The sequence below is a fragment of the Psychrobacter sp. KFRI-CH2-11 genome, assembly GCF_038239325.1.
In the GTDB taxonomy this organism is placed as follows: Bacteria; Pseudomonadota; Gammaproteobacteria; order Pseudomonadales; family Moraxellaceae; genus Psychrobacter; species Psychrobacter celer.
This window is the reverse complement of sequence record NZ_CP151283.1, coordinates 230,686-461,371: the sequence shown is the minus strand read 5'-3', so window position 1 is coordinate 461,371 and position 230,686 is coordinate 230,686. Positions and strand designations below refer to the sequence as shown.

Here is a 230,686-nt window from a genome sequence, read left to right as displayed (position 1 = left end):
TGACGGTATGGATGTGGTCGGTGGCCGTGCGGTACAGATGGGGCCACGCAACTTTTTGGCAACGCCTTATCAGGCAATCCCTGTCTCTATCACCGTTGAGGGTGCCAATATCTTGACGCGCTCACTGATGATATTTGGTCAAGGAGCGATGCGCTGCCACCCTTATCTGTTTGATGAGCTACAACTGCTACAAAGCGAAGACAAACACCGCGCTATCCGCGAGTTTGATACTCTATTCTTTAAGCATTTGGGTTATACCTTTAACCGCGGGGCAAAAGCCTTTGTCGCAGGCTATGTCGGCGGCAGCAATCATGTGCCAAGCTTTGCCGATCGCTTTACCCGTCCTTACTATAAGCACATCAACCGTTTGAGCGCCAGCTTTGCCTTGACTGCCGATATGGCGTTGGGGCTGCTCGCAGGTGATCTAAAGCGTAAAGAGATGCTCTCTGGGCGTCTGGCTGATATTCATAGTCATTTATTTATCGCGACGGCCATCTTGCAGTTTTATGAGTATGGCAGCAAGTCTGAAGCGGAGCGTTTGCATGCCGAAGTCGCTTTACAAAATAGCCTGTTCACCATCCAAGAAGCGTTTGAGTTATTTTTTGAAAACTTCCCGAATCGCTTTGCCGCAGCGTTGGTTGGATTTGTGACTTTCCCCAGTGGCCGCATCTTTACGCCGCCAAGCGACGAACTAAAACGTCAGCTCGGTGATACCTTTATGGAAGACTTTGAGGCCAATCCTTTTCGCGATTACCTCAAGACCATGGTCTATTACAACACCGATGAAGACGATGTGACGGGCCGTATGGAAAACGCCTATCAGACCTTATTGGGTATCGAGCCGCTATGGCAAAAATTTAAAAAGGCGGAGCACAAAGACAGTTTTGCCGGTCTGAGCTTTGAAGACCATGTGGTCTATGCCAGCCAAAACGAAGATATCACCGAAGAAGAAGCCGAAGTGCTTATCCAATACAATGCCATACGTTTTGATTCGCTATTGACCGATGTCTTTGACAAGCATCTATCAAAAGCGCAGCCACGCTTTAACCCTCATACGCTCGAAAATGCGGTCAATCAGTTGACTGACTATGCTGAGCGCAAACGGGCGGCGCAAGCTCAGAGTGACGCCGCGCCTGATGATGAGTCTGCTACCGACACGGTCACTGACACAGCAGCCAATAACATAGCAGCGGGCGCAGCAGAAGGCTTGCAAGCTTTAGCAGATGAACCAACAGGCGATGACAATCCCAATCATGGCTATGAGCCTGATGGTGAGGTAGAAATGGTCGCAGAGCAAGACTCTCAAAAGGAAAGACAGGCTCAGACTGACTTTGATGACTCTCATCCTGAGATTGATGCCTTGGATGCACGTCACCGTGACGCCGCCTCGCACCTCAATGAGCGTATGGGCAACAATCATCGTAGCACAGCCTCAGAGCGCGCTGAGCCAGACAGCGCTCAACATCTACATGGCACCCAGCTAACGGACAATGCCGACCAGATAGATCCTGACCATGCCAATACTGATGACATCAATAATAAAGGCATCAATCAAAAAGACAGGGCGCAAAAAACGCAGTCTATCGACGAGCACCTAGACGAGCTAGGCGATAGTGAGCCATGGCAAAACGAACACCGCCGCGAGGAAACCAAAAACTAAGCGATGGACTATTTAGAAAGCGTCCTTTTAAAAGTGCCTGTTTAAAAACACTGTTACTTATTAGCGCGTGTCCTTATTTAGAGAGCTATCGATAGAATTAAGAGTACACTTAGCCTCTCATCTTGATAGACTTATGTTTTATAGTAAGGTGATTCTTACCAGTGGCCTGAGACTTAACCATTGATATATTACTGTCATTTTAAGAAAAGACTGCCGCGGTTAGGCAGTCTTTTTTTTGTCCGAGCGTTTTTGTTCATCGCACCCTTTTGATGATGACATTTAACAAAAATGCGTTGGTGCTGGTTTAAATGTCGATATTTTAGCGACGTTAGCCTAATGATTATGGTGCTTTTGGCGATTTATAGCATCAGATCTGTTTTTTGCTGAGTGATTATCTCAACCAATTTTTTGACAAAAAAGCTTAAACCGCCTTTAATCAGTTATAGATTATTATTTAAGTCATAAAAAAATCTTGCAGTAACCTTAACAATTATTTTATATTGTCGAATAGCCTGACATGAAATGACAGACAAAATTTTGCAGATGCAACACCATCAGGCGTAAGGATGGCAATCATAAACGCATTGGTTTAGTAGCACCCTTGATACTGAATGTTGCGGATAAAAGGATAGAGTTTATGTGGAAAAATATGGGACTAACGGGCAAGATCATCGTTGCCATGGTGCTCGGTATCATACTGGGATTATTTATCAACTATTCAGGACTGAACGCTGAGGGCGGTTTTGTTAGTACATATATCACCAACGGGTTTTTGGCCATCATCGGCAAGCTATTCGTCAACTCCCTCAAAATGCTGGTCGTGCCTTTGGTACTTATCTCGCTGATTTGCGGGGTGTGCGGTATTGGTGATATTCGTTTGCTTGGGCGCATAGGTACCAAGACTTTCCTAATCTATATGATGACGACCGCACTTGCCATTGCAACTGCTATCGGACTTGGGTTTTTATTTGGTATCGGTAAAGGCATGGAGGTTGAGACAGAAGCAGCATTTGAAGCCAAGTCTGCGCCACCTCTACTCGATGTTTTTTCAAATATCATTCCGTCGAACCCCATCAGTGCGATGGCAAATGGCGACATGCTGTCGATTATCTTCTTTGCCATCTTGATCGGTATCAGTATTTTGATGGTCGGCAAACCTGCCAAAGGATTGGTACAAAGCTTGGAGCTGATTAATGAAGTCATCTTAAAGATGGTGACCATCATTATGAATCTTGCGCCTTATGGGGTTTTTGCGCTATTGACCAAAGCCATGGCGGAGCTGGGCTTAGATCTGATTTGGTCGTTGCTCGGTTATGTTGCAGTACTGATTGGCTCACTGGCTTTCCACTTTTTTATCACTATGATGATCGTGCTAAAGCTGTTTTCTGGTCTGTCTATTAAGACGTTTTTGGCAAAAATGCGCGAAGTACAGATTTTTGCTTTTAGTACCTCAAGCTCGAACGCCACCATTCCGATCACGCTGCGTACCGTCACCAAGCGTATGGGTGTCAACAACTCAGTAGCCTCGTTTACCGTGCCTTTTGGGGCGACCATCAACATGGATGGTACGGCCATCATGCAAGGTACGGCGACCATCTTTATTGCCAATATTTATGGTATTGATTTGGGTGTGACTGAGTATCTGACAGTTATCTTGATGTCGGTGCTGGCCTCTGTCGGTACCGCAGGCGTCCCTGGTGTGGGCTTGATCATGCTGTCTATGGTATTTGCTCAAGTCGGCCTGCCTATCGAAGGTATCGGTCTGATCTTGGGTGTGGATCGTATCCTTGATATGCTGCGTACGGCAGTCAACGTCGGCGGCGATGCAGCAGTGACAGCAATCGTGGCAAAATCTGAAGAAAAAATGGACGTCGCTATCTACAACGATCCTGCGGCAGGCACCAAAGACGTCTTTGATGGTCACATCGATGAAGACAATGAGCGTGAGTTCTCTCAAGTGTTTAGTGATGGCATCATGGGTAGTGAGTACGATGATATTGATCGTCGCCGCTAATCAATAAAGCGTTTATTTATTCATTTATAAAAACCTTAGTTCACTTTTGAACTGAGGTTTTTTTTATGGCTGCACTGCCTATAAACAGGCTGTATCGATACTCAATAAAGCATATAGTCAGTTGAAAACAAAACTGTCATAAGTTCTAAAGCGCTACTGGGATGCTGTTTTTAAACGTAGGCTGCGCAGCCTCTGGGAACGCAGCACGCAAGGAAAATTTATACCAGTAGCGCTACAACATTTTTAAACTGAATCTACTATAGATTGCGTTAGCCAATCACATACTTGGTAATCATGGCAAGGCAGACCAGCACGATGACAGGACGAATCAGTTTACTTCCCCCTTTGACCACCATATGCGAGCCAAAATACGCCCCTATCGTCTGTCCGACCATCATTGCCAGACCGACTTTCCACAACACATTACCGCCCAAAATAAAAAAAATCAGCGAGCCAATATTGGTCGATAAGTTCAAAACCTTAGCCGCGCCTGTTGCCTCGATGATCTGCCGACCACGTAGCGCCACATTACCCAGCGCAAAAAACATGCCCGTCCCTGGCCCGATATACCCATCATAAAACCCAATCAATGGCGCCACAATTTTTTGCCACTTGCCCTCTGAGATACGCGGCGCCGCTTCCACCTCGCCGAGCTTGGGCGCAAACAAAGTATAAATCCCAATAGCAGCAATCAAAAACGGAATCAGCTTTTCGAGTAGATCCGGCGGTGACATCTGTACAGCGATGGTACCGATGACTGAGCCAATAAAAGCCCCGACAATCGCCACCTTTATACTTTTAGGGTTGATGACGCCCTTTTTTATCATCGTAATCGAGGCCGCTAGCGCACCCGAGGCGGCTTGTAGCTTGTTGGTGCCAAGCGTGAGCACTGGCGGGATATTGGCAAGTAGCATGGCTGGTATGGTGAGTAGTCCACCGCCGCCTGCAATGGCATCGATAAAACCGGCTATTGCGGCCACCGCCGTAAGCATTAAGATGATCTCGATAGAGAGGGATAAGTCCATGACGCTGACCTGCAAAATTGATAAGAAAAATCAGCCTCGATATTGAGGCTGCCTGTACCGTTATCTATCAGCGGATACACCGACCTGCTGACACATTTATACCCATAAGTGGCACTGTAGAGTGACGCTCATTATAAAGATAAAAACGTAAAAAAAGCCAAAAACGTAAAAAAGTCTGCTAGATTTGTCTAAGACATGCCCTCGATTCAATCGATAGTCATTTAGATGGGCTAAAGATAGTGACGCGCGCTGGATAGTCAGTAACGACTTATCACTATATTTACCAGTGTTATCATCGTTATAATATCACTATTGTGGATATAGCAAGACGTGCTTATGACTTTGGGTTGACGTATTTTGTTGTCTATATGAATCAGAGTATGAGAAACTGTTGCTGTCTGTTTGTATGGCGCGCTAAGCGGCCGCATCGATATTTGAGGTTATTGAATTGTTTGGCAATTCGTTTTTAGTAATTTGTATTTAGGAAATGAGGGTAATATGGCAATACGAAGGATTAAGGCATTTTTTGAATTTGAGGCAGCAGGCGGCATCGTGTTAGCACTGGCTGCCATTGCTGCAATGATCATTGCCAACTCCCCTTTGAGTACGTGGTATGAAGGCTTTATCCATGCCCCTGTTGCCATTCAAATCGGTGATTTTGCGATTGCCAAAGACGCCCATCATTGGATCAATGACGGCCTGATGGCGATTTTCTTTTTTTTGGTCGGCCTTGAGCTCAAGCGCGAAGTGCTCATCGGTGAGCTGTCCAATGTCAAACAAATCATTTTGCCAGCAGGCGCGGCCATCGGCGGGATGATCATGCCCGCTGCAGTCTATCTGCTCTTTAACTATAGCGAGCCTGAGTTTTGGAAAGGTTGGGCCATTCCTGCCGCCACAGATATCGCTTTTGCCCTCGGTATCTTAAGCCTACTTGGCAGTCGCGTCCCAAACTCTCTCAAAGTATTTTTGGTATCGATTGCTATTTTTGATGATATCGGCGCGATTTTGATCATTGCCTTGTTTTATACCAGCGAACTATCCCTTGAGTCATTGGCCTTTGCAGGGCTATGCTTGCCATTTTTGTATTTGCTAAACCGTCGCAACGTGACCAGTATCACCCCCTACCTACTCATCGGCGTCATCATGTGGATAGCCGTCCTTAAGTCGGGTATCCATGCGACATTAGCAGGCGTGGTGTTGGCGTTGTTTATTCCTATGTTTGATCGCACTGACCCTGAGCACTCCCCTGTCGAAGAGCTAGAGCATGACCTACACAACACCGTGGCTTTTGGTATCTTGCCACTATTTGCCTTTGCCAACTCAGGCATCTCTCTCAAAGGCGCAGGTTTTGCAGAGCTGTTTCACTCTGTACCGCTGGGGATTGCCGCCGGTCTATTTATCGGTAAGCAGTTGGGTGTCATGGCGATGTGCTGGTTGATCTTCAAGCTCGGTATCTCAACCATGCCAAAGGGCATGAATTATAAGCAAATTTATGGTGCTGCGTTGCTTTGCGGTGTGGGTTTTACCATGAGCTTATTTATCGGGGGCCTTGCTTTTGCAGGCGACACCACGTTATTTGATGAGCGTCTAGGCATCATCATGGGCTCTATCGTCTCTGGGATTGCAGGTTATCTCATGCTAAAAGTCAGCCTAAAAGACAACGTCAGCGGCACCTCAGTCGATTTGACACGGCCTCAGCCATAATCCATCATCAGAAGAAGGCGAGCTATTTTGCGGTTATTTAGCCAACACATAGCTCACTGCTTTCTTCTTTAAGCCTTAACAGTAAAAAACAATAACCGTAGAAAAACCAGCACCACAAGCCATGTTTGGATAAAGGCAGTAAGCGCAATGACACCTCGCCTCGTGACATCTAGATGCACACTGGGCGCAACTGATAACAGCAGTTTTAGGAGATGACCATGCAAGGACTTATCAGATCTATATCGCTTAGTCTGCCTATCCTTGGCAGTATGTTTTTACTATCATGCGCGACTCTCTCCAAACAACAATGCCTGATCGGTGATTGGCAAACGATAGGCTATAACGATGGCGTGGCAGGCTACTCCTCAGAGCGCCTCGCTTCACACAGCAAAGCCTGTGCCAAAGCGCATGTGACCCCTGATTATCTTGCGTGGGAGCGCGGCCGCAAGCTTGGTCTGCAGCAATACTGTACGAGCACCAATGCTTACAATGTCGGTCGCCGCGGGCGTAGGTTAAACAACGTCTGCCCTGCTGCTATGGTAAACCATCTTCAACGGGCCAATCAGCACGGCCTAGCCTACTATCGTCTAGACAACCAGCTCGACACAGACAGACGCTTACTAGATGAGTATCAAGCAGAGTTTGATCAGCTTGAGAGCGGCGCGATGCTAGACTTTGCCAACGAAAAAGACGCTCGCAAACGGCTGTTGTTTTTGGCCGATGAGCTTGGGTCGATCAAACGTCGCCTCGATGACACACAAAGGCAGCTCGATATGCTCAACCACACGTCTAAATATTAGGCCATAATAGAAAGCCTACCGATAAAGGCATTTGCTACCTATGGATCCAAACAACACAGCGCAGCCCCAGCCGGCGTGCTCATCAAAACCGAGCCAACCTACCTCTGCATCGTATCAGCGTCATGGGCGTACCACAGCGATTGATGATCATCATGACCTACAGGTCTTAAAGCGGATCAGGCGCTATTTGCTGCCCAAAGATTTTGTCATCTCGCAAGATTTATTAGAGGAGATGGTCGCAGGCTACGACATCGGCGACCCCCTGACAGATACGCTCGCGGCTGACGGCCTGCGTTTTGCCAAACCTTTACAGCAGCTTATCCTCAACAAAACCGACAGTAAACTCGCAGCTCATCCGTCCTTTTGTGCACTGGCTGAGCAGTTTAGTGATCATCCTACTTGGTTTGACCCACAGCTTGCACAGACTGGGGCCGTCGCCTATCGGCGCTATCCGCTGATGCTGATTTGGCTGCTGCGAAATGTGGCATTGATGGCAGGTTATAGCATCCCTGCCCTATCGCTGCCACTGATCCAAACTGGCGCGTTGATGCACGATGCTCTACCAAGACTCATGCGCACTTATGCTTATATTTTGGCTGTCTCTGAGCATCCATTATTGCCCAAAACAAGCACACGTATGCCGCGCACACGAGTGCCTATCGATAGCGTTTTGGCGATTGGCTCTGAGGGTTGGCGTCAGTCGATTCAGGTGCGGCAGATTCACACACTCGTGCGGCAAAACTTGCTCAGTGGCAAAAACAACGCGGCAAAAGGCGTCGTCACAGAGGCCGATCAGCATCGCAACCCTGATGGCAGCTGGAACACTGCTTATTGGGGTGTACCGATCAACCAAACTGATATGATTGCCACTCATCTGCAGTTCTCGTTACTGATTATGCGCGGGCTACGGCTGCTTGGCGCGCGTATCAGTAGCGAGGAGGCCGAGGGGATTTTGCATTTATGGAATCTTGCCAGTTACTGGATGGGTGTGGATTTAGATCGTCTACCAAAGGATGAGGCCGCCTGCTGGGAGTGGCTCTACACTTACTTGTCCATTCAACAGCTAGACTTTGAGATGGGACGACCTTTAGCAAAAGCCCTACACGATCTGCCGCGGCAACTGATGGGCGAAGACAATCGCCGCGGGCGTTTTGTAGAGATGGTCAATGCCAGTGTGACACGTACTCTGGTCGGTGATGATATCGGGGACGGCTTAGCGCTACCAAAATCGAAGCTCCGGTTTGGTGTCTTATCCTCCGTGCCTATCTTGTTTGCGCTCGATACCGCCCGTCAGCACAACCAAACGGTAGCCGCCAAACTAGAAGCCTTTCGCGCCAAACGTCAAGACAATATGAACTGGTGGCTCAAAAAAAACGACGCCTATTATCAATGACACAGCATTTGTCGGCTCAGCTCATTACAATCTTACAATCGGCTGTCTTGCACGCGGTAATACCATTCTAACTGCCGATCAAAAGCTGTCTCTAATAAGCTGGCAATGACGCGGCCTGTCAGCCCCCAGACCGTCTCGCCATCGACTTGCCAGCTGGGCGTAAGTATCGTCGCCACCTGATCTTGCATGGCATATTCTATCGCGTACTCAACGGTAGGCTGCGTGAGTAACGCCTCAAAATCTGCCCAAAAAATACGCGATATCTCACCGATTTCAGGCACCAGTACCAAATCAGGCGCGATCAAAGCCACGATTGGACGCACGCTCATGCCGCTTTTGGAGGTCTGAATGGGTAGCTGACCGATTAGCTGCACCTTGTTGGGCGGGAGTGCCGTCTCTTCGCAGGCTTCACGTAGCGCTGTGACGACGTTATTACCATCTCCTATCTCGTATTTACCGCCAGCGCAAGATACCTCGCCTGCATGGCTATTCATGTGCGCAGCGCGCCGCGTCAAAAGCAGCTTGGGATGGCGCTCATGGGTGATGGCCACCAGTATCGAAGCATCGGCAATGGGCGTCTGGTATAGGCTGTCTAAGACACGCGCGCTGCGAGAGCTTTGCTGCGCGGTATGCAGCGCTGAATCGGCCAACGCATTTAACGTCTCTTGCTGAACCCGCTCGGTCAATTGCCTGAGTGTCGGATAGCGAATAAAAGGTGGTATAGCAACTGACTGCTCATCTAACTGCACAGTCTGGGAAGGGAGTAACATGATCTTGCCCTATGTTTTTATCAATATGTGGCGTGACTAGCTGTAGACTAGCGTACTCTTCATGCAGCTGCATGCTATTTGTGTGACTGTTCATTTGTCAGGAGGTATTCGTCATGAGGTGTTTGCCATGAACGTCTCAAATCGTATCGACAGACAGGCGCCGCGTATTGTTTTTATAAGTCAATGTGTTTTATGGGTTAGCGTGACCGCTTATGACAAACGGCAATGATGGCTTGCCACGATGCCACGATACCACGGGCTTTGCTGTCATTTATTAGACTATGACCCGCCAGCGATATGCAGCGTTACTGTTATCATGCTGCGCTACGAGCAAAATGTGTGCTATCTTAAGGCGGTGCTTGCTTATTAGAATAACATCTTGCAGCACCGCTTTACCGGTATCCTGATAGCACACACAAAAACCAACGTATGAAGAGCGTGCGCGCCTGACCATGACGGGGTGTTTTTGCCATTAGGAGTCCTGACTCTTTATCTCTTACGCTTACTACATTTATAAAGGCAGTTGATATGCGCTATTGTCTCCAATGCGGTCATCAAGCAGAACGAAAAATACCAGCCACGGATAATATGCCGCGTTTGGTATGCCCAAATTGCAACTATATTCACTACGAAAACCCAAAAGTCATCTGTGGGTCGCTGGTCGTACATAAAGACAGAGTGCTGCTATGCCGCCGCGCGATAGAGCCGCAATACGGTCTTTGGACGATACCGGCAGGCTTTATGGAAAACGGGGAAACCATGGCAGAGGGCGCCGCGCGTGAGAGCTACGAAGAAGCGGATGCGGTGGTGTTAAACCCTCATCTGTACTGTATCTATGATCTGCCAGACATCGGACAGATATACTCGATTTATTTGGCCGATCTCAAAGACGGTGCGTATGGTGTCGGCTCTGAAAGCCTTGATTGTGCATTGTTTAGCGAAGAAGACATCCCATGGGATAGTCTCGCCTTTGAAGCGGTGCGCCGCACTTTACGAAGCTACTTTGCCGATCGACAGCAGTTCAGCCAATTGTCTGAGTTTCCTATTCATCAGGATATGATTGGCAAAGACTTGAGTATCAAACGTTTTTAAACACCTTTGAACGTTGACTCAATCATCAGTCTTTTTACCACAAACTATAAAAGCAGACAATAACCTAGTATTGTCTGCTTCATAAATGCTCACAGTGACAGATTGGTTTTTATCCAAAAAATCCCATTAGCTCTTTATTTTGCAAACGTTAAAGCCGAGGTTTTTCACGGTTTCTTCTTTATCATAAGGCGCTAGTACTGCACGTACATGCTGTTGCCCTTGCAGGTATTGCTTGGCCACACGCTGTAGGTCCGCCACCGTCACATCCAATATGGCGGCGCGCATCTTACGTTGCCATTTGACGCCGCGATGGTGTAGATCAGCAAAGCAGGCTTTGACCGCCTCGCCAGCTGGGGAGCCTGGCTTATCCATACCCGAGATGATACCTAAGATGGCTTCTTCTAACTGCTCATCGGTCTGCGGTTCATTTAGTAGCCACTCAATACTGGCCTCAAAATGCGCAAAAGTCTCAGCACACTGCGGGTCGCGGTAGCTAAAGAATTTAAAAGCGCAGGCATTGGCGTCATAGCCTGCGCCGCCGCCGTAAGCACCGCCGCGCTCACGGATGGCGCTGTGTAAGTAGCCATTGCGCAGATACGGCGCTAATACCATCAAAGCGGCGGTATCAGGATGATCGGCCGCTGGCACACGATAAGCGCTGGCATTATGATAGACGTTGGTCGGTACTAGCCATGCCAAGTCCTCAACATCGAGCGCAGCGCTGCTCTCTCGTGTCTTAATGGCGTCTGTCTCGCCATTTAACGCTGCCGCAAGGTGCTGCTCGGCAAACTCACTTGGTATAGTGTCTTCGATAGTCGCATCAGAGTCATTTAATTGTGCGGCAATCTTTGGTGCTTGGCTGTTTTTCCAGCTCTCAACGATTAAGTTACTTAAGCGCTCGGTTTGCTCAGCTTCACAAATGATCACGGCATGCTTGGGCAAGCTGATCACACGCTGGTGCAAGTCCATCAGGCTGGTTGCCAATTTATCCCACTGCGTGTCATCATCACTGGCATGCGCCAAAAAGTCTTTTAGCGCGTTTAGTGCAGGCAAGCCACTACGCACATACTCAAGCTGCGCTTGACGGCTCATACCGCGGCTGGCGGTTTGCATGGCATAAGAATGCCCAGAGCCAGCCAAATTCGACTGCCAGCCCGCTTGACGCTGCTGCAAAATCTCTTTGATACGGTCATGCTCGCTAAAGACGCTATGCTCCATGACCTCTTTGAGCAAATCAATCGCTTCAGGCTTGCGGTTGAGGGCACGGGTCGCCACCACAAAATAACTGCTGATCGTTTGGCTATCATCGATACTGGTGCGCTGGCTGATACGCGCCGTCACGCCAGAAGAATGTGCCGCTTGCTTGGCCTGCATCTCATGAGCATTCATCGAGTCAGTACCCAGCTCTGATAGTAGGCTTAAATAAATCGGTAGCAGTGGATGATTGATCACCTCGTTCACAGGCAGACTACTGGTGTCCTGATTGCCAATGGCATCGGTCAACGGCACAATCACTTGATAATAATACAAGCCGTTGGTGCCCGCTTCATATTCAAACAACGTACTGTCTTGCCCGCTTAGGCGCACTTGCTTTTGCGTGCCTTGCTTAAAGCTGATATCGGTCGGGACATCCTCCAGTCCGACTTTTGGCAATAGGCTTAAATCATCAGGCGCTGCTTGCCGCGCTGCCAAATCAAGGGCTTGCTGTTTTAAGATGGCTTTATCATCAGCGCTCAAGTCCATCGCGGTGGTATCGAGACGGGTCTGCTCTGCTGCAGCAAGGCGCGCTGATTTTTCACTATCTGGCGTTAGCGTCACGCGCACACGGTGCTGATTGTCGAGCAGATGGGTTTTGATAAGATTTGGTAGCCACTGTGCGTCTTTTACTTGCTCACGCAGCCACTGCAAATGCTCATCCACTTCCCAGACGTCGATCGGATTGCCATCATGAATGGCCGTGCTAAAGCCTTCGAGCATCAAATTTAAACCATAAGGGATGCTATCGCCGCCGATATGGCGCTGATCGATCTCAATTTGGTGCAAAATGGTCTCAATCGTATCATCATCGATCGGTTTACTGGCCACTTCAGTCAGTAAATCCATAATACCCTGCTCTACTGCCTCGGCATGCTCAGGGTTGGAGCCGCGTAGACCGGTATAAAATACCATTTCATAATGGCTGTCATCGAGTCCCAATAACGGACTTGGCGCTTTGCCAAGCGGATGACTGTCGAGATAGGCACGCAATGGCGAGCCAGCATGCTCGACCAACACGCCTTCTAGCAGACGCAAAGCCAGACGCTGCTTGGGATCGGTGATCGATGGCAGCAGCCACGCCACCACATGATGGGTTTGGTCAGGGCCCGCTTCGTCAGCCGTATAAGTGTCGACCGCGCTGATCGGCGCAGGCAGGCGCTGCTCTGGACGTGAGACGTGTTTTTTACCCGCTTCAAACTGGCTCAAAGCATCGTTATGGATTTTCGCTTGGGTCTCGGCGACCGGAATATTACCAAAGCTCATAATCACGCTGTTTGATGGATGATAATGGCTTTGATGGAACTCAACGAGCTCGGCGTGGGTCAAATCAGGAATATCCGCAGGATCACCGCCCGAGTTATAATGATAAGTGGTCGTTGGGAATAAATGATGAGCGACCGTATGATAGAGCTGGTCGATCTCGCCGCTCATCGCGCCTTTCATCTCATTAAAAACAATACCTTTAAACTGCGGTTTGTCATTTTCGTCCAATTCTACGCGGATACCTTCTTGAGCAAAATCAAGCGGATGAATATTGGGGAAAAACGACGCATCAAGATACACCGCCAGCAAATTGAAGTAATCGTTTTTATTTTGTGTGGCATACGGATACGCTGTCCAGTCGGCCGCGGTCATGGCGTTCATAAAGGTATTTAATGAGCGCTTAATCATCGAAAAAAACGGATCACGAACCGGAAACCTTGCCGAGCCGCACAGTGCCACATGCTCCAAGATATGTGCCTCACCCTTTGAGTCCATCGGCTGAGTGCGAAAGCCAACCAAAAAGGCGTTTTCATCACTTGGGTGCGCCAAATGATAATGCATCGCGCCGGTTTTGACATGCTGACTGATCAGCACGTCCATTGACAACGCCTCGATATGGCGATGCTCAATCAACTCAAACGCTGGATGGAGCGTTAGATCGGCGATAAATGGCGTGTCAGTCATAGTGATCCTTATCAAATTATAATACATAGGGTGCCGTAGTAGATGGGGCTGCTGTTTTGATAAGTCAAGCGATCTGAGCGTTAATATTCTACGTCGCCCCTTCTCTTTATGAGTCGATTGACAGGTCGTTTTGTCAGTCGCTTGATCAACAAAGCCTCATGGGCTGTCTGTTAAATGCTAAATCACTTAGGAGGTTATAAAGATTGTCTATCTGGGAATATCCATAACAAAATAATGGATTTAACCCTTAACAAACACCGCCACCACTGCTACTATAAAATAAACGTCTTAATAGGAGCGGATGATGGGCTATCAACATATTTTACTGGTCACCGACTTGTTGTCTGATGCAGATGCCGTCTCACTCAAGGCCAAACGTATCCTTGCAGGCTCTCCTGAAGCGAGGCTGTCTGTATTGCATATCGTCGAGGACGACATGGTGCGCTTTGGCTTTGAGCTGGTGCCAGCCTCCAGCCTATCAGGCGACGTCGATGGCGAGCACTGGCAAGAAGCACGAGAAAAACTGGCGCAGTTTTTGGCGCGTAATGAGCTGCATGCGGTCAACTCTGAGGTGACATCTGCTATCTCGAACAGTAAGGGTATCGTCAATTATTGCCGCGACCATCAAGTCGACTTACTCATCATCGGCCGCCATGAGCGTCACGGTATCGCCGCATGGTTGGCCAAAGCGACAGCCGACAGTATCTTGCCAAACATTCCTTGCGACAGCTTGGTGGTCAAGCTCGACCAGCCCTTTGCAGAGTAATACGCCGCCTGCGTCATCTGTGTGATGACACCTGATGACGACTTAACAGCGCTCTGTAGTAGTGCTATAGTAAATACTATCTGACATGAGGAAGACGCTATGAGTTACGAACACATACTACTGGTCACCGACTTACTCTCTGATGCCGATATCGTCGCACAAAAGGCCAAACGTATCGTCGATAACCGCCCGGGCGCTAAGCTATCCGTACTGCATATCGTCAAAGATACCATGGTCGGTTTTGGTTATGAGTTGGTCCCCGCCTCGAGCTTATACGATGAGATCGATGATGAGCGCTGCCAAGAAGCACGGGCAAAGCTGGCGCAGTTTTTGGCACGTAATGAGCTAGACGCCGTCAACTCGCAAGTGACCACCGCCATATCTAGCAGCGAAGGCATCGTCAATTATTGCCACAAACACGACGTCGATCTTTTGGTCATCGGTCGGCACAAGCGCACAGGCATCGCCGCGTGGATCAGCGGTGCTACGGCGGACAATATCCTGCCCAACGTCCCATGCGACAGCTTGGTCGTAAGACTCGACAAACCCGTATCCAAGTAGCGCCAATAACACGTTACTTAATGGTGCTCAAACAATAGCGCTCAAATCGTAACGCGCAAATAGTCACGCTCAAAACCTCAAACGCTAAAAAAGCGCGGTGTATCTAGGACGCCGCGCTTTTTGTGTTTGCTCAATCGTCTTGTATCATATCTATAAAAGTCTGCCAAATCGGGTTTTGATGGCGGGCTTTGTGCCAGACCAACCACCACGTCCGTGACAGATCGACACCTGCGACTTTTACTTGTACCAGCTTTCCTGCTGCCAACTCCGCCTCGATGACATGCTGAGATAGGCAGCCAAGACCGATATCGGCACTGACCATATGCTTGATGGCCTCTGACTGCTGAATCGCCATAATCACCTCGGCCTCTGGCAGATGCTTGAGCAGCTGCTCATCGATGATCTGCCGTGTGCCCGACCCCACCTCTCGCACCAGTAGCGGCAGTTTGGCCAACTGCGTAAGAGTCATATGATACAGACGTTCAGTCTCTTGATAATCTGCAAGACCTGCCAGCCATCTGCTATCGCGTTTGGCAAATACCATCAAAGTATCTGTCCGCCATGCGCGCTGCTCGATGGCCTTAATATCTGTGGGGCGCGGCATGCCCTCTACCAACGCGATATCGATATTTAACTGCTCAACCTCCGCCACCACCTCTTGCGTATTGGCGATATACATATCGACACGAGCGTCTGGCAGCACCTGATACAGCTTGGCCAGCAGCGGCGGCAAGGCATAGTTACCGATGGTAGTGCTGGCGCCAATATGAATCTGACCGGCTTGATACTTATGATAATGCTCCAGCGTCAACGACTGCTCTAATATCGCTTGCGCTTGCATATAAATGGGATGGGCATTGGGGTGCTGGTTGAGCCTGCGTCCGACCCGCTCAAATAACGGCATCTGCAGACGCGCCTCCAGCTCACTCAGCGCACTACTGACGGCCGACTGCGAGAGATGCAGCGCTTCACTGGCGCGGCTGGTGCTGCCAGTTTGATAAATACTCACAAACACTGCCAGTTGCTTTAGGGTAATCTTCGGTAGCGTTTGCATGGCTTTTTTCATTGTTTCGCTTGCCTTATATCCGTCTTTGGAGGTGTGCACACAACCGACATTGTTTAATAAACAGCAGATTTAACAATCTGTCTTTTACTAAGCTTGTTTTAACAACGCCTTCGTCACAGCTGACACCTCTGCTTTCAATAGAGGTATTTTTCACGCCACTCTTACCTATATTTTCGATAGTTTCTATCTTATTAATCTATTTTTATTATAAGTTGGCTTGTCTTATACTGTCTACTCATAAGCTTATGCTTATTTTGATTATAGCCATGAGGACGACGAGCCATGTATGCTTTTACACAGTCAATGAATCACTATCGCCCGCGTAACCGCCACTTAGCAGGGCTGTTGGTGGTGTTCTTTGGTAGTTTGCTGTGCTTGTGGTTGGATGCCAGCATCGATAGTTGGTCAAATGGCCGTATCGTTGGCCTCTCTCCGTTGACGCTGGCGATATTGCTTGGCATGGTACTGGGCAATACCGTCTACCCGCAGTTCGCGGAGCGCTTACAGGTGGGCGTGGCCTTTGCTAAGGGGCAAGTATTGCGTCTGGCCATTATCTTTTATGGCTTTAAGCTGACCTTGACACAAGTCTCCAGTGTCGGAATGCCAGCAATCATGACCGATGCTCTGGTCTTGACCTCGACATTTCTATTGACTTACTGGCTCGGTACCAGATGGCTAAAGGTTGATAAGCAAACGACACTACTGATTGGCTCAGGGGCTAGCATTTGCGGGGCGGCGGCAGTCATCGCCGCAGAGCCTGTGGTCAAGGCCGAAGCGCACAAGGTGACGATCGCTGTGGCGACGGTAGTAGTATTTGGCACCATTGCCATGCTGCTTTATCCATTTTTATACCATCTTGGCTGGCTGCAGCTGTGGCTCGACGCTCAGCAATACGGTATTTATACCGGCTCCACCATTCATGAAGTGGCGCAAGTGGTGGTCGCGGGTAACGCGGTGAGCACCGAGGTCGGCAATACCGCTGTCGTCACCAAAATGATACGGGTAATGATGCTCGCGCCATTTTTGCTTATTTTATCCTTTGCCTTGACCTCATCTGGTAGCGGCCAAGCTGAAAAACCTTCCCTAATGAGCCGTGTGCGACAAGTGAATGTCCCTTGGTTTGCTTTTATCTTTATCTTGGTGGTGCTGTTGCACACTTGGATACCGATGTCCGATGGCTTTGAGCAAAGTATGGTGATGCTAGATGATGTGATGCTGACCATGGCAATGTTTGCGTTAGGCTTAACCACACATATGAGCGCCATCAAACAAGCTGGCGTCAAGCCGCTGATTTTAGGAGCAGTGATGTTTGCTTGGTTGCTGCTCGGCGGCGGAGTGATCAATATCGCTATCAGCTCATTCGGTTAACTTACAGCTCATTTACCTAAAACTAGAGATGCCAACGATAGTGAAGTCGTTGGTCTTTTTTATTGCTCGTCTGCATAAGCGATAATAACCATCATAAATGACAACTATCTATGACCCCATAACTTACGATCCTTAACTACAGACGAAAAAAAACGAACCAAAAGGTTCGTTTTTTTATCTTGCTTTATTTATCTATAAAAGACAAATTAGATAGCAACGATGTTGTGTGCTTGTGGGCCTTTTTGGCCTTGAGTTACAGTGAACTCAACTTCTTGGCCTTCAGCCAAAGTTTTGAAGCCTGAGCCTGAGATTTCGCTGTAATGAGCGAAAACGTCTGCGCCATTTTCTGGAGCGATGAAACCAAAACCTTTAGCTTCGTTGAACCACTTAACTGTACCTTTTTGAACGTCTGACATAGTCATAACCCTGATATTTAATTTATTTGTGGTCTAATAGACCGATAACGCTTGCAAATAGCTACTGAACGATAAATATTAAAACGAAGGATTATAACTAATACTACGAGGTAATGATTTGGTGCAGAACTGCTCTTAAGCTTGGATGTATTATAAGGGGAACATCCTAGTATCGCAAGCCTTATCTCAGGTTTTATGTAACTGGACTTAACTATTGCCCTATATTGGCGACCTTATTTGGCATTTGGTAGACGAAACAAATAGACGATAACCCCGCTACAGACCAGTGCTACCAGCCATGCCGCCCATGTCATATCAGCGGGCAGACGATAAAACAACATGGCAGTCGATATCGCCATCATGATGGTCGCAAGCCACTTAGCATAAAGCGGTACTGCATGATTTTCTTCCCAATCACGGACGTATTTGCCAAAGTATTTGTGATTGATTAGCCAAAAATGAAAGCGCCGCGAGCTACGCGCCCAGCACCCTGCCGCCAGTAATATAAAAGGCGCAGTCGGCATCACAGGTAGCAAGATGCCGATGATACCCAGCACAAAAAACAACCAGCCTAATATGACAAATGTCCAACGCACTGTCGGGCTGTGGTGCTGATTGGTCTTGGGGCGGTAGTAGAAATGCTTTTTTTGGCTCATAAAGGATATCGTTGGATAGTGGATGTCGTTGGATAGTGTCAGATAATCAGGTTTTGGCCGGCAAATTTATGACAAAGACGGCGGCTTATAGAACTCACTAAGGATGCCGTATCAGGAGATATGCTACAAGACTATTTTTATGAGGGTTTTGCTATCAATCGGTATGTTTGGTTAGTGGTTGGGTAAGTTAGGCCTATCGCCCTATCGCAAATGAAGCAAAAAGACCGCTGCTTTATTGATAGCGGTCTTTAACACATGTGTCATATAAATGAATTAACCATCTCTCTACTCAGCGATATCTATAGCGTCATTACAATAAGCACACTGGCTCTAAGGTTGGCTTGTAGGTGTAAGTGAACTCTTGACCATTTGGATAGGCTTGCTGCAACTCGGAGTCGCTAAAGCTTTGGTTGAGTACCAGCGTTTGTTTGGGTGTCAGCTTTATGACCTTAACTTGGGAGAAAACTGGCTCGTTTTCGTATTGAAGCCCTACTGCGGTACGGTTGGGCTTTAGGTTATATTTTTCTACGGCCGCTTGCTGATAGCTACCATCGGTATAGCATTTAAAGCGATAGTTGTAACTTGTGCCATCTCGGCGAAAGTTGACTACAGCAGCTTGACCGCCCATCCCTGCTGTCATCGCCCAATAGCCGTCGTAGATCTGTTGTGGCAACTGGTAGGTATTATTGACCTGATCGTTTGGGTGTGATGGCGACATGCCAGTACTGGCACAGCCGGATAAAAACAACGCGCCGCCTAGCATGGCAACGGTAATCTTAAGATAATGGCTCATGGCTCGTCCTTTAGTTATGAGTGAGTTGAGGGGTTATAAAAGTTATATAAATGGTTTACCTTAGCACTTTAAGAGGGATAGCATATCACTCTTTAATCATGGCACATTGGTCGAAACATGAGAATGAGCGTTAACAATATTCACAAAAAAAACGCCATCACAATTGTGACAGCGTTCTTTATTACTATAGATATTTACGCTTTATTTATAACGCCTTTAACTGTGCCATCTGCGCTGTCATCGTTTTAAGCTGCCCTTCTAGCTCAGCCAGTTTCGCTTTCTCGTTTTCAACCACTTGCGCCGGTGCTTTACTGACAAAGCCTTCATTACTCAGCTTACGCGCGATGCCGTCGGCCTGCTTTTGTAGCTTCTCATGCGCCTTGTCCAGACGTGCCAGCTCAGCCGTTGGATCAATTAGACCTTTCATCGGTACCAGCACGCGTAGCTGACCGACCATACTTGATGATGATAATGGTACCTCATCACCTTCTTTGACGATCTCTAAGCTCTCGACTTTGGCCAGTGCTTTAAACTGGTTTTTGATACGTGATAGCCGCCCTTCTTCCTCATCTGAGATATTTTGTAGCAATACTGGCAGGCGTACGGCGTTACCCAGTTTCATCTCACCGCGGATATTACGGATACTGGCGATCAGCTCTTGTAGCCATGCCATGTCCGCCTCCACCTGCTCACTGATCTGCGCATTATCAGCTTGAGGATAGGCTGCGACGACGATGCTGTCAGTATCTTTACGGTTCAGCAGCGGCGCGACAGTCTGCCAAATCTCTTCGGTCAGATACGGCATGATCGGATGGCTAAAGCGCAGCGCCGTCTCGAGCACATGCAGCAGCACGTAGCGGATTTGCGCTTTACGCTCGTCTGTCACCGAGTCGTCATTGAGGCTGGCTTTGGCAAGCTCGACATACCAGTCGCAGTATTCGTTCCAGATAAACTCATAAATGTCATGGCTGACCATATCGAGGCGATACTGGGCAAAGTGCTGATGGATATTACTAATCGTCGAGTTGAGACGGCTCATGATCCATTTTTCTGGTAATTCCCAAACATCTATGTTGGCCGCTTGGTCGATAGATTTGGCGTTACCGTCATTATCGATACAGTTCATCAGTACAAAGCGGCTGGCGTTCCAGATTTTATTACAGAAGTTACGATAGCCCTCAACGCGCTTGAGATCAAAGTTGATGTCGCGGCCAGTACTGGCAAGAGAGGTGAAGGTAAAGCGCAGCGCATCGGTACCGTAGGCTGGGATACCCTCTGGGAACTCTTTACGCGTTTGCTTCTCAATCTTCGCCGCGTCTTTGGGGTTCATCATATTGCTGGTGCGTTTTTCGACCAGCGCTTCTAGATCGATACCGTCGATCAAATCAATCGGATCTAAGACATTACCTTTCGACTTAGACATTTTTTGACCATTGCCATCGCGTACTAGGCCATGGACATAGACGGTCTTAAACGGTACTTGCGGCGTACCATCTTCGTTTTTGACAAAATGCATGGTCATCATGATCATGCGCGCCACCCAAAAGAAAATAATGTCAAAACCAGTGACTAACACGCTGGTCGGATGAAAAGTCTGCATCACGCGCGGATCGGCCTTAGGATCTGCCCAATCTAACGTACTAAAGGTCCATAGCCCTGAGCTAAACCACGTATCGAGGACGTCATCGTCTTGGCGCAATATCACATCATCGCCTAAATTGTACTTAGTGCGAACCTCTGCCTCACTACGTGCGACATACACCTCACCTGCCGCGTCGTCGTACCACGCTGGGATACGGTGACCCCACCACAGCTGACGGCTGATACACCAGTCCTGCAGGTCTGTCATCCATGCCATATACATGTTTTTGTACTGCGCAGGGACAAATTCAATACGACCATCTTCGACCGCCTCAATCGCTGGTCCCGCCAGCTTATTGACGGCGACATACCACTGATCAGTCAGCCATGGCTCGACGATGGTACCACCGCGCTCGGCACGCGGCGCTTTTAGCGCGTAGTCTTCGATGTCTTCTAGCCAGCCTTCGCTACTCGCTTGCTCGACCAGCTGTTTGCGCGCCGCAAAACGCTCAAGCCCAGCGTATTCGCTCGGCGTGGTCTCAAGCGATGGCTCGCGCGTTTGCAAATCAGCATAGACCTCCATCTCAGGCAAAATGTTGGCACGCTCATCTAAGATGTTAATCAGTGGCAAGCTGTGACGACGACCCAGCTCATAGTCATTAAAGTCATGGGCAGGGGTAATCTTGACACAGCCTGTACCAAAGTCGCTTTCGACATAATCATCGGCCACGATCGGCACCACGCGGCCCGTGATTGGCAAAGTAATGGTCTTACCGATCAAATGCGCATAGCGCTCATCGCTTGGGTTGACCGCAACGGCGGTATCACCCAATAACGTCTCAGGACGGGTGGTGGCGACCACCAGATAGTTTTTGCCGTCTTGGGTAGTGATGTCTGTATCGGTAAAATAGTAGCGGAAATGCCACAAGCTGCCTTTTTCATCGACGTTTTCTACTTCTAAATCAGACAGCGCGGTTTGGAACTTAGGATCCCAGTTGACCAAGCGCTTACCGCGGTAAATAAGACCTTCATCAAATAGACGCACAAACACTTCTTTGACCGCATTTGATAAGCCATCATCCATGGTAAAGCGCTCACGCGACCAATCCACCGAGCTACCAAGGCGGCGAATCTGACGGGTGATGTTGCCGCCCGACTCTTCTTTCCACTCCCAGACTTTATCGATAAAGTCTTCACGCGTCATATCACGGCGGCGGATACCTTGCGCCTCTAGGCGGCGCTCAACGACCATTTGGGTTGCGATACCAGCGTGATCGGTGCCCGGTTGCCAAAGCGTATTGTCGCCGTCCATACGGTGATAGCGGGTCAACGCATCCATGATGGCATTATTAAAGCCATGCCCCATGTGCAGCGAGCCTGTGACGTTCGGCGGCGGCAAGGCGATAGAAAACGACTCATCCTTATCAAAAGTCGGGGCAAAATAACCGCTCTCCTCCCAGCCTTGATACATGCCCGCTTCGACATCCTTTGGGTTGTAAGCGTTTTCTAATTGGCTCAAGGCGGCTTGAATAGACTCGGTCAAGTTGGCTGTGCTGTTGGTATGATTCTCAGGATTGCTCATAATAGAATAATCTTTTATTAATAATGAATGAATTCGGTCAAACAAATAACATGAAACGTAAGCGATGGGATTGATAGAGTGATTTTAACGCAGATGGCCAGATTTTGTTAGATGCTAAGGCAATTTATCGGCTTTTCGGCTTTGAGGCGCATCCATTAAACAATTAACGAACAGCAATCCCCCCTCTGGCAAATATAATACGTTATAGTCATGCTATAGCATATAACGTCTGTCTATATATTGGCCGTGACCTTCTGCCAGTCGGTAGCGCCCCATCATTGTCCCATAACCAGCGAGTTTACTGTGCCCAAAGATACCGAGAATAACAACGCCTACCAAGCCGACCCATCACGCAATAAGCCTACCGCAAAGGATATCGCGCGCCCTGACAATACGTCAGACAATGACGCCGCCGCAGACCACTACCCGCCAGACGACAGCAAGGTACAAGCGACTAAGACCCTAAAGGATGAAGACCTACCCAAAGAAATCAGCGATGAAGACAAAGAAACCATCAAAAAAGTCGCAGGCGATGACAATCTAAGCCAAGCAAAAAGCTACGCCAGTATCTTGGTGGAGCAAGTGATACATGCCAAAGAAACCTTTGAGCGCTCTTTGGGCTCATTATTTACCAGCGCCTTTACTGCAGGGTTTGAGATTGGCATCAGCTTTTTTATGATTTTATCAGCCTTTGCGCTACTGAGCGCCGTCATACCTAGCGAGTATGCCATCGTCCTCGCCTCCTTGCTGTATCCGGTGGGCTTTATCATCGTTGTCATCGGCCAGTCGCTATTATTTACCGAGCAGACCTCCCTCTTAAGCCTGCCTGTCTTAAACAAAATCGAACCCTTGCACAAGTTGCTAAGGCTATGGGGCATCGTTATCGCAGGCAATATCGTCGGCGGCTGCCTGTTTGCCGCCTTGATGATTGGCCTTGGCCTAAATATGCAGCTGTTTGGCGCCAGTGATATCGATGCTTATGCTGAGCATATTTTGGGGTTTAGATGGTGGGTCATCTTTGGCAGTGCCGTACTGGCAGGCTGGATGATGGGCATTGCGGCATGGCTTGTGACCTCAGCGCGCGATACCATTAGCCGTATCGTCTTGGTAACGCTAATCACTGGTAGTATTGGTTTTTTGGGACTGCATCATAGCATCGTCGGCAACATCGAGATTTTCTCCGCCCTGCTGTATGGCAATACCGTCAGTCTGTGGCGCTATTTACTGTTTTTGATAGTGGTGCTGGCTGGCAATACGGTGGGCGGCGTGGTCTTTGTCGCGATACTAAAAAACCGCGCTTTTTTATTTGAAGTGGAGCGTGTCAAAGAGCAGACCGACGACAAAATATAGTCAGTCCGATATAACATTGGCACACTTTATATCATATGCCACTGGTATTATTTTGCGCAGCATCGAGCAGCGTCGGCACAGCGCGCAAGGAAAATCAACACCCTATAAAACCAATACAAGTCGACACAGGGCGACTCGGATCGCTTTTATAGCCAGTTATAAGCGGCGCGCAGCTAAGACGCTCATCTCCACCTCTGAGCGCTTTACCTGACGATATTTAGCACCAAACACTCTGACCAAGATACCAGCAGTCAAAAACATGATGAGGGTATAAATCGCAGGCGTCATCGACATTTTATAATTGACCAATAGGGTCAATGCCATAAAGATAGATAACGTGCTGTTTTGTAGGCCGACTTCTAAGGTTACCGACGTTCTTTGCGCCAAGTTTAGGCCAAACCATTTACTGCTATAGTAGCCAAGCGCCATGGTCGAGAGGTTGAGAAGCAACGATACCGGACCTGCTGCGAGTAGCGCCTCCACGAGGATATCGCGCTGGACATAGCTTAAAAACACCACCAAAAACGTCAAAAATATCACCCCAAATCTCGACACATAGACCTGAGAGTTATCAGCGATACGCGGCGCATAGCGTTTGATCAGCATACCGAGGCTGATAGGCACGATGGTCAACACCACCAAAGTCAGCACGGTTTTTAGGACAGGTAACTCAAACGCACTACCAGCACCCATAAAATAAACCAGCGAAAAGCTCAGCACAACAGGAATGCTAAAGACTGTGATGACACTGGCAATCGCCGTCATCGTCACTGACAACGCCACATCGCCTTTGGCCAGATAGGTAAATAAATTGGAAGTGGTGCCTCCTGGGCACAGCACCAGCAGCATGACACCGACGGCGTATTCAGGCTCTAGAGGCATGATATTGGCCAATGCAAAGCCGATGAGCGGTAATAACAACAGCTGATTGGTCAAGCCGATACCAACTGCCTTGGGATATGTTAAAACGCGTTTAAAATCATTGGCGACGAGAGTGAGACCCATACCCATCATAATCAAAAACAAACAAATGGGGATGATAACTGAGTTGACTAAGGTGACAATTTCCAGACCTTCCATAACCACATCCTTGTAGATACTACCCGCCCAAAAACCCGCAACAGCAGTCGCCCGCAAAGCGTCAGCACCTATGCTATTGTTTTTGACCGGATATAAGACCCTGCGTGGGCCGGTGTATGACAGCATTCCATGCCATCGTGTCTATACGCCCCCTCATGGAGCGGTATAACAAAGTATATCGTTGTAAAAGTGGCTTTATCTGTTTTATTCAACGACTCATCAGTCAGATGTGGTGGTCAAAGAAAGGAAAGCAAACTAGGAAGGAAAATCAGGAAGGCAAATGGAGCACAAAAGCAAGACAATTAGGGCGTGTCATCGATACTATGCACCGCTGTGCCATAAGCAATGGCCTCCACCATACTACCGAGCTGGTTGACATTGGTCACCTCAAGGCGCAAACCATAGATGTGATTGTAGCCTTTGGCATGTGCCTGAGTACGCATACGTACGATGGCCTCGCGGCGCGCGCGATCCAGCAGTGTCTCATAAGTGATTAGGTTTTTGCCAAAGATGCTCAGCACCCGCGCGACGATCATTTTAAAATAATCCTGCGCGATCACGACGCTACCGAGCACCAACTCACCTTGCGTGTCCGCCGCCAGTTTGGGACGATAAAACCGCTCGCTTGAGACCACGATATGACCCAGCGTTTGCTCAGCTTGGCGTAGCTGCGCTAGATGCTGACGCTCATGACGGGTGCCAAAAAACCACCCCACCACAAACAATATAAGGAGCGGCGCATAGTTGATAAGCATTTGGGTGAATGACTGGTTCATGACACGTCTCTTCTTATAAAAAAGCAAATAGGCTTTTTAGGTGGTTAACCAAAAGGGTTGAAACGTGGTAAGTCATCAGCTGGCACTGCGCTTGGCTGGGTGGGCGCGGCTTGCGGCGGGCGTGATGAATCATCGTGACGATGGGAAGGCTGAGACGCTGGATCCGGCATCGGTACAGCCTTGACCGCCGTACCATAGACAAACAGCTCGGAGGCCCCTTGAGCGATACTAGAGGTCGAAAAGCGCAAGCCCACCACCGCATCTGCGCCCAGTGCTTCGGCCTTGACCACCATACGATCGATTGCCTCTTGGCGCGATTCTTCTAACAGCTCGGTATAGGCGGTCAGCTCGCCGCCCACGATGTTTTTTAGCCCAGCAAACAAGTCTTTGCCGACGTGTTTTGAGCGTACCGTACTGCCATAGACCACATCCAAACGCTCAGTGATCTGATACCCTGGTAGATGCTCAAGATTGGAGAGTTGCAAAGCCATGATATTACCTTATGCATACAAAATAACAGCGGCGACTGTCTGTTAAAACAGTTGCTACTTAAAAAACCGACGCGCGGGACGATCTAGGTACGGTATCAGTCGTTGGTATGAAACAACAAAAACAGCTCGGTCAGATTGCCTTCGATACTATTGGCCATCTGTGCCAGCTTGTCTTCATCACGGCGCATGGCGGCCAGCTCAGGATCTTCATCATCGATACCACTGAGCACAATCATCGGTAGCGTCAACACCGCCACATCCTCGCTGGTTTCTTCATCTTCAAACCAATCACTGGCTTCCTCGCCATACATCGCATCGACAAAACCGATCGACCAAGCGACGATGTCTGACTCATCGGAGAAATCTACCGCTACTTCCTCATCACCAGCGTCTTCGTTGAAAGGCAACTCAATGGGTGTCTCGTTTTTTAGCTCAGCCATGATAGCGGCACGCCAGCGTTTGATACCATCGACGACGTTTTCTGGAATCTCGCTCACATAACCTTCAAAAAATGCATCCAACCAATTAGGCAGCGGGCGACCGATGACGGTAGCGGTCAAAAAACCATGGGCGGCGACACTATCGAGGACATAAGGGTTTTCTTGGGTGTCTAAGTAGTCTAGTAATTCGTCAAAGCTTAATGGATCACTCATGAGTTAAAATCCTTAAATGAGGGGTGTCAATCGCAAAACGATCGAAGATAGGCATGATGATGGAGGGGACAAGAAAGCGACTATTAAAAGTCACGTATCCAAACCGTCATGATAAAAAATAAAAGCAGGCAACGCCAAATCTCAATAGAGGGATGAAGCGCTGCTGTAGAGCGGTCATTAAAAGGCTTTAGTTGACAAACATACGGCGCTAGAGCGACAGACGAATGCTGCTGACAGAAAAAAATGCCGGCACTATGACGTAGCCGCTCAGATATCGTCGTCGTCCCAATCATCGTCGTCTTCATCGAAATCGTCGAGATCATCGAGATCGTCTTTTAGCTCTCTTGCCAAACGCTTTTCTTCAAGCAAGTTATCGATCAATCGACGCTTTTCAAGGCTACTTAAGCGTGTGCGCACACTTGTCTCAGCCTCTTCTACCATCTTTGCGTCATCATCATCGACAAAGTCATCATCAAAATCGTCGTCAATATCAGCGTCACTCATGACAAACTCCTATCAGTTTTAGCAAAGGTATAAAAAATACATCAATATATATATGCCTTATAAAGTCTCTGTTGAGAGTTGTCAATCCTTTTTGTCAATATGGCATATTTCCCAATCGCGGCCAAACCTCTTTGCCAAGCAGTATTATAGGCAATTGTACAGACTACTTCGGTACAAAACAGCGCTCCTGATGAGCACTTATGCTTAAGAAACCTCTTGATTGTCGACCATCAACACCGCATTACGCACATCCGCCAACCGCTGAATCATCGCATCATTGCCCCCATCAAATATCGCACATTCACGCTCATAGACGGTCGTTGGGCGCATGATGCTCTGTACCTGTACATGGTGGCTGATTTGTTTGAGACCCGCATTGGGCAATAAGATCAGCATTTGCTCTTTTTTGCCGATACCATGCAGCAGATGCATCATGGCTTCACTTTGTGCATCATCACTGACGCCTGCTTTGGCAGGCAACGCAAAACGTGACAGCTCGATATGCTTATCATGGATGATTTTGTTGAGCATCAAATACAGCTTGCCCAGCATCACGCCTGCCAGCGCCACTTTGGCATGGCTGTTGTCGGCTTTGAGCAGCACGCTGGCTCCTTTATCATCAAAACTTGGCTCATTTATCATGCTGACACCGAGCAGTAGCGGCTGTTTTAGTAGCTCGGTCGTCGCTTGGTTGAGCAGCTGTGTGCATAGCGCCAGATATGGTAGGCGCTGGGCGGGCGCTAGACGCTCAAGCATATTAAACTCATCATGAAAGACGATTTGTACCCTGACACTATCAAACGTACGCGTGGCTGATAGGCGCGCGCTGCCACGAGCCGCTTTGCCGATGCTTTGGTCATGGCCTGTTTCTGATGGCTTATCCTCTGTATGATGGGCTGAGTCTGCTTTGGATGTCGCATCAACATCGTCCTTTATACCATTACTTATATCCAAGTCATGCTCGGTATCAATCCGAGTGTCAGCATCTGCAGACGTTGCGCCTTGCTGCCCTCTGATATAGCTATTGACCGCGCCATGGATATTTAGTGTACGTACCGCAGCACTGGCATCGGCATTGGTTGTATTGTCAGCTGTACTCTGTGTCGTCTCAATGTCTGCGGCGCGGCGGTCGCCCTCATAGTCGCTACGTTGATAATCACGCTCAGAGCCTCGTTGATCGAGCTGTCTAAACTGCTCGCGGTGTAGCTCTGAGATATCACGGCTGATGGCGTTGATTTGCTCTTTGGTCGGGCGTGCAAGATAACCATAAATCAGCCATAGCAATAGATGCAGAAGCAGCATACCAATGACAAACGGCCACTGCATGGCAATAATCTCGCCCTTGCTGATATCTTTTAGCGTCAGCGCCACACTACCGATGACCGCATCGCCTTTGGTAGCGATTTGACGGATGGTATCACCCTGCTGCATCGGTGCGTTGCCCACTGGTACCAAGACATCATCGTTGTTGTCTTTGATCAAAATACGCGTCACGTCCTGCTCACTGGTGTAGCGATTGGCGATGACACTGAGACTGACACGGTCTTTGTTTTCTAGCGATAGCCTCGCTTCATCTATCAGTTGTGCGACCATCTGTTCGCCTTTTAACGCACGACTTTTGCTCAACTGCTGATCAGTACTGATGACCAGTAGCAGTGTCTGCAAACAAAAACTAACCAGAAGAATAATGGCAAACAACCCTTGCCGCGGCGCTAAATACGTCATGATATGGTAAACTTTTTTGGATAAATGAAATTAAAAAACGAGACTGTCGCTCATTTTTTGGCTAATTTTAAAAAATCGTCGGTCTTGTCTATTGTGCTTGCTATCGTACTTACACACAGCTGTGCTTACATACCGCTATCGCTCTTATCACACAGACCAAGCGGGCGCGCTTATCATAGCTACTATAGCACCATAATAAACCTTATAGCGTTAGCAGTTTTAGAAATTTATGTGGGCAACGCAGCCGTTTTTTGCAGACCATAATACTTTGCGCGCCATCTATAGGCGCTGACCTGTAAAACTGTTATTATTCCTAATCTTATATGAGCATACAAGGGACAATTGAGTCATGCCAAAAAATACCTCTTATTCGTTACCAAAAGACAGCAAAGCATGGCAACAAGCCGTGGATTCTGTTGCATCGCTACTACCCAATAATACGAATTTGCAAGATTTTGACGCATTGCAGTCCCTTCCTGTTTTTGCCCTCATCGTCGTCCTGCCAACTCACGTATCAGCACTGGACATTCATCAGTATGTACAGTCTTGGGTCGATGAGCAGCCCAACTGGCACTTGGTCACCGTAGCAGAAGACGCCGATGCCAGCTTTGTCAATATCACGGTGTCTGATACCGAGCCTACAGCAGGTGATGCGCAGCGCTTGCCATTTACCCCCGTGCAGGTCTATCGCTATTTGTTGGTGCCTGTGACCGACACCTTGATGCACCCTGCCAAAAAGACGGCAGCCGCCCACATCATCGACGATCAGCTTACCACCCGCTTACGTCACGACTTGACCAAAGCCTATAACAATACAAGCCGTACAGACAGCGGCGAGCAGCTAGATGTGGTTGATTGTCATATCCTGTCCATCGGTCATATGCTGCGTACGCACAAGCTTGCCTGCTTTGATATGGACTCGACGTTGATCGAACAAGAAGTCATCGTCGAGCTGGCCAAAACCGCTGGTATCGGCGAAAAAGTCGAAGCCATCACCGAGGCGGCGATGCGCGGAGAAATCGATTTTGATGAGTCTTTTGCTCAGCGCGTGGCGCTACTCAAAGGCATCTCGACCGATGTCCTCGATGATATCTGCCGCCGTTTGACCTTATCGACAGGCGCGCGCACCACGATCAGTGCGCTCAAAGCACTGGGCTATCATACGGTACTGGTATCAGGGGGCTTTACCTATTTTGCCAACTATATCGCCGAGCAGTTAGGTATCGATGAAGTACACGCCAACGCCTTAGATATCGATGAAGGTGAAGTGACCGGTCATGTGCAGCTCCCTATCGTCAATGGTGCCAAAAAAGCCGCCATCGCCGAGCAGACCGCCGAGCGCTTAGGTATTGATATGTCACAAGTAGTCTGTGTCGGCGACGGTGCCAATGACTTACCGATGATGGCCGTTGCTGACTTGGGCGTCGCTTACCGCGCCAAACCTATCGTTCAAGCGCGTGCCGACTCTGCCATCAATGTCACAGGACTTGAGGGCGCGCTTTATGCCTTGGGTTATCCAGCGCTCGCCCCGACCAAGTAATGGTAAAACACACTATAGCCAATCCCCCATAAAATTGGCCTGCAAGATACTATGTACCACTGAGTACAACGTGCTACTGGTGTTTATTTTGTGCAGCATCTATCGGCGCAGGCACAGCACGCAAAGAAAGTGAATAGCCGTCACGCCGTACCTGTTTTAAAGTGGAGTAACCATGCGCTCACAAAAGCTAGGTTGATACCTTGTCATCGACCTAGCTTTTATGTTTATCTCGTTGCATTTTTTCTTTACTAGCTTTGTTTTACTATTAGCTTTGTTTCACTCGATATTTTACCCCATCACGTATTTTTGTATAAAGGATGTACTCATGACGGCACCTCAATCACCGCGGCCAAGCGAGTGGTCAGCAGCGGATAACCAACCAAAATCGCTAGCAGCCACTTATATCAAGGGCATGGCGATGGGCGCCGCTGATATTGTCCCTGGCGTCTCTGGCGGCACCATTGCTTTGATTGCCGGCATCTATGAGCGCCTGATCAATGCGCTTGGCAGTATTGGCCCCAGCTTGTGGCAGGTGTTTCGCGCAGAGGGCGGTTTACGAGGTTTGCTTGCGGTCTGGCGACAAGTCGATGCCACGTTTTTGTTGTTTTTGTTGCTGGGTATTGCCAGTAGTTTTGCCACATTAGCAGGTATGATCAAGCACCTCTTAGACCATCAACCGCTACTGATTTGGTCGTTCTTTTTTGGTCTGGTCGTCGCCACGGTATTTTTATTACTGGCAGAGATTAAACGCTGGAGTATCGGCCGTATACTACTGTTTTTGGTAGGGCTTATCAGCGCTGTGGTGATTAGCAGCCTACCAATCATGACCACCACGCCAAGCTTGCCTTATTTGTTTTTTGCAGGGGCAGTGGCTATTTGTGCGATGATATTGCCTGGGGTATCAGGGTCTTTTATTTTGCTGTTATTGGGCGCTTATGACGCTGTGTTAGAAGCGGTCGATACCATGAACCTTAGCATTCTTTTGACCGTGATCGCTGGTATGGCAACGGGGCTGTTGTTATTCACGCGGGCGCTCAAATGGTTACTAGCGCACTATTACCAAGCCACGCTTGCCCTACTGACCGGCTTTATCGCCGGCTCCTTGGTCAAAGTCTGGCCGTGGAAGGTCGATGCGCTGGGGACGCTCGACAGCGACGCCATTTATAACGTCATGCCATGGCAGTATCCGGCAGGCGCGCAGTGGGCGACCACGATAGGGCTAATGCTGCTTGGCGCTGTATTGGTATCCTTGCTCTCGTGGTGGGGTAATCGCCACGCTTGAGGCCGGTTATCGGCTTTGTGATTGGTGCCTAGCATTCTAAAAAACCAAACGTCAACGGTTGTCGCAAAGTCGCCTCTACCCTCTTTAGCTTTACTCAGCAAGCTTTCATAATAGTCGCATTGTTATAAGAAATTCACCTTATCAATAGCGAGATGAATGATGTTAATGACTATTTTTTCCTTTATCGGTATAGATAGCTTGAGTGGTACGGCACTGTTTGCGTATGGGCTACTGGCAGGTTTGGTGCTGGCGTTGGCGTTTTCATCACAGCGCTGGCTGCTATGGTATCTGTTTGGCGGTATGGCCTATTGGCTAGCAGTCGAGGCCGTCCAAAGCTTATTGATCAGTCGGCCGGCCCTGCTAGCGCTATCAGAATGGCACAGCTATGTCATCGCCATGGGTATAAGCTGGCTGCCGCTGGCAGGCTGGGTGCTATATCGAGCCATACGCTACGATGATGTCAGTCAGTCAGTACAGCAGCAGCGCGAGTTGCAAGCCGCGCGCTATATCGAGCATACGCCAGTGTATGACGACGACTATCAGCCGCGTTTTCATTGATGATGGCTAATGTTACAAGATACTAAACGCTCTCTACTTAACTACTAAAGAATTGATGGTGTTTGATGGTTTATACTCTAATTATATATTTGTCGCAAAAATTCATATAAAGTACGCTATATTTTTTGTCTTATTCTTTAGGAGTTTTATGATGTTTACGCTACCTGTATTAGATATCAAGTCTGACCCATTAGATGTATTGCTGGCAGTGATTGGCTATCGCCTCTCTATGCTAGCCGATAGTGATAATGAAGACGTACAAAAGCTGCTTGCGGATCGTGATGTGACCATCGAGCTTGCCAGCACTGAGTCTGGTATTGCACGTTATTATCGCTTTGACAATGGCCAGTTTAGTCAGCAAAGTGGCCATGCAACAGAAGCCGATTTGACCATTACTTTTAAAGACTCGATGACGGGCGTAAAGCTGCTAACCAAAGGCGATTTGCCAAGCTTTATGACAGCGGTACAAGAAGGCAACTTAAGTATCGAGGGTGACTACAGCCTGATGATGTGGTTCAATAAACTTGCCAAGCACATCGTGCCCGCCATCCCAGAAGAATACAAACCTTATATCCAAAAGGCCAAGCCTTACGCTTATAAAGCGCAGCAGTTTACCAATCATTGGATCGGTGTTGCCAAGCATAAACTGGGTAAGTAATCACCTACTTGCTAAATTGTCCTTTATAACTCTATAGCCCTTTATAGTTATATATTCCTTTATAATTCTATAAAGGCTAGACTTATCAAGTCGTTGTCATTGGTGTTTTGATGGTATCGATTGCCGGTACGCTTTGGCAGCATTCTGACTTTCTAAAAAGGTTGCGGTATACTATATCGCAGCCTTTTTTATCATATAAAATCATAACCTACCCTCTTCATCGTATTATAAAAGGATTTACCTTATGGCAGGATTGCTTAATATCTCAGAGCCCAGCAGCCAGCAAAACACAAAAAACAACGGCTTGGAGCCTGACTTTTTGACCGACATAAAGACCGAGGCGACGGCGCAGCCCACCTCTCATAGCAGCTATAGCCGTGATGATATCGCGCGGTTGTTTGACTTGCCATTGATGGATTTGCTGATGCAAGCACAGACTGTGCATCGTCAGCATTTTACAGCCAACGAAGTACAGATTAGCACCTTATTGTCTATCAAAACTGGCAACTGCCCTGAAGACTGTGGCTACTGCTCACAATCAGGCCACCACCGCGACACCACCAAACTGCAAGCAGAAAAACGTATCGAAGTCGATAAGGTCATCGCCGCCGCCAAGCGCGCCAAAGCCACGGGTTCGTCGCGCTTTTGTATGGGTGCGGCTTGGAAACACCCAAGCGCCAAAGACATGCCGTATGTGGTCGAGCTGATCAAAGAAGTCAAAGCATTGGGGCTTGAGACCTGCATGACCCTAGGTATGCTAGATGACCAGCAGGCCGCGCAGCTGGCTAATGCAGGGCTTGACTATTACAATCATAATCTAGATACCTCGCGGCGCTATTATGAGCAAGTGGTCAGCACCCGCAGTTATGACGAGCGCCTAGACACTCTCGCTCATGTTCGTAACTCTGGTATCAATGTCTGTAGCGGCAATATCGTGGGGATGGGCGAGAGCCGTGACGACCGTATCGACTGGGTACATGAGCTGCTAAAAATGCCCAAAGCGCCTGAGTCTATTCCGGTCAATCTATTGGTGCCCATTCAAGGTACACCGATCGGTGATAAAGTCTTAGCAGAAGGCCAGCTCTCTGTGCTGGAGTGGATACGTACCATTGCGGTGACGCGTATCTGTTGTCCGACCAGCTACGTGCGCTTATCTGCTGGCCGCGAGAGCCTCTCTAATGCCGAGCAAGCTTTGGCCTTTATGGCAGGTGCCAACTCGTTTTTTTATGGTGACAAACTATTGACCACAGGTAACGCCAGTCAATCGAGTGATAATAGACTGATGCGTGAGCTCGGCCTCACTGCTCAGTTTGCCGCCCCTCGTGCGCCAAAGCAGGTGCCTGTGCTGGATGCGATGAGTGGTCATCAATCACAGGTCGTGTTGGCGCAGTAGCCCTTTGTATGCCATTGATTGATAGTCACGTTGATAGTTGCGTTGACAGTCATATTGGTAGTCACACTGGTAGTTGCACTACTAATGAGCAATATGTGCTAAGCTTGCCGACATGATGGAGCCTACCCGACCAAACAGTAAGAGAGAGGATAATGGCAGAGTATTTTAATTGGATCAAAGCGGCGCATATTATTTCTATGGTTTGCTGGTTTGCTGCGATATTTTATTTACCGCGCTTGTTCGTCTATCATGCGATGAGTGAGGACAGCATCAGTCACGAGCGTTTTGCTATCATGGAGCGCAAGTTGTATCGCGGCATCATGACGCCATCGATGATAGCGACATGGGTATTTGGCTTATGGATGTTGGGACTGGGCTGGGAGGTTTACAAAACCCAAGGCTGGCTACATGCCAAGCTACTGCTGGTGGTACTGCTCTCAGCCTACCACGGTGCTTGCGGTTTTTATCGCAAAAAGCTGATCGACAACCCACATTACAAAACCCATAAGTTTTGGCGCTGGTTTAATGAGATACCTGTTTTTGCCTTGATATTTATCGTGATTTTGGTGGTGGTCAAACCGTTTTAAAGACAGCGACACGAGCTAGATTGATCAAACCAAAACGCCCGTCATCTCTTTAGATAACGGGCGTTTTTTGTAAAGCTTGCAAGGTTGCTGTGCCTACGCCGCTTGCTGCTGCGCAAAACTCATCTTCGTCTCACTGTAGTGTTTTTATCCTGAGCCCATTTATCACGCTTAAACACTTGGGCGCATGATTTGATAGACATTGCTCAAATCATACACGCGGTAACGCGCAGGCTCTCGGCGGTTTTCGCCTGCATAGCTGAGAATCAGTGCTTGCTTGGCACGCTCATCTACCCAGCCGACAAACAAGCCACTATGCTCGACGCCATTGTAGCCGTGGTTGATATAATACAGCCAGTCACCTGCTTCTATCTGACTGCTATGAGCATAAGGCCCTTGGCGGTATGTGCCTTTGTGTACTGTATCTCGCGTCACCCCTGCTCGCTTAAACACTGCATCTAAATAATCCCAGCAGCCGCCTTGAATGATTGTACGCTCATTGAGCGCCATTTTACGTGCTGTACTAATGACTTCACGCGCCGCCATACTGCTTTGGCGCTCTGCGCTGCTCAGTATCGGTAAATATTCACTATCGACATTGTCATAGCTACCAGACAAAAACGCTGGCAGCACAGATGGCGCTTGATAGGCGCGCTCAGGATAGCGATATGCCGTGCTCCCCACTGGCGCGGTAACTGCCGTGTCGGCGCGATAGCTATCGGCGCGCTGAATACGAGAGCGCGTACTAATCTTAGCAGAAGGGACGGCTGAATATGATGGGGTATAACGGGCGCTCAGATCTGACTGAGCTGATTTTTGCGCGATAAGCGCACTCATACTATCGGCATGAGAGGATGCCATGCCACCTACAAGCAGCAATAACACGCTACATGACGCTGTAATCGGCGACGATACAGACAGTGACATAGACGATGACAAACGCGACATGACTGACTCCTTGTCAAAGGTACCATTGACAACAAAAAAGCAAAATACCAGTTTTCATTCTTACTTATAAACCATTTGGGCACAAATCTGCAAGCACTATAGTTCATTCACTATAAACACGATACCGGGTAACTGGTATGAGCGTATCGATTTTATTTCGAATTGACTATAGTGTCGCTTAAAGAAATGAAATAAGGTTTAAAAAAGTAGATAGAAAGACTAAGAGGGAGGCAGGTTGTCATTCATCTTAATATTGACATGGCGTTTGCCAAATGTCTGGCCTTGTAATATCGCTTGGGCGGCTTTGGCCTCTTGCACACTCTCAAAGCCGCTGATCTGGCACTTACAGCTACCATCGACATCCGTAATCTGTAGCTGCTCACCCATCAGTGTGACATTATCATTAGCGATAAGGGTGATGTGTTGACGCTTGCCTTGATGGTCATGCACCAGCTCACCACTACGCACCCACAGCACACCACTACTGATATTTTTGCTCAAAGCTTGTTTTTGCTGCCGGCGTTTTTTATTAAAAATAAAACTACCAACGATGAGCAAAGCCAGCGCGCCAATAGCAAGGCGCTCAGGCAACAAACTCATGGCCATCGCGACCGCCACGGCACCCACGAGCAAGGCGGTGCCAAACCAAAACATACCATTGTCAGCCGCTGGCGCTTGATTTTGCAAGGTGATTTTGGCGCCGTCATCGGTCAGCTTGAGCATGTATCGTTACCTATTGCCGAGTATTTACTGCAAGAATAATGCGTTGTTAGAGGACGATAAGACCAAAAAACGTCGCTTACCAGCCAAGCGCCGTCTGCTGCATGGTAATCAGCTCCGCAATGCCTTTTTCGGCCAGCGCTAGCATATCGTCTGCTTGGGCGCGAGTAAATGGCTTTTCTTCGGCAGTGCCTTGTAGCTCAATGAACTCGCCTTTTTGGGTCATGACGACGTTTAAATCGGTATCACAGCTGGCGTCTTCTTCGTAATTGAGGTCCAAGTACGCTTTGCCATCTTTCATACCTACAGAGACCGCCGCCACCAGGCCAATCAATGGATCGGCTTTGAGCTTTTTGGTTTTTTGTAGGCTCTCTAACGCATCGATAAGCGCGATGGCCGCTCCTGTGATACTGGCGGTGCGCGTACCACCATCAGCTTGTAGTACATCACAATCAAGGTAAATGGTGTTTTCACCAAGCTTGCTAAGATCAATCATAGCACGCAGGCTACGACCGATGAGGCGCTGAATCTCTTGCGTACGACCTGACTGCTTACCGCGCGCCGCTTCGCGTTGGTTACGGGTATTGGTCGCACGTGGCAACATACCGTATTCGGCCGTGATCCACCCTTTACCCTTACCCTTTAGCCAGCGCGGTACGCCAGACTCAACACTAGCGGTACACAGGACTTTGGTATCGCCAAAGCTGACTAACACTGAGCCTTCAGCATGCTTGGTATAATGGCGCTCAAAGCTGATCGAGCGAAGTTGGTCAAGCTCACGATTGTCAATACGCATAAAAATTCCTAGTACTTGTTTTAAAGCAGTGTTGTAAAATAAGTGTTGTCAATAAAAGGTAGCACGCGCAAAGCGGCATGAACCACAAACTCTCAGCCAGCCAATGTCTAAGCCGATGCCCGTATGACGATATCCTAACGTGGCAGCGGCGCAATAGCAAGATTCACTCCAGCCATTACGCCGCTGCAAAAAAGACGCTGGTGTTATTCTAGACCTTCCATCTTACGCAATTCTTTACGCAAAATCTTACCGACGTTTGACTTTGGTAATTCATCGACAAACTGTATATGACGCGGACGCTTATAGCCTGTCAGTTGCTTTTTACCAAAATCAAGCAGCTCTTGCTCGGTGACCTCGCCTTTTTTGACCACAAACAGCTTAGGCTCTTCGCCGCGCTGCTCATTTGGTATACCAATAGCGCCGCACTCCACCACGGCTGGATGCTCGCTCATGGCTTCTTCGATTTCATTTGGATAGACATTAAACCCTGACACCAAAATCATGTCTTTTTTGCGATCAACGATTTTGATAAAGCCTTTTTCGTCCATGATACCGATGTCGCCTGTCTTTAGGTATCCATTGCTGGTAAAGGTCTCGGCGGTTTCTTTTGGACGGTTTTGATAGCCGATCATCACCTGTGGACCTTTGACACAAATCTCGCCGCGATCGCCTAATGCCACTTCGCTTTCGTCCTCATCGATGAGTATCACATCGGTGCTCGAGGCTGGAATACCAATCTTGCCAGTAAACTCAGAGATGGTCATTGGATTAAAGGCCACCACAGGCGAGGTCTCAGACAGACCATAGCCTTCAACGATAGGCAGTCCTGTGATTTTATGCCACTCTTTTGCCACGCTTGGCAACACCGACATCCCGCCGCCGATAGAGGCTTTTAGGTTAGAAAAGTCCAAATCGGCAAAGCTTTCTTTGTGTACCAAACCATTAAATAAGGTATTGACCGCTGGGATAAACGAGGGCTTGTATTTGCCCATCTCTTTAATCAAACCATCCAAATCGCGTGGGTTTGGAATCAGCAGCCCTGCATAGCCTTGATACATGCCGTACATACCGCAGACCATAAAGGAGAAGACATGATACAGCGGTAGTGCTGTCAAGATGACATCATTGGCATCGACATCATCGTCAAAGGCACTATTCATCAAGGCGCTGATCTGTAGCATATTGGCGACTAGGTTGCCGTGAGAGAGCATGGCACCCTTGGCCACGCCTGTGGTGCCGCCGGTATACTGGAGCAGCGCCACATCGCTGAGGTTGATATCTGGACGCTGGTACTTGCTGGCTGATACAGCGTTTAGCGCTTGTTTAAAGCTCACACTGTCTGGCAAGCTATAGGCTGGAATCATTTTTTTGACATGGCGAGCCACAAGATTGACCACCGCGCCTTTGAGCGTGCCCAGCATATCGCCGATTTTGCACAAGATCACATGCTCGACCTGACCTTTGTCTTCGGCATCTTGATAAGTCTTAGCAAAGTTTTCGACGATAAACAGCGCTTTGGCACCGCTATCATGCAGCTGATGCGACAGCTCGCGGCTGGTATAGAGGGGATTGACATTGACCAGCACCATCCCTGCGCGAATGATACCCAAGGCCACGACAGGATACTGCAAGATATTGGGCATCATCACCCCAACTTTATCACCCTTGACCAGTCCTAGTGACTGCAAGTAGCTGGCGATTTGGCGACTGTACAAATCCAATTGCTTAAAGCTAACAGAAGCACCCATGCAGATATAGGCAGGCTTTTGCCCATAACGACTAAAATTACGCTCAAACACATCAAGTAAAGAGGTATTGTCCTCTGGCATATCGATAGTTGCTGCGATGCCGTAACGCTCATAAGCACTCAACCATGGACTGTCGCTGTCTATCGTCGGCATATCGGGAAAGGCGTTGTCTTGATATGCCTGCCTAGCGGTATGGCCCGTGGCAGCTTGATCCTCTATCGTCTCTTTATTGATACTGTCGGTCATAATTTTCCCTAAATGTTGCCGTTAAAAACATAAAATAATCAAAAGCGCGTCATCATTTCTCGCCCTTTAGCCATGCATCGATTAAAAGCAATACATCGATTAAAAGCAGTGCATCGATTCAATGAAAGACATGCCCCAATAAAGCACCCTTATCTATCGCAGCAAATCTGTGGCTACAAAAGCTTATGAATAAAAAAACAAGGCAACACCATTGGGTTTATCATTCATAAGCTTTGCAAGTCACAAAGCCATACCACGTCATCGATAAGTGGCACCATGCCTTAGCCACACGCTAAGGTATACCTTACTGTCATTATGATGGTTTTGCCAAACCGCTCAAGCCAAACCAACAGATATATACAAAAATAGGTCGGTGGGCACTATAGCAGTTTTATGCAAAATTCTCTATCTGTGGCGATGATGTTGTACAGACAAAAATAGCAGAAAAGACAAAAAATGATAAAGCAGCAGTCAGCGGCCTTATCATTTTTGTGTACGATGACATCTCGAGCAAAACCCACTCAGACTATAGAGTCCTAGCCCTAGTGAGTCATGAATAGCTGATCAGCTCGGCTTAAGCAAGAGCCTAACCGTGGTTTTTCTCTTCAAGCTCTCGCAAGTCTTTGCGTAAGATTTTACCCACGTTTGACTTTGGTAGCTCGTCGATAAACTCTACGTAACGCGGACGCTTATAACCCGTTAGATTCTCTTTGCCATACGCGATGACTTCTTCTTCTGTCAAGCTGTCATCACTACGTACCACATAAATCTTTGGCACCTCACCGCTTTTTTCATCATCGATACCGATGACACCGCACTCTAAGATTTTTGGATGGCCTGACATGGCGTCTTCTACTTCGTTTGGATAAACGTTGAAACCTGACACCAAGATCATGTCTTTTTTGCGATCGACAATCTTAAAGTAGCCTTCTTCATCCATCACACCGATATCACCGGTGCGGAAATAACCATCCGCCGTCATCACCTCGCTCGTGGCATCATCGCGTTTCCAGTACCCTTTCATCACCTGCGGCCCGCGCACACTAATCTCGCCGCGCTCACCGATCTCAACCTCATTACCCGCCTCATCCAAGATGGCCATATCCGTGGCTGGCATCGGCAGACCGATGTTGCCTGAGAACTCGCCTGTCCCTTGTGGGTTTGCTGAGGCAACAGGCGAGGTCTCTGATAGACCATAGCCCTGTACAATGATATTGCCCGTGATTTGCTGCCATTTTGCCGCTGTATCCTTTAGCACAGCCATACCGCCGCCCATCGACATCTCAAGCTTGCTATGATCGAGCGCTTTGAATACCTCACTATTGGCAAGCGCATTAAACAAGGTATTTACCGCTGGGAAAAACGCAGGTGGATAATCTTTGTAGGCTTTGATTAAGCTTGCGCCATCGCGTGGGTTAGGTACCAAGAGCCCAATACAGCCACGATAGAGGCCGTACATGCCACAAACGGTAAATGAGAAAATATGATACAGCGGTAGTGCCGTCATAATCACTGGCTGCTCATTCATTTTTTCAAACTTATCAAAAGCATCGCCTAAGTACGTGTCACACTGAATCAAGTTGGCAACCAAATTGCCGTGCGTGAGCATCGCGCCTTTGGCCACGCCTGTGGTGCCACCGGTATACTGTAGTACCGCGACATCATCCAAACCGATGTCATTGGGGCGCTGATAGCTGGCAGCTGAAAAGCGATTAAGCGCTTTTTTGAATTTGACGCTACCATTGATATGATAGGCTGGCACCATTTTTTTGACATGACGCACCACCGTATTGACGATGAACCCTTTCAGCGGGCTCATCAAGTCGCCCATCGATGTCACCACCACATGATCGACCATCTCCTTGCCGATATCCTCATAGGTTTTGGCAAAGTTTTCTAATAAAATCAATGCCTTGGCATCAGAATCTTCTAATTGATGGGCAAGCTCTTTGGTGGTATAAAGTGGGTTGACGTTGACCAGCGTCAGACCTGCCCGCAGCACGCCCAAGACAGCAACGGGCAACTGTAGGATGTTTGGCATCATTACCGCGACTTTATCGCCTTTTTTTAGGCCGAGGGACTGTAGGTAGGCGGCGACCTGCTTACTATAACGGTCTAATTCTTCGTACGAGAGTTTGACATCCATACAGACAAACGCGGTTTTGCCAGCGTGTTTGATGAAGTTTTGCTCAAGTATCTCAAGCAACGAGGTATCGGCGGGCGGCATATCGATATCGTACTGCATGCCAAGTTTTTCGTAAGTTTTGACCCATACTTTGTCGTTACGACGAATCAAGTTACCGTGATTTTCCATAATCTTTTCTCTCCTAGTAATAGTACGCTACCGTCCACTCATACAAATCACAGCGTGACAAACACACAAAGTCTCAAAGCGCTGGCAAACCATGATGATGGCCGTCAGGCACCGACCTTGCTGTATGGTGACAAGCAAACCCTATAGCGGTAAATAGCCCTTTGTTCATTAACATACACACTTTATAAAGACTACTCAATATAAAAGATTGCTACTTGCGTTCGCAAAGCCACTTGACGCTCATTAATATTATTATTATCAAACAGTTAAGTAATAAATGACTCGCCATTTCATAGATTTTCATTTTCTTATTTATTACTGGACAATATTTTATTTTTATACCAAACCATCCTCACTGACACGGTTATCGCTAGAGCGTGACGAAAACGCTGGCTTTTATGGCATGTGAAGCGAGTTGTGTTATTTTACCTTGCTTGCTTGCCTGAACAGGCACGTCACACCTTGTCGTCTATTCTGAGTTATCTCTTTTTAATTTTGCCGATATCCTTTACGATAGCACTATCTTATTTTGGCGCTGATGCGCATTATTTATACCTATTACCTATACCTATTAAAACTGATAAGTGAACCTTACTTTATGTCCGATGTTATTGACCATACCGTCCCTGCCGCCCCTTCTAATGAGCCGATGGACACCCGCTCGGTAGCGGAATTCACCGAGCAGGCTTATCTCAACTACGCCATGTACGTCATCATGGATCGGGCGCTGCCAAATATCGCCGATGGCCTAAAGCCCGTCCAGCGTCGTATCGTCTATGCCATGAGTGAGCTTGGCCTAAAATCCTCTGCTAAAGCCAAAAAGTCTGCTCGTACCGTCGGTGATGTACTCGGTAAATACCACCCGCATGGCGACAGTGCTTGTTATGAGGCCATGGTATTGATGGCGCAGCCGTTTAGCTATCGCTATCCGCTGATCACCGGTCAAGGCAACTGGGGCAGCCCTGATGACCCCAAATCCTTTGCCGCCATGCGCTATACCGAGGCCAAAATGTCTGCCTATGCCAACACCTTGCTGGCCGAGCTCGGCCAAGGCACGGTCGATTGGCAAGATAACTTTGATGGTACCTTACAAGAGCCTATCACCCTGCCTGCGCGCCTGCCCAATATCTTGTTAAACGGCACGACAGGGATCGCCGTCGGTATGGCCACCGACATCCCGCCGCACAACCTAAATGAAGTGGTACGCGCCGCCATTCGCTTACTAAAAAATCCTGAGCTATCGGTAAAGCAGCTCACCCAATCGATACCTGCGCCTGACTTGCCCACGCCAGCTGAGATCATCACCAGCAAAAAAGACTTGCAGGCGATGTACGAAAGCGGCCGCGGCAGCTATAAAATGCGCGCGACCTACCATATCGACCCCAAAGAAAAAAACCTCGTCATCATCGATGCGCTGCCCTATCAAGTCTCAGGCAACAAAGTGCAAGAGCAAATTGCCAAACTCATGCTGGACAAAAAACTGCCATGGGTGACCGACATCCATGACGAGTCTGACCACGAAAACGCCTGCCGTATCGTGCTTGAGCTACGCTCTACCCGCGTCGATGTCGAGCGCGTGATGAGTCACCTGTTTGCCAGTACTGACCTTGAGAGTAATTATCGCGTCAATATGAATATGATTGGCCTAAACGGTAAACCGCAGGTCAAAAACCTCAAAGAAATCCTTGAAGAGTGGCTTATCTGTCGCCGCTCGGTGGTCACGCGGCGCTTGCAGTATCGCCTCGATAAAATCGATAAACGCCTACATATCTTGGCAGGGTTGCTGATCGCTTATCTACATATCGATGAGGTCATTCGTATCATCCGCGAGGAAGACGAGCCAAAGTCAGCATTGATGGAGGGTTATGATCTGACCGACATCCAAGCCAATGCCATCTTGGACATACGTTTGCGTCAGCTGGCAAGGCTCGAAGAGATTGAGCTGCGCCGCGAGCAAAATGCACTAGACGCTGAGCGCGCCACCATTCAAGAGCACTTGGACAACCCAGACAGCCTGACCAATCTGATGATTGAAGAGCTGAACGCCGATATGAAAGAACACGGCAACGAGCGCATGTCACCACTAGCAGAGCGCGAAGAAGCGCAGGCGCTAAAAGAGTCGGATCTGGTACCAAGCGAGCCTATCACCGCGATACTCTCAAAAGCAGGCTGGATTCGCGCTGCGAAAGGTCATGACGTCGATGCCGCTGGCATGAGCTATCGCTCAGGAGACAGCTATCAAGCGCACGCACGCGGTAAGTCCAACGAGAGAATCTACGTACTCGATAGTACAGGGCGTAGCTATAGTGTCGACGCGCATAGCCTAGCCTCAGCGCGTGGTCAAGGCGATCCGCTGACCAGCGTACTCAAGCCGCCAGCAGGTGCCAGCTTTGAGCAGCTAATAACTGGTCGCGACGATCAGCGTATCATCCTCGCCAGCTCTAATGGCTACGGCTTTATCAATACCCTTGGCAACCTCGATAGCAATCAAAAAGCCGGTAAAAAAATCATCAATCTAGCGGCCGATAGTCGTCTGCTCCCTGTCGTGCGTATCGATGCGCCAGCGGAAGTGGCGGCCCATGCTGACGGTGAAAACAGCAACGAAAATGTGGCACCTGACCATGTCGCTGTGGTGACCAATGCAGGGTATTTATTGGTATTTGCCCTTGATGACTTGCCCGAGCAAGCACGTGGTAAAGGTAATAAGCTGATTAAACTAAAAGACGGTGAAGAAGTGCTTGCTATCACGCCGCTAAGCTTGCGAGACAGCCTAGTCATTACTGCGGGCAAACGTCATGTGACACTAAAACCCAATGATTTGGCCAACTATACAGGCACTCGTGGTAATCGCGGCGGTCAGTTGCCAAGGGGCTTTCAGAATGTGACGAGTATTGAGGTTGGTTAGTTTGGGTTTTAAATACTTTCTTATCAAGAATATTCGGCAAGTTTTAGCTTACGCTTGTTAAATATTCAAAACTTCCCAATTTTTGTTTCTAAAATATTGACTATTGATATTGTGTTGTTTAGTCTACAATTTAAAATAAGTTCAGACTTTAGATTAACAAAACGAGATTTACTAAAGGAGTTGTTTTGAAAAAAATAATACTATTTTCAAGTGTATTACTATGTAACCTAGCTTTCGCAGATAATGAGAGCACAGAATATAAAGTAAGTCAGTATGAGTTAGACGAAGCCAAACATGAAGTTTTGGAAAAAGCCAAACAATATGCCCAGTCAGTAGCTTGTATGACAACATTCGATGATGACTCAGAAGAAAAACTTACATCAGTAAATAATGTCTATCCTCTCGAATACAGTAAAATGTTCGATGACGGTAAAGTGAGTGGTAGTTTTTTAGTTTTATGGGGCGGTGACGTAGGCTGTATGGGCGGCAGCGGTACTTATGGCTACTCATTAACCGAGTTTCAAAGATTTTCTGACAGTAGACCCTTTACTATGTCTAATTCAGATTTATTAATGGAGTTATATGAAGTCAGTGAGATAAACACAAGGTTTATTCAAGACGTCAGCTATAATAACAGAACAAAAGCATTAGAAATAATATCTTATGCCTTTGCACCTAACGATAGCAATCACTCCCCTAGTTTAAAATATAGATATAACTTCAAAAACTCTGATTATGGTAATTGGAAGCTTTCAGAAAAAGTTAGATTGAACTAATATTAACCGCTTTGAGATTTCCTAAGTTTGAGTAGGTTGCGTTCCACGCAATGATAATATTGTTAACTTAGAAATGGTGCGCTAGGCGCACCCTATCTTTAAAGGCAAAAAACCTACCCCTAACCCTGCCTCAAACCCAAAATCGGAATGACCAAGTCTTCCTCATCGGTCAAATGTTGCGAAAGTAAATCGGTTGCATCCACCAAGGTTTGATGCAATTGCGCTGCCAGCTCTTTATCTTCAACCTCACTTCTCGTCAGCGTATCGTTTTGCAGCTGCAGCTTATCGAGTAGCGCATCCAAGCGCACATGGTCGCGCCCCAATATCTCAAACCCTGCCTGTAGCTGCGGGTACATCCGAATAAATTCAGGGAAAAACCCCTCGTCCTCCACGCCATGATGCTGATGCAGCTTGAGGATATGCATATTGATACGTTTGAGTAGCTGCGAGCGATATTTTGCCCAGTCGTACTCACCAGATTGATAACCCTCACTTATCTGTGTCAAGATACGCTGGCGTTTGCGTATGTTAGTATGTACCTTTAGCCAGCCCGATGTCTTATAGGCATAATCTGCGCCAAACCATTGATCAGGCGGTAACTTATTGAATAAAAATAACCACTCCGCCTCTAGCCGACTCTCAGGATGACGCGGTGATGGAGCAAACAAATCATCGTCTAATGCTTGTGGACTAGCCTTATTATCGCTTGTGGTAGAGAAGGTCATGCAGGTGTCCTTAGGTCGTGGCTTTGGCTGATGACTGGCGCTGATAACGCTCACTCAAACGTATCACCAAGCACTTATATATTTGCTATTTTATTAAAAATAACTGCAATTACAATAGATAATATTTAGATTTTATATAGCCCGTGCCCCACTCTGACCCATTAACTCAAAAGACTTACACGGTTGTTTTTTAAACATAAAGGATGCTCATGTTTATTGTAGATAAGGCTGCGACAGCCAGTATGAACCATACATTGCCTGTGCCAAAAGTGATATTTTTTGATATCGACGATACGCTAAGCCGCAACGGTATTATTGCAGCGCACAACAAGGCTACCCTTGAGGCGCTTGCCCAAACCGGCATTAAGCTGGTGATCTCTACAGGGCGCTCTAAAGCGATATTGCCGGCTGATATTTTGGCCTTGCTCGAGGCAGAGGTTTTAGACGCCATTATCTGTATGAACGGACAGTACAGCTTTGATAATCAGGGCTTAATCAGTCACTATCCGTTGTCTGCTGAGCAGGCGGACAAAATCGTGCAGTTATGCCAAACCAGTCAGCTGATTCATAAGTTTGACTCAGCGACTCATATCGCTTGGTCGGGGGAAAATGAGCGTCTGCGTGAATTCAATGCCAAAACCCCCAACTCCATCGTCGATCCCCTCTACTATCTATCAAACCCTGTTTATCAGTGCTCGGTGTTTTTTAATAATCAATTCGATAAAATGCAGGATATCGACTTTGCGCGGGACGATTTAAAGCTGGTGCATTGGCATCAAATCGGCGCGGACATTTTGCCTGCCAACGCCTCAAAAGCTCGCGGCATCCTAGACGTTTGTGACTATTATGGCGTAAATGCCAGTGAATGTATGGCGTTCGGCGATGGTATGAATGATTTGGAGATGTTTGATTTGGTCGGCTATGCAGTCGCAATGGGCGATGCCCAGCCTGCGCTAATCGAGCGCGCAGATTTTGTCACAGGTACCATTGAAGAACATGGGATTCAAAAGGTGCTTGAGCAATTTAAGGTGGCGTCATAAATAGAATATAGTGAGTTCAGTATAAAAACGATACAGTGGGACTGGGATAAATTTTACGCAGCCTCTGTCGGCGCAGGCACAGCACGCAAGGAAAATTTATACCAGTTCCACGTTGACATATAATGTATCTGTTTTATTTAGAATTGACTATAGTCTTAAGCAAAACCCTTGCCAATCGCTGACAAGGGTTTTTATTTTTTATATCAGCTAAATAGTATTAGCGATTATTCAAATAACAACTACTGAGCAGGATAATAGGTCTCTGCGCCAGGGCCGACTGGCAGACCCAGCACAAACACCCAGACAGAAAATAATATTGTCCAACCGATCAGAAAAGCCATGGAGTACGGCAACATCATCGCCATCAAGGTTCCCACCCCAGTGTCTTTTTTGTAGCGCATTGCCACTGCCAAGATAAGACCAAAATAGCTCATCATCGGCGTGATGATATTGGTGGTCGAGTCGCCAATACGGTAAGCCGCCTGAATCATCTCTGGCGCATAACCTGTGAGCATGAGCATCGGCACAAAGATCGGCGCAGTCACCGCCCACTGAGCAGACGCCGAACCGAGCATCAGGTTGACCAGACCACAAATGATAATAAAGCCTACCAGCAGTAAAGGACCTGTCATACCAACATCACTTAAGAAGGTCGCGCCAGACACCGCCATCACCGAACCAAGGTTTGACCACTTAAAAAACGCGGTAAACTGCGCGGCAAAAAACACCAACACAATATAAATACTCAAGGAGCTCATAGCGTTACTCATGGCATCGACCACGTCTTGATTGCTCTTGATGCTGCCGGTAATCTTACCGTAGATATAGCCTGGTAGGGCAAAGAACACAAAGATAAAGACCACGATGCCTTTTAAGAATGGTGAGCCTGACACCAGACCGGTTTCTGCATTACGCAAGATGCCATCGGCAGGCACCACGGTCCACGCCAGCAATAAGCAAAATATGAGCATACTTAACCCTGCCCACAGCAGGCCCTTTTTCTCAACTGACGATACTTTTTCGATTTGCGTGTCTAGTACAGAGGCATCATCAGCATCGTTCGGATTGTATTTGCCCAAGCTTGGCTCAACGATTTTTTCGGTGACAAAATAACCCAGACCACTGATCAAAAAGGTACTGGCGATCATAAAGTACCAGTTGGCCTCTGCGCCGACGGTGTAGGTAGGGTCAATGATACGCGCCGCTTCTTGGGTAATCCCCGAAAGCAGTGGATCTACGGTTCCTAATAATAAATTGGCACTATAGCCGCCTGACACCCCAGCAAACGCTGCAGCCAGACCGGCTAGCGGATGCCTACCAAGTGAGTGAAAGATAACTGCCGCCAGTGGTATCAATACCACATAACCAAGCTCGGCGGCGGTGTTTGACATGATGCCAGCGAACACAATGGTAAAGGTCACCATTTTTTTGGGTGCATTCATGACCAGACCACGCAGGGCAGCTGATATCATGCCAGAGTGCTCAGCAATACCGACACCGAGCAAGGCCACCAGCACCGTACCAAGCGGCACAAAGCCGGTAAAGTTGGTGACTAAATTTTCAACAATGCGTGCTAAACCCTCGCCGTTCAATAGGTTAACGACTTCGATCATGCCATCGGCACTACGCCCGCTGGTGCCCTCAGGGCGCGGATCTATCACCGACACCCCAAAATAAGACATCACAGCTGAGAGTACCAACAGCAGCACAGACATCCAAACAAACAAAATGACCGGATGCGGCAGTAGATTACCGAGCCACTCAACCCCCTGTAAAAACCGCTGCATACGAGAGCTTTTCGCTGCGGTATCAAAGTTATTGTTTGGTGGACTGCCATTTGGCGAATTACTTCCTTGCATAGCCACTGCTCCATTTAGGACTTAAATAAATTGATAGGTTTCAAACATATGAAAACATTGATAAAAGATAGCGATTGAAACATAGTTGGGAAACAGAAACAAATACTTTTGGCTTATAAAACCAAATGTTTGCAATTTTGGACAATCTATAAATGACAAGGAGCCTATATATAGTTAGTTGAAAACAAAACTGTCATAAGCTCCACAGCGCTACTGGGATGAATTTTGCGCAGCCTCTGTGTATACAGCACGCAAGGAAAACTTATAACAGCAGCGCTATAACATTCTTAAATTGAATCTACTATATTCACCAGTACAATCATCAATACAAGTAAACCAAAAACAAAAAAGCGAGAAATTAGAATATCTCTAATCTCTCGCTTTTGTAGCAGTACAGCGGTACTGTCATTAACGCGTGCGCGCTAGCAGACCATAAATCCAGCCGCCTATTTTATAAAGCCCAATCACCAGTAAGATCAACACCAGCGCCGCCAGCACATAGGCCAGCCAATTCGGCACGCTGCTCAGCCAGCCAATGGTAAAGGCCATCCCCATGTAGGTTTCTACCGGCCAATTGACGATAGGCGTCGGTGAGCCTGAGTTAAACATCGCCATAAAAACGATGATACCAATGATGGCAGCAATCACGCCGGCACGGTTACGATTATTCATGTTTTCTCCTAATCTTACACATATATTTAGTTTTTTATAGTGACTTGCTCAGTAACATACCCTGAAACGACAGCATCATCTTAGTTATTTTGTTGTACTTTTTATGGCGACGGTAGGCGCGGTCAAAATCTCTTTGCGCCGACCCTTTAAATCAGTAACACTAATAGTCATAATAGTATCGATCACCGTATGCAGCGTTTAGCACTTTGTATGCGCCCGTTTTATGCCGTTTTATCGATTTGCCTTTATTATTTAGGAGAGATATTTTGACACACGCATCATCATCCCAAGCGCCAGCCCGCTCTGTGGCCGGCATCGGCCGCCTATTGCCTACGGCCGTGACAAAGACTGCACCAAAAGCCTTGCTTGCCATGGCAGTCGGCTTGGTACTTGCCAGCTGTAGTAACTCTGACAATGCAGCAGCGGATGGCAGTGCTGGCGCAAGCAATGAGACGCTAAACCTATATAACTGGTCAGAGTATATGCCTCAAGAGATTCTTGATGGTTTTGAAGAAGAGACCGGTATCGCCGTCAATTACACCACTTTTGACTCCAACGAAGCGATGTATGCCAAGCTCAAGCTACTTGATGACTCTAGCCAATACGATTTGGCGATTCCATCGACGTACTATGTCGAAAAAATGGCCAAAGAAGGGTTGTTACAAGAGCTCGATAAATCAAAATTAAGCAACTTTAACAACCTTGATACGTCATTTACCAATACCAAGGTCGATCCAGACAATAAGTACTCAATTCCTTATATGTGGGGCAGTACAGGTCTTGCCATCAATGGTGACAGCGTCGACCCTGCGACCGTCAATAGTTGGAATGACCTGTGGGACCCGAAATACAAAGGTCAAGTGATGCTGACCAATGACGTGCGCGAAGTCTTTGGTATGGCACTACTAACCCTCGGCTACTCAGGTAACAGCAGCAACCCTGAGGAAATAAAAGCCGCTTATGACAAGCTCACCACGTTGATGCCAAATGTCAAAACCTTTAACTCAGATGCCACGCGTATGCCCTATATCGAAGGGGAGACGGCGCTTGGTATGACGTGGAATGGCGAAGCGGTCATGGCCAATGATGAAGGCTTGACCAGCTTGGTTTATAAATACCCATCTGAGGGCGCGATATTGTGGATGGACAACTTTGTCATTCCAAAAAATGCCAAGCAAGTGGATGCCGCGCATAAGTTTATCGACTACCTGCTTCGCCCCGAAAACGCCAAAATCGTCAGTGAAGAGATTGGCTATGCGTCGCCAAACTTAGCCGCACGCGAGATGATGGACGAATCAGTGCGCAACAATCCGGCGATTTATCCTTCTAAAGAAGTACTGGCAAAAGCAGAGTTCCAAGAAGATGTGGGTGACGAAGCGTTGCAAATGTATCAGCAGTATTGGGATAAGCTAAAAACAGGTCGTTAATCTTTGGTTATTGGTCTTTAAAAATTATAGAGATGGATTATAAATGCAAATCCGTCTCGCCGCCTTTGTCCTCGATGCGGCGTTGCTCGCGGCGCTGATAGCGTAGACCTGAGGCTGCAAACCACTGCGGCTTGGTCTTTTGTAATAAGTCGCTGAGGCGCTGAAGCTGCACTTGTAGCGTCTGAGTCAACCAAAAATAGCCCTGCCATTCAAAGCCTAGGTTTTCTACACTGGGGTATTCAGAGACCGCGATACGAGTAATCGGCCGAAACACCTCATCGCTCGGACTGCGTAGCACCGCCGCCATATGCAGCATGGCTTGGGTCAGCTCATGCTGGTAGTGTATCAGCAAAATATGGTTTTCGTCGTCGATCTCGATATTGGCCAAGCGCGGCGCTGCACTGAGCAGCAAATCAATCGTCCCAATGATATTGCGGTGGGTGCGCTGGATGGTTTCTAGGGTTTCTTTGTCGATACCTGACTCGCTGGCGGTCGCTGCAATATGTGGACGCACAGCCAGCAGGCGTTTATTGATTTTTTGTAGCGCTTTGACCAGCGACTTGTTGACTGGCGTATCAGGGACAGAGCTGCTTTTGGGATAAACGATACTCGCTGAGCTGGTGGCTTTGGTATACTTAAACGGCTTTGGCACCAAGACCTCAGCATCGATATGATTGCCAACGCCTGCGTATAGATTGCTACAGGTCTCCAGATTATTGGCCAACAAAAACCGCCACATCAAGGTTGACTTTAAAGGCAAAATCATCGTCGCGCCGACCGCCACCCCAGCGCCAATCAAGATATTAAACGCGCGGTACAGACCGTCTTGACCGACATTGCTGTGATCAGGGCTAGAGACAATCATCAGCATGGTAATGCCGGTGAGCAACCCGATATAGCCCAATTGTTTGACTGCCACATAACCGATGATACCGCTAATCAACCCAATCAGCGCATAATATAGCCACATCCAGCCGCCGATGTCTTGACTCACCCACAAAAACCCCAACCCCACGGCCACACCAAGTATCGTGCCAAGTATCCGCTCTTTGGCTTTGGTATAAATCGCGCCTTGATACTGCAGCAGTCCCAAAATGACAAACACAGTAATGGTCGTCCACTCCCCGTTTGGAAAGTGTGTAAACTCATTTAATAATAAAGCGGCGAGCACTGCCACCCCCAAACGGATGGCGTGCAGGACATCCGCATGCTGGTAGCGCGCATAAGGCTCAATGAATGGTGCGCTAAATCGCTGCCAAAGTTTTGGTTTCACGCAAGGTCACTCTTATTAGATGAATAAAAAAACAGTCGTTTGGCGCACGTCTTAGTAGGCTCAAACCTGCATGCGCCACTGTCTATCAAGTAGCTTAAACACTTCACCGACATTTATCAAAAAAATAGCGCCTTTTATCTATCGACAGATAAAAGGCGTCTATCAGACAGCGCCCTGACGAGCTGGCGCAAGCCTTGAGGGTCATTAGGGCAAGCCTTACACCTCTAAGAAGTCCAAGATGCCTTCCGCGGCTTCACGGCCTTCCCAGATGGCGGTCACGACCAAATCAGAGCCGCGCACCATATCGCCGCCTGCAAAGATTTTGGGATTGCTGGTTTGAAATTTAAATGTCTGCTGCTCGAGCGCCAATACGCGGCCCGAGCTATCCATACTCACTTGCTGTCTCTCAAACCAGTCAGCAGGGCTAGGACGAAAACCAAAGGCCATAATCACCGCATCACACTCAATGATCTCTTCTGAATTTGGAATCGGCTCAGGACGACGGCGGCCACGATTGTCAGGAGCACCTAATTGTGTTGTGACGACCTTGACGCCTTTGACCTTACCATTTAGGCCGATGATTTCGGTCGGCTGACGGTTGAACAAAAACTCCACTCCTTCCTCGCGCGCATTGACCACCTCGCGGCGTGAGCCTGGCATGTTTTCTTCATCACGGCGATAGGCACAAACGACTTTTTCAGCGCCTTGGCGAATGCTGGTACGGTTGCAGTCCATCGCCGTATCGCCGCCGCCCAGCACCACCACGCGCTTGCCTTTTAGGTCGATGTACTCTTCGGCATCTTTTTCCCAGTCATTGCAGCGATTGACGTTGGCAATCAGATAATCTAGAGCGTCATAAACGCCGTCGAGCTCTTCGCCTACAAAGCCGCCGCGCATATAGGTATAAGTGCCCATTCCCATAAACACCGCGTCGTACTCGCTCAACAGCTCATCGATAGTGACGTCTGTACCGATTTCGGTCTCGAGGCGAAACTCAATACCCATGCCCTCAAAGATCACACGGCGATTGCGCATGACGTCTTTTTCCATCTTAAACTCTGGGATACCAAAGGTCAGTAGGCCGCCAATCTCAGGACGCTTGTCAAAGACCACAGGCTTGACGCCATTTCTTACCAAGATATCAGCGCAGCCAAGACCTGCCGGCCCAGCCCCAATGATGGCAACTTTTTTGTCTGTCCAAACCACATCTGACATATCAGGTCGCCAGCCTAAGGCAAAAGCGGTATCGTTGATATATTTTTCGACATTACCGATGGTCACCGCGCCAAAACCATCGTTTAGGGTACAAGCGCCTTCGCACAAGCGGTCTTGAGGGCAGACGCGGCCGCATACTTCAGGCAAAGTATTGGTACGATGGCACAGCTCTGCTGCTTGAAAAATTTGGCCTTCGGTGGCCAGCTTTAGCCAATTAGGGATGTAATTGTGAACCGGGCATTTCCACTCACAATAAGGGTTGCCGCACTCAAGACAACGATGGGCTTGCTGCGCCACCGCCTCGCTCTCAAACGGCTTATAAATCTCAACAAACTCTGTCGAGCGGGTGGCAATGTCTTTTTTGGCAGGATCAAACCGTGGTACATCTAAAAACTGAAAACTATTTTCTAAGCGTTTTGCCATGATAACTGTCTCTTCTCTAGGTGGCTTTTATCGTGGGTGAGGAGCCGCTGCGACACACTGTCAGTCCGTCTGATATATGTCACTGCGGTCGCCGACCTGCGAAAAAACCAATGTATTAAAACGTCTCTTATACCCTATACCCGACTACTGCGGATCAGCCATGGTGGTTTTTAGGAGACTGGCAATATTCGCCGCTTTGGGCTTGACCAAGTAAAATTTGCGCACATAGTGCTCAAAGTCAGCCAATATCGTCTGGCCCCAAGCGCTGCCTGTTTTATTGACATGGTTTTCTATCACTTGCTGCAAATAAATGCGGTATTCTTCGGTTTGCTCGCTGGAGATACGGTTTAAGTCAATCAGCTCGTGATTGCAGCGATCAAAGAAGTCGCCATCCATGTCGAGCACATAAGCAAAGCCGCCGGTCATCCCTGCGCCAAAGTTCAGCCCTGTCCGTCCAAGGATGGTCACAACACCGCCGGTCATATATTCACAGCAGTGATCGCCTGTGCCCTCTATCACCGCCTGCGCCCCTGAGTTACGTACGCCAAAGCGCTCGCCTGCGGTGCCTGCCGCATATAACTTACCGCCTGTCGCACCATAAAGGCAAGTATTACCGATGATGGCGGTCTCTTGGGTACTAAAGCTGGCACCCTTTGGTGGATAGATGACGATCTCGCCACCAGCCATACCTTTACCGACATAGTCATTGGCATCACCTTCTAGCTCGATATTTAGGCCGCCTGCATTCCACACGCCCAAGCTCTGCCCTGCTGTGCCCGTTAGATGTAGCTTGATTGGCATATCACTCATACCAAGATTGCCCCAGACTTGAGCGATCTCACCTGAGATACGCGCGCCGATTGAGCGATCGCAGTTGCCAATAGCATAGCTATAATCGCCGCCTGTACCTTGACGAATATTAAGCAGCATATCACTGACCATCTGCTCAGCGAGCAAGCCTTTATCAAATGGCTCATTACGCTCTACCTGACACGTTTGTGCGTTGCCAACGCTGGCTGGATGACTAAACAAGAGTGGCGTTAAGTCGAGGTGACGCTGCTTTGCAGTATTGCCTTCTAACACCTCGAGCAAATCAGTACGTCCGACCAGCTCTTCCATACTACGTACGCCAAGGGCGGCAAGCCACTCACGTGTCTCCGTCGCCACAAACTTAAAGAAGTTGATGAGCATCTCCGCTTCACCGATGAAGTGCTCGTCACGCAACTTGGCTTTTTGGGTAGCAACGCCTGTCGGGCAGTTGTTTAGATGGCAGATACGCAAGTATTTACAGCCCACCGCAATCATCGGCGTGGTACCAAAACCAAAGCTTTCTGCGCCAAGGATAGCGGCTTTTACCACATCAAGGCCTGTCTTGAGTCCGCCGTCCGTTTGTACCCGCACTTTATCGCGCAGGCCATTGACCCGTAGCGACTGATGCGTCTCTGCCAAGCCCAGCTCCCACGGCGAGCCTGCATGATGGATAGAAGACAGCGGTGACGCTGCCGTACCGCCATCATAGCCTGAGATAGTGATTAAGTCGGCATAGGCCTTGGCCACGCCCGTCGCGATGGTGCCAACGCCTGGACGTGAGACCAGCTTCACCGAGACCAAGGCATCGGGATTGACTTGTTTTAAGTCAAAAATCAGCTGCGCCAAGTCTTCGATAGAATAAATATCATGATGCGGCGGCGGTGAGATGAGTGTCACCCCTGGTACAGAGTAACGCAGGCGCGCGATCAGCGCATTGACCTTACCACCTGGCAGCTGTCCACCCTCCCCTGGTTTTGCGCCCTGAGCGACCTTGATCTGCATGACTTCTGCTGAGCGCAAATACGCAGGCGTGACACCAAAACGACCAGAGGCCACTTGTTTGATTTTTGAATTGCGCAACGTGCCATAGCGTACCGGATCCTCGCCGCCCTCTCCTGAGTTTGAGCGGCCACCGATGGTATTCATCGCCATGGCGATCGCTTCATGTGCTTCTGGTGATAGAGCGCCAAGCGACATGCCCGCCGAATCAAAGCGTGTCAAGATAGCCGAGATGTCTTCGACCTCATTCACGTCAATTGAGTTATCTGTCTTTAGTTGCAACAAATCCCGCAAGGTTGCTACAGGGCGACTGTTCACCAAGTCGGCATAATGACGATAATTGTCATAATCGCCTGTCCGTACAGCGGTGTGCAGGCTGTTAATCACATCAGGATTAAAGGCGTGATACTCTTTGTTAAAGACAAACTTGAGCAAACCACCTTGATCAAGGGGCGCACGGCGCTTAAAGGCGTTGGCCGCGAGTATGGCCTGATCTGCTGCCAGATCGGCAAAGGTGGCGCCTTTGATACGGCTTTGCACACCTTTAAAGCATAGGTTTACCACTTCTTCTGAAAGACCAACCGCTTCAAACAGCTGGGCACCGCGATAAGAGACGATGGTTGAGATACCCATTTTTGATAAGATTTTTAGCAAACCTTTATCCAAGCCTTTACGAAAATTGACCCGCGCCTGAATCGGATCGCCAAGCAGCTCACCACTGGCCACCAAGTCATCAATGACATCATAAGCCAAATATGGATAGACGCAGGTAGCACCAAAGCCAATTAATACCGCCACCTGATGCGAGTCACGCGCCAGCCCCGTCTCGATGATGAGATTTGCATCAGTGCGGATACCTTGGGCAATTAGATAATGATGTACTGCCCCTGTCACCATGATGGCATTGGCAGGGACTTTGTCGGCGACGATGTTTTTGTCAGACAACACAATCAGCGTATGGCCGGCGCGAATACTGCTTGCCACTTGCTCACAGATAGCAGTGATGGCTTCTGACAGCTCAAGGGTGCAATCATAATTTAAATCAATACGCGCCATCTGAAACGCTGGGTCATCTAAGCGCTCAAGCTGCTGCATTTTGCTGGCTGACAATACCGGTGAGGATAAGATAATACGGTGTGCATCGCGCGCGGATGGTGCAAACACATTGGTTTCAGCGCCGAGGCACGTCTGTAGTGACATCACGATTGACTCACGTAATGGGTCAATCGGTGGGTTGGTCACCTGCGCGAACTGCTGACGAAAAAAATCGCCGACATGACGAATTTGCTGCGACAGCACTGCCATTGGTGTGTCATCGCCCATCGAGCCCACTGGCTCTTGACCATTTTCGGCATTGGGACGGATGATTTCGGTACGCTCTTCATTGGTGATGTGATACATCTTTTGTAGGGCTTTGAGTGGCTCGCCGCGGCAGGCCTGCGCCGCCAGCTGCTCCTCTAGGCGCTCATCATCACGGATACGGGTCGCTTCTTCACGCAGCCATTTGCGATACGGGTGCGCTTTTTTTAGTAAGGTCGCTATGGCTTTGGTATCTAAAATCTGGCCAGTCATGGTATCGATGACCAGCATTTGACCGGGACCAACGCGGCCTTTTGCCAGTACATCTTTTGGTGCATAATCCCAAACACCTACCTCAGAGGCGACTGTAATGTAGCCGTTCTTCGTCGTCACCCAGCGCGATGGGCGCAAGCCGTTGCGATCAAGCATACACACCGCATAGCGCCCGTCTTGAATCACCAGACCCGCTGGCCCATCCCATGCCTCCATATGCTGCGAATAAAACTCATAAAACGCGCGCAAATCCATGTCCATGCCATCGACATTTTGCCAAGCAGGTGGTACGAGTATCGACATGGCATGAAACAGACTCATGCCGCCAGACATCAGCACCTCAAGCATATTATCCAAACTCGAGGAATCCGATCCTGTACGATTGACCAGTGGCGTCAGCTCATTTAGGTTGGGCAGTTTGTCCGATTTGAGTTTTGGGGTGCGTGCCTCCGACCAGTTACGGTTGCCGGTGATGGTATTTAGCTCACCATTGTGCGCCAGATAGCGAAACGGCTGCGCAAGCGGCCAGCGCGGTAAGGTATTGGTAGAAAAACGCTGGTGGAATACCACGATATGTGAGGCCAAGCGCTCATCTTGCAGATCCAAAAAGAACGCAGGCAAGTCAGACGGCATCACCAACCCTTTATAGATAATCGTCTGGGCGCTCAACGAGCACACATAAAACAGCTCATCGTCTGCCAAACGTTGCTCGGCTTTTTTGCGCGCGACAAACAGCTTACGGTTGAAATCATCTGCTGATAAATCATCAGGCGCATTGACAAACACTTGCTTAAAATCAGGCAATGTCTCACGGCCTATGTCACCGACAATCGTCAAATCAAGTGGCACATTACGCCAGCCCGCCACATCCAAGCCTTGTGCAGTAATCTCTTCAGAGAGTATTTGCTGGCTGTGGTTTGCTTTAGCAGCGTCGAGACTGACAAAGACCATGCCCACCGCAAAGTTATCAGTAATATCAAATTGCAGCTCGGCGGCAATTTTTTGAAAAAACTTGGTCGGCGTTGCCAACAATAGACCACAGCCGTCACCCGTCTTACCATCAGCAGCAACACCGCCACGGTGCGTCATACAGCTTAAGCTATGAATGGCTGTTTTTACCAAATCATGGCTGGCCTCACCCTCAATGTGAGCGATCAAACCAAAACCACAGTTATCAGAGAAGTCATCTGGCGTGGCCAAATGCGTATGGGAGGAAATCATTGACATGGCTAGTCCTTTTAAGTGAACGGGTCGCTTATCATCCAATGCGGAGCATAAACGGCTATCCGTAGGCAGAACGGGCTAATAATTAATATTCGTATATCCGAATTAATAATTGATGTGACGTTCTCATTCATCATACTCTGAGAATCAGGTTAGCACCTTGACCCTCCTAGTCATTAATGATGTCTGAACAGATAATTAATGTATGAATAGACAGTAAGTAATAGATCTTGGCAATCAGATAAAAATCGTTTTATCTGCCAGTTACTCAGTTCTCAATCACATGCTATTGTTAACTGGAGTATCGCTTGTCACCGTGTATTACCGAACGCTATGATTATATTGGCTAGGTAGTGTAACGGTGCGATGATTTATATTGAATATTTGACGCTCTGTATTTAAGCGCTTTATTCACTCTAAAAAGAGCGACCGTAAGGGAGGCTGCGCCATTTATTATCGTATAAATGCAAATAAAAATGGCGGCGCTTGGGACAACAAACAGTAGCAAAGCGTCTTATAAAGTTGATGCAAGCACTCACCGAATGTTCAATAAATAGTTATTTACGATAACTATACAGAACGTCGCCCACCGTTATATTAGTTAATGATTGGCAAAAAATCTAGTCTTTTCTATCGATTCATCACCCATATTTTGTAAGAGAACGTATTACTAATGGTTATACAACGACGAAAAACAGCAGATAAAAACGCATATAAAGGCAGGCTTCAGCCATCATTTAAGCCATGGTTCATGCAACTAAGATAGCAGAACATCAAAGCGAAAGCGGTAACTGGAGAAAATAACAACGGTCACTTGATACACAAAATACTTGCCAAAAAAAGCCCACCAGCATCTTTGCTAATGGGCTTTATGACTATAGCTACGGCTACGGCTCTGATCAAATCATCAGACGCAACTTAATTGCTTTTTTCTTCAATCAGCTCTTTAATACTGTCGCCGTTATTTTTGGTCGCATTGTCACTTTTTGTAGCATTGTCATTTTTGGCAGCGTTGTTGTTTTTAGCTACGCCTTGGTTGGTGCTTTTATTGTCCGTGCCGGTATTGCTATTTTTATTGGGGTTACTGTTTTTATTGCTGGCGTTATTGACACCGCTATTTGTCGCGCTGTTTGCGCCCGCATTTGCCCCATTGCTACTACTTGGCGGCTTCGGCGTTGGTACGACTGGTGGCTTCTTATTGCTACTATCACCGCCTGCCGCTACCGGTTTTTGATTGTCCGCAGGTTTGTTGCTCGACTCTTCGTTGCCTGCGCCCACAGACGACTGCTCTTCACCGCCTACAATACGCTCCTCAGTGACAGATAAGGTCTCAGAGGTGTCGATAGACTGGCGAATACTGGTCTCACTGCTGCTCGGTGCGCGCCGTGTTTCATCGGCGTCGTTGCTGTCATCGGCAGGTTGACGCACTGGTACTTCGCGCTTGGTCGGGCGCAAATCAACCGCGCGCGTTCGCCTATTGCTCAAATCTTTTATGGGATCGGGGCGCTCATAATTATCGATGATACCGATATAGCGATTGATTTCTTCTGGCAACACGCGGACATCAGCCGGTAATTTAAAGTCCACCAGTTTTGAGGCGCCAACCGCTTCTTGCGGACTGCTCATCAGCCCATAAGTTAGCATATAACGCACTTGGTTTTCGTCATCTAAATAGCGAAAATACGCAAACTTTTTGCGATCATCACGGCTTTCTAGATAGCTGACGATGACGTCGTTTTCGGCGACATTCATCACCTGCACTGTCCATTTGCCCTTGTTTGCTAGCAAATAGCGCTTGTCTTTGAACTCATCAGGATAGCTGCGCAAATCGCGAATGGTCGCGTCAAAGCTGAGCGGCTGCACATCCGTATCCAGCTCATGCAAGGATTCTATGGTGAGCGGCTGTTCAAGCTCAGCACTAAGCGGCTGGGGCGCGGTTATCGGTGCGTTTTCGATTTTGGCACCCATCGCTGGGGTTTGACTAAACATCCAAACCAAAGCGGTAACCACGCCAAGTAGCAACGTCGCTACCAGCCACATCAATGCTTGGCGGCGATATGCTTGGCTTGCGCTACGCGTCGTCGATCTTGGTGCTGCCATGGGAGTATCCTTGGTGAAAATAGAGTTAACAACGCAACATAAAGACTCGTTGAAAGTAAATGCCAGCGGTCACGTTAGGCGCTAAACGCACATTGTCTTCACCAAACGCTTATGATTGTAAAATCAGTATCTTACGTATTATGTGCGGCCAGCACGTCGGTTAATAGCGTGGCATCAAAATCATTGGTCAATACCGCCTCACCCAGTGATTTTAACAAAATCAGGCGGATTTGTCCGTGTTTCACTTTTTTATCATGACCCATCAGATCAAGCGCAGTGTCCACCGCGATCGCAGGCGGATGGATAGGCAGATTTGCCAAGGTCAACACATGCTTGACACGCGCCACCTCCTCATTACTTAGCCAGCCCATTTTTTGTGAAAGTTCGGCGGCCTGTACCATACCTGCCGCCACAGCCTCGCCGTGTAGCCAGTTGCCGTAGCCTTGATGCGTCTCGATCACATGACCAAAAGTATGGCCGAAATTAAGCAAGGCACGCACACCTGACTCGCGCTCGTCTTGGGCCACGATATCGGCTTTATACTGACAGCAGCGCTTTACTGCCTCACCAAGCACGGCCAAATCCAGCGCCATCATGGCAGGCAGATTGCTCTCCAGCCACTGCAAAAAACTGACATCCATGATAAGGGCGTACTTGATGACCTCTGCCAGCCCTGCTGAGAGCTCACGAGCAGGCAAGGTTTTGAGTGTACTCATATCAGCCAGTACCATTTGCGGTTGCCAAAAAGCGCCAATCATGTTTTTGCCTTGTGCATGATTGATGCCTGTTTTGCCGCCGACACTAGAGTCTACTTGTGACAGCAATGTCGTTGGTATCTGGATAAAATTCACGCCGCGCATAAAACTTGCCGCCGCAAAGCCTGTCATATCGCCAATGACGCCGCCACCTAGGGCGATGAGCGTCACGTCACGGTTGAAGTGAGCATCCATCAGCGCATCATAAATCTGATTGATACTGTCTTGATTTTTATACTGCTCACCATCTGGCAGCACGCAGACTCTCACAGTAAAGTGCGCGGCCAGCGCTTGTTCAAATGCAGAGAGATATAAAGGCGCAACCGTCTCATTGGTGACGATTAAAACCTGACGGCCCGTGATATAAGGCGCCACCTGCTGCGCCATACTGCCATTTTTGGCCGCGTCTTCAGTAATAATGATGGGATAATCATGGCTTTGTGTCTGAACGGTTAAACCCTCAAAAAACAGTGGCGTGGCCATGAAGTACTCCTTAAATAGTGGTCATAAGCGATGAGCAGCTGACTGTCTGTCATCCATACAGTATCTATACAGTTAGCTTCGGTTATTGGGGACGGTAATGGCAGACATATCAAACGATGCCAGCTGCTGCAAGAGTTGATTGACCATATGACGCGGATAAGTATGGCCAGTTGGCATGATGATATGCGCCACTTGCCGGTATAGCGGATCACGGGTGCTGTAGAGATCCTGCAATATCTGCTTGGGGTTGGGCTGCTGTAGCAATGGTCGCGACTTGTCTTTTGCCGTACGCGCCATTTGCACATCAACGGGGGCATTGAGATACACGACGATGCCACGCTGGTGCAAAAACGCGCGATTTTCGGCAGACATGACCGCACCGCCACCAGTTGCCAATACAATTTGCGGTTTTTGGGTCAACTCATCGATGGCGCGTGTCTCACGCTCGCGAAAGCCTGCTTCACCTTCTTTGGCAAAGATCCACGCAATATCGGCACCTGTTTGCGACTCGATGTACCAGTCACTATCCAAAAACTCACGTCCTAGCTGCTTAGCCAGCAGTTTACCGATTGTCGTTTTCCCTGCTCCCATCGGCCCCACTAAAAACACCGACGGCAATTCCTCCACCATAGTACTTACTCAGCTAAATTAGCTATGATACAACGTCATTGATATTCTGGCTAGTAACGAGCCGCGATAATTGTCCGCAAAATCTCATCCCTCTTTCGGCTTACTCATAAAAAAAGCAAGCACTCAGGCTCGCTTTTTTAAAGTAGGTCAACCTATGATTAATTCAAGCGGCTGGTACCATCATTGATGAGTTTTGGTGTGACAAAGATTAATAGCTCTTCTTTGGCATTACTACGCACATCTTTGCGGAAGGCGCGGCCAATATACGGCAAATCCCCTAAGAAAGGCACTTTATCCACGCCGTTACTGGTACGGTTTTTGAACACGCCACCTAAGACCACGGTCTGACCATCTTCGATGATAACGTTGGTTGAGATTGAGTCTTCAGCGATGGCGACCTGATTGTTGATGATGGTCGGTGTGCCATTGGTGATGAGGAGTTGTAGGCCAATTTTGCCATCAGGGGTGATGTTTGGCGTGGCCTCCAAGCTCAGCGCCGCTTCTTTAAAGCTGGTGGTGGTCGCGCCACTGGCTGAGGCTTCTTGATACGGAATCTGAGTCCCAGATGACACCTTTGCGGTTTGTTTATCCGCGGTCAAAATCTTCGGCGTCGAGATGACTTCACCGCGATTGTCCGCTTGCAGCGCTGATAGCTCAAGGTCGAGCATCACATCTGACATACTGAGCAAACCAAAGGCAATACTACCCGCTGGGTTGGCCACACCCAAATCGACGTTTAGGTTATCAGGGCGCGTGATGTCATAAGAAGGATACGAGACCGTCTGACCGTTGACGGTGGTGGTTTCTACATCAAAGTCTTTTAAATCCCACAATGTCTGGTTACTGCCGCCCACCAACAAGTTACGGTTATTGGCCGCACCATTTGACAAGATACCCCAACGAACACCGATCTCTTTACTAAAGCTGTCGGTCGCACTGACAATACGCGCCTCGATCATCACCTGACGCACCGGAATATCGATTTTGCTGATCAGTTTATGAATGTTTTCAATACTGTCTGCCACATCTTTGACAATCAAGGTATTGGTACGCTCATCCACAGTGACGGTACCGCGATTTGACAACAAAGAGTTATTGTCGTCGGCACGGTTTGAGCTACCACCAGAAGAGCCGCTGCCTTGAGAGATCAATGTCAGAACATCTTGCGCTTTAGCATAGCTTAAGCGGATGTACTCTGTACGTAATGGTGCAAAAGACTCAACCGCTTGCTGCGCTTCAAGCTCACGTGCTTCTTGCTCTGCAAGCTCTGTCGCCGGCGCGACCAAAATCACATTGCCGTTTTCACGTTTGCCCAGATTTTTACTCTTTAAAATAATATCAAGCGCTTGATCCCAAGGTACGTTGATCAGGCGCAACGTGATGTTACCTGCAACCGAATCACTTGCCACGATATTCATCTCGGTAAACTGCGCCAAAATATCTAAAACGCTGCGGATCTCGACATCTTGGAATTCCATAGACAGTGGCTCACCGCTATAGACTCTTTCTTCGAGCGTCGGCTCACGCAGTAGCTCAGGCTTACTGATGCTGATATTTAGCTGATTGCCTGACTGGTACGCTTGATACTCATAATCGTCGTTCATATTGATGGTGACGACACCATTTTGACCTTGGTTTTTGGTATCAATACTACTGACCAGACCGCTATTGATATTTAGACGGCGCAGCAAGTTTCTAGGCACCGTACTGCCTGTCAAACGGACGACCAGCTTATTGCCTTGACGTTGTACATCTACTGGAATGGCTTCATTGGCCAAAGCGATACTGATATTACCACCACCATCGTTACCTGCAGCAAAATTGACGGCGGTTAGGCCTTCATAGCTATACTGCTTACTCACTTGTGAGGCGGCAAGCTGTGGATCCAATAGCGGATTGACCCGAACCACCATCGTATCTGCGGGTACTTGATTTTTGACCACCGTAGTGTTGGTGCTATTGACCGCCGCAACAGGAACGCTACTGGTTTCTACAATGGGGGTGACTATTGCTGTGGTTGTCATGCCACTACTGTTATTCAGCACATCTTGCACAGGATCATTGGTGATTATTTGATTAACGACGGGCTGATTAACAGGTTGGCTAACCACGGGGCGACTAGGGTCAGTGATGGTCAGCAGCAAATCATTACCATCGACCGCTGTGGTATAGTTGCCTGCTTGCTTGAGACCCACAATGAGACGCGTGGTGCTGTCGCTGCTTAGTGTCGTGACATCATTGACCATGCCGATGTTGTATTCGTTAAATCGACTAGCCAGCCCATTTTGCACTTGTTCAAAATCTAGTACCAAACGGCTTGGATCATCTAGCTGATAGGCTGCAGGCAATGCTGGCGCACTGGCAAAGCTCAAGCGCATTTGCGTCACTGCTGGCGCAGTTTGTACCACAGAGACGTTATTGATACGCTGGGCAGCTTGGGCATGGTTACTCACTGCTACCATGCTGACTGCCAATGCTGAAACGGCAAAAGCAGAAGATACGCGGTTACTCATCGTCATTACCTTGTTGTTGCGTACTGTCATTATTTATTCCTCAAAAAATCTGCCGACTTAGCTTATAGGAGAGACCAGCGACTGGGGTTTTTCGATAAACCCTGCGCGGCTGTCTGGCACAATTTCAATCAAGTTAATCTGGGTCGGCGTGATTTCAACAATACGGCCGTCATTCAATCCAAGATAATCACCTACTTTCACACTCGCAACTGAGCCATCAGGACGTTGTACCAACGCATATCGCTGACCTTCAGGCGAAATAACGACACCGCGAAAGACCAGCTGTGATAGCTCGTACTGCTCAAGCGGCCCTTTGACTCTGGTAATATCAGGGCGTACACCATCGATAGGCGTCGTCGGCCCTTGTACATTGACCAAACTTGGGGGCAAAAACGGACTGCGCTGCGTGCTTGCGCTGTATACAAAATCCTCTACCAGCTCCGCCTTAGGTGGGGGCTCAATCGGCTGCGCTGGCTGGTTGCGTATGTCATTCATCGACTGCTGTGCCATCCCTATGCGATCGCTACAGCCCGTCATCGACAACACCACCATACTTAACGCCAGTAACGTGGGCAGTTTATTTATCATCATTGACTGTCTCCTGCAGCAGCGGCATCACCTTCAGGATTTGCTTCTTTTGAACGATAGGTTTTGGTTTGTAGTACCAGATTTAGCTCTGGCAATACATCCAAGCTCGGCTGCGGGTTACTCACCTCAAAATCATGCATCGTGATGATACGAGGTAGAGCAGCCAGTCCACTGATAAAGCTGCCAAACTGATGATACTCACCCAATGCGGCAATACGTATCGGCTGCTCAATAAAAAACTCGTTTTCAATTTCAGGCTCAACCGAGATATCCTGAAAACGAATATTGCTGCCCACACCAGTCATGTTGATACCCTCTACCAGCTCTGACACCCGTGTGTCTTTTGGTAGTTGATCAAGTAACGAGTTAAACTCAGCTTCCATCTGCACCACTTGCGCTTTATACGCTTCTAAGTGACGGGCGCGTGATTCTTTTTCACGATAACTATCGAGCAAGGTTTGCTGCTGGCTTTCGGCGGCATTGATTTCATCGATTTTGCCACTGATCGGCAGCGCCCATGACAAGGCGGCGATAAAAACAATGATAAGCCCTATCACCGTTACCTTGACGGGCAATGGCCAGCTACCATAGTTTTCAGAGTCTAACGACTCAAAACTGCGACGAAACTCTTGTAAGTCAAACTGCTTTTTTGGCTTTAGGTCTGCTTTTTTGATTTTGATTAGGCTTTTTTTGCGGCTCAGTTTCATAACGCACCTCCAAGCCCAGTACCCTCTTCAGGTGTGGCCGTCTCTGACTGCACCTTTGTGGTTACCACAAACTGTACATAGCTGTCTTCTGGATAAACAGGGCGCGTCTGCTCACCTGTATTGATGGTGTTATTGAGTGCAGGCGTTGCCTGATAAGCACTGATGTTTTGTTGAATATTGCTGACAGCAGAGTTACCCATCCATTTACTACTATCGAGATTACGAATCAGATTGGACACCACATTTGGGTTATCTGCCAGGCCGGTCAAGGTGATGACATCTCCTTCGCGCTTGAGATTATTGAGATAAAGCGCCGACGGCATTGCTTTAGCCAAATCGTCCCATAGACGTACAGGAACCGGGCGACGACCTTGCAAGTCTTGAATCACTTGCATACGTGAGATAATATCTTCACGGCGCTGCTCTAAGCTATCGATTTCGCTCAACACGGTGTCTAAACGCGCGTTTTCTTGTTCAATCAAGGCATTGGCATCGAGCTGCTCTTCAAGCTCATTATTAAAATAGCTCCACGTAGCAAATGCGGCCAACAACGTTAGTAGTGTCACAGCTACCACAAGCGTGATAAACTCTTTGTTGCGGCGTTCGCGCTCTTCGGCGCGCCAGGGTAAGAGGTTAATACGAGCCATTAGTCAAAGCTCCTTAACGCAAGACCACATGCTGCCATGAGGCTTGGGGCATCGATCGCCAGTTGCTCATTATCGATATGTGGCGCGATGGTCATATTGGTAAATGGATTGGCGATACTGACAGTCACGCCCAGTTTTTGTTGCGCCATGCCAGCCAGACCGGGAATCGAGCTACTGCCCCCCGCGAGGACCACGTGATCGATATTGCTGTATTGGCTCGAAGAAAAATAGAACTGCAAAGAGCGAGTGATTTGCTGAATGGTGTTTTCGATAAACGGCGTCAATATCTCAGGATAGTAATCGTCAGGCAAGGTGCGCTCACGCTTACTCAGCGCCGCTTCCTCAGACGATAAGCCATAGCGATTTTGTATTGCCTCTGTAAGCTGAGCACCGCCAAATAGCTGTTCGCGGCTATAGATAAATTCGCCATTTTTGGCGACATATAAGGTGGTTTGATTGTGACCAATATCTACCAAAGCGACTAATTCTGGTAGCCCTGGTAAATTATCTACCATCAAACCAAAAGCACGCTCAATAGCGTGCGACTCAATATCCATGACCTTGGTTTGCATGCCGCCGAAGGTTAAGGCATCGACGCGTTGGTCGACATTCTCCGAGCGTGAGGCCGCCAGTAGCACCTGCACCATATCGTCACTGACCAAAGAAGGGCCTAAGACTTCAAAGTCTAGGTTGACGTCTTCAAGAGGGTAAGGCACGTATTGATCGGCATCGAGACGTATCTGCGCTTCGCGCTCGACATCGCTGAGTGCCATGTCCATATCGATAATCTTGGTAATCACCGCTGACCCTGATACAGCTGTCGCTGCATGGGCATTAGCCACTTGACAGCGTCTGGCCAAACTGGCAATCGTATCGCCAACGGCTTCAGTATCCACGATGAGTTTATCGACGACTACGCCTTCCGGTAGTCTTTCAATGCCATAAGATTTTAAGTGGAACATGCCTTGTTGGTGCTGTATGTCAACCAACTTTACTGAGGTGGCACAGATATCCACTCCAATCAAATGTCGACTTTTGGAAGTAAATAGCCTCACAAACTCTATACCTTATATTAAGTGTACAATCTGATAGTTATTTGTAATAATTGAATACAATACTTTACTTAATAGATAGATTCAAGCATTTAAATTATATATTAAGGCTAACTTACACATTTATTATGACCTCCCTATTTCGTTCAAGGTATAATGCACTACCTGTTGCAAATCATTAATTAATAAGTCTTATTATGGCCAAAAAAAATGCTACTGCTCACATTATTCACTTTTTGGTAGGGCTATTTATTGCTTGTTTAGCCTTGGCGGTCATCTTGGCAATGGCAGTTCCTATTGGCTTTTATGGCATGGCCATGTATTTATCGCCTACCCTGCCAAGTACGCAAGAGATAAAGACCGCGACGCTAGAAATGCCATTGCAGATATATAGTAGTGATGACAAACTCATTGGTCAATACGGCAATCGTTTATCATTACCGATCACTTTTGAGGAAATCCCTGAAGATTTGACTCATGCTTTTTTGGCCGCAGAAGACGCGTCTTTTTTCCAGCACAGTGGTATCAGCATTAAAGGTTTAGGTCGCGCGGTCACCGAAGTGGTGACCGATGATGATAGTCAAACAGGTGGCTCAACCATCACCATGCAGGTGGCCAAAAACTACTTTTTGAGCCCAGAGCGTACCTTAAATCGTAAACTAACTGAGCTGTTTTTGGCCCGTAAAATAGAAGACGAGCTCAGTAAAAACGACATTTTGACCCTTTATGTCAATAAGATTTATTTGGGTGAAGGCGCTTACGGCATCCGTGCGGCCGCCAAAAAATACTATAGTAAGTCACTAGACAACCTCACCATTGCAGAGATGGCAATGCTGGCAGGTCTGCCAAAAGCCCCTTCTAAGTACAATCCTGTTGCCAATCCTGAGCGCGCCCTGACCCGCCGCAACTGGATCATTGGTCGTATGCATGAGCTGGGTTATATCAGTCAAGCGCAGCATGATGAAGCAGTCAACTCCCCCATCGGCATCAAGCTCTATCAGGAAAAACTCGATGTTAATATGCCTTATTTGGCAGAGATGGCACGCTCTACCTTAGTAAATCGCTACGGTGAGCAGGTCATGCATGGCGGCTGGCGCGTGCGTCTGACCGTCGATAGCAAAGCACAAACCGATGCAGAGGCCGCCGTACTCAAAGGTCTCATCGCTTATGAGCATCGCCATGGCTGGCGCGGCGCTGAAGCGAATGATGAGCCATTAGAGAACTTCCGTCGGTATAGTAACCTATCACCTGCCAAAGTGACAAAAGTAAATGCTCGTAGTTTTGAGGCCACTATCCCCTCGGGTGAGACGGTAACGGTTAACTGGTCTGGGATGAGCTGGGCGCGCAAATACATCTCTGCCGATCGTATCGGTTATTATCCAAGTAATGCCAGTCAAGTCGTCAGTAAAAACGATATTGTGCGCCTGATTCCGACAGCGAGCAACCGCTGGCAGCTGGCTCAAATTCCTGACATACAAGGCAGTCTGGTTTCATTAAACCCAGAAACAGGCGCGCTCAATGCTTTGGTCGGTGGTTTTGATTTTAATCACAGTAAGTTTAACCGAGCGCTGCAAGGCTGGCGGCAACCTGGCTCTACCATCAAACCTCTAGTCTATACCGCAGCCCTAGAAAAAGGCTACCGCCCTGATAGTATCGTCTCAGACCGCCCTATCCAAGTTGGAGACTGGAAACCCAAAAACTCTGACGGGCGTTTTTTAGGAGACATCACCTTACGTCGCGGTTTGTATCTATCGCGCAACCTTGTCTCTATTCGTCTGTTACAGGCTATCGGTATCTCTGATACTCGTACATTATTAGACGAGTTCGGTCTCGATAAAGAAAAGCTGCCAACTACCCTATCGTTGGCATTGGGTACAGGGCAAGCGACACCGCTACAGATGGCCACCGCTTATGCAACCTTCGCCAATGGCGGTCACCGTGTACAGCCTTATTTTATTGAGCAAATTTATAACTACAATAACAAACTGCTTTTTCAGGCCAACCCGCAGCAAGCCTGCGCCTCATGTTTTAATGAGCAACTAGAACGCGTCAACAAAAAGCTGCTAGAAGACTATGATAGCGCGCTCGAACAAGCGGCAACTGTAGATGCAGCAGCAGACTCAAAAGACCGTGATACCGAAGCAGGTACACAGAGCGATCAAAGCCGTATCTATGATGCCAGTCCGCAATCAGATCGCCTAAAAGCGCCTGCAGTACAGTACGTGATGGCCAAACAAGCACCGCGTATCTTAAAGCCTAGAGTGGCCTTTGAGATGGCAGACATATTACGTGACGTCGTACAGCATGGCACGGCAAGAAGAGCAAAAGCACTGGGACGTGATGATATCGGTGGTAAAACTGGTACCACCAACGAAGCAAAAGACGCTTGGTTTGCAGGGTTTCATCCCAGTAACGCAACCGTCGTCTGGATGGGCTTTGACCAGCCATCGACCATGGGTCGGCGCGAATACGGCGGGGTGGCAGCGCTACCAGTATGGATTGACTTTATGAAAGCCCAGCTCAAAGACACCCCTCATCAATGGGTCTCTATCAATAATCGCTCAAAATCCAAAAAACAAAAACAAAGAATCATAGAAATGACGGATGACGGTATCGTTACCAGCGATGAAGACGATAATACGCCTACCGACACTGCATCAGAAAAACCTGTCAAAACCAGCACCCAGCAGCGCAAGCCGCCAGCACCTGAGCCGGTCGAAGACGAGCGTCCAGCACCAACGACGCGTCATGATAGCGTACCGCAAAATCCGCTATCGGTAACCCCGGTGGAGCGTATGCCGGCCATGCCTGAATAACCCAAGCTCTAGGGTGTGTCCTCATTTTAAAAATGGCGATAAAAATGAGATAAATCGCCGTCAAACAAGGAAAATAGCACAGGTAATATCGAGATACTAGTCAGCTATTTGACACCGTTTGGCCAGATTTAGCCATTTTCAGCCCATTTAGATGGCTATCGATTGAATTGAGGACACGCCCTAGTATGGTTAATTCACTTTAAAACCGATACAGTGCAGCTGGTATGAGTTTTGCTCAGCATCTGTCAGCGTAGACACAGTAAGTAAGAAAAATGTATATCAGTTGCACGTTAATTTGGGCCTATCGACTTTATTTTGAACTGACTATACTTTATATAAAAGCGTGTTTGACCATGATCAAACACGCTTTTTTCTTGATGCTGTCATGTAAGGTAGGACCAAAAAGCCGTTAAACAACAGTATGGATCAGGGTAGTTAAAACTCAACCATACCCGCACGCAGCTGCTCTATCAGCTCTAAAAGCTGCTGACGCCACTCGCGGATGGTGGCTTCATCTGGCAGCCACTGATTCGATAACGTCACAACGTTGACAATAAGATCAGTCGCTTTTGCCGTATCTCTACTCGCACTTAGCGTCTCATCAATCACTGTATCTGGTGGTACCGCATACAAACTACGCTGATACGCGCGCTCTATGTTGGCCACAAAGCCCTGCTGCTGCAACTGTTGTAAACGCTGGACTTCAGGCGATACTTGCGTGCGCGCACTTAGCGCTTGCTCGATGTCGCACAATGTCGGCGCTGTCATGTTTAAACCATAAAAATGTCCAAGCTCCTGAGTAAAAGCCAACAACGCACCATATAAATGAAAAATAGCGGTTTCACAATGCGCCTGATATAGCTGCTTATCACTACTACTGTCCGCCGCTTGGCAGGCAAGACGACAAAAATACAGCTTTTGATTGGTGCGGTCTGCTTGATATTTGGCAACACGGGTTTTACCAGCCATTGGCAATTTATCCTTCTATAAGATATAAGTGGGAGCTTGTTTTCCAGTGTACTATTTTTTTGGATAACAGTACCACGTCTTTCTGACTTTTGTACGTGCACAAAAAAGCCAGCAACATAGGCTGGCTTTTTTGAGAGTGATAAGACATCAAAGACAATTAATTATCTTGATTTAGCTCTTGCGCAAAGGCTTCATCAAAGCTTGCAAAGTCTTTACTATCGGTGCTGGCCGTCATATCAAAAGCTGCGTTTAGATCTGACTCTTGTAGTTTTTGCTCTGCTTTTTCTTTACGGGCTTTGTGATAAGCAAGCCCCGTACCAGCAGGAATCAAGCGACCAACGACCACGTTTTCTTTTAGACCACGTAGCTCATCAACTTTACCTGTTACCGCAGCAGCAGTTAAGACACGAGTAGTCTCCTGGAACGACGCCGCTGAGATAAAGCTTTCTGTTGCCAGACTTGCTTTGGTGATACCAAGCAATTGACGCTCGTACTGTACTGGGAACTTACCTTCGGCTTCAAGTTTGCTATTTAACGCTTTGATATCCGCGTACTCGACCTGATCGCCTTTAAAGTGGTTTGAATCACCGCCATCAGTCACTTCAACTTTGCGCAGCATCTGACGAATAATAACTTCGATGTGCTTATCGTTGATTTTTACACCTTGCAGACGATAGACGTCCTGTACTTCGTTAACGATATAATCAGCAAGGGCGGTTTGACCTTTTAGACGTAGAATATCGTGCGGGTTTTGCGGACCATCAGCGATAATCTCACCGCGAGCAACTGTCTCGTTTTCGAAAACGTTGATCTGACGCCATTTCGGGATTAGCTCTTCATGTACCTCACCATCTTCATTGGTGATGATAAAGCGGTTTTTCCCTTTGGTTTCTTTACCAAAGCTGACCACACCGGTCATCTCTGCCATGATGGCATGATCTTTTGGACGACGTGCTTCAAACAAATCAGCCACACGTGGTAGACCACCGGTAATATCCTTGGTACCTGATGACGCTTGTGGTACACGGCCTAATACCGAACCTGCGGCTACTTTTTCACCGTCGCTGACGCGGATGATGGTTTCCGCTGGCAAGAAATAAACCACTTCTTTGCCTTCATCCGTATTCAAGATGATAGCAGGACGCAAATCTTTAGCCGAGCTTGAACGGTCACGAGTCGCTAAAATTTCAAACGAGCTCATACCCGTTGCATCATCGACTTTGACCGTCGCTGTCGAACCATCAATGATATCGCTAAAGCGTGCTGTACCGGCAAACTCTGTGATAATTGGGTGCGTGTGTGGATCCCATTTAGCGATGGTCTGGCCACCTTCGACTTGCTCTTCGTTTTTCACCAGAACGCTTGAGCCATAAGGCACTTTATAGCGCTCACGCTCACGACCAAGCTCATCGGTCAGCGCAAGCTCTGCTGAACGCGAGACGATAACCAAGTGGCCATCAGTGTGTTCAACCGTTTTCATGTTTTCAAAATGCACTTGACCTGCATTACGTGCTGAGATGCTGTTGTCCACAGATGCTGAGCTTGCCGCCCCGCCCACGTGGAAGGTACGCATGGTCAACTGAGTACCAGGCTCACCAATTGACTGCGCTGCCATGACACCAACTGACTCACCAATATTGACCTTATGACCACGAGCCAGATCACGACCATAACACTGTGAACACACGCCATGCTCAACTTCACAAGTAATCACTGAACGTACCCAGATGTCATCAATGGCGTTGTTGTCTAGTACATTTACCCAATGCTCATCGATCAACGTACCCGCTGGAATCAAGACTTTTGACGGATCGTCATTATACGTCACATCACGCGCGGTCACACGGCCAAGGACAAGCTCACCGAGTTTTTCGATGATCTCACCACCTTGGATGTGCGGCTTCATGAGCAAGCCTTCTTCGGTGCCACAGTCTTCGCTGGTCACAACCAAATCTTGCGCCACATCGACCAAGCGACGTGTTAGGTAACCTGAGTTAGCCGTTTTTAGGGCAGTATCAGCAAGACCTTTACGCGCACCGTGCGTCGAGATAAAGTACTGTAGTACGGTCAAACCTTCGCGGAAGTTAGCTTTAATCGGTGTCTCAATGATTGAGCCATCTGGTTTTGCCATCAAACCACGCATACCAGCAAGCTGACGAATCTGCGCGGCACTACCACGAGCACCAGAGTCTGACATGATAAAGATAGAGTTAAATGACTTTTGCTCGTCTTCTTCGCCTTGGGCATTGATGACTTTATCGGTCGCTAAGTTATCCATCATCGCTTTAGCGACTTTATCGTTGGTACGCGACCAGATATCGACGACTTTGTTATAACGCTCACCTGCAGTCACAAAACCTTGCTCAAACTGATCTTCGATTTCGCGAACTTCCGCTTCGGCGGTTTCGATGATTTGTTTTTTCAGCGGCGGAATCACCATATCATCGATACCGATTGATACGCCTGATAATGTCGCTTGAGCAAAACCAAGATACATCAATTGGTCAGCAAACATAACACTTTCTTTGACGCCAACTTTACGGTAGCAAGAGTTGATCAAACGCGAGATATTCTTTTTGGTCATCTCTTGGTTGCACTCATCAAACGACATGCCTTGTGGCATGATGTTCCAGATAAGCAAACGACCAGCCACTGTATCTTTTAGAGTGACTTCTTTGCTTTCATTGCCCTCTGCATCGACGTGCGTTTCTGTCACACGCACTTTGATTTTTGCGTTGACATGCAGGTCGTTTGAACCGATGGCACGTAAAGCTTCGTTGACGGTCGAAAATATCATGCCTTCGCCTTTGGCATTGATCGACGAGCGGCTAATGTAATACAGACCAAGTACAACGTCCTGTGAGGGTACGATGATTGGATCACCGTTGGCTGGCGATAGGATGTTGTTGGTTGACATCATCAATGCGCGCGATTCGAGCTGAGCTTCTAGCGTCAATGGCACGTGTACGGCCATTTGGTCACCATCAAAGTCAGCGTTAAACGCGGTACAAACCAGCGGATGCAATTGGATCGCTTTACCTTCAATAAGCACCGGCTCAAATGCCTGTAAACCCAAACGGTGAAGCGTTGGCGCACGGTTTAGTAGGACTGGATGCTCACGGATAACCATGGCCAGCATATCCCATACTTGCGGCTCTTCACGCTCTACCATCTTTTTGGCAGCTTTAATCGTTGTAGCTAGGCCATGCGATAGTAGCTTGTTGTAAGTAAATGGCTTGAACAACTCAAGTGCCATTTTCTTTGGCAGGCCACACTGATGCAAACGCAGGGTCGGACCAACAACGATGACCGAACGGCCAGAGTAGTCAACACGTTTACCAAGTAAGTTTTGACGGAAACGGCCTTGCTTACCTTTGATCATATCTGCCAAAGATTTCAATGGACGCTTGTTACTACCAGTAATTGCACGACCACGGCGACCGTTATCAAGCAAGGCATCCACTGATTCTTGTAGCATACGTTTTTCGTTACGTACGATGATATCAGGTGCACTTAGCTCGAGCAGACGCTTTAGACGGTTGTTACGGTTGATAACGCGGCGATACAGATCGTTTAGATCTGATGTCGCAAAACGGCCGCCTTCTAGTGGTACCAGTGGGCGCAAGTCTGGTGGTAATACTGGTAAGATATTCATTACCATCCACTCAGGCTTGTTGTTCGAGTCACGGAACGCTTCTAATAGTTTTAGGCGCTTAGACATCTTTTTGAGCTTGGTTTCAGAGCCTGTTTGCGGGATCGCTTCGCGCAGCTCATCAATCTCGATATCGATATCGATGTCTTTGAGCAGGTCTTGTACCGCTTCTGCACCCATTTTGGCAGTGAATTCGTCACCGAACTCTTCTAGGGCTTTGTAGTAATCTTCATCATCGAGCAGTTGGTACTTCTCTAAAGAAGTCAGGCCAGGCTCAGTGACGATATAGCTCTCAAAGTATAGAACGCGTTCGATATCGCGTAGGGTCATGTCGAGAAGTAGACCGATGCGGCTTGGCAGAGATTTTAAGAACCAAATGTGCGCAACAGGGCTTGCAAGGTCAATGTGACCCATACGATCACGGCGAACTTTGGCAGTGGTGACTTCTACGCCACACTTCTCACAGATAACGCCTTGAAACTTACGGCGTTTGTACTTACCGCACAAGCATTCAAAGTCTTTGACTGGGCCAAAAATTTTGGCACAAAACAGACCATCACGCTCAGGCTTAAACGTACGGTAGTTGATTGTTTCTGGTTTTTTAACTTCACCATGTGACCACGACTTAACCACATCAGGGGCGGCTAAGGTAATTTGAATACTATCAAACTCTTGATTACCGCTAGCGGTAGGGCTTTGCATGATATCGAGTAAATCTTTCAAGTTGCTTCTCCGTTATCTTTATAATCATCTAACAGCATATTGTCGACGCCAAGTTAGATGAATGAAGGCAATGAATCGGGTTGAGACAAATCACCAAAAGCAGTCGCCATAAGCGTACTACTTTTGGTTGACAACTAGGTTAAACAGCAATCTTTCTGCTTTGGGTTTAGTTGCTTTGTTTTAACTCAATATTAATACCCAGTGATTTGATTTCTTTGGTCAGTACGTTGAATGACTCAGGCATACCTGGATCCATGTACTGCTCACCATCGACGATGTTTTTGTACATACGGGTACGGCCTTCGACGTCATCTGATTTCACTGTCAGCATCTCTTGCAACGTGTAGGTTGCGCCGTACGCTTCTAGTGCCCATACTTCCATCTCACCGAATCTCTGACCACCGAACTGTGCTTTACCGCCTAGTGGCTGCTGGGTGACCAGTGAGTAAGAACCCGTTGAACGCGCGTGCATCTTGTCATCGACCAAGTGGTTAAGCTTGAGCATATACATGTAACCCACGGTCACTTTACGGTCAAACTTCTGACCGGTACGGCCATCATACAAGGTTTGCTGACCATCACGATCCATACCAGCAAGCTCTAGCAAGTCTTTGACTTGATACTCGTGAGCACCATCAAATACTGCTGTACCCATCGGCACGCCATCACGTAGATTGTCTGCTAATGCCAAGATATCATCATCAGACAAGCTGTCTAGATCGACTGACTCACCGCCAACTTGGTTATAAATCTTATCTAAAAACTCACGTAACTCTTTGATTGCCGCTTGCGCTTTTAGCATACCGTCAATCTTTTCACCCAAGCCCTTAGCCGCCATACCCAAATGCGTCTCAAGTACCTGACCGATGTTCATACGCGATGGTACACCTAGCGGGTTCAATACGATGTCAACGGTATTGCCATGCTCATCATATGGCATGTCTTCGACTGGCATGATGCGTGATACCACACCTTTGTTACCATGACGACCGGCCATTTTATCCCCTGGCTGGATACGACGTTTCACTGCCAGATAGACCTTGACGATTTTTTGGACGCCATGCTGCAAGTCATCACCAGCCGTTAATTTGCGTTTTTTCTCTGCAAATTTCACATCGATGTCTTTTTGCTTATCGACCAAGTAATCAGCGATCTGCGTGAGACGCTCAGAGATCTCTTCTTCGACTGGTTGGATATCAAGCAGCGTCTCAAGGCTCATCTCTTTCATGTCAGCCAACGCCATGACTGTACCGGCTTTTAGACCAGCACCGCCACTGACTTTTTGACCATCAAGCAAGGTACCAATACGGCCGCGCGCCGCTTCTTCAAAGATACGTAGCTCTTCTTTTAAATCTTTACGATAGCTATCAAGCTGCGACTTCTCGATTGCTTTGGCACGCGCGTCTTTTTCGACGCCATCACGGGTGAAGACTTGTACGTCGATGACCGTACCTTTGCTTGAGGTTGGCACCCGCAGTGAGGTGTCTTTTACATCCGCGGCTTTTTCACCAAAGATAGCCCGTAGCAATTTCTCTTCTGGCGTGAGCTGCGTCTCACCTTTTGGTGTGACTTTACCAACCAAGATGTCGCCTGCATCTACTTCAGCACCGATATAAACGATACCTGCCTCATCAAGGTTTGAGAGCGCCGCCTCACCCACGTTTGGAATATCAGCAGTGATTTCCTCTGTTCCAAGCTTGGTATCACGCGCCACACAAGTCAACTCTTGAATATGAATGGTGGTAAAGCGATCTTCTTTGACGACTTTTTCAGAAAGCAAAATCGAGTCTTCAAAGTTATAACCATTCCACGGCATAAAGGCGATACGAATGTTTTGACCAAGCGCCAATTCACCCAAATCGGTTGATGGACCATCAGCTAGGATATCCCCTGACGCGATTTCGTCGCCTTGGTTGACAATGATGCGCTGGTTGATACAAGTATTTTGGTTTGAGCGCGTGTATTTGATCAAGTTATAGATATCGATACCCGCTTCGCCTGCGACCATCTCCTCTTCGTTGACACGCACGACGATACGTGAGGCATCGACGTCTTCGATCACACCGCCACGCTTGGCGATCACACATACGCCAGAGTCACGCGCGACGTGACGCTCCATACCCGTACCCACTAACGGCTTATCCGCACGTAGCGTCGGAACCGCCTGACGCTGCATGTTTGAACCCATCAATGCACGGTTGGCATCATCATGCTCTAGGAATGGAATCAAACCTGCGGCGACCGATACTACCTGACTTGGTGACACATCCATATGCGTCACCTTTTCTGGTGGCATACGGACAAATTCACCATAGCTACGCACGCTGACCATCTCATCGCTCAGCTCACCATTTTCATTCACTGGCGAATCTGCTTGAGCAATGACCGTGCCAACTTCTTCGATGGCAGATAAGTATTCGATCTGGTCAGTTACTTTGCCATCAACCACACGGCGATAAGGCGTTTCTAAGAAACCAAAGCTGTTGGTTTTGGCAAAGGTCGCTAGTGAGTTAATCAGACCAATGTTTGGACCTTCAGGCGTCTCAATCGGACAGACACGGCCATAATGGGTGTCATGAACGTCACGTACTTCAAAGCCTGCACGCTCACGAGTCAGACCACCTGGGCCAAGCGCGGATACACGGCGCTTATGGGTGACTTCAGACAATGGGTTGTTTTGGTCCATAAACTGTGACAACTGACTTGAGCCAAAGAACTCTTTGACAGCAGCTGCTACTGGTTTTGAGTTGATCAAATCTTGTGGTGACAAGTTGTCTGATTCTGCTGAGCTTAAACGCTCTTTGACCGCACGCTCTACGCGCACAAGGCCAACGCGGAACTGGTTCTCTGCCATCTCGCCCACTGAACGAATACGGCGGTTACCTAAGTGATCGATATCGTCGACTTCACCGCGACCATTACGAATCTCAATCAGCTCTTTTAACACATTGATGATGTCATCATTGGTCAACACACTACGCGCACGCTGGATATCAGCGTCGTCAGTGTTCTCAAACTCAAGACCTAGGCGACGGTTAAACTTCATACGACCGACGTTTGACAAGTCATAACGATCGGCGTTAAAGAACATGCTCTCAAACAGCTTTTCAGCGGTCTCAACCGTTGGTGGCTCACCTGGGCGCATGACTTTGTAGATCTCAATCAATGCTTCTTCACGGCTAGAAGTGGTATCAGCACGTAGCGTATCGGCGATATAACTGCCTTGATCGATATCGTTGGTGAACAAAATGCTAAACTCTTTGAGTGCATCACTGGCTTCGAACGCACTGAGCTTGACCAACAATTCATGATCGATGAGCGTATTGGCATGAGCAATCACTTCACCATTGACCACGATATCTTCAGCCAAGATGCGCTCGTATAGATATTCATCAGGCACAGCAATTTTCGTCATACCTGCTTGCTCTAACTGACGGATACGGCGAGCATTGATACGTTTGCCCTGCTCGACGATGACATCACCATCAGGTGAGACGATATCGAACTGCGCCATCTCGCCGCGCAGACGATCAGCGACCAGATCAATCTCAAACTGCTCTTCACCCTTATAGACTTTTACTTTATCAAAGAACAAGTCTAAGATTTCAGAGGTCGTCAAACCAAGCGCACGTAAGATAATAGACGCAAGTAACTTACGACGACGGTCAATACGAGCAAAAACTAAGTCTTTGGCATCAAATTCAAAGTCAAGCCATGAGCCGCGATAAGGGATGATACGAGCGTTATAAAGCACCTTACCACTTGAGTGCGACTTACCTTTATCATGATCAAAGAACACACCAGGCGAGCGGTGCAACTGTGATACGATGACACGCTCAGTACCGTTGATAATAAAGGTACCGTTATCAGTCATCAGTGGCATCTCGCCCATATAGACGCTTTGCTCACGGATGTCTTTGATCGCCGCTTTACTGTCTTTGTCTTTGCTGTCTTTATCCTTGATAATCAAACGGATCTTGACACGCATCGGTGCTGCAAACGTTGAGCCACGCAAGATACACTCACGCTCATCAAACTCAGGCTCGCCTAAGTAATATTCAACGAATTGTAGCTCTGCATTACCAGAATGACTCTCAATCGGAAAAATAGATGAAAAGGCAGCTTGCAGACCAGTATTCTCACGAGCTTTCGGCTTTTTGTGCTCTTGCAAAAATTGCTCATAAGAATCTACTTGAATAGACAGTAAATAGGGAATGTCCATTACAGTGGGCAATTCAGCAAAACTTTTGCGAATACGCTTTTTTTCAGTATAAGAATATGCCATCGAGAGTCCTTACAGTAAACGTGGAAACAAATTAAAAGCGTGGCATGCGTGCATAAATACTATGCAAACATAGCAACGTAAACGTTAATATAAAACAGGTGTTCGTGTTCAGTTTATATCTTTTGTTAATGACTACTTTACTACCAGTGCCGGCTTAGCACCCTTATCAAGTTTTGTCATCAGCATATAGGTCTTTTACCTAGACCATCCAGCCAAAACCCCATCAGCTGTCACTCATCAAAACCAATATCGTCGCTGATATCTACCGTCTACGAGCCTACATACTGACAGTACAACCATGCAAAATGAATAACCTAAGATAAACAGCTTATTAGAACTAATAATATTGGGGATAACTATAACTTTTAGAATCAGTGTAAACTATAGCGTTAATGGAAAAGCATGCAGACACAAAAAAACGCCAAACATCTTAAGACGTTTAGCTCATATCACTGATTTTAAAAACTGGCATGTGTGCTTGCATGTATATCGTCTGTCCTTTTGATGGGTATCCACCGTGATGTTGCATACGTATGTTGGCAGACACAAAAGGTCAAGCTACAAATTATAGTAAAAAAAAGCTGGCAATGCAAGGCATTACCAGCTTTTTTTTCGTACAGCGTTAAACTTATTTTAGTTCAACAGTTGCACCAGCTTCTTCAAGTTTCTTTTTCAACTCTTCAGCTTCGGCTTTAGATGCGCCTTCTTTGATTGGTGCTGGAGCACTTTCAACCAAATCTTTTGCTTCTTTTAGGCCAAGACCAGTTGCTTCACGTACGGCTTTGATAACGCCAACTTTCTTGTCGCCGAAGCTAGCAAGAACAACGTCAAACTCGTCTTTTTCTTCAGCAGCTGGACCAGCAGCAGCGGCAGCAGGTGCAGCAGCAGCAACAGCAGCAGTTACGCCGAATTTTTCTTCCATATCGCTGATTAGCTCAACGATGTCCATTACTGACATTTCAGCGATTGCGTTTAACACATCTTCTTTAGATAGTGCCATGAGAACTCTCCGTTATCTGATAAAAATTAATTGATTTTAATATCGCTTTGGTTGTTTGCCAAATATGCAAATAGAGTTGGCAATACAGTACAACCAGCGATGTCAAAGTTACGTTAAAACAAGTAATTAAGCAGCTTCTTTTGCGTCTTTGATTGCCGCTACAGTGCGAACGAACTTGCCAGGAACAGCGTTCATAGTCTGGACAAGCTTGGTCACTGGTGCGTTCATAGTTGCCATCAAGATAGAGATTGCTTCGTCGCGAGTTGGTAGCTTCGATACGCGCTCTAGCTCTTCTGGACCATAAACTTCACCACCGACTGATACTATTTTGGTCTCTAACGCTTTGTTTTCTTTGCTAAAGTCGAAAACGACTCTGGCAGCAGAACCCAAGTCTTCCATAGAGAAAGCCAAAAGTAGTGGACCAGTCATACGGTCTGACATGCTCTCAAAATTAGTGCCTTCAAACGCACGTTTTGCTAGGGTGTTTTTCACCACTTTCAAAACGACGCCTTTTTCACGAGCTTGTTCGCGCAGCTTAGTAAGCTGTGCAACACCAATACCGTGATATTCGGCAGCTACTGCTGAGTAAGCATTAGCAGCAACTTCAGACACTTCAGCCACAACTTGTTGTTTTTGTTCTAGCGTTAATGCCATAAGTTGACTCCTTTAATCTTATCAATCCGCTCATCTTTTAGTTAAAAACGATCAGCTAAGATAGACTTGATACGACACGTTATTCATAACTTCTAAAAATAGAGTTTATTCATAACGACTGATTACGGCACCGTTATCAGACTGACATCGAGTGATAGCTTGGTATAAATACCGGTTTATCGGCTCTTATCAACAACTGGGTGGGTCACCGTCTGCGTAGGACAACTAAGATTTTCATCTGTCGTCGATTAACAAAAGCAGCTTACTGTCATCACTAGCTATCAAAAGACTACTTAATAATGACGTAAAACCGCTCTCTACCTACGGTCTTAGACAGCATAGCGTTTGCTACGCTGACCTAATTCTTTAAAACAATATGGACTCTTTATTCAAAATCGTTGAATATCGAGTAATTTTCATATAAAAAACTATTTAGCCACGCGATAAGGAACAGGATCGATAGTGATGCCTGGGCCCATGGTGCTAGACAAGGTGATTTTCTTAATGAATGTACCTTTAGACGTCGCAGGCTTAGCACGCTTTAGATCTGAGATCAATGCTTGAACGTTTTGGGTAACTTGTTCAGTCGTGAAACCAACTTGACCGATAGTGGTGTGAATGATACCCGCTTTGTCAACACGATACTGTGCTTGACCAGCTTTGGCATTGGCCACAGCTTCCGCAACGTTGGGCGTTACTGTACCCACTTTTGGGTTAGGCATTAGGCCACGTGGACCTAGGATAGTACCTAGTTGACCCACCACACGCATCGCATCTGGAGCTGCGATAACAACGTCAAAGTCCATGTTACCGGCTTTAATGTCTTCTGCTAGGTCTTCAAACCCTACAACGTCTGCACCAGCTTCTTTGGCGGCTTCAGCAGCAGCGCCTTGAGCGAATACGGCAACGCGTTTGGTTTTACCAGTACCCGCAGGCAAGTTGGTAGCACCGCGAACGACTTGGTCAGATTTACGTGGGTCAACGCCCAAGTTTACTGCAATGTCGATAGACTCTTTGAACTTCAAAGGTGGTAAATCGTTTAGGATTTGCACCGCTTCTTCAAGAGTGTATAGCTTTTCGTTTTCAACGCGATCAGCGATTAGCTTTTGACGCTTAGTAAGTTTACTCATTTACACACCCTCCACGGTAATACCCATTGAACGAGCGGTACCAGCGATGGTACGAACAGCAGCGTCAAGATCAGCAGCAGTCAAATCTGCGTCTTTAGTTTTCACGATTTCTTCTAGTTGTGCACGGTCAACTTTACCGACTTTTGCGGTGTTTGGCGTACCAGAACCTTTCGTGATACCAGCAGCTTTACGTAGTAAAAACGCAGCTGGTGGTGACTTCATGATAAAAGTAAAAGATTTATCGCTATAAACAGTGATCTCAGTTGGGATCGGCAGACCCGGCTCTTGAGATGAAGTCGCAGCGTTAAACTCTTTACAGAACGCCATGATGTTCACGCCTTTTTGACCCAAAGCTGGACCAATCGGTGGTGAAGGGTTTGCTTTACCTGCAGGCACTTGCAGTTTGATGTAACCATCAATCTTCTTAGCCATGATATTCTCCTAAATGGGTGATAGCGCCAAATCAACATGGTAGAAACCTTGTCGAAAAACAGCTCCCCGGTTAATGAACTTTATAGGTTTAGTCTAGTTTTTCAACTTTACTAAACTCAAGCTCGACCTGAGTAGGCCTATTAAATACGTTTACGGTCAGATGTAGTTTAGACTTTTCATAATCCACTTTTTCTACCAACCCTTTAAAGTCAGTAAATGGACCATCAATGACCAATAATTCTTCGCCTGGCTCAAAGAGCGTCTTAGGACGTGGGTCAGCTTCAGTCTGATTCAGACGGTTCAAAATACGATCCGCTTCTGCCTGCGTGATAGGTGCTGGCATCTCTGGCGTACCGCCAATAAACCCCATAATACGTGGACAGTCTTTGACGATGTGCCACGTGTTGTCATTCATTTCCATCTGGATCAATACATATCCTGGAAAGAATTTACGCTCACTCTTACGCTTTTTGCCGTCTTTCATTTCGACGACTTCTTCTGTCGGCACCAACACATCACCGAACGAATCAGCAAACTCACTGCGGTTGATACGATCAGTTAATGAACGCTGTACTTGCTTTTCATATCCTGAAAATGCTTGGACAATATACCAACGCATATCACGCTCCTGATCATTATAAATAAGTCGTTATCTGTCCATTTTGGTCTTGCCCACTAATACGTGTGACTAGCCAATAAAGATACCAACGAACCAATTAAAAAAGTTATCCAACAACCAAATAAAGAACCCAGCAATCGCAATCACGACAAGCACTTGCCATGTGTATTGAAAGGTTTCGTCTTTACTCGGCCAGGTCACTCGGCGTAGCTCAACCGCAGCGTCTTTTAGTAAAATTTTAAAAGCGCGACCCTGATGGGTTAAGGCCAAACACACCAAAGCAACCACAACTAAAGCAACAATGATGCCAATACGCACCCAGACATCGTTGGCTGGCTGCCAATAACCGGGTAAATACTGATTGACCAATGTTGCTGCAATTAATACTATTGCGGCTACAAGCCACAAAATCAAATCTTTGATTGAGCCTGTCTTAGCAACCTCGACCGCAGTGGTCTTATTGCCTGCTGAGACGTGCTTACCTTTAGTCAGCATCGAGCTCGCCGTCGCCTTGGCATCAGATAACTTATTCTCGAGGTTATCTTGATTATTGCTCATAAAGAACTCGCTTCGGAGATGGTGAGGTACAACAAAGATGTGATAAGAAGATGGCAGGCGATGTAGGACTCGAACCTACAACCCTCGGTTTTGGAGACCGATGCTCTACCAATTGAGCCAATCGCCTATGGGTGTAAAGGACAGCATTATACAATATTTAGCATAGAATGCAAGCCCTTAGCGGTAAAATTATCATTTTTTACCGAGCTTTGCTCTTAGTCATTTTGTGGCTACATCAGTCTTACTTAAGTAAATAAATAAGTAAAAATCGATGTCCCAACTGACTTATTAGAAGCAGCGTTAATATAGCAAGCTCTCATAAAAAACACAATAGACTAAAAACAAAAAAGAACGGTATTTTTACTTACTTCAGTTATTGATAGTTATAGCTTTAAAAAACATACTTTTATGAAGTACCACCTTCCCTACCCCTTTTTAATAAACCCCCATAAACCCTATAAGCGCCCAAAAAAAAGCCACCCTGTAAAGGATGGCTTTTCACTACTCAATACTCGGTGTCAGCTTACGCTGAGATCAGTATCGCTTAGTTTTTAACGTTAGCTACCACACCAGCACCTACAGTACGGCCACCTTCACGGATAGCGAAACGTAGGCCTTTGTCCATAGCGATTGGGTGGATAAGCTCTACGCTCATCTCAACGTTGTCACCAGGCATGACCATTTCTGTACCGTCTTGTAATTGGATTGCGCCAGTTACGTCAGTGGTACGGAAGTAGAACTGTGGACGATAGCCGTTTAGGAACGGAGTATGACGACCACCTTCTTCTTTTGATAGTACGTATACTTCGGCGTCGAAGTTGGTGTGCGGGGTGATTGAACCTGGCTTGGCTAGTACTTGGCCACGTTGTACGTCTTCACGCTTGGTACCACGGAGTAGTACGCCACAGTTTTCGCCTGCACGACCTTCGTCTAGCAACTTACGGAACATCTCAACACCAGTACAGGTGGTTTTTTGGGTGTCTTTGATACCGACGATTTCGATTTCGTCACCAACTTTTACGATACCTGATTCAACACGGCCAGTTACAACGGTACCACGACCTGAGATTGAGAATACGTCTTCGATTGGCATTAGGAATGCTTTGTCGATGTCACGCTCTGGCTCTGGGATGTAGGTGTCTAGGGTGTTTAGTAGTTCTACAACTGCTGGCTCGCCGTACTTGCCTTCGTCGCCTTTTAGGGCTTGGGTGGCACTACCTTTCATGATTGGGGTGTCGTCGCCTGGGAAGTCGTAGTCGTTTAGGAGTTCACGTACTTCCATTTCGACGAGCTCTAGTAATTCTTCGTCGTCCACTAGGTCACATTTGTTCATGAAGACGATGATGTATGGTACGCCTACCTGACGTGATAGTAGGATGTGCTCACGAGTCTGTGGCATTGGGCCGTCAGTTGCTGATACAACTAGGATGGCGCCGTCCATTTGTGCTGCACCGGTGATCATGTTTTTAACGTAGTCGGCGTGACCTGGGCAGTCAACGTGGGCGTAGTGACGGGTTTCGGTGTCATATTCTACGTGTGAGGTGTTGATGGTGATGCCACGTGCTTTTTCTTCAGGTGCGCTATCGATGGCTGCGTAGTCTTTGGCTTCGCCGCCTGAGGTTTTTGCTGCTACGGTTGCGATAGCGGCAGTTAGGGTTGTTTTACCGTGGTCAACGTGTCCGATGGTGCCGACGTTGACGTGTGGCTTGTTGCGTTCAAACTTGGCCTTTGCCATGGGTAATTCCTCTTTTTTTGGGGTCGGCGCTTAACTGATATAAATATTAAATTTCATATAGATAAAAGCTAAAGCAGTAGAGACCACATTAAAATAATTGTTAAAAGGTTGCACATACTAATGTGCAGATATTATAAGAAAATCACGGCCAATAACAAGTCTTTTAACAAGTTATTGGCGGATTCTTCTCTGACAATATAAAGATATGCTTTATATTGTCATTTTATTGAGCGTTATTTACTCGTCATCATCTTTAGAGTTGTACTTAGAGATGATAGATTCTGCAACTGATTTTGGAATCTCAGCATACTTCTGGAATTCCATTGAGTAAGTTGCACGGCCCTGTGACATTGAGCGCATTTGTGTGGCATAACCAAACATTTCCGCTAATGGTACTTCAGCACGAATTTGCTTGGTACCACCAGGCAAGTCTTCCATGCCCTGAACCATACCACGGCGGCGGTTTAGATCGCCCATGATATCGCCCATATAGTCTTCTGGCGTTTCAACTTCTACTTTCATCACAGGCTCTAGTAGCGTTGGGTTTGCTGCCATGAAGCCTTTGCGGAACGCGATTGAACCAGCCATTTTAAATGATAGCTCATCCGAGTCAACGTCATGGTAAGAACCATCGTACAAGGTCGCTTTTACGCCGACCACTGGGTAGCCTGCAAGTACGCCGTTTTTCATGCGCTCTTGAATACCTTTATCGACTGCACCATGATACTCTTTTGGTACCACACCGCCGACAACTTCTTCAGAGAACTCATATAATACTTCGCCCGCTGGATCAAGCGGCTCAAGACGTAGCCAAACGTGACCGAATTTACCACGACCACCAGTCTGACGTACAAACTTGCCTTCTTGTTCAACTGAGTTACGAATGGTCTCACGATAAGCAACCTGCGGCGCACCGATGTTTGCTTCTACGTTAAACTCACGCTTCATACGGTCAACCAAGATTTCAAGATGCAGCTCACCCATACCACTGATGATGGTCTGACCAGACTCTTCGTCTGTGCGAACGCGGAATGATGGATCTTCTTTGGCCAAACGACCTAGAGCAATTGACATTTTTTCTTGGTCAGCTTTGGTCTTTGGCTCAACTGCTAGAGAGATAACTGGATCTGGGAATTCCATACGCTCAAGCGTGATAACGTTTTGCTCGTCACATAACGTGTCACCCGTGGTTACGTCTTTCATACCTACCAATGCAGCGATATCACCAGTACGGATTTCTTCTAGCTCTTCTTGAGAGTCTGCCATCATCTGTACGATACGGCCAACACGCTCACGCTTCATTTTTACTGGGTTATAAACGCTAGCGCCTTGCTTAATCACACCTGAGTAAACACGAACGAAAGTTAGGTTACCAACGAACTTATCGTTCATGATCTTAAATGCTAAAGCAGAGAAAGGTGCTTCGTCTGACGCTTCACGGCTGCCTTCAGTTTCGTCTTTGTCATCGAGGATACCTTTAATAGCAGGTACGTCGATTGGTGCAGGTAGATACTGAATAACCGCATCTAGCATCTTTTGTACACCTTTGTTTTTAAAGGCAGTACCACAAAGAAGTGGAATGATTTCGTTGTCGATAGTCAACTGACGAAGTGCGCTGTGGATTTGCTCTTCAGTCAATTCACCATTTTCAAGATATTCATTCATCAACTCTTCTGAAGCTTCAGCAGCGTTTTCTACGAGATACTCACGGTATTCTTCTGCTTTGTCTTGTAGCTCAGCTGGAATCTCACGCTCTTCATACTTCATGCCTTGAGACGCTTCGTCCCAATAGATGGCTTTCATAGATACAAGATCCACAACGCCTTCAAAGTCGTCTTCTTTACCAATTGGGATAACCAATGGTACTGGCTTGCCGCCTAGACGCGTTTTGATTTGATCGATGACGCGATAAAAATCAGCACCAACGCGGTCCATTTTGTTTACAAATGCCAAACGTGGCACTTTGTATTTGTTTGCCTGACGCCATACGGTTTCAGACTGTGGCTGAACGCCGCCTACTGCACAGTAAACCATGCAAGCGCCATCAAGAACACGCATAGAACGCTCAACTTCGATAGTGAAGTCAACGTGGCCTGGGGTGTCAATGATGTTGATACGGTGTTCGTCAAACTGGTTCGCCATGCCTTTCCAGAAGCAAGTCGTTGCAGCCGAGGTAATAGTAATACCGCGCTCTTGTTCTTGCTCCATCCAGTCCATAGTGGCAGCGCCGTCATGGCTCTCGCCTAGCTTATGGTTTACACCAGTATAGAATAAAACACGCTCAGTAGTAGTCGTCTTACCAGCATCAATGTGCGCTGAAATACCGATATTGCGATAGCGCTTTAGGGGAGTTTTACGAGCCATAGTGTTTTCCTAGGGAAATTCGTGTATATAATAATGTGTTGTGTCTCTGCCTAATACTCTATGACAAAGCGGTGAGCTTCGTGATATTACTTACTGATTATTGGGCCTAATACGGACAACAAAAGAGCAAATACTAAGAATATTGCAGCATAAAATTTGGGACATTTCCTGTTAAGCAAACTTTTTAACAACAGTGTTACTGTGCAAAGTTACTGTGCAAAAAACATCTTGAGAGATGTCCGCCATCGCAGCTAAAAACCATTAAACCTTCAGTTTTTTTAGCTGCAGCAATGATGGCGGCAATCCATAGAACGGAAAAATACAGAATCAATTGGCATCAGCCATCAATTCATCACGCTTATCAAAAGCCACTAATGATTAGTAGCCTCATCTTTAGTAGCTTAGAAGCGGTAATGAGAGAATGCTTTGTTGGCATCTGCCATACGGTGAACTTCGTCACGCTTTTTCATGGCATTGCCTTTACCGTCAGCAGCGTCGTTTAACTCGCCTGCCAAACGTAGAGACATTGATTTTTCAGAACGCTTAGCAGCAGCTTCGGCTAACCAACGCATTGCCAAGGCAGTACGACGGGAGGGGCGTACTTCCATTGGTACTTGATAGGTAGCACCACCCACACGGCGAGCTTTTACTTCGACCATTGGGCGTACGTTTTCTAAGACTTCTTCAAAGAAAGCTACTGGATCTTCGATATTACGTTTTGCACTAACTGTCTCAAGTGCACCATAAACGATACGCTCAGCAGTAGATTTTTTACCATGACTCATTACATGGTTGATGAATTTTGCAACAGTTTGGCTACCAAACTTAGGATCCGGTAGGATCTCACGGGCAGCAACGACGCGACGTCTTGGCATAATAAATTTCCTTGTCTTCAGGAGTGTCCAACATTCACAACATCATACTTGTCATCATAGAGCATAGTGATGAGTTGTCAGTTAGCCTTACTGCATGGTGGTATGTTTAAGGGTAAGTTACATCTTATCAATCTAACTACCGTCGACACCGAACCCATGCACAGTTATTGGGTAGTACTAAAAGCTAAGCAAATAACGTTTAGTTATTAAACTTTAGGCTTCTTAGCACCGTATTTAGAGCGACCTTGCTTACGGTCTTTAACGCCTGCGCAGTCAAGTGCACCGCGAACGGTGTGATAACGTACACCTGGTAGATCTTTAACACGACCACCACGGATAAGAACAACACTGTGCTCTTGTAGGTTATGGCCTTCACCGCCGATGTAGCTTGATACTTCATAGCCTGAAGTCAAACGTACACGACATACTTTACGCATGGCAGAGTTTGGTTTTTTTGGCGTGGTAGTATATACGCGAGTACATACACCGCGGCGCTGTGGGCACGCTTCCAACGCAGGAACTTTTGACTTTTCCTTGATGGACTTGCGGCCTTTACGAATCAATTGGTTAGTTGTTGCCATAAGGCATCCTTCTCCCGTTTGGTATAAAACAAAAAAATGGGGAAACACGCCAACTATCTGACATAAATGCCAGATTTTGACGCACCCATTTTTAGGACAGTGTATTATAAAGAGTTGTTGCTGCTATTTCAACCACTTATGAATGGTTGCACTTTACAACCTGTGGTAGATATGCATGCAGCTGCTTACTATAACACTTTATCTATTTTTCGCTAACTATCATGCAGTGAAAACCGCCAAAGTGTTGGCTATACGCCTATCATAAAATAGTTGTATGCACACCAGTAAATAAGCAAAAATAAACAAAGCAAGCAAACAAAACTTGGTATGAAATAAATGGCGACATCGGCGCGTTTTTCAAGTGCGTGCGAAGCCGTCTGCGCTAGGCTTAGACTTCGCTTAGACCCATCTAGACCCCAAGGCTAACCTGTCACCTTTCTAATGCGTCCTCTAATTATCGCTGCTGCGCTTACTTGTCAGCGGACGATTGCTCTGCAGACTTTTTATCAGCCTTTGCCTTGTCGCTATTTTTTGCGTTTTTATCTGCTGTGTCTTTATGCTCTTTGCTTTCAGTATCTTTATTTTCAGCGTCCTTCTTCGCTGACTCTTGTGCTGTGTCTTTATTTTTTGCGTCTGTTTGCTCAGCCTGCTCATCTGTTTTTTGCGCATTATCGCCGGCTTTATCGATCTCAACTTCGCTACTGCTGTCATCGGTGATAGCGCGGTTTGCCAATTTGGCTTCTGGGGCAAAGGTTGCTTGCGCCACACCGATGACCTCATCGATCAGCTGGCTGTTGTAACGCATACCGATAACGACAGCGGTGGCGGGTAGTAAGCGACGCACCCATGACAGATTAATCTGGTCTAAATCAATACCTACTTGACTGGCGACGCGGTCTACTTGCTCGGCATAAAAATTGACGTTTTTATTTTTTAAGCCGAGGTTTTTTAGCTCATTATGCAAGCCGTTGTTTTGTGCATTGTCTAGCAGCCCTTTACCAATGCCTATGCCCGCCAGCAGCGCTTGTTTTTCTTGCATTTTACTCAAGTCGGCATTGGCAAGCAGCTCATAAGCCATCTTGATGCCTTGCGTGCCGGTCAGCGGTTTGTTGTATACAGCCGCCAGCTGATAAACGGTACGTAGAGAAACCAAAAGCAACCATAAAGTGTCGGCGAGCAGTCCTGGCAATCCTGCTAAGCCTGTCAGACCGCCCATGGTCGCAAGTGCGCGGTTTTGATTGGCGATATCTGTCGCTAAGGCATAACGCTGCTCGTCATCTAAACTCTCGATATTGGCAAAGCGATGCTCATGAGGCAAATCAATCTGACTCCAGTTAAAGGCGAGCTTGGCCACTTGAGCAAATGCGCCATCAAGGGTCGATTGAAACAAGCTATTGGGCACCACTTTTTTGGCGTATTTGCCATAAGTAGCAAAACGTGGACCAAGCAGCTGCTGAGTGGCCTTTAACGTCTGCTCACGAAACAGGTCTTGCTGATAGTCGTCGTCCCCTAAATTTACGGCTTTGTATTGACGCGGCTTGCTGGTTTTGGCATTCATGCCATCAATCACAGCGCCCATACGCTCTAAATTATTGCGGGTAAATGCGCCGATACTGCTGACGCCCTTCGAGAGAGTGCTACGCTTTGCCATCTGGTTGTCCTTAATATGATGAATGGTTATTGTATTATTTAACAATCAATTTGTTTAACAATCAACGCCTATCAGCTTTATGCTGAGTTTGGTGTTTTTTAGTTTTGTTATTGCTAGCCGTTTTGTCATTACCATTTGTCATGCGCCAAGCTTGTGATACATGATAACTCGTCATACATGATAAATAGTATTTGAAGATGTGTCATCTTAGTCAATTGTCTGTCTGCCTGTCAGTGCCAACAATGTTATTGCCGTCACCAGTTTTGTATCTAAAAGTATAAAGCATAACGTGTTTATGGCTTTTTTTATTCTTTATACTGACAGATAAGCATGTGCTGTTGGCCGCTCTTGGTTATAGCTGTAGCGCTATTTGGTGCTTGGGGCAGTTTTGTGGTTATTTTGCACTTGTACAAAGATTTTGGGGCACTGATACGGTATCATATGCGCTGGCCTCAAGTGCTATACTCTCAAGCTTATCGTATCACTTACTTACTATTATTATCAGCACCATTATCTAGAGCCTGCTCATCTCAAAGATGAGGTTTAATAAAAACCCGCTCTAGACGACCTATAAGTAAAATATAGGGACAGCAATTACTAAAAATTATTACTCAGAAGGAATAGAATATGCGCCGCGTTGTTATCACTGGAGCAGGGATTGTCTCTTGTATCGGACATGATTTGGCCACTGTCACTGCTGCACTCAAACAAGGACAGTCAGGTATTACCTTTAACGAGTCTTATGCTGAGCATGACTTTAAATCTCAGGTCAGCGGCAGTATTGATCAGTCGACGCTAGATACCAGTGGCATCGACCGTAAACTAAAACGTTTTTTTAGTGACGCCAGCCTTTATGCTTATGTCAGTGCGTTGAGCGCCATCGAGCATGCAGGCTTGTCACTTGAGACCATCAACAACAACCCGCGAGTTGGGGTGGTGGCAAGCTCGGGCGGTGCATCGACAGAAAACATCGTCAGTGCCATCGATGCGATGCGCGCCAAAGGTCTGCGCGGCGTCGGCGCAATGGCAGTACCAAAAACCATGGGCAGCTCGGTATCAGCCGCACTGGCCACAGGACTAAAAATCCAAGGGGTGTCTTACTCTCTTAGCTCAGCTTGTGCCACCTCGACACATTGTATCGGCCATGCCGCCGAGCTGATTCAACTTGGCAAAGCCGATGTGGTACTCGCTGGTGGTAGTGAGGCTGAGCACTGGACCCAGTCTTGTATGTTTGATGCCATGGGCGCGGTCAGTACTCAATATAATGACACACCAACCCTTGCCTCTAGAGCTTATGACAAAGACCGTGACGGTTTTGTCATCGCGGCAGGTGGCGCGATGGTGGTGGTCGAAAGCCTCGAACATGCCGAGGCACGTGGCGCCAATATCTTAGCAGAAATCGTCGGCTATGGTGCCAGCTCTGACGGCGCGGAGATGGTGGCCCCTAGCGGCGAAGGTGCAGTACGCTGTATGCAACAAGCCTTGGCAGACGCAGGGCTAGAGAGCGTCGACTATATCAACACCCACGGCACCAGTACGCCACTGGGCGATATCACCGAGCTCAAAGCCATCGCGCAGGTGTTTGATGGTGATATCAGCAAAGTACCTGCGATCAGCTCTACCAAGTCGATGACTGGTCATAGTCTCGGCGCTGTCGGCGCGCAAGAGCTGATTTATTGCCTGCTCATGCTACAAGAAGGCTTTATCGCCCCAAGCATTAATGTCAAAGAGCTAGACCCTGCTGCTAAAGGCTTTGATATCGTCACTGACAAGCGTGACGCATCACTTGAGACCATCATGAGCAACAGCTTTGGCTTTGGCGGTACCAATGCCACACTAATCATCAAAAAGTTTGACGCCTAAATAATGTCTGTAAACACTCATTCTACCAGTCACAAACACCCTACCCCATCGCCAGCTACTCACCCTAGCTGGCGTTTTGGTGCGCTGGGTGCAGCTGAGCTGTTGCCAAAGCTGCAGCGCCACTTACTCAAGCAAGATGCTCAGGCCAACTGGCAACTGGTTTGGCTAAACAATGCTGGACGACCAGTGATTGGCTTGCTGCCCAAAATGGCTTGGTCTGTCTATGCGACCACGCCCGAACCCAGACAGCCTGCCGCTTATACCATCGTTGGCCGCCGCCGTGGAGACAAGCACGCGGCCACTTACCGCACCATGAGCTATGAAGCTTGGCAAGAAGTGCTCATTGCCTATGGTCAAACCCATCAGACCGACACAAATAGCCAATCAGATCCTAGCGCGCCACCGCACTATCACCACGGGCTGATAGGGTTTATCGGCTATGACATCGCAGCTCACGAGCTGAGCCCAGCGGACGCTATCGAGCTGGCAGCGCAGCCCTGTGCGGTATTGGGGCATTACGACATATATCTGACGCCCTGCGATAGCGGTCATGGCTGGGTGCTGCGTACCGTAGGGCTATATACAGTAGCAGATGAGACGGACCCAACGCTTGACTCGCTGATATCCTGCTTAGACTCACTAGAACAACAGCTATCTAAAGCAACTACTAGCGTTGCAAAAACGCCTGCGCCATTATCCCTACAGCCGCGCTGGCACCAACATGACTATCAAGCCGCTTTTGATAAAACCCAATACTACCTAGAGCAAGGCGACTGCTATCAGATCAACCTAACCCAAGAATGGACAGGACAGCTGGCGAGCGAGAGTACATCCACTCAGGCCACAAGTCTGATCGATTATTTGCCAGCGCTCCATCAAAACACCCAAGCGCCCTTTGCTGGGTACTTACAAACCCAGCCGCTTGATGACGATAGGTTTGATACTAGCGACAATAGCCTCGATGCTCGTGACTCTCATCGCGTTAACGCTCAATTTGAGCTATTAAGCTGCTCGCCTGAGCTATTTTTTACCTTTACCAAAGAACCTAATAGCGGCACACATCATATCATCACCAAACCCATCAAAGGCACCATGCCACGCAGCACCAACCCCACACAAGATAATGCCTATAAGCAGCAGCTGATCGATAGTGAAAAGGATCGCGCCGAAAACGTCATGATCGTCGACTTATTGCGTAACGACTTGGGCAAGTATGCCAAAATCGGTAGCGTCAAAGTACCCAAGCTGTTTGCTATCGAGAGCTTTAGCAATGTCCATCATATGGTCAGCACCATTCGCGCCGAGCTAAAAGACGACGCCCATCCGCTTACGGTGTTGTTTGGCAGCTTACCCGCAGGCTCTATCACCGGCACGCCCAAAAAACGCGCTGTCGAAATCATCTCTGAGTTGGAGCAAGCACCGCGCGGCGCATACTGCGGTACCATGGGCTATATGAATTTTGATGGTAGTGGACAGTGGAATGTACTGATACGCACGTTACAAGCGCGCCATGCGCCGCAGCAAGACACGCAGGTCAATTTATGGGCGGGCGGCGGTATCACGGTGGCCTCTGACTGCGATGCTGAATACCAAGAGTGTCTGGATAAAGTGGGCAATCTATTGGACGTGCTGGCGCAAAAACCCTGACATAAAAAAAGCCTGCGCAGTATGATACTGACAGGCGTTATGATACTGACATGAGTTGACGCTACCTACTCAGCAGCGCTATCTATCGTGTTGCTATCTGCATGCAATACCGTCAGCGCCGCTATCAATCTTTGGTGCTGCTCGGCGGTACCGACCGTGATACGCAGATACTCACTGATACGCGGCTTGTCAAAGTGACGCACGATGATGCCTTGCTCACGTAGGGCAGCGGCGACCTCGCTGGCATTGCCCTCTTTAGGACGTGCAAACACAAAGTTGGTATGCGAAGGCAGCACTTGATAGCCCAATGACTGTAGGCTCGCTGTCAGTGACTCACGTAAATCGATCACTTGCTGACGCGTTTGCTCAAAATACTCTACATCTAACACACTCGCCGTCGCCCCAGCTTGTGCCAATTTATCGAGCGGATAGCTGTTAAAGCTGTTTTTCATGCGTGTTAAGGCTTCGATTAATGAGGCATTACCAAAGGCCATCCCAACGCGCAAACCTGCCAGTGAACGCGATTTGGAAAACGTTTGGGTGACCAAAACATTATCGCACTCGTTGATAAGACTCACAGCTGAAACCTCTGTCTCCAAACTGCCCTCTTCTACTTGCGCAAAGTCGATATATGCCTCATCAATCACAATCACCGAGTTTGAGTGCTCACTTGCCAGCTTACGAATATCCGCAAGCGATAACAGCAGTCCTGTCGGCGCATTGGGGTTGGCGATAATGATGCCACTACAAGGCTGACGATAAGCATCCGGATCGATACTAAAGTCGTCTTCTAGCGCAATTTGCACCAGCTCTATACCAAAAGTATGGGCATACACAGGATAAAAACTATAGCCAATGTCAGGCGAGAGCACAGGGCGCTCTTTTAAGAAAAAACTGGCAAATACCAGCGCCAGCACTTCATCTGAACCATTGCCGACAAACACTTGATTAATATCAAGGTCATATAGCTGAGCCAAAGCGGCGCGCAGCTCATCAGACTCAGGTGCTGGATATAAGCGCAAATCATCCGCCTGCTGCGCTAAGACCTGAGCGATGGCCTCACCGACTTTAGGTGAGGGTGGAAACGGGTTTTCGTTGGTGTTTAATTTACATAAATTGTCGTGTTGCGGCTGCTCACCTGGTACATAAGGTGACAAGTTACGTGCTTTGGATGACCAAAGTCTGGTATCTATCTTTAACTCATTCATAAGTTATCCTACTATTAGCCACAAAGACTATCAAAGTTTACAGACCTAATATTTAAAAAACTAACGCTTGCTCGTTGGCGTAAAAACATACGCCACTCATTGACACGCCGATTATTGATAACGATAACGAGCTGAGCGCGCGTGGGCTTCTAAGTCCTCACGCTGCGCTAAAATAGCTGCCGTTTCGGCCAAGGGCTTACTGCCCGCTTCGCTACAATAAATGATAGAGGATTTTTTTTGAAAATCATAAACACCAAGCGGTGAAGAAAAACGCGCTGTCCCCGATGTCGGCAGCACATGGTTGGGGCCTGCACAGTAATCACCGATGGCCTCAGGGGTGTGACGTCCCATAAAAATCGCCCCAGCATGACGAATATCAGCGAGCAAGGCATCAGGCTCATCGACCGACAGCTCTAAATGCTCAGGCGCCACGCGGTTGATCACTGCCATGCCCTCCGCACGGTCTTTGACCAAAATCAGCGCGCCGCGGTTTTGTAATGAGTCGCGCGCGATATCCGCTTTTGGTAGCTCGCTTAAGGCTTTTTCGATTTCAGCCGCCACCGCGTCGAGCTGCTCGCGACTGGTCGTCACAAAGATGGCTTGGGCGATACGATCATGCTCTGCTTGTGACAACAAATCCATCGCCAACCAGTCTGCGCGATCTTGCGCCTGCCCTTCTGCGTACACCAGCACCTCAGAGGGGCCAGCAATCATATCGATGCCCACTTGACCAAATACCGCACGCTTGGCCGCAGCGACGTATTTATTACCAGGGCCGGTGATTTTGTCCACGGCTGGTATCGTCTCGGTACCATATGCCAACGCAGCAACCGCTTGGGCGCCGCCGATGGTAAAGACTCGGTCTACTTGTGACAAGTGTGCCGCGGCCAGCACCAGTGGATTGAGCACCCCATTAGGCGCTGGCACGACCATGATGACATCACTCACGCCAGCGACTTTGGCTGGGATGGCATTCATCAGAACCGATGAGGGATACGAGGCCAGACCACCTGGCACATAGATGCCGACGCGATCCAGCGGGGTGATTTTTTGCCCCAAACGGTTACCCAGCGCATCTTCATACTGCCAGCTGTCTTGGACTTGGCGCTCATGGAAGCTCTGTACGCGCGCAGCAGCCGTGCTTAGCGCGGTTTTTACCGTATCGTCTAATTGCTCAAAGGCCTCAGCAAGTGCCTCCTTAGATAGCTCTAGCTCTTGCATGGTAGTCGCTGGATGCTGGTCAAACTGCTGAGTCAATGCCAGTACCACGCTATCACCCTGATGACGCACTTGCGCGATGATATCATCAACGGTCGTTAACAAATCGGCGTCATTGACTGTCTCAAAAGCAAGCAGCTCGGTCAACTGGCTATCAAAATCGGCATCTTGGGTACTTAACTGGCGCATGAGCTAATCCTATATCTGAGCATGTATACTACGGAACATTAACGAGTAAAAACAAGCGAGTCTGATACTGTGATACGTATCTGTGGCTAGGGTCTGGTTTAGATTATACTGGGCTTTTATATTTTGACAAACCCATACAACAAAACCAGTTTAGCACGCTATGCCTATCATAGAGCGCCAAACTGGTTTAAAAATTTGCATCACTGTACTTAATATTACCAATGAAGCACATTGTCTTTGCAAGTATGGATAAATGACACACTAAGGCATCAAACACTGGGCTGTTAAGCACTCGCAATGCTGTCTTTAAAGCTGTCCAAAATTGGCTCAAGCAAGGCAAACTTACGCTTGTAACTGACTTGATTGACAATAAGGCGCGACGATACATCGCAGATATGGTCACGAGCTTCAAGGCCGTTGGCACGCAAGGTGTTCCCTGTATCAACCACATCAACGATGAGGTCTCCGAGTCCAACCAGCGGTGCCAGCTCCATCGAGCCGTATAGTTTGATCACATCGACCTGCTGACCTTGGCTGGCAAAATAAGCCCGAGCCACATTGACGTACTTGGTGGCGATGCGCAGACGACGATTGGGCAATGGCGCGTCTTTTACGCCTGCGGTCATCAATTTGCACTGGGCAATCTGCAAATCCAGCAGCTCATACACATGGTTGGCCCCGTGCTCAAGCAGTACATCTTTACCCGCCACACCAAAGTCCGCAGCGCCATGCTCGACGTAGGTCGGTACATCACTGGCACGCAAGATTAAGACGCGTACATTGGGGTTTGAGGTCGGAAAAATAAGCTTACGCGAGGCTTCAGGGTCTTCTAACAACTCAACGCCCGCTGCACGCAGCAAAGGCATGGTTTCTTCTAAAATACGGCCTTTAGACAAGGCCAGCGTTAAGCCTGAAAATTCCTCATTGACTTGGTTTAATAAACCATCATTTGATTGGCGGGTGCTTGCTTCGGTCATAATGACATCGTGTCCATGTACAGTTGGCATCCCCGATAGCGGGGCGTGAATTTATCATTGCTAAGCGATTAGAATAAACCTTCATGCGCCAAACTCTTAAAGGACATGACGCATAAGGGTTTACTGAGTCGTTCAGTGTCTGACTGACTTAAGGCATGGTTTTATGTAGTTGCTGACAAAAATCAGCAAAAAACTGCCGCCTAGTCGTTGCTATTGTTGCTATTGATACGTTCGATATTGACGCCGAGCGCACGCAGTTTGCTTTCTACGTTTTCATAGCCGCGATCGATATGATAAATACGATCGATCAAGCTCTCACCTTCAGCGGTCGCCGCGGCCATCACCAAGGACATCGATGCGCGTAAATCGGTCGCCATCACAGGCGCGGCGGTAAAGTTTTCGACGCCCGTAACTACGGCAGCATGACCGTCCACCTGAATGGATGCGCCCAAACGATTGAGCTCTGGCACGTGCATATAGCGGTTTTCGAAGATATTTTCGATAAAGGTACTGGTGCCATCGGCCAGACAGCTAATCGCCATGAGCTGCGCCTGCATATCTGTTGGAAAACCAGGATGCGGCTGAGTACGGATATTGACAGGTCTTGGTCGACCCGTCATTTGCGCGCGAATCCAGTCATCACCTGTGGTAATCACCGCGCCCATATCCTCAAACTTCTCTAACACAGGGGTCAATAACAGCGCAGAGGTGTTTTTGGCCAATACATCACCGCGAGTCATCAGCGCGCCTGCCAGATAAGAGCCTGTCTCGATACGATCCGCCACTACTGAATACTCACAACCATGCAGACGCTCAACGCCTTCGATGGTCATGGTCGAGGTACCGATGCCGCTTATCTTGGCACCCATCGCGACCAGCATGTTGGCCAAATCCACCACTTCTGGCTCCAGCGCGCAGTTGCCAAGCACTGTAGTACCTTTAGCCAGCGCGGCGGCCATGATGACGTTTTCAGTACCGCCGACTGTAATCATATCAAACGAGAAGTTACAGCCGATTAGTTTGCCACCCTTTGGCGCTTGCGCTTTGACATAGCCGTTTTCGACGCTGATAGTAGCGCCCATGGCTTCAAAGGCTTTGAGATGCTGATCGACAGGACGCGAGCCAATCGCGCAGCCACCTGGCAATGAGACTTCTGCTTCGCCAAAACGTGCCAGCAACGGCCCCAATACCAAAATCGACGCGCGCATGGTCTTGACCAGATCATAGGGCGCATAAAAATTATCGATGGTTTTGGTATCGCACGTGACCGTATCACCTTGTTTTTGAATGTGGATACCCATACCACCGATCAATGCAATCAGGGTACGCACATCTTGTAGCGATGGCACATTATGTAATGTCGTTGGGGTCTCAGCCAATATCATGGCCGCAAGTAACGGCAGCGCGGCATTTTTGGCGCCTGAAATCGTAACTTCCCCTGCAATACGACTACTACCCGTGATTAAAAATTGATCCATAAAAGTGGCAACCTAGCGATGAGTATAAAAAGATGAATATAAAAAATAAAAACCAAACCACCAAAACCTGCGATTTAGACAATAAATGAAGCAACAGGCTTGAGGCGTCTAATTAACAGGTTTAAGCATAACGTCTCATCATAAAGAGTGACGTTTAGCCTTTTGATTGAGCGTCCCACTCAGCAGGCGTCAATGCTTGAATATTGAGCGCATGAATATCACCGCTGGCGATCTTGTCATTAACCAGCGCATATACCGCTTGCTGACGCTGAACGCTGCGTTTGCCTTCAAAGCTGGCATCGACCACGCGCACATCAAACTTGTTGCCTTGATTGGCCGCTTGAATAAAAGCGTCTGGAAAATGAGTCTGTAAAAATGCAATCAAGTCGTCAGCGTTCATGCTCATAAATCTCTCTGCCTTAAATATAAAATAGGGTATGAATATAAAGTGAAGACATTATAACAAGAGTTTGGCTATCTTACAGTATTGTCTTGCTTTACCATGTTTTATGATGCAGTTGCGACCAATCAGTCGCGCCCGCAATGCCTTTCACCCTTTATCGTTATTTAAGGGCGTCATCTAGGTAGCTAAGCACTTGCGCGCGCACATCATTGACCCAGCGTAGCGGCGGTGCCATCGCGCCAATACTGGTCGCGTGGCTGGCACCTGCTATTTCACCGTTTTTGACAGAGACGCCAGCGGCTTTTAGTGCTTGCGTCATCTTGATGGTATTGCTGTCGTGGACGATGTCGTCTTTTTCGGCCGTCAATAATAAATAAGGCGGCTGCTTTCCTTTGATATGACGATCGGGCATCACCTCATCTGGCGTGGCAGAAGCGGCAAAGGCCGATGCGCTATCAAACTTACGAAAGTCATAACTGTATGGCCCCGCGATTCCGACGACTGCCCCTACATCGCTTGGCTTGATATGATAAGGTGCCAAAAAATCCTCGTTGGCGACCGCTGCCACGGCGTTGAACGCTCCAGCAGAGTGCCCAACCACCGCCACACGAGCAGGGTCGGCATGCAAGCTGGCCGCGTTGTTTAGGCTCCAAGCGATCGCCTGCGCGGTGTCTTTGACATAAGCAGGATAGACATGCTCAGGCGCCTTACGGTAATTGATCACCGCTGTGACATAGCCTGCCTGCGCCAAACTCTGGCCGACAAAGGCGTATTGCTCTTTGCTCCCGCTCTCCCATGAGCCGCCATGGACAAACACCACCATCGGATAACGATCACTGATTGCGCTTTGTGCCGTCATAGCACGAGCCAATGGCTTGGGGTAATAAATATCTAAATCCTGTAAGGGCTGATCGCCGTACAAGATGTCTTTGCTGACCCCAACACCGCCGCCCGAGGTAATTCCATTGACGAGAGTCAAGGGTGATAACGCCTGCGCGCTTTGGCTTGCTAGCACCGCGCCGCCAATTGCCAACAGCGCCGCGCCCGTCACTTTTAGCACCTTCTTACTTGCTGCTTGAGTGTCAGCGCTTTTTGCATTTGTCTTGTGACTGTGCTGGCGCTTGTGGCCATCATCATGGTCATGATGCCGCTTGCGTGTTTTGAGATCCTTCATCGCCAGTGTCCTTTTTTATGTCTTTATTAGCCATATTTATCAGCTTGGGTGTGTGACACATTGACTGGGGCAACATTGGCTCACGACTTTGATCATAAGCCCTTATTCACTTATCACCAATCGTTTATCGCTAGCCACGTATCATCAGTCACTTACTGCGGATTATTTATAGCCATTCATCTAACCACTCATTTACAGATAAATCAGTTTACTGGCTGCCAAAAGATTTCTCGTGTTTTTCCTGTTACTCGTGTTTAGGCTTCTTGTCATCAGCGGCGGCTATATCAGCGCCAAATACAATCGAGGCACTGGCTCACGATCGCACGAGGTATTTACGGATTTTGATAAATATCGACATTCTCACTAGCAGAAGCCTCACTAGCAGAGGAATCGATAGGCGTACCCGCTTCGGTCACCACTATAGGCGTGGTGGCGCGGGCTGGGCTGGGCGCGACTGCACTGCTCGGCTCATCAGCAACGCGCGCGGCAGCCGAGCGCTGTACAACTGGCGCTAACGCCGGATTGGCCAGATTGTCCTCATACATAATATCGTCTTCACCAATCTTTACCCCTCTATCATCGACAACGGTCGTCAATAGCACAAGCTCGGTCACTCCTACGGTGTTGTTGGCGATATCGATTAAGTGGCTTTGCTGCGTCGGTGTCACACGCCCCATGACATAGACCACGCCGTTGTTGCTCACCACCTTGATTTGGGATGCTTTGACGCCGTTACTTGTCGCGACTTTTGCCAGCATTTTTGAGGTGATATAACCATCATGGACAGTCGAGCTATAACCCTTTGAGGCACTGACGGTCAGCTCATTATAGACACGGCGCACGTCTGGCATGGAGCTGACGACGTTTTCTATCTCCGTCTTGATCGCAGCACTTGGCACCTCACCGCTCAGCAGCACTTCACTATTAAAGCTATCGATACTCATGCGGCTGGTCTGCTGCAAGTCTTCTTTTAGACCATAGACATTGATTTTGGCAGTGTGTTCGATGCTACGATCCAGCAGACGCTGCGGAATGGTACGCTCAGTCATGGGCACACCATAAGTCCCTTGAGTACTGTTGGTCAGATAATTGGTGGTACAACCCGTACTAATGACGCTTGCCAGCAGCACTGCGCCTATCGTCATGCGGTATGATGAGCCAAAAATAGCAGTGCGCAAGTGCATCCGTGTCATGATTTACCTCTTAGAGCCTGATGAAATAAGTAAGATATTGGCGATGATTGATACGCAAGACATGCCATCGCTTTTTTATTGAGCTACTTTACTCAATTTTTTGGGTGAACGCTTAGGCTTTTGGTAACGATAACTCAACCGACAAACACCTTCGCATCGCTCGCGCACGCTCAGGCCCATTAATACAACAAGAATCAGCACCAAGCGCGCCTTACCAAGTATTACCACGCATTTGCCATAAACGCGCCTATCAGCCACTGCGGCGACTCAGATATGTGGGCTTCTGCGGGTTTGTGCTTGCCAGCAGTATCATAAGCAATGACATCAAACCGGCAATCAAAATCTCTATACTCAGGATGCTGCTGCAAAAAATAGCGCGCCGCCTTGATGAGTTTGTTTTGCTTGGATTTGGTGACGCTCAGCAGCGCATCGCCAAACCCTGATTGTCGCCGTTGACGCACTTCGACAAATACTAGGGTCGACCATGCCGCGCCCGTCTCTAGCATGACCAAGTCAAGCTCGCCGATTTTGGGCTGTTGCCAGTTTTGTGCAATCAGCGTCAAGCCTTGCGCCTGCAAAAACGCACAAGCGCGCTGCTCAAACAAGCTGCCTTGACGCTGCTTGGGCGAGCTAAGGCGTAAGGGTTTATGATGAGTCATAAGAGCAAGATACCTGCTGAACATTTCAGAATTATCATAGCACAACATGATAAACTAACCACTTTTGCGCCTTGTCTATATATTTGATCTGTCGCCACGGCCTGCATTCATGGGTCTATTACGGTCTTTATTTCGATGTTGTGCTAAAGACCACACATCAAACGCCCAGATAGAGCATGGCGCTATATTGTATGCCCGACTTTTATAACAGAGGTTTTCATGTCCATCCCTACCGCGATGCCAGCTTGTTTATATATCGTTGCCACGCCGATTGGTAATCTGAGCGACATGACGCCGCATGCCATCGATGTCTTAAAACAAGTGGCCATCATTGCCTGTGAAGACACCCGCACCTCCGGCAAACTGCTATCGCACTTTGGTATCCATACCAAAGACAACAGTAGCGAGGCTGACGCGCCCAAAGCGCATAATAAGCTATGGGCCTATCATGAGCACAACAGCGCTATCCAAACGCCAAAGATTATCGAGATGATCCAGCAAGGCCATTCCGTCGCTTTGATCAGTGATGCTGGCACGCCACTGGTCAGTGACCCAGGCTATCAGTTGGTACAAGCGGCACATGCCGCTGGCGTGAGAGTATCACCTGTGGTGGGTGCATCGGCTGCTATTGGCGCGCTATCGGTCGCAGGGCTGCCATCAGATCGATTTAGCTTTATTGGGTTTTTGCCTGCCAAAACTCACGGTCGCCAAAAACAACTGACCGCCTTAACGACACGCACCGAAACCTTGATATTTTATGAAGCGCCGCACCGCATTTTGGCAAGCTTAGCGGACATGGCGGCGATATTTGGCGCTGATCGTGAAGTGGCGTTTTGCCGTGAGCTGACCAAAACCTTTGAGACTGTGCACAAAAGTACGCTTGGTAACTTGATTGAGTTTGTCAAAGCCGATGACAATCAGCAGCGCGGCGAAATCGTCTTGGTAGTCGCAGGTGCCAATACCGCCCAAGACGCCGACGACATCAGTGTGCACGATGCGTTACTACAACGCCTACTGGAGGATTTATCGGTCAAAAAAGCCGCCGCCTTGGCCGCTGATATCACTGGCGTGAAAAAAAACGCGCTCTATCAGCGCCTGCTTGAGCTACAAGCAAAATAGCTTGTGGTTATAAAAATACTATACCAACAAATTAATCATTGAGTGAGGAGAGAGCAAATGTACGATGTAATGGCGATAGGCAACGCCTTGGTGGACCACGAGTACCTACTGTCCGATGCTGCCCTAGAAGAGACGGATCTGACCAAAGGCAATATGACACTGGCAGCTATCGAGGAGCAGCAGCAGCTACTGGCGTATTTCAAACTGGCAGAAATCGCACCCTCAAAACAAGCGGGTGGCGGCTCAGCGGCCAATACCATGTACACCTTTGCCAGCCTCGGTGGCAAGCCGTTTTATGCTTGCCGCGTCGGTGATGATGCTCAAGGTGAGTTTTATCTAAAAGACTTGCACACTGCAGGCGTCGCTACTTCAAAAAAATCCGTACATACAGGCGGCGTCACAGGCTCTTGCGTGGTGGCAGTGACCGAAGATGGCGAGCGTACCATGCAAACCTATCTTGGAACCTCAAGCGACATCACAGCAGAAAACGTCGATTTTGACGCGCTGACGCAAGCCGACTGGCTGTATCTAGAAGGCTATCTGGCGATGACTGAGAGCATCCAACCTGCGATGACCAAGCTGCGCCAGCAAGCAGGTATTCATAACGCCAAAATCGCGGTGAGCTTCGCTGACCCTGCGGTGGTGAAGTTTGCCAAAGACGGCCTACTCAATATGCTCGGCAATAAAGTTGCAGTGATATTCTGTAATAGCGAAGAGGCCAAGCTATTTACTGACAAAAAACAAATCAAAGCCGCCGCCCGTGCGCTCCTTGAGCATTGCCAGACCGCAGTCGTCACCGATGGCGCGAATGGCGCAATCATCGCTCATAAGTCAGATGACCACTCAGAGCTGGAGATTTATGAAGTCGCCACGCCAGCGGTGGCCAATGTCATCGACACCAATGGCGCAGGTGATAACTACGCGGGCGCTTTTTTATATGCGCTATCGCAGCACTATAGCCTGCCTGAGTGTGGTCGTCTGGCAAGCGCTGTCGCCGCCCAAGTCATTCAGCAATTTGGCCCGCGCCTTGCCTCCCAAGACTATAAAGAGATTGCGCAGCGCGTATTATCCGCTTAATAAGCATGTAGTCTAAGCGATATTTCATGCCAAATAAAAGCCCATATCTTATCGATATGGGCTTTTTTGTGACGTATAAATAGCGTACGGGTATGGCCAGTATGACGATATTAAGCCGCAGCCAATGCTTGTGCCAGATCGGCTTTTATGTCGTCGATATGCTCGATACCGATAGAGAGACGCACCATGTCAGCACTGACCCCAGCGTTGGCAAGCTCTTGCTCATTGAGCTGGCGATGGGTGGTGGTCGCTGGGTGACACGCCAACGATTTGGCATCACCGATATTGACCAAGCGCGTGATCATCTGCAGCGCATCGATAAAGCGGGCGCCAGCCTCCAGCCCGCCTTTTACCCCAAAGGTTAAAATAGCAGAAGGCGTGCCTTTCATATATTTTTTGGCCAGCTCATGCTCAGGGTGGTCCGATAGACCTGCGTACTTAACCCAAGCAACTTTGTCATGATCGCGCAGATACTCAGCGACGGCCTGGGCGTTTTGTACATGGCGCTCCATACGTAGGCTGAGCGTCTCCATACCTTGCAAAATACCAAAAGCATTTAATGGGCTGATTGCCGCCCCAGTATTGCGTAGCGGTGCCACACGGGCACGAGCGATAAACGCCGCAGCGCCGACGTCTTTGACAAAATTGACACCGTGATAGCTCTCATCTGGGGTATTGAGCAGCGGGAAACGCTCAGGATAGTCGCCCCAAGGGAACGTCCCACTATCGACAATCGCGCCGCCGATCGAGGTGCCCGTACCGCTCATGTACTTGGTCAATGAATGAATGACAATATCCGCGCCAAACTCAAACGGGCGGCAGAGCGCAGGCGTCGCCACCGTACTATCGATCACCACAGGCACGCCATACTCGTGAGCGATATCACTTAGCGCTTGGATATCTACGATATTGCCCAGCGGATTACCGATACTTTCAGCAAACACCATCTTGGTCTTATCATCGATAAGATCGCGAATCGCTTCTGGCTCTTTGTGGTCAAAAAAGCGTACTTCGATGCCTTGACGCGGTAGCGCATGAGCAAACAAATTATAAGTACCGCCATATAGCGTCGATACCGCAACGATATTATCACCCGCTTCACAAATCGTCTGAATGGCATACGTGATGGCCGCCATGCCTGACGCCACCGCCAGCGCCCCGATACCGCCTTCTAATGCGGCCACCCGCTCTTCTAGTACCGCATTGGTTGGGTTCATGATACGGGTATAGATATTGCCTGCGACCTTGAGATCAAACAAGTCAGCACCGTGCTGGGTATTGTCAAACGCGTATGAGCTGGTGTGATAAATGGGTACGGCGACCGCTTTGGTCGTTGGCTCAACTTGGTATCCGGCATGGATGGCCAAGGTTTCAAGACGCGGTGTACTCTGGCTTTGCTGGTCTGGTTGTCCGTCACTCATACTGTGCTCCTGTGTAGGTATTTATGATTCAATAAGGATATCATGATAAAAAATGTCAAATCGTTATCTTTACGCCGCTGTCGCTAAACGCCGTCTACAAAAACGATAGGCATAAAAAAAGCTGAGTTAATCATAACTCAACTTCTTTATGAAAAGAATAGCAAATCATTCATCTCTTAATGACAAAAATTCATAAGCGACCATACTATTTGATCTAAGTAGCTTTATTTAAGATTTAAGTAGCGTTGTCTAAGCTGAATGGTCTGAGCGACTTTGCCGCGCCGATTATTTATAATACGCATTTTCAGTACGACTGTGGTCGGTTTCGTCAACCACTTGCGTCAGCTCAGGAATTTGCTGCTTAAGCTGGACTTCGACACCTTGGCGCAAAGTCATATCCACCGCTGAGCAGCCCTGACAGCCACCACCGAACTTTAGCACGGCTGTCAGACCAACGCCTTCTTCGTCGATCAGCTCTAGCAAGTCCACCATACCGCCGTGCGCGGCCAAGCCTGGGTTAATCTCTGATTGCAAGATATAGTTGATACGCTCTTCGACACTAGCATCAGCACCGACCTTTGGTACTTTTGAGTTTGGCGCACGGAAGGTGAGCTGCCCACCAAAACGGTCTTTATTATAATCAATCACCGCATCTTCTAAGTACGGCACTGAAGCCGCCTCAATAAACGCCGAAAAATCGTCATACGTGAGCACCAAATCTGCGCTGTCTTCTTCGCCTGGCTGATTGTACGCCATGCAGCACTCGGCGCGCGGCGTACCTGGATGCTCAACAAAAATACGGACACCGATACCGTCGGTGTCTTGCTTGGCCAACAAATCAGCCAAATAACCTTGCGCCGACTCTGTGATAGTGATGTTACTTTTTACGTCCGCTTGCTCAGTATCTAGCGCTGACTCATAGTCTGCTGACTGATCCAACTGATTTGCAGCTTGATTGTGCTCACTCATAATGTTTCCTATGTGTTATGACACAAACGCGATACCTGTCGTGGCTACTGTGTCGTGAATGTAGAGTGTGTAACGATAAGGGGGTACCAACTGCACCGATTTATCATCTGATGGGCGTGTCTGTCACGGGTTGCTCACGCCCACCAAGGCTTTGTGGCATTTATACTCATTATTATAGCGTATTCAGGCGACAATTCCGACTGCCCCACTGTGAATTAACACCGCTTGCAGATAGCCTTGCCCTGTGTCTGATCGTTGATATGCTCTCCTTTATATAAAGACGACTCTCATATTTATCAAGCAGCACCTCCGTGGTTGTTGCTCAACGCTTGACGCTTTGACCTCTGATGCTCTAATTCTTGATGCTCTAATTCCTAGCGCCTTATTTCTGACACCTTTATCCTTTATCGCTCAATTTGCTTCATTCGTATACTCATTTGGCTCAGTTGGTCACAAAACGGCCATCAAAGACTCATCAATTATGGTATAACTAAGCGGCAGTTATAGGGATATTGTGATAAAAACTGAGGGTAAAAGAGCGCTTTATGATGACACGGACGCGGCATCTCGTGACGACCAAGGATGGCGAGCAAATAGCCGTTTGGCGGGTAGCAGACAGTATCAAACAACACGCAGACGCAACGACTGGCGCATCTTGCGCCCCTGACACAAGCGTCAAGGCACAAAATATATTTTTAACTCATGGCACCTTTTCAGACAAACAAACCTGTCTAAAAATAGCCGAATATCTGGCCGGTCTAGGCCATCAGTGCTACATCATGGAGTGGCGCGGCCATGGTGACAGCCCAGCGCCTAAAGAGGCGTTTGATTTTGAGACCGTCGCAACCTATGATTATGAGGCGACTTTTCGCTACTTTTTTGATGAATTACAACTCAGCAACCTGCACTGCGTCACCCATAGCGGCGGCGGCGTGGGCCTGACGATGTTTTTGATTCAATATCCAGATTATATCGATAAAATCAACAGCGCCACTATGTTTGCCTGTCAAGCGTTTGGGGCGGCCGTCAGCCCTATCAGCTACGCCAAGATACTTGCCGCTAAGCTTGTGACAAAAGCGGTCGGTTATATCCCTGCCAAAAAGCTCAAACTGGGGCCGATCAACGAAAGCTATCACACCATGAACCAGTGGTTTGATTGGAACTTACAACAAAACTTTAATAGCAGCCGCAAACAGACTGCCGACAATACCCCTTTTGATTATCGACAGCACATGCCGATGGTTACGATACCTATCTATGCCATCAGTGCCAAGGGCGATAACTTCATCTCCCCAACCGCTGGCTGTCGGCGGTTTTTTGATGCCTTTAACCGTGCTACTAATAACAGCCCTTCTTCTGCCCCCACCTCTACTAATAATAACGCTACCAATGTCTTTCGAGAGTATGCGCGCAGCCGTGGTGATTTGGACGATTATACCCATAGCCGCATTATGATTAGCCGTCATGCGGCAACAGAGATTTGGCCAACGGTCGCCGCTTGGATCGAACAGCACGCCAGATGACTTGATCGTTATAGCGCCAGATGATCACCACCATAAAGGCGTTAGCGTCTGCTCGCTCCTTTTTTGGTAAATCAGCAAACCCATAATCAGCAAACCCACACACGGTATAAAACATCTTTGCACTTGTCAGTGGCGCTGCTGCTGTGTCAGTATTGGCAGCATGGTTTTTAGCCTTTATTTTTATTAACGACATATCAATGGCAGGACAGTGGCACATATGGGTGATTCAGTAGAGCAGCAAACAGATAAACGCAGACACTATCGTTATCTGGTCTTTATCGGACGTTTTCAGCCTTTTCATCGAGGGCATAAAGCAGTCGTCGACGAGGCGCTACAGCGCGCTGATGAAGTGATTATGCTGATTGGCTCAGCCAACCTACCACGCAGCCTACGCAATCCTTTTAGCGTCGCTGAGCGTGCCGCGATGATTAAGGGCGCGTACTCATCTGCTGATGCCGCGCGCATCCACTGCGTGGGGTTAGATGATGCACTATATAATGACACGCGCTGGCTCCAATACGTACAAGCCGGCGTCAAATCTGTCACAGGTGATTTGCAAAGTGATATCGGCTTGATAGGACACTCAAAAGACAGCTCGTCGTATTATCTATCATTGTTTCCCAACTGGGATTCTGTCTCTGTTCCCAATTATCACAACCTATCAGCCACGCCTATCCGCGACAGCTATCTGATGGGGGCGACGCCAACACCTGAGCGTACGCCTGAGTCCACCCGTCACGTGCTCGATGATTTCAAAAAAACCGAAGACTATCAACAGCTGCACGAAGAAGCCGATTTTATCGATAAATACAAAAGACAATGGCAGTCTGCGCCCTATCCGCCCACCTTTATGACTGCTGATGCGCTGATTGTACAATCAGGCCATATTTTATTGGTAGAGCGCCGCAGCATGCCAGGACGTGGGCTTTGGGCGTTGCCCGGTGGGTTTGTGAACCCAAAAGAGACCTTGTTTGATGCCTGTATCCGTGAGCTACGCGAGGAGACACGGCTCAAAGTCCCTGAGCCAGTATTACGCGGCTCTTGCCATAGTCAGCATACCTTTGACGATCCGTACCGCTCAGCGCGCGGTCGTACGATTACCCAAGCGTTTTATTTTCAGCTAAAAAACGACCCAAAAGGCTTGCCCAAAGTCAAAGGCGGCGACGATGCGGCCAAGGCTTTTTGGCTACCGCTGGCTGAGCTGGACGCCACCATGATGTTTGAAGACCACTATGCGATCATTACCAAAATGGTAGGGCTATAATTGGTAAACAGTGCACTGAGTCTTTATGATTATTGTATTAAAAAACAGACCAAGTAACGTTTTTATGCCGGCACCGATAGACGGTAACGGCTCACCGTCGCAGCTGTCATATAACAAGGCAGCCGCGGCATTTCAAAGCAGAGGAGTTCTGTGATGTACACTGGCAATCTGAGTAATTTACTCTTAAATAGCGACAGCTACAAGACCTCACATTGGGTGCAATACCCAAGCGGTAGTGAGTATCTGTCAAGCTACATTGAGGCGCGTAAAGGCGACTACGACGTGGTGTTTTTTGGTCTGCAAGCTTTTATCAAAGAGTACCTCAGCACCCCTATCACCCATCAAGATATCGATGAAGCCGAAATGGTCATTCAAGCGCATGGCTTGACCTTTAACCGTGCAGGCTGGGAGCGTTTGGTCGATAAACACGGTGGCTACCTGCCACTACGTATCGAGGCCGTCCCTGAAGGCAGCATCGTCCCTGTCTCAAACGTCGTCTGCCAAGTCATCAATACCGATCCTGAGTTTTACTGGCTACCAAGCTATATCGAGACCGCACTGCTACGCGCTATTTGGTACCCCTCCACCGTCGCTAGCGTCTCGCATTACTGTAAAGGCATCATTCGTCAGGCCCTAGAAAAATCTGCCGACAATAGCGACTCGCTTACGTTTCGGCTGCATGATTTTGGCGCACGCGGTGCCTCTAGCCAAGAATCAGTCGCTTTAGGCAGTTTGGCACATTTAGTAAACTTTGCAGGGACCGACTCGATGACGGCGCTAGTCGCCGCCAGCCGTTGGTATCGGATGGATAAAAACATGCCAGCGTTTTCGATTCCGGCCGCCGAGCACAGTACCATGACCGCTTGGGGCCGCGACGGCGAGACAGCCGCCTTTGCCAATATGCTTACGCAGTTTGGCGGCGCGGGCAAAAGTGTCTCTGTGGTCTCTGACAGCTACGACTTATGGAACGCCATAGATAATATCTGGGGCGGCCGCCTCAAAGACGAGGTCAAAAATATGGGCGGCACGCTGGTCATCAGACCAGACAGCGGCGAGCCTGCCAAAGTGGTACGCGAAGCTTTAGAGCGCTTGGCTGTGAAGTTTGGCACCACTATTAATCGTAAAGGCTATAAGGTATTGCCAGATTATGTGCGTATCATCCAAGGTGATGGCATCAGCCCAAACACCTTGGGCAGCATCATCGATGTGGTGCTAAAGGCTGGGTTTAGCGCGGATAACATCACCTTTGGGATGGGCGGCGGATTATTGCAGCAAGTCAACCGCGACACCATGAGCTGGGCGATGAAGGCCAGCGCCATTTGTATCGATGGTGTTTGGAAAGATATCTATAAGGACCCTGTGACCAGCCGCTCAAAACGCTCAAAAAAAGGCCGCTTGGCGTTGATCAATCAGACCCATGGCCAACCAAAAACCATCAAACTAGACGACTTATCGACTGCTGACAACCTACTACGGGATGTGTATGTCGACGGTAAGCTGTTGATCGACGACAGCCTGACTACCATTCGGGAGCGTGCAGGATGGTAGCTTCTCTAAATTTATCCAAAAAAGATATGCTGCTTGCGCCAATTTATCTGTACCAAGGTATCAAGGTCAAACGTGATACGGTACGCCTCCCTGAGCCTACCGGTGAGAGATGCGGCCGGGTCACTCTAGTATCAGCGACTAAGACGCCCGCTCAAGCATCGAAGCCTGCGCTACAGCTGATGATCGTCGGCGACTCCGCAGCAGCAGGGGTCGGGACGTTGACACAGCAAGAAGCGCTGGCAGGCAAGCTAATCCCCATTCTGCAGCAGCAGCCAGTTATTCATAGCCAATTTGCTGAGATTGTCTGGTCGTTGCAGGCGACGACGGGGCACACCAGCTTTGATATTTTGCGGCGATTGTATGTGCTGTCTGCGCCCAGCCAGCCTGTTGATATCATGGTTTTGAGCGTCGGGGTCAATGACACCACAGCGAATGTCTCCCCCGACCAGTGGCAACAGCAACTCGAGCAGATCATCGCCATTGCTCAGCGCAAGTTTGGCGCGCGTAAGATTGTCTTCTCAAGCCTACCACCGATGGCACAAATGCCAGCACTACCCGCGCCGCTCAACGCCTTTATCGGTGCCAAAGCCATGGCGCTCGACAAGGTATTACAAAACGTGTGTCAGGCTCAGGGCGGTGTACATTACATGGCCGCTGACTTTGCGATGATGGCCGAAATGCACAGCGGCAGCGGCCCCATTGATAGCGCGGCGATGTTTGCCAGTGATGGCTTTCACCCCAGCAGCTTAACTTATGGCTTGTGGGCGCAGCAGCTGGCGGCTCTAATCGCACAGCTCCTTGAGCGCTAACAGATGCTGGCTGATTTGACATAAAAAAACCGCTGAATGGTCAGCGGTTTTTTTATACTGCGCCATATAACATGACGCGATAAGCGCATATTACTCAGCAGAGTCAGCCGCTTTTTTGCTACGGCCACCGAATGCACCAAAGCGTTTGTTAAAGCTAGCAACACGGCCTTCAGTAGAGGTTTTACGCTGCTCGCCTGTATAGAATGGGTGCGATGCACTTGAGATATCAAGTGGGAAGTATGGGTATTCTTTACCTTCGTACTCACGAGTGGCTTTTGTGCTGACCGTTGAGCGAGTCAAGAAAAACACATCAGCGTTGGTGTCGTGAAACAAAACTTCTTGGTAGTTAGGATGGATATCTTTACGCATAATAATCTCTCTATGTCCGATGTATGTATCAGGCGGCTTGATGAGCAATCAAACACATGCTGGCATACGTAACTGAGGCACTAAGGACATGTCTAAGAGTGGCAACTGCATCACTGGCTTATTCCAGCACCCAACACCACGCCTCTGTTCACTTAGCCTTTCCCCAGCGGGAAAATCAAACCGCGATTTTAACGGTTTTTGGCATTTGATGCAAGAGCGTGTCCCAACTTTGCGCGGCATCTCTTACCCACACTAAAGCCGTGCTGGCGCTTTTACGCCGCTCCCTGCTAAATTAAAAACCTGTGCTCAGCCTTTTATATTCAATATATTACATAAAAGTCTTTCTCTTCTTGTTTACCCCTTGGTTTGTTGATATATTCATATATACGGATTTATGAATATATCAACAAACCTCTGAGGGAGCAGAAGGATGGATACCGTACAGATAGATTTTCTTAATATCGATCAACAGTGGGACAAAAAGATAAAACACTGTCATTTTGATATATATCATTTATCAGGCTGGGTGGCGGCTTCGGCGATAGTCGATAAAGGCACGCCGATGGGACTGATCGCCACCTATAAAAACAAACAGCTTTTTTTGCCCATTATCATCCGTGAAATAGACTCGGCATACTGGGATGCAACCACCACTTACGGCTATGGTGGCCCACTGATGGACAAGTCGCTTAGTGATGCGCAGGCAGATTATATGCTGCAAGCAGTGAAAGAGCGGCTTTTTGCTAAAGGCTGCGTGTCGTTATTTATGCGTCTGCACCCTATTATCAATAAAGACTGGATACCGACGGTTGGTAAGGCTTTGACTCATGGTCTTACGCTGATGTCTGATCTGAGTCAGTCTGAGGCCGCGCACTGGAGCGAGACGCAAAACCGTCATCGCCGAGGCATCAAAAAAGCCATCAAGCACAATGTCGTGACCAAAATTGAGCGGCTGACCAAAGCCAGTGCGCTGGTGTTTTCTACCATTTATAAAGAAACCATGGCGCATGTGCAGGCCGATCAATACTACTTTTTTGATGACGATTACTTTTTTAATCTGCTAGAAAACCTACAAGAGCGGATACTACTCATCACCGCCTATCAAGACGATACGCCGATTGCGTCTGCTATTTATACCCTCTGCCGAGAGTCTGGCATCATGCAGTTTCATCTCGGCGGCACGTGCGGTGCCTACTCTCATCTGCAGCCCTCCAAACTAATTACCCATACCGCCCGCAGTTGGGGTAGAGAAAACAACTATCACATTCTCCACCTAGGCGGCGGTGTGGGCGGGGCGCTGGATTCTTTATACGAATACAAAAAAGGCTTTAGCTCACAAGAGTTGCTGTTTAAGACCTATAGGCTCATCATCAATCCAGACAAGTATGCTAATCTGGTGGCCGAGCGCAGGCTGACCCCAGATGAGTCACATTCAGACTTTTTCCCCTTATATAGAAAACCTGCCACTACCGTGCGTGCGGTAAAAACCACACCAGCTGAAGCGCTCGCAGATATATAGAGCGCTCTTCACATTCGTCTTTTATACGACCATCATCTGAATCACCATCACCCTAACCGTCATAAGCCAACACAAAAAGCAGCCAAAATCATGGCTGTTCTTGACTAGGGCGTATCTTTATTTTAAAAATGTGGATAAAGATAAGACACATTGCTGTCAAATAAAAAAAGTGAAGACCAGTAGCGCTGTCGCTATTTTAAGGTTTGTTCACTATATAGCGCAGGCTAAAAACGCGGCGTTTGTCTTAATGTATACTGTTACAAAAGCCGGATTATTTTACAAACATCAACGCTACTTGCAGCGGTCACCCCTTATCGTTTTGGCTAATTTTTATTCTAAAACCACCAGACTGCCTACCTTTTATACCACGGCGCCTTGTCGCTTTATACAGCCTATGGGTTGTCATGCTCTCGGCTCTACTGACAAAACTCATGCATGTACTTACGTATTTGTCATCTTATGCTCGCCTCAACTTTCGTAAAATATCCCCTATATTAAAACAGCTTTATATGAATGATCAGCATTGACTAACAATGACGATAAGATGTTGAAGTTGGCGATAGGCGCACGCATATTAAAAGCGACCGACCCTATAATCAATAAGTGCAGCCTAAGCGCGGCTCAGGCTATCAAGGATATGACAACGACAATGACGCAATACGTTTATCACAACACCAACTCTAGCCATAGCGGCATACCAGCCAATACAGCCACTGATGCAGCATCGGCGAAGACGGCGGACATGCCGCAACCGGCAAAGCGTGTGGGTATCTTAGGCGGCGGCACGGCAGGCGCGACGATTGCCATTCGCTTGGCTGCATTAGGGCTTGAGACGTATGTGTTTGAAAAAAAACAATCTCTCATCGACGGCCCACCAATGTGCCACTTGCATGCCGGCGGCAACTTGTATCGCGAAATCCCTGACGAAGACTGCGTCGCCTTACTCAAGCAGTGTATCGATATTTTGCGCTTATACCCTTATACCATCGATGTGCGCCCCACCGTGTTCGCCGTCCCGACACGCGATGAGGGCTTGCCTGAGGATTTGTTACCACGCCTTGATATTTTGACAGACGCCTATCGCGAGCTGATCGCGCAGGACCCAAACAATAAAGTCTTGGGCGAGCCTGAGGACTACTATCAGCTCTATAACCATGAGCAGTTGCTGGCGCTGGCCGAGCGAGAGCAAGTCGCCATCCCTCGCACAGTCGATGAGTGGATGATACCAGTTGCCAAGTATCTGGATTTAAACAAAGTCAAGTTCCCGCTTATCGTCGTCCAAGAGTACGGCTGGAATATCTTTCGCCTTGCCGCGTCAGCACAGCTAGCATTGGCAGAGTATGAGCACGCTCATGTGTTTACCGATACGACGGTGACACAGGTCATGCCTGTCGATTGTGAAAACTGTGCAAACGCCGATCACCATGTGACCAAATGGCGCATCGACTACCAATCAGCAAGCAGCTCTACAGAGGCGGTGCAAGAAGACGCTATCGAGGTCGACTACCTGATCAATGCGTGCGGATTTCGTACAGGGGTCATCGATGATATGGTCGGTGTCGCCGTCACCCGTATGGTCGAATTTAAGTCTTCCTATATCACCCACTGGGGCGAAGCTGGTGGTCAGATACCCGAGATCATCGTCTATGGCAATCGCGGCACCCCTGAGGGCATGGCGCAGCTGACGCCTTATCCTGATGGTTACTTTCAGATTCATGGCATGAGTCATGCCATTACTTTGTTTGATGATGGGTTGGTGGCGTCGAATACTGACAGCGCCCAGCCCAAGCTACCGCAGCAGTACGTACACTACATCGAGGATGGCTGGGACAAAGCGCCGCTACAAGCGCGTAGCCAACAAGCCATCGATTATGTGGCGCAGTTTGTACCGACCTTTCATAGTGCTCGTAGCGTTGGCAATGCCCTGTATGGTGGGCAGCAAATCCCTGGAGAAGACGATACTTTGCGCGTCGCTGACGTCAGCTTGTACGCTGATATCCGCTATGCCCGTGCAGAAAACGTCAAAGCCTCCTCGACCTTAATTGCAGCGGATCAAATCGTCAATGAGCTGGCTGAGCTGGGTTTGGTGACAACAGATACGCCCGCAAACCGTCACCGCTATGCTCATAAATGGCCATATCTGGCGCACAACGATAGCTTAACCATCGATAGTGTGGCTCGCGAGCTGGCTGAGCAGCGCGGTTTTCCAATGGCCATGGCGGGAGTAAACCATGGTATCCGTGAGGCCATACTGTCCAGCTTATGAGGCATCGCTGATCTTGGCTTATTTTTGCTTCTATCCCGCTCACAGCGCAGACGAAGCAAAACCCCCACTCAATAATTCAATAAAAAAGCGTAGACCACCGTTATTGGATGGTCTGCGCTTTTTGGCCTCTGAGCGTCTTGCTCTCTAAGAGCTTTAATCTCTGGATTTGGCAGTCTGTGAGTCTTTGCACATTTTAGCTTTCGCTGCCCGCCATTTTTTCGGTATCGACAGCATCGTCGATGGTGACCACAGTCTTTAGCATCTCAATCGCTTCACCGATGGTATTACATACCACCAGACGCGCCAAATCTTCTTGCTTCATAAATCCTTGCTCAGCGGTATAGGCCAAGTGATCTATCATTCGGTCATAAAACCCATTGATATTCAGAATAATCATGGGTTTTTCGTGCTGATAAAGCTGACGCCACGTGGCAATCTCCATGATCTCCTCGAGCGTACCAAGCCCACCTGGTAAGGTGATAAAAGCATCGGCATACTCTGCCATGACGGTTTTTCGCGTGTGCATGGTGTCGGTCAAATGTAGGCGCGTCAACTGATTGTGAGCGATTTCGTGTTTGAGCATAAAGGTTGGAATCACACCGACCGCTTGAGCGCCGCCGTTGACGACCTCATCCGCCACCGCCCCCATCAGCCCGATGCTAGCACCGCCATAGACCAGACCCATGCCGTTTTTTGCCAGCGCAAGACCCAGCTCGCGAGCGGCTTGCTCATACACCTCATGATTACCTAGGCGCGAGCCGCAATACACCGCAACCAGTGGCATGGTCAGTGAGGACTTATCGACGGCTTTTTCGATATTGGTGATATCTTGACTGGTGATTACTTCATAAGTGTCGTTATTGATTTTCATTTGCATAGTGCTTCCTTAATTTTTATATTATTGTTTTTAGGTGAGTGCTCAGTTGACAGATGACGATAAAAATGCGAAAAAGCGCCGCTCCAGTCATAGCGTATAGAACTTACAAGTCATCATTGCCCGCCTCACCTACCCTCATTTATCTTAACATAAGCGGTGCTGTTACATGAGCTTGATATCATCAAAGCCGCGCATCAGAGCCTCATAACGGACTGACCATCACGCCGTTAGAGCCAGCCGAGCTGCCCAAACCTTGTAGCCGCCACAACCATAAAACGCCAGCCCCCACCCTATAGATCAGACCATAAGGCCGACTCATGGAAGAACCGCAAAATCCCCTGCCAACAGACAGCCACCTCATAAAAACCGATGCCTTGAGTATCATGACTGAACGCAATCAGCCGCTAGCCGCGACAGTATATCGCCCGCAAGATACAACAAAAGCGGCGGTCATGATAGCGCCTGCCACTGGTATTAAACGTCAGTTTTATCACCACTTTGCCACTTATTTGGCCACCTGCGGTTTTGGTGTAGTGACCTTTGACAACGAAGGTATCGGCGAGTCGTTAAGCACCGAGCTACCCAAATGTGACGCCTCGTTGATCAGCTGGGGACGTCATGACCTGCCAGCCGTGCTTGATGCTCTGCAAGATGAGTTTGCCGATACCACATATCACATCATCGGTCACAGTGCCGGCGGTCAGCTGATTGGCTTGATGCCAAACTATCAGACCGTACAGTCTGTATTCAATGTCGCCTGCTCGTCAGGGCAAATCAAAAACATGGACATGCCCTATAAGCTCAAGGCCATGGGTTTTATGGATGCTTTTATTCCACTTAGTAACTTGGTATTAGGCTATACACCAGCGGATAAAATCGGTATGGGCGAGCCATTACCGCGCGGCGTTGCTCGGCAGTGGCGCGAGTGGTGCAATGGCGCAGGCTATATCAAAACCGCCTTTGGTCACAGCATACATACCCATTTTTATGATGAGCTTAGCATGCCCGCTTTGTGGCTGGGGTTTAGCGACGACGATATCGCCAACAGCGACAATATGGACGACATGATACGTGTGTTTACCAAGATGCCTGTCGAAAAGCGTTTTTATACCCCGCAAGATTTTGGTTTAAGTCGTATCGGTCATATGCGCTATTTTAGTCGCCGCACCCATGCAAAAGCCCCAGCACTATGGCAAATGGCGGTAGACTGGTTGGAGCAGCAGTGTTAGGGCATAGCTTCTTAAGACATGGTTTTTTAAGGCATACGTCAATCTTTTTGCGCGTCTGCTGCTTTGACGCGTTGGCGTAGAGCAGAGTACAGCGATGGCTGCAAATTATGGATATTACCTAGCATCCACTTGATATAGCCAATGGGCACTTCGGTGATAAGTCGGCCTTTATATTTGCCAAATGGCATCCTACTGGCAGGATTGGCTTGATTGGCGATGGCATGAGCCGCGGCAAAGTCTGTCGGCGCGATTTGTAGACGCGTGCAGCAGGCTTGATACAGCAGGTAACACATACGGGCGTCACCCAGCGCATCATGGGCGGCGCAGGTCAGCTCACTCGCTGCAGACTTACCCAGCAGCTGCTCGATACATTTAGACTGACCGTAGTAGCGCCACTCTGGAAAGGCCACACGGGCGAGCCGCACCGTACAGATCAGCTTGGTAGTCGGACGGCCTATCACGCGCCAGTCAAAGCGCACATTATGGCCGATGAGGTAGGTGGGCAAATCAAACGCTTGTAGATCAAAACGCTCAAGACCCGCCACATCATCGTCGGTGATACCATGTACTTTGATGACCACCGGTGAGATGGCGCGGCCACTATTAAAGTACTTCATCCACTCAAACCCCGTCGCTACGTTGATGGTAGCAACTTGAATCGGTCTTGGGTCACGGCCTTGATCGGTTTCGGTATCGATAACCAAAGCAGTATCAGTCAGACTTGGCATATTGAGGCAATCAGTCATAAAACTCGCTGTAGCACGTGGGGCATCCATAATCGATAACAGTCTGTTTTACCCAGCGCAAAAACGCACGGTATCCCATAGACTGCTTTGTTGTTTATGGGGCTAAAACCCAAAGATAACAAGCAGATATAACAATGCGATACAAACCGGATAGCGCAGGTCTCTTATAATATCTATGACCATACTGACAAAGGATCGCTATGATCGCCGATGGCAACAAGCCACCATCAAGGCCCAATCCACCACCGCGGCCTAGGTTTTTTCGCCGCCTGCTCAAGCTGCTGATTAGAGCAGCAGTATTGTTGATGTTGCTGTTTGTATTAGACAGATTATGGCCCAGCATCAGCCAACAAACCCAATCCTTTGTCGTCGCCAAATGGCAACAGCTCAGCTTATTGCAGCAAGATCTGCCAACAGAAAACAGCCTGCCCTCACCACTGCCTCAGCAAAACCTGAGCGACACGTGGGGCGCAGCGCGCAGTCAAGGCCGCACACACGAAGGGATTGATATATTTGCCGCGCGGGGCACACCGATACAAGCGACGACAGCAGGCATCGTCAGTAAGGTTGGCGAAAACACCCTAGGCGGGCGTGTGGTGGTCATCGTCGGTCCTGGCGGCGCTGGGCACTACTACGCACACTTAGAGGATTATGCCGATATCGCCCCCAATGACTGGGTCGATGCGGGTGATATCATCGGCTATGTCGGCGACAGCGGCAACGCCAAGGGCACACCGCCGCACGTACATTATGGGATTTATATCCAAGGCAATGCGGTCAACCCCTACCCGCTTTTACAAAAATCCGAGCCTGCTCGGTAGCCTGTTATGATAAGCACGACGACTGCTTGCTTATCCATCTGACATTGGCTAATAGCCCTAAAATATTAATAGCCATCAAGCCTCAGCTAATGGCAGCAGAGCGCACGTAATTTGGCGGAAACACCGCACTAAATATCGAGCCGCCGCCTTCTACCGACTCGATTTGTAGGTTGGCTTCATGCTGGTATAAGACGTGTTTGACGATAGCCAGCCCTAAACCTGTGCCGCCTGTGGCACGGCTACGACCCTTGTCGATACGATAAAAACGCTCTGTCAGGCGGGCGATATGCTGCGGCGCAATACCGATGCCATTATCCTCGACAGCGAAACGGCAACCCTCTGCTGTTTTGGTCCAGCTGACGGTGATATCGCCACCTTTTGGTGTGTATTTAATCGCATTGATCACCAGATTGGATAAGGCGCTGGTCAGATACATCTCTGAGCCGTACAGCCCATCATAGGTATCTATCTGTAGATGGATGCTATGACCATACTCTTGATTGTAGGCCTGTGCATCATCATAGATATGGGTCAGCAGCTTGGTCATATCGATATAATGCAGCTCATGAGTCTCTTCGATCTCGATACGCGATAGCAGTAATAAATCATTGACGATTCTATTCATGCGCGCTGTCTGCTGGGTCATCAGCTCAAAGCCGCGCTTCCAGTGCGGCGGCATGTCTGGCTGATCCGAAAAGTTTTCTAAATACCCTATCATCACGGTCAGCGGCGTACGCAGCTCATGCGAGACGTTGGCCACAAAATCGCGGCGCATCTCTTCTAGATGATGCAGACGCGTCACATCGTAGATGATCAATAGCTTTTCGTCGGCAAACGGGGTCAGCTCACACTTTAAATAACGCTCAGGCGCGCGCCATGACTTTATATGTACACCTTCGTCAGCCAGCGTCGGCGCTTGATAGTACTGACGAAACTCAGATGCGCCAATAAAGTCAAAAATACATCGGCCCTTATCTGTTGCCTGCAATAATAGTAAGTCTTCAGCGGCCTGATTCCACCACTCCAGACCATCACTGTCATTGAGTAAAATCACCGCATCGCGCAGTGCCCGCAGCGCACTTCTTATTTTTTTTAATTGATTGGTGGTGTTTTGTAGCGCTATCGGCTCTGAGATATCTTGTTCGGTACATTGCTTTGACATTATGTTACTCATCCATTTTTCGTGACCTATTTTTTTGCCCTACTTGTTATCTCGTTATCATTATGATGATTATCCCTATCAGCTAAGTGACCCTTACTGATAATCACTTACTGATAACTATGGTGATGATAGCTGGACTGGCAACAGAATTGCGGCGGCTATTTTGGCAGTATGAGCGCCTACTATTTGGCCTCAACAAAGCTTGAGAAGCGATAACCAGTACCGCGCACCGTTTGTATCAGCTTATCGCAGTCATGAGGGCGCAGCAGTTTGCGTAGGCGTTTGATATGCACATCGATGGTTCTGTCTTCGATATAGACATTGCCGCCCCACACTTGATCAAGCAGCTGGGTGCGCGTATAGGCACGCTCAGGATGGCTCATAAAAAACGCCAACAACCGATATTCGGTCGGTCCGACATCGATGATTTGCCCAGACGCCATGACCCGCTGGCTTTTGGGGTCGAGGCTTAACTTACCTATTTCAATGGTCTTGTCGGCGCTCAAAGCATTGCTACGGCGCAACACCGCTTTGATCCTTGAGATCAGCTCGCGCGTCGAAAAAGGCTTGGTCATATAATCATCTGCGCCCGCATCCAGACCGTGCACCTTGCTGTCCTCTTCGCTTTTGGCTGTCAGCATGATGACGGGTATCTCAGCGAGTAGCTCATCACTTTTGAGCATACGACAAAAATCAATGCCGCTTTTGTCCCCAGGCAGCATCCAATCTAGCAAAATCAGCGCTGGCCGATGGTCGACCACTTGTTGGTGCGCCTCTGATACGTCCGTTGCCTGCAAGCTATCAAAACCAGCCATCTCTAGCGTCATGACGACCATCTCGCGGATTGCAGGTTCATCTTCAACAATCAAAATTTGCTCATTATACATAGGGTATTCTCAGTGATAAGGGACAAAACAGACGTATAAAAAAGGGCGATAATCACTCGCCACTGCTTGCCTATTAAACGCGGTAATTGTGACAGTTTGATGACATTTATCATTTAAGCGGCTGCTATAGACCAAGCCACTTCCCTCAAACAGATGGCACTCACCATCATGATTCACATTTGATGCTTTAGCTCACGTCTAATATAAAATTCAGTGGCCCATCATTGATACTCATAACCTGCATGTCTGCGCCAAACTGACCCGTCGCTACCTGAGGGTGCTGACTGTTGGCATAGTCGACTAGCTGAGCAAACAGCACGCGCGCCGCCTCTGGTGGCATGGCACCGCCAAAATCAGGACGCCGGCCTTTGTCGGTCTTCGCCATCAGGGTGAACTGTGATATCAGCAGCAGCCCGCCAGCGACTTGCTGGACATTTTTGTCCAGTTTGCCATATTTGGCAGGGTCATCGTCGTTTTCAAAAATACGATAACCAAGGATTTTATCGATCATCCGTTTGGCCGTTTGTAGGTCGTCTTCAGGCCCCAAGCCGATATATGCCAGCACGCCGCGCTCGATACGCCCGACACAATCCCCATCGACGCTGACGCTTGCACCATGTACCCGCTGTAACAATGCTTTCATTTATGCTCCCCTTACCAATTATGCTCATACAAACTTAGGCCGTCCATGATAAAATATCATCATTTATTTGCCTATTGATTACTCTCTCACCTTTATTTTGGTCGCCATATTATGAATGTATTCACCACCTTGCAGCAGCTTGTCCCGCAACAAAAGCTCAGTAAAGTCGCTGGCCGTTTGGCTGCCAGTCGCCACCCCTATGTCAAGCGCACCTTTATTCGTAGCTTTGCAAAAGCCTATCATATCAGCTTGGATGAGTATGAGCGCCAAAACTTAGGTGCTTATGAGAGCTTTAATGACTTTTTTACTCGCGAGTTAAAAGCAGACGCGCGCCCTATCGATGCCACGCCTCAGGGGATTGTCAGCCCAGCTGACGGCATCATCTCGCAGCTCGGTCAGATTGACGATCATAAGCTTTTGCAAGCCAAAGGGCGCTACTATGATATCGGCCAACTGCTGGCCGATAGCGAAGACGGGCATTATTTTGCCGATGGCAGTTTTGCCACGGTCTATCTGGCACCCAGCAATTATCACCGCGTTCATATGCCGTTTACTGGTACCTTGACCAAAACCCGCTATGTGCCAGGCACGCTGTTTTCTGTCAACAACACCACGGCTGCCAACATACCTGATTTGTTTGCGCGCAATGAGCGTTTGGTGTGTCTGTTTGATACCGCCTACGGCAAAGCTGCGGTCGTGATGGTCGGCGCGATGATCGTCGCTGGTATCGAGACAGTCGCCACTGGCAAAATCAGCCGTACCGACGATATTCAAGAAGCCGAACACGACATGGAGCTTGAAAAAGGCGATGAACTTGGACGTTTTTATCTCGGCTCCACTGCGATAGTCGTACTACCGAAAACCGCCAAAGCCGACTGGCAAGACAGCCTGCAAGCCAATAGTGTGGTAAAAATGGGACAGCTACTGGGTATGGCTAACGCTAGATAATCTGTCTGTTTTTTTAAGACAAAACCCAGTCAAGCGCGGATAATCACGCTTGGCTGGATTTTTAACGGCTATCTATGTGACCATAGTTGATCACTCTAAAATAAGCACAGTGCTACTGGGATGATTTTGGGCAGCATCGAAGGGTCGCAGCACGCCTATTTGTTTTTTGGCATCCTGTGCCAGTTTTGCGCCGCTGCCGATAGGTGCCGCGGCCAGCGTTAGCCGTACCAAGCTGGCGATTTTATTGGTCATGCATCGATTAGCCAGCCTTGCTTGGTCGCATAGTCGATACGCTGTGACAGCCAATCATGGATAGGCGGAAAGCTGTCTTTGATAAAGGCATGCGCGCCAGCCACCTGCGAGCGCGTCACCCCCAGCTCAATCCACGTCTGCCCGTTGGTATTGAGGTTGAGCAAAAACGGCAATAAGCGATCCACCACCCGTAGCAGCTGCGCTTCTTTGCTGTCACCTGTCTCCTGCGCTTCCCAGACCGCTGCTAAGTTAGCAATGCCGTTACCACGCTCCGCTTGCAAGCGCGCCATGCCCTGACGCTCCTCGATATGCGCCGTATGACGCGTATTGTCGTATAAAAAAGTATCACCAGCATCAATCTCACCCAAATCATGAACCAGCGCCATCTTGAGCAGCTGCTCGTGATTGACGTCTAGCGCAAACAAGTCAGCAATCGACCAACACGCCATCGCCAAATGCCAAGAGTGCTCAGCTGAGTTTTCGCGGCGAGTGGTCTGGGTGACATAGCTGCGCCGATTGACGCGCTTTAGCGCATCTAATTCTAATAAAAAATGCGTCACATCATCGATATCGATATGATCAGCAGGCGCCGTATCCGTTAAGGGGTTGTCATTTGAAGGTATCGGGTGGATTGAATGGTTGGATGGCATGTCTCTCTCTTAAGCAATCAGCAAATGTAGCGCTCATTTTAGTACAAAACCAGACCCTAGACGTAAAAATAGCGCTGATAGTCTCAAGCGCTATTTTTATATCTGACTCACACACTTGCGACAGCACAAACAAAGCAATTTGATCAAGAGGTTATTTGATCAATTTGCTGATGGTTTTAAACGCTGGATCTTGACTACTGCGGCACAGCTCAAACAAGATAGACTCAACCGTGCTAATCACTCCACCTGCGCGGCGAATACGGCGAATGGCTTGTTTTTTGTCATACGGAAATCTCGAACCAACAGCGTCCCCGATGATGACCGGCTGCATACCGTTGTCTAATAAATCAAGCGCCGTTTGCATGACACATACATGCGCCTCTGCCCCAAACAGCAACACAATACTGCGGTTTTGCTGCGCCAAATGGTGCCATGACTCATCGTTATCACACGCGCTAAAGGTCACTTTTTCAAAGCTTTTGGCATTGTTATCTGCAAGCACCTCACGAATCTCAGGCAGGGTATCGCCAAGGCCTTTTTTATACTGCTCGTTGAGCATGATAGGGATATCAAGCGCCTGCAGCCCCTTAATCAGTGTCACGGTTTTTTTGACGATATTTTCGTGATCATAGATATGCGGGGTAAGGCGCTCTTGGACATCGATCAGCATCGCTTGGGTGTTTTCGCGGGCGATACGATACGTACGGTCGGTAATCATGGTAGACATAGTACACTCCTTGTACGACTGACAATGATAGCTATATTATAGTGCTGACTTATAGGTTTTATTCATTTAATGCGCTTGTTCGCTTCACTGTTATTTAGTCATAGATTTGTAGGGGCGTCAATGCAGATAATTTTTATTAACAACTTATGAACAGGATATTAGGCTTGATTCATACTGTTTAGCTAGGGCGTATCATTAATCTGAGCATAAAACTTTAAATGGGTTAGTCTTTTAATAATGAACACCCCATTACTACATGTAATGACGTCTAGCATTGCGTAATAAAGACTGTTTTTGAGTCATGACCATGACCACACCGAGAACAATACCAACACATAAGGTTAGAAGATAATACACCATATAACTAAGCGTGTTTATGAATGCAAAAAACATGCTGTTTAAAGTAATGATTAATATCGCAGCTACAGTACCGCCGAACAGCTCTCGATATTTTTTATTAAAAATCTTAAAGGCCACCAACGGTATCGCGATACCAAATAAGCCAAATATAGCACCCCAAATACCTGCCATATCCATATCAAAATATAGTAGCCCTAAAATATTAGAAAAAATACCACATATAAAAAATACCATCAAAAAACGTAAAGAACCCAATACTTTTTCTAAAATATAACCTGTAGCAAATAGCATCCCTAGACTCATTACTAAATGCATAATTCCTACATGTACAAAAAGTGCTGTGACTAACCGCCAATATTTGCCAGCTTGCAGCGCGTTCATCGTCAACCCACCTACACTATTTACCTGTCTAGATAAAGGGGCAATGATATCCATACCCATGAATACGGTGAGTATAAATACACCTATACAGATCAACATTAATACTAGCGTTGCAGGTCGTTTTTTATTATTTCTAAAAAAGGTAACCAGACTTTTTGATAAGTCGCTCACTGGCGCTCGTTTTTTTACGTGCTTTTGTTTCTTGGTAGATATATGCTTTCGTGCTGGTTTTTTTGCTTGATTATCAATACCTGCTGTCAGAATGAGCAGCAAGCACACTCCCATACCAACAAAAAACGAACCAATTCCCCAAACAAAATCACGATCTAAACTGTCAGCGAATATATTTGATTCAGGGACTAATACTAAGGCTGGTAAATTAGACTGCTTATTAGCTGTAGAAATCGTGTATAAGTAGGCACTTCTATCATTTGATGACTTTAGTTTTCTAAAATAGTTGATATGAGAGAAATCTTCGGCGGCATACTTTTGGCGCGACTCATTAATAAACGCTGAGTATTGACGGTCTTTAATGCGCTGCTCTTCTCGATTGTCGTAGCTTGTATAGTAGCTAGAACCTAGCCAGACATTCTCAGCGCCTATAAATGGCGTAACAACGTAATAATAAATATGCAGTGTTGAGTCAAAGTATCGTCTATTGGCTACTCGTGTCTCTATATAAGCAATTCTCTCTGACTTTAGTGGTTCAAAATCGTCCACTCTGAAGTATTTTTGTTTTGGATAATGACGAATATCGTTCAAGCTGGCTACTTCAATAACCTTGTAAGCAGCCTTAGACAAATAGTTTTGGCTAATCAAAAGCGGTATCACTAATGCTAAAACCATCGTTATAAAAAAGTAGCCTGAACTACTACGTTTAACCCACTTTAAGGTCAAAAGCTCGTACCTCGGCCACATCCAAATACCGACGACTGAAATAGATAAAAGGAGCGGAATGCCAAAATTCCAGTAGCCTTCCTTTAAAGGCAGAATATCTAGATAAATATCAAGCAACCAGCGTAAAGCCCCAAAAAGCAGAATGGTCAAGATACTAAGACCTAAATATGGTAAGAATACTTGCTTTAGTTTTAGCTTGATCGAGTCTTTAGCACTTAGGCTTTGTGTTCGCTTTTGCTTGGCGCTTTTGCTTACTCTCTTTTTGTTTCTGCTTCTGTTTTTATCCTTATACCTGTACTGGCTTTGCTTGTTATTATCTCGCATGTACCATTACCACTTGTTTAGATTAAATAACACCCTAAATAGGCGATGCTCAATATGATTTTTTCTTCATATTTTTTAAGGACGTTTTATCAACTTCAGCCCGTAAAATCATTGCCAAGCAAATAGCCATACCAATTATCAAAAATCTAATAGCTTTTATCAGCTCTTCAGTAGCAGCCTCTGAGAGTGTGCCAGCTCTAGCAACCAATATTAAAGGCTCACATTCAACTTGTTGACACGTTGACTTGATAGCTTGTAAGTAACCAGCTTGAAGGTCTGAGTTTTTTAATTTTTCAAAATAATCAATTGATGATAAGTCCGAATTTATGTACTCAGGAATTTTGGAGTTAATAAAAGCATTAATTTGCTGATGCTGGTCTTGTTCTGAAAGATTGTTGTCAATATCTGTTGAGAATCGTTCTCCCAGCCAAATATTTTCACTAGCTAAAAAAGGTAGTGCTATATATAAATATACTCTTAAGATAGTCTTAGACTTGCTAGGTACTCTCGTATCTATACTAAACTTAACTTCTTGCTTACTAACAGGAAAGGTATTTATCTGAAAATAAGTTTGTTTTGGATAGCGTCGAACCTCCTCGACATGGCTCACTTCAATCATATCGTGAGACACTTTAGATAAATAGGCTTGACTCGTAACTATTGTAGGAAATAAAGACAGTATCATCATAAAATAAAATACATTTGAGCTCTTCTCTTCAAATAATTTGAAACGCAATAGCTTTATTTTGGGTCTCATGTAGGCAAAGACGATAGTGCTGCTTAGTATTAGCGCAATTATTCCGTCCCAGAAAGTGTCCTTTAATGGCCAAACATTTAGGTGAATGTCTAATATCCAGCGTATTACACAATAAAGCAAGATAGTTGACAGACTTGATCCTAAAAAAGGGAAGAAGACTAGCTTAAGCTTTATGCTAGTGAGCGCTTTATCCAACATAATTTAATACCATCCATCTAACCCTTATTAGTCTCATTGCCAAGAACACCTTTTTGCCGTTAGCACTTACTACTGGCAAGGTTTTATTCTTTATAAGCACAAAAAAAATGCCCCTAACATAGCGTTAGAGGCACCCATTATACAAGACGAAAGTCAAACTAATAAACAAATATCAGCTTTATTGATATTTAGACATTAGGTGAAAATTAAACACGCTCAATCACAGTGGCGATACCTTGGCCGAGGCCGATACACATGGTTGCAAGACCAAGCTCGGTGTCAGACTGCTCCATAGCGTTTAGCAAGGTAACCGTGATACGAGCACCTGAACACCCTAGTGGATGACCCAGCGCAATCGCGCCACCATTGATGTTGACGATGTCTTGCTTGTCCGTCAGGTTCAAGGCTTTAAGTACAGATAGACCTTGGGCGGCAAAGGCTTCGTTTAGCTCGATGGTTTGCATATCATCGATGCTCATGCCAGCGCGCTTCAGGGCTTTGTTGGTGGCAGGTACCGGACCGTAGCCCATGATAGCCGCATCACAACCAGCGACAGCCATGCTACGAATACGAGCGCGAGGCTTAAGGCCTAAGTCTTTGGCTTTTTGTGCGCTCATGACCAGCATTGCTGACGCACCGTCAGACAGGGCAGATGAAGTAGCAGCAGTCACTGTACCGCCTTTAGGGTCAAAGGCTGGACGCAGTTTTTGCATTTGCTCCATCGTCGCATCTGGGCGAATCACTTCATCGACGGTACATAGCTGCAGACGGCCATCTGCATCATGACCTTCGATGCCGATGATTTCATTATCAAAGCGTCCCTCAGTGGTGGCAGCCCACGCACGGCGATGTGACTCAAGACCAAAGGCGTCTTGCTCTTCGCGGGTGATGTTGTTCATACGGCCCAGCATTTCAGCGGTCAAGCCCATCATGTTTGAGGCTTTAGCATAGTGTTTAGAGGCAGCTGGGTTGAGATCCACGCCATGCATCATACCAACGTGACCCATGTGCTCAACACCGCCGATGATAAAGACATCACCTTGACCGGTCATGATTTGAGCGGCAGCGGTATGTAGCGCCTGCATAGAAGAGCCGCATAAACGGTTGACCGTTTGGCCGCCAGCAGTCTTTGGAATACCAGCCAGCAGGCCGATATTGCGGCCGATGTTTAGACCTTGCTCTAGGGTTTGGTTGACACAGCCCCAGATGATGTCTTCGACATCGTTGGTGTCAAAATCGTTGCGCTCTACCAAAGCACGCACCAATTCTGCTGAGAGATTATCAGCACGAACATGGCGGAACATACCGTTTTTAGATCTTCCCATCGCCGAGCGTACGCCATCTACGATGACCACATCTTTTGGACTTAAAGTTGTCATACTATCTTCCTTTTCAATTTTTATTGTCAGTGTTGTCGATTTAATCAGGCTCTATAGCCATCTATCACGCGATCCGTACATCAGTACAATAACTATCTGAATGCTGTCGCGGCAGGCCAGACCTGATGAAACCGACCAAAACGGTGCGTCTGCTATTTTCTTATCACCGATAACGATGTCAGCAAACGCACCCCACTTATCCTAATACGGTATATTTATTACGCTGTTGCGTAAAAAGTCTCGCCAGCGGCTGCCATATCGCGAATCTTTTGCGGCGCTTCATAGGCTTTGCCAAGGTGCGCGTATTTTTCGCATAGTGCCAAGTAGTTATCGAGACCCATTTGGTCGATATAACGGCAAGGGCCACCGCGGAACGGCGGGAAACCAACGCCCATAATCATCGCCATATCCGCCTCACTTGGCGTGCTGACGATGTTGTCCTCTAGGCAGCGTACGGTCTCATTACAGAAAGCCAGCATGGTGCGGTCGATGATGGTTTGATCATCAAACTCTTTTTTGTCGCTATCTGTCGTGGTTTTAAGTAGCTCGTAAGTGGCGTCATCAGCGACTTTCTTTGGCTTACCGCGCTTGTCGGTTTCGTACTTATAGAAACCAACGCCGTTTTTCTGACCTAAGCGCTCGTTTTCATATAGATGCTCGATCGCCCCTTTATAATCAGGCTTCATGCGGTCAGGGAATCCTTCTGCCATCACTTCTGCGCCATGTACGCCCGTGTCTAAACCGACGACGTCGATTAGGTAAGCAGGACCCATCGGCCAGCCGAATTTTTCCATGACTTTATCGACATGGACGAAATCAGCGCCTTCTTTGAGTAACAAGTCAAAGGCGCCAAAGTATGGGAAGAGGACACGGTTTACCAAGAAACCTGGGCAGTCGTTGACCACGACAGGCACCTTGCCCATCTTGGAGGCCAATGCCACAGTGGTCGCGATGGCTTCTTCTGATGACTTCTCACCGCGGATAACTTCAACGAGTGGCATACGGTGTACTGGGTTGAAGAAGTGCATACCGACGAAATTTTCTGGACGCTCAAGGGCTTCGGCCAGATACGTGATCGAAATCGTTGAGGTATTAGATGCCAAAATCGCATCGTCTTTTACTAGACCTTCGACTTCTTTGAGTACCGCACGTTTGACGTTTGGATTTTCGACCACCGCTTCGATAACGATATCAGTCTCAGCAAAATCACCATAGTTCAGAGTCGGACGGATACGGCTGAGCGTTTCGCCCATTTTGGCTGGGGTCATCTTGCCGCGCTCGACCATTTTGCCAAGTAGCTTGCTGGCCTCGCCCATACCCAAATCCAATTGCTCAGACTTGATGTCTTTCATGATGATTGGCAAGCCTTTACTGGCTGCCTGATACGCGATACCGCCGCCCATGATACCTGCGCCAAGTACGGCCGCTTCAGAGATTTCATGTGCTTTTTTGCTGTGCTTTTTGGCCAGTTTTTTGACCAACTGATCGTTTAAGAACAGACCGACCAAGCTCTCAGCCTGCGGGGTTTTTGCCGCTTTGGCAAAACCTGCCGCTTCGACTTCGATCGCTTTGTCACGTGGCAGATTGACATGCTTTTCGATTGCTTCGATCGCGATCGCAGGCGCTGGGTACTGCTTCGGATTGGCTTTAGAGAAGATCATGCCTTTGGCACTGTTAAACGCCATCGCTTGCTCAAGCTGGTTGAGCTTTACAGGATTTAGCTTCTCTTCACGCTTGGCTTGCCAGTCAAGCCCACCTGAGATACATTTTTTGACTAGGTCAATCGCAGCGTCTTGCAAATCATCAGCAGAGACGGTCGCATCTACCAAGCCTAGTTTTAGCGCTTCTAGTGGTTTTTTTGGCTTACCTGTAGCGATTAGCTCAAGCGCATTGTCGATACCGATGACACGCGTACTACGCACCGTACCGCCGAAGCCTGGGAAGATACCTAACTGAGTCTCTGGTAGACCGATGATGGCTTTGTCGCTCATGACGCGATATTCACACACCAAGGTCATCTCACAACCACCGCCTAGCGCTGCGCCATTGATGGCAGCTACTTTTGGAAATGGCAGATCTTCAAAGCGGTTAAAGGTATCATTGATACTCACCACCCAGTCTTTGATCTCGTTTTCTGGGTTTTTAAATGAGCCAACAAACTCTGTGATATCAGCGCCCGCGATAAACACGCCTTTGCTTGAAGTGACAATAAGGCCTTTTACGTCATCGGCTTTTTCTAAAGCACTGACTGCTTCGCCAAACTGCTTGTTGGTCTCGGCATCAAACTTGTTCACGCTCTCATTTTCGGCGTTGTATTGCATGTTGGCGATGCCATCTTCTAGCATTATCACCGTGATGCGATTTCCTTGGTATACCATTTGAAACTCCTTGCTATATAACGAAAGCTACGTTTTGGATTACAATCAATAGCCAGTTACTGTTAGTAAAATGGGTAATAGCACTGTGCGCCGATGCTGCCACCAAGACAAACATCGTCATGACGACAAACCACTAGCGGGCGCACAGTGAAGATATCTTTATTATCCAGCGCTCATAGTAATGTACTTATTTTTACGTCGCTTGTACAACATCGTTTGGCGCTTTGTTTATATATTACAGGTATCTACTACGGCTGTCGGTGCTGATTGGGGAGCGCCATCGCATGTAGATGCAGCGATGACGGTTTGGGCAGTCCGGCTCAATCACGCCGGCGACTGCCTTTATCAGCCCATTTCCACGGCAATTAGTGTAGGGGATTATGCCCCTCACTGTCACAAGCTAATACCATACTCACAAGTCACTCTTAAGTCGAGACTCGCCTTTACCTAGTGGCTAATGTGCTTTAAGTGACCAGTTGTATACTCAGTGGACAGCCGCCTCATCACAACACATTCAATCACTAAATAAAACGGGCAATACGTAACGAGGGTTGGCTGCAGGGCGTACTGCAGTGCAGATGGCATTGTCTCTTGTATTTGTTAGCGTGTTTTGTAGCGTGCTCTTTGACAAAAAACTGCCAAAAATGCGGCGCGGATGATACGCGTTTCATAAGCAGGGCCAGCTATCATGCTACACTATCGCTATTTTTCTTATCTCTCTTATAAATGGTTGGATTATGACTGTCTCTCCTACTTCTGGCTTTATGTCTTTTTTGCGTATAAATGACGGCGCGCATGATAATGCTGATCACCATATCAATAATAAAACCAAGCAATTTCATCAGATTGTGCGCACGCAGATTGCCAAAGATATCGAGGTGTTATTTGCGTATGCCAAGCTGCCAAGCCCGCTGCTGGATGCCTGCCAATATGTGATGACGGGGCAAGGTAAGCTGGTGCGTCCGCTACTGGTCGCTAGCGCCTTTGCCAGCGTGAATGATAATCGCTGGCATGGCGAAGCGCAGCCTATCAGCCCAGATACCTCTGAGCCCATGACGCAAGGCCGCACGGCAAACCCTCTATTAGAAAGCCTGTTAGAAAACGACTCCGATTATGATATGGCGCGCCGAGCGGCATTGGCCGTCGAGCTATTGCATACCTATTCATTGGTGCATGATGACTTGCCCTGTATGGACGATGACGCGCTGCGCCGTGGGCAGCCAACCGCGCATATCGTCTTTACCGAGGCAACCGCCCTACTGGCAGGGGACGTGCTCCAAACCCTCGCCTTTGAGGTACTGACCGCAGAGCTGCCGACTTTTGCGCCATTTGATGCCGCGATTGCCAGTCAGCTGCTCGCGGTATTTGCGCCGCGTGCTCGCCGTATGGTCTCAGGGCAAACGCTGGATCTCAATGCCGAAGCCAACCCCGACATTACCCAAAGCCAATTAGAAGCCGTCCACCGTGATAAAACCGGCGCGCTCATCGAAGCGGCGATGCTAATGGGCGGGATTTGTGCTGGCGCGACCGCGCAAGCGCGCATAGCGCTACAAGAATGCGCCCAGCATATTGGTCTGGCTTTTCAAGTCCAAGACGATATCTTGGATGTCACCACCAGCACCGACACCCTTGGTAAACCTGCTGGCAGCGATGAAAAACTGGATAAATCCACTTATGTCAAACTGATGGGGGTTGAGCAGGCGACCAGCTATGCGCAGTCGCTGTTTAATGACGGACGCGCCGCTATCTTGCGTGAGTTGAGCGGTAATAAGGACACCAACGCCTTATTGGCACTCATCGAATGGCTATGGTCACGTAAAAAATAAGCTGAGCAATAAACATTAAAAACGATAAAAGGTGGTCAACATGGATGGTACTCCAACACCGCGTATCTACCTTGGCACCGGCGGCTACAGCGATACCGACTTGCTTGGTACGCTGTACCCAGCCGGCACCAAAAAGACAGACTTTTTGCGCGAATATGCTCGTCAATACGGCGCGGTCGAGATCAATAGCACCTTTTACGCGCCTATCAGCCAAAAAGCCTTTGCTGGTATGATCGATAAGGCCTACGTACAAGCCGATAGCGAGTTGAAGTTCGCCGTCAAGCTGCATCAAGACTTTACCCATGCGCGCAAAGGCACAAGCGAGCACGCACAAGCGTTTTTAAACGCCCTATCCCCACTCATCGAAGCCGATGCGCTCGCGCCCCTACTATTGCAATTCCCCCATGGCTTTGATCGTACTCGCGAGCATCGGCTGTATCTGGCCAATCTGGTCAGTTGGTTTGGCGACTACCCACTCGCCATTGAGTTTCGTCATAATGGCTGGCATACCCCGCAAGTGGTCGATAGTTTTATCAAACAAGGTCTCATTTGGGGTAGCGTCGATTATCCTAAAGTCAGCGGGCTGCCACCATCACGATTGATATTTACCGAGCGTACTGGTTATCTGCGTATGCATGGTAATAATTTAAACTGGTGGGATGCGATGAGCGCCGCTGATCGTCATGATTATCGCTACTCTGAGGCTGAGATGCAGGACTGGGCGCAGGCGATTGCTAATCAGCGTCAGCACTTTGACACGCTCTATATCTTTTTTCAAAACACCGTTAAAGCTCATGCTTATTATAATATTGCGATGTTAAGAGAGGCATTGGATAGGTTTGGTTTTGAGGTGATCTAACAGAGTTTATGGACCTAATTAAAAACCAACCTATTTTTATAGCACTCATACTATTGCTAATTTTAAAATATAAGGACATAGCGTGTATACAATAATAACTGAAAATGATGAATCTGCTTGGGCCGATGAAACTGGTGTTCTTTATCATTTCCCGAAAAGATACCAAAAGCACCTCAAACCAGGTACGAAAGTCATTTATTACAAAGGGATATTGAAGAACAAAAAATTTTCTAATAATAGGTTGTCTGACGCGCCACACTATTTCGCTATTGCTAAAATCGGTAAAACCTACCCCGACAAAGAAAGTAGTAAAAATGATTTTTTTGCCACTATTACTGATTTCATACCCTTTAAAGAAGCTGTTTTAGCAAAATATGAGTCCAAATACTTAGAAACAATCCCTGATTCGAGAAAATCCAATTATTGGCGCGATGGAGTAAGAGCTATCGATGAGGATACTTATCAGCTGATTATCTCTAAAAGCAGGATCAATAAGGTTTCAGAGCAAAAAACAGCTTATATCTCAGATAAAAATGCAGAACATTATCAAGATTCGCTCGAATCTTTCAGTGAAGGTAAAGCATCAAAACGCTATGTAACTACATACGAAAGAAATCCTAAATATAGAAAACAAGCAATTGCTATTCACGGTGACTCTTGTACTGCTTGCGGATTTAACTTTGGAGAGTTTTATGGAGAATATGCAGAAGGCTTTATTCATATTCATCATATAGTTCCTGTTTCAGAATTTGAAACACCTAAAGAGATAGACCCAGAAACCGACTTAGTTCCCCTATGCGCAAACTGCCACTGTATCGTTCATAGAAAGAAAGACAAGACATTATCAATCCATGAAATAAGAACGTTAATAGCTGACAACTCTAAGTAAAAGATATAAATAGTCATTGTAAAGTGAAGCTGTATTAACAGCAGCAGAACATAAAAGAGCAGCCAAAAAAAAGGACGCCTCGCAGCGTCCTCTTTTTTAATTATAAAGTAAATCAAATACTTAGTGACTACAGATTACTCTTCAACACCCGCATCTTGACCTTTATATTTAGCGTTTGCGTAGTCCCAGTTCACGAGCTTGTCTAGGAAGGTGTCAACATAGTCAGGACGACGGTTACGATAATCGATGTAGTAAGCGTGCTCCCATACGTCACAAGTCAATACCGCGACTTGACCATGGGCCAATGGGTTGTCAGCGTTACCAGTCTTCGCGATTGATAGTTTACCGCCGACTTTATCAGCGACAAGCCAAGCCCAACCAGAACCAAACTGTGAAGTTGCTGCGTTTTTAAACTCTTCGCGGAACTTGTCATAGCTACCAAAATCTTCTTCGATTTTTGCTTTGAGATCACCAGTCGGTTCGCCGCCGCCGTTTTCTGGGGTCATGCAGTTCCAGTAAAACGTGTGGTTCCATACTTGCGCTGCTTGATTAAACATGGTTTGCTTGCTGTCATCTTTTGCCGTGGCTTTGATGATCTCTGGCAATGTTTTGTCTTCTAGACCAGAGCCTGGTAGCAAGTCATTTAGTTTATTGACATACGCCGCATGGTGCTTGTCATGATGGTATTCTAGCGTTTCGGCACTGATATGTGGCTCTAGCGCGTCTTTTGCATAAGGTAGATCTGGTAGAGTAATGTTTGACATAATTATTTTATCCTTGCTTATTTGCCGCTCTTATCTCACCTGCCCCACAGAGGCAAGCAACATACCGAGCTAAATTGGCTGAGTTTATTGTTTGAGATGAATTTTATCGCTTAATACTTTTGTCGTTTATACATGATATTTTTACTCACAATACCACGTATTGTCATGAATCCAAAAGTAACATTAGTGTTATTTTTTTCCCGAAAGCCAAGAGTTTGACTTTGCGGGCGTTTATTAACTTAATATTCACAAGCTATAAGATATCATTCACTGAATCTTGGCACCTATTATAGCAATAGTACGCGGCAATATCAGTTACTAAATGTTATGGACGATACAACCTGTATAGCAATTGGTTATTTATCGAGCCACGCTATCTGGTTGTTTGAGCTTAACCGGTATAATAAATGGGCGGATGCGAGCCATTATGCATGCCTACTCTATTTAGCCTACCGCATTTACTGGTAACGTCTTTTTTGTCCCTCGACTTGATGGAATGATTTTATGAGCACTACCACAGACCGGCTATCTGGTCACCCCGTACCATCGCCAAATGAGGCAACCGCTGCCAGCCAGTGGGTACTCGCCAGTAATAACAAAGGCAAGCTTGCTGAGTTTAAACGTCTATTTGCGGCGGCAGATTTGGATGTGACGATCGTCCCGCAAGGCCAGCTTGATATCGATGATGCCATCGAGGATGGGTTGAGCTTTGTAGAAAACGCCATCATCAAGGCGCGGCATGCCAGCCGAGCCAGCAACCTGCCTGCCATTGCAGATGACTCAGGGTTATGCGTGCCCGTATTGGGCAATGCGCCTGGCATCTATTCGGCGCGCTACGCAGGCGAGCATGGCAATGATGCTAAAAACAACGCCAAGCTCATCGCTGATTTGCAGCCTATTCGCGCCGCCTCGCCAGATACGCCTATCAAAGGCATGTTTGTTTGTGTGCTGGCGATGGTACGCCATGCCGACGACCCGCTGCCGATTATCGCCCAAGGTCTGTGGCATGGTGAGATCTTGCAGGCAGCGCAAGGCGACGGCGGCTTTGGTTACGACCCCCTGTTTTGGCTGCCCAAGCTACAAACGACGGCCGCCAGCCTTAGCGCCGCTGACAAAAACAGTATCAGTCACCGCGGCCAAGCCATTCGGCAGTTATTGGCGCAGCTAACGCTATGACAGTTGACGCGCTCTAAAACAGCGTTAGCGCTAATGATGCATGTCATCAAACATAAGGTAAATAAAGAACGCTTTATAGGTAAACACTAGGCAAACAGATAATTTTTACTTTAATAAACAGATAGATTATACTGTTCTACTTTTAAAATTTTGTTGAAGGCCGTTATTTGCCTGTATAATTCAGCAAAAAGCGTTATTATGCGCGGCATAAACGGTTTATTATTGATATTTGATAGCGTGTACTCAAACGCTGCCTGACGGCGCTTGGCCTTATGGCATTGGCGCAGTTAGGTTATAGGGACGCCTGAGGCGATTGCTTAAAGGCCAGCTGAGCGACTGCGCGCTATCACTATCCCCTATTTATTCCAACGGCAATCAGCAGCACACGCCCGTATTTTGAGGTGCGATTGTCTATCATTATTATTTAACCCTAAAGGTGTAATTAACATGGCTACAGATTTGCAAGTCACAACCAACAAGCTATCTAATAAAGAGACTCAGCTGACGGTTAAAGTCCCCGTAGAAAAAATCCAAAACAAAGTAGAAGGCCGCATCAGCCAAGTGGCGAAAACCGCCAAAATCGACGGTTTCCGCAAAGGCAAAGTGCCAATGTCGCACATCCGCTCACAGTACGGTGCTGGCATCCAGCAAGAAGTGATCAACGATGTGATCCGTGATACGGTCTTTGAAGCGATCAAAGCTGAAGACATCCGCGCCGTTGGCATGCCAAACATCGACGACGTCAAACTAGAAGACGACTTTTTGGTGTATCAAGCCACTGTTGAGATCTTCCCAGAAATCGACGTACAAGGTATCGATGAAATCGAAGTTGAGCGTCACACGGCGACCGTCAGTGACGAAGACGTCGACACCATGATCGAAAACTTGCAAAAGCAGCGTCAAGAGTATGTTGAAAAGAAAGGCAAAGCAGCCAAAGACAACCAAGTGACCTTTGACTTTGAAGGCTCTATCGACGGCGAAAAATTCGAAGGCGGCTCAGCGGAAGACTTCAAATTGGTCATCGGTAGCAACCAGATGATTCCTGGCTTTGAAGCGGGTATCAAAGGCATGAAAGCTGGCGAAGAAAAAGTCATCGATGTGACCTTCCCAGAAGATTACCAAGCAGAAAACCTAGCCGGTAAAGAAGCACAGTTCAAAATCAATGTAAAATTGGTGGAAAGAGCCAAGCTACCTGAAATCGACGACGAGTTCCTAGAGCTATTTGGCGTGACCGAAGGCGGCGTTGAGAAGCTAAAAGAAGACGTACGCAAAAACATGGAACGCGAAATCAAAAACGCTGCGCGTAGCCAAGTCAAGCAAGCGACGTTTGATGCATTGCTAGAAAAGAACGAGTTTGACGTACCAAACGCCATGCTAGAGCAAGAAATCGAGCGTCAGCGCAACATGATGATGCAGCGTTTTTCTCAGCAGTTCGGTGCCAGCGCTGACAGCTTTGACAAAGACATGCTGCCAAATGAGCTGTTTGAAGAGCAAGCGCTACGTGCTGCCCGTCTTGGCATCATCGTCGCTCGCGTCATCGACACCAAAGGCCTAGAAGTCGACCAAGAGCGTGTCGAAAACTTCATCAAAGACGCGGCAGAAAACTACGAAGACCCAAGCGAAGTCATCGAGTACTATACCAATGACAAGCAGCAACGCGCCAACATCGAGTCTGTGGTACTAGAAGACCAAGTGGTCGACTATTTGATCAGCCAAGGTAAAGTAACTGACAAAGAAGTCAGCTACCAAGACTTGCTCGCTGCTCAGCAGCAGCAAGCGATGTAATGTTGCTCAGTCGTCCAGCCAGACCATTATTATCATCGCTAAGTACGGGTGATCATTGGTGACGACGGCCAAGGTAATACAAAAATGCCCTAACCATTGTGTTAGGGCATTTTTCTTGGTGGATGGTTATTGATGGATAGAGTGTTGACGCGTACGCCCACACTGACTGACTTTTTATCGAGTGTTTTTCATCCTCGTTTATGACCAACCCCTTGATAAATGGTTGCAGACGCCTTATTAATAGACAGTCATTTATCAATTTTCACATTAAAAAGTTACTATTGCCTTAATAAAAAAGTTACCATTAGCTCAATTATTTTTTAGCGACACCTAGATGGTTTTATGGTGATAGTTTTATGGCATCTGGCTCGTACTAGGTATAAACGGCCGTATTTACAATGATAAGCCGTCAGCAAAGCTTGGCCACTCGCTACCCTCAAACCCTTTACTTTATGGACTTATACATAGGACATCTTTATGACAGATTATGATCGCATCACCGCCAACCCGCATTTTGATATGTTGATGAGTGCGCACAACGACGTACAAAACATCCAAAGCGCTCCGCAATCTGCTTTAGTACCCATGGTGGTCGAGCAGTCTTCACGTGGTGAGCGCTCGTTTGATATTTTCTCGCGCTTGCTGCGTGAGCGTGTGATCTTTTTGACCGGTCAAGTCGAAGACCACATGGCCAATCTTATCGTTGCTCAGTTGCTATTTTTGGAAGCAGAAAACCCAGACAAAGACATTCATTTATACATCAACTCACCAGGCGGCTCAGTCAGTGCCGGTTTGGCAATTTTTGATACCATGAACTTTATCCAGCCTGAGGTATCGACCATCTGTATGGGCGGCGCGTATAGCATGGGTTCATTCCTATTGGCAGCAGGCCAAAAAGGCAAGCGTTACTCACTTGCCAATGCACGCGTGATGATTCACCAGCCATCAGGCGGCGCGCAAGGTCAAGCGACCGATATCGAGATTAATGCCCGTGAAATCCTCAAAATCCGTGATCGCCTAAACCGCATTTTGGCTGAGCGCACCGGCCAGCCGCTTGAGAAGATCGAAAAAGACGTCGAACGTGACTTTTGGCTAGATGCGCAAGAAGCCAAAGAGTACGGTCTGGTCGATGAAGTACTAGAGCGTCGTCCGACTTCGTTGTAGGCTTTGGGCGCCGCGCCATCATCGCGATATCCGCAGCCATTTTGTTACATTTTATGCCTGAGCACTTGCTGTTTGGGCATTGATGGACATACTCAGAATACTTATAAGCTTTAAATTTTAGGAGCGCCTTTTATGGCAGAAGATAACACCCCACAGTGCTCATTTTGTGGCAAAGCCAAAAGTGACGTACAACAGCTCATTGCCTCTGACGACGCCAATATCTGTAATGAGTGCATCGAGCTATGTACCGACTTAATCGCAGACAGCGCCGAGCAGAGCGACGATAGCGATATTGACACCTCGTGGGTCAATAAAAAACTACCAACGCCAAAAGAGATACGCGCCAAGCTTGATGAGTATGTCATCGGGCAGGACGCGGCCAAAAAAGCCTTGGCAGTGGCGGTTTATAACCATTATAAACGACTAAAAGTCAGCCAGACTTTGGCCAATGACAACAAAACAGCCAAGATTGGCGCTGATGATGCCATGGTTGAATTGGCAAAAAGCAATATCTTGCTGATTGGCCCGACCGGCTCTGGTAAGACACTGCTCGCGCAAACCTTAGCGCGCCTGCTCGACGTGCCTTTTGCCATGGCCGATGCTACTACCTTGACCGAAGCAGGCTACGTCGGTGAAGATGTCGAAAACATCGTGCAAAAACTACTGCAAGCGGCTGACTATGATGTGAGCAAAGCTGAGCAAGGTATCATTTATATCGATGAGATTGATAAAATCAGCAAAAAAGGCGACAACCCGTCTATCACGCGCGACGTATCGGGCGAAGGCGTACAGCAAGCCCTACTCAAGCTAATCGAAGGTACAGTTGCTGCTATCCCGCCTCATGGTGGCCGTAAGCATCCACAGCAAGAGCTGATTCAAGTCGATACCAGCAACATCCTCATCATCGTTGGTGGTGCGTTCGCTGGCCTCGACCAAGTGATTCAGCAGCGTACCGAAAAGGGCGGTATCGGTTTCAATGCGGATGTCAGCTCAAAAGACGACAGCCGCCGTAGCTCAGATTTGCTTCAGCAAGTCGAGCCTGAGGATTTGATTAAGTTTGGTTTGATTCCTGAGCTGATCGGTCGTCTGCCGGTACTTGCCGCGCTCGAAGAGCTGGATGAAGAAGCGCTGGTGCAAATCTTGACCGAGCCAAAAAACGCGTTGGTCAAACAGTACAAGTATTTGTTTGATATGGAAGGCGCTGAGATTGAGTTTACCAAAGAAGCCCTCGACGCCATCGCCAAAAAGGCTATGGAGCGCAAAACAGGCGCGCGTGGTCTGCGCTCTATCGTAGAAAACGCCTTGCTAGAAACCATGTATGAGCTACCATCGATGAAAAACGCCAAAACCGTGATGGTCGATGAGTCGGTCATCAATGAAGGCAAAACGCCTAAAATCGCTTAATCTGAGCATGACCAAAGATAGCAGGACAAGTGGTAGGCTATCTTGACAATAATCCTAAAAAAGCGTCTGGCAGCAATGCTCAGGCGCTTTTTTGTGTCGGCTCGTCTGTATGCATAAATATATATGCCCAAGCGCACAAAAGACGTATAAAAAATCCATAAGAAACCCATAAAAAATGACAGCGGCGTTTATCAAACCTTGTCAGGGAGACGCATAAATCATGCTAAGGTAGATTATCCATCTAAGCCCGTATCTTTGGTAGCGATAGCGCGCCTGCGACATGAGGTTTAGATACCCACCAGAATGATGATGACAAAGGATTGTTTATTATGCTCAACCACATGGCCACTATGGCAAGCTCACTACGCCGCCACCTTCCTATCGCCTCTCAACAAAATCACGACATCGCGCCATACTATCGCGATCATGTCGCTGCTATCACGGGCGCAGGCTCTGGTATGGGCCGTGAGCTGGCCATTCATTTGGCAAAAATGGGCTGTCACCTTGCCCTATCTGATATCAATCCTGAGCAGCTGGCGCAGACCAAAGCGCTGCTCAGCGGCTACGATATCGACGCTTGCACCACGGTACTTGACGTTTCAGACCAAAAAGCCGTCGCAGCCTGGGCAGAGGCGGTGATGAATGAGCACGGCAAAGTCAATTTTATCTTTAACAATGCAGGCGTGGCGCTGTATTCTACCGTAGAAGGCAGTAGCATCAGCGAGCTTGAATGGGTGATGGATATTAATTTTTGGGGTGTGGTCTATGGCACCAAGGCGTTTTTGCCTTTGATTAAAAATAGTGTCAAAGCCACTGAAACGGACAATAGCAACCACACAGACAAAAACGCCCGCCAGTTTTCTAAGCATGGTCATATCGTCAATATCTCTAGTCTCTTTGGACTGACCGCCCAACCCTCACAATCTGCCTATAACGCCAGCAAGTTTGCAGTGCGCGGCTTTACCGAAAGCTTGCGCCAAGAGCTCGATATCCAGCGCTGCGGCGTATCAGCGACCTGTATCCATCCAGGTGGTATCAAAACCAACATTGCCAATAGTGCACGCGGTAATGACAGCATCAATGACATCGGCATGCGTACTGGCCCCAAAGCCATCAGAAGTTTTAATAAGTTTTTGAAGTTCGATGCCAGTGAGGCCGCTTGGCTTATTTTGCAGGCGGTAGCGACCAACCAGCGCCGCTGCCTGATTGGCAACGATGCCAAAATGATCGATGCCGTACAGCGCATATTTCCAGCGCGATATAGTCAAGTTTTAAACGACGCCAACAAACTCTCACGCAAACTCAAACCGCGACGCGCCAAAAACCCCAATCATGGCAGATAATTTTTTCTTATTCTATCTGGAGTTGCCTTCCTATAAAACAGACACAGTACGACTGGGAGCAGTTTGGCAGAGTCTCTGTCGGCGTAGGCGCAGCAAGCAAAATTGACACTCATCGCACGTAATAAAACTACCTACTGGTTTTACTTAGAATTGACACAAAAAGGCGCTTAACTCATGTGTGGTTAAGCGCCTTTTTTCGGTTTGTCGCTATCGATAGCACTGCGTTTATGATTGGCGATTTTGACCTTATTTGCGAGTAGACGCTTGCGCATAATCTGGGTCACTTTACGTATTTATATACTTTAACACGTTATATTTGCTACAATTATGTTTCTAGCAACTTACTGCTTATTATCTATTTATATTGTTATTTACCGGCTAAATATCCGGCTTGATTTTTTATTGATGCAGCACTTATTCCAAACATAGATTAGGCACAGTTCTATCAGCATGACGGTTAAATTACCATATAAATACATATTCAGATATTATCTTTTATAATAAGGATATTCCAGTGAAAAAATTTCTAGCAATACCGTCGCCTTTTTTGTTGGCGACTATCGTGGCTGTCGGTGCCACTGGCATCACGGCCTGTAGCGACGCAGAAACCAAGGCCGTGGACCGTGTCGAAGAAGCAGAAGCCCTTGCCCGCGTCAAATCGCTTGAAGCACGCGCCGCTGAGATTAAAAACGACATGGCCGCAAACCCCGGTGCCAAACTAAACATCAGCATGCCAGATGAGTCGACCATCCCTGATAATGAGTATGGCGCCGCTGTCCGCCGAGGGTTGGAGCTTGCCAATCACACGTACCGAGAACTGCCAAATAACGTCGGCAACAAGCTCAACTGTACCAGCTGTCACTTAGCCAATGGCTCAGAAGCCTATGCCGCACCGTGGAATGGCCTACCGGGTATCTTTCCGATTTACCGCTCGCGTGATGCTCGCGTCAACTCGCTACAAGAACGGGTCAATGGCTGCTTTCAGCGTTCGATGAACGGCACGCCACTGGATCTAGATTCAGAGGAGATGAATGCCTTTATCTCTTATATGACATGGCTATCACAAGATATGCCGATTGGGGTATCGCCAGAAGGCCGTGGGTTTGTCAAGGTCGACACCACACTGACCCCTGACCCCGTCAAAGGAAAGGAGATATTTGCCAAGACCTGTAGCACTTGTCATGGTGACAATGGTGAAGGTCAATACAATGACGACGGCACCTACGTATATCCTGCCGTCGCTGGTGAAAATTCATTCAACGACGGCGCAGGTATGGCGCGTACCTATAAGGCAGCAGCTTTTGTCAAAGGTAAAATGCCGTTTGGTCAAGGCAATACCCTAACCGATCAAGAAGCCATCGATGTGGCCAGCTACTTTACCCACTTGCCGCGCCCAGTCAAAGCCAACAAAGACAAAGATTGGCCAAAAGGCGGCGCGCCTGTTGATGTACGCCGTTAATAAAGGTCAGTGGTTTAGATAATAAAAGCACTCAGATAAAAAGCCCAGCTATAAATAAACTGGGCTTTTTTGCGGTATGCATAACCATCATAGTAATACTTAAGGTAGCTTCATATCACCTTCTACCAGCCAGCCCATACGCCGCATCACATAAGCGACCACACCGGCAATCACGGCTGGCAGCACAAACATCAATAACACAATCGCCGTCCATAGCTGTGCGGTGCTCATCAGTCCTTGCGAGGCCTCGATGACGCCAAACACCCCGACCAACCCCGCCGTACCCATGCCAGCGCCAGTTGCGGTACATGCCAGCCCAAAGCCGACGGTCGCAATAGGGCCGACGATGGCACTCGCGGTGACCGCAGGCAATAGCACTAGTGGTTTTTTTAGTACATTGGGAATTTGTAGCATACTGGTGCCAAGCCCCTGAGAGATCACCCCACTGACACCGTTGTCCTTAAAGCTCGCTACCGCAAAGCCGATCATGTGCGCCGCGCAGCCCACCACCGCCGCACCGCCTGCCAGCCCGCCAAGCCCGATAGCAATGCATATAGCCGCGCTGGAGGTGGGAAGTGTCAACAAAATCCCCACCACCACAGCAATCACAATCCCCATCAATAACGGCTGCAGCTCAGTGGCTGCTTGGATACCTTGTCCAATAGCGCTGACGGCAGCGACGATGGGCGGATTAAGAAGGGCACAAACCAGCAACGCCACACTACATACCACCAATGGCACCAATAAGATATCGAGTTTGGTTTTACCTGCGATCCATGTACCAGCGCGATACGCAAATACCGATGCCAAATACGCGCCAATCGGATTGCCTGGTATGGCGACAAAAGTCGCAGGAGCACCTACCTGAGCGGTAAATAGCGTCCCTGCCATTAGCGCCTCAGAGTGGGCACCGAGCATACCAGCGACCAAGCAGCTGAGCATCACCAGCGTCGGTGCTTTTAGATAGTACGCAATACCCACGCCGATACCCGCCCCCATCATGACTGAAGCCAGCTTGCCGACAGCCACCAGTGCTGGCAAATGTAACCAACCACCGATTTGCGAGATAATAAGACCAGCTATCAAGGTGACAAACAAGCCCAACGCCATGCCAGTAAAAGCATCAATAAAATACTTTTGAAAAAAAGCCTTAATGACACCCTGGGGTGCTACTGCGTGCGATACAGTCATAGCCATGCTCTTTGTAAGTTTTGGAGATAAATTGCGGTCAAACAAGGAAAATAGCGCCGTTAATATCGTGATATTGACCAGCTATTTGACGATGTTTAGCAAAATTTGGCCATTTTAGCCCATTTAGATAGCTATCGAGTGATTTGAAGACATGCCCTAAAATAAACGATAAAAAAGGCGTCGCTCGTACCAGTAAGCGACGCCTTTGTTTATAAACGAGTCATCCTCCTAAGCTGCCGATGCTAGCGGCGCTGTTCGACGATGATAGAGTCGATGCCGTTATTTTGTAGGCGCTGCTGGGCGGTAGTCACCGCTTGACGATTATTCATCGGCCGTGAGATGACCTGATAGATGGGCAAACCATTACCTGTGGTGTTTTTTACCACTCTTGCATCGACACCTGCCATCAGTACTTGGGCGCGGCGACGATCTGCTTCATCAGCATCACCAAAGCTATTGATCTGCAAAATGTAGGTAGCTGCCGGTCTGGCGGCCTGTACGCTAGCGGTCCCGGCACCTGAGTTATTGCTACGGTTAGCGCCATTACTATTGCTAGTAGGCGCAGGGCCATCGTAAGTGGCGTCTTCTTCGACAATGACAATCTCATCACTGTTTTCGCCAGTTGCCGCGCCATTGCCCTGATTAGGCGCTGTCGCTGTACCATCCGCGATACCGAAATTGCCTGACTCATCATCACGACTGGCGCTACTATCCTGCGGCTGAGTGACGACCACATCCGGCTCAAAGGCATTGATATCGCCTATTGCACTGTTGCCCACCTCGGCGATGTCTTCATCAGGAATCGTCGCCATTTCTTGACTGGGCAATATGTCATAAAACTCATAATCACCATTATCCGTGTCGGTATCGACACGCGGCTGTACCTGACGGTCTGGGTCATCGCCGGCGGCACTATCTGCTGGACTAAAATCAAACAATGGCGAGAGGTAGATAAACACCCCAATCATCAAGGTCAGTATCGCCCCGACGAACATCCATAATAAGCCTGACACACTACTGGTTTTGCGCTTTTCGGTCGCGCCTTTAGGTTTTTTGGCTAGCATGGATCTGGTTCTCCCTACTGAATTTAACTATCATTAAATTACGCTTATCAGCCGTCTCTTTATACTACATGCTAGACGGGGCAGACAACCCTAATAAATTAAGTCCGTTGGACAATACTTGACGCACCGCTTTTGACAACCGTAGACGCGCCTGCATCAATGCCATCTCATCAGTGCTCGGTGTCTCACCTGATGTCAAGCTCACCGGCAAGATGCGGTTGCTGTCGTACCAGCCATGAAACAGCGCCGCCAGCTCTTTTAGATAATTGGTCAAGACGTGCGGCTCGTAGCCAGTCGCCGCGCGCGCCAAGGTCGCAGGATAGCCTGCTAGCAGCTTGATCAACTCATCTTCGTTCGGAGCGCTTAGCCTCGTTTGCTGCGCCTGACCGATGGCATCATCTACCAAAAAACCACTGTTTTCAAGCTTCTCTAACACGCGGCAGACACGCGCATGCGCGTACTGAATGTAATAGACTTGGTTGTCTTTACTTTGCGACTTGGCCAGCTCCAGATCAAAGTCCACATGCACTTCAGGCTTACGCGCCACATAATAAAAACGCGCCGCATCGTTACCCACCTCAGAGCGCAGCTCGCGCAAGGTGACAAATTTACCTGAGCGTGACGACATTTGTACTTTTTCACTACCGCGCCATAAGGCCACAAACTGTACCAATACCACATCGAGGCGCGCCTCATCGATGCCAAGCGCAGTCAGCGCCGCTTTTACCCGCGGGACATAACCATGGTGGTCTGCGCCCCAGACGTTGATGACTTTATCAAAGCCGCGGTCAAACTTGTTTTTATGATAAGCAATATCAGAGGCAAAGTACGTCGTTTGCCCATTGGCGCGGCGTACCACTCGGTCTTTTTCATCACCAAAATCGGTCGATTTAAACCAAATATTGCCGTCTTTTTCATACAGATAGCCTTTGTCGTCTAGTATCTGTAAGACGGGCTCGATCTCGCTATCGATTGAGCGCTCGCTAAACCAGCACTCATAACGCACCCCAAAGTCATTTAAATCATCTTTGATATCCGCCAAGATACTGCTCAGCGCCGCGTCTAAAAACAGCTCATAACCCTCACCTAGCAAGGATTTGCTATTGGCAATCAGACCATCGATATGCGCTTCTTTGTCGCCTGATACCAGTGTTTTTTCGCCATCGGCATTGGTATCAAAGATAGCATCTGCTGGTACGTCTTTGGCGACGTCAGCGAAAGGATGAACATAGCTGTCACCATGCTGCACCTTTAGAGTCTGTGCGATATCTCGGACATACTCGCCTTGATAGCCATTGACCGGAAAAGTCACCTGCTCGCCGTTGATCTGCAAATAACGCAAGTAGGTGCTGGTTGCCAAAATATCCATTTGGCGACCGGCATCATTGACGTAGTATTCACGCGTGACGTCATACCCCACCGCCTCTAACAAATTGGCCACGCTCATACCGAACGCTGCGCCGCGACCATGACCGACATGCAGGCTTGAGGTTGGGTTGGCAGAGACAAACTCGACTTGGATTTTTTGCCCGGCAAATTGCTCGCTTAGACCAAAGCGGTCTTGTAGCTCAAAGATATCTGCCAATACTGCAAACTTGGCATCGCTGTTCAAAAACACATTGATAAAACCAGGGCCGGCGATTTCGACTTGGCGAATGTCTTGATTATCAGGCAACGCGGCGACGATTTTTTCAGCCAGCATACGCGGATTACTCTTGGCTGCTTTGGCTGCCGTCAGCGCGATGTTACTGGCAAAATCACCATGGCTCAAATCCTTGGTACGGGTAATCTGGCTATTGTTTTGCCAATCAGCAGGCAAGATGTCTTGCGCCTGTAAGGTTTGAACAGCTTGGTCAAATAATGCGGTTAAGGTATCGATTTGGGCTTGTGACATAGGGTATAAACTCAGTTAAATAAACAACAAAAACGGTATAAAACATGACGAATGCGAGCAGTCGATATGGGATTATTATAATAACGACAGGCTAGGCAAAAGAGACATTAATACTAAAAAACAAGTAACCTATAAATATAACAATCTTTGTGCTGTATTGCACTATTTACGATGAAATTAGTGTCAAAATACAACACTTTAAGCCCAATTTGCCCCTCAGCATTGGCTATCTGATAAAGACGGCGCGCACTGCGCTAAGCGTGGCAAAACACCCGCTTTAAGATTGTAGCGTTACTGTTGTCCAAGGCTTTACGGTAGTTTATACCCAATACATTCCACGCTATAATGATGGTTTGTATTGCTGTCTTGCTGTAGTGAAGCAATACGTCCCATCGGAGCCGAGTCGCCTGTCATCATCCAGACGATAAAATAATAAAGACAATCAGACAACGCGTCACCACTTTATAGGACTATTTTATGTTTGCTATTGCTGCTAGTACCATCACCAGCTGGGGATTGTACGTCTTACTACCAATATTTATCGCCTTTTTATTTTTTATTATGTGGGACATCTCTAAAAAATCTGAGGCTGGACGCGCTGGGACGTTTTGGATCTTTTTGGCACTGGGTGCTGGGTTTGTGGGCTTTTTACTCAAGCTCTTATTAGAGGTCGCCTTTGAGAGATGGTTAATCTAACCAACGCTCTAGGGCATATCCTCAATTCAACCGACAGTCATCCAAATGGGTTCGAAGCGGCTAAACAGCGACTAAACACTGCACTGTTTTACTGTGCTATTTTTTGGCAATAATGGTTGCACGCATCGGGGCAGGATAGCCTTCTACAGTTTTTGTTCGGTCATTAGGATCTAAAAAATCTGCTAAAGAGTGATACGTCATCCATTCGGTTTGGCGCTGCTCACTGGTCGAAGTCATAGCCACATCGACGCAGCGCACGTCTGTAAACCCTGCTTTTTCAAGCCAGCCGATTAACGCTGCAACAGAGGGTAAAAAGTACACATTATTCATCTGCGCATAGCGGTCATGCGGCACCAGTACAGTATTGGCGTCGCCTTCGATTACCAACGTCTCAAGCACCAGCTCGCCGCCTTTGACCAGCTGCCCCTTTAGCTGTTGCAAATGCTCAAAGGGTGACTGGCGATGATAGAGCACCCCCATACTAAACACCGTGTCAAATAGCTGACTATGCTCAGGTAAGGCTTCGAGTGGGACGGGGATATAATGCGTTTTATAACTATCAGCCGCGCCGACAAAATGCCGAATCGCCATAAACTGATGATAAAACAAGCAAGAGGGATCGATGATAATGACCGTCTCCGCGCCAGCCCCTGCCATACGCCAGCCATGATACCCAGAGCCGCCGCCAACATCGAGCACGCGTCGTCCTTTTAAGGTGCCCAAGTGCGGCGCAACTCGCTGCCATTTCCAGTCACTGCGCCACTCGGTATCGATCTTGATACCTGACGCATCATCGCCGATTTGACCACCGATCTGAAACGGCCCTTTGCGCCACGGCATCAGCTGCTTTAACAGCGCCGTTGTTTGCTTGCGCTGCGAGTCATTCAGACTTGCCTCAATGGTCAACACATCAGTGTCTAGATGGACAGCATCAACGACCAATTCTGGCAAACGCGCCACCGACGCCTGATAAGCCGGTGCGTGCGCATAGTTGGCTTTGTCTTTGATGGCACCCAGCCATGTTGGCAATTGGGTCAGCCACTCATAAGCCGTCGGCTGCTGCTGCGCAAGTGTTAGCAAGGTCAAATACAGCTCACGTTCGGCGCGCAAGATAGTGTCATTAAGCATAAAAGCGAATTACCATGTGGATCAAAAAGTAAGGTTAAAAATTGCGTCCTCAAAGAAAGGCTATTTAAACGCCACAATCGAGACAAAGTTCAAAAACTGAAACCACGTCAGATGCCGTGCAAAACCCACCTTATCCAAACGCTGATGGTGCCCGTCTAAGGTATCGGTGATAAGGACGTTTTCTAGCGCATTACGCTTGCCGCTGATTTCCATCTCGGTATAGCCATTAGCGCGCTTAAAGTCATAATAGCGCTCAACCAACCACGCATCATACTGCTCATCAAACGCATGGGTTTTCTCGGTCAACACCAATATACCGCCCTCGCTCAGTGCGTTATAGATATTCTCTAACACTGCCACTCTATCGGCGGCTGGCAAAAACTGTAGCGTTAAATTTAAAATCACCATATCGCATGGCTCAAGTGTCACATCGCGGATATCGGCGGTGACGACTTCGATATCGTGCTCAGGATAGTTATCATTGAGCACAGTCGCCGCTTTTGTGGTCATCGCAGGCGAGATATCTATCGCTTTAATCTGTAAATCCTGCGGCGCAAACTCCCCAGCCAGCGCCATGCTAGCCGCACCAAGTGAGCAGCCCAAATCATACACACGGCTGACACGGCGGCCATCACCGCCTTGCTGACGGTACTTGCAATGACGCCGAGCAAAGATAGGCAACATCGCCAGCACCTGCCCATAACCTGGTACACTACGACGAATCATATCTGGAAAACACGCCACCACCTGCTCATCAAAAGAAAAGCGCGCCGCTTTATCGAGAGGTGTGGTAAATAAAGTGTCATGCTTGATAGTGGCAGGATTGGATTGGCTCATGGGGCGACTCGTTTTGATAATAGCAAAAGCCCATTATAACATTACTGTTTGTTACTTATCGCCATCAGATGCCCTGCTAAGCTAAATAGGTCATGCTAAGGGCAATCAATTGATGATTGAAGCAGTCGTTAAACTAACCGTATCATTGAGTTGATAGAGTCTTTAAGCAGGTCGTTGAAAGTTGAAAAATGACCGTCTGCGACCAACATTTACACTAGTAGCGCTATGTCACTTTTAGAGTGAAGTGATTATATAACCTGATCATCTCTTTATAATAATAGGAAAAATTATGCAAACCATTATCTTAGGCGGTGGCTGCTTTTGGTGCACCGAATCGGTCTTTTTGTCCGTAAAAGGCGTAGCGTCCGTGACATCAGGCTATATGGGCGGCGACGCGGTATCGGCCAACTATGAGGCCGTCTGTAGCGGCACTACAGGTCATGTGGAGGTTATCAAGGTCTATTTTGATGACACTGTTGTCCCTTTGGAGGTGATACTTGATGTGTTTTTTGCCACTCACGACCCCACAACCAAAGATCGTCAAGGCAATGATGTCGGCAGTCAATATCGTAGCGTGGTGTTCTATACAGACGATGAGCAAAAACCAACCGTCGATCGCACCATCAACAAACTGCGCGATATGGGCGTCAACGTCGTCACAGAAGTCCATCCTGCTATGACGTTTTATAAGGCTGAAGAGTCGCACCAAGACTTTTTTAATAGAAACCCAGGCCAAGCCTACTGCAACTTTGCCATCCCGCCCAAACTTGCCAAACTGCGTAAAGAGTTTAGCGAATATATGGTCAATTAACTGACGCGCCATCACGGGTGCATCATTCGGCTAAAGGTCAGCTGGCAGGACGTACCATCACGTTATGGGTCGCAGTTATTACTCATACTTATTTATGATCAAGATAAAAAAGACGGACCGCCCTTCTCAGTAGATGAAGCAAGCATTCAGCAGTATTATGGACAGTATTATCAGATTGATGAAGTAGAAACACCTCTGCTACTATCGGCTCTATGCCTGATCTATCTGTCACAGAGCATGGCTGGCTACTCACAGCAATAGACAATCATAGAGAGATTTGATGAAAATTTTTATCAGCTTCGTCAGCCTGATGGGTTTGTTATTGGTCGTACTGCCAGGGCCATTATATAAATATGGCGTCGTGGATTTGGGTACCGCCTTTGCCGGATTTAGCTTGGCGATGCTCGCAGGCGGTGCGGCACTGATCATGTTGCTATTACAAGCGTTATTCAAACGCCACACGCTTAGCTTTCGCACCACTGTCATCACTATGCTGCTAGCGAGCAGCTCGATCCTCATACCGCTCACCATGCTGCACAAAGCCAAAAGCGTACCCCCCATTCATGATATTTCAACCGACCTTACCAACCCGCCTAAATTTGTGGCCATCATTCCTTTGCGGGCTGACGCGCCAAACCCTGCGACATACTCTGGCACCGAGAGCGCAGCACAGCAGCGCATCGCCTATCCTGACTTGAGCACATTAAGCTACCCACAATCCAAATCTACGCTGCTCACAGCCTGCGAACAAACCGCCAGCAATCTGGGCTGGGAGCTGGTGGTGATAGACGCAGACACCGGTATTGTAGAGGCGACAGATACGACGCCTTGGTTTGGTTTTCAGGACGATGTGGTGATACGTATCACCGATGCAGGTAGCAAGCGGCTGGTCGATATTCGTAGTAAATCACGAATTGGTGGCAGCGATTTGGGCAAAAATGCAGAGCGTATTCGTCGTTTTATCAAAGAGCTGGATAAGGTTTTAGAGTCGTAGCGACATCCTTTAGAAGCTTGGTACGCAGCAAAAATCGCTTGCAACCTCACACCTACGTCAATTTATAGTAACAGGGTGCTGCGACCGCTTTTCTTTATTATGTAGATTAGTTACTCTAAGTAAATATGACGGTTTTGCGCTTTATGCTGTTTTATTGATCGCTCTTATTTATAACCATTACTTATCATCACGTCCCATCGCCACTTCTCATAATAATTTTGACGTTTATAGGATATTCTCATGCGTTTGACTCCTCTTTCGACCCTATCCATGCTGGCTGCGGCTATTGGTCTGAGCTCTGCCAGCACTGCCCAAGCGGCCAAACCACCAGCGCCAGACTTGTCCAATAGCGAGTTTCAGCAGTGTCTAGATAGGCTAAAAGGCTCTAGTAAGTTTCGCGGCGTAGACAGCTTTACCTTCAACAACTATCGCCCAGCTCAGCCTGATCCTAGCGTTATTCAGTCGCTTAACTATCAGCCCGAGTTTCAAAAAGATGTCTGGGATTACCTATCGGCGCTGGTGGACAAAGAGCGCGTCGAAGATGGTATTCGTGCCAAGCACCAATGGCGTGATACGCTGCGCCAAATTGAATCGCGCTATGGCGTAAAAGCCGAGCACGTCCTTGGCGTCTGGGGCGTGGAGTCCAACTTTGGTCAGACACTAGGTAAAAAACCGCTATTTGAATCCTTAGCGACTCTCTCCTGCTTTGATCGTCGCCAAAGCTACTTTCAGGGGGAGTTTGCCAACGCGCTCAAAATCGTCCAACGCGGTGATATTGCACCAAACGACATGACAGGCTCGTGGGCTGGCGCCTTTGGGCAAACGCAGTTTATGCCGAGCACCTTTTTGGAGCTGGCCGTCGACTTTGATGGCGATGGTCGCCGCGACCTCGTCAATAGCGTCCCTGATGCGCTAGCCTCTACCGCCAACTTTTTGGACAACCGTGGCTATCGTACAGGGGAGCCGTGGGGTTATGAAGTCAAACTCCCTGATGGCTACTGGGCGGCGTCCAATCGTAAAAACAAAAAATCCATGAGTCACTGGCGCAGCCAAGGTCTGACATTGGCAAATGGTAGCCCGCTGCCCTATGATTTGAGTAGTGCAGGACTGCTATTACCAGCTGGTATAGAAGGGCCGGCGTTTTTGGTTGGTAAAAACTTTGATACCTTTTACTCGTATAACGCGTCAGAAAACTACGCATTGGCCATCGCGCACTTGTCAGATCTGATCACGCGCGAAGACAGCAGCAAGACGGACTTTATCACTGCGTGGCCCACAGATGACCCAGGTATCAGCCGCCAACAAGCCAAAGACATTCAGCAAGCACTGCTTGATGCTGGCTATGATATTGGCGGTGTCGACGGCATCATCGGTGACAACACTCGTACGGCTATTCAGCAATACCAAACCAGCCGCGGTATCTTCCCTGCTGATGGCCGTGCAGGGCAAAAATTTTATCGTACCATCGTTGGTAGTGCCGCCCCTCGCCAAAGCCAGTATGGTAATCAATATGGCCAACCAGCCGGCAATCCGTCCGTTAATAGTCAGCTTTTAAACCCAGCACCCACCGATCGTATGGGCCAATTGATCCAGCAGCAGACCACCGCGCCAAGCGCTTACTCTCAGTCACCGCAGCCCTCTACGTCTAGCAACCCGCGCTATCGCCGCGTGATCGGCAGCGACGGTACTATCAAGCTGGTACGTATTGATGAAGGCTCATAACCGCTAGGTTTTAGCGCTCTCCCCCTGATAGCAAAAAGGCCACGCTATAGCCAGCGTGGCCTTTTTATGTGTTTTAGGACGAGACCTTTAGGACAGTACATTTAATAGATAAGTCTTTAGCCTTGTCTTTTTGACAAACCTACGTTTTGATCCTTTGATCATAGTGACGCGGTGTTATACGATAGGCGGCGGATTGGGCTTACCATTGTCGCCATCCCAGTTTTCCCGTGCCTTGTCGTCTAGGTCAGCAGGAGTTTTTGGCTTCCATTTGCCATTTTCTTTCCACGTCTCATCACCCCAATCCGCATCTTCTTCTTTTCTATCCAAGTCTTTGTAGGCTTGGCTAGGGTCGATGCCGCGGCGCTTCATGTCGGCCACTTGCTCTTCTAGGGTACGAAACTGATCGGCATCATGCATGGCTTTTTCTAAGCCGTCGATTTCATGGTTTCGTTCATCATATTTAGAGTTGCTCATGTCTACTCTCCTTAATTATTCAGTGATCGTCAATGATACGTATCTCAGCGCTGTTGTATGATGTGTTATCGTTTTAGTGATTTTGTTCTTTAGTCATTGTCGTTATTTCGTTCATGGTCTTCGGCTATCAACTGAACGTGCGCTGACTCATGATTCTTATTATCACCAGTCCTGCTTGGATTCACAACCACTGCCACGTATGCTTTGTATTACAAAACGTAGTCACGCGCGCAGATGCTTGCAGTATATCTGCTCGAGACAGCTACTGCTGGAGGACGACTGAGAAAAACAAGCTACCAAAGAAGAGAAGAATGTAAAAAAGGCAGATTAAGACTGAGATGAGGTGTTTTTTAGCAAGTTTTTTGCATAAAAAGTCAGCTTCCATAGCTCCTGCGATACCCGTGTCCCATAGGTGGTCAGCTGTATCCAATTGGCACTGACCAGCTGACGCTGCAAGACGTTTAAGTCGTCTTGTGATATCTGACAGCGCGCAACCGCATGGACATCTGGCATGTCTTGCTTGACGTCTGCTTCAGCTTTTGATGCTATCAGTCGGTTGATGGCGGTTTGTAGACCATAGCTAGAGAACGTCGAGGGAATTTTTGATAAGGCAATCAGCACCTCTTGCCATGTCAGCGTCATCGGCCGTGTCACATCTGTCAGGTTACCCCCTGCATAGGCTTGCGCACTATAAGAGATCTCAAAGGACTCTGTCAAAACGATGAGGTTACTGACATTATCTTCTGCAAAGCTGGCTTTGGGCTGCTCATGAGGGTAGGCAAGATTATGTTGGGTCAGGCTGTGTTTGTTGATGGCTTTTTTGGCGGACGGCCGCTCAGCGGTTTTTTGCGTAGTAGCTTGTTTGCTAAACTCAATGACCTCGTCACTGGCCTTTATCCAGCCGCCCGTGACTTTATGCGCAGCAATGATGGTGTAATAGGCTTGTACCAGCAGGCTTTCGATTTCATCAGCATTGTCATAATAGTATATGCGATTGTCTTGCTTGGTCACTGCGTTGATAAATTCTTGTAACTGGCGGCTGATGGCGCTGTCTGGCGGCTGGTTTTTGATTAAGACCAGTAGAGGCTTGAGCTTGGCTTTGGCATTTAGATAGCTCAAATGCATTTGGCTGACGCCGGTTTTTTGTACGGTACCGTAGCTATCACCGATTACCATCAACGCATAGTCACAGGAATCGATGCATTGACGCCCATATACCGACGCCTTTGACAGTTGGCTTGACACATCATAAGTCAAAAAAGCGCGCGCCTGAAAAAATATCGCTAGGTTGTCCAGTACCAGCAATTGATCATTATCAGCGCATATGACGTGGATATGATAGCGACGGTTTGGCACAATCACCTCTAAGCTTCAGTCATGACATAAGTAACGAGCAGATAAAATAAAGCACAAATATCTTGTTTTGCACAGACTAGCATAAACTTATAGAAATGGAATTATTTTATTTCGACTACAGCAGCTTCATCGTCATATAGGCGCGCCTGACACTCAAACCGCTGATCAGAAACTCCATAATAGCACTTATTTAGAAGCGTATTGCAAAACGGTCTCTTGTCCGACCAATTGTTTTATCAAAGCGCCCAACGTATCATCATATTTGCTGGCATAAAAAGTCAACGGCAGTCGAACAACAGGCGATATTTGATGGTTTGTCGCTATCGCTCGGTGAGCGTTGCTGTCATTCTCGCTATCATCATTGCAGTATTCATTGATATGGTTATTGCCATTGCCCTTAATATTAGCACTTACCAATAGCTGATTGCTCAGTAGCAGCTGCTTGACCCGCTCTGCAATCGCCTGTCCTGAGTCCACCACCTGTATCGATAACTGCTGTCGCGCAATTTCCTCCAACAAAAAACCTTTAAAAAACGGATAATGCGTGCACCCAAGGACCAACTGATCGATACCAGCTTGCGCAAAGACCGTAAGCTGCTGACGTAAACGCCGCGCGGTCTCGTCCGCCTCTGGCATGCCCGCCTCTACCCATGGCACTAGCAGGGGGTCAAAGTACTTAGTCACCTCTATATTATTGGGCAGGGCAAACGCATCGATAACCTTGTTTAGTAACGCACCATTTAAGGTCGCCTTGGTCGCCAGCACTGCCACGCGATGGGTAGTGCTGGCCAGTACCGCCGGTTTTAATGCTGGCACCAATCCCACAATAGGCATCTGCGGATAACAACGCCTAGCCGTCTCTAGCGCATAGGCAGAGGCACTGTTGCACGCGATAACGATAAGTTTACAGCCTTGCTGATACAGCCACTCGATCGCTCTTAATGTCAGCCTCTCAATATCAGTGCTGTCACGATTACCATAAGGGACATGTAGCGTATCGGCATAATAGACATAGCGCTCAGCAGGCAGCTGCTCGGCCAGATGCAGATACACAGACAGACCGCCTACCCCCGAGTCAAACAAGCCTATCGGTGCGCTTGGGTCGGCATGATAAGTCGTTGCCTCAGCTGCCACCGCATGAGCAGCGGCCTGCCGGATAGCCGCAGTCTTCATGTGTTTGGCTAGCACAGCCTCAGGATGCACCCTATCCACGTTTAGCGCGTCATTTTTGCTCATACCCTTCATGGCTGTACTGTCGTTTTTTTGGTCATATCGGTATCTTTATACTGCTGATTGCGTGACTTGTCGGTAGTCAATCAAACTGCTACACATATACTGTCGCGCTTTGCTATTTATTGTTTTTGCTACAAAGTAGCAAGAATTTAAGCCTTTGATGGCTTAAAAAAGCATTGGTCTTTTAAAAATTGGTACCTTAAGGCATCGATAATTGATAGCATTGCCCGCCACTTTGTAAGGTTAATATCGTCTCGCCGTTTTGCTCTGTCAGCTCACCAATCTCAGCCAAATGATAAAACGTATTGCGGCCGATCAGTGCCATCAAGCCCTGTCTGACGGGCATATACGGACGTATTTGCTGCTCGGCGGCTTGTTGCTGATGGTGGTCTTTGGCGTTTTGTGCATTATTGGCTTGAGCGCTGCTGGCCTGAGGCTGACTCTCGGCATGTTTGTCTGGTACATTAGGATTATACGCCTTTAAGACGATTTTGTGCTCGTCATCTAGGCGAACGACATCGCCTGTGGTCGTGGTAAACTCCAACCAGCGCTGGCCTGCCTCCTCAACGATACCCACATCGTTGATCAATAACGGCGCATCTTCAACTTGAATACGAATTTTTTGCACAGGCGTCTTTAAAAAATACTCTGTTTTGCCCTGATTTTCTTCTTTCCACAAAATCGTGGCAAACAGACTCACCAATGACTCTCTGGTCATTTGCCCGCCTTCGTGCCACCACTCGCCATTTGCCTTGATCACCAAATCCATATCCGTCACTTGCTCAGGATGCCAGCGCTCTAGTGGCGGTATGGCTCGCCCCTCGCGCGCCCCAGCAGTGGTCTTTAGATACTGGCTCAATGCGTCCATACTATTTAGGTCTGATGGCACGTCGTTTGGGGCTTGCGGCGTATCGTTTTGGGGTTTATTGGCTTGCTTGTTATGGCTATCCATCTTATGATTTCCTATCTAGTATGCAAAGTTTGGCAAATCTATCATGACTATAAATTTTAGTTTCAGGTATGATGAATCTTTGTCGTCAATCAATCATCATAATTAGCTCATTATTTTAATTTTACCTTAACATCGATACTCACAAATGCGTATCGTGTTTGTAGGACTTTTCTTTTATAATGAGTAACGATTTTTCATTTACGTGTTTTTATTTACATGGTTAAGTGGGTGCTGTATCAATGAGACGTTTTTTAAAGCGTTGATATCTTTGCATAAATGGTTTTTCGCAAAGAGCCCAGCTCATTGTTATTGATACGGCGCAGACAGTTTTTATCGGGCAGCCATATGTCGAGTGACGTTAGCGCCACAAGTCTATTATTTAATTGTTAAGCTAATGATGCCCTGAGATAAGCCACCATAAGTTTAGGAGTAGGTATGCAAGAGCAAGACAATCAAAAGCCAGTCGTTGATGGCGATACGGTAGCGACAGATACGGTCGAGCAAGACGTGCAAGCACAAAGCGTGGCTGCAGAGCCTGAGATAGAACGCGAGTCTATGGAGTTTGATGTCATCATCGTCGGCGGCGGTCCTGCAGGCTTGTCTGCGGCTATTCGTCTGCGTCAGCTTGCCATTGAGGCGGGCAATGATGAGTTTATGGTTTGTGTGGTCGAAAAAGGCTCTGAGTTTGGCGCTCATACCTTGTCTGGCGCAGTCATCGAGCCACGCGCACTCAATGAGCTCATCCCTGACTGGAAAGAAAAAGGCGCCCCGCTCAACGTACCTGCGACCGAAGATCGTTTTTATTATCTCAATTCAGCCACGCGCTCGACCAAAGTACCTGACCCTTTAATCCCAGCACCGATGCACAACGATGGCAACTATATCGTCTCGCTAGGCAATGTGGTGCGCTGGCTTGCCGTACAGGCAGAAGAGCTAGAAGTGATGATGTTCCCAGGCTTCCCTGCCGCCGATATCTTATACAATGATGACGGCTCAGTACGTGGTATTTTGACAGGCGATATGGGTGTGGCGGCTGACGGCGAGGCCAAGCCAAGCTTTGAGCCAGGCTATGAGCTACTGGCCAAATACACCATCTTTGCTGAAGGTAGCCGCGGTCACTTGGGCAAACGTTTAATCAGCCGTTTTAGTCTCGATAAAGACGCTGATCCTCAGCATTATGGTATCGGTCTAAAAGAGCTGTGGGAAGTGGCACCTGAAAAACATGAGCAAGGCGTGGTCATGCACGGTCTTGGCTGGCCATTGACCGAAACTGGCTCGACGGGTGGCTGGTGGTTGTATTTCGACGAAAACAACCAAGTCAGCTTTGGTCTGGTGGCAGATTTGTCTTATCACAACCCATATATGTCGCCGTTTGATGAAATGCAGCGCTTAAAGACGCACCCTGTTATCAAAAACGTCTTAGAAGGCGGCAAGCGTATTTCCTATGGTGCGCGCGCCCTGACCAAAGGTGGCTTAAACTCTCTACCAAAATTCACCTTCCCAGGCGGCGTGTTGGTCGGTGACAATGCTGGTTTCTTAAACCCAGCCAAAATCAAAGGCACGCACACCTCGATGAAATCAGGCATGCTCGCGGCTGAGGCGATTTTTGAGGCGCTGCAAGCTGACCGCCAGCACGACGAAGTGGTGGCTTATACCACTATGTATAAAGAGTCGTGGTTATATCAAGACAACTATGAGTCACGCAACTTCTCCCCTGCGATACATCGCATGGGTCTGTTTATGGGCGGCGCCTTTACCTTTATCGAGCACAATCTATTAAAAGGTAAAATGCCACTGACCCTGCATGACAACATCCCTGACTATGATCAGCTAGAGCGTGCCAACCATGCCTATCAGCCGACCTACCTAAAACCAGATGGTAAGCTGGTATTTGATAAGCTGTCATCGGTATTTATCTCTAATACCAACCACGCAGAAGATCAGCCAACACATCTTAAGCTCACTGACCCAACGGTGCCAGTATCGATCAACCTGCCTCTCTATGCCGAGCCTGCGCGTTTGTACTGCCCAGCGGGCGTCTATGAAGTGGTCAAGGATGCCGAAGGCGCAAAATTCGTCATCAACGCGCAAAACTGCGTACACTGTAAGACTTGTGATATCAAAGATCCATCGCAAAACATCACTTGGGTCACACCAGAAGGCGGCGGTGGCCCGAACTATCCAAACATGTAATGGTGTTAGAGAGCCTTGAGCAGTCATCTGCTCACCGCTGAACAATAAAAAACCGCCCTTAATTTATAAGGGCGGTTTTTTAATACTTATACATTCAATGTCTCAATTAAATGACGCGACAACCCATCTTAATCTGTCCAAGCGTCACGGTTGGCTTCGTCTTTTAATTTGACAAAATCATCAGGGTCAAATTTGATTTGCGTACCTGATTTGCCTTCTTTGATTTGACGCTCGTAGTCACGCAGTATGCGTAGCGCCACAGGAGACAAGAGCAAAATAGCCACCAAGTTGACGAGTGCCATCATACCCATGGATAAATCCGCAAAGTTCCAAATCGCAGGCAAGCTGGCGATGGCACCAATAAACACCATTCCCAATACCATAAAGCGGAATATCATGATCATCACTTTGGCGTTTTTGGCGCCTGAGATAAACTCAAGGTTTGACTCGCCATAGCTGTAGTTGGCAATAATAGAAGTAAAAGAAAAGAAGAAAATGGCAATGGCGACAAAGATAATACCCAAATCACCCACGTACTGCGACAACGCCAGCTGCGTCAGCTGAATACCTTCTTGCTCGACATTGGGGTCGACCACGCCTGACAAAATGATGATAGAAGCCGTTGCGGTACAGATCACCAGCGTATCCATAAACACGCCGAGCATTTGCATAAATCCTTGCACCGCGGGATGGTCAGGATGGCTTTTAGCCGTAGCTGCCGCATTGGGTGCCGACCCCATGCCTGCTTCGTTAGAAAACAGTCCGCGTTTGATACCGTTGATCATCGCCTGAGCGATACCATAACCGATGACCCCGCCCGCTGCTTGCTCAAATCCGAAAGCTGATTTTACAATCAAGGCGATGGCAGCTGGGAATTGGCTAAAGTTAGTGATGATAATAAACAGTGCCAATAAAATATACAAAATCGCCATGATAGGGACGATTTTGCCCGCGATACGAGCCACCGAGCGCAACCCTCCAAACACCACAGGCGCGACCAGTGCCACCAATACAAGGCCTGTCATCCATGTTGGCACGCCAAAGGCTTCATTGGTCGCTTGTGCGATGGTGTTGGACTGTACGCCATTGAAAGCAAGACCAAAGGCCACGAGCAGACACAGTGAGAAAAATATCGCAAGCCAGCGTTTACCCAAGCCTTTTTCGATATAGTAGGCCGGTCCGCCGCGATACACATTGTCGTTGTGAGGAACTTTGTATGCTTGGGCGAGCGTCGATTCGATAAAGCTGGTCGACATACCAACCAGCGCGGTCATCCACATCCAAAACACTGCACCTGGGCCACCGAGATAAATCGCAATCGCAACCCCTGCCAAGTTACCCGTACCCACACGCGCCGCCAGCGACGTCATCAATGCTTCAAATGAGCTGATACCGCCATTTTTGCGTCCTTGGTTGGAGACGCGCAATAGCTTCCACATATGACCAAAGTGGCGAAACTGAATAAAACGTGTCACGACAGTAAAATACAGACCTGCGCCAATCAGTACAAACATCAGCAGACCATACCAAGGGTTACTGGCAATCAACCAATCGTTGTTCCCCCAGATAATACTGACACCATAATTTACGAGGCTGTTAAACCACCCTACTATCCCTTCACTCATATCAACTCCTCGTGAATATTTTTTAAAACTTGCTTATTTTTTGCGTTTTATATCAAATAAACGCTATTAAAACCAGCATACCATGCTCAGTCGTCAAATCTGCTGTGCATTTTATAGAGATTCGGTGCGCCACGACCATCACGTTTACTTATCGATTCAAGATATTTATTTTTAAAATAAATACTGCAGGCTCCTCCCATCCTATAGAATGATAAAAGTAACCAATTTACTGCAGAAAGTAAGCCAGCGGTGATGGTTTTTACATTCTGTCATCCATCTATCAGGTTTTTATTAATAATGGTTATGCAGGATTTTTGGTTTATGCCGATTTGTTTGCAGTGACGCAGACTTGAAAGTGATAGACTAAATTTTATAGGCATTGTGACTTATTGAATATTCACTTATTGTCATGATTGTTTGGCATACTAAAAACTTTAAGACGCTTGTCAGGAAGACGAGACGGTAATCAAAGACAGTGGATGGTCTGCCCCCTCCTTTCTTCCTCAAATATTGTTTGTTATAGCGCTCTTAAATACAGTGATCTTGGCAAATAGTCATCATGCTAAATCAGCACTCGCGTTATCTGATCGTCAGTACGTGCTTGTCAGATGTCATTATCAGACTGACGAGACTGAGATCAACCATGATATTTTAGGTAAGACAAAAGGAGTTGTCCTATGGAAAACCACAACGATCCATCCGGCTATTGGCGTGCTAATGTCCGTCTCATTTTAGGCAGCCTTATCGTTTGGGCATTATGCTCGTATGGCTTTGCTATTCTCTTACGTCCTATTTTGGCAGGTATAAAAATCGGTGGTACTGATTTGGGCTTTTGGTTTGCCCAGCAAGGTTCTATCGGGGTTTTTATCGTCTTAATTTTTTTCTACGCTTGGCGTATGAATAAGCTGGACAAACAATATGGCGTAGATGAGGAATAGATCATGAGTCAGTATGTGATTAACATTATTTTTGTGGGTCTATCCTTTGCGCTGTATTTCGGCATTGCGATTTGGGCTCGTGCTGGGACCACCAGTGAGTTTTATGTGGCAGGCGGCGGCGTCCATCCTGTCGTCAATGGTATGGCAACTGCTGCTGACTGGATGAGTGCCGCGTCATTTATCTCGATGGCAGGTCTTTTGGCCGCGGGTGGCTACGGTGCCTCCACCTATTTGATGGGCTGGACAGGAGGTTATGTCTTACTGGCCATGCTGTTAGCGCCTTATTTACGTAAGTTTGGGAAGTTTACGGTACCAGACTTTATCTCCGATCGCTTTTATTCCAAGACAGCGGCGATGATTGCGGTGGTTTGTCTGATTGTAGCATCGACCACCTATGTTATCGGACAGATGACTGGTGCAGGGGTTGCTTTCTCTCGCTTTTTAGAAGTGGAGAATGATACAGGTCTTATCATTGCCGCGGTGGTGGTGTTTTTCTACGCAGTACTAGGCGGTATGAAAGGCATTACCTATACACAGGTCGCTCAGTACATCGTCCTGATGATTGCCTATACCATTCCGGCTGTCTTTATCTCGCTTGAGCTGACCGGCAACCCTATTCCAGGTTTGGGTCTGTTTTCTACGCATGCTGAGTCCGGCGTGCCTATTTTGACCAAGCTTGATCAAGTGGTCACTGATCTTGGTTTTACTGCTTATACTGCTGATGTGCCAAATAAGCTTAACATGGTACTGTTTACGCTATCACTTATGATTGGTACAGCAGGCCTACCGCACGTTATCATTCGCTTCTTTACCGTACCAAAAGTCGCTGATGCGCGCTGGACAGCTGGCTGGACGTTGGTCTTTATCTCATTGCTATACTTTACCGCGCCGGCGGTGGGTGCCATGGCCCGTTTAAACTTAAACGACACCATCTATCCACAAGGCGTTGACCAGCCGGCACTGCCTTATGAGCAGCGTCCTGACTGGATGCGCACATGGGAAGATACGGGTCTTATTAAATATAATGACTTAAATAATGATGGCCGTATTCAACGCTACTTCGATAGCGGTCTTGGTGAGGCAAAACTTGCGTTAGCGGCCGCGCAAGCAGAAGGTGGCGATGTCACCGCTGCTACGGCAGAAGTCGCCAAGGCACAAGCCGCTCACGACCAAGAGCTTGATGGACGCTTTGCTGACGCAGGTTGGGCGGGTAATGAGCTGGATGTCAATAATGATATCTTAGTCTTGGCCAATCCAGAGATTGCTCAGCTGCCACCTTGGGTGATCGGTCTTATCGCTGCTGGTGGTTTGGCAGCCGCGCTATCGACCGCGGCAGGATTGTTGCTGGCCATCTCATCTGCCATTAGTCACGACTTAATCAAACGAAACCTCAACCCAAACATCACTGATAAAGGAGAGCTACAAGTTGCTCGAATCTCTATGGCGATTGCAATTGTGGTGGCAACGTGGCTTGGCCTAAATCCGCCAGGGTTTGCCGCACAGGTGGTGGCCTTGGCCTTTGGTATCGCTGGCGCCTCCTTGTTCCCCGCGCTAATGATGGGTATCTTCTCAAAACGCATCAATAATCTGGGCGCAATCTTTGGGATGCTCGCCGGCCTTATCACGACCTTGGTATATATCTTTGTCTTTAAAGGCTGGTTCTTTATCAGTGGTACTGCCAACTTCCCCGATACCGCAGAGTACTGGTTGTTTGGTATCTCACCGCTGTCGTTTGGGGCCATTGGCGCGCTGATTAACTTTGCGGTCGCCTTTATCGTTTCTTATTCGACAAAAGCGCCACCGCTGCACATCCAAGAGCTGGTTGAAAGTGTTCGCTCTCCGCGCGGCGCTGGCGGTGCCATCGACCACTAAGCGTACGAGCCATGTTGGCTCTATAATCAAACCACGCTAAAAGGATAAATGTTGAACATCACTTTTTTTCTTGGAATGATTATAGATATCATACGTAAAGTGTCACTCACAGGCAGACGCTGCTTGTGAGTGATTTTTTTATCCCTTTAGGTTAAGAATAAGTCTTGGATGGTTGCCAGATTTGTTTTTGCCTAAATAAAACGCAAACTGCCCTAACCCATTAAGAAGGAAGATTTTATGCTTTTTGAGTTTATTGCCACCATGGCCGCAGCGTTTGGTATGGCTGGACTGGCACTGATCATAACTCACCTCAGTAAACTGTCGGGCAAACGCGCACCAAAGTGGCTGGTGCCACTCTTTGCAGCGGTTGGCATTTTTACCTTCCAAATTCACCAAGAATACAACTGGTATTCTCAGCAAGTCAGCAAGTTGCCCGCGGGCGTAGAGGTGGTCAAAACAGCAGAGAGTCGCACTTGGTTCCGGCCTTGGTCTTATGCCAAGCCGCAAATACTGCGTTTTATCGCTGCAGATATCAAAAATGCTCGTGCCCAAGTAGACAATGCAGATATGCACTTAGTCACTCTTTATTTGTTTGAAAGACGTAGAAGCGTACAAAAAATCCCGCAAGTCATCGATTGCGCGGCGCCTGCGCGTGCAGATTATATATTGCCAAAAGCAGGCAGCACCCTATCACTTGATGAGTATGTGCAGCAAACCAGCACATGGCACCCATTGACCAAAGCGGATTCTTTATTTACCCGTATTTGCACAGATAGTAATCCTTAACGCCTCTACCATGTTTAGCGTATAGAGCCTACCTGATAGGTATGTTTGGAGTTGGCACCCAATAGCAAACCTGCGCACAAGCCGCCGAAATGCGCGGCAAACGAAATGCCTTGCTGCGGCATCAAACCTTGCTTGATAATCAGCCAATAGCCTGTACCCATGACAATACAAGCGAGCAGGTAGCCCCAACGTCTGGCAAATACCGCGCCGCCGATCATATACCCAATCATGGCAAAGCATAGCCCCGATGCGCCGATATGAATAGAAGACGGCGAACCGATGACCCAAGTGACCAGCCCTGAGGCAATCACCAGCTTAATCACCGTACGATAGGCATTTTTTTCAAACAAGCCAAACAAAAATAAAATCTGCAACAACGTAATGGTATTGCTCAATAAGTGAGAAAAGTTGCCATGCATTGTCCATGAAGCGACTACCCCTATCATGCTACCCACATCTAAGGCGCGCGGTACAATACCAAACACATTCCAGATGCCAAAAAAGACCGTTTCATTTAAAAAAAACATCCCCCACATCGGCATCAGCACAAAAGCATATAGTCCGATGACTTGTTTGACCCGTGTCATGATGAGAGAAAATAACTGCTGCCCATTCATATCGTGACCTGCCCTTGACTCTATGCCTTGTATTTAATGCTTACGCTATAGTCGATTCTAAATTAAACAGATACATTTTATGTCAACGTGGAACTGGTATAAATAGCAGACTGTTTTCTTTATCAGCGGCCAAATAGCTATCACCGTGCAGCAACGAGGCTGAATGATAAGGCACCAAAGCCGTTGGGATAAAACGGCGCGCCGCATCGATATGCTGGATTGAATCATCAAAAAAGATATGCGGCGCAAAGGTTCTGAGCACCGCTGTCTTTTCTAGTCCACCCAAAAAAAACGCCATATCGACATTGACGCCCCATTCTCGCAATGTTTTGATAGCCCGCAAATCGGCAGGGGCGTTGCGAGCGGTGACCAGAGCGATTTTTACCGGAGAGTAGCTAAGCCCCGCCGGCAGACGCTCTTGCAGGTTTGAGAGCTTAATCAAGAGCTCGGCATATGGCCCCTTCTCTATCGGCAAGTCCCGCATTTTGGCTTCACGGTCATGAAAGGCGCGTAGCCCTTTTTGCTTATAAAGCAGCTCACCTGAGTCATCAAAGAGCACCGCATCACCATCAAAAGCGATACGCAGCTGCTGAGTATCCAGCTCATAAGTATTGACAGGCGTCGCATCCAAGATGGCACACGCACAAATATTGGCATCCGCAACTTGCTGAGCGTCCTCGCGATTGGTGGTCAAAAACAAGTCCACATTAAAATCATCGATATAAGGCGCCACCGGGCTGCCTGAGATAAAAGCCGATCGAGAAATATTGAGGCCATGCTCACGAATGGCATTGAGAACCTGAATACCAGTATCAGGGCTGCTTTTTGAGACGATAACCACCTCAACCAGCGGCGCTTCTAGCTCAGTTTCTTGACTGTCAGCCTGACAGTACCTGTTCAGGTTTAGCAGCGCTTTTATCAGAGGATAGCCTGCGCCAATGCTCAAAGGATCGTTTTCGCGCTCTGTCATATAATCGCGAAACGCCTTAATGGCTGTATCAGGATGCTGCGCTAATAACTGTGATAAATAGCTCTCAGACTCCGTTAAATCAAACAGCGCCGTCGCAGAGACCGCTACAATCAACGTATTACTAAAATCAACTGCCATAATAAAAGGCTCTCACTTGTCAGGCTCCATGGTAGAGTTTATTGTAACAAGGCGCTACCAGAAGATATATGGCACTTTTATGACTAGCGCTGGCATCGATAGCGAGCGTTATCGTTCAATTATTACAACAAGAAAAGCCATATTGCTTTATAAACAATATGGCCATTTAAACACAGTTACCGTTTAGGCTATTATTTGAAAAAGATAGCGTTGTCGTTCGCGACATGTCTTGCCTATCTTGTACGTTAGCCGCCTCCCTTTATGCTAGCAGTACCAGAGAAATCGCAGGGAACGCCACCAAAATCACCAAGCGAATCACATCGGAGACAATAAACGGCGCTACCCCTCGAAACATATCGGACAGCTTAATATGCGGAGCCATCGCCTTAATCACAAAGATGTTCATGCCCATCGGCGGCGTAATCAACCCAAGCTCTACCGTCAGTACCGCGATGATACCAAACCATACCGGATCAAAACCTAAGGCTACGATGATCGGATACACTACCGGAATGGTGATGACCAGCATCGCCAAGGCATCCATAAACAGCCCTAATAAAAAGTACATGATCAAAATACAAATCAGTACCACCATTGGACTCACTGCCAAGGTACCAATCCAGCTCGCTAAGGTATATGACAATCTAGAGACTGAGATAAAGTAGCCCAGCGCCTCTGCACCTAGTAGCATAAAAAACACCACTGCAGATAATGCTAAGGTTTCAATCAACGACTGCTTCAGTCCCTTCATACGCATGCCTTTGGCAAACGCATAAGCCCAAGAAACGAACGCCCCGACGGCAGCGCCTTCCGTTGGGGTAAACAACCCAAAGAAAATACCAGCGATAATAACGATAAAGATAAAGCTAAAGGGAATGAGTCCTGTCAACGCTATCAGCTTGGCTTTCCATGAGGTAGATTCACCGCGCTGCGCCAAGTGTGGTTTCCAGCGCACCATGATCATGACAGTGATCGAATACATGACCATGCCTAGCATACCGGGCAAAAATCCTGCAATAAACATGTCACCGACCGACTGCTGGGTCAAAATGGCATAAACCAGTAAGGCAATACTGGGCGGAATCATAATCCCAAGCGTACCACCAGCCGCTAAAATGCCGCAGGCAAAGCCTGGCTGATAGCCATACTTCTCCATTTGTGGTAAGGCCACTTTGGTCATGGTAGAGGCGGTCGCTAACGATGATCCCGAGATTGAGGCAAAGATACCCGATGAGCCGATACCGGCGATTCCCAAACTGCCCCTGACACCGCCAAAGATGGTGCGGGTTGCTTCAAACAATTTGCCTGCCATACCAGAATGAGTGGCAAAGACACCCATCAAAATAAATAATGGAATGGCACTAAAGTCATATTTGGCTAAAACGTCGACGGGGAGGTCTTTGAGCATTTGTACAGCGCCACTCGGTGCCGTCACAGCGCCAAAGCCGACCAGACCAACGCCAAGCATAGCAAGGGCAACGGGTACTCGTAAAACGACGAGTAGGATCATGACGATTAAGCCGATGGCTCCAACGATTTCTGGACTCATGCGCCTGTCTCCTCAGCGTCAAAAAACTCGCCTGTCTTAAAGATATTGATGGACTCGATCAAGGATCGAATGGCCAGCAAAGCACTTAAAAAGGCGCTGACAAGGTAAATGGGCATCATTGAAATCCGCAAATCTTGGGTGACTTTGCCAAACTCGATAGCATCAACGGCGCTCTCAAACAGCCCCCAAGCAAAGACGATACCGATGACAAAGAACCCCAGCATAAAGACGCCCATCATATAACCTTTGATAGACTTGGGCATCTTTTGGGTGAAAACATCAACAATGATTTGTGAGCGTTCGACAAAAGCGGCAAAGGCAGCTAATAGCGCAAACAGCATAAAATAAGAAACAATCTCGACGCTGCCTTTGACAGTGAAACCAAACTCACCACCGGTGAGCTTGAAGATATAACGGGCGGTAACATCTAGCATGGTGGTCAAAACGATGATGATCAGACTGATACCACCGATGAGCTGACATAGCCCTGAGATGAAGGTACTGATTTTGACCAAGTAGGCCATGCGGCGACTCCTTTAGGTTAGACCTTGCAGGCGGCGCTGGCGGCTTTGGCTTTTTCGTAAACACTATCTGCATCTAGGCCCAAAGCATTTACATCTTTGAGATATTTCTTTGTGCCTTCTAATAACGGGCCTCGCCAATCTGGATCATTTAATGGATCTGGAATCTCTACAATCTCATCGCCTTTAGCTTGAGCCGCTTTTATTGCCATATCATCATGTTTATCAAATACTTCACCTACCTTTTTGGCAAGCGCCATGCCTGAGTTGTTATCAAGAACTTGTTTTAAGTCATCAGGCAGGGCGTTATATTTGTCCTTATTCATCGTGACCATCAAGGCAGAGCTATAAAAAGGAATATTGGTATGATATTTGGTGATTTCATCGATTTTAAAAGCTGTCACAGCTTCCCACGGAAAGCTCAGACCATCAACGACACCGCGCTGTAAAGAAGTATACATATCATTGGCAGGCAGACCCACAGGCGAAGCTCCAGCACTTTCTATGATATCACCAGCGACCGCAGAAGGACGACGAATACGCATTCCCTTCATATCTGCTGGCGTGCGTATTAGCTTATCGGTCGTGTGCAAAGAGCCAGGTCCAGCACCATACATAAAGAGGAGATGTGAGTCTTCATACTCACCGGTCAAGGTGCCGTCATCATAGAGGGTTTGTAGCATACAGCCCATCTGTGTGGCAGAATTGGACAAACCTGGAAGCTCAGTGATCTGCGTTAATGGAAAGCGTCCGTTGGTATAACCATGTGCTTGTGAGCCAATATCTATGGTACCTTTAGCAGCGGACTCATAGGTCACGTCAGCTTTTGCAAGACCTGCTGAAGGGTATAGCTCAACTTTTAGTCGGCCATCAGAATCAGTTTCGATTTGCTTGGCCCATGGCTCAAAGACTTCTGTACTGATTGAGGAGGTTGCAGGCCAAAAATGAGAAAAACGTAGAACTGTGGTTTCTTGAGAATTTGCTGATACACCATCGGTACTATCCGCAGATTGATTTGAACAACCAAAAAGACTCGCGGCAGCTAATGCACCAATCGAAAAAAGGGGAGCTAACTTCATTATCAATTCCTTTTGATAACTGTAAGAATAAAGGTCAAAGACAAACTTAGTATTTATCTCGTCAAATCATTTATGACGTTACAAGCCTAAAACATCCTTTTATAGACCTGTAATAAGTATGACTATTTAAAATTAGCAGTTATAATGATATAAGTCAAATCATTTTGGATGCTTAAACTTGTTATTGAGTCAAAAGCCGCTTATTAGAATAAAAGCCAATAGCAGTTTCACCCAAAAAAAAGCCCCCTAACAATCAAGTTAGGGGGCTTTTAGGGTATAGGGAGCTGACGATGACCTACTCTCACATGGCCGGAGCCACACTACCATTGGCGCAACGATGTTTCACTTCTGAGTTCGGGAAGGGATCAGGTGGTGCCATCGTGCTATTGTCGTCAGCAAAGGGGGTTAGATATGAGTCTGTGTGTTTTACTTAATGACTTAAGTATCACTTATCCTAACTGAATCAAGGATAAAGGTGATATCGATATAATGCTTGATACAAACCACTTGGGTGTTGTATGGTCAAGCCAAACGAGCAATTAGTACAGGTTAGCTCCACACATCGCTGCGCTTCCACACCCTGCCTATCAACGTCCTAGTCTTGAACGGCTCTTTAGGGAAATCTAATCTTGAGGTGGGCTTCCCGCTTAGATGCTTTCAGCGGTTATCCCATCCGAACGTAGCTACCGGGCAATGCCATTGGCATGACAACCCGAACACCAGCGGTTCGTCCACTCTGGTCCTCTCGTACTAGGAGCAGATCCTCTCAAATTTCCAACGCCCACGGTAGATAGGGACCGAACTGTCTCACGACGTTCTAAACCCAGCTCGCGTACCTCTTTAAATGGCGAACAGCCATACCCTTAGGACCTGCTTCAGCCCTAGGATGAGATGAGCCGACATCGAGGTGCCAAACACCGCCGTCGATATGAACTCTTGGGCGGTATCAGCCTGTTATCCCCAGAGTACCTTTTATCCGTTGAGCGATGGCCCTTCCATACAGAACCACCGGATCACTAAGACCTACTTTCGTACCTGCTCGACTTGTGGGTCTCGCAGTTAAGCGCGCTTTTGCCTTTATACTCTATGAACGATTTCCGACCGTTCTGAGCGCACCTTCGTACTCCTCCGTTACTCTTTAGGAGGAGACCGCCCCAGTCAAACTACCCACCATACATTGTCCTCGGTATTGTTATACCTGAGTTAGAACCCCAACATGACCAGGGTGGTATTTCAAGATTGGCTCCACCAAGACTAGCGTCTCGGTTTCAAAGCCTCCCACCTATCCTGCACAAGTCAGGTCAAAGTTCAATGTAAAGCTGTAGTAAAGGTTCACGGGGTCTTTCCGTCTAGCCGCGGGTACACAGCATCTTCACTGCGATTTCGATTTCACTGAGTCTCTGCTGGAGACAGCGCTGCCATCATTATGTCATTCGTGCAGGTCGGAACTTACCCGACAAGGAATTTCGCTACCTTAGGACCGTTATAGTTACGGCCGCCGTTTACTGGGGCTTCGATCAAGACCTTCGCATACGCTAAGCCCATCAATTAACCTTCCAGCACCGGGCAGACATCACACCCTATACGTCCACTTTCGTGTTTGCAGAGTGCTGTGTTTTTAATAAACAGTTGCAGCAGCCTGGTATCTGCGACTGCCAATAGCTTACGGAGCAAGTCCTTCACCATCAGCAGCGTACCTTCTCCCGAAGTTACGGTACCATTTTGCCTAGTTCCTTCAGCAGAGTTCTCTCAAGCGCCTTGGTATTCTCTACCTGATCACCTGTGTCGGTTTAGGGTACGATTCGTTTATGACTATCGCTTAGAAGCTTTTCCTGGAAGCATGGTATTTGCCACTTCGTCCTACAAGTAGGACTTGCTATCAGATCTCGGTATAAAATAGCCCGGATTTACCTAAGCTATAAACCTACATCCTTCCACTCAGACAACCATCGCTGAGCTGGCATAACCTTCTCCGTCCCTCCATCGCATCATAAACAAGTATCGGAATATTAACCGATTTCCCATCGACTACGCCTTTCGGCCTCGCCTTAGGGGTCGACTCACCCAGCCCCGATTAACGTTGGACTGGAACCCTTGATCTTCCGGCGTGCGAGCTTTTCACTCGCATTATCGTTACTCACGTCAGCATTCGCTCTTGTGATACCTCCAGCATGCTTTACAACACACCTTCACAGGCTTACACAACGCTCCCCTACCACTTGAAAACAAATTCAAATCCGCAGCTTCGGCTCCTAGTTTGAGCCCCGTTACATCTTCCGCGCGGGCCGACTCGACTAGTGAGCTATTACGCTTTCTTTAAAGGATGGCTGCTTCTAAGCCAACCTCCTAGCTGTCTATGCCTTCCCACCTCGTTTCCCACTTAACTAGGAATTTGGGGCCTTAGCTGGCGGTCTGGGTTGTTTCCCTCTCCACGATGGACGTTAGCACCCACCGTGTGTCTCCCGGATATCACTCATCGGTATTCGGAGTTTGCATCGGTTTGGTAAGTCGGTATGACCCCCTAGCCGAAACAGTGCTCTACCCCCAATGGTGTTCGTCCGAGGCGCTACCTAAATAGCTTTCGGGGAGAACCAGCTATCACCGAGTTTGATTAGCCTTTCACCCCTATCCACAAGTCATCCCCTGGCTTTTCAACGACAGTGGGTTCGGTCCTCCGGTGCCTGTTACGGCACTTTCAACCTGCTCATGGATAGATCACTCGGTTTCGGGTCTATACCCTGCAACTAGACGCCCTATTAAGACTCGGTTTCCCTACGGCTCCCCTAAACGGTTAACCTTGCTACAGAATATAAGTCGCTGACCCATTATACAAAAGGTACGCGGTCACCCAACAAGTGGGCTCCCACTGCTTGTACGCACACGGTTTCAGGTTCTATTTCACTCCCCTCACAGGGGTTCTTTTCGCCTTTCCCTCACGGTACTGGTTCACTATCGGTCAGTCAGGAGTATTTAGCCTTGGAGGATGGTCCCCCCATCTTCAAACAGGATTTCTCGTGCCCCGCTCTACTTAATATGTTAACGCTAATGTTTCGAATACAGGACTATCACCTACTATGGTCAGCTTTCCCACGCTGTTCTTCTACATTAGCATTAATCGGCTTCTCCCCGTTCGCTCGCCGCTACTAGGGGAATCTCAATTGATGTCTATTCCTAAGGGTACTGAGATGTTTCACTTCCCCTCGTTCGCTTCTTGTACAAGTACAAGATACTTACCTTATGGTAAGTGGGTTTCCCCATTCAGAAATCTCCGGATCACAGGATATTGCCGCCTCCCCGAAGCTTATCGCAGGCTGTCACGTCTTTCATCGCCTCTGACTGCCAAGGCATCCACCATGTGCGCTTAATTACTTGACCATACAACCCCAAAGGGTCTTTGTCAGCAATTATAACGATATCACCTATGTTTACGCTTGATTCAGTTCTCTTTACTTTGAAGACTAGCCCTTGGGATAACAAACAATGTCGTTAAAAGGCTAGCCTTCAGGTTAGCAATAACACGTGAAATGTTATTGCTAACCCAGACTCATATCTATGTTTTTAAATAGTCTCTATGCTCTCGTCAAGTCATAGATTTCCGTATAAAACAGAAAGAAGTAATCGTGTCTTTATACAAGATAAATCACTTGTTTCTATTTAATACCTATTGTATTTATTTGCACTCTAAGCTACCGAGGTTTGTAGTGGTGGAGCCAAACGGAGTCGAACCGTTGACCTCCTGCGTGCAAGGCAGGCGCTCTACCAACTGAGCTATGGCCCCATGTATAATGGTGGGTCTAGGTGGACTTGAACCACCGACCCCCGCGTTATCAACACGGTGCTCTAACCAGCTGAGCTACAGACCCTAGTACGTCCTAAAACGTAAGCTTAAACTAAAGAACAACTTGTTGTGAATTCTTGCTGACCGAATGCGTCTATAAGGAGGTGATCCAGCCGCAGGTTCCCCTACGGCTACCTTGTTACGACTTCACCCCAGTCATCAACCACACCGTGGTGATCGCCGTCCTAAAAGGTTCGGCTAACCACTTCTGGTGCAATCAACTCCCATGGTGTGACGGGCGGTGTGTACAAGGCCCGGGAACGTATTCACCGCGGCATTCTGATCCGCGATTACTAGCGATTCCTACTTCATGGAGTCGAGTTGCAGACTCCAATCTGGACTACGATAGGCTTTTTGAGATTCGCATCACATCGCTGTGTAGCTGCCCTCTGTACCTACCATTGTAGCACGTGTGTAGCCCTGGTCGTAAGGGCCATGATGACTTGACGTCGTCCCCGCCTTCCTCCAGTTTGTCACTGGCAGTATCCTTAGAGTTCCCGGCTTAACCCGCTGGTAACTAAGGACAAGGGTTGCGCTCGTTGCGGGACTTAACCCAACATCTCACGACACGAGCTGACGACAGCCATGCAGCACCTGTATTCTAATTCCCGAAGGCACTCCCGCATCTCTGCAGGATTCTAGATATGTCAAGACCAGGTAAGGTTCTTCGCGTTGCATCGAATTAAACCACATGCTCCACCGCTTGTGCGGGCCCCCGTCAATTCATTTGAGTTTTAACCTTGCGGCCGTACTCCCCAGGCGGTCTACTTATTGCGTTAGCTGCGTCACTAAGTCCTCAAGGGACCCAACGACTAGTAGACATCGTTTACGGCGTGGACTACCAGGGTATCTAATCCTGTTTGCTACCCACGCTTTCGAGCCTCAGTGTCAGTATGATGCCAGGAAGCTGCCTTCGCCATCGGTATTCCTCCAGATCTCTACGCATTTCACCGCTACACCTGGAATTCTACTTCCCTCTCACCTACTCTAGCTTAACAGTATCAGATGCAGTTCCCAGGTTAAGCCCGGGGATTTCACATCTGACTTATCAAGCCACCTACGCTCGCTTTACGCCCAGTAATTCCGATTAACGCTTGCACCCTCTGTATTACCGCGGCTGCTGGCACAGAGTTAGCCGGTGCTTATTCTGCAGCTAATGTCATCGCATATGGGTATTAGCCATATGGTCTTCTTCACTGCTTAAAGTGCTTTACAACCAAAAGGCCTTCTTCACACACGCGGCATGGCTGGATCAGGGTTGCCCCCATTGTCCAATATTCCCCACTGCTGCCTCCCGTAGGAGTCCGGGCCGTGTCTCAGTCCCGGTGTGGCTGATCATCCTCTCAGACCAGCTACAGATCGTCGCCATGGTAGGCCTTTACCCCACCATCTAGCTAATCCGACTTAGGCTCATCTAATAGCGAGAGCAGTAAACTGCCCCCTTTCTCCCGTAGGTCGTATGCGGTATTAATTCGAGTTTCCCCGAGCTATCCCCCACTACTAGGTAGATTCCTAAGTGTTACTCACCCGTCCGCCGCTCGACGCCTACCAGCAAGCTGGTATCGTTTCCGCTCGACTTGCATGTGTTAAGCCTGCCGCCAGCGTTCAATCTGAGCCATGATCAAACTCTTCAGTTTAATCTTGCTATGAAGCTCTTTAAAGAAGCTTCTAAACTTGGCTCATTTATTCTAGCAAATCGCTTAAAATTATGTTCGTAATGAATTAACTTTGAGTTTTTCTGCTGAGTAAATGATAATTTTTATAGTTAGATTGACTCCCGAAATGAGAGTAAAACCAACTTTATTTTTTAGCATTCTAAATCAGCAAAAATCCACACAAGTTGTTCTTTAGTTGTGCTTTTAAATAGTGTCTTATACTGTCGTCCAGTAGTAAGATATTTCGCTTACTTATAGTAAGTAAGGCTAAATAGCGCTAAACCTTATTGGTTTATCCTATCTAGCGAGCCGACTATCATATCATAAAGATTTGGTTTGTCAAGCTTTTTTATCTAATTTGTTTCTCAAGGTTCGCTGCGTTGTTACTATGTAATTTAACCTAGTAATGCTTAGCTCGTCCTGATGAGGTGCGTATTATAGACGCTTTATTTGGTAAGTCAAGGATTAAATTATTTTATTTTAAATTAATTTAGTAGGCTGGATAGTTACTTAATAGCTAAGCTATTAATATATTATAGTGGTAAACCACTTTCTAATCCGCCTTCCCTTTTGACTGGGTGGCATTATACGCGTATTTGGGTGGGGGTCAAGGGGACTGGCTTATTAATTAAGAGATTATTTGGCATGATGTTTGATACTTGATATATATCAAACAGTTAACAGGAAAAATAATTTACCGTAATCTCAATTTCTCTCCTTTAATCTCAATTACCTTACTTTAGCGTTTAGCCACCTCGGTTCCTCAGACGACATTATTCTATCTATGCTTCTTTATATATCCTTTATAGCTTGCCTATTTTTTCAAAAAAGGCTTTATAGGCGGCGATTTTTTTGTCTAGCGCCAAAGGGTAAGCGCGCGAGGTGGAGGGCAGACGATATAAGGTCAGCTCTTTGACGGCGTGGTCTTTGTCATGGCGCTGCCATTGATAAGGATACTGCATGCTTTGATTGGTCTTCGGGTGCTTGGATTTGGCGGGTGGTTCCGCTAGTAGGCTGAGCAAGACCTCAGTTGCTTTGCCGCCGGTGGTAAAGAGCGTCTTAACCTTTGGTACTTGCAGCAAGATATTATCTAAATCCACTGGGGTGACGACGGTTAGGTGTTTGTCCGATGCATTTCCGGTCTCACGAATGGCTTGCTTTACCGTCGGGCACGAGGCAATACCACGGTCAAACAAAAAGTCGCGAATACGCTCAGGATCAAAACGCTTTTCGCCCTCTACTCTAAAGTAATCAATATCGTCGAAAAACACGCCGCCGTAAATACGCCACATATCATTATAAAAGTTTGGATAGTGAAAGCGCATTGCCCATTTATCAGCGGTCGGTGGAAACGTGCCCATCATCATTACACTGGCATTTGCAGGCAGTACTGGGGCAAACGGATGGGTTTCTACTTCTAAAGCATCGTCTTTTGACAAAGCTGCGTCGATTTCTGTATGAGACATGGGGCGTTGGGTGCTAGTTGGTTGATTGGTCATAAGATTCTTCATCAAAAAAGCGGTTTTTTTGGTATCATAGCAGGCCTAAACACTACTTTACCGACCCTGACGCCATATAGTCATCCATAACAGTAAAACATAGTCGATTTAATACAACATGGCATCCTCATTGATGCGCTCAATACGTGGCCGCTTACTATAGCAACTCAACTTTATTGGTAACATTTTGCTCGGTAAGCATGTTGTGATAACTCTATATATGTCGCCATTTATGTAGTCAAAGAGAATCGTGCTGTCAAGAGATAAAAGCTCTAGGCGCGGTTGTTAGATAGGCTAAGCTTACTATGAATGCGCTAAAGGCGGGGTAACGTGTGGTAAGTGTTTGTATCTTTTATACTAATGGCAACCGCAGCGACTGCGCAAGCATCAGACCCAAAACCAAGAGAGTACTTATGAGTGACTTAAAAATTACTGTAATCGATCATCCGCTAGTCCGTCATAAACTCAGCCTAATGCGCGAAAAAGACTGTAGCACTTATAAATTTCGTACATTAACCAAAGAGCTTGCGCGCTTGATGGCGTACGAAGCAAGTCGTGATTTTGAAATTGAGACCTTCCCAATGGAAGGCTGGTGTGGTGAAATCACAGGTGAGCAAATCATCGGTAAGACGGCAACCATCGTACCTATCTTACGTGCCGGCATTGGCATGCTAGATGGGGTACTCGATTTGATCCCTACGGCCAAAATCTCTGTCGTCGGCTTACAACGTGACGAAGAGACCTTGCAGCCTGTGCCTTTCTTTGAAAAGTTCGTCAGCCACATGGACAAGCGCCCTGCCCTAATCATTGATCCAATGCTAGCCACAGGCGGCTCGATGGTCGCAACCATTGAGATGCTAAAGAAAAACGGCTGTACCAATATCAAGGCGTTGGTATTGGTAGCGGCTCCTGAAGGGGTGCGTTTGGTCAACGAAGCGCACCCTGATGTGACCATCTTTACAGCGGCGCTAGATAGCCACTTAGATGAGCACGGCTATATCATCCCAGGTCTTGGCGATGCAGGCGATAAAATCTTTGGTAAACAGCTATTTAATAGATAAGCGCAAGCTGTCACAAAACAGCGCACCATTCATATTACAAAAGCCACATACGATATCAATTATAAGGACATAACATGAACGTATTGATCACAGGAGCAAGTGCAGGGTTTGGTAAGGCGCTGGCAGAGCGTTTGGTCGCAGGCGGTCACCAAGTGATCGGTTGTGCCAGGCGCCGCGATAAGCTTGATGCACTGGCAACTACATTGGGCGAGGCATTTTTGCCGGTGGTCATGGATGTCAGTGACACAGCGTCTATCCCGCAAATCATTGCTGACTTGCCGGCTGATTTTCAGCACATCGATGTCTTGGTAAATAACGCTGGGCTAGCGCTCGGCACCGAGCCTGCCCATGAGGCAGATCTCAATGACTGGATGCGTATGCTCGATACCAATGTCAAAGGTCTGGTGGCGCTGACCCACGCTGTACTACCTGCGATGGTGGCACGCGACAGCGGTTATGTCATCAATGTCGGCTCTATCGCTGGCAGCTGGCCGTACTTTGGCGGTAATGTCTATGGTGCGACCAAAGCCTTTGTCAAACAGTTTAGCTTAAATCTGCGCGCGGACTTAGTCGGTACGCAGGTGCGCGTCACCAATCTTGAACCAGGTAATGTCGCTGGCACTGAATTTTCGAACGTGCGCTATCATGGCGATGACGAAAAAGCCGCCAAAGTCTATGACGGCTTTAAAACCATGACCGGTGAGGATATCGGCGATATTTTATTGTGGTTGATTGAATCGCCAGCCCATATCAATGTCAATCGCTTGGAAGTGATGCCAGTGGCGCAAACTTATAATGGTCTGACCATTGCGAAGCAAGGCTATTAAAAGCTTAGCCGGCCGTTTTGCTCTCTAACGTAACTCATAAGACCGAAGCAATATAGTCTCATCTATGTTGCTTCTTTTTTTGGGTTGAATTTGGGTTTCTTTGACCAGCGTCAACTGCTGAAAGTCCAACACCAGCACTTCATTTCGAATACGCTCACTGGTGCGCTTATTATGGCGAATAGGAAACCCTAAGAGGTGTTTGCCAATGATGGTTAGCTGATTGACTACCGTCTGTGCAGGTTGCTCAGCACGGCTCCTTGGCTGCGCATCGATGATAGCAGTCGCAGGATTGACCGTGGTGGTTAGCAACTTGGTTTGTCGTACCCGCTTTGGCATATCACCTGCAAAAAACAGCACTTGCCCCAGCGGTAAATACTGCGCATGCCGCGTCAGCTCACGGCGAAATAATGCGGGCATATCGGTATTAAAGCTGTCCTCGCTTTGCCGATAAAAAGCGGTAAAGTTCCGATGCAAATAGCGGCCAAACACACTGCTATTGATCCAGTCTTGATACACTTCATTGGCTAATAACTGTTGTGTAAAATCCCGAGCATCAGGCATGCTCTCTGCGCTTAGCATCGCGACCAGTAGCGCCTGCGGGGTTGCAAAAGTTTGCTGCTGCCAGCGCTGTGGATACAAACTACTATCAAGCAAGGCTAACGTCGATTTGCTCATACCCTCTCCTTTTATGTCACTGATGATCATTGATCGGCCGCTCATCCCTTAACCTGCTCGCCACTATTACCGCTAGGCATTTTTTATGCTATGGTCAGTTTAATTGTTTTAATATAGCAGGGTTTTATCAGTGGCAAAACGTTTGCGTCAGCGCGATGCCCTGCTCTGCAACAAGGTATCATACCTGATGAAAACCAACCTATTTGCTGTGCCGCGCCCTGCTTTGTTCAATCAGTATCAGCTGCATACAAAAAACGTCGAGGTGGCAAAAGGCACGCTGCTACCCATGTCAGTTATCGGCCACGGCAAGCCGGTGCTACTGCTTCATGCGTACGGGATGGATGCGCGTGAGTTTTTGCCATTTATCCTGCCTTTGCTCGGTCACTATACGTTTTATCTGCCGCATTTACGCGGGTTTGGAGCCGCAAAGGATATCGAGCTGAGTGAATTTGATTTTTTGCGGCAATACGCCGATGACCTCCATGTCGTCATTGAGCAGATTTGTTTGGCACGCAACATAGTCGCATTGCCCGTCGCCGCCATCTCGATGGGTGCACAAGTGATGTGGGCGTATTTTTCGCGTTATGGCAGCGCAAGAGTCAGTCGTTATTTAAACATCGACCAAAGCCCTGCGATTCATAACCAGCCTGACTGGCAAGGCGGTTTGTTTGGTGCGCGACAGCGCGAGGTGTTTGCAGTCTTTCATGAGGTGGCGAATATGACGCTGCCGTATATTCAGCTCGAGAGCTTTACCCACCTGCCCTTTGCACTCAAGCGCCGCGTCACTGATGTCGAGCGACAGTTTTCCTTACTATCCGTCAACCGCAGACGCTCAAAGGCCATCGTGCAAATCCTAACGCATCAAAACGATCATCGGCTGGTGTTTTATGACCACCGCATTTGGCAGCATAAGATGCGCTGTTTGCAAGCATACTTAAATCTGGAGTACGATTTTCGGGCGGTGATAGAAAAAGTCACCATTCCAGTCGTGAACTTAATCGGAGGTCGCTCACAGCTCTATGACGCTAAGTGGCAGCAGCAGGTGACGCAGATGCTACCCAGCGCTACAGAGATTGTATTGCCGCACTCTGGTCATGCGGTACCGATGGATGAGCCGATTGGCTTTTATAAAGCATTGAAGGGATTTTTGGAAAATGAGCTATAGGCGATATGGTAAAAATCTGGGTCAAAAACCCAGCCCACGACAGCGTCTCTTAAGCTTCTACTCAAGAGCTTCTATTCAGCCTTTCTATTTCGAACTAATCAGCTAACGCTTTCATCAGCTCAAATCTAGCTACTTCCTTACCATCAACTTCAACAGTTTCAGTAAACATCGCTAATGGTCGTACCCAAACGCCGTACTCACCGTACAGACAGCGGTAAACGACTAAGGCTTCTTCGGTCTCAGAATGCTGCGCGGTATGCAAAACTTGGTAGAGATTGCCTTTATAATGACGGTAGATGCCTTGAGGGATTGTATTGTCTGTCATCTGCATGTCCTAGTATATCGGTCAAATTATCTTAACAAAAAATAAGGCCGACCATCATGTCGACCTTGTTTTAAATATCAATAGTTTATCCCAGCTACTTATTTCTAGTGACTTGTTTCCAGCCACTTATAGTCAGTTGCAAACAAAACTGTCATAAGTTCCAAAGCGCTACTGGGATGACTTTTTCGCAGCCTCTGTGTATACAGCACGCAAGGAAAATTTATACCAGTAGCGCTATAACATTTTTAAATCGAATCTACTATATTAGGCCACCGTCACTTTTGCATAGGCTTTTTTACCCGCTTGGATAACCACTGTCTGACCTGAGGTTAAGCTAAAGCCGGCGTCAACGACTTCGCCATCGACTTTTACCGCGCCGCGTTTGACCATGTCTTTGGCTGCTGAGTTGTTTTTGGCGAGGGTTGCTTGGTTCAATATCTGCGTGATAAATAACGCATCCGCGCCTTCTAACTCCAACGTCACCTCTGGCAGGTCAACTGGCAGCTCGCCATCAGCAAGTACGTTGCCCGCTGACTTGTGCGCATTAGCAGCAGCATCCGCATCATGGAAGCGCTCGATCAACTCTTCGGCCAAGATACGTTTGATCTCTTGTGGGTTGCGACCGTTTTCCATCTCTGTCATCAATGCTTCGACTTCTTCCATCGGCTTAAAGCTTAAAAACTCAAAGTAGCGGCGGATTAAGGTATCTGGCATCGACAGCAGTTTTTGGTACATGGTACCTGGGGCATCATAGATACCGACGTAGTTACCAAGAGATTTTGACATCTTATTGACGCCGTCTAGCCCTTCTAAAATCGGCACCGTGATACACACTTGCGGCTCTTGACCATAGCGACCTTGTAGGGTGCGACCCATTAGGATGTTAAAGGTTTGATCGGTACCGCCAAGCTCGACGTCAGCTTTGAGCGCGATTGAGTCATAGCCTTGCACCAGTGGGTACAAAAACTCATGGATGGCAATCGGCGTTTGCGCCGCGTAGCGTTTGGAAAAATCATCACGCTCTAGCATACGCGAGACTGTCAACTGGCTTGATAGCTGAATCATGTCCCCTGCCGACATGTCGTTGAACCACTCAGAGTTAAAAACAATCTTGGTTTTTTCTTTATCCAAAATCTTAAAGACTTGCTCGGCATAGGTCTGCGCGTTGGTTTTGATTTGCTCGTCACTGAGCGGCGGACGCGTGGTGTTTTTACCAGAGGGGTCACCAATCTTGGCGGTATAGTCCCCGATGAGAAAATAAATCTCATGACCCAAGTCTTGGAAGTGCTTGAGTTTATTAATCAATACCGTATGTCCCAAGTGCAGGTCAGGCGCGGTAGGATCAAAACCCGCCTTGATACGCAGCGGACGACCCAGTTTTAGCTTGGCAACCAAGTCCTCTTCTGAAAGGATTTCTTGCGTACCGCGCTGAATCAGGGCCAGTTGTTCTTCTAGAGTGTGAGTTTGAGTGGTCATGATGCTCTCTTTATTGTCTTTATTAAAAGGGTGACGCGTTTGGACGAATGCTCCCGAATGCCAAAATACGATTAGCGGCGTCAAATTCGTTTAGTCTACTAGATATAGCACCTGCTCTATATTAGTACCTGCACTCGTTTTTCTTGCTACTCTATTTTTGCAAACGGGATTGGCGTTTCGTAGCCAGTAAAAGATGTTAGAATTTGAGGGATATACTAGCGTTTTTTAAGGTAAATTGCCATGGCCAACCCTGTCCAGACCACGAATGATCCAAAAAGCAATCAGATTTTAGCAGCTGACCTTTTAGCCGCTGACGAAAGTGCCCATTATGCATCGCTCACTGATGCGCTAGAGCAAACGGTGTTTGAAAGCTTTGATGACGGCCTATATATCGGCATGATGTCTGGCACCAGCTTGGATGGGATGGACGCGGTGCTTTGTCAGTTTGCCGCCGACATGAGTCATGAAGAGCAGCCGATGCAGCTTTTAGCCACTTATAGCCAAGACTTCCCGCCGCGCCTGCGCGAAGTGCTGCTCGCTCTGTGTCAGCCTAATGGTATTCAAGCATTGACGCCGAGCGCTGGTGAGCCAAACAACCAGCCAAATAGCGAGCTGGACTGGTTTGGCTGGGCAAGCAAAGCCTATGGCGAGTTTGCCAGCGAGGTGGTCAATAATTTATTGCAGCAGTCAAATACCGATAGCGAGTCGGTATTGGCGATTGGCTGTCATGGCCAGACGGTACGCCATCGCCCACAAATGGGTTTTAGCCTGCAATTGGTCGATGCCAATATCATCGCTGAGCGTACAGGCATCAGTGTGATCAGCGACTTTCGTCGCCGTGATATGGCAGTTGGCGGGCAAGGCGCGCCCTTGGTGCCAGCGTTTCATCAGGCATTATTTGCTGATCCTGATAGTACGCGCGTGTTATTAAACTTAGGCGGTATTGCCAATATTACCGTCTTGCCCGCCAGTAATTATACTGACAACGATCATGTGGGCAATGATTATACTGATAGTGATACACCTGATACTCATAGCCATGTCGTTGGCTATGACACTGGCCCTGCCAACTTATTACTTGATGCGTGGACCGCGCTGCATACCGACAATGACTATGACGCAGGCGGCGCTTGGGCTCAGTCTGGCCAAGTAATAGAGCCACTCCTAAATCAGCTGCTAGAGCATCCGTTTTTTGCCAGATCTTATCCTAAGAGCACAGGACGTGAGGAGTTCAACCTAGAGTGGCTACAAGAGGAGCTACAAAGGTTTGATCAAGCATCGGCGCATATTCGTTACTCGTCCGCTGATGTACAAGCGACCTTAACCGAGCTGACCGCCATTAGCGCCAGCGCGCAGATTCATCTGTTTGTACAGTTTCATAAAAACAGCGCGGTGTATGTCTGCGGCGGCGGCGCGCTAAATGATTACCTGATGACGCGGCTACAAGCACATCTGCCCCATTGTCATGTCACCACGACCGCAAGCTTAGGACTGCATCCAGCTTGGGTCGAAGCCGTTGCCTTTGCTTGGCTGGCGCGGCAAACCTTGATGGGCGAAACCGGCAATCTACCTGCGGTAACAGGCGCCAAAAAGGGCGTGGTATTGGGTCAGGTATGTTTTGCCTAGTCGGTCAAATTTTAGTTTACATACGTACACTTATGTGTTTTATAATGACGGTTAAAATACCTTCTTTTTAGGATCGCACGTACAGGATATATCGCATGAGCCAACATAGCAGTTCACCGAACGCGCAAGCCGCCCCTTCTAATGCTGGCACTACCCAGCAAACACCGCGCCAAAAGCCGCCACATTACCAGCGCCCAGATGAGATGCGTGTCGTGGTCACGGGTATGGGCGCTATCACGCCACTTGGCCTCGATGTCGATAGCTCATGGGCCAAGCTCATCAATGGCGAGAGTGGTATTACCCCTATCAGCCATTTTGATGCCACTGACTACCGTGCGCAAATCGCTGGGGTAATCAAAGACTTCGATGCCAAACAATACATGAACGCCAAAGACGCGCGCCGCTATGATGAGTTTATGCATTATGGTGTGGCGGCCTCAGCCATGGCATTAAAAGATGCGGGATTCATCGATGAAGTAAGCGCGGCGGACGCGCCGGTGCAAGGCGTCGACGCTGAGCGATTTGGTATCATCTTAGGCTCAGGTATCGGAGGTATTCAGACCATCGAAAACAGCCGCGATACCCTACGCGAAAAAGGCGCTGGGAGAGTATCGCCTTTTATTATCCCAGGCTCGATCGTCAATATGGCCGCAGGATTGGTTGCGATCAAACATACCCTAAAAGGCCCAAACCTCGCCACTTCGACTGCGTGTACCACTGCCACGCATGCGATGGGACTCGCGGCACGCTTGATCGCTTATGGCGATGCGGATGTGATGCTCGCTGGAGGTAGCGAAAAAGGCTCAAGTCCACTTGGGATGGCAGGGTTTGGGGCGATGCATGCGCTCTCTACACGCAATGACGAACCAACCAAAGCCTCACGGCCATTTGATAAAGACCGTGATGGTTTTGTGCTCGGCGATGGCGCAGGGGTGGTGGTACTCGAAAGCCTCGCCCACGCCAAAGCGCGCGGCGCTACGATATTGGCCGAGCTGGTCGGTTTTGGCATGAGCGACGATGCCAGCCATATCACCGCGCCCCCAGAAGACGGTAGCGGTGCCGCTCGCGCAATGAAAAACGCACTCAATGACGCGGGCATCGAGCCTGACGCAGTGGGCTATGTCAATGCTCATGGCACCAGCACCCCCGCCGGCGATGTCGCGGAGTCCATCGCTATCGAAACCGTCTTTGCGCCTGTCAAAGACAGCATTTTGGTCAGCTCAACCAAATCAATGACAGGGCACCTACTGGGCGCAGCTGGAGGTATTGAGGCCATCTTTACCGTTCGCGCGCTGCAGCAACAGCATGTACCGCCCACCATCAACTTAGACAATGTCGAGGACAACTGTAACCTCGATTATGTCGCGCACCAATCCCGCAAAGTGGACAGTTTACAATATGCCGTGTCCAACAGCTTTGGTTTTGGCGGTACCAATGGCTCTTTGATATTTGCCCGCTGGCCTGTCACCGCCTAAATACGACCGCCTCTTACGGCACGTTGTAACTTTGGTGTCAGATTTGCTACGTTTGTGCACTTGCAGCCCCTTATCGTACTTGCGTATGATAAGGGGTAATTTTTGTACATTTATGGAAGATACCATGTCAAGCTACTCATTTTCTCATCAGTTTTATCAGCGCTGGACGTGTGCTCCTGAGCCTGTACGCGCCGCCATCACCCAAGAGCTAAAAGACATCATCACCCTGCTACAGACCCAGACGCCGTTTGAAAGCTTTGTATTTAGCACGCCTGATCTGGACACGCATGTCGATGAGCTCTACGATAACCACGATGCCGAGCAGGCCATTGCAAAAGCCATCGCCGATAAGCAAGCGCAAGCGGATGCCAAAGCAAAACAAGAAAAAATAAAAGCAGCAGAAGACGCACAGCGACAAGAAGAAATAGCCTCAAAAGCACAAACCGCACAAAAACAACCGCCACATAAGCCGGCAGCAACTGATAAAAAGAAAGAAAATAATAACCACCCAACCGCCCGTCAAGAGCCCAGCCAAAGCACCAAATCAGACGCGCCTGACACCGATAACAAAACTGACACAGCGCAAGCTGGTATAGCAAAAACACAAAGTAATAAAGACGCTACCACCAGCGGCCAGCCGCAGACCGTCCACGCCCCTGAACGTAGCGGTGAGGAAGCGCAAACGGCTGATCAGCAAACCACTCATGATAAAAACCATGATGCCAATGTCAACAAAGCGGTCAAAACGGTCAAAGCCATCAAAGATAAGGCCAGTACAGCCATCAAGCTGACACTAAAAGAGGAGCCATCTAGCGCCGCGCATCAAGCGCTCATCCGTGAGCTTGAGATGCAGATCGATGACTATCTCAGTGAACAGATGATGCTGATGTCAGAAAACCTCAAATCATGGCTCCATGCTGAGGTGGCACAGCAATTGGGTGAGAAAGAGGCTTTAGATCAGCCTGTCGTTAATTCCAAATAAAAAGAGTAAAGCTACGCCAGCATGCTACTGGGTTGTTTTATAGTAGTTTGAAGATTGGGGATTGGGGATTGGCTATATGCCCAATAAAGACAGCCAAAAACTATAGATATCGTTTGATAATTCAAAAAATAAGCCCCGTAAACATTTACGGGGCTTATTTATTGGGCGTCTACCAGCGTGTGCTCATTTCAGAAATAAAGACACGCCCTAAGGCTTTCGATTAAATCGATTGAGTACGCTCAGTCAGCCAATCAAGCGCTGCACCAGCAACGCGATCTTTTAGCTCAGCATAAACTTGACGATGGTAGTCGTTTAGCCACTCAACCTCTACTTGATTAAGCAATGATTTATCAAGCAAACGGGTATCAATTGGGCAATAAGTGACGGTTTCGAAGTGTAAAAATTCACCAAACTCACTCTCGGTAGGGTTCGCAACTGGGGTGTTGACCACCAAGTTTTCGATACGAATACCCCATTTACCTTCGCGGTATAGGCCTGGCTCATTACTGGAGATCATACCTGCTTTCATGGCGCGCTCTTTTGGCGTACTGGCACTATAAGCAATGACTTGCGGGCCTTCATGGACGTTTAGGAAGTAACCGACGCCATGCCCTGTACCATGACCGTAGTCCATCTGTGCTTGCCACAATGGCGCACGGCAGATCGCATCAATGAGTGGTGAGGCGATACCATCAGGGAAGCTTGCACGCGCTAAAGCAATATGGGCTTTGAGTACTGTGGTAAAGTCGCGTTTGTGCTCATCGCTGACTTGCCCGATACCGACGACGCGAGTGATATCGGTGGTGCCGTTTTGGTACTGCGCCCCTGAGTCGATCAGCAACAATCCACCCTCACCCTCAGCGACATCAAGGTAGCTGAACTTTTCTGGCGTTGCCCGATAATGCGGTAGTGCACCGTTTTCATTAAAGCCTGCAATCGTCGGAAAGCTCGGCGAAACATAATGCGGCTGCTGACTACGCACCTCAATCAGCATACTATCGACGTCCAGCTCACTCAGACGCTCGCCGTTTGCTAAACGCTGCTCAAACGTGGCAAAAAACTCACACAAGGCCGCCCCATCTTGGCGCATGGCTTCACGGACATGCTCGATATCGGCATCGGACTTGACAGATTTGAGTAATGTACTGGGGGCGATTTGCTCAATAAAGCCCACATCATCGGCCATCTTTGATAGCGTACCCACCGCCACTTTATTGGGGTCTAGCAGCAGCAAATCCTCTGGAGTCAGTGCGCTCAAGGCGTCTTGTACTGCGTCATAATCAGCAAGCGCGATACCGCTGTCCTCTAAGGCTTTTGCGATATCGCTACTGACTTTGCTGTTATCAACAAACAATGTCGCACTGTCTGCACTGATGAGCATATGCGCCAAAAACACGGGGTTATAATCGACATCGCTGCCGCGCAGATTGGTCAGCCAAGCGATGTCATCCAAGCTTGAGAGCAGATGATGAGTCGCGCCAGCCTCCTGCATCCCTGAGCGTACTGCAGCAAGCTTGTCGGTCGCAGACTGCGCCACAAACTGTGCATCATGCTGGTATAGCTTCGCAGCTGGCAATGCTGGGCGCTCGCTCCAAACCTCTACCAACATATCGCGCTCGGTGATGAGGGTGATGTCATTGGCATCAAACGCATCTAACAGCTTGTCTTGCTCCGCGATAGACAACACATTGCCATCGACCGCCACACTATCGCCTTCTGCTAAATGCGTCGCCAACCAATCGATATGGTTTGGCTGACCTGGTGCCAGTTTTTCTAAGCTGATACCTGTACCCTCCAGCTGGGCGGCGGCATGTACCCAATAGCGGCTGTCCGTCCACAGACCCGCAAAATCGGCGGTGACCACTAGAGTACCGACCGAGCCTGTAAACCCTGACAACCACAAACGCGCCTGCCAATACTCTGGTAGATACTCTGATAAATGCGGATCCGCTGACGGTACGATGATGGCCGTTAGGTCTTGGGCGGCCATGCGCTCCCGTAAACTTGCGATACGATCATGAATGTGTTGTTTATTCATTAAAATTTTCCTTATTGGTTTTGAAGACAGTGGGCAAGCGAGGTTGTATTAAAAAAATACGACGACGCGGCGACTATGGATAGTCGTCTTATTGGCGCGGGTAAATGAGTAAGCGCGCATTAAATCGTATTGAATGATCAATAGCCATTGATGCAAATACTGACCATGCAGAAGTGATAAATAGCCAAATACTATTAAGATGTTTGGGCAGACGACAAGCTTTCAATACTGGAATAAAAAAATGCTTGAACAAAAATATGTCATGGCTTGAGCAAGACCTGTCACGGATAAAAACGATAAGACGTGCTACCAACCATGGTAACACGTCTCATCATCAGCCTATTTATTGATGCAAAAAATTAGTACTTGGCTATTCTGACCATTTGCTCAAACGCATCCGCTAACTTTTTGGGTGTCGTTTAGCTGACATGATCGGCCTGTTCGCTGTTTTTGAGCATGGTGCTGATGGGCTTGGCCAATAGCAACAAGATAACCGCCGTCACTACCAAAAAGACGGTCATGGTCGTAAATAGCGTTGGCAATCCTTCGATCTTGTCCGCTGAGACATGACCACCGAAAAACGCGGCAACCAAGTTACCCATGGCGACAGAAGCAAAGAACAGCCCCATCATCTGACCTTGCATACCTTTTGGCGCAAGTTTGGTCATCGATGACAATCCTACTGGACTCAGTGCCAGCTCACCAAGCGTCAACAGCAACAAGCTACCGACCAGCCATAAAGGGGATGCTAGGCCAGTCTCATTGGTCAAAATGTTTTTTGAGGCGATAATCATCAAGCCAAAACCTGCCGCAGTAATCAACATACCAAGCGCAAACTTGACCATACTGTTTGGCTCGATACCTCTATTACCCAGCTTGACCCAAAGAATACTGACAATAGGAGCGAGTAATAAAATAAACAGCGGGTTTAGCGACTGAAACCAAATGCTTGGTATCTCAAACCCTAAGACATTAAGGTCGGTATAGCGATCAGCAAATAAGTTAAATGAGGTCGGCTGCTGCTCAAAACTTGACCAAAACAGCGTCGAGCCGATAATCAAAATAAAGCAAATCAATAAACGCAGCTTATCGGTTTTATCAAGGCGCGGTGAGACAAACATCACGGCAAAATAGCCAATCACCACGGCAGCGATGATATAGGTCATATACTCTGCGACCATGCTTGCCTCAAACGGCATGATACCGGTGGCGACCAGCACAATCACAGCCACCAATAATGCCACAAATCCTGCGACCCAGCGTCCGACATTATGATAGCGGTCGTTAGAGCGCTCCCACTCAGCACTGATGCCTTTGGCTTTGGCATAATGGGTCAATGTTTTTTGGGCAGAAAAACGATAGATAAGTAGCGAGATGAGCATCCCCAAACCACCGACCCCAAAGCCGACATGCCACATGCCCTTTTCTTTAAATATCCCAACGATCAGTGCGGCCAATAACGCGCCGATATTGATACCCATATAAAACAAGGTAAAACCACTATCACGGCGCACATCACCTTTGGTATACAGCGCCCCGACCATCACCGAGATACAGGTCTTAAATAACCCTGAGCCCAAAACAATACAAATCAAACCGACAAAAAACAGCGTCATACCAAACATCGCCGAAAGCGCGATACATAAGTGACCAAGGGCAATAATGATACTGCCCCACCACAGCGCGCGCTCTTGTCCGAGCCAGTTGTCTGCCAGCCAGCCGCCAGGGACGGCTGCCAAATATAATGAGCCAGCAAAGATACCATAGATAGCAGAAGCGGTGACTTCATCAAACCCAAAACCACCACTGCCTACCGTCGCCACCATAAACAACACCAATAGCGGGCGAATACTATAATAAGAAAACCGCTCCCACATCTCCGTAAAAAATAGCGGACGCAGCGGCTTTGGATGCCCCATAAAACCGTTTTCTAGCGATTCTAATTCAGCGGCACTCACCCCTGAACTTGCTTCTTTGCTCATAAGATTATTCCTTTAAAGACCACTTTAACAATGACCAAACCCCTATTTATTCAGATAAGCGGTCATATAGGAGCAATATTGTTTCACCTGTCTATCGGCAAGTAAAGAATTAATTGGTCAATAATTACACAGTGGCTCACAAAAAAAATCGCCCTCATTAGCTGAGAGCGAGTATTTGTGGCATTGCCAAAAGACAAATATCAGTCACTATGACAAGATAACGATCCTGTCATAATGAGAAAAAAACAGCCCGTATCTAGGGCGTGTCCTCAATTCAATCGATAGCCATCTAAATGGGCTAAAAATGGCTAAATCTGGCCAAACGGTGTCAAATAGCTGACTAATATCTCGATATTATCTGCGCTATTTTCCTTGTTTGACGGCGATTTATCTCATTTTTATCGCCATTTTTAAAACGAGGACACGCCCTAGGCAAAAACAGCTTATTGTGCGACAGTTTCACCCGCTTCCACGTCGCCATCCGCTTGCTCTGCGGTTAAATCAGCATCGGCAACCGCCGCTTGGCTGACCGTACCAGCGGCAGTGGCAGTGCCTGCTTCTGCTGCTACCACGGTGCTATCTGTATCCGCTGGCGTCACAGTCGCATCTGCCGCTGGCGTAGGGGCGGCCGCTTCTGCTGTTTCCGCTGGGGCTGCATCGTCCTGAGCCTCTGCACTGGCCGCCGCTACTGGCGCGGTCGCTGCTTCATCAGCGGCGACTGCAGCTTCGGTCGTCTCAGCAGTGATATGCTCGCCCGCTGGACGCAAAAATCCAGAAATACCGATAAGTAAGACAATACCTAAAAACAAGGCTGTGCCGACTAGAGCATATAACAGCTCTTTTTTTGGGTTGTTATTGACGATACCTTCTGACATATCTTATCCACCTTGCACAAAATATTTGAAATATTGACCCATTATATCGCAATTTATAACGATTTGTTAAAACCCTTAAGTATTTAAAGGATTTATTATGGGCAGTTTTTTTCCATGACTTGAGCGCCTTAGCGTTATTGTTTGCTTTAAATAGCGCATTAACGACGGATCAACAGCAAAACTACTTACCCAAGCGCGCTCTTGTCGTTGCCCGTTTGCCCAGATAACTCAATAACAGCAGCAGCGCCACCACAAACAAGACAGGATAATGACCAACACGCATAAACGGCGTGTTGCCTGTCCGCGCTTGTACATCACCGCGCAATACGGTGCGCTCAAACTGCGGGGCGCGCTCAACGATACGGCCTTTGTGATCGATGATGGCGGTGACACCGGTGTTGGTCGCACGCATAAACCAGCGGCCATTTTCGAGCGCGCGCATTTGTACCATCTGTAGATGTTGTAGCGGGCCTGCCGAGGTGCCAAACCACGCATCGTTTGAGATGGTCAATAAAAAGTCTGTACCGATGGCGTTTTTGCGCGTGGTATCAGGATAGGCCACTTCATAGCAGATGGCAGCACCCAAATTGTGCCCACGCACCTGTAGCGGCGACTGCGCCTCACTGCCGCGACTATAGCTCATAATCTCTTGACTACCTGCAAGGTTTGGCAAAATATCGAGCAGCCCTTCAAATGGAATATACTCACCAAATGGCACCAAGCGCTGTTTTTTGTACAGTCCCTCTGCCTCTGCGCCTAGCGCAATCACGCTGTTATAAAATGGCGGATACTTATCCTGAGCTTCATCAAATGCCGCTTCATCCTTATAAGGAATACCGGTCACCCACGTGGTATTGGTGGCTTTGGCCATTTTGACCATCTCATTGATAAAGCCGATCGCATCGGTCTGAAACATCGGAATCGACGACTCAGGCCACAAAATAATATCACGCCCCCACTCACTGCGGGTCAACGTGGCATAAATCTTGAGCGTCTCTATTTGATACTCAGTCAGCCATTTTAAATCTTGCGGAATATTACCCTGAATTAATGACACCGACACATCAGGGGTGCCTTTGGGTTTGGTCCACTGCGGGTTTAGTAGCCACAATAGTGTGCTGAGCGCTAGCAGGGCAATCGAAGCCACCATATAGCCTGCGCGGCGACGCAGTAGCTCGACTAAGCTGGCTGCCAATAATACCGCCACAAAAGACACTGCAAACACACCTGCCACTGGCGCAAGTGACGATAGCCAATACTGCTCTGTGAAGGCGTAACCGACAAACAACCAAGGAAAACCAGTAAATAACCACGTCTTCATCCACTCTTGCAGCACCCAAAGCGCGGCAAAAGACAGGGGCTGCTTGCCGACCATCTTATTAAACACCAGCCCCAAAAAGCCATGGAACAAGCCCATGCCCAGACCCATCAGCGCAATCATAATCAAGGCAAGCCACGCTGGCGTATCGCCGTACACATGAATGGAGGTGTAGAGCCAAAACGCCCCCACGCACCACAAGCCTGTACCATAAGCTTGACCGATCAAAAACGCCCGTTTGCCGCTCATCTTTGGCATCAATAAGGCGTACAATATCGCAGGCGATAGCAGTGCTAGCGGCCAGATGTTATAAGGCGCAAGTGCAAAGATAAACACAGCCCCTACCAACCACGCAATCAATACTGTCAGTGCCATGGGTAAGCCCTTTGGCTTATCGGCATTGAGACGTTTTTGTAAATCATGAGTAGACAGGCGCATAGCAGTTATCCAGAAACATATTTTTAAAATAGTAAGCATTCACTTAGCGACGCTTAGATAAAAAGATAAAAAACCAAGCTCAGACAAAGACCAAGCTCGATCAGCGTTCAGTAAAAACTCAGTAAATAAACCCGCCCATGATACCAGCCTACAGCAATTAATGGGTAAAATTGCGTAGCAAAAGCCCGCGGTAAAACACAAAAAAAACACGACCGCAATCGTGTTTTTTTATCTATAAACTGGTATGAGGCGGTGCAACGGTGCTGCCAAAAGCCTCCGAGGAGCACGTCTCACTTTATAACCATTTTATTATAAACTGGCCATATACCGATGAAGCGGCTCATCATCGATCAATGACTGCCAATCAATACCTGCTGATCGGCGTTCATATTGGTCAGCTCTAAACTATGAATAAAACGCCCTTCGACATCGGTAATGGTGATTTTCCAGTCATCTATCATCACGCTCTCGCCTTCTAAGTCGCCCACATAGCCGAGCGCCTGCATGACAAGACCGCCCATGGTATCGACATCGGTATCATCAAAATGAGTGCCAAGCTCATCATTACAGTCTTCGATGACCGTCGAGGCCTGTACGCGCCAAGTATTTGGCTTATCAGGATCAGCGATAATATTATTGATATCACTGTCTTCATCAAAGTCATCATGCTCATCGACGATATCGCCGACGATCTCCTCGAGTAAATCCTCCATAGTGACCACCCCTGCAAAGTTGCCAAACTCATCGACGACGATTGCCATGTGCACTTGGGTGCGCTGCAGGGAGCGCAGCAGCGTATCTGAGCGCGCCGTTTCGCTGATATATAGCGGCTGCCGCACCAGATCTCTGAGACGCTTGCTGTCGATTTTGTCTTCTTGGTCGCGCACCATGTGCACTAAGATAGGAATCAAGTCTTTGGCAAGCAAGATACCGATGACCGCATCATCGTCTTGGCTATCAAATACTGGGTAACGCGAGTGGGTGGTGTCGAGGATGATATCCATCACCTCAGCCAGACTTGCGCTTTCGTGCAGGCCGATCACTTGCGGGCGTGGCGTCATAATCTCGCGGACTTGAGTGGCAGGCAGATCGAGCACGCCTTCTAACATATCGACAGTATCAGGCTCTAAAAACTGACGAGAGTCCTGTACCAAACGAATCAATTCATCACGGGTTTCGGGGGCGGTCGATAGCCAGCGTTTTAAGCCGCGCATCGACCAACTACTCGGGCTGGGAGTGTCGTCAGACATGATGATGTGGTTTAACCTCTTTAGTTAATAACAATGAGAACAGCAAAAAACCTAGATGGGGATAGAAATAACAAATAAAACAGCCGTTTTATGATTAGGCCATCACAACCACGGCCAAATAATACCTATAAATAGACCAGCCTAAATTAGCTTCACTTTATCGCATGGCTCACCGACATTCAACGATAAATTCACGCAAATTGTATTGTCAGTGTGTTATAAACTTTGCTATGGTCAAAGCCTTTATTTATCAATAATAAACGCCATGTCCTTACGCTCGTTTTTTTCTCGTTTACGCCGATTATGTCCAACTAGCCTGCCGCGCTCTCATGGTACAAGCGGTCACGGCCAAACAATGACGGACGCCACAAACCCTAAAAAAAAGACATGGCGCTACTATCTTGTCCAGCTATTTATCATCACCGCGCTGTTATTATCGGCGCTGTGGTTGCTATTAACGATTTGGTATCAGTTTGGCGTGCGCTCGCTCCTCACTTGGCTTGCGGCCATCGTCATCGTTTGCCTGCTGGCAGCCTTACTACGTAGCCGTTACCAGCACTCATTCAAGCACCAAACCATCACAAAAAAACCGGTCAGCACTTGGCTTATGGGTATGTACGCTGCGACTTGGTGCCTCGGGGTTGGCTGGTTTTTTTCTATCGAAGCCAAACAGCAGCGCGACTGGATGGCAGAGGTCAGCCAGCAAGTCTCCTATGAGCGAGACGCGAGCAACCCTAATATAATCACCCTCAAAAATGTACGCAATTTTGACTGGCATACCAATACAGACGCCACCGAACACTGGGACACCCGCACCATTGATATGTCCAAACTCTCGGGCGTCGATGTCACCAACTCATACTGGATGGGGCCACTGATTGCTCATACCTTGGTCAGTTTTCGCTTTGAGGATGACAGACCGCTTGCCTTCTCATTTGAGATTCGTAAAGAAGCAGGCGAGTCTTTTTCGGCGCTGGCTGGGTTTTTTCGGCGTTATGAGCTTAGCCTCATCGCCGCAGAAGAGCGCGATATCATCTATACGCGCAGCAATGCTCGCGGCGAACAGGTGTATCTGTTTCCTATCAGCCACCTCCAAAAACACGAGGTCAAGTCGTTGTTTGAGTCTTATCTCACTGCCGCCGATGAGCTAAACGCCGAACCCACTTGGTACAATACGTTGATTAGTAACTGTACCAATATTATCTTTTATATGGCTCGTATCGTCAGTGGCGAGCGTTTGCCATGGGATTATCGAATTTGGGTATCGGGGTGGCTGCCAAACTATTTATACGATGTCGGTATGCTCGACGCCAAGCCCAACAGCGGCGCGCAGAATTGGTCGATGGATACTTGGTACGAGCGCACTCATATCAATCCAAAAGTGCGTGGTTTTGATAATTTAGCAGGCAGTAGCGTAGTCAATAGCCGCGAGTTCTCCAAACAGATCCGTCAGGATATTCCTATCCCGCCATTGGCTGACTCAAAAGCGGCGGCTGAAGCCAAAGCACAATCTGCGGCGCAGGCCGCGCCATAAACTCACTACTCGCCATAAACTAACGATAAAAGACTAAATGGGTATCACTAGGGCTGTACCCATGTCACCACCCGCTCCTCCATCTCTTCATCTGTCATACCAACCTCAGAGACACAGCGCCCTGCCACCCCGACATTGGCTGCGCGCATCTGCTGCTCGGTGCGCGCCGCATCGCCAGTCAATAACAAATGCCAACTTGGGAGCTTCTGCCCTTTATACAAGCGTTTATAGGCACAGTGTGATGGTAGCCACATCATGTTGGGTAGGTTTTCCATCGTGAGCTGAATACAGTCAGGCACATACTCTTGACGCGTGGCATAGTGCTGACAATGACCCGTCGCACAGTCCATCAGCTGACAGGTCACATCGGTATACTCAACCAACGCTTCGGCGTCATCATCATCGATATATTTGATAAGACAGCAGCTACCGCAGCCATCACACAAAGCCTCCCACTCAGGATGCGTCAGCTCTGATAAGGCAAATCGCGACCAAAACTGCGGCCGCAAGGTGGCCGCCAGCTCACCATCATTATCGGCAAACAGGCTTGTATTGGCAGGCACAACAGGCTTTGGCACTGGTTGCGGCGTCGGTGACTGTTCAGTTTGTGATTGTTGGCTGTCGGCAAGTTGGTTGAGCAAATTGAGTGTCATAAAGGTGCAGTAGCATTTTGATAAAGAGCGTTACAGTATTATAGCTGTTTTTGCGAAGCATGGGCGTTAAGGTACTAAAAGTAAGAAAAACGATTTACTATAAATAAAATTCATAACATAAAAAGGGACAGCACTATGTCAATTAAGACGTTTGAACTTATCAGCACCACCAAAAACGGCGTCGAGCTCATCAGCTATGTGGCGCTGCCAGAAGACGCATCGGAAGAAAACCCAGCGGCGGGCATCTTGGTCGCACCAGAATGGTGGGGCGTGGTCGATCATCCAAAATCTGTGGTCGAGCGTCTGGCAAAGGCAGGCTATGCAGCGGTGGCAATGGATGTCTACGGTGAAGGCAAATTGACCAGCGATGCGGCAATGGCAAACATGTGGATGGAGCAAGTACTCGCAGACCAAGACATGCTGATGGATCGCTGCCGCCTTATCCTCAATGATTTTAGCGATCAGTTGGCCGTTGATGGTAGCAACTTAGGCGCGATTGGCTACTGTTTCGGTGGTAAAGTCGTGCTTGATATGGCGCGCGACGGTATGCCACTAAAAGCTGTCGCGACATTCCACGGCAACCCATCAGCAAAACAGCCTGCGGACAAAAACTTTACCGCCAAAGTCTTGGTCGCGCATGGCCGCGATGATTCGATGGTATCGATGGAGGCGATAGAAGGCCTAAAATCTGAGCTGGATGCGGCCGATGTCGATTACACCATCGATGTGTATGACAATGCCAAGCACGGCTTTACCAACCCCCACGCCGATGAGCGCGCAGCCAAAAACGACGTCGATCTCGGCTACAACGAAGCTGCCGCCAAGCAAAGCTGGGATAATATGCTTGAGTTTATGAAAAGTAACTTAGCATAGACGGCTATATAAGAAGGCCGCTATCATAGGGCTTTTATAAAATCCATATAAACCGAAAAAAGAGCCGCTGATTCATAAGCGGCTCTTTTTTTGGTTGAGCAGCTTTAGGTACATGACGCTTCTTGTACTCGGACGCAAATCGCGTCATTATCACCTTATCATCAAGCAAATTGAGTGACGAGGATGCTATATCTGTTAATGAATCCGCTAGGCTGGCTGGCTTTTACTATTTTATTCATCATCGCTTCGGTGCTATATATTAGTATCCATAGCCAAATCCAGCAGTTGCGCCGTGAGATGGCAGCGCTACAAGCTGAGCTCAAGCAGTATAAAGACAGTATAGACGCTGCATCCAACGCGCACTCTGAGCCATCCTCTCAAGATACAGAGCATCAGCAGACAACATCACAACCACCCGTGCTTTCTGAGCGGTCAGAGTTGCCAGAGTCAGCAAACCGGCCTTTATCCGAGCGACCTACACCCCCTTTACCCGCGGTCTCATCACTATCGACAGAAAATCGACAAGCCGCTGCAACCATAGAGCCTGATGAGCGTTCCCTACCTATCGTCACCTCACTGATTTATTCTATCAAAAGCTGGTTTTTTGGCGGTAACTTGGTCGTGCGTGTCGGGGTAATCGTCTTACTCATCGGTGTGGTGCTTTTGCTGCGCTTACTGAGCGATTATATCGAGATTCCGATTACCATAAAGCTTATTGGTATTGGCCTGCTGGGATTGGGACTGGCGGCGTTGGGGCTACAATTGGCAAAAAACCGCTTTGCTTATGGCATCACCTTACAGGGCGCGGGCTTAGCGATTGCTTATTTGACCGTCTTTTTTGCTTATAGTGCCTATCAGGTGCTCGCAAGCGTGCCAAGCTTTATTGGACTTGGCCTTTTATCAGCTGTCACCATCGGTCTCGCTGTGCGTCAAAACGCCTTGCCGCTGGCCTTATTGGCCTTGTCTGGTGGGTTTTTTGCGCCTATATTGACCGGTAAAGACACCGGCAGTCTGGTCGCCTTATTTAGCTATTATCTACTGTTAAACGTCACCGTTGCTATCATCGCCCATTACCGTACTTGGAAAATACTCAATCTGCTCGGCGTGTTGGTCACCTTTGGACTGGCCTACTATTGGGGCGCGACGAGCAATCTAAGCGCTGTCATTGAGGCGCAGCGCTGGACATTGGTATTGCTGGTGACGCTGCATGTATTGCTATATTTGTTTGTCGTCATCCGCTACGCCCAGCACATCATCGCTTATAACACATTAAACGAAGCAGATATCGCCCAGAGGACTGTAGGTAGTATGTACGGTACAAACCCCAGCACAGATGCCAGTACGAACAACAGCACAAACAACAATACAAAAAACAGCGCAAACAATACCTATGTCTTCCCCATTGATACAGGTTTATTGTTTTCCGTACCGATATTGGCCTTTGGTTTATTTGCGGCGTTGTTAGACGCTATTCCTCATGCGCTGACCATCACCAGTGCTATTTTTGCGGCAATTTATTTGGGTATTGGCTGGGTATTTATACAGCGCAGTCAACGATATGCCTTAATCACTGAAGGCATGCTGGCGTTAGGATTTGGATTTTTGGCGTTGGTGATTCCGCTGGCTCTCGATGCTGAGTGGATTGCCTTTGGCTGGTCGGTTCAAGGGCTGGCGTTGGTATGGTTTGGTCGGCGCTCGCTACGCGCATGGTCGGTGCTATTTGGGCTAGTGTTACAGCTGCTGAGTATCGCGATGTTGATGATAACTGTGGTCTTTACAATCAATGACTATCCAACATTGGCCTTGACGATTTCGGCGCTCAGCTACCTCGCCGCCATGTTTGTCTTACGCGCCAGCAATTCCCCTATGGATGACACAAACAACCAGCGTCACACCGATCAGACGCTGGTGAAATACGCTAACACATTGGGCATTGATAAACTCGCTACCAAGCAGTGGCTGGCTTCAATCAATAGCCAAAGTATGGCGTTTAACCTGATGTGGCGCAGTCCGAGGTTGAGTCGTTTTTTGACGTTCACCGCCGTGGGCTGGCCGCTGTATGTATTGGTCATCGATCTTGATCAATGGTTTGCCAACTGGCACATAGCAACGACAGCGCTGCTAGGATTGGCCGCGTTAACCAGCCTTGTCATTTATTATGCCGTCAATCAATATCGTCCTTGGTTGGAGATTCGGCAGTTTTCTCATGGTTTACTGCTGTTACTTTATGCCACGTTGCTGTTTCAATTACCGCAAAGATATGCATTTGATTATCAATGGATGACCTTTTATTGGTCAATATTTGTTACTTTGCTGATAGGCGGGTTGATCATTGGGCAGTTATGGCTAAAGACATGGCATAAAGCAGCTGAGTTAACACCTTTTGATAGCGCAAGCTGGCTTGGATCGGGTATTATCGTTTTGGCAGAAGCCATGCATTATGGCTTACCTGACTCAAAAGGTGTCATGACTGTTTTAGTGCCAGTTGCCTTTATGTTGGCTGGGTTATGGTGGACACAGCGTCATGCTATGGCTAAATACCATGATGAGCAGTCAAACACGCACTCAAAAGCAGCAACCTCAGCCTTTCCGCTCGCTTGGTTTGATTGGCCTCAAGCACTGTTAGACAGCGCCAAAATCTTTGTGCCTATCACCTTAGGCTGGGCGCTGTTTACCAATTTTACTTATGATGGGGTGATTTGGGCCTTGCCTTATTTTCCGCTATTTAATTTATACGATCTGACGTTATGGCTGGTGGTGTTTTATGCCTTGGGCGTTTATTTGCTCCGTCAGCCACGTGGTAGCGGTTCGAGAAATCTATTAAAAGCCATTCCTAAAAACGATATGCTACTTATTGTGTTAGCGCTGATTGGCCTTTGGATAGGCTCGAGTATGTTGGTCAGGACGCTGCATGCCTTTATCAGCACGCCATTATGGACTGGCAGTGTATATGGAGTGACCGGCGGCGCGTGGAATAGCGAGCAAGTACAGACGGGATTGACGATTTTGTGGACGCTCATTGCCTTGGTCGCGACCATCAGCGCTAGCCGCTATGGACAGCGCACGCTATGGTTTATGGGCATTGGACTACTGGGCGCGGTGGTGCTAAAACTGGTCTTGGTTGACTTGTCACAGACCGAGGCGATTTGGCGGGTGATTTCGTTCCTTGGTGCAGGCAGCTTAATCTTGGTCATTGGCTATTTAGCACCGCTACCACCAGCGCGTAAGGATTTAGTAGACTAGGGCGTACCAATCGATGAGCCTATAGATGGGCCAAACATAAAGACACGCCCAAATCCGCATGACAGCCTGCCTGAAGCCTGACATAAAATTGTAACGTGGCAACAAGGCGACTGGATAACATTGGGTGCTGACGCTGGTTGTGTAGTAAACTGAACATCATAAAAAAGTAGACACTGATGGTCTTACTTTTAGCATTTTTTATAAAAGGTTATGAAAGCAGATGGATAAAAGAGCGAATATTCAATGGTTCCCTGGGCACATGAACAAAGCCCGTAACGAAATCAAAGAAATCATGCCGCAGATGGATGTGGTCATCGAGGTGATTGACGCCCGTATTCCTTATAGTAGCGAAAACCCCATGGTCGCAGCACTACGCGGCGAAAAGCCCGTCATCAAAATATTAAACAAAGCCGATCTCGCCGACCCTGATCTGACCCAAGCATGGATGGCGCACCTTGAGCAGCAAGCGGGTGTCAAAGCCATCGCGTGTGACAATAACAAAGCCGATGACGTCAAGCGCATCATCGCTCTATGCAAAAAAATGGTACCCAATAAAGTTGGCACCGGTCGCCAGATCAAAGCCATGATCATGGGCATTCCAAATGTTGGCAAATCGACTTTGATCAATACCCTAGCAGGGCGTGCAGTAGCAAAAACTGGCGACGAGCCTGCGGTGACCAAGTCGCAGCAGCTGATCAAACTCGATGATGACATCATGCTCTATGACACCCCTGGTATGCTCTGGCCAAAGGTCGAAAACGAAAACTCTGGCTATCGACTCGCAGCGACCGGTGGCATTCGCGATACCGCGTTTGACTTCGCCGATGTCGCCAGCTATACCGCTGAGTATTTGCTGAGCGCTTATCCTGAGCTGCTAAAAACTCGCTATAAAATTGACGAGCTGCCCAAGACCGATTGGGAGTTTTTTGAAATGGCAGGGCGTAACCGAGGATTTATCAAAAAAGGCGGAGTCGTTGATACCTACCGCATGTCTGAGATTTTGATCAATGAGCTGCGTAGTGCCAAGCTTGGACGTATTACCCTTGAGACTCCAGCGATGATCGAAGCGGAAGAAATCATCGTCGCCGAACAACGTCTGGCGGCAGAAGAAAAAAAGAAAGCTCGTGAAGAAGAAAAGCGCTTGCGCCGATTAAAAACGCGGAAAAACCGTAAATAAAATCACTTATTTATATAACTCGCAGGGTGCGCCTAGCGCCCCTGTTTTATCGTTACGTTTATCTTTCAATATATATTATCGTTGACCACCATTGATGTTTAGACAAAAACACTCGAAACAAATCTTATCCAATACTGCTTGCAGCAATCCTCATTACGCCCCATAAACCATCTTAGTTACCCATACAAAATACCAATTTTGCTTTACAAGGAATACTTTTGCCTACTCATTTTTCTCAGTCAAGCTCATCATTAACCACCTTCGCCCCGCGCCTACTCGATTGGTTTGCCGAAAATGGCCGTCATGACCTGCCTTGGCAACAGCACCAGACCGATACCCCCAATCCTTATGTCGTTTGGCTATCCGAAGTCATGCTCCAGCAGACACAAGTCACCACCGTGTTGCCCTACTTCGCGCGTTTTATGGAGTCGTTTCCGAGTGTGCAGGATTTGGCCGCCGCAGAATGGGACTTGGTCGCCGAGCATTGGGCGGGGCTTGGCTACTATGCACGCGCGCGTAATTTGCATAAAGGCGCAAAACAACTGGCCGAGATAATTGACGAGACCGGCGACTTTCCGCAGACGCTAGCGGGCTGGGAAGCCATCTCTGGCGTTGGGCCGTCGACCGCTGGGGCGATTATGGCCATGGGCTTGCACAAGTATGGTGTCATCTGTGATGGCAATGTCAAACGCGTCCTTACCCGCTGGGCGGCGATCGATGGCGATATCACCAAGTCTGCCACCACCAAGACGCTATGGGCGTTGGCAGAGCGCTTAACACCTGTCGATGACTCAGGACGGTTTGCGCAGGCGATGATGGATATGGGCGCAACGCTATGCACGCGTAGCAAGCCTGCCTGCTTATTGTGTCCACTACAAGAGGATTGTATTGCCCATGCACAGGGGCGCGAAACCGACTATCCAGTCAAAGCAAAAAAACAGCCCAAGCCCAGTAAGTTTAGCAACGCGCTTATCATCAAAGATACGGACGGCAAAATACTATGGCTACAGCGCCCTGACAATGGTATTTGGGGCGGACTATGGAGCTTGCCTTTACAGTTTGTAGAAAAAACCGCTGGCAAAGCAAGCGGTAAGCCTGTACCGAACAAACCAGACACCAGCGCCGAGAGACTACGCCTAGTGACCAGCAATGAAAAAGTCTTTGATGCAGAATTTACCACCGCTGAGCAGATTATTCATGAGTGGTTAGATAAGCATAATGTGATAGTCGCACCCATTAATCAAACCTTGCTTGATGATGCGCCTATCAAGCATTCATTGACCCACTTTCATTGGTATTTGACGCCGCAATCCGTCACTTTAGACAATAAGCAAACAACCGCATTGAGTACAGCCTTGCAAGCGGCAGAGATTAATATTCATTGGTTGACCGCAGACGATGCGCGGGCAACGCTAGGATTACCGCGGGCGATGGTGAAGATTTTAGAGATGTAAGTAAGTGTGGTCGAACCACTATAAATAAACACAGTGCTACTGGGATGAATTTTGCGCAGCATCGGGGTACGCAGCACGCAAGGAAAATTTATACCAGTAGCACGCTGGCATAGTTTGTATTTTTTTATTTAAGATTTGGGTACCCGCAGACGCATCAATCCTTCTTGTTGCACCGTTGCGACGAGCTTACCATCTTGCCAAAACTGCCCATGATTTAAGCCTTTGGCATTAGAGGTGGTATCGCTCCACATGTCGTATAATAGCCAATTATTTAGGTCAAAGGTACGGTGGAAGTGCATCGAGTGGTCGATACTGGCCGCTTGTAAGCCACTGGTCATAAAGCTGACCCCATGCGACATCAGCCCTGTGCCGACTAAGTAAAAATCAGACGAAAATGCCAATAGCGCTTGCTGAATCGCCACCGGCTGATTGCCCAGCTCGCGGATACGCAGCCAGTTGGCTTGTTTTGGTTTCATCGGCTCAGGATGGATAGGGTCACGCGGTTTGACAGGCTTAATCTCGACATGACGACGACGCATAAAACGCGCTTTGAGCGCATCTGGCACTTTGCCAACGTACTCTTCTTTTAAATCTTGCTCGGCAAGCAGGTCGTCTGGTGGCGGATAGACGGGCATATCTTCTTGATACTCAAGCCCCTCCTCCATCGGCGAAAACGAGGCAATCATCGAAAAAATCACTTGCTCAATAGGCGCTTTGCCGCGTACTTCTTTGTACTGAATCGCGGTCACTTCACGCGCAGAGAGGCTACGCCCATCGCGTAGACGGCGTACTCGATAAATCACTGGCTGGTTGATATCACCGCCACGCAAAAAATAGCCGTGCAGTGAATGGCAGGGTTTGTCTTTATCCAGCGTATGGGCAGCTGCCATGATTGCTTGCGCCAAGACTTGCCCACCAAAGATACGACTGCCCACATAGTCATGGCTTTTCCCCTCAAAGACATCAGGGCTCACTTCAATAAGCGATACGGTAGCAAGCAGCTCATCAATCAGTTGCGAATAATCAGACATGACGATAGGTTTCCTTATTTTTATCAAAAACGCGGCGCGCCTGCACCAACCCACCTAATGATAGCTAGGCGATATAGCGGCAAACCTGCTGCGTTTGAATGTAAAATAATATGAAATCACTTGCTAAAAATACACAAGAGAGATGTTAGAACGAAATTTTAGCGTAAAAATACAGCGATAGCAGCGCCATACACGTATTTATTATCCACTGAAAGGCTAAACATATTACCCAATATCCCGCGCTTTGACCAGTTATGAGTCGCTTACCCGCCAGTCTTGACCGCCTTTTTTATCTCATGACAAAAATATCCGCTGATGGCTTACGCACACGCTTGGCTATCACAAGGCTTGAGGTAGATGTATCTATCGCAGCATCAGTGCATCAGCCTAAAAAAAACGAGATGATCGGCGCATCTCGTTTTCATTGCTATGCTTCGTTTATGGCTTGACCGCTACCAATACGCGGATAGAGTCTGGTACCAGCGATAGGTTGCCTAATGCCTGCTCGCCTTGTGCTTTTAGCTGCTCTAAGCGCTCTACTTCTTCTGGACGTACATTGGGGTTGATGGTTTGTAGATGTTTTAGGCGCTTGATTTCACGCGACCACTGCTGATTGAAACGGGCGCTTGCTTGCTCACCGATTTCTGCCAGCTGCTGGCGGGCGATCTCTTCGGCGTCGTAGTAACGCTGCTCGATCACATCACCGCGCACCTTGATGACTTGGCGGGCGCGGTTTTTGTCCAGTCGCTCGATGTGCGGCATGATCATATCGCTACTGATGCGCGCTGACAGATCATTGCCTTGCTCACTGATAAATACCCGAATGTTTTGCGTGGTGATAGTCGCAGGCAGATTGAGCACTCTTGGCGCGATGGCCTCGACACGGAAGTTTACCTCGAGCAGCACCATACCTTGTGGCACGACCGCGCTTTTTAGCATCGCCACCGTGGTATTACCAAAGGTGCTGGTGCTGGCCAACTCATAAATCGCGCGCATCAGCGGATGCTCATGGGTAATAAAGTCGATATCTTCACGCAGCAATGCCTGCCCGCGATCAAAGGTCAAGGTCATCCCGTCTTCATCGCCCAGTGGCAGGCCATCGATGTACTCACTGATCTCGGTGCTATCGATAGGAGCGATGACCCACGAGCCATCACGCTGGATACTATGATCGATATTGGCAGAGGCAAAAAAGCGCTCCATAAAGTGTGGCAGCAGATTGTGCTGATCAAAGTCAATCATGGCATCTTTGATACGCCCAGCGACACGTGGACGGCACGAATTGTACTCCAGCAGACGGTCACGTCCAGCTTGTAGCTGCGCTTCTAGCCCTAGGCGGGTTTTTTTCGCTTCGGTGATGATGTCTTGTAGCATGGCACGGTTGTCGGGCGTATCAGCACTCTCTAGCACAGGCTTTAGCGTTTGGATGTATTGCTCTTGCACACTTTGGGCAGTCGGTGATATCTGACTAAACATATTGAGCGCTTTGTCATACCAATGATATAAACGCTCCTGCGCGGTGCCCTGCACATAAGGCACGTGAAGCATGATCTGCTGCGTCTGACCGATACGGTCTAGGCGGCCTATGCGCTGCTCTAGCGTATCTGGATTGGCAGGTAAGTCCCACAGTATCAGCTGGCTTGCAAACTGGAAGTTACGACCTTCTGAGCCAATCTCTGAGCAGAGCAATATCTGCGCGCCCTCGGAATCAGCAAAAAACGCCGCCGCTTGGTCACGCTCAAGCAGTGTCATCTGCTCGGTAAAGATAGCGGTCTTAATGCCTGCATGCAGGCGCAGTACCGCCTCAAGACTCTCAACCGTCGCCCCACTACGAGCGATCAATAGCACTTTTTGATGCTTCAGCTCACCGCGCAAGATATCAATCAACCAAGACACACGTGGATCATCTTCTAGCCAGCCACCATCGGGCTGGTTTTCTTCGCCCCACAGCTGCTCACGCAGTTTGCCCGTGGTTTGGTAGCTATCAACCCATGCGTCAGGCAGGGGTAGTGGATACGGCTGACGGCTTCGTCCATAAAACCCTTTGACACTCTCACGAGTATTGCGAAATAAGATACGGCCGGTACCATGACGGTCCAGTAGCTCGTTAAGGGCATAAGTACGCAAGCGCTCATCGTCATTGATTGCGCCCAGCTCATCCATGCTAATGTCTAATAAATGGCTCAAAGCCGCAATTTGCCCATCACTCAGCGGCTTGTCTTCTATCAACACGCCAGCGACGGCGGCGGTTTCGGCAAAGGCTTCTTGCCCATCGATAAACTCATCCAAATCATCAAAGCGATCTGGATCTAGCAGGCGCAAACGCGCAAAATGGCTTTGCGCGCCGAGCTGCTCAGGCGTTGCGGTCAGTAGCATCACCCCAGGCGTCTCTTCAGCAAAGTCAGCAATCAAGTCGTATTTATCATTGCCGCCCTGCTCTTCATCCCAGTGCAAATGGTGCGCTTCGTCGACGACCAATAGATCAAATCCTGCCTCCATCGCCTGATCGTACAAATCAGGATGGTCAAGCAATAAATCCATGCCCGCGATGATACATTGCTCGGTGGCAAAGACGTTTTGTTCAGGATCATGCTCTTTGATCGCGGCAGTACGTACCAAATCAAACAACGCGAAATTTAGGTTAAAGCGGCGACGCAGCTCGATCATCCACTGGTACTGCAGACTGTCTGGTACCAAGATAAGCACGCGCTCAGCCTTTCCTGTGATTAGCTGCTGATGAATGATCAAGCCCGCTTCGATGGTTTTACCCAGTCCCACCTCATCGGCCAAAAGCACACGCGGCGCGATACGCTTGCCGACCTCGTGAGCGATATACAGCTGATGCTCGATAATATCGACACGCGCGCCCATTAGGCCTTTGAGTGGATGACCTGCCAGCGCCGACTGCATGCGCAAGATGTCTTGGCGCAGCTCGTACCAGTCGCCACGCTCGATGCGACCAGCGAGCAGGCGCTCAAGCGGCTTGGCAAGCGTGATATTGGCGGCGAGTCGGGTTTCCATGATACCGCGCTCATGCTCATCGACGCTGTACTTGAGCACACCCATCACCTCGTCTACCGCATTGACCGTATAGCCGTTGCCATCTTGGTCATAAATGCTATCGCCCGCCTTAAATACCACGCGCGACAGTGGCGCTGAGTTTTTGGCATAAACACGCGTCTCCTCGCTTTGCGGAAACAAGATGTGCACACAGCGATCATCCACATCGATGACCACACCCAAGCCAAGCTCAGACTCTGTATCAGATAAATAACGTTGGCCAACGGCGAATTCAGTACTGTGCAATGAAGCGATAGAGGTAGTCATAAGGCGATGTCTTTTTTGTACTCAGGTAATAAGAAATAAAATAGATAGCAATGGCCGCTAATGATGGCTGTGCATAGGGTAACACCCATTTAGTCGACAGCTAAGGTAGACCATTATATAACGTTAGCGGCTAGATGAGTGCGTTTAGTTGACTTTTCAAGTAGACAATTGTGACAGCGCTTGGGTTTCTCAGGTTTTTATGGTTTGGTTTTTGACTAAACCCACCGACATGCTACATTAAGCCTCAAACCCACAAAGCCTTAAAACCATAGAAAAAATCAATACAACAATCAATTCAAATCAGTTCATCAGGGAGTCACTATGCGAGCGGTTTTTTTAGACAAGGGTACTTTTTCGGACGGTATCGATTTGCCAGCCCCAGCTGGGATTACAGATTACGTGACTTATCATGACACGCCAAAGGACAACCACGTCATCCTCGAGCGCTGCCACAATGCCGATATCATCATCACCAACAAAGTCCAAATAGACGCCGAGGTGATCGGTCAACTGCCCAACCTCAAGCTGATTCAGCTGACTGCCACAGGGATGAACAACGTCGATCAAGACGCTTGTGACAGACATCATGTCACCCTTTATAACGTCGCAGGTTACGCGGTCAAAAGCGTGCCTGAGCATACTTTTATGCTGATGCTCAATGCCATGCGTGCAGGCATTCATTATCATCAAAAAGTCGCCGATGGTACATGGCGCGACAATGGCAATTTTTGCTTGCTCGACATACCGCTGATCGACTTAGAAGACAAGACGCTCGGCATCATCGGCGTCGGTACTATCGGCAAGCGCGTCACCGAGATTGCACGCGCCTTTGGCATGACGGTGTTATGGGCGGAGCATCAAGGGCGTGCACCGCGCAGTGCAGACTATACCGCCTTTGATGACGTACTGGCGCAGTCAGATGTATTGAGCTTACATTGCCCATTGACCGAACAGACCCAGCATCTTATCAATAAGGACACCTTGGCCAAAATGACCAAGCAGCCCTTATTAGTCAACGTTGCTCGCGGCGGCATCGTCGATAGTCAAGCATTGGCAACTGCCATCCATAACGAGCAAATCATCGGCTACGCCAGCGACGTGTTTGAGCAAGAGCCGATCACGGCAGATGATCCGCTACTCAGCCTCAGCGAGCATCCACGGGTGATATTTAGCCCGCACAATGCTTGGGGCAGCAAAAGCGCGCAACAGACCTTATGGCAGATATTAACTAAGCAGGTGAGCGACTTTATCGAACACTGTCATCAACCCTAAATATAGCTGGCAGGCAAGATACTAGGGCGTGCCTTCATTTTAAAGCAGGTAAAAAACGAGGGCTCGCCCTAACCGCAAAACCGTGGCCAGTCGTCCTTTATGTTGCGATAGTGTTGCGATACTTCAGCATGATGCGATCATTGATATCGTTATTGGTCATGTGGTTAAGTCATCATCTGGTTGAGTGGCCAGATTAAAACGGGCACGGACTCTCCCAGTCCATCCACGCACCCAGTGTCGGGTGCTTTAGGCGTAACTGCTGTGCGTGCAAGTTTAGCCGCGGGGCTATCATCAGTGCCGCCCCTTCGGCATAAATCGGATCACCTATCATCACATGACCGGCATGCACCATATGCACACGTAACTGGTGACTACGGCCCGTGACCGGCTTTAGTAGCACGCGCGTGACGGTCTGATCATTGCACATTTCGTGAGCCAAGACCTCATATAAAGTCAGCGCCTGTTTGGGCCAATCGTGATCGACGATATGGCGCGGTTTGGTCGTGGGCTCATAACGTACCGGCACCGATATCTTACCGGTCGCCCCAATACTTTCCCATTGGCCAAAGACGCGCGCTTGGTAGCTTTTTTGTGGCAACCGCTCAATAAACTGCTTACTAATATGGCTTTGGGCAGCGGCATTTTTGGCAAAAATTAGTAGCCCTGAGGTGTCCATATCCAAGCGGTGAATGAGTTTGACGGCTGGATTGACGCGCTCAAGCCGTGCAAGCAAGCTGACTTTGAGGGTTTTGCCATCGACGCTGAGGAGGCCTGCTGGCTTATCCACCACCCAAATATCATCATCTTCATATACTGTAATATCTTGGGCAAATGTTTTAAAAAACGCCAGCGGATACGCGCGTTCTTGTTGGTTTAACGCGTTGACTTCTTCTTCAGTAAAAGGCATAAAAATCGGTTACTTATATAAATGAGAGTAAAGATGACATGATAGAGGCTATGACATAGAAAAAAAACCAAAAAGTGACAAGTGACAGCGCTCTCACTGGCTGTAGGGTTGTGTTTCGATTTATTGTACCAATCGTAATTGTTAAACAATTTAACCAGCCTGCATCTGTCAAGTAAGAACAAACATGTTAATATGATGGCACATTTTCACCATTTCGAAACGACTCTTTAGCCGCTTATCATTACTTTATACCGCTGATCTTTAGCTACACAAAGCCGCGATAAATTGATGAACGACGATAAAGACAATAAAACAAGAGAGATAACTATGTCAGACCTAATCGTAAATACCACCGATGCAAACTTTGACCAAGACGTGCTGCAATCAGACCTGCCTGTATTGGTAGATTTTTGGGCGACGTGGTGTGGCCCTTGTAAAGCCATCGCGCCTATTTTAGAAGATCTAGCCAGCGAGTACCGAGGCAAAGTAAAAATCGTCAAAGTCGACGTCGACAACAACCCACAAGCCGCCAGCCGCTTTGGTATCCGTAATATCCCAACGCTATTTGTCTTTAAAGACGGCGAAAAAGTTGACTCAGTCATGGGCCTACAGCCAAAAGCAGAGCTAGCCAAAGTTCTTGATAAGCATCTATAAGCACTTCTTCAGTGTGGATACGCTCGTGTCAGTCTATCTGCTGAGAGTATCTACACATCATAATAGATGCCAATCAGTAAAAAACCATTGTCCTGCTAAGATAATGGTTTTTTGCTCGTTTTTTATGCAAAAAAACCACTAATACGACTTTTTTGGCAAAATTTATTGACAATGCCATTGTGAAGACCGTATAGTCTGCTGACAAGAGAAAACGAACCGTTTTCCTAAGTGTCTTGTCGCTATTCTCCTCGTGTTTATCAACAAAAACACAATCGTCATTATAAACACCATTACTGAACGAAATGACTAAACACAATTACTGATACTGAGTTTTTGACGCAGACTCTTATGTAGCCTTCTGTATCCTTATTTCTTATTACCTTGCACTCTATTCTTGCAACTTGTATATAAGTCAACACGCAATACCCAAACTACATAACTCTGGCTCTGTGCTCGCGCCCTCTATCGCCATACTATCGTTGTTTTAATCAATGTCGTGACTTGTGCTGCTAATGGCATCTCTCATCTGATCAATTGCTAATGACCTACCTATGAATCTAACTGAACTAAAGAAAAAATCAATCTCTGAGCTATTGGCCATCGCCAAAGACATGGGTCTTGATAATATGGCGCGTAGCCGTAAACAAGACATTATCTTCGCTATCTTAAAGACCCACGCCCGTAACGGCGAAGCCATCTATGGTGACGGCGTGCTCGAGGTCTTACCCGATGGCTTTGGCTTTTTGCGCTCATCAGAAGGCTCTTACTTGGCAGGTCCTGATGACATTTATGTCAGCCCCAGCCAAATCCGCCGCTTTAGCCTAAAGACAGGCGACAGTATCGCTGGGACGATTCGACCACCAAAGGATTCTGAGCGTTATTTTGCGCTACTAAAGGTCGGCGAGATTAACTTTGATACCCCCGATCGCTCACGTCATAAGCTGATTTTTGAAAACCTCACGCCCTTATTCCCCACCGAGCAGTTAAAGCTAGAATTAGGTAACGGTACGACCGAGGATTTGACAGGCCGTATCATCGACCTGATTGCCCCGATTGGTAAAGGCCAGCGCTCTATCATCGTCGCACCGCCAAAAGCCGGTAAAACCATGCTTTTGCAATCGATTGCCCAGTCTATCACCCGCAACAACCCCGAATGCTACCTTATTGTCTTGCTCATTGATGAGCGCCCAGAAGAAGTGACCGAGATGGAGCGCACGGTACGCGGTGAAGTCGTTGCCTCAACCTTTGATGAGCCGCCGCAGCGCCACGTACAAGTTGCCGAAATGGTCATCGAAAAAGCCAAGCGCTTGGTCGAACATAAACAAGACGTAGTCATCTTACTTGACTCCATCACTCGCCTCGCTCGTGCGTATAACACCGTCATTCCATCATCTGGTAAAGTGTTGACCGGTGGTCTAGACGCCAATGCCCTTGAGCGTCCTAAGCGCTTTTTTGGCGCGGCGCGTAACGTCGAAGAAGGCGGCAGCTTGACCATCATCGCCAGTGCTTTGATTGACACCGGCAGCAAAATGGACAGCGTCATCTTTGAAGAATTCAAAGGTACCGGTAACCAAGAAATTACCCTTGAGCGTGACTTGGCTGAAAAACGCGTTTTCCCAGCGATCAATATCAAAAAATCTGGCACTCGCCGCGAAGAGCGCCTGCTTGATGAAGACAAACTACGCAAAGTCTGGATCTTGCGCAAATTGCTACAGCCAATGGATGGTGTTCAAGCCACTGAGTTCTTGCTTGAGCGCCTAAAAGAGGCCAAAACCAATGATGAGTTTTTTGAACAAATGAAGCGTAAATCACAAAACTAATGTGCGATGACAAGCTTTACTCATACCAATAGCACCATGTCGTTTTTGATATGGATCGACTATAGATATTAAAGACAAATACCAAAGACCGCCTTAGGGCGGTTTTTGTGCGTTGGGTCGTGGCAATATGGCCAGACGACAAGCTATAGTAAGTGCTAAATAAAAAAATTATAGCCTCTATAGCGGATTTCCTATATCACACAAAGCAAATATAAGACCCTATTTCTTTACACATAGATAGCGCTGGCAGTGACAAAAACAGTTAGCGTATTATCAATACAAATACAATGACACTAAGCAAAACCCCTACCAAGGATACAGAGGGGAAACATCTTTTACAGCTTACTTGCAAAGCTTAGCGCTTTTACTACGCCTAGAGATGAATTGATGGGTTACTATAAGCGTTAGTATAGATATACTCTGCTATCGGGTACGATAGCAGTACACGTATTGAGATATTGACGATCCTTAATATAATCCTATGTCTTGCGATAGCAATACAGATTATTCTAAGATAATTGCTGGATTCGCTTGGTATGGTTTATCTATATCAAACACATAGCACTAAAAATCTCGTATTTTTCTTTTGACCCAACTTGATAATTTGACAGGTGATATTATGAAATTTGCTAAAACTATCGCAATGACTGCCATTACTAGCTCTGCTTTGATCATGGGCGGCTGTGCGACCAATGGCTACAACTCTGGCTTGAGCAATACCGCTAAAGGTGCAGCAGCGGGCGCAGCAGCGGGCGCTTTGATCAGAAGTGGCGGCGACAGTAAAGATATCGCTCGCGGTGCACTAGGCGGTGCTGCTGTTGGTGGCGCTGGCGCTTACATCCTAGACCAAACCAGATAATTTGGTTTATAACGGATAGACAGCACTTCTAGACAACACTTCAAGCAGTTTGGTTAGATAAGTCTTTTTAAAGACATACCTTCTGAGTATTTTAAGCTTAGATAAGTAAAGACACTTTGAGCTTAAAAGACAATGATGTGAACTTTGATATGAGTTTTCTAATAAGCTGTCTAAATAGTATGTAAAGACAAACAAAAGGTCTGCAATCATTGCAGGCCTTTTGCGATTAGCAGGCATGGTTTTTTATTTTAAACAACGGTTAAATCAAGATATATGGCTAAAAAGTCGCTCAATTGAGTATAGTCAACTCAAAACAAAAGGACGATACCGTTAAGTGCGCGACTCAGATACTGTCTTTAAATGTAGGTTGCACCGCCACTGGCCGCGTAGACGACCCTACACATAAGGAAGGTTTATACCAGTGACGTCATATACTTTTTAGCGTGCGTCAACTCTAACCTATCAGCGTTATAGAGCGCCACTAAAGGTATCACATGCCTGTACATTGCCACTCTGCAGACCGCGGGTAAACCATTGCACACGTTGTTGGCTGGTACCATGCGTAAAATTATCTGGTACAACCGCGCCGCCGCTTGCGCGAGCGAGGCGATCATCACCGATTTGGCCTGCAGCATTAATGGCCTCATCGATATCACCTGCTTCTAAGAACTGTACGCGCTCCTGATTGCGCTGCGCCCATACCCCAGCAAAACAGTCCGCTTGTAACTCTTGCATGACCGACAGTTTATTGGCCTGTGCGCGGCTGACTTGACGACCAGCCTCATTCACCTGCTGAGTGATACCAAGCAACGTCTGCACATGATGGCCCACCTCGTGCGATATCACATAGGCTTGCGCAAAGTCGCCTGCCTTACCTTGGTTATCTTGATCCCCTGAGCCTTGCTGATCGCCTGCGATACCTAGGTTTTGGCGCATTTCCACAAAAAACGACGTGTCCAGATAAATGGTTTGATCCCCCGGACAATAAAATGGCCCTGTTGCAGCGCTGGCACTCCCACAAGCAGAGCTGACTTGACCATTAAACAATATGAGCGACGGCTCTTGATACGTACTGCCCGCTTCATTAAATATCTGATGCCAAACGTCTTCTGTATCGGCCAATACGACTTTGACAAACTGCGTATCGCGGTCGTCACTGGTGGCAGGCTCACTCGCCGTACTACCGCCACCGCCTGCCACCACTTGCCCTGTCTGTAATGCCGTCATGGGGTTGACCCCAAAAACCAACCACAAAATACCCGCGATAATAATACCGCCGATACCACCCCCTATCATCTTACCGCCGCCGCGACTGCTGCGCACGTTTGAGCTACCTCGCCTACCTTGCCACTTCATACCTTCTCTCCTTAAATATATGATGTATACCATCATACTATCGACCATTTATACAAGTATTTTTAGGTCTTTATTGTCTGACTCATTGTCGCATCTAGCTTTTACGGTATCTCCAAGCTTTTTGCTTATTATGTTTTATGACTTTTATATGCCTATCAGTAGCCTTTAGCAGATACAGCACAAAAACAACGCCGAAATTGATTACGTTATCGTAAAATTTACTGACCGCAATACGCCAATTACCGAATACCAGCCATCTTCAATGAAAGCACTACACAACACCAACAGTTAAAGAATATCAAGACAGCAAATATGCTTTTATAATAAGCCGATCTTATTGATTATACGCATATTATTTTGTGTCATTTTCTAAGAGATGATGAGAGGTTTGAGATGTAAAATTACATTTACAATTTTATTGTTACTTAATTGTACAGCCTCTTTCCATTCAGAAAGAAAACATATAGAATGCGTGAAAGCTGAGTAGTTGTAACTAAGATTAGTTGAACTCTGAAAAACATCAGATTTCGACCTTTTTTTTGGCTTTTGTTACTACTACTGCTCATTTCATTTTTTCGGAGAAACAACTATGAACCTTAAATTACTTGCTCTAGCTGGTATCATGACTGCATCTATGGGCCTAACTGCCTGTGACAGCAACACTGAAAACGCTGCTGAAGATTTATCTGACGCACAAGAAGAAGTACAAGACGCTCAAGAAGAGCTAAACGAAGCTGCTGCTGACGGCGAAGCTGTACCTGCTGACGCAGAAGCTGCTGCTGCTGAAGCTGAAGCTGACATCGCTGATGCACAAGCTGCAACTGCAACTGACGAAATGGACGCTGAAGTACCTGTAGACGGTACTACTACTAGCGTTGATGTAGCTAGCGAAACTGACACTGCCGCTGTTGATGCAGCTGACGAAGTGGTTGTTGAAGAAGCTCAGTAATTTTATTGGTCATACAATAAACACTGTAGTAAAAAAGAGAGCCTATGCTCTCTTTTTTTATACCTGCTATTTAAGCAAAATGATAGCAGGATAGCCTGCTAACTAGATGGACACCGATTTTTTGTGCTAAGCTAGTAGATAAGAGATACCCAAAAGAGTCCCTATTAAACAGCATTATCTTTGGTTCTTTTTTCTCTGAGCAGGCCTATGTGTATAGACAAAGACTAAGCATCAAACAAACGCTCATCAACCTGCTGGCGAAATTTCTGACCTGTCTTAAAGGTCACCACTCGGCGCGCAGATACGGCAACAGGCTCCCCTGTCTTTGGATTGCGACCAGGGCGGCTATTTTTGTCTTTTAGCTCAAAGTTGCCAAAGCCTGAAAGCTTGACCTCTTTGCCATCAATCAAACTCTCTGACAATTCCTCAAAAAAGCGCTCTACCAAACAGCGGCTATCTTGGCGCGTTAGGTTTAGGTGGCTCATCAAGTGCTCAATCATGTCAGATTTGGTTAAAGTGCTCACAGTACGACTCCTATGCTATGTCGTGATGTCGAATATCATGGTTTAGCGGTATGAGGGGATAGCGGTTATTATAAAGGTTTTTTGTGGTCTTTTTAATATAGACGTTATAAAATCTCTTTTATTAATAACTACTTACCATTTTTTAGACAAAAAACGTCTCGATCATAATTTTTTTGACAAATAAGACACCACAGCCTTTTAATTAAAAAAGGCCATGATGCGTTATCAGTTTCGGGTATAGAGGTTAGCTGTCACGCAGCTGTACTGAATGCTGCTCAATCAAAGCGTGAACGACTGTATCAGTGGCAATTTTTACTGCCTCGTCAGATAGGGTTTGTGTCACATCTTGCCATATCAGAGCAAACGCGAGCGAGCGCTGACCTGTCGGTACTTTATCACCTTGATAGACATCAAATAACCACATATCACTCAACAAGGCTCCAGCAGCACGGCGCACCGTCGACTCTAGCGTCTGTAGGCTAATCTCGGTATCTACCAAAATAGCAATATCACGGCGCACTTGTGGAAACTTACTTGGCGTGGTGATGTCATGCTGCTCGCGGGCCAAGTTAAGCAGCGGCGCAAGCGATAACTGGGCAACCCAAGTGGCAGGCAGATCCAGCTGTTTTGCGGTGCTCGGATGCAGCTGACCCAACCAGCCGACATAGATATCATCGATATACAGCTTGGCGCTTTGACCAGGGTGCAAAAACGCTAGCTGACTGCGCTCATAGCGTACGCGCGCACGATCGATTTGGGCTGGAAGTAGCTGCTCGATATCGTGCTTGAGATCATAAAAATCTAAAGCTCGGTTTTGGTAAGCTTGTTCATCCCAAATATCGCCAACTGCGACCAGCGCCATGCTCGGCGTCTGCACCAAGTCACTGACACTCTGACCGACAAAGCTCAGACCCGTTTCAAAAAAACGTACACGCGGCTGCTGACGATTGAGGTTGTATTGTACACAAGGCAACAAGCTTGAAAGCAAAGTACGGCGCATGACCGCCAGATCGCTTGAGATCGGATTGGCCAATGCCAACACTTCACCTAACGCTTCATCATCAAGTAGCGTCTCAAGTTTGGCATCACTAAAGCTAAAACTAATCGCTTCCATATAGCCATTATTGACGAGTGCCAGCTTCATCTCATGCGTCAAATCAGCCGTATCGTCATAATCCATGCTGACTTGCAGATGCGGTAGTACGCTTGGAATATTGTCATAACCATAGATACGGGCAATCTCTTCGATAAGATCCTCGCGAATACTCATATCAAAACGATACGACGGCGGCGTACAGATTAGACTCTCTGCTTGCTGCACGACCTCAAAGCCCAGCTGGGTTAAGATACGCACCATGACCGCAGGCTCTATCTCGATACCGACGACCTCACGGACTTTGCTGATTGGCAAGGTAATCGGCGTACGGGCTGGCAAGTGCTCGCTATTTTCTACTTTTACTATTTGCCCAGCTTGCCCGCTTGTGACACTAGTAATCAAATCAACAGCACGCGCCAAAGCAAGCGCTGGCAGCTCAAAGTCTACCCCGCGCTCAAAACGCTGTGAGGCATCGGTATGCAAGCCAAAACGACGCGCGCGCGCCGCGATAGCCAACGGATTGAAAAACGCACTTTCTAAAATAATATTGGTGGTGCTATCGGTGACGCTACTGCGCTTACCCCCCATGATTCCCGCTAAGGCAAGCACGCCCTCATCATCGGCAATCACCAGCTCATCACCAGTTAGGGTAATGGTTTGCTCATTTAGTAGCGTCAATGTCTCTGCAGGCTGCGCCAAACGCACCACGATATCACCTTGAATGGTATCGGCATCAAACGCATGTAATGGTTGACCAAGCTCCATCAATACATAGTTGGTCACATCCACCAAAAAGTTATGCGAGCGTAGTCCTGACTGCACCAAGGCATCAGCCATCCATTTTGGCGTATCGATACTGCGATCAATATTGCTGATTGATTGTAAGAGATAGCGTGGGCACGCTTCAATGGCACTAACGGTGACCGCAGGCGTTGCATCATTGTCCGTGATCGCTACATCAGTGGCAATCTCCGGCTGCTGCATCGGCAGATCATTGATCACTGATATCTCACGGGCAATACCGCGGACGCTAAAGCAGTCGCCACGGTTTGGCGTGATAGAGATATCGAGTATTTGATTGTCTAAACCTAGGTAGTCACGGATATCAGTGCCAATTGGGGCATCTTCAGGTAGCTCAAGTAGGCCATCTATGTCGTCAACCAGATCGATCTCAGAAGCACCGCATAGCATGCCGTTTGAGGCCACGCCGCGTAGTTTACTTTTTTTAATCTTAAAGCCCGATTTACCATTACTGGCATCATCACTTGGCAGTACCGCACCAACGGTAGCAACAGGCGCTTTCATACCAACCGTCACATTCGGCGCGCCGCAGACGATTTGTAATGGCTCAGACTCACCAATATTTACCTGTGTGACGCGCAGCTTATCGGCATCAGGATGCGGCTCGACACTGATGACCTCACCGACCACCACACCGCTAAAGGCTCGGGCAACGGCAAAGCGATCATCAATCTCAAGCCCTGCCATGGTCAGCTGTTCGGCCAATTGCTCGCTGGTATTATTGGGGTTCACCCATTGACGTAGCCACTGTTCGCTAATTTTCATAAATATCTCGGATCAGAATTTTGTAATAAAGATGTTGGAGTAAAGCTTGGCACATACACTTGTTATATCAACAAGGCGCGCTTTTTATATAAAAAAAGCACTCTAGCCAAATTGCTTTAAAAAGCGCACGTCATTTTGGAAAAACAAACGCAAGTCATCGATGCCATAATACAGCATGGCAAAGCGCTCAATACCCATACCAAAGGCAAAACCGGTGTATTTATCGCTATCGATACCGCAGTTGGTCAGCACCTGCGGATGCACCATACCGCAGCCCATCACCTCTAGCCATTTGCCATTGTCATCGAGGATATCGACTTCAGCTGAAGGCTCGGTAAATGGGAAAAATGACGGACGAAAACGTACAGTCAACTCTTTGGCAAAAAACGCCTCTAAAAACTCACTGATCAAACCCTTTAGCTCAGCAAAGGTGCTCGACTCGGTCACCATCAGCCCTTCTAGCTGGTGAAACATCGGCGAATGCGTTTGGTCTGAGTCGTTACGATAGACGCGGCCTGGGCAAATGATACGAATCGGCGGCTCGTTTTTTTCCATGGTGCGAATCTGTACCGGACTGGTGTGCGTACGCAGCAAGTAGTGCGCATCAAAATAAAACGTATCGTGCATCGCGCGCGCAGGGTGATGGGAGGGAATATTAAGCGCTTCAAAGTTATAGTAGTCGCTCTCAACTTCAGGGCCTGTCGCGACGTTAAAACCAGCCTGCACAAAGTACTGCTGCATACGCTGGGTCACCATCGTCACTGGATGCAAATGGCCTTTTTGACCACCGCGCGCCGGCAAGGTGATATCGATACTCTCGCTTGCAAGCTTGGCATTCAATGCAGCGACTTCTAGCTGCTGCTGCTGCTCGGTGAGCGCCTGTCCGATACGGCTACGCACACTGTGCAACCAGCCGCCGTAGGTTTTTTTGTCATCGCTACCAAGCTTACCCATCTGTTTTGACCAGCCGGTAAGCGAGCTTTTTTTGCCCGTTAGCTGTACACGCAAGTCTTGTAAGGTACGCGCGTCGTTTACTTGCAAAATTAGCGCTTCAGCAGCACTGGCAAACTCATTGAGCTGTGCTTCATTTAGCTCATCAAGCTCTGAGGACAAGGTCGGTAGCGCCGACAAATCGGTGATAGCAGCAGGGGTAGTCATAAGACGCATTATTCCTGATTTAAACGGACTATTAAGTAAGTATGGTGCTTGGTAATTGTAGGGATTTGACCAAATATTGCAAACCATTTGCTCGGTTATCTCACGATGATCATGAGTGATGCTAATGGCTTGAATATGTAGACATATATATCTAGCAAAAATGCGTGTGTTTGACCGCAATAGTGATGACGCCAAAATAATTTACTATAAAAAAAGCCACCGACCAGCGGTAGCTTTTATTAATATCGTACTATTAATCAATATTAGTCCGATCCATCTAGGTACTTGCTAAAAAAGCAGGCTACCTAACGGAAAGGGTAATATTTAGGCCAATTCCGCTTTTGCTTTTTCGACCAATGCGGTGAAAGTAGCTGCATCATGCATAGCGATGTCAGCTAAGACGCGACGATCGATTGCGATGTTTGCTTTTTTCAAGCCATTGATAAAGCGGCTATAGCTTAAGCCGTTGATGCGAGCACCAGCATTGATACGTGCGATCCAAAGACGACGGAAAGTACGTTTTTTGTTGCGACGGTCACGATAAGCATATTGACCAGCTTTGGTCACTGCCTGTACCGCTACGCGGTAAACACGTGAACGGGCACCGTAGTAGCCTTTAGCACGCTTTAAGATTTTTTTGTGACGGCGATTTGCCTGTACACCACGTTTTACACGGGCCATAAATTACTCCAAGATTTTTTAATCATTATTAAACGAATCACGATGTCATTATATAAGTGAATACCAGACATCGTTATCAGATTGCAAAGTCAAATACCTTTAATACATTAAAGCTAAGTGACCATAGGCTATTAGATGTATGGGCACATACGACGAACTGCTGCTTCGTCAGACTTGTCCACCATCTTTAGACCGCGCAACTGGCGAATACGCTTAGCTGATTTCTTGGTCAAGATATGGCTTTTGAAGGCTTGCTTACGCTTAAAGCCATTCGCTGTTTTTTTGAAGCGTTTAGCGGCACCGCTTCTGGTTTTCATCTTAACTTTCATGATGAGTTGCCTCTTTGTCTTTGATAGAACCTGGTCGTCAAATAGTCAGTCATAAATAGTGGCTTTAAAAACAACCACTAAACTGTTATTTGCCTCGAGGTGGGAGGCGCTATTTTAGCAGATAGCGCCCTGTTTTGCCAAGTGAATTTTCGCCCAAGCGCTCAGCTGTTTATACAGCCAGCGCTTTTAGTAAACGCATATCACTATGGCTCCCCTACACTCCGCCAAATAGCCCGCCACAAAGACGGTGATATACTTTATAAGGTCGAGTCATAAATCGGGGATTTTTTTGCAAATAGATTGAATGTGAGACAAAGCTGTGCTTAAGTAGAGGTTTGGCTTGATTGCTTATCGTGCACGAATTGTATGCCAGTAACGATAGCCATTGACTCGGTATTATGCCCATCCGTTTTATGGTCATAATCCGTCCTGACGCTGTACACCTATAACATGATTGGCAACCCCCATCATTGCCTGCCATTACTCTAGGAGATAACGTGTCAAATCAAGAGTTAGACTTTGATGACGGCCTATTTGTATTTGAGACAGTGATGCGAGTGCGTCATACTGAAATCGATAGGAGTCAGCATATCTCGTTTGAAGCGTTGACCGCTCTGGTTTGTGAGGCGCGGCATCGGTTTTTGCATGCAAAAGGTATACAAGAGATCAATGCGGACCATCGAGGACTGATCATCGATGGCATACAGCTAACCACCAATAGCCGTGTGCGGGCGCGCGAAGAGCTGTTATTTGAGGTGGGGGTCGAGCCGCTGTATGATAATGGCGGCCATATGATCATCAAAATATCGCGTATGTATGGTGGCGAGGTGGTGGCAAAGGCACGGATCCATTTTATCAACTACGATTTTCGCCTCAACAAAACCGCCGCCTTGGATAAAGACACAAAAGCGGCGCTATATCCGCATTGATTTAGGCTGTGATGCCCTTGACGCTCTGAACCCCTACCACCATTAGGCCAAAATATCACATAGAGGGTCGAGCGCAGCCCCACTAACTATCTATTTCCTATTTCTCATCACAAGACAGACATATTATGACTTTACCTGCTTGGCTTGCCGCCATAAAATTTAATGCTGATGGTTTGATTCCCGCTATTGCTCAAGATCATAAATCTGGGCGTATCCTCATGATGGCATGGATGAATAGCGAAGCCCTCCAGCTTACCGCCGAGACAAAGACAGCGGTGTATTTTTCGCGCTCGCGTGGTCAGTTATGGCACAAAGGAGAATCGTCAGGTCACACCCAGACAGTCCATGATATCCGCTTAGACTGCGATGCAGATGTGATTGTGCTGAGCGTGACACAAGCGGGCGGCATCGCCTGTCATACAGGACGTGAGTCTTGTTTTTATCAGCGTTTAGACTTATCAGGCGCGCAGCCTCAATGGCAAACGGTGGATAAAGTATTAAAAGATCCGGCAGAGATTTATGCGTCTACGTCGGCGGCCGAAGCCGTCTCTAACCCCCAACGTCACGATGCCAGCACTAAAGGGACTGCTAAAAAAGAAACTATCAAGATCGATACCCGCCTGATTTTACAGCAATTAGATCAGGTATTAGCAGAGCGCAAACACGCCGATGCCGACAGCTCTTATGTGGCAAGCTTGTACGCAAAAGGCCTAAACAAGATATTAGAAAAGGTGGGCGAAGAGAGCACCGAGAGCATCATCGCCGCCAAAGACTTGGCTATCTGTGACGTTTCTGGCGATCAAGCACACTATGATGCCGCGCGTCATGAACTTATCTATGAAGTGGCTGACGTGTGGTTTCATACGTTGGTCGGGCTGGCATGGTTTGATATCGAGTCAGACGCCATCTTAAACGAGCTGGGCCGGCGCTTTGGTCTCTCAGGCATCGATGAGAAAGCGTCGAGATAACCTATCATATAGTGAGTTCAGTATAAAAACGATACAGTAGGACTGGAATAAGTTTTTCGCAGCCTCTGTCTGCGTAGGCGCAGCACGCAAGGAAAATTTTAGACCAGTTGCACGTTGATATATAATGTCTCTGTTTTATTTAGGATTGACTATATGTCGAAAACAAAAGTGCCACTACCTATTTACTCTGTGTGATTGTTGCGACTTTCACCTTTTTGTCATAACGGCAAGGTATAATAGTGTTTTTACGTCAGCGTTATGTCTGTATTTTTGTCAAATAGATCAATATTCTATAAAATAACAGTAGCGCGGTGGCGGCAATACTGATGTCAACAACTAAAGAGCAGCATTCACACTCAGAAATCTCAGACATGAGGTCTCAGACATTAAGGATATCATTATGGGCAGTTTTTCTATTACGCATTGGCTGATATTACTGGTGGTAGTGGTGGTGGTATTTGGCACCTCAAAGCTTAGAAATGCCGGCAAAGACTTGGGCGGTGCGGTCAAAGGCTTTAAAGACGCAGTCAAAGACGAAAATGCTGAGCATGCCAAAAAGCAAGTAGTACTCGATCACGACGGCGCAGCTCATCCAGCAGAGCGCCAAGCACCTAATAAAGTCGATGAGCATAGCAGCACGCTCCCTACTGACGATAAGCATCATTGATCATAGCAAATACTATGCTAGGTATAATGCCGCTAGCATCCAGATAGTGACAATCCACCATTATGTTTGATATTGGGTTTTCTGAATTACTGCTCTTTGGCGTGATTGCTTTGATCGTCTTGGGCCCCGAAAAGCTGCCGCAAGCGGCGCGCACGGCTGGGCAGTGGTATGCCAAAATTCGCCGTACTGTCTCCACTCTACAATCGGAAATAGAGGCTGAGCTTGACTTGGCCGAGACTCGGCAACAAATGCAAAAAGAGCTGGCAAAAATCCGTCAGACAGAGGCGGAGATGAGACGTGAAATGGCAGAGATGCGCGGCAGTATGCAAGAGTTTGAGTCGTCACAGAACCGCGCCCTAACAGCCGATCCGCATGCAGAGCATCAGCCTGTGATTAACGATGATACTGCGCGCAATACCGTAAACGAGCAGCCTGAGGTGGCAACAGCATTTGCGCACGCCTATGAGCATAATGAGCCTTCTGACGGCATCGCTCAGCAAGCAGCACCGCCCATCATGACCAAACCTTGGGAAAACATGTGGTTTCGCCTCGGTGATTATGATAAAGCACGCCGCCTACCCGCTGCCCCCTATCTCCCCAATTATCAAGCAGATATCCTATTAAATAGCGCGCCTGCCAATCCTAACGCCTCACAAGCGTCTGCCCAGATGCAGGAGGCCGACTGATGGATTTGTTTAAACGCAAAAAAAGCCGACAAGAAAAAATCGGTGATACAGGAACAGAAAAAACCCGCTCAGCCGATATGGCTTATGATAGCGATGATGGGGATATGTTAAGCTCGCTTGGCGATATGCCCATCACCGAGCATCTCATTGATTTACGCCGTCATCTGATCAAAATATGCGTGGCGGTGCTGGTGGTATTTTTGGCCTTGGTTGGGTTTTCACGCGAGCTTTATAACCTGTTATCGGACCCATTGGTCGCGCAGTTGCCTGCCAACTCGACAATGATTGCCACCGATATCACCTCAAACTTTATGGCGCCGATACGCTTGAGTATCTTTGTCGCCGCCTTTGTGGCCATGCCTTATATCTTGTATCAAATTTGGTCATTTGTCGCCCCAGGCCTGTACAAAAAAGAAAAAAAAGTCGCCATTCCAGTGCTGATGTCTTCTATCGTATTGTTTTATGCTGGGGTGGCGTTTTCTTATTTTATTGTGCTCAAAGGGGTTTTGAAATTCTTTATTACCTTTGCGCCGCAAAACGTCTTACCCATGACAGATATCGACAGTTATTTGAGCTTTGCATTAAAGCTTTTTATGGTATTTGGCTTGACCTTTGAGATACCAGTCGTCACCTTGCTGTTGATATTGGCCGGCATCGTCTCCATTGACAGCTTAGAGGATAAACGCCGTTATATCATCGTTGGCTGCTTTGCAATCGCGGCCGTGGTGACACCGCCTGATGGGGTGTCGATGTTGATGCTGGCTTTTCCGATGTGGCTGCTGTTTGAGCTGGGGCTGTTTTTGGCGAAGATTTTGATTAAAGAAGAGCGCCGCCCTGCTTTGGCAAATGAGAGTCAACTTGATAAAAGGTAATACCTTGGGCAACAAACAACGCCGTTGATGATAAGCTACGCCCCTGACGACTATCGGTATTTGACAAGCGCCATCGACCTCATCGCCAGCCATTGTTTATGCAGTGGCTTTTTTTGCCTTTATGGTTTTCGACCCTATGGCTTTGCCCTTATAGCTGTTGTCCTTTCTTGTTTGTCCGCAGATTTTTCGATCGTTTTTTACTCATCCATCGTGTCAGCAGATGTTGACACCGTTAGTATTTTAGGTAGCTTTTATGTCCGCATCTATGCCCGCTTATATGAGCGACCCCACCGATGAGCAGCTAAATGCGCTAAATATGGCGATGGACCACAAGTCGTTTAAAGTGGTGGCGTATGCGGGCGCAGGTAAAACCACAACGCTCAAGCTCATCGGCGAGCGTCTGCGGGGGCGCGGCTTGTATTTGGCCTTCAACAAAGCGATCGCCAATGATGCTCGGCAAAAATTTCCCAGTCACGTGGACTGCCGTACGTTTCACTCGCTTGCCTATCGCCATGTCGCACGTGATATCACTGCCAAATTGTCCTTACCACGGTTTTCACCCAAGCGTTTGGGCGATGACTTGGGGCTACAAGCGGTGCAAGTACGTCGGCAAATGGATGGGGTAAATAAATACATCACTTTGACCCCAGCCCGCCTTGCGCGGTTTGTCAGCGATGCGGTCAGTCATTTTTGTAGCACCCATGCCAGCTACCCTGCGCCCCGGCATTTATTGTTTCCCAGCTGGCTCGATGCGTCAGATAGCGAGCAGCTGCGTGAGATGCTCTACCCTGCCGTCGAGCAGCGCTGGCTACAGTCTATCGATGCCCGCCATCCTGCTGGTATCGGCCATGATATTTATCTCAAATTATGGGCACTCTCCAAGCCCAGTATCCCAGCGGATTTTATCTTGTTTGATGAAGCGCAGGATGCTGATCCGTTGATGATGGGGATTTTGACCCAGCAGCCACGGCAAGTCATCTATGTGGGCGACGCTCATCAGCAGATTTATGAATGGCGCGGCGCGGTGAATGCGATGAAAAAGCTACCACTACCACAAACCCTATTGACACAGTCGTTTCGCTTTGGAGAGCCCATCGCTGAGGTGGCCAACACCCTACTAAAAGCCTTACAAGAAGAAGTACCGCTAAAGGGCAATCCTGCCAAGCAGTCCTCTACCGATAAAGGCATGGTCCATAGCAAAAAAGACGCCATCCTCTGTCGCACCAATGCCGCCGCCATGGCGCAGCTATTGACAGGACTCAAGCTTGGGCACCGCGTGGCTCTGCAAGCCGATACCGATCGTATGCTGAAATTCTGCCAAGCGGCTGAGAACCTAAAAAACGGCAAATCAGCTTATGGCGTACCAGAGCTGGCGTATTTTTATAATTGGGGTGATGTGCAAGAGTACTCTGAAACCAATGAAGGCAGCGATCTTAAAACATTGGTCAAGCTGGTCGATGATCACGGTACCAACGTCTTAAGCCAAGCGGTCAACAGTTTGACCAGCATCGATAACGCCGATTATGTCATCTCTACCGCGCACAAAGCCAAAGGGCTTGAATGGGGGCGCGTACAGCTCGATGACGATTTTTATTATGATGTGACCACCAATGCAGTCAAGATCAGTCCAGAGGAGCTGCGCTTGCTCTACGTTGCCTGTACACGCGCGCAGAGCAATCTCGACATTCATCATATCAAAGACTTGATCATCGGATTGCAAACGGGGAAAAAGGTGGTTTTTGGGTCTTGAATTCGATCAATACTATCCGTTATAGTTCAACTAGATGTTTATTCTAAGTATTATCTAGTTGGACGTTATCATATAACAACTATTTCCCAACTCGGTTAAATGCCTGTACGTAATCGCCTAAAATACCTGCACGCTTTAGCATACTGAGAGCATTTACAGATGCATAACGCTCATGCTCCTCTGTAATTAAACACCATGAGCAGGTAATCCCCCCAATAAATAAGAACACTTACAAATAGAGATTAACTGCTAAAATACACCAGCAGGAGAATCCTATGAAAAAGACACGCTTTAGCGACAACCAAATCGTCAACATCCTAAAACAAGCCGAACAAGGCGTCCCTATTACCGAGCTCTGCCGTGAGCATAACATCAGCCAAAGCACCTTCTACAACTGGCGATCTAAATATGGTGGTATGGACGCCACACTTATCAGCCGTCTTAAAGAGCTTGAAGTTGAAAATGCCCGCTTAAAGAAGATGTACGCTGATGAATGTCTTAAATCCGACATCCTACAGGATGCTATGTCAAAAAAGTGGTAGCGCCCCAAAGGCGCAAAGAGATGGCTTGTCACTATATTAAAGAGCATGGCATCAGTATCCGCAGGGCTTGCTCGATCTTTAATATCAGCGTCACCTGTTATTATCACAAGTCGGTGGTAACAGATGAGAACCAGCAAATAGCGGACTTACTTATCAAACTGACTGATGAGAACAAGAACTGGGGCTTTGGCTTGTGCTTTTTAACCTTGCGTAATGTGCTAGGACTGCCG

General features: G+C 47.9%; 180 protein-coding genes, 3 tRNA genes and 3 rRNA genes (2 of these 186 running past the window's edge). 75 read left to right on the top strand and 111 right to left on the bottom strand.

Annotated features, from left to right (window positions below; genetic code table 11):
- A protein-coding gene (locus AADH33_RS01920) for an acyl-CoA dehydrogenase (protein WP_348549385.1) crosses the window boundary here: on the top strand, positions 1-1,660 show its 3' portion. It extends 1,409 nt beyond the left edge of the window; 1,660 of the gene's 3,069 nt are visible here — the last part of the coding sequence; its start codon lies beyond the left edge, outside the window; it ends in the stop codon at positions 1,658-1,660.
- A gap of 637 nt (positions 1,661-2,297) precedes the next feature.
- Positions 2,298-3,674, top strand: coding sequence for a dicarboxylate/amino acid:cation symporter (locus tag AADH33_RS01915; protein WP_317053262.1), 1,377 nt, complete (start codon positions 2,298-2,300; stop codon positions 3,672-3,674).
- Between the two features lie 269 nt (positions 3,675-3,943).
- On the opposite strand, the gene AADH33_RS01910 is transcribed toward AADH33_RS01915, so the two are convergent.
- A complete protein-coding gene (locus AADH33_RS01910; protein WP_075100371.1) occupies positions 3,944-4,699 on the bottom strand; it encodes a TSUP family transporter in 756 nt (251 codons plus the stop codon).
- A 498-nt stretch (positions 4,700-5,197) separates the two neighbouring features.
- Here AADH33_RS01910 and nhaA point away from each other — a divergent pair, with 498 nt between their 5' ends.
- The 3 genes from nhaA (at position 5,198) to AADH33_RS01895 (ending at position 8,596) form a co-directional block, all read left to right on the top strand.
- Positions 5,198-6,403, top strand: a complete 1,206-nt coding sequence (gene nhaA, locus AADH33_RS01905; RefSeq protein WP_348549384.1) for a Na+/H+ antiporter NhaA — start codon at positions 5,198-5,200, stop codon at positions 6,401-6,403.
- Positions 6,404-6,621: 218 nt separating this feature from the next.
- On the top strand, positions 6,622-7,203 hold the full coding sequence (locus AADH33_RS01900) for a DUF2799 domain-containing protein (RefSeq protein WP_348549383.1): 582 nt from the start codon (positions 6,622-6,624) through the stop codon (positions 7,201-7,203).
- Positions 7,204-7,243: 40 nt separating this feature from the next.
- Positions 7,244-8,596 carry an oxygenase MpaB family protein gene (locus AADH33_RS01895; protein WP_348549382.1) on the top strand — a complete coding sequence of 451 codons (1,353 nt, stop codon included), beginning with the start codon at positions 7,244-7,246 and terminating at the stop codon, positions 8,594-8,596.
- A 32-nt stretch (positions 8,597-8,628) separates the two neighbouring features.
- On the opposite strand, the gene AADH33_RS01890 is transcribed toward AADH33_RS01895, so the two are convergent.
- The gene (locus tag AADH33_RS01890; RefSeq protein WP_100750056.1) at positions 8,629-9,366 is read right to left on the bottom strand and encodes an NUDIX hydrolase; all 738 of its coding nucleotides are present in this window, start codon (positions 9,364-9,366) and stop codon (positions 8,629-8,631) included.
- 528 nt (positions 9,367-9,894) lie between these two features.
- Between AADH33_RS01890 and AADH33_RS01885 the strand changes: the two genes are divergently transcribed.
- Entirely contained in the window at positions 9,895-10,458 is a 564-nt protein-coding gene (locus AADH33_RS01885; RefSeq protein WP_075100367.1) for an NUDIX hydrolase, read from the top strand.
- A gap of 126 nt (positions 10,459-10,584) precedes the next feature.
- On the opposite strand, the gene AADH33_RS01880 is transcribed toward AADH33_RS01885, so the two are convergent.
- Complete coding sequence (locus AADH33_RS01880; RefSeq protein ID WP_348549381.1) at positions 10,585-13,662, bottom strand: insulinase family protein; 3,078 nt, start codon at positions 13,660-13,662, stop codon at positions 10,585-10,587.
- A gap of 304 nt (positions 13,663-13,966) precedes the next feature.
- Here AADH33_RS01880 and AADH33_RS01875 point away from each other — a divergent pair, with 304 nt between their 5' ends.
- Both AADH33_RS01875 and AADH33_RS01870 read left to right on the top strand, forming a co-directional pair.
- Positions 13,967-14,428 carry a universal stress protein gene (locus AADH33_RS01875; RefSeq protein WP_348549933.1) on the top strand — a complete coding sequence of 154 codons (462 nt, stop codon included), beginning with the start codon at positions 13,967-13,969 and terminating at the stop codon, positions 14,426-14,428.
- A gap of 99 nt (positions 14,429-14,527) precedes the next feature.
- The gene (locus AADH33_RS01870) at positions 14,528-14,989 is read left to right on the top strand and encodes a universal stress protein (protein WP_075100364.1); all 462 of its coding nucleotides are present in this window, start codon (positions 14,528-14,530) and stop codon (positions 14,987-14,989) included.
- Positions 14,990-15,119: 130 nt separating this feature from the next.
- Here AADH33_RS01870 and AADH33_RS01865 read toward each other — a convergent pair whose 3' ends face one another.
- Positions 15,120-16,055 (bottom strand): LysR substrate-binding domain-containing protein, encoded by a 936-nt coding sequence (locus tag AADH33_RS01865; protein ID WP_348549380.1) that lies wholly within the window; start codon positions 16,053-16,055, stop codon positions 15,120-15,122.
- Positions 16,056-16,337: 282 nt separating this feature from the next.
- Between AADH33_RS01865 and AADH33_RS01860 the strand changes: the two genes are divergently transcribed.
- Entirely contained in the window at positions 16,338-17,423 is a 1,086-nt protein-coding gene (locus AADH33_RS01860; protein ID WP_348549379.1) for a YeiH family protein, read from the top strand.
- Between the two features lie 206 nt (positions 17,424-17,629).
- On the opposite strand, the gene AADH33_RS01855 is transcribed toward AADH33_RS01860, so the two are convergent.
- The 4 genes from AADH33_RS01855 to AADH33_RS01840 all read right to left on the bottom strand — a co-directional run bounded on the left by AADH33_RS01855 (position 17,630) and on the right by AADH33_RS01840 (position 22,451).
- Positions 17,630-17,839 carry a transcription antiterminator/RNA stability regulator CspE gene (locus tag AADH33_RS01855; protein ID WP_025644841.1) on the bottom strand — a complete coding sequence of 70 codons (210 nt, stop codon included), beginning with the start codon at positions 17,837-17,839 and terminating at the stop codon, positions 17,630-17,632.
- A gap of 233 nt (positions 17,840-18,072) precedes the next feature.
- Positions 18,073-18,495 carry a YbaN family protein gene (locus tag AADH33_RS01850; protein WP_100750059.1) on the bottom strand — a complete coding sequence of 141 codons (423 nt, stop codon included), beginning with the start codon at positions 18,493-18,495 and terminating at the stop codon, positions 18,073-18,075.
- 310 nt (positions 18,496-18,805) lie between these two features.
- Complete coding sequence (locus tag AADH33_RS01845; RefSeq protein ID WP_075100360.1) at positions 18,806-19,288, bottom strand: hypothetical protein; 483 nt, start codon at positions 19,286-19,288, stop codon at positions 18,806-18,808.
- Between the two features lie 205 nt (positions 19,289-19,493).
- Positions 19,494-22,451 (bottom strand): valine--tRNA ligase, encoded by a 2,958-nt coding sequence (locus AADH33_RS01840; RefSeq protein ID WP_348549378.1) that lies wholly within the window; start codon positions 22,449-22,451, stop codon positions 19,494-19,496.
- A gap of 303 nt (positions 22,452-22,754) precedes the next feature.
- Here AADH33_RS01840 and AADH33_RS01835 point away from each other — a divergent pair, with 303 nt between their 5' ends.
- A complete protein-coding gene (locus AADH33_RS01835; protein ID WP_348549377.1) occupies positions 22,755-23,801 on the top strand; it encodes a formate/nitrite transporter family protein in 1,047 nt (348 codons plus the stop codon).
- A 156-nt stretch (positions 23,802-23,957) separates the two neighbouring features.
- Here AADH33_RS01835 and AADH33_RS01830 read toward each other — a convergent pair whose 3' ends face one another.
- From AADH33_RS01830 to AADH33_RS01805, 6 genes are all read right to left on the bottom strand, one after another.
- Complete coding sequence (locus tag AADH33_RS01830) at positions 23,958-24,881, bottom strand: bile acid:sodium symporter family protein (protein ID WP_348549376.1); 924 nt, start codon at positions 24,879-24,881, stop codon at positions 23,958-23,960.
- Between the two features lie 302 nt (positions 24,882-25,183).
- Positions 25,184-25,657, bottom strand: a complete 474-nt coding sequence (locus tag AADH33_RS01825; protein WP_348549375.1) for a YbjQ family protein — start codon at positions 25,655-25,657, stop codon at positions 25,184-25,186.
- A gap of 44 nt (positions 25,658-25,701) precedes the next feature.
- Positions 25,702-26,148 (bottom strand): YbjQ family protein, encoded by a 447-nt coding sequence (locus tag AADH33_RS01820; RefSeq protein WP_075100355.1) that lies wholly within the window; start codon positions 26,146-26,148, stop codon positions 25,702-25,704.
- Between the two features lie 95 nt (positions 26,149-26,243).
- Positions 26,244-26,801 (bottom strand): YecA/YgfB family protein, encoded by a 558-nt coding sequence (locus AADH33_RS01815; RefSeq protein ID WP_348549374.1) that lies wholly within the window; start codon positions 26,799-26,801, stop codon positions 26,244-26,246.
- A gap of 267 nt (positions 26,802-27,068) precedes the next feature.
- Positions 27,069-27,305 carry a PA3496 family putative envelope integrity protein gene (locus tag AADH33_RS01810; RefSeq protein WP_075100353.1) on the bottom strand — a complete coding sequence of 79 codons (237 nt, stop codon included), beginning with the start codon at positions 27,303-27,305 and terminating at the stop codon, positions 27,069-27,071.
- Positions 27,306-27,509: 204 nt separating this feature from the next.
- Positions 27,510-29,030, bottom strand: coding sequence for a hypothetical protein (locus AADH33_RS01805; RefSeq protein ID WP_348549373.1), 1,521 nt, complete (start codon positions 29,028-29,030; stop codon positions 27,510-27,512).
- 349 nt (positions 29,031-29,379) lie between these two features.
- Between AADH33_RS01805 and serB the strand changes: the two genes are divergently transcribed.
- The 6 genes from serB to hemJ all read left to right on the top strand — a co-directional run bounded on the left by serB (position 29,380) and on the right by hemJ (position 35,048).
- The gene (gene serB / locus AADH33_RS01800; protein ID WP_348549372.1) at positions 29,380-30,570 is read left to right on the top strand and encodes a phosphoserine phosphatase SerB; all 1,191 of its coding nucleotides are present in this window, start codon (positions 29,380-29,382) and stop codon (positions 30,568-30,570) included.
- A 325-nt stretch (positions 30,571-30,895) separates the two neighbouring features.
- Positions 30,896-31,852: a DUF368 domain-containing protein gene (locus tag AADH33_RS01795; RefSeq protein WP_348549371.1), complete on the top strand. Its 957-nt coding sequence runs from the start codon at positions 30,896-30,898 to the stop codon at positions 31,850-31,852.
- A gap of 165 nt (positions 31,853-32,017) precedes the next feature.
- Entirely contained in the window at positions 32,018-32,410 is a 393-nt protein-coding gene (gene aciT / locus AADH33_RS01790; RefSeq protein WP_348549370.1) for an AciT family ciprofloxacin tolerance protein, read from the top strand.
- 148 nt (positions 32,411-32,558) lie between these two features.
- Positions 32,559-33,068, top strand: coding sequence for an SCP2 sterol-binding domain-containing protein (locus AADH33_RS01785; protein WP_348549369.1), 510 nt, complete (start codon positions 32,559-32,561; stop codon positions 33,066-33,068).
- A 244-nt stretch (positions 33,069-33,312) separates the two neighbouring features.
- The gene (gene bioB / locus AADH33_RS01780; RefSeq protein ID WP_348549368.1) at positions 33,313-34,461 is read left to right on the top strand and encodes a biotin synthase BioB; all 1,149 of its coding nucleotides are present in this window, start codon (positions 33,313-33,315) and stop codon (positions 34,459-34,461) included.
- Between the two features lie 152 nt (positions 34,462-34,613).
- Positions 34,614-35,048: a protoporphyrinogen oxidase HemJ gene (hemJ, locus tag AADH33_RS01775; protein ID WP_348549367.1), complete on the top strand. Its 435-nt coding sequence runs from the start codon at positions 34,614-34,616 to the stop codon at positions 35,046-35,048.
- A 168-nt stretch (positions 35,049-35,216) separates the two neighbouring features.
- On the opposite strand, the gene AADH33_RS01770 is transcribed toward hemJ, so the two are convergent.
- The 5 genes from AADH33_RS01770 to AADH33_RS01750 all read right to left on the bottom strand — a co-directional run bounded on the left by AADH33_RS01770 (position 35,217) and on the right by AADH33_RS01750 (position 41,817).
- Positions 35,217-35,993: a hypothetical protein gene (locus AADH33_RS01770; RefSeq protein WP_348549366.1), complete on the bottom strand. Its 777-nt coding sequence runs from the start codon at positions 35,991-35,993 to the stop codon at positions 35,217-35,219.
- A gap of 219 nt (positions 35,994-36,212) precedes the next feature.
- Positions 36,213-36,716 carry a hypothetical protein gene (locus tag AADH33_RS01765; RefSeq protein WP_348549365.1) on the bottom strand — a complete coding sequence of 168 codons (504 nt, stop codon included), beginning with the start codon at positions 36,714-36,716 and terminating at the stop codon, positions 36,213-36,215.
- Positions 36,717-36,792: 76 nt separating this feature from the next.
- Positions 36,793-37,509 (bottom strand): ribonuclease PH, encoded by a 717-nt coding sequence (gene rph, locus AADH33_RS01760; RefSeq protein WP_100750069.1) that lies wholly within the window; start codon positions 37,507-37,509, stop codon positions 36,793-36,795.
- 203 nt (positions 37,510-37,712) lie between these two features.
- Positions 37,713-39,503, bottom strand: coding sequence for an AMP-binding protein (locus AADH33_RS01755; RefSeq protein WP_348549364.1), 1,791 nt, complete (start codon positions 39,501-39,503; stop codon positions 37,713-37,715).
- Between the two features lie 586 nt (positions 39,504-40,089).
- Positions 40,090-41,817 carry an AMP-binding protein gene (locus AADH33_RS01750; protein ID WP_100750071.1) on the bottom strand — a complete coding sequence of 576 codons (1,728 nt, stop codon included), beginning with the start codon at positions 41,815-41,817 and terminating at the stop codon, positions 40,090-40,092.
- A 598-nt stretch (positions 41,818-42,415) separates the two neighbouring features.
- On the opposite strand from AADH33_RS01750, the gene parC reads away from it, so the two are divergent.
- Both parC and AADH33_RS01740 read left to right on the top strand, forming a co-directional pair.
- Complete coding sequence (parC, locus tag AADH33_RS01745) at positions 42,416-44,722, top strand: DNA topoisomerase IV subunit A (RefSeq protein WP_348549363.1); 2,307 nt, start codon at positions 42,416-42,418, stop codon at positions 44,720-44,722.
- A 185-nt stretch (positions 44,723-44,907) separates the two neighbouring features.
- A complete protein-coding gene (locus AADH33_RS01740) occupies positions 44,908-45,498 on the top strand; it encodes a hypothetical protein (protein WP_348549362.1) in 591 nt (196 codons plus the stop codon).
- Positions 45,499-45,617: 119 nt separating this feature from the next.
- Here the strand turns inward: AADH33_RS01740 and AADH33_RS01735 are convergent, their stop codons facing one another.
- Positions 45,618-46,223 carry a hemerythrin domain-containing protein gene (locus AADH33_RS01735; RefSeq protein WP_348549361.1) on the bottom strand — a complete coding sequence of 202 codons (606 nt, stop codon included), beginning with the start codon at positions 46,221-46,223 and terminating at the stop codon, positions 45,618-45,620.
- A gap of 209 nt (positions 46,224-46,432) precedes the next feature.
- Between AADH33_RS01735 and AADH33_RS01730 the strand changes: the two genes are divergently transcribed.
- The gene (locus tag AADH33_RS01730) at positions 46,433-47,263 is read left to right on the top strand and encodes a Cof-type HAD-IIB family hydrolase (RefSeq protein ID WP_348549360.1); all 831 of its coding nucleotides are present in this window, start codon (positions 46,433-46,435) and stop codon (positions 47,261-47,263) included.
- A 239-nt stretch (positions 47,264-47,502) separates the two neighbouring features.
- Here the strand turns inward: AADH33_RS01730 and AADH33_RS01725 are convergent, their stop codons facing one another.
- Positions 47,503-49,122: an AbgT family transporter gene (locus AADH33_RS01725; RefSeq protein WP_348549359.1), complete on the bottom strand. Its 1,620-nt coding sequence runs from the start codon at positions 49,120-49,122 to the stop codon at positions 47,503-47,505.
- Between the two features lie 408 nt (positions 49,123-49,530).
- Positions 49,531-49,794: a hypothetical protein gene (locus AADH33_RS01720; protein WP_075100341.1), complete on the bottom strand. Its 264-nt coding sequence runs from the start codon at positions 49,792-49,794 to the stop codon at positions 49,531-49,533.
- A gap of 266 nt (positions 49,795-50,060) precedes the next feature.
- On the opposite strand from AADH33_RS01720, the gene AADH33_RS01715 reads away from it, so the two are divergent.
- Positions 50,061-51,221 carry an ABC transporter substrate-binding protein gene (locus AADH33_RS01715; protein WP_348549358.1) on the top strand — a complete coding sequence of 387 codons (1,161 nt, stop codon included), beginning with the start codon at positions 50,061-50,063 and terminating at the stop codon, positions 51,219-51,221.
- 37 nt (positions 51,222-51,258) lie between these two features.
- Here the strand turns inward: AADH33_RS01715 and AADH33_RS01710 are convergent, their stop codons facing one another.
- The 11 genes from AADH33_RS01710 to AADH33_RS01660 all read right to left on the bottom strand — a co-directional run bounded on the left by AADH33_RS01710 (position 51,259) and on the right by AADH33_RS01660 (position 68,215).
- Entirely contained in the window at positions 51,259-52,494 is a 1,236-nt protein-coding gene (locus tag AADH33_RS01710; RefSeq protein ID WP_348549357.1) for an FUSC family protein, read from the bottom strand.
- A 216-nt stretch (positions 52,495-52,710) separates the two neighbouring features.
- Positions 52,711-54,132, bottom strand: coding sequence for a glutamate synthase subunit beta (locus AADH33_RS01705; protein ID WP_348549356.1), 1,422 nt, complete (start codon positions 54,130-54,132; stop codon positions 52,711-52,713).
- Between the two features lie 144 nt (positions 54,133-54,276).
- Complete coding sequence (gltB, locus tag AADH33_RS01700; protein WP_348549355.1) at positions 54,277-58,740, bottom strand: glutamate synthase large subunit; 4,464 nt, start codon at positions 58,738-58,740, stop codon at positions 54,277-54,279.
- Positions 58,741-59,655: 915 nt separating this feature from the next.
- Positions 59,656-60,837 (bottom strand): hypothetical protein, encoded by a 1,182-nt coding sequence (locus tag AADH33_RS01695; RefSeq protein ID WP_348549354.1) that lies wholly within the window; start codon positions 60,835-60,837, stop codon positions 59,656-59,658.
- A gap of 131 nt (positions 60,838-60,968) precedes the next feature.
- Complete coding sequence (gene aroB, locus AADH33_RS01690) at positions 60,969-62,075, bottom strand: 3-dehydroquinate synthase (RefSeq protein WP_348549353.1); 1,107 nt, start codon at positions 62,073-62,075, stop codon at positions 60,969-60,971.
- A gap of 72 nt (positions 62,076-62,147) precedes the next feature.
- Complete coding sequence (gene aroK, locus AADH33_RS01685) at positions 62,148-62,705, bottom strand: shikimate kinase AroK (protein WP_075100336.1); 558 nt, start codon at positions 62,703-62,705, stop codon at positions 62,148-62,150.
- A gap of 158 nt (positions 62,706-62,863) precedes the next feature.
- Positions 62,864-65,248: a type IV pilus secretin PilQ gene (gene pilQ / locus AADH33_RS01680; protein WP_348549352.1), complete on the bottom strand. Its 2,385-nt coding sequence runs from the start codon at positions 65,246-65,248 to the stop codon at positions 62,864-62,866.
- 27 nt (positions 65,249-65,275) lie between these two features.
- Positions 65,276-65,809 (bottom strand): pilus assembly protein PilP, encoded by a 534-nt coding sequence (locus AADH33_RS01675; protein WP_075100334.1) that lies wholly within the window; start codon positions 65,807-65,809, stop codon positions 65,276-65,278.
- Entirely contained in the window at positions 65,806-66,513 is a 708-nt protein-coding gene (gene pilO, locus AADH33_RS01670; RefSeq protein ID WP_075100333.1) for a type 4a pilus biogenesis protein PilO, read from the bottom strand. The genes AADH33_RS01675 and pilO overlap by 4 nt, the downstream gene beginning before the upstream one ends.
- Positions 66,510-67,160, bottom strand: a complete 651-nt coding sequence (locus tag AADH33_RS01665; protein ID WP_348549351.1) for a PilN domain-containing protein — start codon at positions 67,158-67,160, stop codon at positions 66,510-66,512. Before AADH33_RS01665 ends, pilO begins: the two co-directional genes overlap by 4 nt.
- On the bottom strand, positions 67,160-68,215 hold the full coding sequence (locus AADH33_RS01660) for a pilus assembly protein PilM (protein ID WP_348549350.1): 1,056 nt from the start codon (positions 68,213-68,215) through the stop codon (positions 67,160-67,162). The genes AADH33_RS01665 and AADH33_RS01660 overlap by 1 nt, the downstream gene beginning before the upstream one ends.
- Positions 68,216-68,409: 194 nt before the next feature.
- Between AADH33_RS01660 and AADH33_RS01655 the strand changes: the two genes are divergently transcribed.
- Positions 68,410-71,028: a penicillin-binding protein 1A gene (locus tag AADH33_RS01655; protein ID WP_348549349.1), complete on the top strand. Its 2,619-nt coding sequence runs from the start codon at positions 68,410-68,412 to the stop codon at positions 71,026-71,028.
- 435 nt (positions 71,029-71,463) lie between these two features.
- Here AADH33_RS01655 and AADH33_RS01650 read toward each other — a convergent pair whose 3' ends face one another.
- From AADH33_RS01650 to AADH33_RS01580, 15 genes are all read right to left on the bottom strand, one after another.
- Positions 71,464-71,997, bottom strand: coding sequence for a DUF6586 family protein (locus AADH33_RS01650; RefSeq protein WP_075100329.1), 534 nt, complete (start codon positions 71,995-71,997; stop codon positions 71,464-71,466).
- Positions 71,998-72,154: 157 nt separating this feature from the next.
- Entirely contained in the window at positions 72,155-76,372 is a 4,218-nt protein-coding gene (rpoC, locus tag AADH33_RS01645; protein WP_075100328.1) for a DNA-directed RNA polymerase subunit beta', read from the bottom strand.
- Positions 76,373-76,538: 166 nt separating this feature from the next.
- A complete protein-coding gene (gene rpoB / locus AADH33_RS01640) occupies positions 76,539-80,657 on the bottom strand; it encodes a DNA-directed RNA polymerase subunit beta (protein ID WP_348549348.1) in 4,119 nt (1,372 codons plus the stop codon).
- Positions 80,658-81,285: 628 nt separating this feature from the next.
- Complete coding sequence (gene rplL, locus AADH33_RS01635; RefSeq protein WP_075100326.1) at positions 81,286-81,657, bottom strand: 50S ribosomal protein L7/L12; 372 nt, start codon at positions 81,655-81,657, stop codon at positions 81,286-81,288.
- Positions 81,658-81,783: 126 nt separating this feature from the next.
- Positions 81,784-82,311 carry a 50S ribosomal protein L10 gene (rplJ, locus tag AADH33_RS01630; protein WP_075100325.1) on the bottom strand — a complete coding sequence of 176 codons (528 nt, stop codon included), beginning with the start codon at positions 82,309-82,311 and terminating at the stop codon, positions 81,784-81,786.
- Positions 82,312-82,739: 428 nt separating this feature from the next.
- The gene (gene rplA / locus AADH33_RS01625; RefSeq protein ID WP_075100324.1) at positions 82,740-83,441 is read right to left on the bottom strand and encodes a 50S ribosomal protein L1; all 702 of its coding nucleotides are present in this window, start codon (positions 83,439-83,441) and stop codon (positions 82,740-82,742) included.
- Entirely contained in the window at positions 83,442-83,873 is a 432-nt protein-coding gene (gene rplK / locus AADH33_RS01620) for a 50S ribosomal protein L11 (protein ID WP_075100323.1), read from the bottom strand.
- 88 nt (positions 83,874-83,961) lie between these two features.
- The gene (nusG, locus tag AADH33_RS01615) at positions 83,962-84,492 is read right to left on the bottom strand and encodes a transcription termination/antitermination protein NusG (protein ID WP_075100322.1); all 531 of its coding nucleotides are present in this window, start codon (positions 84,490-84,492) and stop codon (positions 83,962-83,964) included.
- A gap of 69 nt (positions 84,493-84,561) precedes the next feature.
- Complete coding sequence (gene secE, locus AADH33_RS01610) at positions 84,562-85,050, bottom strand: preprotein translocase subunit SecE (protein WP_348549347.1); 489 nt, start codon at positions 85,048-85,050, stop codon at positions 84,562-84,564.
- A 51-nt stretch (positions 85,051-85,101) separates the two neighbouring features.
- A tRNA-Trp gene (locus AADH33_RS01605) sits at positions 85,102-85,177 on the bottom strand.
- 417 nt (positions 85,178-85,594) lie between these two features.
- Positions 85,595-86,785, bottom strand: a complete 1,191-nt coding sequence (tuf, locus tag AADH33_RS01600) for an elongation factor Tu (protein ID WP_348549346.1) — start codon at positions 86,783-86,785, stop codon at positions 85,595-85,597.
- A 237-nt stretch (positions 86,786-87,022) separates the two neighbouring features.
- A complete protein-coding gene (gene fusA, locus AADH33_RS01595; RefSeq protein ID WP_075102602.1) occupies positions 87,023-89,149 on the bottom strand; it encodes an elongation factor G in 2,127 nt (708 codons plus the stop codon).
- Positions 89,150-89,550: 401 nt separating this feature from the next.
- Complete coding sequence (gene rpsG / locus AADH33_RS01590; protein ID WP_075102601.1) at positions 89,551-90,024, bottom strand: 30S ribosomal protein S7; 474 nt, start codon at positions 90,022-90,024, stop codon at positions 89,551-89,553.
- A gap of 206 nt (positions 90,025-90,230) precedes the next feature.
- Positions 90,231-90,605 (bottom strand): 30S ribosomal protein S12, encoded by a 375-nt coding sequence (gene rpsL, locus AADH33_RS01585; RefSeq protein ID WP_075102600.1) that lies wholly within the window; start codon positions 90,603-90,605, stop codon positions 90,231-90,233.
- 469 nt (positions 90,606-91,074) lie between these two features.
- Entirely contained in the window at positions 91,075-92,256 is a 1,182-nt protein-coding gene (locus tag AADH33_RS01580; RefSeq protein WP_348549345.1) for an EcsC family protein, read from the bottom strand.
- 627 nt (positions 92,257-92,883) lie between these two features.
- On the opposite strand from AADH33_RS01580, the gene AADH33_RS01575 reads away from it, so the two are divergent.
- On the top strand, positions 92,884-94,119 hold the full coding sequence (locus AADH33_RS01575) for a beta-ketoacyl synthase N-terminal-like domain-containing protein (protein ID WP_348549344.1): 1,236 nt from the start codon (positions 92,884-92,886) through the stop codon (positions 94,117-94,119).
- A gap of 3 nt (positions 94,120-94,122) precedes the next feature.
- On the top strand, positions 94,123-95,766 hold the full coding sequence (locus AADH33_RS01570) for an anthranilate synthase component I family protein (protein WP_348549343.1): 1,644 nt from the start codon (positions 94,123-94,125) through the stop codon (positions 95,764-95,766).
- A 65-nt stretch (positions 95,767-95,831) separates the two neighbouring features.
- On the opposite strand, the gene hisC is transcribed toward AADH33_RS01570, so the two are convergent.
- The 8 genes from hisC to AADH33_RS01530 all read right to left on the bottom strand — a co-directional run bounded on the left by hisC (position 95,832) and on the right by AADH33_RS01530 (position 104,313).
- Positions 95,832-96,974 (bottom strand): histidinol-phosphate transaminase, encoded by a 1,143-nt coding sequence (hisC, locus tag AADH33_RS01565; RefSeq protein ID WP_348549342.1) that lies wholly within the window; start codon positions 96,972-96,974, stop codon positions 95,832-95,834.
- A 111-nt stretch (positions 96,975-97,085) separates the two neighbouring features.
- The gene (hisD, locus tag AADH33_RS01560) at positions 97,086-98,381 is read right to left on the bottom strand and encodes a histidinol dehydrogenase (RefSeq protein ID WP_348549341.1); all 1,296 of its coding nucleotides are present in this window, start codon (positions 98,379-98,381) and stop codon (positions 97,086-97,088) included.
- A 284-nt stretch (positions 98,382-98,665) separates the two neighbouring features.
- Positions 98,666-99,358, bottom strand: coding sequence for an ATP phosphoribosyltransferase (gene hisG, locus AADH33_RS01555; RefSeq protein WP_075102594.1), 693 nt, complete (start codon positions 99,356-99,358; stop codon positions 98,666-98,668).
- A gap of 200 nt (positions 99,359-99,558) precedes the next feature.
- Positions 99,559-100,836 (bottom strand): UDP-N-acetylglucosamine 1-carboxyvinyltransferase, encoded by a 1,278-nt coding sequence (murA, locus tag AADH33_RS01550; protein ID WP_100749030.1) that lies wholly within the window; start codon positions 100,834-100,836, stop codon positions 99,559-99,561.
- 154 nt (positions 100,837-100,990) lie between these two features.
- Entirely contained in the window at positions 100,991-101,242 is a 252-nt protein-coding gene (locus tag AADH33_RS01545) for a BolA family protein (RefSeq protein WP_100749029.1), read from the bottom strand.
- Between the two features lie 157 nt (positions 101,243-101,399).
- Positions 101,400-102,413 (bottom strand): alpha/beta hydrolase, encoded by a 1,014-nt coding sequence (locus AADH33_RS01540; RefSeq protein ID WP_348549340.1) that lies wholly within the window; start codon positions 102,411-102,413, stop codon positions 101,400-101,402.
- A 332-nt stretch (positions 102,414-102,745) separates the two neighbouring features.
- Positions 102,746-103,606: a BON domain-containing protein gene (locus tag AADH33_RS01535; RefSeq protein ID WP_348549339.1), complete on the bottom strand. Its 861-nt coding sequence runs from the start codon at positions 103,604-103,606 to the stop codon at positions 102,746-102,748.
- 221 nt (positions 103,607-103,827) lie between these two features.
- Complete coding sequence (locus AADH33_RS01530) at positions 103,828-104,313, bottom strand: YraN family protein (protein ID WP_348549338.1); 486 nt, start codon at positions 104,311-104,313, stop codon at positions 103,828-103,830.
- Positions 104,314-104,484: 171 nt separating this feature from the next.
- On the opposite strand from AADH33_RS01530, the gene rsmI reads away from it, so the two are divergent.
- A complete protein-coding gene (rsmI, locus tag AADH33_RS01525; RefSeq protein ID WP_348549337.1) occupies positions 104,485-105,384 on the top strand; it encodes a 16S rRNA (cytidine(1402)-2'-O)-methyltransferase in 900 nt (299 codons plus the stop codon).
- Positions 105,385-105,441: 57 nt separating this feature from the next.
- A complete protein-coding gene (locus tag AADH33_RS01520) occupies positions 105,442-106,461 on the top strand; it encodes an adenosine kinase (RefSeq protein ID WP_289056995.1) in 1,020 nt (339 codons plus the stop codon).
- Between the two features lie 110 nt (positions 106,462-106,571).
- Here AADH33_RS01520 and AADH33_RS01515 read toward each other — a convergent pair whose 3' ends face one another.
- On the bottom strand, positions 106,572-107,882 hold the full coding sequence (locus tag AADH33_RS01515; protein ID WP_348549336.1) for an O-acetylhomoserine aminocarboxypropyltransferase/cysteine synthase family protein: 1,311 nt from the start codon (positions 107,880-107,882) through the stop codon (positions 106,572-106,574).
- A gap of 285 nt (positions 107,883-108,167) precedes the next feature.
- Positions 108,168-108,851: a Fe-S biogenesis protein NfuA gene (gene nfuA, locus AADH33_RS01510; protein ID WP_075102549.1), complete on the bottom strand. Its 684-nt coding sequence runs from the start codon at positions 108,849-108,851 to the stop codon at positions 108,168-108,170.
- Between the two features lie 545 nt (positions 108,852-109,396).
- On the opposite strand from nfuA, the gene AADH33_RS01505 reads away from it, so the two are divergent.
- From AADH33_RS01505 to AADH33_RS01490, 4 genes are all read left to right on the top strand, one after another.
- Positions 109,397-110,374, top strand: coding sequence for an alpha/beta fold hydrolase (locus AADH33_RS01505; protein WP_348549335.1), 978 nt, complete (start codon positions 109,397-109,399; stop codon positions 110,372-110,374).
- A 217-nt stretch (positions 110,375-110,591) separates the two neighbouring features.
- A complete protein-coding gene (locus AADH33_RS01500) occupies positions 110,592-111,638 on the top strand; it encodes a bifunctional nicotinamide-nucleotide adenylyltransferase/Nudix hydroxylase (protein WP_348549334.1) in 1,047 nt (348 codons plus the stop codon).
- Positions 111,639-111,791: 153 nt separating this feature from the next.
- On the top strand, positions 111,792-113,186 hold the full coding sequence (locus AADH33_RS01495) for a nicotinate phosphoribosyltransferase (RefSeq protein ID WP_348549333.1): 1,395 nt from the start codon (positions 111,792-111,794) through the stop codon (positions 113,184-113,186).
- A complete protein-coding gene (locus AADH33_RS01490) occupies positions 113,180-113,995 on the top strand; it encodes an SGNH/GDSL hydrolase family protein (protein WP_348549332.1) in 816 nt (271 codons plus the stop codon). The genes AADH33_RS01495 and AADH33_RS01490 overlap by 7 nt, the downstream gene beginning before the upstream one ends.
- Positions 113,996-114,085: 90 nt before the next feature.
- Here AADH33_RS01490 and AADH33_RS01485 read toward each other — a convergent pair whose 3' ends face one another.
- Positions 114,086-114,364, bottom strand: a complete 279-nt coding sequence (locus AADH33_RS01485) for a type B 50S ribosomal protein L31 (protein WP_075102544.1) — start codon at positions 114,362-114,364, stop codon at positions 114,086-114,088.
- Between the two features lie 430 nt (positions 114,365-114,794).
- Here AADH33_RS01485 and AADH33_RS01480 point away from each other — a divergent pair, with 430 nt between their 5' ends.
- On the top strand, positions 114,795-115,883 hold the full coding sequence (locus AADH33_RS01480) for a GNAT family N-acetyltransferase (RefSeq protein ID WP_348549331.1): 1,089 nt from the start codon (positions 114,795-114,797) through the stop codon (positions 115,881-115,883).
- 637 nt (positions 115,884-116,520) lie between these two features.
- Positions 116,521-118,149: an FAD-dependent oxidoreductase gene (locus AADH33_RS01475; protein ID WP_348549330.1), complete on the top strand. Its 1,629-nt coding sequence runs from the start codon at positions 116,521-116,523 to the stop codon at positions 118,147-118,149.
- A gap of 193 nt (positions 118,150-118,342) precedes the next feature.
- Here the strand turns inward: AADH33_RS01475 and AADH33_RS01470 are convergent, their stop codons facing one another.
- Positions 118,343-119,026, bottom strand: a complete 684-nt coding sequence (locus AADH33_RS01470) for an LOG family protein (RefSeq protein WP_348549329.1) — start codon at positions 119,024-119,026, stop codon at positions 118,343-118,345.
- Between the two features lie 317 nt (positions 119,027-119,343).
- Here AADH33_RS01470 and AADH33_RS01465 point away from each other — a divergent pair, with 317 nt between their 5' ends.
- Positions 119,344-120,255, top strand: coding sequence for an alpha/beta hydrolase family protein (locus AADH33_RS01465; protein ID WP_348549328.1), 912 nt, complete (start codon positions 119,344-119,346; stop codon positions 120,253-120,255).
- A 38-nt stretch (positions 120,256-120,293) separates the two neighbouring features.
- On the opposite strand, the gene AADH33_RS01460 is transcribed toward AADH33_RS01465, so the two are convergent.
- Positions 120,294-121,001, bottom strand: coding sequence for a putative quorum-sensing-regulated virulence factor (locus AADH33_RS01460; protein WP_348549327.1), 708 nt, complete (start codon positions 120,999-121,001; stop codon positions 120,294-120,296).
- Between the two features lie 200 nt (positions 121,002-121,201).
- Between AADH33_RS01460 and AADH33_RS01455 the strand changes: the two genes are divergently transcribed.
- Positions 121,202-121,822, top strand: a complete 621-nt coding sequence (locus AADH33_RS01455; protein WP_348549326.1) for a M23 family metallopeptidase — start codon at positions 121,202-121,204, stop codon at positions 121,820-121,822.
- Between the two features lie 82 nt (positions 121,823-121,904).
- Here AADH33_RS01455 and phoR read toward each other — a convergent pair whose 3' ends face one another.
- The 3 genes from phoR to dtd all read right to left on the bottom strand — a co-directional run bounded on the left by phoR (position 121,905) and on the right by dtd (position 124,514).
- The gene (phoR, locus tag AADH33_RS01450) at positions 121,905-122,996 is read right to left on the bottom strand and encodes a phosphate regulon sensor histidine kinase PhoR (protein WP_348549325.1); all 1,092 of its coding nucleotides are present in this window, start codon (positions 122,994-122,996) and stop codon (positions 121,905-121,907) included.
- 170 nt (positions 122,997-123,166) lie between these two features.
- A complete protein-coding gene (phoB, locus tag AADH33_RS01445) occupies positions 123,167-123,871 on the bottom strand; it encodes a phosphate regulon transcriptional regulator PhoB (RefSeq protein ID WP_207969823.1) in 705 nt (234 codons plus the stop codon).
- A gap of 187 nt (positions 123,872-124,058) precedes the next feature.
- Positions 124,059-124,514: a D-aminoacyl-tRNA deacylase gene (gene dtd, locus AADH33_RS01440; protein WP_348549324.1), complete on the bottom strand. Its 456-nt coding sequence runs from the start codon at positions 124,512-124,514 to the stop codon at positions 124,059-124,061.
- Between the two features lie 111 nt (positions 124,515-124,625).
- Here dtd and asd point away from each other — a divergent pair, with 111 nt between their 5' ends.
- Positions 124,626-125,462, top strand: a complete 837-nt coding sequence (gene asd, locus AADH33_RS01435) for an archaetidylserine decarboxylase (protein ID WP_348549323.1) — start codon at positions 124,626-124,628, stop codon at positions 125,460-125,462.
- A 90-nt stretch (positions 125,463-125,552) separates the two neighbouring features.
- Here the strand turns inward: asd and AADH33_RS01430 are convergent, their stop codons facing one another.
- From AADH33_RS01430 to fadB, 7 genes are all read right to left on the bottom strand, one after another.
- Complete coding sequence (locus tag AADH33_RS01430) at positions 125,553-125,714, bottom strand: hypothetical protein (protein ID WP_317053891.1); 162 nt, start codon at positions 125,712-125,714, stop codon at positions 125,553-125,555.
- On the bottom strand, positions 125,711-126,364 hold the full coding sequence (locus AADH33_RS01425) for an HD domain-containing protein (RefSeq protein ID WP_348549322.1): 654 nt from the start codon (positions 126,362-126,364) through the stop codon (positions 125,711-125,713). Before AADH33_RS01425 ends, AADH33_RS01430 begins: the two co-directional genes overlap by 4 nt.
- Positions 126,365-126,515: 151 nt before the next feature.
- The gene (locus tag AADH33_RS01420) at positions 126,516-127,091 is read right to left on the bottom strand and encodes an isochorismatase family protein (protein WP_348549321.1); all 576 of its coding nucleotides are present in this window, start codon (positions 127,089-127,091) and stop codon (positions 126,516-126,518) included.
- Positions 127,092-127,343: 252 nt separating this feature from the next.
- The gene (locus AADH33_RS01415) at positions 127,344-129,053 is read right to left on the bottom strand and encodes a rhomboid family intramembrane serine protease (protein WP_348549320.1); all 1,710 of its coding nucleotides are present in this window, start codon (positions 129,051-129,053) and stop codon (positions 127,344-127,346) included.
- 49 nt (positions 129,054-129,102) lie between these two features.
- A complete protein-coding gene (locus tag AADH33_RS01410) occupies positions 129,103-130,008 on the bottom strand; it encodes a hypothetical protein (protein WP_348549319.1) in 906 nt (301 codons plus the stop codon).
- Positions 130,009-130,214: 206 nt separating this feature from the next.
- Positions 130,215-131,387, bottom strand: a complete 1,173-nt coding sequence (fadA, locus tag AADH33_RS01405; protein WP_192993331.1) for an acetyl-CoA C-acyltransferase FadA — start codon at positions 131,385-131,387, stop codon at positions 130,215-130,217.
- A gap of 218 nt (positions 131,388-131,605) precedes the next feature.
- On the bottom strand, positions 131,606-133,765 hold the full coding sequence (gene fadB, locus AADH33_RS01400; RefSeq protein WP_348549318.1) for a fatty acid oxidation complex subunit alpha FadB: 2,160 nt from the start codon (positions 133,763-133,765) through the stop codon (positions 131,606-131,608).
- A 737-nt stretch (positions 133,766-134,502) separates the two neighbouring features.
- Here fadB and AADH33_RS01395 point away from each other — a divergent pair.
- From AADH33_RS01395 to AADH33_RS01385, 3 genes are all read left to right on the top strand, one after another.
- Complete coding sequence (locus AADH33_RS01395; RefSeq protein WP_348549317.1) at positions 134,503-135,591, top strand: polyprenyl synthetase family protein; 1,089 nt, start codon at positions 134,503-134,505, stop codon at positions 135,589-135,591.
- A 40-nt stretch (positions 135,592-135,631) separates the two neighbouring features.
- Positions 135,632-136,450: a DUF72 domain-containing protein gene (locus AADH33_RS01390; protein WP_348549316.1), complete on the top strand. Its 819-nt coding sequence runs from the start codon at positions 135,632-135,634 to the stop codon at positions 136,448-136,450.
- Positions 136,451-136,532: 82 nt separating this feature from the next.
- Positions 136,533-137,339 carry an HNH endonuclease gene (locus AADH33_RS01385; protein WP_348549315.1) on the top strand — a complete coding sequence of 269 codons (807 nt, stop codon included), beginning with the start codon at positions 136,533-136,535 and terminating at the stop codon, positions 137,337-137,339.
- A gap of 134 nt (positions 137,340-137,473) precedes the next feature.
- On the opposite strand, the gene AADH33_RS01380 is transcribed toward AADH33_RS01385, so the two are convergent.
- Positions 137,474-138,103: a superoxide dismutase gene (locus AADH33_RS01380; RefSeq protein ID WP_201586350.1), complete on the bottom strand. Its 630-nt coding sequence runs from the start codon at positions 138,101-138,103 to the stop codon at positions 137,474-137,476.
- A gap of 504 nt (positions 138,104-138,607) precedes the next feature.
- Here AADH33_RS01380 and rdgB point away from each other — a divergent pair.
- The 6 genes from rdgB to AADH33_RS01350 all read left to right on the top strand — a co-directional run bounded on the left by rdgB (position 138,608) and on the right by AADH33_RS01350 (position 146,434).
- Entirely contained in the window at positions 138,608-139,279 is a 672-nt protein-coding gene (gene rdgB / locus AADH33_RS01375; RefSeq protein ID WP_348549314.1) for an RdgB/HAM1 family non-canonical purine NTP pyrophosphatase, read from the top strand.
- 447 nt (positions 139,280-139,726) lie between these two features.
- Positions 139,727-141,064, top strand: a complete 1,338-nt coding sequence (gene tig, locus AADH33_RS01370) for a trigger factor (RefSeq protein WP_348549313.1) — start codon at positions 139,727-139,729, stop codon at positions 141,062-141,064.
- A 525-nt stretch (positions 141,065-141,589) separates the two neighbouring features.
- Entirely contained in the window at positions 141,590-142,228 is a 639-nt protein-coding gene (gene clpP, locus AADH33_RS01365; RefSeq protein WP_172953052.1) for an ATP-dependent Clp endopeptidase proteolytic subunit ClpP, read from the top strand.
- Positions 142,229-142,360: 132 nt separating this feature from the next.
- Positions 142,361-143,632, top strand: coding sequence for an ATP-dependent protease ATP-binding subunit ClpX (gene clpX / locus AADH33_RS01360; RefSeq protein ID WP_100749003.1), 1,272 nt, complete (start codon positions 142,361-142,363; stop codon positions 143,630-143,632).
- Between the two features lie 329 nt (positions 143,633-143,961).
- On the top strand, positions 143,962-144,975 hold the full coding sequence (locus AADH33_RS01355) for an SDR family NAD(P)-dependent oxidoreductase (protein ID WP_348549312.1): 1,014 nt from the start codon (positions 143,962-143,964) through the stop codon (positions 144,973-144,975).
- Positions 144,976-145,489: 514 nt separating this feature from the next.
- Positions 145,490-146,434, top strand: a complete 945-nt coding sequence (locus AADH33_RS01350) for a c-type cytochrome (protein WP_348549311.1) — start codon at positions 145,490-145,492, stop codon at positions 146,432-146,434.
- Positions 146,435-146,533: 99 nt separating this feature from the next.
- On the opposite strand, the gene AADH33_RS01345 is transcribed toward AADH33_RS01350, so the two are convergent.
- The 3 genes from AADH33_RS01345 to argS form a co-directional block, all read right to left on the bottom strand.
- On the bottom strand, positions 146,534-147,625 hold the full coding sequence (locus AADH33_RS01345) for a PTS transporter subunit IIC (protein WP_348549310.1): 1,092 nt from the start codon (positions 147,623-147,625) through the stop codon (positions 146,534-146,536).
- Between the two features lie 242 nt (positions 147,626-147,867).
- A complete protein-coding gene (locus AADH33_RS01340) occupies positions 147,868-148,689 on the bottom strand; it encodes an SPOR domain-containing protein (protein ID WP_348549309.1) in 822 nt (273 codons plus the stop codon).
- 64 nt (positions 148,690-148,753) lie between these two features.
- Entirely contained in the window at positions 148,754-150,583 is a 1,830-nt protein-coding gene (gene argS / locus AADH33_RS01335; protein ID WP_348549308.1) for an arginine--tRNA ligase, read from the bottom strand.
- A gap of 477 nt (positions 150,584-151,060) precedes the next feature.
- Between argS and AADH33_RS01330 the strand changes: the two genes are divergently transcribed.
- On the top strand, positions 151,061-151,279 hold the full coding sequence (locus AADH33_RS01330; protein WP_075102521.1) for a DUF2788 domain-containing protein: 219 nt from the start codon (positions 151,061-151,063) through the stop codon (positions 151,277-151,279).
- A gap of 96 nt (positions 151,280-151,375) precedes the next feature.
- Here AADH33_RS01330 and cmoB read toward each other — a convergent pair whose 3' ends face one another.
- Together cmoB and cmoA are read right to left on the bottom strand one after the other, a co-directional pair.
- Entirely contained in the window at positions 151,376-152,407 is a 1,032-nt protein-coding gene (gene cmoB / locus AADH33_RS01325; RefSeq protein WP_348549307.1) for a tRNA 5-methoxyuridine(34)/uridine 5-oxyacetic acid(34) synthase CmoB, read from the bottom strand.
- Between the two features lie 60 nt (positions 152,408-152,467).
- Positions 152,468-153,244 carry a carboxy-S-adenosyl-L-methionine synthase CmoA gene (cmoA, locus tag AADH33_RS01320; RefSeq protein WP_348549306.1) on the bottom strand — a complete coding sequence of 259 codons (777 nt, stop codon included), beginning with the start codon at positions 153,242-153,244 and terminating at the stop codon, positions 152,468-152,470.
- A gap of 289 nt (positions 153,245-153,533) precedes the next feature.
- Between cmoA and msrA the strand changes: the two genes are divergently transcribed.
- The 4 genes from msrA to AADH33_RS01305 all read left to right on the top strand — a co-directional run bounded on the left by msrA (position 153,534) and on the right by AADH33_RS01305 (position 156,771).
- Positions 153,534-154,055 (top strand): peptide-methionine (S)-S-oxide reductase MsrA, encoded by a 522-nt coding sequence (msrA, locus tag AADH33_RS01315; protein WP_348549305.1) that lies wholly within the window; start codon positions 153,534-153,536, stop codon positions 154,053-154,055.
- Positions 154,056-154,316, top strand: a complete 261-nt coding sequence (locus AADH33_RS13165; protein WP_350339868.1) for a hypothetical protein — start codon at positions 154,056-154,058, stop codon at positions 154,314-154,316.
- Positions 154,317-154,335: 19 nt separating this feature from the next.
- Positions 154,336-155,049 carry a DUF1499 domain-containing protein gene (locus tag AADH33_RS01310; protein ID WP_348549304.1) on the top strand — a complete coding sequence of 238 codons (714 nt, stop codon included), beginning with the start codon at positions 154,336-154,338 and terminating at the stop codon, positions 155,047-155,049.
- Between the two features lie 240 nt (positions 155,050-155,289).
- Complete coding sequence (locus AADH33_RS01305; protein ID WP_348549303.1) at positions 155,290-156,771, top strand: lytic murein transglycosylase; 1,482 nt, start codon at positions 155,290-155,292, stop codon at positions 156,769-156,771.
- Positions 156,772-156,945: 174 nt separating this feature from the next.
- Here the strand turns inward: AADH33_RS01305 and AADH33_RS01300 are convergent, their stop codons facing one another.
- The 4 genes from AADH33_RS01300 to AADH33_RS01285 all read right to left on the bottom strand — a co-directional run bounded on the left by AADH33_RS01300 (position 156,946) and on the right by AADH33_RS01285 (position 160,786).
- Positions 156,946-157,245: a hypothetical protein gene (locus tag AADH33_RS01300; protein WP_348549302.1), complete on the bottom strand. Its 300-nt coding sequence runs from the start codon at positions 157,243-157,245 to the stop codon at positions 156,946-156,948.
- Between the two features lie 327 nt (positions 157,246-157,572).
- On the bottom strand, positions 157,573-158,601 hold the full coding sequence (locus AADH33_RS01295) for a DUF4062 domain-containing protein (RefSeq protein WP_348549301.1): 1,029 nt from the start codon (positions 158,599-158,601) through the stop codon (positions 157,573-157,575).
- Positions 158,602-158,787: 186 nt separating this feature from the next.
- A complete protein-coding gene (gene murI / locus AADH33_RS01290; protein WP_348549300.1) occupies positions 158,788-159,837 on the bottom strand; it encodes a glutamate racemase in 1,050 nt (349 codons plus the stop codon).
- Positions 159,838-160,033: 196 nt separating this feature from the next.
- Entirely contained in the window at positions 160,034-160,786 is a 753-nt protein-coding gene (locus AADH33_RS01285; protein WP_348549299.1) for a DUF1285 domain-containing protein, read from the bottom strand.
- A gap of 555 nt (positions 160,787-161,341) precedes the next feature.
- Here AADH33_RS01285 and AADH33_RS01280 point away from each other — a divergent pair.
- Positions 161,342-162,979 carry an electron transfer flavoprotein-ubiquinone oxidoreductase gene (locus AADH33_RS01280; protein ID WP_348549932.1) on the top strand — a complete coding sequence of 546 codons (1,638 nt, stop codon included), beginning with the start codon at positions 161,342-161,344 and terminating at the stop codon, positions 162,977-162,979.
- 128 nt (positions 162,980-163,107) lie between these two features.
- Here the strand turns inward: AADH33_RS01280 and AADH33_RS01275 are convergent, their stop codons facing one another.
- Complete coding sequence (locus AADH33_RS01275) at positions 163,108-164,604, bottom strand: alanine/glycine:cation symporter family protein (RefSeq protein WP_075102512.1); 1,497 nt, start codon at positions 164,602-164,604, stop codon at positions 163,108-163,110.
- Between the two features lie 677 nt (positions 164,605-165,281).
- Between AADH33_RS01275 and AADH33_RS01270 the strand changes: the two genes are divergently transcribed.
- The 3 genes from AADH33_RS01270 (at position 165,282) to AADH33_RS01260 (ending at position 168,200) form a co-directional block, all read left to right on the top strand.
- A complete protein-coding gene (locus tag AADH33_RS01270) occupies positions 165,282-165,542 on the top strand; it encodes a DUF4212 domain-containing protein (protein WP_348549298.1) in 261 nt (86 codons plus the stop codon).
- A 3-nt stretch (positions 165,543-165,545) separates the two neighbouring features.
- Positions 165,546-167,414, top strand: a complete 1,869-nt coding sequence (locus tag AADH33_RS01265; protein ID WP_348549297.1) for a sodium:solute symporter family protein — start codon at positions 165,546-165,548, stop codon at positions 167,412-167,414.
- Positions 167,415-167,651: 237 nt separating this feature from the next.
- Positions 167,652-168,200 carry a hypothetical protein gene (locus AADH33_RS01260; RefSeq protein WP_348549296.1) on the top strand — a complete coding sequence of 183 codons (549 nt, stop codon included), beginning with the start codon at positions 167,652-167,654 and terminating at the stop codon, positions 168,198-168,200.
- A gap of 14 nt (positions 168,201-168,214) precedes the next feature.
- On the opposite strand, the gene AADH33_RS01255 is transcribed toward AADH33_RS01260, so the two are convergent.
- From AADH33_RS01255 to AADH33_RS01205, 11 genes are all read right to left on the bottom strand, one after another.
- The gene (locus tag AADH33_RS01255; RefSeq protein ID WP_207969809.1) at positions 168,215-168,817 is read right to left on the bottom strand and encodes a rhomboid family intramembrane serine protease; all 603 of its coding nucleotides are present in this window, start codon (positions 168,815-168,817) and stop codon (positions 168,215-168,217) included.
- A gap of 82 nt (positions 168,818-168,899) precedes the next feature.
- Complete coding sequence (locus tag AADH33_RS01250; RefSeq protein ID WP_100748986.1) at positions 168,900-169,925, bottom strand: 5'-nucleotidase; 1,026 nt, start codon at positions 169,923-169,925, stop codon at positions 168,900-168,902.
- A gap of 259 nt (positions 169,926-170,184) precedes the next feature.
- Entirely contained in the window at positions 170,185-171,474 is a 1,290-nt protein-coding gene (locus AADH33_RS01245; RefSeq protein ID WP_100748985.1) for a TRAP transporter large permease, read from the bottom strand.
- Positions 171,471-171,998 (bottom strand): TRAP transporter small permease, encoded by a 528-nt coding sequence (locus AADH33_RS01240; RefSeq protein WP_348549295.1) that lies wholly within the window; start codon positions 171,996-171,998, stop codon positions 171,471-171,473. Before AADH33_RS01240 ends, AADH33_RS01245 begins: the two co-directional genes overlap by 4 nt.
- Before the next feature lie 17 nt (positions 171,999-172,015).
- The gene (locus AADH33_RS01235; protein ID WP_348549294.1) at positions 172,016-173,074 is read right to left on the bottom strand and encodes a TRAP transporter substrate-binding protein; all 1,059 of its coding nucleotides are present in this window, start codon (positions 173,072-173,074) and stop codon (positions 172,016-172,018) included.
- A 282-nt stretch (positions 173,075-173,356) separates the two neighbouring features.
- Positions 173,357-173,471 (bottom strand): 5S ribosomal RNA (gene rrf / locus AADH33_RS01230).
- 121 nt (positions 173,472-173,592) lie between these two features.
- Positions 173,593-176,449, bottom strand: a 23S ribosomal RNA gene (locus AADH33_RS01225).
- A 327-nt stretch (positions 176,450-176,776) separates the two neighbouring features.
- Positions 176,777-176,852, bottom strand: a tRNA-Ala gene (locus tag AADH33_RS01220).
- Positions 176,853-176,860: 8 nt separating this feature from the next.
- Positions 176,861-176,937 (bottom strand) — tRNA-Ile (locus AADH33_RS01215).
- Positions 176,938-177,009: 72 nt separating this feature from the next.
- Positions 177,010-178,549, bottom strand: a 16S ribosomal RNA gene (locus AADH33_RS01210).
- The 16S, 23S and 5S rRNA genes sit together here with 2 tRNA genes alongside, the layout of an rRNA operon.
- A gap of 821 nt (positions 178,550-179,370) precedes the next feature.
- Positions 179,371-180,033 carry a DNA glycosylase gene (locus AADH33_RS01205; RefSeq protein WP_348549931.1) on the bottom strand — a complete coding sequence of 221 codons (663 nt, stop codon included), beginning with the start codon at positions 180,031-180,033 and terminating at the stop codon, positions 179,371-179,373.
- A gap of 446 nt (positions 180,034-180,479) precedes the next feature.
- Between AADH33_RS01205 and upp the strand changes: the two genes are divergently transcribed.
- Together upp and AADH33_RS01195 are read left to right on the top strand one after the other, a co-directional pair.
- Positions 180,480-181,127 carry a uracil phosphoribosyltransferase gene (gene upp, locus AADH33_RS01200; protein WP_075101966.1) on the top strand — a complete coding sequence of 216 codons (648 nt, stop codon included), beginning with the start codon at positions 180,480-180,482 and terminating at the stop codon, positions 181,125-181,127.
- A 74-nt stretch (positions 181,128-181,201) separates the two neighbouring features.
- Positions 181,202-181,954, top strand: coding sequence for an SDR family NAD(P)-dependent oxidoreductase (locus tag AADH33_RS01195; RefSeq protein ID WP_348549293.1), 753 nt, complete (start codon positions 181,202-181,204; stop codon positions 181,952-181,954).
- A gap of 24 nt (positions 181,955-181,978) precedes the next feature.
- On the opposite strand, the gene AADH33_RS01190 is transcribed toward AADH33_RS01195, so the two are convergent.
- Positions 181,979-182,629 (bottom strand): hypothetical protein, encoded by a 651-nt coding sequence (locus tag AADH33_RS01190; RefSeq protein ID WP_348549292.1) that lies wholly within the window; start codon positions 182,627-182,629, stop codon positions 181,979-181,981.
- A 187-nt stretch (positions 182,630-182,816) separates the two neighbouring features.
- On the opposite strand from AADH33_RS01190, the gene AADH33_RS01185 reads away from it, so the two are divergent.
- Positions 182,817-183,794 (top strand): alpha/beta fold hydrolase, encoded by a 978-nt coding sequence (locus AADH33_RS01185; RefSeq protein ID WP_348549291.1) that lies wholly within the window; start codon positions 182,817-182,819, stop codon positions 183,792-183,794.
- Between the two features lie 94 nt (positions 183,795-183,888).
- On the opposite strand, the gene AADH33_RS01180 is transcribed toward AADH33_RS01185, so the two are convergent.
- Both AADH33_RS01180 and tyrS read right to left on the bottom strand, forming a co-directional pair.
- Positions 183,889-184,119, bottom strand: a complete 231-nt coding sequence (locus tag AADH33_RS01180; RefSeq protein ID WP_207970343.1) for a DUF1653 domain-containing protein — start codon at positions 184,117-184,119, stop codon at positions 183,889-183,891.
- Between the two features lie 264 nt (positions 184,120-184,383).
- A complete protein-coding gene (gene tyrS / locus AADH33_RS01175; RefSeq protein WP_348549290.1) occupies positions 184,384-185,595 on the bottom strand; it encodes a tyrosine--tRNA ligase in 1,212 nt (403 codons plus the stop codon).
- Between the two features lie 240 nt (positions 185,596-185,835).
- Between tyrS and AADH33_RS01170 the strand changes: the two genes are divergently transcribed.
- The 3 genes from AADH33_RS01170 (at position 185,836) to AADH33_RS01160 (ending at position 189,678) form a co-directional block, all read left to right on the top strand.
- A complete protein-coding gene (locus tag AADH33_RS01170; RefSeq protein WP_348549289.1) occupies positions 185,836-187,221 on the top strand; it encodes an anhydro-N-acetylmuramic acid kinase in 1,386 nt (461 codons plus the stop codon).
- Between the two features lie 203 nt (positions 187,222-187,424).
- Positions 187,425-188,696, top strand: a complete 1,272-nt coding sequence (fabF, locus tag AADH33_RS01165; protein WP_348549930.1) for a beta-ketoacyl-ACP synthase II — start codon at positions 187,425-187,427, stop codon at positions 188,694-188,696.
- Positions 188,697-188,820: 124 nt separating this feature from the next.
- The gene (locus AADH33_RS01160) at positions 188,821-189,678 is read left to right on the top strand and encodes a hypothetical protein (protein WP_348549288.1); all 858 of its coding nucleotides are present in this window, start codon (positions 188,821-188,823) and stop codon (positions 189,676-189,678) included.
- Positions 189,679-189,898: 220 nt separating this feature from the next.
- On the opposite strand, the gene AADH33_RS01155 is transcribed toward AADH33_RS01160, so the two are convergent.
- The 5 genes from AADH33_RS01155 to AADH33_RS01135 form a co-directional block, all read right to left on the bottom strand.
- On the bottom strand, positions 189,899-191,716 hold the full coding sequence (locus AADH33_RS01155) for an aminopeptidase P family protein (RefSeq protein WP_348549287.1): 1,818 nt from the start codon (positions 191,714-191,716) through the stop codon (positions 189,899-189,901).
- 419 nt (positions 191,717-192,135) lie between these two features.
- Positions 192,136-193,698: a peptide MFS transporter gene (locus AADH33_RS01150; protein WP_075101958.1), complete on the bottom strand. Its 1,563-nt coding sequence runs from the start codon at positions 193,696-193,698 to the stop codon at positions 192,136-192,138.
- 443 nt (positions 193,699-194,141) lie between these two features.
- Positions 194,142-194,573 carry a hypothetical protein gene (locus tag AADH33_RS01145; RefSeq protein WP_348549286.1) on the bottom strand — a complete coding sequence of 144 codons (432 nt, stop codon included), beginning with the start codon at positions 194,571-194,573 and terminating at the stop codon, positions 194,142-194,144.
- A 181-nt stretch (positions 194,574-194,754) separates the two neighbouring features.
- A complete protein-coding gene (gene lnt, locus AADH33_RS01140; RefSeq protein ID WP_348549285.1) occupies positions 194,755-196,329 on the bottom strand; it encodes an apolipoprotein N-acyltransferase in 1,575 nt (524 codons plus the stop codon).
- Positions 196,330-196,679: 350 nt separating this feature from the next.
- Complete coding sequence (locus AADH33_RS01135) at positions 196,680-197,579, bottom strand: HlyC/CorC family transporter (RefSeq protein ID WP_348549284.1); 900 nt, start codon at positions 197,577-197,579, stop codon at positions 196,680-196,682.
- A 355-nt stretch (positions 197,580-197,934) separates the two neighbouring features.
- On the opposite strand from AADH33_RS01135, the gene AADH33_RS01130 reads away from it, so the two are divergent.
- Positions 197,935-199,113 carry an Lnb N-terminal periplasmic domain-containing protein gene (locus AADH33_RS01130; protein ID WP_348549283.1) on the top strand — a complete coding sequence of 393 codons (1,179 nt, stop codon included), beginning with the start codon at positions 197,935-197,937 and terminating at the stop codon, positions 199,111-199,113.
- 47 nt (positions 199,114-199,160) lie between these two features.
- Here the strand turns inward: AADH33_RS01130 and AADH33_RS01125 are convergent, their stop codons facing one another.
- Complete coding sequence (locus AADH33_RS01125; protein ID WP_241900769.1) at positions 199,161-199,634, bottom strand: YcgN family cysteine cluster protein; 474 nt, start codon at positions 199,632-199,634, stop codon at positions 199,161-199,163.
- A gap of 267 nt (positions 199,635-199,901) precedes the next feature.
- Here AADH33_RS01125 and AADH33_RS01120 point away from each other — a divergent pair, with 267 nt between their 5' ends.
- From AADH33_RS01120 to mutY, 4 genes are all read left to right on the top strand, one after another.
- Positions 199,902-200,639: a dienelactone hydrolase family protein gene (locus AADH33_RS01120; protein WP_105244263.1), complete on the top strand. Its 738-nt coding sequence runs from the start codon at positions 199,902-199,904 to the stop codon at positions 200,637-200,639.
- Positions 200,640-200,822: 183 nt separating this feature from the next.
- A complete protein-coding gene (locus AADH33_RS01115; RefSeq protein WP_348549282.1) occupies positions 200,823-203,882 on the top strand; it encodes a DUF2339 domain-containing protein in 3,060 nt (1,019 codons plus the stop codon).
- Positions 203,883-204,102: 220 nt separating this feature from the next.
- On the top strand, positions 204,103-205,059 hold the full coding sequence (gene ylqF / locus AADH33_RS01110; RefSeq protein WP_348549281.1) for a ribosome biogenesis GTPase YlqF: 957 nt from the start codon (positions 204,103-204,105) through the stop codon (positions 205,057-205,059).
- 218 nt (positions 205,060-205,277) lie between these two features.
- On the top strand, positions 205,278-206,513 hold the full coding sequence (gene mutY, locus AADH33_RS01105; protein ID WP_348549280.1) for an A/G-specific adenine glycosylase: 1,236 nt from the start codon (positions 205,278-205,280) through the stop codon (positions 206,511-206,513).
- 128 nt (positions 206,514-206,641) lie between these two features.
- Here the strand turns inward: mutY and AADH33_RS01100 are convergent, their stop codons facing one another.
- Both AADH33_RS01100 and rapA read right to left on the bottom strand, forming a co-directional pair.
- A complete protein-coding gene (locus AADH33_RS01100; RefSeq protein ID WP_075101950.1) occupies positions 206,642-207,544 on the bottom strand; it encodes an acyl-CoA thioesterase in 903 nt (300 codons plus the stop codon).
- Between the two features lie 438 nt (positions 207,545-207,982).
- Complete coding sequence (rapA, locus tag AADH33_RS01095; RefSeq protein ID WP_105244268.1) at positions 207,983-210,871, bottom strand: RNA polymerase-associated protein RapA; 2,889 nt, start codon at positions 210,869-210,871, stop codon at positions 207,983-207,985.
- Positions 210,872-211,192: 321 nt separating this feature from the next.
- On the opposite strand from rapA, the gene AADH33_RS01090 reads away from it, so the two are divergent.
- Positions 211,193-212,143 carry a D-2-hydroxyacid dehydrogenase gene (locus AADH33_RS01090; protein ID WP_348549279.1) on the top strand — a complete coding sequence of 317 codons (951 nt, stop codon included), beginning with the start codon at positions 211,193-211,195 and terminating at the stop codon, positions 212,141-212,143.
- A 193-nt stretch (positions 212,144-212,336) separates the two neighbouring features.
- Here the strand turns inward: AADH33_RS01090 and AADH33_RS01085 are convergent, their stop codons facing one another.
- Positions 212,337-213,050, bottom strand: a complete 714-nt coding sequence (locus tag AADH33_RS01085; protein ID WP_348549278.1) for an RluA family pseudouridine synthase — start codon at positions 213,048-213,050, stop codon at positions 212,337-212,339.
- A 288-nt stretch (positions 213,051-213,338) separates the two neighbouring features.
- Between AADH33_RS01085 and trxA the strand changes: the two genes are divergently transcribed.
- The 3 genes from trxA to AADH33_RS01070 all read left to right on the top strand — a co-directional run bounded on the left by trxA (position 213,339) and on the right by AADH33_RS01070 (position 216,383).
- The gene (gene trxA / locus AADH33_RS01080; protein WP_348549277.1) at positions 213,339-213,704 is read left to right on the top strand and encodes a thioredoxin; all 366 of its coding nucleotides are present in this window, start codon (positions 213,339-213,341) and stop codon (positions 213,702-213,704) included.
- 551 nt (positions 213,705-214,255) lie between these two features.
- A complete protein-coding gene (gene rho, locus AADH33_RS01075) occupies positions 214,256-215,524 on the top strand; it encodes a transcription termination factor Rho (RefSeq protein ID WP_075101945.1) in 1,269 nt (422 codons plus the stop codon).
- A 619-nt stretch (positions 215,525-216,143) separates the two neighbouring features.
- Positions 216,144-216,383 (top strand): hypothetical protein, encoded by a 240-nt coding sequence (locus AADH33_RS01070; protein ID WP_075101944.1) that lies wholly within the window; start codon positions 216,144-216,146, stop codon positions 216,381-216,383.
- A 468-nt stretch (positions 216,384-216,851) separates the two neighbouring features.
- On the opposite strand, the gene AADH33_RS01065 is transcribed toward AADH33_RS01070, so the two are convergent.
- The gene (locus tag AADH33_RS01065) at positions 216,852-217,739 is read right to left on the bottom strand and encodes a KPN_02809 family neutral zinc metallopeptidase (protein WP_274631969.1); all 888 of its coding nucleotides are present in this window, start codon (positions 217,737-217,739) and stop codon (positions 216,852-216,854) included.
- 589 nt (positions 217,740-218,328) lie between these two features.
- Here AADH33_RS01065 and AADH33_RS01060 point away from each other — a divergent pair.
- A complete protein-coding gene (locus AADH33_RS01060; protein ID WP_075101942.1) occupies positions 218,329-218,688 on the top strand; it encodes a hypothetical protein in 360 nt (119 codons plus the stop codon).
- 224 nt (positions 218,689-218,912) lie between these two features.
- Here the strand turns inward: AADH33_RS01060 and AADH33_RS01055 are convergent, their stop codons facing one another.
- From AADH33_RS01055 to rpmI, 5 genes are all read right to left on the bottom strand, one after another.
- Positions 218,913-219,212 carry an integration host factor subunit alpha gene (locus AADH33_RS01055; RefSeq protein WP_075101941.1) on the bottom strand — a complete coding sequence of 100 codons (300 nt, stop codon included), beginning with the start codon at positions 219,210-219,212 and terminating at the stop codon, positions 218,913-218,915.
- Between the two features lie 244 nt (positions 219,213-219,456).
- Positions 219,457-221,874 (bottom strand): phenylalanine--tRNA ligase subunit beta, encoded by a 2,418-nt coding sequence (gene pheT / locus AADH33_RS01050; protein WP_348549276.1) that lies wholly within the window; start codon positions 221,872-221,874, stop codon positions 219,457-219,459.
- Between the two features lie 102 nt (positions 221,875-221,976).
- The gene (gene pheS, locus AADH33_RS01045; RefSeq protein ID WP_317052841.1) at positions 221,977-223,032 is read right to left on the bottom strand and encodes a phenylalanine--tRNA ligase subunit alpha; all 1,056 of its coding nucleotides are present in this window, start codon (positions 223,030-223,032) and stop codon (positions 221,977-221,979) included.
- Positions 223,033-223,356: 324 nt separating this feature from the next.
- Positions 223,357-223,713 (bottom strand): 50S ribosomal protein L20, encoded by a 357-nt coding sequence (gene rplT, locus AADH33_RS01040; protein WP_075101938.1) that lies wholly within the window; start codon positions 223,711-223,713, stop codon positions 223,357-223,359.
- Between the two features lie 131 nt (positions 223,714-223,844).
- The gene (gene rpmI, locus AADH33_RS01035; protein WP_011281253.1) at positions 223,845-224,042 is read right to left on the bottom strand and encodes a 50S ribosomal protein L35; all 198 of its coding nucleotides are present in this window, start codon (positions 224,040-224,042) and stop codon (positions 223,845-223,847) included.
- A 497-nt stretch (positions 224,043-224,539) separates the two neighbouring features.
- Here rpmI and AADH33_RS01030 point away from each other — a divergent pair, with 497 nt between their 5' ends.
- From AADH33_RS01030 to AADH33_RS01000, 7 genes are all read left to right on the top strand, one after another.
- Entirely contained in the window at positions 224,540-224,971 is a 432-nt protein-coding gene (locus AADH33_RS01030; protein ID WP_348549275.1) for a thioesterase family protein, read from the top strand.
- 125 nt (positions 224,972-225,096) lie between these two features.
- Positions 225,097-225,939, top strand: a complete 843-nt coding sequence (hisIE, locus tag AADH33_RS01025; RefSeq protein WP_348549274.1) for a bifunctional phosphoribosyl-AMP cyclohydrolase/phosphoribosyl-ATP diphosphatase HisIE — start codon at positions 225,097-225,099, stop codon at positions 225,937-225,939.
- A gap of 400 nt (positions 225,940-226,339) precedes the next feature.
- Positions 226,340-226,606, top strand: a complete 267-nt coding sequence (gene tatA, locus AADH33_RS01020; protein WP_075101935.1) for a Sec-independent protein translocase subunit TatA — start codon at positions 226,340-226,342, stop codon at positions 226,604-226,606.
- Positions 226,607-226,668: 62 nt separating this feature from the next.
- Positions 226,669-227,292, top strand: a complete 624-nt coding sequence (tatB, locus tag AADH33_RS01015; RefSeq protein ID WP_348549273.1) for a Sec-independent protein translocase protein TatB — start codon at positions 226,669-226,671, stop codon at positions 227,290-227,292.
- Complete coding sequence (tatC, locus tag AADH33_RS01010; RefSeq protein WP_348549272.1) at positions 227,292-228,164, top strand: twin-arginine translocase subunit TatC; 873 nt, start codon at positions 227,292-227,294, stop codon at positions 228,162-228,164. The genes tatB and tatC overlap by 1 nt, the downstream gene beginning before the upstream one ends.
- Before the next feature lie 253 nt (positions 228,165-228,417).
- On the top strand, positions 228,418-229,914 hold the full coding sequence (locus AADH33_RS01005) for a UvrD-helicase domain-containing protein (RefSeq protein ID WP_348549271.1): 1,497 nt from the start codon (positions 228,418-228,420) through the stop codon (positions 229,912-229,914).
- Positions 229,915-230,189: 275 nt separating this feature from the next.
- Positions 230,190-230,686, top strand: a protein-coding gene (locus tag AADH33_RS01000; protein WP_348549156.1) for an IS3 family transposase whose coding sequence is annotated in 2 segments (ribosomal slippage) — positions 230,190-230,442 and positions 230,442-230,686 — 1,089 coding nt in all (it continues 591 nt past the right edge of the window). Because the reading frame shifts where the segments join, the coding sequence is not laid out codon by codon here.

Bases quoted from the DNA above. Each gene is read 5' to 3' on its own strand.
- AADH33_RS01915 (WP_317053262.1), top strand. From the start codon at position 2,298: ATGTGGAAAAATATGGGACTAACGGGCAAGATCATCGTTGCCATGGTG.
- AADH33_RS01910 (WP_075100371.1), bottom strand. From the start codon at position 4,699: ATGGACTTATCCCTCTCTATCGAGATCATCTTAATGCTTACGGCGGTG.
- nhaA (WP_348549384.1), top strand. From the start codon at position 5,198: ATGGCAATACGAAGGATTAAGGCATTTTTTGAATTTGAGGCAGCAGGC.
- AADH33_RS01900 (WP_348549383.1), top strand. From the start codon at position 6,622: ATGCAAGGACTTATCAGATCTATATCGCTTAGTCTGCCTATCCTTGGC.
- AADH33_RS01895 (WP_348549382.1), top strand. From the start codon at position 7,244: ATGGATCCAAACAACACAGCGCAGCCCCAGCCGGCGTGCTCATCAAAA.
- AADH33_RS01890 (WP_100750056.1), bottom strand. From the start codon at position 9,366: ATGTTACTCCCTTCCCAGACTGTGCAGTTAGATGAGCAGTCAGTTGCT.
- AADH33_RS01885 (WP_075100367.1), top strand. From the start codon at position 9,895: ATGCGCTATTGTCTCCAATGCGGTCATCAAGCAGAACGAAAAATACCA.
- AADH33_RS01880 (WP_348549381.1), bottom strand. From the start codon at position 13,662: ATGACTGACACGCCATTTATCGCCGATCTAACGCTCCATCCAGCGTTT.
- AADH33_RS01875 (WP_348549933.1), top strand. From the start codon at position 13,967: ATGGGCTATCAACATATTTTACTGGTCACCGACTTGTTGTCTGATGCA.
- AADH33_RS01870 (WP_075100364.1), top strand. From the start codon at position 14,528: ATGAGTTACGAACACATACTACTGGTCACCGACTTACTCTCTGATGCC.
- AADH33_RS01865 (WP_348549380.1), bottom strand. From the start codon at position 16,055: ATGAAAAAAGCCATGCAAACGCTACCGAAGATTACCCTAAAGCAACTG.
- AADH33_RS01860 (WP_348549379.1), top strand. From the start codon at position 16,338: ATGTATGCTTTTACACAGTCAATGAATCACTATCGCCCGCGTAACCGC.
- AADH33_RS01855 (WP_025644841.1), bottom strand. From the start codon at position 17,839: ATGTCAGACGTTCAAAAAGGTACAGTTAAGTGGTTCAACGAAGCTAAA.
- AADH33_RS01850 (WP_100750059.1), bottom strand. From the start codon at position 18,495: ATGAGCCAAAAAAAGCATTTCTACTACCGCCCCAAGACCAATCAGCAC.
- AADH33_RS01845 (WP_075100360.1), bottom strand. From the start codon at position 19,288: ATGAGCCATTATCTTAAGATTACCGTTGCCATGCTAGGCGGCGCGTTG.
- AADH33_RS01840 (WP_348549378.1), bottom strand. From the start codon at position 22,451: ATGAGCAATCCTGAGAATCATACCAACAGCACAGCCAACTTGACCGAG.
- AADH33_RS01830 (WP_348549376.1), bottom strand. From the start codon at position 24,881: ATGGAAGGTCTGGAAATTGTCACCTTAGTCAACTCAGTTATCATCCCC.
- AADH33_RS01825 (WP_348549375.1), bottom strand. From the start codon at position 25,657: ATGAACCAGTCATTCACCCAAATGCTTATCAACTATGCGCCGCTCCTT.
- AADH33_RS01820 (WP_075100355.1), bottom strand. From the start codon at position 26,148: ATGGCTTTGCAACTCTCCAATCTTGAGCATCTACCAGGGTATCAGATC.
- AADH33_RS01815 (WP_348549374.1), bottom strand. From the start codon at position 26,801: ATGAGTGATCCATTAAGCTTTGACGAATTACTAGACTACTTAGACACC.
- AADH33_RS01810 (WP_075100353.1), bottom strand. From the start codon at position 27,305: ATGAGTGACGCTGATATTGACGACGATTTTGATGATGACTTTGTCGAT.
- AADH33_RS01805 (WP_348549373.1), bottom strand. From the start codon at position 29,030: ATGACGTATTTAGCGCCGCGGCAAGGGTTGTTTGCCATTATTCTTCTG.
- serB (WP_348549372.1), top strand. From the start codon at position 29,380: ATGCCAAAAAATACCTCTTATTCGTTACCAAAAGACAGCAAAGCATGG.
- AADH33_RS01795 (WP_348549371.1), top strand. From the start codon at position 30,896: ATGACGGCACCTCAATCACCGCGGCCAAGCGAGTGGTCAGCAGCGGAT.
- aciT (WP_348549370.1), top strand. From the start codon at position 32,018: ATGACTATTTTTTCCTTTATCGGTATAGATAGCTTGAGTGGTACGGCA.
- AADH33_RS01785 (WP_348549369.1), top strand. From the start codon at position 32,559: ATGATGTTTACGCTACCTGTATTAGATATCAAGTCTGACCCATTAGAT.
- bioB (WP_348549368.1), top strand. From the start codon at position 33,313: ATGGCAGGATTGCTTAATATCTCAGAGCCCAGCAGCCAGCAAAACACA.
- hemJ (WP_348549367.1), top strand. From the start codon at position 34,614: ATGGCAGAGTATTTTAATTGGATCAAAGCGGCGCATATTATTTCTATG.
- AADH33_RS01770 (WP_348549366.1), bottom strand. From the start codon at position 35,993: ATGTCGCGTTTGTCATCGTCTATGTCACTGTCTGTATCGTCGCCGATT.
- AADH33_RS01765 (WP_348549365.1), bottom strand. From the start codon at position 36,716: ATGCTCAAGCTGACCGATGACGGCGCCAAAATCACCTTGCAAAATCAA.
- rph (WP_100750069.1), bottom strand. From the start codon at position 37,509: ATGCGTATTGACAATCGTGAGCTTGACCAACTTCGCTCGATCAGCTTT.
- AADH33_RS01755 (WP_348549364.1), bottom strand. From the start codon at position 39,503: ATGACCGACAGTATCAATAAAGAGACGATAGAGGATCAAGCTGCCACG.
- AADH33_RS01750 (WP_100750071.1), bottom strand. From the start codon at position 41,817: ATGGAAAATCACGGTAACTTGATTCGTCGTAACGACAAAGTATGGGTC.
- parC (WP_348549363.1), top strand. From the start codon at position 42,416: ATGTCCGATGTTATTGACCATACCGTCCCTGCCGCCCCTTCTAATGAG.
- AADH33_RS01735 (WP_348549361.1), bottom strand. From the start codon at position 46,223: ATGACCTTCTCTACCACAAGCGATAATAAGGCTAGTCCACAAGCATTA.
- AADH33_RS01730 (WP_348549360.1), top strand. From the start codon at position 46,433: ATGTTTATTGTAGATAAGGCTGCGACAGCCAGTATGAACCATACATTG.
- AADH33_RS01725 (WP_348549359.1), bottom strand. From the start codon at position 49,122: ATGCAAGGAAGTAATTCGCCAAATGGCAGTCCACCAAACAATAACTTT.
- AADH33_RS01720 (WP_075100341.1), bottom strand. From the start codon at position 49,794: ATGAATAATCGTAACCGTGCCGGCGTGATTGCTGCCATCATTGGTATC.
- AADH33_RS01705 (WP_348549356.1), bottom strand. From the start codon at position 54,132: ATGGCAAAACGCTTAGAAAATAGTTTTCAGTTTTTAGATGTACCACGG.
- gltB (WP_348549355.1), bottom strand. From the start codon at position 58,740: ATGTCAATGATTTCCTCCCATACGCATTTGGCCACGCCAGATGACTTC.
- AADH33_RS01695 (WP_348549354.1), bottom strand. From the start codon at position 60,837: ATGGCAGCACCAAGATCGACGACGCGTAGCGCAAGCCAAGCATATCGC.
- aroB (WP_348549353.1), bottom strand. From the start codon at position 62,075: ATGGCCACGCCACTGTTTTTTGAGGGTTTAACCGTTCAGACACAAAGC.
- aroK (WP_075100336.1), bottom strand. From the start codon at position 62,705: ATGGTGGAGGAATTGCCGTCGGTGTTTTTAGTGGGGCCGATGGGAGCA.
- pilQ (WP_348549352.1), bottom strand. From the start codon at position 65,248: ATGACAGTACGCAACAACAAGGTAATGACGATGAGTAACCGCGTATCT.
- AADH33_RS01675 (WP_075100334.1), bottom strand. From the start codon at position 65,809: ATGATGATAAATAAACTGCCCACGTTACTGGCGTTAAGTATGGTGGTG.
- pilO (WP_075100333.1), bottom strand. From the start codon at position 66,513: ATGAAACTGAGCCGCAAAAAAAGCCTAATCAAAATCAAAAAAGCAGAC.
- AADH33_RS01665 (WP_348549351.1), bottom strand. From the start codon at position 67,160: ATGGCTCGTATTAACCTCTTACCCTGGCGCGCCGAAGAGCGCGAACGC.
- AADH33_RS01655 (WP_348549349.1), top strand. From the start codon at position 68,410: ATGGCCAAAAAAAATGCTACTGCTCACATTATTCACTTTTTGGTAGGG.
- AADH33_RS01650 (WP_075100329.1), bottom strand. From the start codon at position 71,997: ATGGCTGGTAAAACCCGTGTTGCCAAATATCAAGCAGACCGCACCAAT.
- rpoB (WP_348549348.1), bottom strand. From the start codon at position 80,657: ATGGCATATTCTTATACTGAAAAAAAGCGTATTCGCAAAAGTTTTGCT.
- rplL (WP_075100326.1), bottom strand. From the start codon at position 81,657: ATGGCACTATCTAAAGAAGATGTGTTAAACGCAATCGCTGAAATGTCA.
- rplJ (WP_075100325.1), bottom strand. From the start codon at position 82,311: ATGGCATTAACGCTAGAACAAAAACAACAAGTTGTGGCTGAAGTGTCT.
- rplA (WP_075100324.1), bottom strand. From the start codon at position 83,441: ATGAGTAAACTTACTAAGCGTCAAAAGCTAATCGCTGATCGCGTTGAA.
- rplK (WP_075100323.1), bottom strand. From the start codon at position 83,873: ATGGCTAAGAAGATTGATGGTTACATCAAACTGCAAGTGCCTGCAGGT.
- nusG (WP_075100322.1), bottom strand. From the start codon at position 84,492: ATGCGTTGGTATATTGTCCAAGCATTTTCAGGATATGAAAAGCAAGTA.
- secE (WP_348549347.1), bottom strand. From the start codon at position 85,050: ATGAGCAATAATCAAGATAACCTCGAGAATAAGTTATCTGATGCCAAG.
- tuf (WP_348549346.1), bottom strand. From the start codon at position 86,785: ATGGCAAAGGCCAAGTTTGAACGCAACAAGCCACACGTCAACGTCGGC.
- fusA (WP_075102602.1), bottom strand. From the start codon at position 89,149: ATGGCTCGTAAAACTCCCCTAAAGCGCTATCGCAATATCGGTATTTCA.
- rpsG (WP_075102601.1), bottom strand. From the start codon at position 90,024: ATGCCAAGACGTCGCGTCGTTGCTGCCCGTGAGATCCTACCGGATCCT.
- rpsL (WP_075102600.1), bottom strand. From the start codon at position 90,605: ATGGCAACAACTAACCAATTGATTCGTAAAGGCCGCAAGTCCATCAAG.
- AADH33_RS01580 (WP_348549345.1), bottom strand. From the start codon at position 92,256: ATGGCAAAGCGTAGCACTCTCTCGAAGGGCGTCAGCAGTATCGGCGCA.
- AADH33_RS01575 (WP_348549344.1), top strand. From the start codon at position 92,884: ATGCGCCGCGTTGTTATCACTGGAGCAGGGATTGTCTCTTGTATCGGA.
- AADH33_RS01570 (WP_348549343.1), top strand. From the start codon at position 94,123: ATGTCTGTAAACACTCATTCTACCAGTCACAAACACCCTACCCCATCG.
- hisC (WP_348549342.1), bottom strand. From the start codon at position 96,974: ATGAATGAGTTAAAGATAGATACCAGACTTTGGTCATCCAAAGCACGT.
- hisD (WP_348549341.1), bottom strand. From the start codon at position 98,381: ATGCGCCAGTTAAGTACCCAAGATGCCGATTTTGATAGCCAGTTGACC.
- hisG (WP_075102594.1), bottom strand. From the start codon at position 99,358: ATGACCGAAGCAAGCACCCGCCAATCAAATGATGGTTTATTAAACCAA.
- murA (WP_100749030.1), bottom strand. From the start codon at position 100,836: ATGGATCAATTTTTAATCACGGGTAGTAGTCGTATTGCAGGGGAAGTT.
- AADH33_RS01545 (WP_100749029.1), bottom strand. From the start codon at position 101,242: ATGAGCATGAACGCTGACGACTTGATTGCATTTTTACAGACTCATTTT.
- AADH33_RS01540 (WP_348549340.1), bottom strand. From the start codon at position 102,413: ATGAAGGATCTCAAAACACGCAAGCGGCATCATGACCATGATGATGGC.
- AADH33_RS01535 (WP_348549339.1), bottom strand. From the start codon at position 103,606: ATGACACGGATGCACTTGCGCACTGCTATTTTTGGCTCATCATACCGC.
- AADH33_RS01530 (WP_348549338.1), bottom strand. From the start codon at position 104,313: ATGTTGTGCTATGATAATTCTGAAATGTTCAGCAGGTATCTTGCTCTT.
- rsmI (WP_348549337.1), top strand. From the start codon at position 104,485: ATGTCCATCCCTACCGCGATGCCAGCTTGTTTATATATCGTTGCCACG.
- AADH33_RS01520 (WP_289056995.1), top strand. From the start codon at position 105,442: ATGTACGATGTAATGGCGATAGGCAACGCCTTGGTGGACCACGAGTAC.
- AADH33_RS01515 (WP_348549336.1), bottom strand. From the start codon at position 107,882: ATGAGTGACGGACAACCAGACCAGCAAAGCCAGAGTACACCGCGTCTT.
- nfuA (WP_075102549.1), bottom strand. From the start codon at position 108,851: ATGAGTGAGCACAATCAAGCTGCAAATCAGTTGGATCAGTCAGCAGAC.
- AADH33_RS01505 (WP_348549335.1), top strand. From the start codon at position 109,397: ATGATGACACGGACGCGGCATCTCGTGACGACCAAGGATGGCGAGCAA.
- AADH33_RS01500 (WP_348549334.1), top strand. From the start codon at position 110,592: ATGGGTGATTCAGTAGAGCAGCAAACAGATAAACGCAGACACTATCGT.
- AADH33_RS01495 (WP_348549333.1), top strand. From the start codon at position 111,792: ATGTACACTGGCAATCTGAGTAATTTACTCTTAAATAGCGACAGCTAC.
- AADH33_RS01490 (WP_348549332.1), top strand. From the start codon at position 113,180: ATGGTAGCTTCTCTAAATTTATCCAAAAAAGATATGCTGCTTGCGCCA.
- AADH33_RS01485 (WP_075102544.1), bottom strand. From the start codon at position 114,364: ATGCGTAAAGATATCCATCCTAACTACCAAGAAGTTTTGTTTCACGAC.
- AADH33_RS01480 (WP_348549331.1), top strand. From the start codon at position 114,795: ATGGATACCGTACAGATAGATTTTCTTAATATCGATCAACAGTGGGAC.
- AADH33_RS01475 (WP_348549330.1), top strand. From the start codon at position 116,521: ATGACAACGACAATGACGCAATACGTTTATCACAACACCAACTCTAGC.
- AADH33_RS01470 (WP_348549329.1), bottom strand. From the start codon at position 119,026: ATGCAAATGAAAATCAATAACGACACTTATGAAGTAATCACCAGTCAA.
- AADH33_RS01465 (WP_348549328.1), top strand. From the start codon at position 119,344: ATGGAAGAACCGCAAAATCCCCTGCCAACAGACAGCCACCTCATAAAA.
- AADH33_RS01460 (WP_348549327.1), bottom strand. From the start codon at position 121,001: ATGACTGATTGCCTCAATATGCCAAGTCTGACTGATACTGCTTTGGTT.
- AADH33_RS01455 (WP_348549326.1), top strand. From the start codon at position 121,202: ATGATCGCCGATGGCAACAAGCCACCATCAAGGCCCAATCCACCACCG.
- phoR (WP_348549325.1), bottom strand. From the start codon at position 122,996: ATGAGTAACATAATGTCAAAGCAATGTACCGAACAAGATATCTCAGAG.
- phoB (WP_207969823.1), bottom strand. From the start codon at position 123,871: ATGTATAATGAGCAAATTTTGATTGTTGAAGATGAACCTGCAATCCGC.
- dtd (WP_348549324.1), bottom strand. From the start codon at position 124,514: ATGAAAGCATTGTTACAGCGGGTACATGGTGCAAGCGTCAGCGTCGAT.
- asd (WP_348549323.1), top strand. From the start codon at position 124,626: ATGAATGTATTCACCACCTTGCAGCAGCTTGTCCCGCAACAAAAGCTC.
- AADH33_RS01430 (WP_317053891.1), bottom strand. From the start codon at position 125,714: ATGACCAATAAAATCGCCAGCTTGGTACGGCTAACGCTGGCCGCGGCA.
- AADH33_RS01425 (WP_348549322.1), bottom strand. From the start codon at position 126,364: ATGCCATCCAACCATTCAATCCACCCGATACCTTCAAATGACAACCCC.
- AADH33_RS01420 (WP_348549321.1), bottom strand. From the start codon at position 127,091: ATGTCTACCATGATTACCGACCGTACGTATCGTATCGCCCGCGAAAAC.
- AADH33_RS01415 (WP_348549320.1), bottom strand. From the start codon at position 129,053: ATGCGAGATAATAACAAGCAAAGCCAGTACAGGTATAAGGATAAAAAC.
- AADH33_RS01410 (WP_348549319.1), bottom strand. From the start codon at position 130,008: ATGTTGGATAAAGCGCTCACTAGCATAAAGCTTAAGCTAGTCTTCTTC.
- fadA (WP_192993331.1), bottom strand. From the start codon at position 131,387: ATGACAACTTTAAGTCCAAAAGATGTGGTCATCGTAGATGGCGTACGC.
- fadB (WP_348549318.1), bottom strand. From the start codon at position 133,765: ATGGTATACCAAGGAAATCGCATCACGGTGATAATGCTAGAAGATGGC.
- AADH33_RS01395 (WP_348549317.1), top strand. From the start codon at position 134,503: ATGACTGTCTCTCCTACTTCTGGCTTTATGTCTTTTTTGCGTATAAAT.
- AADH33_RS01390 (WP_348549316.1), top strand. From the start codon at position 135,632: ATGGATGGTACTCCAACACCGCGTATCTACCTTGGCACCGGCGGCTAC.
- AADH33_RS01380 (WP_201586350.1), bottom strand. From the start codon at position 138,103: ATGTCAAACATTACTCTACCAGATCTACCTTATGCAAAAGACGCGCTA.
- rdgB (WP_348549314.1), top strand. From the start codon at position 138,608: ATGAGCACTACCACAGACCGGCTATCTGGTCACCCCGTACCATCGCCA.
- tig (WP_348549313.1), top strand. From the start codon at position 139,727: ATGGCTACAGATTTGCAAGTCACAACCAACAAGCTATCTAATAAAGAG.
- clpP (WP_172953052.1), top strand. From the start codon at position 141,590: ATGAGTGCGCACAACGACGTACAAAACATCCAAAGCGCTCCGCAATCT.
- clpX (WP_100749003.1), top strand. From the start codon at position 142,361: ATGGCAGAAGATAACACCCCACAGTGCTCATTTTGTGGCAAAGCCAAA.
- AADH33_RS01355 (WP_348549312.1), top strand. From the start codon at position 143,962: ATGCTCAACCACATGGCCACTATGGCAAGCTCACTACGCCGCCACCTT.
- AADH33_RS01345 (WP_348549310.1), bottom strand. From the start codon at position 147,625: ATGACTGTATCGCACGCAGTAGCACCCCAGGGTGTCATTAAGGCTTTT.
- AADH33_RS01340 (WP_348549309.1), bottom strand. From the start codon at position 148,689: ATGCTAGCCAAAAAACCTAAAGGCGCGACCGAAAAGCGCAAAACCAGT.
- argS (WP_348549308.1), bottom strand. From the start codon at position 150,583: ATGTCACAAGCCCAAATCGATACCTTAACCGCATTATTTGACCAAGCT.
- AADH33_RS01330 (WP_075102521.1), top strand. From the start codon at position 151,061: ATGTTTGCTATTGCTGCTAGTACCATCACCAGCTGGGGATTGTACGTC.
- cmoB (WP_348549307.1), bottom strand. From the start codon at position 152,407: ATGCTTAATGACACTATCTTGCGCGCCGAACGTGAGCTGTATTTGACC.
- cmoA (WP_348549306.1), bottom strand. From the start codon at position 153,244: ATGAGCCAATCCAATCCTGCCACTATCAAGCATGACACTTTATTTACC.
- msrA (WP_348549305.1), top strand. From the start codon at position 153,534: ATGCAAACCATTATCTTAGGCGGTGGCTGCTTTTGGTGCACCGAATCG.
- AADH33_RS01310 (WP_348549304.1), top strand. From the start codon at position 154,336: ATGAAAATTTTTATCAGCTTCGTCAGCCTGATGGGTTTGTTATTGGTC.
- AADH33_RS01305 (WP_348549303.1), top strand. From the start codon at position 155,290: ATGCGTTTGACTCCTCTTTCGACCCTATCCATGCTGGCTGCGGCTATT.
- AADH33_RS01300 (WP_348549302.1), bottom strand. From the start codon at position 157,245: ATGAGCAACTCTAAATATGATGAACGAAACCATGAAATCGACGGCTTA.
- murI (WP_348549300.1), bottom strand. From the start codon at position 159,837: ATGAGCAAAAATGACGCGCTAAACGTGGATAGGGTGCATCCTGAGGCT.
- AADH33_RS01285 (WP_348549299.1), bottom strand. From the start codon at position 160,786: ATGGATAGCCATAACAAGCAAGCCAATAAACCCCAAAACGATACGCCG.
- AADH33_RS01280 (WP_348549932.1), top strand. From the start codon at position 161,342: ATGGAGTTTGATGTCATCATCGTCGGCGGCGGTCCTGCAGGCTTGTCT.
- AADH33_RS01275 (WP_075102512.1), bottom strand. From the start codon at position 164,604: ATGAGTGAAGGGATAGTAGGGTGGTTTAACAGCCTCGTAAATTATGGT.
- AADH33_RS01270 (WP_348549298.1), top strand. From the start codon at position 165,282: ATGGAAAACCACAACGATCCATCCGGCTATTGGCGTGCTAATGTCCGT.
- AADH33_RS01265 (WP_348549297.1), top strand. From the start codon at position 165,546: ATGAGTCAGTATGTGATTAACATTATTTTTGTGGGTCTATCCTTTGCG.
- AADH33_RS01260 (WP_348549296.1), top strand. From the start codon at position 167,652: ATGCTTTTTGAGTTTATTGCCACCATGGCCGCAGCGTTTGGTATGGCT.
- AADH33_RS01255 (WP_207969809.1), bottom strand. From the start codon at position 168,817: ATGAATGGGCAGCAGTTATTTTCTCTCATCATGACACGGGTCAAACAA.
- AADH33_RS01250 (WP_100748986.1), bottom strand. From the start codon at position 169,925: ATGGCAGTTGATTTTAGTAATACGTTGATTGTAGCGGTCTCTGCGACG.
- AADH33_RS01245 (WP_100748985.1), bottom strand. From the start codon at position 171,474: ATGAGTCCAGAAATCGTTGGAGCCATCGGCTTAATCGTCATGATCCTA.
- AADH33_RS01240 (WP_348549295.1), bottom strand. From the start codon at position 171,998: ATGGCCTACTTGGTCAAAATCAGTACCTTCATCTCAGGGCTATGTCAG.
- AADH33_RS01235 (WP_348549294.1), bottom strand. From the start codon at position 173,074: ATGAAGTTAGCTCCCCTTTTTTCGATTGGTGCATTAGCTGCCGCGAGT.
- AADH33_RS01205 (WP_348549931.1), bottom strand. From the start codon at position 180,033: ATGTCTCATACAGAAATCGACGCAGCTTTGTCAAAAGACGATGCTTTA.
- upp (WP_075101966.1), top strand. From the start codon at position 180,480: ATGAGTGACTTAAAAATTACTGTAATCGATCATCCGCTAGTCCGTCAT.
- AADH33_RS01195 (WP_348549293.1), top strand. From the start codon at position 181,202: ATGAACGTATTGATCACAGGAGCAAGTGCAGGGTTTGGTAAGGCGCTG.
- AADH33_RS01190 (WP_348549292.1), bottom strand. From the start codon at position 182,629: ATGAGCAAATCGACGTTAGCCTTGCTTGATAGTAGTTTGTATCCACAG.
- AADH33_RS01185 (WP_348549291.1), top strand. From the start codon at position 182,817: ATGAAAACCAACCTATTTGCTGTGCCGCGCCCTGCTTTGTTCAATCAG.
- AADH33_RS01180 (WP_207970343.1), bottom strand. From the start codon at position 184,119: ATGACAGACAATACAATCCCTCAAGGCATCTACCGTCATTATAAAGGC.
- tyrS (WP_348549290.1), bottom strand. From the start codon at position 185,595: ATGACCACTCAAACTCACACTCTAGAAGAACAACTGGCCCTGATTCAG.
- AADH33_RS01170 (WP_348549289.1), top strand. From the start codon at position 185,836: ATGGCCAACCCTGTCCAGACCACGAATGATCCAAAAAGCAATCAGATT.
- fabF (WP_348549930.1), top strand. From the start codon at position 187,425: ATGCGTGTCGTGGTCACGGGTATGGGCGCTATCACGCCACTTGGCCTC.
- AADH33_RS01160 (WP_348549288.1), top strand. From the start codon at position 188,821: ATGTCAAGCTACTCATTTTCTCATCAGTTTTATCAGCGCTGGACGTGT.
- AADH33_RS01155 (WP_348549287.1), bottom strand. From the start codon at position 191,716: ATGAATAAACAACACATTCATGATCGTATCGCAAGTTTACGGGAGCGC.
- AADH33_RS01150 (WP_075101958.1), bottom strand. From the start codon at position 193,698: ATGAGCAAAGAAGCAAGTTCAGGGGTGAGTGCCGCTGAATTAGAATCG.
- AADH33_RS01145 (WP_348549286.1), bottom strand. From the start codon at position 194,573: ATGTCAGAAGGTATCGTCAATAACAACCCAAAAAAAGAGCTGTTATAT.
- lnt (WP_348549285.1), bottom strand. From the start codon at position 196,329: ATGCGCCTGTCTACTCATGATTTACAAAAACGTCTCAATGCCGATAAG.
- AADH33_RS01135 (WP_348549284.1), bottom strand. From the start codon at position 197,579: ATGTCTGACGACACTCCCAGCCCGAGTAGTTGGTCGATGCGCGGCTTA.
- AADH33_RS01130 (WP_348549283.1), top strand. From the start codon at position 197,935: ATGACGGACGCCACAAACCCTAAAAAAAAGACATGGCGCTACTATCTT.
- AADH33_RS01120 (WP_105244263.1), top strand. From the start codon at position 199,902: ATGTCAATTAAGACGTTTGAACTTATCAGCACCACCAAAAACGGCGTC.
- AADH33_RS01115 (WP_348549282.1), top strand. From the start codon at position 200,823: ATGCTATATCTGTTAATGAATCCGCTAGGCTGGCTGGCTTTTACTATT.
- ylqF (WP_348549281.1), top strand. From the start codon at position 204,103: ATGGATAAAAGAGCGAATATTCAATGGTTCCCTGGGCACATGAACAAA.
- AADH33_RS01100 (WP_075101950.1), bottom strand. From the start codon at position 207,544: ATGTCTGATTATTCGCAACTGATTGATGAGCTGCTTGCTACCGTATCG.
- rapA (WP_105244268.1), bottom strand. From the start codon at position 210,871: ATGACTACCTCTATCGCTTCATTGCACAGTACTGAATTCGCCGTTGGC.
- AADH33_RS01090 (WP_348549279.1), top strand. From the start codon at position 211,193: ATGCGAGCGGTTTTTTTAGACAAGGGTACTTTTTCGGACGGTATCGAT.
- AADH33_RS01085 (WP_348549278.1), bottom strand. From the start codon at position 213,050: ATGCCTTTTACTGAAGAAGAAGTCAACGCGTTAAACCAACAAGAACGC.
- trxA (WP_348549277.1), top strand. From the start codon at position 213,339: ATGAACGACGATAAAGACAATAAAACAAGAGAGATAACTATGTCAGAC.
- rho (WP_075101945.1), top strand. From the start codon at position 214,256: ATGAATCTAACTGAACTAAAGAAAAAATCAATCTCTGAGCTATTGGCC.
- AADH33_RS01070 (WP_075101944.1), top strand. From the start codon at position 216,144: ATGAAATTTGCTAAAACTATCGCAATGACTGCCATTACTAGCTCTGCT.
- AADH33_RS01065 (WP_274631969.1), bottom strand. From the start codon at position 217,739: ATGAAGTGGCAAGGTAGGCGAGGTAGCTCAAACGTGCGCAGCAGTCGC.
- AADH33_RS01060 (WP_075101942.1), top strand. From the start codon at position 218,329: ATGAACCTTAAATTACTTGCTCTAGCTGGTATCATGACTGCATCTATG.
- pheT (WP_348549276.1), bottom strand. From the start codon at position 221,874: ATGAAAATTAGCGAACAGTGGCTACGTCAATGGGTGAACCCCAATAAT.
- pheS (WP_317052841.1), bottom strand. From the start codon at position 223,032: ATGACTACCCCTGCTGCTATCACCGATTTGTCGGCGCTACCGACCTTG.
- rplT (WP_075101938.1), bottom strand. From the start codon at position 223,713: ATGGCCCGTGTAAAACGTGGTGTACAGGCAAATCGCCGTCACAAAAAA.
- rpmI (WP_011281253.1), bottom strand. From the start codon at position 224,042: ATGAAAGTTAAGATGAAAACCAGAAGCGGTGCCGCTAAACGCTTCAAA.
- hisIE (WP_348549274.1), top strand. From the start codon at position 225,097: ATGACTTTACCTGCTTGGCTTGCCGCCATAAAATTTAATGCTGATGGT.
- tatA (WP_075101935.1), top strand. From the start codon at position 226,340: ATGGGCAGTTTTTCTATTACGCATTGGCTGATATTACTGGTGGTAGTG.
- tatB (WP_348549273.1), top strand. From the start codon at position 226,669: ATGTTTGATATTGGGTTTTCTGAATTACTGCTCTTTGGCGTGATTGCT.
- tatC (WP_348549272.1), top strand. From the start codon at position 227,292: ATGGATTTGTTTAAACGCAAAAAAAGCCGACAAGAAAAAATCGGTGAT.
- AADH33_RS01005 (WP_348549271.1), top strand. From the start codon at position 228,418: ATGTCCGCATCTATGCCCGCTTATATGAGCGACCCCACCGATGAGCAG.